The 228,509-nt window shown below is 67.3% G+C and carries 201 protein-coding genes, 3 tRNA genes, 2 pseudogenes and 3 riboswitches (1 of these 209 running past the window's edge); of the genes and pseudogenes, 91 read left to right on the top strand and 115 right to left on the bottom strand.

Annotated features, from left to right (window positions below; genetic code table 11):
• Positions 1-953, top strand: partial view of an MFS transporter gene (locus tag ACVK00_RS27745; protein WP_284899024.1) — the 3' portion only. It extends 388 nt beyond the left edge of the window; 953 of the gene's 1,341 nt are visible here — the last part of the coding sequence; its start codon lies beyond the left edge, outside the window; the stop codon is at positions 951-953.
• 67 nt (positions 954-1,020) lie between these two features.
• A complete protein-coding gene (locus ACVK00_RS27740) occupies positions 1,021-2,418 on the top strand; it encodes an enolase C-terminal domain-like protein (RefSeq protein WP_284899026.1) in 1,398 nt (465 codons plus the stop codon).
• A gap of 114 nt (positions 2,419-2,532) precedes the next feature.
• Here the strand turns inward: ACVK00_RS27740 and ACVK00_RS27735 are convergent, their stop codons facing one another.
• Entirely contained in the window at positions 2,533-2,970 is a 438-nt protein-coding gene (locus tag ACVK00_RS27735; protein ID WP_284899028.1) for a DUF4279 domain-containing protein, read from the bottom strand.
• Positions 2,960-3,406, bottom strand: a pseudogene (locus tag ACVK00_RS27730) (hypothetical protein); the annotation flags it as partial. The gene ACVK00_RS27735 and the pseudogene ACVK00_RS27730, both read right to left, overlap by 11 nt.
• Between ACVK00_RS27730 and ACVK00_RS27725 the strand changes: the two are divergent.
• Positions 3,293-3,808, top strand: coding sequence for a CGNR zinc finger domain-containing protein (locus ACVK00_RS27725; protein ID WP_284899284.1), 516 nt, complete (start codon positions 3,293-3,295; stop codon positions 3,806-3,808). The pseudogene ACVK00_RS27730 and the gene ACVK00_RS27725 sit on opposite strands and share 114 nt — an antisense overlap.
• Before the next feature lie 102 nt (positions 3,809-3,910).
• Here ACVK00_RS27725 and ACVK00_RS27720 read toward each other — a convergent pair.
• The 5 genes from ACVK00_RS27720 to ACVK00_RS27700 form a co-directional block, all read right to left on the bottom strand.
• Positions 3,911-3,986, bottom strand: a tRNA-Ala gene (locus ACVK00_RS27720).
• A gap of 66 nt (positions 3,987-4,052) precedes the next feature.
• Positions 4,053-4,412 (bottom strand): c-type cytochrome, encoded by a 360-nt coding sequence (locus ACVK00_RS27715; RefSeq protein ID WP_228906497.1) that lies wholly within the window; start codon positions 4,410-4,412, stop codon positions 4,053-4,055.
• Positions 4,409-5,206 carry a BON domain-containing protein gene (locus ACVK00_RS27710; RefSeq protein WP_166723906.1) on the bottom strand — a complete coding sequence of 266 codons (798 nt, stop codon included), beginning with the start codon at positions 5,204-5,206 and terminating at the stop codon, positions 4,409-4,411. Before ACVK00_RS27710 ends, ACVK00_RS27715 begins: the two co-directional genes overlap by 4 nt.
• 17 nt (positions 5,207-5,223) lie before the next feature.
• Positions 5,224-5,808 carry an SIS domain-containing protein gene (locus tag ACVK00_RS27705; RefSeq protein ID WP_105832030.1) on the bottom strand — a complete coding sequence of 195 codons (585 nt, stop codon included), beginning with the start codon at positions 5,806-5,808 and terminating at the stop codon, positions 5,224-5,226.
• Positions 5,809-5,934: 126 nt separating this feature from the next.
• Positions 5,935-6,363, bottom strand: a complete 429-nt coding sequence (locus ACVK00_RS27700) for a YraN family protein (protein ID WP_228907593.1) — start codon at positions 6,361-6,363, stop codon at positions 5,935-5,937.
• 46 nt (positions 6,364-6,409) lie between these two features.
• On the opposite strand from ACVK00_RS27700, the gene rsmI reads away from it, so the two are divergent.
• Positions 6,410-7,288 carry a 16S rRNA (cytidine(1402)-2'-O)-methyltransferase gene (rsmI, locus tag ACVK00_RS27695; protein WP_228906495.1) on the top strand — a complete coding sequence of 293 codons (879 nt, stop codon included), beginning with the start codon at positions 6,410-6,412 and terminating at the stop codon, positions 7,286-7,288.
• A gap of 95 nt (positions 7,289-7,383) precedes the next feature.
• On the opposite strand, the gene ACVK00_RS27690 is transcribed toward rsmI, so the two are convergent.
• Positions 7,384-7,995, bottom strand: a complete 612-nt coding sequence (locus tag ACVK00_RS27690) for a septal ring lytic transglycosylase RlpA family protein (RefSeq protein WP_229050480.1) — start codon at positions 7,993-7,995, stop codon at positions 7,384-7,386.
• A 658-nt stretch (positions 7,996-8,653) separates the two neighbouring features.
• Between ACVK00_RS27690 and ACVK00_RS27685 the strand changes: the two genes are divergently transcribed.
• The 3 genes from ACVK00_RS27685 to ACVK00_RS27675 all read left to right on the top strand — a co-directional run bounded on the left by ACVK00_RS27685 (position 8,654) and on the right by ACVK00_RS27675 (position 10,504).
• Positions 8,654-9,298, top strand: a complete 645-nt coding sequence (locus ACVK00_RS27685; RefSeq protein WP_166723902.1) for an MBL fold metallo-hydrolase — start codon at positions 8,654-8,656, stop codon at positions 9,296-9,298.
• The gene (locus ACVK00_RS27680) at positions 9,295-9,954 is read left to right on the top strand and encodes a 3'-5' exonuclease family protein (RefSeq protein ID WP_006760444.1); all 660 of its coding nucleotides are present in this window, start codon (positions 9,295-9,297) and stop codon (positions 9,952-9,954) included. Before ACVK00_RS27685 ends, ACVK00_RS27680 begins: the two co-directional genes overlap by 4 nt.
• A 79-nt stretch (positions 9,955-10,033) precedes the next feature.
• The gene (locus ACVK00_RS27675) at positions 10,034-10,504 is read left to right on the top strand and encodes an Lrp/AsnC family transcriptional regulator (RefSeq protein ID WP_006477376.1); all 471 of its coding nucleotides are present in this window, start codon (positions 10,034-10,036) and stop codon (positions 10,502-10,504) included.
• Positions 10,505-10,531: 27 nt separating this feature from the next.
• Here the strand turns inward: ACVK00_RS27675 and ACVK00_RS27670 are convergent, their stop codons facing one another.
• The 3 genes from ACVK00_RS27670 to ACVK00_RS27660 form a co-directional block, all read right to left on the bottom strand.
• The gene (locus ACVK00_RS27670) at positions 10,532-11,689 is read right to left on the bottom strand and encodes a cation diffusion facilitator family transporter (protein ID WP_284899053.1); all 1,158 of its coding nucleotides are present in this window, start codon (positions 11,687-11,689) and stop codon (positions 10,532-10,534) included.
• A 237-nt stretch (positions 11,690-11,926) separates the two neighbouring features.
• Positions 11,927-12,220 (bottom strand): H-NS histone family protein, encoded by a 294-nt coding sequence (locus tag ACVK00_RS27665; RefSeq protein ID WP_011655705.1) that lies wholly within the window; start codon positions 12,218-12,220, stop codon positions 11,927-11,929.
• A gap of 355 nt (positions 12,221-12,575) precedes the next feature.
• The gene (locus ACVK00_RS27660; protein WP_284899056.1) at positions 12,576-13,235 is read right to left on the bottom strand and encodes a HugZ family pyridoxamine 5'-phosphate oxidase; all 660 of its coding nucleotides are present in this window, start codon (positions 13,233-13,235) and stop codon (positions 12,576-12,578) included.
• Positions 13,236-13,272: 37 nt separating this feature from the next.
• On the opposite strand from ACVK00_RS27660, the gene ACVK00_RS27655 reads away from it, so the two are divergent.
• Together ACVK00_RS27655 and ACVK00_RS27650 are read left to right on the top strand one after the other, a co-directional pair.
• Positions 13,273-13,578, top strand: a complete 306-nt coding sequence (locus tag ACVK00_RS27655; RefSeq protein WP_354122894.1) for a hypothetical protein — start codon at positions 13,273-13,275, stop codon at positions 13,576-13,578.
• 70 nt (positions 13,579-13,648) lie between these two features.
• On the top strand, positions 13,649-14,863 hold the full coding sequence (locus ACVK00_RS27650; RefSeq protein WP_284899059.1) for an MFS transporter: 1,215 nt from the start codon (positions 13,649-13,651) through the stop codon (positions 14,861-14,863).
• Positions 14,864-14,962: 99 nt separating this feature from the next.
• Here ACVK00_RS27650 and ACVK00_RS27645 read toward each other — a convergent pair whose 3' ends face one another.
• Entirely contained in the window at positions 14,963-16,105 is a 1,143-nt protein-coding gene (locus ACVK00_RS27645; RefSeq protein WP_228906485.1) for a branched-chain amino acid ABC transporter substrate-binding protein, read from the bottom strand.
• 450 nt (positions 16,106-16,555) lie between these two features.
• Positions 16,556-17,635, bottom strand: coding sequence for an NAD(P)H-dependent flavin oxidoreductase (locus ACVK00_RS27640; RefSeq protein WP_284899063.1), 1,080 nt, complete (start codon positions 17,633-17,635; stop codon positions 16,556-16,558).
• Positions 17,636-17,905: 270 nt separating this feature from the next.
• Here ACVK00_RS27640 and ACVK00_RS27635 point away from each other — a divergent pair, with 270 nt between their 5' ends.
• Positions 17,906-18,598, top strand: coding sequence for a dienelactone hydrolase family protein (locus tag ACVK00_RS27635; protein WP_354122893.1), 693 nt, complete (start codon positions 17,906-17,908; stop codon positions 18,596-18,598).
• 87 nt (positions 18,599-18,685) lie between these two features.
• A complete protein-coding gene (locus tag ACVK00_RS27630; RefSeq protein ID WP_284899285.1) occupies positions 18,686-20,164 on the top strand; it encodes an amidase in 1,479 nt (492 codons plus the stop codon).
• A gap of 97 nt (positions 20,165-20,261) precedes the next feature.
• On the opposite strand, the gene metF is transcribed toward ACVK00_RS27630, so the two are convergent.
• The 3 genes from metF to ahcY form a co-directional block, all read right to left on the bottom strand.
• Positions 20,262-21,092 carry a methylenetetrahydrofolate reductase [NAD(P)H] gene (gene metF, locus ACVK00_RS27625; RefSeq protein WP_166726096.1) on the bottom strand — a complete coding sequence of 277 codons (831 nt, stop codon included), beginning with the start codon at positions 21,090-21,092 and terminating at the stop codon, positions 20,262-20,264.
• Between the two features lie 24 nt (positions 21,093-21,116).
• Positions 21,117-21,470, bottom strand: coding sequence for a phage holin family protein (locus ACVK00_RS27620; protein WP_006477367.1), 354 nt, complete (start codon positions 21,468-21,470; stop codon positions 21,117-21,119).
• A 155-nt stretch (positions 21,471-21,625) separates the two neighbouring features.
• Positions 21,626-23,044: an adenosylhomocysteinase gene (gene ahcY, locus ACVK00_RS27615; RefSeq protein WP_284899182.1), complete on the bottom strand. Its 1,419-nt coding sequence runs from the start codon at positions 23,042-23,044 to the stop codon at positions 21,626-21,628.
• A 34-nt stretch (positions 23,045-23,078) separates the two neighbouring features.
• Positions 23,079-23,194: riboswitch (S-adenosyl-L-homocysteine riboswitch) on the bottom strand.
• 227 nt (positions 23,195-23,421) lie between these two features.
• Between ahcY and ACVK00_RS27610 the strand changes: the two genes are divergently transcribed.
• Both ACVK00_RS27610 and ACVK00_RS27605 read left to right on the top strand, forming a co-directional pair.
• Complete coding sequence (locus tag ACVK00_RS27610; protein WP_228906477.1) at positions 23,422-24,432, top strand: DUF2515 family protein; 1,011 nt, start codon at positions 23,422-23,424, stop codon at positions 24,430-24,432.
• Positions 24,432-25,058, top strand: coding sequence for a flagellar biosynthesis sigma factor (locus ACVK00_RS27605; protein WP_284899184.1), 627 nt, complete (start codon positions 24,432-24,434; stop codon positions 25,056-25,058). The genes ACVK00_RS27610 and ACVK00_RS27605 overlap by 1 nt, the downstream gene beginning before the upstream one ends.
• A gap of 28 nt (positions 25,059-25,086) precedes the next feature.
• Here ACVK00_RS27605 and ACVK00_RS27600 read toward each other — a convergent pair whose 3' ends face one another.
• From ACVK00_RS27600 to flhD, 22 genes are all read right to left on the bottom strand, one after another.
• Positions 25,087-25,821, bottom strand: coding sequence for an RNA polymerase sigma factor FliA (locus tag ACVK00_RS27600; RefSeq protein ID WP_228906473.1), 735 nt, complete (start codon positions 25,819-25,821; stop codon positions 25,087-25,089).
• A gap of 14 nt (positions 25,822-25,835) precedes the next feature.
• On the bottom strand, positions 25,836-26,654 hold the full coding sequence (locus tag ACVK00_RS27595; RefSeq protein WP_228906472.1) for a MinD/ParA family ATP-binding protein: 819 nt from the start codon (positions 26,652-26,654) through the stop codon (positions 25,836-25,838).
• Positions 26,647-28,407 (bottom strand): flagellar biosynthesis protein FlhF, encoded by a 1,761-nt coding sequence (flhF, locus tag ACVK00_RS27590; RefSeq protein WP_284899187.1) that lies wholly within the window; start codon positions 28,405-28,407, stop codon positions 26,647-26,649. Before flhF ends, ACVK00_RS27595 begins: the two co-directional genes overlap by 8 nt.
• Positions 28,404-30,506 (bottom strand): flagellar biosynthesis protein FlhA, encoded by a 2,103-nt coding sequence (gene flhA, locus ACVK00_RS27585; RefSeq protein ID WP_284899189.1) that lies wholly within the window; start codon positions 30,504-30,506, stop codon positions 28,404-28,406. The genes flhF and flhA overlap by 4 nt, the downstream gene beginning before the upstream one ends.
• Positions 30,503-31,702: a flagellar biosynthesis protein FlhB gene (flhB, locus tag ACVK00_RS27580; RefSeq protein ID WP_284899191.1), complete on the bottom strand. Its 1,200-nt coding sequence runs from the start codon at positions 31,700-31,702 to the stop codon at positions 30,503-30,505. The genes flhA and flhB overlap by 4 nt, the downstream gene beginning before the upstream one ends.
• 310 nt (positions 31,703-32,012) lie before the next feature.
• Entirely contained in the window at positions 32,013-32,393 is a 381-nt protein-coding gene (locus ACVK00_RS27575; protein ID WP_228906469.1) for a DUF805 domain-containing protein, read from the bottom strand.
• A 361-nt stretch (positions 32,394-32,754) separates the two neighbouring features.
• Positions 32,755-33,252, bottom strand: coding sequence for a VOC family protein (locus ACVK00_RS27570; RefSeq protein ID WP_166726197.1), 498 nt, complete (start codon positions 33,250-33,252; stop codon positions 32,755-32,757).
• Between the two features lie 169 nt (positions 33,253-33,421).
• Positions 33,422-34,666: a DUF3443 domain-containing protein gene (locus ACVK00_RS27565; protein ID WP_228906468.1), complete on the bottom strand. Its 1,245-nt coding sequence runs from the start codon at positions 34,664-34,666 to the stop codon at positions 33,422-33,424.
• Positions 34,667-34,682: 16 nt separating this feature from the next.
• Positions 34,683-35,186: a DUF2844 domain-containing protein gene (locus ACVK00_RS27560; protein ID WP_284899194.1), complete on the bottom strand. Its 504-nt coding sequence runs from the start codon at positions 35,184-35,186 to the stop codon at positions 34,683-34,685.
• 270 nt (positions 35,187-35,456) lie between these two features.
• Positions 35,457-36,188, bottom strand: a complete 732-nt coding sequence (gene cheZ / locus ACVK00_RS27555; protein WP_284899196.1) for a protein phosphatase CheZ — start codon at positions 36,186-36,188, stop codon at positions 35,457-35,459.
• A gap of 1 nt (position 36,189) precedes the next feature.
• Complete coding sequence (cheY, locus tag ACVK00_RS27550; RefSeq protein ID WP_006754880.1) at positions 36,190-36,585, bottom strand: chemotaxis response regulator CheY; 396 nt, start codon at positions 36,583-36,585, stop codon at positions 36,190-36,192.
• 67 nt (positions 36,586-36,652) lie between these two features.
• Entirely contained in the window at positions 36,653-37,744 is a 1,092-nt protein-coding gene (locus tag ACVK00_RS27545; RefSeq protein ID WP_284899208.1) for a protein-glutamate methylesterase/protein-glutamine glutaminase, read from the bottom strand.
• Positions 37,741-38,502 (bottom strand): chemoreceptor glutamine deamidase CheD, encoded by a 762-nt coding sequence (gene cheD, locus ACVK00_RS27540; RefSeq protein WP_228906460.1) that lies wholly within the window; start codon positions 38,500-38,502, stop codon positions 37,741-37,743. Before cheD ends, ACVK00_RS27545 begins: the two co-directional genes overlap by 4 nt.
• Complete coding sequence (locus ACVK00_RS27535) at positions 38,499-39,476, bottom strand: CheR family methyltransferase (RefSeq protein WP_228906458.1); 978 nt, start codon at positions 39,474-39,476, stop codon at positions 38,499-38,501. The genes cheD and ACVK00_RS27535 overlap by 4 nt, the downstream gene beginning before the upstream one ends.
• Positions 39,477-39,479: 3 nt before the next feature.
• On the bottom strand, positions 39,480-41,417 hold the full coding sequence (locus ACVK00_RS27530; RefSeq protein ID WP_284899211.1) for a methyl-accepting chemotaxis protein: 1,938 nt from the start codon (positions 41,415-41,417) through the stop codon (positions 39,480-39,482).
• A gap of 37 nt (positions 41,418-41,454) precedes the next feature.
• On the bottom strand, positions 41,455-41,970 hold the full coding sequence (gene cheW, locus ACVK00_RS27525; RefSeq protein ID WP_105833970.1) for a chemotaxis protein CheW: 516 nt from the start codon (positions 41,968-41,970) through the stop codon (positions 41,455-41,457).
• 48 nt (positions 41,971-42,018) lie between these two features.
• Positions 42,019-44,247 (bottom strand): chemotaxis protein CheA, encoded by a 2,229-nt coding sequence (cheA, locus tag ACVK00_RS27520; RefSeq protein ID WP_284899213.1) that lies wholly within the window; start codon positions 44,245-44,247, stop codon positions 42,019-42,021.
• A gap of 33 nt (positions 44,248-44,280) precedes the next feature.
• Complete coding sequence (locus ACVK00_RS27515; protein ID WP_166726274.1) at positions 44,281-44,658, bottom strand: response regulator; 378 nt, start codon at positions 44,656-44,658, stop codon at positions 44,281-44,283.
• Between the two features lie 179 nt (positions 44,659-44,837).
• Complete coding sequence (motB, locus tag ACVK00_RS27510; RefSeq protein ID WP_166726273.1) at positions 44,838-45,857, bottom strand: flagellar motor protein MotB; 1,020 nt, start codon at positions 45,855-45,857, stop codon at positions 44,838-44,840.
• 13 nt (positions 45,858-45,870) lie between these two features.
• Positions 45,871-46,731 (bottom strand): flagellar motor stator protein MotA, encoded by an 861-nt coding sequence (gene motA / locus ACVK00_RS27505; protein ID WP_006755770.1) that lies wholly within the window; start codon positions 46,729-46,731, stop codon positions 45,871-45,873.
• Positions 46,732-46,910: 179 nt separating this feature from the next.
• Positions 46,911-47,465 carry a flagellar transcriptional regulator FlhC gene (gene flhC, locus ACVK00_RS27500; RefSeq protein ID WP_011655680.1) on the bottom strand — a complete coding sequence of 185 codons (555 nt, stop codon included), beginning with the start codon at positions 47,463-47,465 and terminating at the stop codon, positions 46,911-46,913.
• A 95-nt stretch (positions 47,466-47,560) separates the two neighbouring features.
• Entirely contained in the window at positions 47,561-47,881 is a 321-nt protein-coding gene (gene flhD, locus ACVK00_RS27495) for a flagellar transcriptional regulator FlhD (protein WP_006751074.1), read from the bottom strand.
• 665 nt (positions 47,882-48,546) lie between these two features.
• Between flhD and ACVK00_RS27490 the strand changes: the two genes are divergently transcribed.
• A complete protein-coding gene (locus ACVK00_RS27490; protein WP_228906453.1) occupies positions 48,547-49,611 on the top strand; it encodes a glycosyltransferase family 4 protein in 1,065 nt (354 codons plus the stop codon).
• A gap of 101 nt (positions 49,612-49,712) precedes the next feature.
• Here ACVK00_RS27490 and ACVK00_RS27485 read toward each other — a convergent pair whose 3' ends face one another.
• Positions 49,713-50,009, bottom strand: a complete 297-nt coding sequence (locus tag ACVK00_RS27485; RefSeq protein WP_006751072.1) for an H-NS histone family protein — start codon at positions 50,007-50,009, stop codon at positions 49,713-49,715.
• A gap of 299 nt (positions 50,010-50,308) precedes the next feature.
• On the opposite strand from ACVK00_RS27485, the gene aqpZ reads away from it, so the two are divergent.
• Entirely contained in the window at positions 50,309-51,049 is a 741-nt protein-coding gene (aqpZ, locus tag ACVK00_RS27480) for an aquaporin Z (RefSeq protein WP_228906451.1), read from the top strand.
• A 105-nt stretch (positions 51,050-51,154) separates the two neighbouring features.
• Here the strand turns inward: aqpZ and ACVK00_RS27475 are convergent, their stop codons facing one another.
• Both ACVK00_RS27475 and ACVK00_RS27470 read right to left on the bottom strand, forming a co-directional pair.
• A complete protein-coding gene (locus ACVK00_RS27475) occupies positions 51,155-51,988 on the bottom strand; it encodes a Cof-type HAD-IIB family hydrolase (RefSeq protein ID WP_228906449.1) in 834 nt (277 codons plus the stop codon).
• A gap of 136 nt (positions 51,989-52,124) precedes the next feature.
• The gene (locus tag ACVK00_RS27470) at positions 52,125-53,006 is read right to left on the bottom strand and encodes a BadF/BadG/BcrA/BcrD ATPase family protein (RefSeq protein WP_175665514.1); all 882 of its coding nucleotides are present in this window, start codon (positions 53,004-53,006) and stop codon (positions 52,125-52,127) included.
• 142 nt (positions 53,007-53,148) lie between these two features.
• Here ACVK00_RS27470 and ACVK00_RS27465 point away from each other — a divergent pair, with 142 nt between their 5' ends.
• On the top strand, positions 53,149-53,751 hold the full coding sequence (locus ACVK00_RS27465; protein ID WP_175665515.1) for a DNA-3-methyladenine glycosylase I: 603 nt from the start codon (positions 53,149-53,151) through the stop codon (positions 53,749-53,751).
• Positions 53,752-53,976: 225 nt separating this feature from the next.
• Here ACVK00_RS27465 and rpsU read toward each other — a convergent pair whose 3' ends face one another.
• Positions 53,977-54,189 (bottom strand): 30S ribosomal protein S21, encoded by a 213-nt coding sequence (gene rpsU, locus ACVK00_RS27460; protein ID WP_006401410.1) that lies wholly within the window; start codon positions 54,187-54,189, stop codon positions 53,977-53,979.
• A gap of 544 nt (positions 54,190-54,733) precedes the next feature.
• Here rpsU and ACVK00_RS27455 point away from each other — a divergent pair.
• The 3 genes from ACVK00_RS27455 (at position 54,734) to ACVK00_RS27445 (ending at position 57,492) form a co-directional block, all read left to right on the top strand.
• Positions 54,734-55,552: a flagellin domain-containing protein gene (locus ACVK00_RS27455; RefSeq protein ID WP_175665516.1), complete on the top strand. Its 819-nt coding sequence runs from the start codon at positions 54,734-54,736 to the stop codon at positions 55,550-55,552.
• A 193-nt stretch (positions 55,553-55,745) separates the two neighbouring features.
• A complete protein-coding gene (gene fliD / locus ACVK00_RS27450; RefSeq protein WP_175665517.1) occupies positions 55,746-57,164 on the top strand; it encodes a flagellar filament capping protein FliD in 1,419 nt (472 codons plus the stop codon).
• A gap of 31 nt (positions 57,165-57,195) precedes the next feature.
• The gene (locus ACVK00_RS27445) at positions 57,196-57,492 is read left to right on the top strand and encodes a flagellar protein FliT (protein ID WP_069246849.1); all 297 of its coding nucleotides are present in this window, start codon (positions 57,196-57,198) and stop codon (positions 57,490-57,492) included.
• Between the two features lie 241 nt (positions 57,493-57,733).
• Here ACVK00_RS27445 and ACVK00_RS27440 read toward each other — a convergent pair whose 3' ends face one another.
• The 3 genes from ACVK00_RS27440 to ACVK00_RS27430 form a co-directional block, all read right to left on the bottom strand.
• The gene (locus tag ACVK00_RS27440) at positions 57,734-60,220 is read right to left on the bottom strand and encodes a tetratricopeptide repeat protein (protein ID WP_284899264.1); all 2,487 of its coding nucleotides are present in this window, start codon (positions 60,218-60,220) and stop codon (positions 57,734-57,736) included.
• Positions 60,217-62,415, bottom strand: a complete 2,199-nt coding sequence (locus ACVK00_RS27435) for a tetratricopeptide repeat protein (protein WP_284899286.1) — start codon at positions 62,413-62,415, stop codon at positions 60,217-60,219. The genes ACVK00_RS27440 and ACVK00_RS27435 overlap by 4 nt, the downstream gene beginning before the upstream one ends.
• 220 nt (positions 62,416-62,635) lie before the next feature.
• The gene (locus tag ACVK00_RS27430; RefSeq protein WP_354122892.1) at positions 62,636-64,423 is read right to left on the bottom strand and encodes an O-linked N-acetylglucosamine transferase, SPINDLY family protein; all 1,788 of its coding nucleotides are present in this window, start codon (positions 64,421-64,423) and stop codon (positions 62,636-62,638) included.
• 405 nt (positions 64,424-64,828) lie between these two features.
• On the opposite strand from ACVK00_RS27430, the gene ACVK00_RS27425 reads away from it, so the two are divergent.
• From ACVK00_RS27425 to ACVK00_RS27400, 6 genes are read left to right on the top strand one after another with little or no spacing between them, the layout of a single operon-like run.
• The gene (locus ACVK00_RS27425) at positions 64,829-65,614 is read left to right on the top strand and encodes a class I SAM-dependent methyltransferase (protein WP_174947690.1); all 786 of its coding nucleotides are present in this window, start codon (positions 64,829-64,831) and stop codon (positions 65,612-65,614) included.
• Positions 65,611-66,996: an NAD(P)/FAD-dependent oxidoreductase gene (locus ACVK00_RS27420; RefSeq protein ID WP_174947688.1), complete on the top strand. Its 1,386-nt coding sequence runs from the start codon at positions 65,611-65,613 to the stop codon at positions 66,994-66,996. Before ACVK00_RS27425 ends, ACVK00_RS27420 begins: the two co-directional genes overlap by 4 nt.
• Positions 66,993-67,715, top strand: coding sequence for a WbqC family protein (locus tag ACVK00_RS27415; RefSeq protein WP_284899266.1), 723 nt, complete (start codon positions 66,993-66,995; stop codon positions 67,713-67,715). The genes ACVK00_RS27420 and ACVK00_RS27415 overlap by 4 nt, the downstream gene beginning before the upstream one ends.
• A 10-nt stretch (positions 67,716-67,725) precedes the next feature.
• Positions 67,726-68,373, top strand: coding sequence for a class I SAM-dependent methyltransferase (locus ACVK00_RS27410; protein WP_284899267.1), 648 nt, complete (start codon positions 67,726-67,728; stop codon positions 68,371-68,373).
• A 59-nt stretch (positions 68,374-68,432) separates the two neighbouring features.
• Positions 68,433-69,590 carry a dTDP-4-amino-4,6-dideoxygalactose transaminase gene (rffA, locus tag ACVK00_RS27405; protein WP_175665521.1) on the top strand — a complete coding sequence of 386 codons (1,158 nt, stop codon included), beginning with the start codon at positions 68,433-68,435 and terminating at the stop codon, positions 69,588-69,590.
• Positions 69,591-69,592: 2 nt separating this feature from the next.
• Complete coding sequence (locus tag ACVK00_RS27400) at positions 69,593-72,961, top strand: glycosyltransferase (RefSeq protein ID WP_354122891.1); 3,369 nt, start codon at positions 69,593-69,595, stop codon at positions 72,959-72,961.
• Positions 72,962-73,031: 70 nt separating this feature from the next.
• Here the strand turns inward: ACVK00_RS27400 and ACVK00_RS27395 are convergent, their stop codons facing one another.
• Both ACVK00_RS27395 and ACVK00_RS27390 read right to left on the bottom strand, forming a co-directional pair.
• The gene (locus ACVK00_RS27395; protein ID WP_284899269.1) at positions 73,032-74,579 is read right to left on the bottom strand and encodes a TIGR04222 domain-containing membrane protein; all 1,548 of its coding nucleotides are present in this window, start codon (positions 74,577-74,579) and stop codon (positions 73,032-73,034) included.
• 249 nt (positions 74,580-74,828) lie between these two features.
• Positions 74,829-74,904, bottom strand: a tRNA-Arg gene (locus ACVK00_RS27390).
• Between the two features lie 252 nt (positions 74,905-75,156).
• Between ACVK00_RS27390 and ACVK00_RS27385 the strand changes: the two genes are divergently transcribed.
• On the top strand, positions 75,157-76,056 hold the full coding sequence (locus ACVK00_RS27385; protein ID WP_354122890.1) for a c-type cytochrome: 900 nt from the start codon (positions 75,157-75,159) through the stop codon (positions 76,054-76,056).
• 88 nt (positions 76,057-76,144) lie between these two features.
• Here the strand turns inward: ACVK00_RS27385 and ACVK00_RS27380 are convergent, their stop codons facing one another.
• The gene (locus ACVK00_RS27380) at positions 76,145-78,232 is read right to left on the bottom strand and encodes a UvrD-helicase domain-containing protein (protein ID WP_175661365.1); all 2,088 of its coding nucleotides are present in this window, start codon (positions 78,230-78,232) and stop codon (positions 76,145-76,147) included.
• 279 nt (positions 78,233-78,511) lie between these two features.
• Between ACVK00_RS27380 and ACVK00_RS27375 the strand changes: the two genes are divergently transcribed.
• From ACVK00_RS27375 to ACVK00_RS27330, 10 genes are all read left to right on the top strand, one after another.
• Positions 78,512-79,234: an SGNH/GDSL hydrolase family protein gene (locus ACVK00_RS27375; protein ID WP_284899270.1), complete on the top strand. Its 723-nt coding sequence runs from the start codon at positions 78,512-78,514 to the stop codon at positions 79,232-79,234.
• Positions 79,235-79,459: 225 nt separating this feature from the next.
• Entirely contained in the window at positions 79,460-80,512 is a 1,053-nt protein-coding gene (locus tag ACVK00_RS27370; RefSeq protein ID WP_228906429.1) for an oxidoreductase, read from the top strand.
• A 224-nt stretch (positions 80,513-80,736) separates the two neighbouring features.
• Positions 80,737-81,105 carry a hypothetical protein gene (locus tag ACVK00_RS27365; protein WP_166725855.1) on the top strand — a complete coding sequence of 123 codons (369 nt, stop codon included), beginning with the start codon at positions 80,737-80,739 and terminating at the stop codon, positions 81,103-81,105.
• A gap of 102 nt (positions 81,106-81,207) precedes the next feature.
• Positions 81,208-81,311, top strand: a riboswitch (glycine riboswitch).
• Between the two features lie 32 nt (positions 81,312-81,343).
• A riboswitch (glycine riboswitch) is annotated at positions 81,344-81,477 on the top strand.
• An 84-nt stretch (positions 81,478-81,561) separates the two neighbouring features.
• Positions 81,562-82,680 carry a glycine cleavage system aminomethyltransferase GcvT gene (gcvT, locus tag ACVK00_RS27360; protein WP_175708606.1) on the top strand — a complete coding sequence of 373 codons (1,119 nt, stop codon included), beginning with the start codon at positions 81,562-81,564 and terminating at the stop codon, positions 82,678-82,680.
• Positions 82,681-82,794: 114 nt separating this feature from the next.
• Complete coding sequence (gene gcvH, locus ACVK00_RS27355) at positions 82,795-83,175, top strand: glycine cleavage system protein GcvH (RefSeq protein WP_284899271.1); 381 nt, start codon at positions 82,795-82,797, stop codon at positions 83,173-83,175.
• A gap of 61 nt (positions 83,176-83,236) precedes the next feature.
• Entirely contained in the window at positions 83,237-86,164 is a 2,928-nt protein-coding gene (gene gcvP, locus ACVK00_RS27350) for an aminomethyl-transferring glycine dehydrogenase (RefSeq protein ID WP_284899272.1), read from the top strand.
• Between the two features lie 152 nt (positions 86,165-86,316).
• The gene (locus tag ACVK00_RS27345; RefSeq protein ID WP_284899273.1) at positions 86,317-87,453 is read left to right on the top strand and encodes an alginate lyase family protein; all 1,137 of its coding nucleotides are present in this window, start codon (positions 86,317-86,319) and stop codon (positions 87,451-87,453) included.
• 30 nt (positions 87,454-87,483) lie between these two features.
• Entirely contained in the window at positions 87,484-88,872 is a 1,389-nt protein-coding gene (locus ACVK00_RS27340) for an L-serine ammonia-lyase (protein ID WP_284899274.1), read from the top strand.
• Positions 88,873-89,021: 149 nt separating this feature from the next.
• Entirely contained in the window at positions 89,022-90,725 is a 1,704-nt protein-coding gene (locus tag ACVK00_RS27335) for a thiamine pyrophosphate-binding protein (protein WP_284899275.1), read from the top strand.
• Positions 90,722-91,825 carry a glycosyltransferase family protein gene (locus ACVK00_RS27330; RefSeq protein WP_284899276.1) on the top strand — a complete coding sequence of 368 codons (1,104 nt, stop codon included), beginning with the start codon at positions 90,722-90,724 and terminating at the stop codon, positions 91,823-91,825. Before ACVK00_RS27335 ends, ACVK00_RS27330 begins: the two co-directional genes overlap by 4 nt.
• Before the next feature lie 69 nt (positions 91,826-91,894).
• Here ACVK00_RS27330 and ACVK00_RS27325 read toward each other — a convergent pair whose 3' ends face one another.
• From ACVK00_RS27325 to exaC, 3 genes are all read right to left on the bottom strand, one after another.
• Complete coding sequence (locus ACVK00_RS27325; RefSeq protein ID WP_228906416.1) at positions 91,895-92,929, bottom strand: helix-turn-helix domain-containing protein; 1,035 nt, start codon at positions 92,927-92,929, stop codon at positions 91,895-91,897.
• Positions 92,930-93,114: 185 nt separating this feature from the next.
• On the bottom strand, positions 93,115-93,657 hold the full coding sequence (locus tag ACVK00_RS27320; protein WP_284899277.1) for a hypothetical protein: 543 nt from the start codon (positions 93,655-93,657) through the stop codon (positions 93,115-93,117).
• A gap of 285 nt (positions 93,658-93,942) precedes the next feature.
• Positions 93,943-95,469, bottom strand: coding sequence for an acetaldehyde dehydrogenase ExaC (gene exaC / locus ACVK00_RS27315; protein ID WP_228906413.1), 1,527 nt, complete (start codon positions 95,467-95,469; stop codon positions 93,943-93,945).
• Positions 95,470-95,786: 317 nt separating this feature from the next.
• Here exaC and ACVK00_RS27310 point away from each other — a divergent pair, with 317 nt between their 5' ends.
• Complete coding sequence (locus ACVK00_RS27310) at positions 95,787-96,215, top strand: pyridoxamine 5'-phosphate oxidase family protein (protein ID WP_284899278.1); 429 nt, start codon at positions 95,787-95,789, stop codon at positions 96,213-96,215.
• A gap of 103 nt (positions 96,216-96,318) precedes the next feature.
• Here the strand turns inward: ACVK00_RS27310 and ACVK00_RS27305 are convergent, their stop codons facing one another.
• Positions 96,319-97,926, bottom strand: coding sequence for an MFS transporter (locus ACVK00_RS27305; protein ID WP_284899279.1), 1,608 nt, complete (start codon positions 97,924-97,926; stop codon positions 96,319-96,321).
• 154 nt (positions 97,927-98,080) lie between these two features.
• Between ACVK00_RS27305 and ACVK00_RS27300 the strand changes: the two genes are divergently transcribed.
• Complete coding sequence (locus ACVK00_RS27300) at positions 98,081-98,965, top strand: LysR family transcriptional regulator (protein WP_284899280.1); 885 nt, start codon at positions 98,081-98,083, stop codon at positions 98,963-98,965.
• A 38-nt stretch (positions 98,966-99,003) separates the two neighbouring features.
• On the opposite strand, the gene eutC is transcribed toward ACVK00_RS27300, so the two are convergent.
• From eutC to ACVK00_RS27280, 4 genes are all read right to left on the bottom strand, one after another.
• Positions 99,004-99,798 carry an ethanolamine ammonia-lyase subunit EutC gene (eutC, locus tag ACVK00_RS27295; protein WP_284899281.1) on the bottom strand — a complete coding sequence of 265 codons (795 nt, stop codon included), beginning with the start codon at positions 99,796-99,798 and terminating at the stop codon, positions 99,004-99,006.
• Positions 99,795-101,192 (bottom strand): ethanolamine ammonia-lyase subunit EutB, encoded by a 1,398-nt coding sequence (locus ACVK00_RS27290; protein WP_228906406.1) that lies wholly within the window; start codon positions 101,190-101,192, stop codon positions 99,795-99,797. Before ACVK00_RS27290 ends, eutC begins: the two co-directional genes overlap by 4 nt.
• A gap of 111 nt (positions 101,193-101,303) precedes the next feature.
• Positions 101,304-102,716, bottom strand: coding sequence for an ethanolamine permease (gene eat, locus ACVK00_RS27285; RefSeq protein WP_284899282.1), 1,413 nt, complete (start codon positions 102,714-102,716; stop codon positions 101,304-101,306).
• A 211-nt stretch (positions 102,717-102,927) separates the two neighbouring features.
• Positions 102,928-104,391 (bottom strand): mechanosensitive ion channel, encoded by a 1,464-nt coding sequence (locus ACVK00_RS27280; protein WP_228906405.1) that lies wholly within the window; start codon positions 104,389-104,391, stop codon positions 102,928-102,930.
• Between the two features lie 350 nt (positions 104,392-104,741).
• On the opposite strand from ACVK00_RS27280, the pseudogene ACVK00_RS27275 reads away from it, so the two are divergent.
• Positions 104,742-105,266, top strand: a pseudogene (locus ACVK00_RS27275) (AraC family transcriptional regulator); the annotation flags it as partial.
• 441 nt (positions 105,267-105,707) lie between these two features.
• Here the strand turns inward: ACVK00_RS27275 and ACVK00_RS27270 are convergent.
• Together ACVK00_RS27270 and ACVK00_RS27265 are read right to left on the bottom strand one after the other, a co-directional pair.
• A complete protein-coding gene (locus tag ACVK00_RS27270) occupies positions 105,708-106,088 on the bottom strand; it encodes a zinc ribbon domain-containing protein (RefSeq protein WP_284900259.1) in 381 nt (126 codons plus the stop codon).
• A 10-nt stretch (positions 106,089-106,098) separates the two neighbouring features.
• Positions 106,099-108,807: a heavy metal translocating P-type ATPase gene (locus ACVK00_RS27265; protein ID WP_435521211.1), complete on the bottom strand. Its 2,709-nt coding sequence runs from the start codon at positions 108,805-108,807 to the stop codon at positions 106,099-106,101.
• Between the two features lie 81 nt (positions 108,808-108,888).
• On the opposite strand from ACVK00_RS27265, the gene cadR reads away from it, so the two are divergent.
• Together cadR and ACVK00_RS27255 are read left to right on the top strand one after the other, a co-directional pair.
• Positions 108,889-109,320: a Cd(II)/Pb(II)-responsive transcriptional regulator gene (gene cadR, locus ACVK00_RS27260; protein WP_228906397.1), complete on the top strand. Its 432-nt coding sequence runs from the start codon at positions 108,889-108,891 to the stop codon at positions 109,318-109,320.
• A gap of 68 nt (positions 109,321-109,388) precedes the next feature.
• A complete protein-coding gene (locus ACVK00_RS27255) occupies positions 109,389-109,961 on the top strand; it encodes a PadR family transcriptional regulator (protein ID WP_166726355.1) in 573 nt (190 codons plus the stop codon).
• Positions 109,962-109,987: 26 nt separating this feature from the next.
• Here ACVK00_RS27255 and ACVK00_RS27250 read toward each other — a convergent pair whose 3' ends face one another.
• From ACVK00_RS27250 to ACVK00_RS27235, 4 genes are all read right to left on the bottom strand, one after another.
• A complete protein-coding gene (locus tag ACVK00_RS27250) occupies positions 109,988-111,418 on the bottom strand; it encodes an FAD-binding oxidoreductase (protein ID WP_284900264.1) in 1,431 nt (476 codons plus the stop codon).
• Positions 111,419-111,431: 13 nt separating this feature from the next.
• A complete protein-coding gene (locus tag ACVK00_RS27245; protein ID WP_105830738.1) occupies positions 111,432-112,220 on the bottom strand; it encodes an ABC transporter substrate-binding protein in 789 nt (262 codons plus the stop codon).
• A 115-nt stretch (positions 112,221-112,335) separates the two neighbouring features.
• Positions 112,336-113,490, bottom strand: a complete 1,155-nt coding sequence (locus ACVK00_RS27240; protein WP_006756454.1) for a pyridoxal phosphate-dependent aminotransferase — start codon at positions 113,488-113,490, stop codon at positions 112,336-112,338.
• 516 nt (positions 113,491-114,006) lie between these two features.
• A complete protein-coding gene (locus ACVK00_RS27235; protein WP_284900269.1) occupies positions 114,007-114,675 on the bottom strand; it encodes a TetR/AcrR family transcriptional regulator in 669 nt (222 codons plus the stop codon).
• A gap of 119 nt (positions 114,676-114,794) precedes the next feature.
• Between ACVK00_RS27235 and ACVK00_RS27230 the strand changes: the two genes are divergently transcribed.
• Positions 114,795-116,447, top strand: a complete 1,653-nt coding sequence (locus tag ACVK00_RS27230) for an acyl-CoA dehydrogenase family protein (protein ID WP_284900272.1) — start codon at positions 114,795-114,797, stop codon at positions 116,445-116,447.
• Between the two features lie 34 nt (positions 116,448-116,481).
• Here the strand turns inward: ACVK00_RS27230 and ACVK00_RS27225 are convergent, their stop codons facing one another.
• Positions 116,482-117,333 carry a LysR substrate-binding domain-containing protein gene (locus ACVK00_RS27225; RefSeq protein WP_175665547.1) on the bottom strand — a complete coding sequence of 284 codons (852 nt, stop codon included), beginning with the start codon at positions 117,331-117,333 and terminating at the stop codon, positions 116,482-116,484.
• 113 nt (positions 117,334-117,446) lie between these two features.
• Here ACVK00_RS27225 and ACVK00_RS27220 point away from each other — a divergent pair, with 113 nt between their 5' ends.
• A complete protein-coding gene (locus ACVK00_RS27220; RefSeq protein ID WP_284900276.1) occupies positions 117,447-118,115 on the top strand; it encodes an FMN-dependent NADH-azoreductase in 669 nt (222 codons plus the stop codon).
• Positions 118,116-118,294: 179 nt separating this feature from the next.
• On the opposite strand, the gene ACVK00_RS27215 is transcribed toward ACVK00_RS27220, so the two are convergent.
• From ACVK00_RS27215 to hemE, 4 genes are all read right to left on the bottom strand, one after another.
• Positions 118,295-119,434 (bottom strand): branched-chain amino acid ABC transporter substrate-binding protein, encoded by a 1,140-nt coding sequence (locus ACVK00_RS27215; RefSeq protein ID WP_175665549.1) that lies wholly within the window; start codon positions 119,432-119,434, stop codon positions 118,295-118,297.
• Between the two features lie 84 nt (positions 119,435-119,518).
• Positions 119,519-123,451, bottom strand: coding sequence for a trifunctional transcriptional regulator/proline dehydrogenase/L-glutamate gamma-semialdehyde dehydrogenase (putA, locus tag ACVK00_RS27210; protein WP_284900281.1), 3,933 nt, complete (start codon positions 123,449-123,451; stop codon positions 119,519-119,521).
• A gap of 374 nt (positions 123,452-123,825) precedes the next feature.
• The gene (locus ACVK00_RS27205; RefSeq protein WP_284900284.1) at positions 123,826-126,087 is read right to left on the bottom strand and encodes a primosomal protein N'; all 2,262 of its coding nucleotides are present in this window, start codon (positions 126,085-126,087) and stop codon (positions 123,826-123,828) included.
• Between the two features lie 448 nt (positions 126,088-126,535).
• Positions 126,536-127,630 (bottom strand): uroporphyrinogen decarboxylase, encoded by a 1,095-nt coding sequence (gene hemE, locus ACVK00_RS27200; protein ID WP_279607256.1) that lies wholly within the window; start codon positions 127,628-127,630, stop codon positions 126,536-126,538.
• A 149-nt stretch (positions 127,631-127,779) separates the two neighbouring features.
• On the opposite strand from hemE, the gene ACVK00_RS27195 reads away from it, so the two are divergent.
• Entirely contained in the window at positions 127,780-128,580 is an 801-nt protein-coding gene (locus tag ACVK00_RS27195; protein WP_228906384.1) for a transporter substrate-binding domain-containing protein, read from the top strand.
• Between the two features lie 716 nt (positions 128,581-129,296).
• Here ACVK00_RS27195 and ACVK00_RS27190 read toward each other — a convergent pair.
• From ACVK00_RS27190 to ACVK00_RS27070, 25 genes are all read right to left on the bottom strand, one after another.
• Entirely contained in the window at positions 129,297-131,024 is a 1,728-nt protein-coding gene (locus ACVK00_RS27190) for an AMP-binding protein (RefSeq protein ID WP_284900287.1), read from the bottom strand.
• Positions 131,025-131,281: 257 nt separating this feature from the next.
• Entirely contained in the window at positions 131,282-131,707 is a 426-nt protein-coding gene (locus ACVK00_RS27185; RefSeq protein ID WP_006477288.1) for a F0F1 ATP synthase subunit epsilon, read from the bottom strand.
• 244 nt (positions 131,708-131,951) lie between these two features.
• Positions 131,952-133,346 carry a F0F1 ATP synthase subunit beta gene (gene atpD / locus ACVK00_RS27180; protein WP_043184897.1) on the bottom strand — a complete coding sequence of 465 codons (1,395 nt, stop codon included), beginning with the start codon at positions 133,344-133,346 and terminating at the stop codon, positions 131,952-131,954.
• Positions 133,347-133,412: 66 nt separating this feature from the next.
• Positions 133,413-134,288: a F0F1 ATP synthase subunit gamma gene (gene atpG, locus ACVK00_RS27175; protein ID WP_228906380.1), complete on the bottom strand. Its 876-nt coding sequence runs from the start codon at positions 134,286-134,288 to the stop codon at positions 133,413-133,415.
• A 69-nt stretch (positions 134,289-134,357) separates the two neighbouring features.
• Positions 134,358-135,899 carry a F0F1 ATP synthase subunit alpha gene (atpA, locus tag ACVK00_RS27170; protein ID WP_011655619.1) on the bottom strand — a complete coding sequence of 514 codons (1,542 nt, stop codon included), beginning with the start codon at positions 135,897-135,899 and terminating at the stop codon, positions 134,358-134,360.
• A 44-nt stretch (positions 135,900-135,943) separates the two neighbouring features.
• Positions 135,944-136,483 carry a F0F1 ATP synthase subunit delta gene (locus tag ACVK00_RS27165; protein ID WP_006756468.1) on the bottom strand — a complete coding sequence of 180 codons (540 nt, stop codon included), beginning with the start codon at positions 136,481-136,483 and terminating at the stop codon, positions 135,944-135,946.
• Between the two features lie 2 nt (positions 136,484-136,485).
• Positions 136,486-136,956, bottom strand: coding sequence for a F0F1 ATP synthase subunit B (locus ACVK00_RS27160; RefSeq protein ID WP_006751767.1), 471 nt, complete (start codon positions 136,954-136,956; stop codon positions 136,486-136,488).
• Positions 136,957-137,084: 128 nt separating this feature from the next.
• Positions 137,085-137,354, bottom strand: coding sequence for a F0F1 ATP synthase subunit C (gene atpE / locus ACVK00_RS27155; protein ID WP_006482730.1), 270 nt, complete (start codon positions 137,352-137,354; stop codon positions 137,085-137,087).
• A 75-nt stretch (positions 137,355-137,429) separates the two neighbouring features.
• Positions 137,430-138,278, bottom strand: a complete 849-nt coding sequence (gene atpB, locus ACVK00_RS27150; protein WP_228906379.1) for a F0F1 ATP synthase subunit A — start codon at positions 138,276-138,278, stop codon at positions 137,430-137,432.
• Positions 138,279-138,388: 110 nt separating this feature from the next.
• Complete coding sequence (locus ACVK00_RS27145) at positions 138,389-138,916, bottom strand: ATP synthase subunit I (RefSeq protein ID WP_228906377.1); 528 nt, start codon at positions 138,914-138,916, stop codon at positions 138,389-138,391.
• A gap of 572 nt (positions 138,917-139,488) precedes the next feature.
• The gene (locus tag ACVK00_RS27140) at positions 139,489-140,619 is read right to left on the bottom strand and encodes an SLC13 family permease (RefSeq protein ID WP_228907590.1); all 1,131 of its coding nucleotides are present in this window, start codon (positions 140,617-140,619) and stop codon (positions 139,489-139,491) included.
• Positions 140,620-140,632: 13 nt separating this feature from the next.
• On the bottom strand, positions 140,633-141,526 hold the full coding sequence (locus tag ACVK00_RS27135; protein WP_105830793.1) for a ParB/RepB/Spo0J family partition protein: 894 nt from the start codon (positions 141,524-141,526) through the stop codon (positions 140,633-140,635).
• Positions 141,527-141,557: 31 nt separating this feature from the next.
• Entirely contained in the window at positions 141,558-142,337 is a 780-nt protein-coding gene (locus tag ACVK00_RS27130) for a ParA family protein (protein ID WP_175708633.1), read from the bottom strand.
• A gap of 51 nt (positions 142,338-142,388) precedes the next feature.
• Positions 142,389-143,075 carry a 16S rRNA (guanine(527)-N(7))-methyltransferase RsmG gene (gene rsmG / locus ACVK00_RS27125; protein WP_284900365.1) on the bottom strand — a complete coding sequence of 229 codons (687 nt, stop codon included), beginning with the start codon at positions 143,073-143,075 and terminating at the stop codon, positions 142,389-142,391.
• Complete coding sequence (gene mnmG / locus ACVK00_RS27120; RefSeq protein ID WP_228906375.1) at positions 143,072-145,042, bottom strand: tRNA uridine-5-carboxymethylaminomethyl(34) synthesis enzyme MnmG; 1,971 nt, start codon at positions 145,040-145,042, stop codon at positions 143,072-143,074. Before mnmG ends, rsmG begins: the two co-directional genes overlap by 4 nt.
• 494 nt (positions 145,043-145,536) lie before the next feature.
• Complete coding sequence (locus ACVK00_RS27115) at positions 145,537-146,295, bottom strand: ABC transporter ATP-binding protein (RefSeq protein ID WP_284900368.1); 759 nt, start codon at positions 146,293-146,295, stop codon at positions 145,537-145,539.
• On the bottom strand, positions 146,295-148,079 hold the full coding sequence (locus ACVK00_RS27110) for a branched-chain amino acid ABC transporter ATP-binding protein/permease (protein ID WP_284900371.1): 1,785 nt from the start codon (positions 148,077-148,079) through the stop codon (positions 146,295-146,297). The genes ACVK00_RS27115 and ACVK00_RS27110 overlap by 1 nt, the downstream gene beginning before the upstream one ends.
• 4 nt (positions 148,080-148,083) lie before the next feature.
• The gene (locus ACVK00_RS27105; RefSeq protein WP_105830751.1) at positions 148,084-149,139 is read right to left on the bottom strand and encodes a branched-chain amino acid ABC transporter permease; all 1,056 of its coding nucleotides are present in this window, start codon (positions 149,137-149,139) and stop codon (positions 148,084-148,086) included.
• A gap of 201 nt (positions 149,140-149,340) precedes the next feature.
• Positions 149,341-150,498 (bottom strand): ABC transporter substrate-binding protein, encoded by a 1,158-nt coding sequence (locus tag ACVK00_RS27100; protein ID WP_284900374.1) that lies wholly within the window; start codon positions 150,496-150,498, stop codon positions 149,341-149,343.
• Positions 150,499-151,581: 1,083 nt separating this feature from the next.
• Entirely contained in the window at positions 151,582-152,556 is a 975-nt protein-coding gene (locus tag ACVK00_RS27095) for a branched-chain amino acid ABC transporter permease (protein WP_284900376.1), read from the bottom strand.
• A complete protein-coding gene (locus tag ACVK00_RS27090) occupies positions 152,556-153,440 on the bottom strand; it encodes a branched-chain amino acid ABC transporter permease (RefSeq protein WP_006751329.1) in 885 nt (294 codons plus the stop codon). Before ACVK00_RS27090 ends, ACVK00_RS27095 begins: the two co-directional genes overlap by 1 nt.
• Positions 153,441-153,562: 122 nt before the next feature.
• The gene (locus ACVK00_RS27085) at positions 153,563-154,762 is read right to left on the bottom strand and encodes an ABC transporter substrate-binding protein (RefSeq protein ID WP_228906371.1); all 1,200 of its coding nucleotides are present in this window, start codon (positions 154,760-154,762) and stop codon (positions 153,563-153,565) included.
• 78 nt (positions 154,763-154,840) lie between these two features.
• Positions 154,841-155,596: an ABC transporter ATP-binding protein gene (locus ACVK00_RS27080; protein ID WP_006751331.1), complete on the bottom strand. Its 756-nt coding sequence runs from the start codon at positions 155,594-155,596 to the stop codon at positions 154,841-154,843.
• Entirely contained in the window at positions 155,593-156,372 is a 780-nt protein-coding gene (locus tag ACVK00_RS27075) for an ABC transporter ATP-binding protein (RefSeq protein WP_006751332.1), read from the bottom strand. The genes ACVK00_RS27080 and ACVK00_RS27075 overlap by 4 nt, the downstream gene beginning before the upstream one ends.
• Before the next feature lie 422 nt (positions 156,373-156,794).
• Positions 156,795-158,480 (bottom strand): GMC family oxidoreductase, encoded by a 1,686-nt coding sequence (locus tag ACVK00_RS27070; RefSeq protein ID WP_228906370.1) that lies wholly within the window; start codon positions 158,478-158,480, stop codon positions 156,795-156,797.
• A gap of 174 nt (positions 158,481-158,654) precedes the next feature.
• Between ACVK00_RS27070 and ACVK00_RS27065 the strand changes: the two genes are divergently transcribed.
• Together ACVK00_RS27065 and ACVK00_RS27060 are read left to right on the top strand one after the other, a co-directional pair.
• Positions 158,655-159,554, top strand: a complete 900-nt coding sequence (locus tag ACVK00_RS27065; protein ID WP_228906369.1) for a LysR family transcriptional regulator — start codon at positions 158,655-158,657, stop codon at positions 159,552-159,554.
• A gap of 194 nt (positions 159,555-159,748) precedes the next feature.
• Positions 159,749-160,282, top strand: a complete 534-nt coding sequence (locus tag ACVK00_RS27060) for a class IV adenylate cyclase (protein WP_006751335.1) — start codon at positions 159,749-159,751, stop codon at positions 160,280-160,282.
• A 54-nt stretch (positions 160,283-160,336) separates the two neighbouring features.
• On the opposite strand, the gene ACVK00_RS27055 is transcribed toward ACVK00_RS27060, so the two are convergent.
• Positions 160,337-160,822 carry an Lrp/AsnC family transcriptional regulator gene (locus ACVK00_RS27055; RefSeq protein WP_006408082.1) on the bottom strand — a complete coding sequence of 162 codons (486 nt, stop codon included), beginning with the start codon at positions 160,820-160,822 and terminating at the stop codon, positions 160,337-160,339.
• 106 nt (positions 160,823-160,928) lie between these two features.
• Here ACVK00_RS27055 and phhA point away from each other — a divergent pair, with 106 nt between their 5' ends.
• Positions 160,929-161,855, top strand: coding sequence for a phenylalanine 4-monooxygenase (gene phhA / locus ACVK00_RS27050; RefSeq protein ID WP_284900404.1), 927 nt, complete (start codon positions 160,929-160,931; stop codon positions 161,853-161,855).
• A 158-nt stretch (positions 161,856-162,013) separates the two neighbouring features.
• Positions 162,014-162,322, top strand: coding sequence for a 4a-hydroxytetrahydrobiopterin dehydratase (locus ACVK00_RS27045; protein ID WP_166725859.1), 309 nt, complete (start codon positions 162,014-162,016; stop codon positions 162,320-162,322).
• A gap of 90 nt (positions 162,323-162,412) precedes the next feature.
• Here ACVK00_RS27045 and ACVK00_RS27040 read toward each other — a convergent pair whose 3' ends face one another.
• A complete protein-coding gene (locus ACVK00_RS27040; RefSeq protein WP_006756491.1) occupies positions 162,413-162,643 on the bottom strand; it encodes a DUF3717 domain-containing protein in 231 nt (76 codons plus the stop codon).
• Positions 162,644-162,765: 122 nt separating this feature from the next.
• Between ACVK00_RS27040 and ACVK00_RS27035 the strand changes: the two genes are divergently transcribed.
• Entirely contained in the window at positions 162,766-163,458 is a 693-nt protein-coding gene (locus tag ACVK00_RS27035; protein WP_006401494.1) for a response regulator, read from the top strand.
• Between the two features lie 116 nt (positions 163,459-163,574).
• Positions 163,575-165,059 carry a sensor histidine kinase gene (locus ACVK00_RS27030; protein WP_228906366.1) on the top strand — a complete coding sequence of 495 codons (1,485 nt, stop codon included), beginning with the start codon at positions 163,575-163,577 and terminating at the stop codon, positions 165,057-165,059.
• A gap of 112 nt (positions 165,060-165,171) precedes the next feature.
• Here the strand turns inward: ACVK00_RS27030 and ACVK00_RS27025 are convergent, their stop codons facing one another.
• The 7 genes from ACVK00_RS27025 to mnmC form a co-directional block, all read right to left on the bottom strand.
• Positions 165,172-165,702: an SET domain-containing protein gene (locus tag ACVK00_RS27025; protein WP_284900483.1), complete on the bottom strand. Its 531-nt coding sequence runs from the start codon at positions 165,700-165,702 to the stop codon at positions 165,172-165,174.
• A gap of 180 nt (positions 165,703-165,882) precedes the next feature.
• Complete coding sequence (locus tag ACVK00_RS27020; RefSeq protein ID WP_284900485.1) at positions 165,883-166,995, bottom strand: NADH:flavin oxidoreductase/NADH oxidase; 1,113 nt, start codon at positions 166,993-166,995, stop codon at positions 165,883-165,885.
• 209 nt (positions 166,996-167,204) lie between these two features.
• The gene (locus ACVK00_RS27015; RefSeq protein ID WP_006759203.1) at positions 167,205-167,915 is read right to left on the bottom strand and encodes a glutamine amidotransferase; all 711 of its coding nucleotides are present in this window, start codon (positions 167,913-167,915) and stop codon (positions 167,205-167,207) included.
• A gap of 28 nt (positions 167,916-167,943) precedes the next feature.
• Positions 167,944-168,582, bottom strand: coding sequence for a MarR family winged helix-turn-helix transcriptional regulator (locus ACVK00_RS27010; protein ID WP_043173297.1), 639 nt, complete (start codon positions 168,580-168,582; stop codon positions 167,944-167,946).
• A gap of 505 nt (positions 168,583-169,087) precedes the next feature.
• On the bottom strand, positions 169,088-170,203 hold the full coding sequence (locus tag ACVK00_RS27005; protein ID WP_006751345.1) for a YbdK family carboxylate-amine ligase: 1,116 nt from the start codon (positions 170,201-170,203) through the stop codon (positions 169,088-169,090).
• 14 nt (positions 170,204-170,217) lie between these two features.
• Positions 170,218-171,432 carry a cation:proton antiporter gene (locus ACVK00_RS27000; protein ID WP_166725863.1) on the bottom strand — a complete coding sequence of 405 codons (1,215 nt, stop codon included), beginning with the start codon at positions 171,430-171,432 and terminating at the stop codon, positions 170,218-170,220.
• Positions 171,433-172,106: 674 nt separating this feature from the next.
• Entirely contained in the window at positions 172,107-174,065 is a 1,959-nt protein-coding gene (gene mnmC, locus ACVK00_RS26995; RefSeq protein ID WP_284900492.1) for a bifunctional tRNA (5-methylaminomethyl-2-thiouridine)(34)-methyltransferase MnmD/FAD-dependent 5-carboxymethylaminomethyl-2-thiouridine(34) oxidoreductase MnmC, read from the bottom strand.
• 390 nt (positions 174,066-174,455) lie between these two features.
• On the opposite strand from mnmC, the gene ACVK00_RS26990 reads away from it, so the two are divergent.
• Complete coding sequence (locus ACVK00_RS26990) at positions 174,456-174,734, top strand: HU family DNA-binding protein (protein WP_006401505.1); 279 nt, start codon at positions 174,456-174,458, stop codon at positions 174,732-174,734.
• Positions 174,735-174,869: 135 nt separating this feature from the next.
• Here ACVK00_RS26990 and ACVK00_RS26985 read toward each other — a convergent pair whose 3' ends face one another.
• Both ACVK00_RS26985 and ACVK00_RS26980 read right to left on the bottom strand, forming a co-directional pair.
• On the bottom strand, positions 174,870-176,180 hold the full coding sequence (locus ACVK00_RS26985) for a GTP-binding protein (protein WP_456826969.1): 1,311 nt from the start codon (positions 176,178-176,180) through the stop codon (positions 174,870-174,872).
• A 172-nt stretch (positions 176,181-176,352) separates the two neighbouring features.
• Positions 176,353-176,802 (bottom strand): lytic transglycosylase domain-containing protein, encoded by a 450-nt coding sequence (locus tag ACVK00_RS26980; protein WP_166725866.1) that lies wholly within the window; start codon positions 176,800-176,802, stop codon positions 176,353-176,355.
• Between the two features lie 367 nt (positions 176,803-177,169).
• Here ACVK00_RS26980 and gspD point away from each other — a divergent pair, with 367 nt between their 5' ends.
• From gspD to gspF, 3 genes are read left to right on the top strand one after another with little or no spacing between them, the layout of a single operon-like run.
• A complete protein-coding gene (gspD, locus tag ACVK00_RS26975; RefSeq protein ID WP_284900513.1) occupies positions 177,170-179,500 on the top strand; it encodes a type II secretion system secretin GspD in 2,331 nt (776 codons plus the stop codon).
• Positions 179,497-180,996, top strand: coding sequence for a type II secretion system ATPase GspE (gene gspE / locus ACVK00_RS26970; RefSeq protein ID WP_284900516.1), 1,500 nt, complete (start codon positions 179,497-179,499; stop codon positions 180,994-180,996). The genes gspD and gspE overlap by 4 nt, the downstream gene beginning before the upstream one ends.
• A gap of 4 nt (positions 180,997-181,000) precedes the next feature.
• Positions 181,001-182,218, top strand: coding sequence for a type II secretion system inner membrane protein GspF (gspF, locus tag ACVK00_RS26965; RefSeq protein WP_284900518.1), 1,218 nt, complete (start codon positions 181,001-181,003; stop codon positions 182,216-182,218).
• A gap of 30 nt (positions 182,219-182,248) precedes the next feature.
• On the opposite strand, the gene ACVK00_RS26960 is transcribed toward gspF, so the two are convergent.
• Positions 182,249-182,659, bottom strand: coding sequence for a general secretion pathway protein GspC (locus ACVK00_RS26960; RefSeq protein ID WP_166725869.1), 411 nt, complete (start codon positions 182,657-182,659; stop codon positions 182,249-182,251).
• A gap of 177 nt (positions 182,660-182,836) precedes the next feature.
• Here ACVK00_RS26960 and gspG point away from each other — a divergent pair, with 177 nt between their 5' ends.
• Genes gspG through ACVK00_RS26920 form a run of 8 tightly spaced genes read left to right on the top strand, consistent with a single transcriptional unit; the run spans position 182,837 to position 188,803 of the window.
• Positions 182,837-183,289 (top strand): type II secretion system major pseudopilin GspG, encoded by a 453-nt coding sequence (gene gspG / locus ACVK00_RS26955; protein ID WP_228906356.1) that lies wholly within the window; start codon positions 182,837-182,839, stop codon positions 183,287-183,289.
• A 43-nt stretch (positions 183,290-183,332) separates the two neighbouring features.
• A complete protein-coding gene (locus tag ACVK00_RS26950) occupies positions 183,333-183,881 on the top strand; it encodes a GspH/FimT family pseudopilin (RefSeq protein WP_284900521.1) in 549 nt (182 codons plus the stop codon).
• A complete protein-coding gene (gene gspI / locus ACVK00_RS26945; protein WP_228906351.1) occupies positions 183,878-184,285 on the top strand; it encodes a type II secretion system minor pseudopilin GspI in 408 nt (135 codons plus the stop codon). Before ACVK00_RS26950 ends, gspI begins: the two co-directional genes overlap by 4 nt.
• Positions 184,263-184,967: a PulJ/GspJ family protein gene (locus ACVK00_RS26940; protein WP_284900523.1), complete on the top strand. Its 705-nt coding sequence runs from the start codon at positions 184,263-184,265 to the stop codon at positions 184,965-184,967. The genes gspI and ACVK00_RS26940 overlap by 23 nt, the downstream gene beginning before the upstream one ends.
• Positions 184,968-184,969: 2 nt before the next feature.
• Positions 184,970-186,091, top strand: coding sequence for a type II secretion system minor pseudopilin GspK (gspK, locus tag ACVK00_RS26935; RefSeq protein ID WP_284900524.1), 1,122 nt, complete (start codon positions 184,970-184,972; stop codon positions 186,089-186,091).
• A gap of 24 nt (positions 186,092-186,115) precedes the next feature.
• Positions 186,116-187,480 carry a type II secretion system protein GspL gene (gene gspL, locus ACVK00_RS26930; RefSeq protein WP_284900525.1) on the top strand — a complete coding sequence of 455 codons (1,365 nt, stop codon included), beginning with the start codon at positions 186,116-186,118 and terminating at the stop codon, positions 187,478-187,480.
• Complete coding sequence (gene gspM / locus ACVK00_RS26925) at positions 187,477-187,983, top strand: type II secretion system protein GspM (RefSeq protein ID WP_228906344.1); 507 nt, start codon at positions 187,477-187,479, stop codon at positions 187,981-187,983. The genes gspL and gspM overlap by 4 nt, the downstream gene beginning before the upstream one ends.
• 31 nt (positions 187,984-188,014) lie before the next feature.
• The gene (locus tag ACVK00_RS26920; RefSeq protein WP_228907588.1) at positions 188,015-188,803 is read left to right on the top strand and encodes a type II secretion system protein N; all 789 of its coding nucleotides are present in this window, start codon (positions 188,015-188,017) and stop codon (positions 188,801-188,803) included.
• Between the two features lie 31 nt (positions 188,804-188,834).
• Here ACVK00_RS26920 and ACVK00_RS26915 read toward each other — a convergent pair whose 3' ends face one another.
• Complete coding sequence (locus ACVK00_RS26915) at positions 188,835-190,397, bottom strand: efflux transporter outer membrane subunit (RefSeq protein ID WP_284900529.1); 1,563 nt, start codon at positions 190,395-190,397, stop codon at positions 188,835-188,837.
• Positions 190,398-190,673: 276 nt separating this feature from the next.
• Entirely contained in the window at positions 190,674-190,958 is a 285-nt protein-coding gene (locus ACVK00_RS26910) for a multidrug ABC transporter ATPase (RefSeq protein WP_175715843.1), read from the bottom strand.
• A gap of 174 nt (positions 190,959-191,132) precedes the next feature.
• On the opposite strand from ACVK00_RS26910, the gene ACVK00_RS26905 reads away from it, so the two are divergent.
• Together ACVK00_RS26905 and ACVK00_RS26900 are read left to right on the top strand one after the other, a co-directional pair.
• Positions 191,133-191,621 carry a MarR family winged helix-turn-helix transcriptional regulator gene (locus ACVK00_RS26905; protein ID WP_006757446.1) on the top strand — a complete coding sequence of 163 codons (489 nt, stop codon included), beginning with the start codon at positions 191,133-191,135 and terminating at the stop codon, positions 191,619-191,621.
• A 175-nt stretch (positions 191,622-191,796) separates the two neighbouring features.
• Positions 191,797-193,359, top strand: coding sequence for a DHA2 family efflux MFS transporter permease subunit (locus ACVK00_RS26900; protein ID WP_006750436.1), 1,563 nt, complete (start codon positions 191,797-191,799; stop codon positions 193,357-193,359).
• 53 nt (positions 193,360-193,412) lie between these two features.
• Here ACVK00_RS26900 and ACVK00_RS26895 read toward each other — a convergent pair whose 3' ends face one another.
• On the bottom strand, positions 193,413-194,339 hold the full coding sequence (locus ACVK00_RS26895) for a LysR family transcriptional regulator (protein ID WP_006750435.1): 927 nt from the start codon (positions 194,337-194,339) through the stop codon (positions 193,413-193,415).
• A 140-nt stretch (positions 194,340-194,479) separates the two neighbouring features.
• Here ACVK00_RS26895 and ACVK00_RS26890 point away from each other — a divergent pair, with 140 nt between their 5' ends.
• From ACVK00_RS26890 to fliR, 9 genes are all read left to right on the top strand, one after another.
• Positions 194,480-194,956, top strand: a complete 477-nt coding sequence (locus tag ACVK00_RS26890) for a CidA/LrgA family protein (RefSeq protein ID WP_228906338.1) — start codon at positions 194,480-194,482, stop codon at positions 194,954-194,956.
• Positions 194,957-194,969: 13 nt separating this feature from the next.
• Entirely contained in the window at positions 194,970-195,692 is a 723-nt protein-coding gene (locus ACVK00_RS26885) for an LrgB family protein (RefSeq protein ID WP_228906336.1), read from the top strand.
• Positions 195,693-195,850: 158 nt separating this feature from the next.
• Positions 195,851-196,387, top strand: a complete 537-nt coding sequence (fliL, locus tag ACVK00_RS26880) for a flagellar basal body-associated protein FliL (RefSeq protein WP_228906333.1) — start codon at positions 195,851-195,853, stop codon at positions 196,385-196,387.
• 22 nt (positions 196,388-196,409) lie between these two features.
• Positions 196,410-197,408: a flagellar motor switch protein FliM gene (fliM, locus tag ACVK00_RS26875; RefSeq protein WP_012362723.1), complete on the top strand. Its 999-nt coding sequence runs from the start codon at positions 196,410-196,412 to the stop codon at positions 197,406-197,408.
• Positions 197,401-197,892: a flagellar motor switch protein FliN gene (fliN, locus tag ACVK00_RS26870; RefSeq protein ID WP_354122885.1), complete on the top strand. Its 492-nt coding sequence runs from the start codon at positions 197,401-197,403 to the stop codon at positions 197,890-197,892. The genes fliM and fliN overlap by 8 nt, the downstream gene beginning before the upstream one ends.
• Entirely contained in the window at positions 197,889-198,455 is a 567-nt protein-coding gene (gene fliO, locus ACVK00_RS26865) for a flagellar biosynthetic protein FliO (protein WP_284900538.1), read from the top strand. The genes fliN and fliO overlap by 4 nt, the downstream gene beginning before the upstream one ends.
• Positions 198,456-198,491: 36 nt before the next feature.
• Positions 198,492-199,253, top strand: coding sequence for a flagellar type III secretion system pore protein FliP (fliP, locus tag ACVK00_RS26860; protein WP_228906330.1), 762 nt, complete (start codon positions 198,492-198,494; stop codon positions 199,251-199,253).
• Positions 199,254-199,269: 16 nt separating this feature from the next.
• Entirely contained in the window at positions 199,270-199,542 is a 273-nt protein-coding gene (gene fliQ, locus ACVK00_RS26855) for a flagellar biosynthesis protein FliQ (RefSeq protein ID WP_006750427.1), read from the top strand.
• Between the two features lie 28 nt (positions 199,543-199,570).
• Complete coding sequence (gene fliR / locus ACVK00_RS26850) at positions 199,571-200,353, top strand: flagellar biosynthetic protein FliR (RefSeq protein WP_175765658.1); 783 nt, start codon at positions 199,571-199,573, stop codon at positions 200,351-200,353.
• Between the two features lie 77 nt (positions 200,354-200,430).
• On the opposite strand, the gene ACVK00_RS26845 is transcribed toward fliR, so the two are convergent.
• A complete protein-coding gene (locus ACVK00_RS26845) occupies positions 200,431-201,045 on the bottom strand; it encodes a CPBP family glutamic-type intramembrane protease (protein ID WP_284900545.1) in 615 nt (204 codons plus the stop codon).
• A 209-nt stretch (positions 201,046-201,254) separates the two neighbouring features.
• Between ACVK00_RS26845 and ACVK00_RS26840 the strand changes: the two genes are divergently transcribed.
• The 8 genes from ACVK00_RS26840 to ACVK00_RS26805 all read left to right on the top strand — a co-directional run bounded on the left by ACVK00_RS26840 (position 201,255) and on the right by ACVK00_RS26805 (position 213,023).
• Positions 201,255-202,259, top strand: a complete 1,005-nt coding sequence (locus ACVK00_RS26840) for an ABC transporter substrate-binding protein (protein WP_166723968.1) — start codon at positions 201,255-201,257, stop codon at positions 202,257-202,259.
• Between the two features lie 121 nt (positions 202,260-202,380).
• Positions 202,381-203,178 carry an ABC transporter ATP-binding protein gene (locus ACVK00_RS26835; protein WP_354122884.1) on the top strand — a complete coding sequence of 266 codons (798 nt, stop codon included), beginning with the start codon at positions 202,381-202,383 and terminating at the stop codon, positions 203,176-203,178.
• Positions 203,179-203,227: 49 nt separating this feature from the next.
• On the top strand, positions 203,228-204,076 hold the full coding sequence (locus ACVK00_RS26830; protein ID WP_175676264.1) for an ABC transporter permease: 849 nt from the start codon (positions 203,228-203,230) through the stop codon (positions 204,074-204,076).
• A gap of 73 nt (positions 204,077-204,149) precedes the next feature.
• A complete protein-coding gene (locus tag ACVK00_RS26825; protein WP_284900549.1) occupies positions 204,150-205,517 on the top strand; it encodes a sensor histidine kinase in 1,368 nt (455 codons plus the stop codon).
• Positions 205,518-205,529: 12 nt separating this feature from the next.
• Positions 205,530-206,207 carry a response regulator gene (locus ACVK00_RS26820; RefSeq protein ID WP_175755577.1) on the top strand — a complete coding sequence of 226 codons (678 nt, stop codon included), beginning with the start codon at positions 205,530-205,532 and terminating at the stop codon, positions 206,205-206,207.
• A 282-nt stretch (positions 206,208-206,489) separates the two neighbouring features.
• Positions 206,490-207,620 (top strand): porin, encoded by a 1,131-nt coding sequence (locus tag ACVK00_RS26815; protein ID WP_228906323.1) that lies wholly within the window; start codon positions 206,490-206,492, stop codon positions 207,618-207,620.
• A 349-nt stretch (positions 207,621-207,969) separates the two neighbouring features.
• Positions 207,970-209,988, top strand: coding sequence for a site-specific DNA-methyltransferase (locus ACVK00_RS26810; RefSeq protein WP_166723972.1), 2,019 nt, complete (start codon positions 207,970-207,972; stop codon positions 209,986-209,988).
• The gene (locus ACVK00_RS26805; protein WP_284900555.1) at positions 209,988-213,023 is read left to right on the top strand and encodes a type III restriction-modification system endonuclease; all 3,036 of its coding nucleotides are present in this window, start codon (positions 209,988-209,990) and stop codon (positions 213,021-213,023) included. Before ACVK00_RS26810 ends, ACVK00_RS26805 begins: the two co-directional genes overlap by 1 nt.
• Before the next feature lie 249 nt (positions 213,024-213,272).
• On the opposite strand, the gene ACVK00_RS26800 is transcribed toward ACVK00_RS26805, so the two are convergent.
• From ACVK00_RS26800 to egtB, 4 genes are all read right to left on the bottom strand, one after another.
• A complete protein-coding gene (locus tag ACVK00_RS26800) occupies positions 213,273-213,647 on the bottom strand; it encodes a hypothetical protein (protein ID WP_284900558.1) in 375 nt (124 codons plus the stop codon).
• 236 nt (positions 213,648-213,883) lie between these two features.
• Complete coding sequence (locus ACVK00_RS26795; RefSeq protein WP_284900560.1) at positions 213,884-214,186, bottom strand: hypothetical protein; 303 nt, start codon at positions 214,184-214,186, stop codon at positions 213,884-213,886.
• 284 nt (positions 214,187-214,470) lie between these two features.
• Positions 214,471-215,484, bottom strand: coding sequence for an L-histidine N(alpha)-methyltransferase (egtD, locus tag ACVK00_RS26790; RefSeq protein ID WP_012362707.1), 1,014 nt, complete (start codon positions 215,482-215,484; stop codon positions 214,471-214,473).
• Positions 215,468-216,697 carry an ergothioneine biosynthesis protein EgtB gene (gene egtB, locus ACVK00_RS26785; RefSeq protein ID WP_284900563.1) on the bottom strand — a complete coding sequence of 410 codons (1,230 nt, stop codon included), beginning with the start codon at positions 216,695-216,697 and terminating at the stop codon, positions 215,468-215,470. The genes egtD and egtB overlap by 17 nt, the downstream gene beginning before the upstream one ends.
• 574 nt (positions 216,698-217,271) lie before the next feature.
• On the opposite strand from egtB, the gene ACVK00_RS26780 reads away from it, so the two are divergent.
• Both ACVK00_RS26780 and ACVK00_RS26775 read left to right on the top strand, forming a co-directional pair.
• A complete protein-coding gene (locus ACVK00_RS26780) occupies positions 217,272-217,748 on the top strand; it encodes a carboxymuconolactone decarboxylase family protein (protein ID WP_124663878.1) in 477 nt (158 codons plus the stop codon).
• Positions 217,748-218,629 carry a sigma-70 family RNA polymerase sigma factor gene (locus ACVK00_RS26775; protein ID WP_284900568.1) on the top strand — a complete coding sequence of 294 codons (882 nt, stop codon included), beginning with the start codon at positions 217,748-217,750 and terminating at the stop codon, positions 218,627-218,629. Before ACVK00_RS26780 ends, ACVK00_RS26775 begins: the two co-directional genes overlap by 1 nt.
• 229 nt (positions 218,630-218,858) lie before the next feature.
• Here ACVK00_RS26775 and ACVK00_RS26770 read toward each other — a convergent pair.
• Positions 218,859-218,935: transfer RNA gene (locus ACVK00_RS26770), tRNA-Val, on the bottom strand.
• Between the two features lie 353 nt (positions 218,936-219,288).
• Here ACVK00_RS26770 and ACVK00_RS26765 point away from each other — a divergent pair.
• The 6 genes from ACVK00_RS26765 (at position 219,289) to ACVK00_RS26740 (ending at position 224,365) form a co-directional block, all read left to right on the top strand.
• A complete protein-coding gene (locus ACVK00_RS26765) occupies positions 219,289-220,224 on the top strand; it encodes a glycosyltransferase family 2 protein (protein ID WP_284900570.1) in 936 nt (311 codons plus the stop codon).
• 73 nt (positions 220,225-220,297) lie between these two features.
• Positions 220,298-221,869 carry a glycosyltransferase family protein gene (locus ACVK00_RS26760; protein WP_284900572.1) on the top strand — a complete coding sequence of 524 codons (1,572 nt, stop codon included), beginning with the start codon at positions 220,298-220,300 and terminating at the stop codon, positions 221,867-221,869.
• An 89-nt stretch (positions 221,870-221,958) separates the two neighbouring features.
• Positions 221,959-222,732, top strand: coding sequence for a methyltransferase domain-containing protein (locus tag ACVK00_RS26755; protein WP_284900575.1), 774 nt, complete (start codon positions 221,959-221,961; stop codon positions 222,730-222,732).
• A complete protein-coding gene (locus ACVK00_RS26750) occupies positions 222,729-223,067 on the top strand; it encodes an EamA family transporter (protein WP_006750400.1) in 339 nt (112 codons plus the stop codon). Before ACVK00_RS26755 ends, ACVK00_RS26750 begins: the two co-directional genes overlap by 4 nt.
• A 428-nt stretch (positions 223,068-223,495) precedes the next feature.
• Positions 223,496-223,945: a hypothetical protein gene (locus tag ACVK00_RS26745; RefSeq protein ID WP_284900578.1), complete on the top strand. Its 450-nt coding sequence runs from the start codon at positions 223,496-223,498 to the stop codon at positions 223,943-223,945.
• Positions 223,946-224,074: 129 nt separating this feature from the next.
• Complete coding sequence (locus ACVK00_RS26740) at positions 224,075-224,365, top strand: hypothetical protein (protein WP_284900581.1); 291 nt, start codon at positions 224,075-224,077, stop codon at positions 224,363-224,365.
• A 656-nt stretch (positions 224,366-225,021) separates the two neighbouring features.
• Here ACVK00_RS26740 and ACVK00_RS26735 read toward each other — a convergent pair.
• Together ACVK00_RS26735 and ACVK00_RS26730 are read right to left on the bottom strand one after the other, a co-directional pair.
• On the bottom strand, positions 225,022-225,783 hold the full coding sequence (locus ACVK00_RS26735; RefSeq protein WP_284900584.1) for an anti-sigma factor family protein: 762 nt from the start codon (positions 225,781-225,783) through the stop codon (positions 225,022-225,024).
• Positions 225,780-226,298, bottom strand: coding sequence for a sigma-70 family RNA polymerase sigma factor (locus ACVK00_RS26730; protein WP_284900587.1), 519 nt, complete (start codon positions 226,296-226,298; stop codon positions 225,780-225,782). The genes ACVK00_RS26735 and ACVK00_RS26730 overlap by 4 nt, the downstream gene beginning before the upstream one ends.
• 157 nt (positions 226,299-226,455) lie before the next feature.
• Between ACVK00_RS26730 and ACVK00_RS26725 the strand changes: the two genes are divergently transcribed.
• Positions 226,456-227,547: a catalase family peroxidase gene (locus ACVK00_RS26725; RefSeq protein ID WP_284900589.1), complete on the top strand. Its 1,092-nt coding sequence runs from the start codon at positions 226,456-226,458 to the stop codon at positions 227,545-227,547.
• Positions 227,547-228,077: a cytochrome b gene (locus ACVK00_RS26720; protein ID WP_011655548.1), complete on the top strand. Its 531-nt coding sequence runs from the start codon at positions 227,547-227,549 to the stop codon at positions 228,075-228,077. Before ACVK00_RS26725 ends, ACVK00_RS26720 begins: the two co-directional genes overlap by 1 nt.
• The last annotated feature ends 432 nt before the right edge of the window (positions 228,078-228,509 follow it).

The raw sequence follows: 228,509 nt of genomic DNA, 5'->3' as shown, positions 1-228,509 counted from the left end.
CCGAGGCGCCGTCGTTCCCGGCCAACAGCCGGATCGTGTCCACCTGGTTCCCGGCCGCGGAACGCGGCACCGCATCGGCGATCTTCAACGCCGCGCAGTACGCGGCGACTGTCGTGTTCGCGCCGCTGATGGGCTGGCTCGTGCATGCATTCGGCTGGCAGTCGGTGTTCGCGGTGATGGGCGTACTCGGCTTCGCGTTCGTGCTGGTGTGGAATCGCACGATGTATGACCCCAAGGCGCACCCGCGCGTCAACGATGCGGAGCTCGACTACCTCACCGAAGGCGGTGCGCTCGTCAACATCGACCAGGCGACCGGCGCGCGCGACGGCGGCCCGTCGATGCGTCACGTGAAGGCGCTGCTGAGAAACCGGATGCTCGTCGGCGTGTACGTCGCGCAGTACTGCATCAACGCGCTCACCTACTTCTTCATCACGTGGTTTCCCGTCTATCTCGTGCAGGCGCGCGGGATGTCGATCCTCAACGCGGGGCTGGTCGCGTCGATCCCGGCCGTGTGCGGGTTCCTCGGCGGGATTCTCGGCGGCATCGTGTCCGACGCACTGCTCAAGCGGGGCCGCTCGCTGTCGGTCGCGCGCAAGGTGCCGATCGTGATCGGCATGCTGCTGTCGATGTCGATGATCGTCTGCAACTACACCGACTCGCACGTGCTCGTCGTGCTGTTCATGGCGCTGTCGTTCTTCGGCAAGGGCCTCGGCGCGCTCGGCTGGGCCGTCAACGCCGACACCGCGCCGCGCCAGATCGCCGGCCTGAGCGGCGCGCTGCTCAATACCTGCGGCAATCTTTCCAGCATCACGACGCCGATCGCGATCGGCTATATCGTCGACCGCAGCGGCTCGTTCAACGGCGCGCTGGTGTATGTCGTCGCCCACGCGCTCGTCGCCGTGATCTGCTACCTGTTCGTCGTCGGCGAAATTCGCCGCGTCGAGCTGAACTGAACTGAACGGCGCGGGCCGCGCCGGCGCGTCTGGCGGCCCGTGCATCACCGGAACCAGGAGCGAACCGATGTCCGAATCCCGCCGTGCCGGCACGCCGCGCGTCACGCGCATGCAGGTGATCCCCGTCGCCGGCCGCGACAGCATGCTGCTGAACCTGTGCGGCGCGCACGCGCCGTATTTCACGCGCAACCTCGTGATCCTCGACGACAGCAGCGGCCACACGGGCGTCGGCGAAGTGCCCGGCGGCGAAGGCATCCGTCAAGCGCTCGAACGGATGACCGACCTCGTGGTCGGCCAGTCGATCGGGCGTTACCAAGCGACGCTCAATGCGGTGCGCGCGGCGCTGTCCGGCGCGGGGGCGGGCGCCGGCCGCACGATCCAGCACGAAGTGACGTCGGCCGGCGAGGCTGCCGTGCTGCGCCAGCCGCACGAAATCAACCTGCGGCTCGACAACGTGATCACCGCGATCGAGGCCGCGCTGCTGGACCTGCTCGGCCAGCATCTCGACGTGCCGGTCGCCGCGTTGCTCGGCGAAGGCCAGCAGCGCGACGCGGTGCCGATGCTCGCGTACCTGTTCTACATCGGCGAGCGGCGCCGCACCGACCTGCCGTATCGCGACGAGACGCAGGCAACCGATCCGTGGTTCCGCCTGCGCAACGAAGCCGCGCTCACGCCGGCCGCGATCGCGCAGCAGGCCGAGGCCGCGGTCGAACGCTACGGCTTCGTCGATTTCAAGTTGAAGGGCGGCGTGATGGCCGGCGCGGACGAGATGGAAGCGATCGCGGCGATCAAGGCGCGCTTTCCGGACGCCCGCGCGACGCTCGACCCGAACGGCGCGTGGTCGCTCGACGAAGCGGTCGCGCTGTGCCGCGGGCAAGGCCACCTGCTCGCGTATGCGGAGGACCCGTGCGGGCCGGAAGCCGGCTACTCGGGCCGCGAGGTGATGGCCGAGTTCCGGCGGGCGACCGGCATCCCGACCGCGACCAACATGATCGCGACCGACTGGCGGCAGATGGATCACGCGGTGCGGCTGCAGGCGGTCGACATCCCGCTCGCCGATCCGCACTTCTGGACGATGCAGGGTTCGGTGCGGCTCGCGCAGCTGTGCCGCGACTGGGGGCTCACGTGGGGTTCCCACTCGAACAACCACTTCGACGTGTCGCTCGCGATGTTCACCCATGCGGCCGCGGCGGCGCCCGGCACGATCACCGCGATCGACACGCACTGGATCTGGCAGGAAGGCGACGCGCGGCTCACGCGCGAGCCGCTCGAGATCGTCGGCGGCCAGGTGGCCGTGCCCGAGCGGCCGGGGCTCGGGATCGAGCTCGACATGGCGCAGGTCGAGGCCGCGCACGCGCTGTACCGGGAGGTGGGCGGTACGGCGCGCGATGATGCGATGGCGATGCGGTATCTGGTGCCGGGGTGGACGTACGATCCGAAGCGGCCGAGTTTCGGGCGCGGGTGATGGCGGCTGCAGCCGGCCTCATGCGCAAACCGCGCGAGCCGGTCGCCGGCTCGGCGGCACATGCGCCATGCATTGCATTGCATTGCGCTTCGCTTTGCGCCGAACTCATCCACGTTATCGGTATTCATCGATTTCGAGCACGGCCCCGATCGATCCAATGAGCGTGCGCGTGGCCTCCGACACATAAGGCACACGATTTCCCGTCTCATTGTCCCAGTAGCAGAAGAATCGCATGCGCGCGCCAGCCCGTTCGACGCGCTCACGGAGATCGTCGCGGGGCAACGAGAGGCGGTCGATCAGGTACCGAAGATGCGACTCCAATCGATCGCTATGAACAGCAGGTTTGCTTTCCAACGCCCAAAGGTTGAGCTTTCCGGGCCGGGAACCGAGGCGTCCCGACGGTAGCAGATAGGGCTTTCCTCGCGTGATCGTTCGACTCGGGAAGACGCCGAAAAAGGCGGTCCACGTGTCCGGGTGCACGTCCTCCGACGAAATAATGAACGTCGCGTATGCGAGGATGTTTTCGGAAGGCGCCGGAGAGTCAGGGTGCATAGTCGTGAATGTTGTCCAGAATTACGCCTTTGAACTCGACGTCTCCGCTGTCGTGAAAGATAAGATTGTCGGCTGGTCCCAAGCCGTTTGCCGGCTTCAGCACATGCAGCATCTGCCCGAACGTCTTGCGATCGTACCCGAGCATCTTTGCCGCAAAGTTCGCGTTGTTGGTCGAGGCGGCGGACGCGACGAGCGGCCCGAGCAACGCATCGAGCCCATCGAATTCCAGCCCCGGCGAGCCCGGCGAATCCACGGCAGGAAGTTGCGACTGATCGAGCACGTCGAGATCGACGTGCAACCACCCCCGCCGAAGCGCGCGTCTGTGCAGCCAGTCGACGAGTTCGCCAGCGACCGCGGCAGGCCCGCGCGCGAGCAACTGCTGGATCGTCGTGCGTGTGATCGCCGTGTGGACGATATCGCCGTAGGCAGCCTCGAACTCGGCGGTTTCGGCGTCGCGCTCGCCGACCTGGCATGCGTCGCGATCGTCGACGAGCGGGCCGTCCAGGTCCGGCCAGCACGTCAGCAGCGGCTGGTCGCGACGGCCGGACGAGTGGCATTCGGCTACGCGCCGGATACGCGCGCCGACGCGGACCTGCACCTGCCCGCCGATCGGATTGCGCTCGACGCCGTGAAGCTTCTCGAAGCGATACCGGACGGCCGGCTCCGGATGTGCGTGGGGCCGAATTGCGCGTGGCTGTTCATCGACGGTTCAAAGACCGGGCGTCGCAAGTGGTGCGACATGGCAACCTGCGGAAACGTCGCGAAGGCGCGACGGCACTACCACGCGACGAGGCACGGGCTGGCCGTGCCGGCGCACGATTGCGACGCAGCCGAATAGGAACGGGCCGCGTCAAAAGCGATACACGAGGCACCGGCGTTACGCGCGGCATGCCGGAAAACAAAAAGGGCTCGGTCTTGCGACCGAGCCCTTCGAAATTCTTGGTGGAGCGGAGGAGGATCGAACTCCCGACCTTCGCATTGCGAACGCGACGCTCTCCCAGCTGAGCTACCGCCCCATCAGACAACCATCATACACAGGCATTTCCGCGCTTGGCAATAGGGCTTGCCTTACCCCCGCCGGGTCACTTCGACGGCGCGCCGGCCAGCACCCAATCGACCACGGAACGCAGATCCGCGTCGCTCAGACGCGGGTGCGCCGGCATCGGAATCGCGCCCCAGACGCCGGAGCCGCCGTCCTTCACCTTCTTCGACAGCTTCGCAACAGCCTGCGGATCGGACTTGTAGCGCGCGGCGATGTCCTTGAACGACGGGCCGACGAGCTTGCGGTCCACAGCGTGGCAGCCCATGCATGCATTGCTGCGCGCGACCTTCAGGCCGTCGCCGACGTCCGCGTGCGCCGTGCCGAGCGCACCGGCCGCGAGCGCCGCGGCCGCGGCGCCCTGCACGATCCATTGCCTGATCGTCATCTGCGTCGACTTCATTGCGGCGTTGCCTTCGGGTTGCCCGGATGCACGCTCGATGAATTCGAGATCGGCGCGGGCGGTTGCAGCGGAGTGGACTGCACCGATGCATCGGGCACCGCCCCGACCGTCGCGGCATCCGCGGGCGCGGCGGCGGCCTGCGCGCCGGACGCAGTGCTCGGCGACGCCGCCTGCAGCGCCTGCGCGTCCTGCGGCTTGATGTACTGGAACACCTTCACGACCTTCTCGACGCCCGGCACCTGGCTCGCCGCATCCGCGCCGCGATTGCCTTCGTCGACCGTCACGAGACCCAGCAGGTAGATGTTGCCGCGCTCGCTGACGACCTTGTAGTAGTTCGCCGACAGCCCCTTCGTCGCGATCAGCTCGGATTTCACGCGCCCTTCGAGGTACGAGTCGTTCGCGCGCGACGACAGCGACGATGCCGGCTCGACCGACAGCTCGTTGACGATCGCGCTCACGTTGTTGATGCCGCGCACGATTTCCTCGGCGCGCTGCTTCGATGCGTCGTTCGGCACTTCGCCCGTCAGCAGCACGCGGCGGTTGAACACCGTGACGTTCACGTGCGACTGGTCCGGCAGCCCGTTGTTGATCTGCGTGAGCGACTTGACCTGGATCTCGCGATCCTCGGTCTGCGCGCCGAGCGTACGGCGATCGGTCGCGATCAGCGCGCCGCCGCCGGCCGCCGCACCCAGCACGCCGAGCACGCAGCCCTGCAGCGACATCGCGAGGCCCGCCGTCAGCGCGGCGAGCAACGTGGTTCTGACGAGCGTCTGTTTGACGCGGCTTTGATTCATCGACGGCTCTCCTTCGTTCAATCCTCACCCAGCAGCATCGCGTCGATGCCGTCGCACAGGCAGTGGATGGTCAGCAGATGGACTTCGTGGACGTGCGCCGCACGCGAGGCAGGCACGCTGATTGGAATATCGGTATCGGACAGCGCGGCCGCGACGGCGTGGCCGTCACCGCCCGTCAGCGCGACGACGGTCATCTCGCGCTCGTGCGCCTCGTCGATCGCGGCCAGCACGCGCGGCGACGCGCCGCTCGCGTCGAGCACCAGCAGGATGTCGCCGGTCTGCCCGAGCACGCGCACCTGCTGCGCGAACAGCTGATCGGCCGCGGCTGCCCCGGTGAGGCCGCCCTGCGACGCATCGGTGGCCAGCGCAATCGCGGGCAGGCCCGGACGCTCGCGCTCGAAGCCGCCGACGAGCGACACGGCGAGGTAGTGCGCGGCGGCGGCCGACAGGCCGTCACCACATGCAACGATCTTGTTGCCATTCGCCAGCGCGGCGAACATCGCGTCGACCGCGGCTGCGATCGGCAGCGACAGCGCATCGGCCGCTTCGGCGTGAAGCGCGGCACTGTCGCGAAAATGTTGCTGAATACGTTCGACTGACATCGATTCCTGGTGAACTGGGCGCGTGGCACGCAGCACGCAACGTCATGGGTGCGGCGAGTTTACCGCACTCCGGCACCATCTCCAGGGGTATGGCAAGAACTCTTTACATCTCGTCACAGCTCGCGGCTACACATCGTCGGCACGAAATGCGTCACGCAGCCACTCGAGCCGGCCGGCTTCGAACGCGACGACGTCGAAACGGCACGCGGCACCCGCGCCGTGCCGCACCCAGAAATGGAGCGCGGCCGCAACCAGACGCCGCCGCTTGCGCCAGCCGACACTCGCGGCCGCACCACCGTGCCGAGTGCTGCGCCGCGCGCGCACCTCGACGAACACGAGCGTGCCGTCGGCCGTGCGCATCACGAGATCGAGCTCGCCGCCGCGCATCGTCACGTTGGCCGCGACGAACGCGAGACCGCGGCGTTCAAGGAACTGCCGCGCGCGCTGCTCGAACGTCGCGCCGACCGATCTGGATCCCGCCGCGCCGGAAAAGTTGCCGCCGCCGGGCGGCAAACCGCGCCCGCTGCCCGGCGCGGCCGGCGCCGCGTGGCACAATGCCGTCCTTGTTCCGCTTGCGCCGCGATTGCGCGCATTGCCTGCCATGACTGCCCTCCTCGAACTCGCGCAAACACAGCACTACCCGGACGCCGCGCTCTACGTGGTCGCGACGCCGATCGGCAACACCGCCGACATCACGCTGCGCGCGCTGCACGTGCTCGGCCTCGCCGACCGCATCGCGGCCGAAGACACCCGCAACACGGGCCAGCTGCTGGCCCGCTACGGGATCTCGAAACCGCTCGTCGCCGTGCACGAGCACAACGAACGCGAAGCGGCGCTGCGCGTGATCGAGCTGCTGCGCGCCGGCGAACGCGTCGCATACGTGTCGGACGCCGGCACGCCCGGCATTTCGGACCCCGGCGCGCGGCTCGTCGACGCCGTGCGCGCGGCCGGCTTCGCGGTGATTCCGCTGCCGGGCGCGAGCGCGGCCGTGACCGCGCTGAGCGTGGCGGGCGACTGGGCCGGCGCGTTCACCTTCGCGGGCTTCCTGCCGCCGAAGGCGAAGCAGCGCGCGAACGCGCTGCAGGCGCTCGCGCGGCACCCGTACGCGCTGGTGTTCTACGAAGCGCCGCACCGGATCACCGACACCGTCGCCGCACTCGCCGACGCGTTCGGCCCCGCGCGCCGGCTGCTGATCGCGCGCGAACTCACCAAGCTACACGAGCAGCTGTTCCAGGGCACCCTGGCCGAAGGACAGAGCTGGCTCGACGGCGATGCGAACCGGCAGCGCGGCGAGTTCGTGCTGGTCGTCGAAGGCGCGCCGGCCGACGTCGGCGAAGCCGACGACACCGCGCACGACGCGCTGCTCAAACTGCTGCTGGAAGAAGTACCGGTGAAGAGCGCGGCGAAGCTCGCGGCCGCGCTGACGGGCGCGTCGCGCAACACGCTGTATGCGCGCGCACTCGTGCTGAAGGAAGGCTGACGGCGAGCGCGGGCGGCACCCGCCGCCCGGCCCGCGAAAACGCAAAAGGGCTGCCCGAAGGCAGCCCTTTTTGCATGAGCGGACGAACCGCCGCGTTACTTCGACGAGAGCGACGCGAACATTTCGTCGCGTGCCTCGCGCGCTTCCTGCGGCGACAGCCCTTCGATCTTCACGCGACCCGTGCCGGAATGCACGAGGCCGATCATCCGGGCGGCGGCATACGACAGGTCGAGCACGCGGCCACGCTTGTACGGCCCGCGATCGTTGACCTTCACGACGACCCACTTGCCGGTCGACGAGTTCGTCACCTTGATGTACGAGGACAGCGGCAGCGTGCGGTGCGCGGCGGTCAGCGCGTTCATGTTGAAGCGCTCACCGTTCGCGGTGCGGCGGCCGTGGAAATCCCGGCCATACCACGATGCCCGGCCCGTCTGGCGGAAGTCGGACACGTCCTTGCCGTCGATCGGCTCGGCGTCCGCCAGCGACGACTTCTTCGCGTCCTTGCTGTCGGCAGCCGGCATCGACGCCAGCGCGGAATCGAAACTCAGTTGCTGCTTGTCGTCGTCCGCCTTGGCGGCCGCGGCCGTCTTGCTGACCGCGTTCTTCTGGTTGGCGCTGCCGGTGGTCTGGCTGGATGGCACCGCACAGCCCGTCAGCGCAAAAAATAATGCAATGGTCCCGAATCGAGTCGGAAAACGAAAATTCATCGACGTGTCGCCTTGTGGTTCGGGCCGCACCGATACAACGCTGCTCAACAACGCGGATACACGGCCCGGACGGCAAATGCGGGCACGCCCCGCTCGGATGCGAGCAGGCGGCTAGCATGGGCGCGGCTTTCGTCTCTGCCGCAACCGTCCTGATTAGTTTTCACGTCTGGCGCAACCTGTCCCCGGCAGCCTGACCAGACCCCACATGCCGCCATCGAACATGGCTTTCACGTTCGCGCGCGTCGCGTACAGCCAACGCACAGGAACGGCGGCACAGGCCTCATCCGGCGGCGCGGCAGCAAGGCCGCAGACGGGCGCGCAGCACCCGGCCGGACAAGACGTGAGCACCGAATGCTCGGTGCTGGATACACCGCCGGACTCCCCGGCGGTCGATGCTTGACGGTGAATCCGACGCCCTCATTTAACGGGGCCGAAACACCAGCGAATTGCGTGAAATTCACGCGCAATGGGCCGCATTATACATAAATCAAAAGGTCATCTCGAAAAGGCCCCCGCCCGGACCATTGATTCTCACTATGGCGGTAACAATCGGCATGCTCGGGGATTGCCCGGACGAGCGCGTCCGACGCTGCACCGCAGGGCCGGCAGGCAGCGCGCGCGACCGGTACAATCGCTCCTTTTAGCCGCCGGTGCCTCCATGAAAGTCACGCTCATTCCGGTCACGCCGTTCCAGCAGAACTGCTCGCTCGTCGTCTGCGAAAAGACCGGCCGCGCCGCCGTCGTCGATCCGGGGGGCGATCTCGAACGGATCGAACAGGAGATCGCGCGGCAGAACGTGCAGGTCGAGAAGGTGCTGCTCACGCACGGCCACATCGATCACTGCGGGGGCGCGAAGGCGCTCGCGACGCACTACGGCGTGCCGATCGTCGGGCCGCAGGAAGACGAGCGCTTCTGGATCGAGCAACTGCCGATGCAGAGCCAGCGCTTCGGCTTCCCGGCCGCCGAAACGTTCGAGCCGGACCACTGGCTGAACGATGGCGACACCGTGCAGGTCGGCGACGAGACGCTCGAGGTCTATCACTGCCCGGGCCACACGCCCGGCCACGTCGTGTTCTTCAGCCGCGCGCATCGCGTCGCGATCGTCGGCGACGTGCTGTTCGCCGGCTCGATCGGCCGCACCGATTTCCCGCGCGGCAACCATGCGGACCTCGTGCGCTCGATCAAGGAGAAGCTGTGGCCGCTCGGCGACGACGTCACGTTCGTGCCGGGCCACGGCCCGGTGTCGACCTTCGGCGACGAGCGCCGCACGAATCCGTTCGTGTCCGACAAGGTGTTCGGATGAACCAGACCGCCATTCCCGAAATCTACGTCAGCACCGACGTCGAGGCCGACGGCCCGATTCCCGGCCCGCACTCGATGCTGAGCTTCGCGTCGGCCGCCTATACCGAGGACAAGCAGCTGATCGCGACGTTCTCCGCGAACCTCGAGACGCTGCCCGGCGCCCAGGCCCATCCGGTGCAGGAAGCGTGGTGGAAGACCGAACCGCAAGCGTGGGCCGCGTGCCGGCGCGACCTGCAGGCGCCCGAGGCCGCGCTCGTCGCGTACGTCGAGTGGGTCGAGGCGCTGCCGGGCAAGCCCGTGTTCGTCGCGATGCCGGCCGGCTTCGATTTCACGTTCATGTTCTGGTACATGATGCGCTTCACCGGACGCTGCCCGTTCTCGTGGTCGGCGCTCGACATCAAGACGCTCGCGTTCGCGATGACGGGCCTGCCGTACCGCAAGGCGATCAAGCCGCGCTTCCCGAAGCACTGGTTCGACGATCATCCGCACACGCACGTCGCGCTCGACGACGCGATCGAGCAAGGCACGCTGTTCTGCAACATGCTCGCCGACCTGCGCCGTCAGCAGGCGGCGCTGGCGGGCCTCGCGGTGGCCGATACCGACCGGTCGGAACAGGCGGGGGCGGGACAAAATCCCACGGATCCGCGCGCAAATTAGAGAATCTCGCTCAGCGGCACGCCGCCAGATTGCCTTTCCTTTCCCGGCCCTCTAACATTGAGCATGTTGTAGCTGCCGCATGGAGGCACAGGTGACGCTCGATTCCTTTTCGCAAAAAATCCTTCGCCTGTTGCAGCTCGACGCGCGCCGTTCCGTACAGGAAATCTCCGACCAGGTCGGCCTGTCGAGCACGCCGTGCTGGCGCCGCATCAAGGACATGGAACAGTCCGGCGTGATCCAGCGCTACACCGCGCTGCTCGATCGCGAGAAGCTCGGCCTGCACGTATGTGCGCTCGCGCACGTGCACCTGACCCGCCACAACGAAGGCGGCGTCGAGCAGTTCGAGCGCGAAATCGCGACCTGCCCGGAAGTCACCGAGTGCTACAGCACGACGGGCGAAGCCGATTACATCCTCAAGATCGTCGCGCCCGACATCAAGGCCTACGACGTCTTCCTGCACGAACGGATCTTCAAGATCCCGGCGGTGTCGCAGGTGCGCACGAGCGTCGTGCTGCGCGAAATCAAGTTCGACACGCAGTTGCCGCTGTAACGCGCGGCCCGCGGCCGCCTGCGCCGCTCACGGCTGCGCGGGCAGCCCGCGCGTGAAACCGATCCGGCGCGCTCCGAACTGGCGCTTGAGCCCGTCGACATCGAGCCGGCCGGCCAAGGCCGCATCGGTATCGCCTGTGCCGGCGTCCAGCGTCACGTCGATCTCGAGCCCCGTACTCAGGTAGTGCAGGTTGATCGCGGCCGGACGCAGCCCGCGCTGCGCGAGCGCGGCCTCGAGCCGCGTCGCGATCTCGGCGCGCGGCGGCAGCGCGAGCGCCGGACGGCGCGCCGCGTCGTTCTCCGGGTCGACGTGGATCAGCGCGTCGAGCACGCGCGGGTCGCGCAGTACGCGTGCCCGCGCGGTTTCCGCGATGTAGTGCCCTTCGGATACGGAGATCATCGGATCGACGAGGATGTGCGCGTCGACGAGCGCCGCATCGCCCATCTTGCGCGTGCGCAGGTCGTGCACGTCGCGCACGCCCGGCGTGGCCACGAGCAGCGCGCGGATCTCGGCCGAAGCGGAGGTGTCGAGTGCGCGATCCGACAGGTCCTGCAACGCGTCATAGCCGAACGTCCAGCCCATGCGCGCGACCATGAAGCCGACGATCGCGGCGGCGATCGGGTCGAGCAGCCGCACGCCGGCGAGGCTGCCGATGATGCCGATCGCCACGACGAGCGACGATGCGGCGTCCGAGCGCGCATGCCACGCGTTCGCGACGAGCATCGCCGACCGCACGCGCCGCGCCTCGCGCAGCATGTAGCGGAACAGCGCCTCTTTCGACACGAGCACGGTCAGCGCGACGATCAGTGCGGAGAAATGGACGGCCGGGATGTTCTCGAGGTTCACGAGACGGTTGCCGGCGCGCCAGAGCATGCCGATGCCGACCGCGATCAGGATCGCGCCGAGGAACAGCGATGCGACCGTCTCGTAGCGGCTGTGTCCGTAATTGTGATCGGCATCCGGCGATGCACCACTGTGGCGATTCGCAACCAGTACGACAAAATCCGAGATCAAATCGGAAATCGAATGCACGCCATCGGCAATCAATGCCTGCGAATGCGCAACCACACCCACGGCGATCTGAAACGTTGCAAGCACCACATTCAGCACAATACTGACGAGGGTGCTCTTGCGCGCGACCGTGTGCTTATCCGCGCTTTGCGCGTCGCCAGAAAACGTGGACATGAAATACGAGATATCGGTTGGGATACGGAATTCTATCAAACGGCGCCCGCGCGGCATTCGAGTAACACGAAATTTTCCATTTAAATCAGTCGCTTATGCGAACGGGTCGCATTTTCATTCACGCGCCGTTTCTGACATTTTCATGACAACGCGCAACCACTCCGATGCCACAATACAAAAAGCCGCGCTCCTGGACGGACACGCGGCTCTTTTTGAGGCGACGACTTAAACGGACGTTTAAATCGTGAACTGTTCGCGGTTCTTGCCGGCGATCCAGCGCGGCGGCTTGCCGCGGCCCGACCACGTCGCGCCCGTTTCCGGATCGCGGTACTTGGCTGCCACGCCTGCGCGCGGGCGACCGACCTTGCCTGCCTTCGCGCGGTTGAGGCCGAGTTCGGCGAGCGAAAAGCCGTAGTCGGCAATTTTCTGCTTCACGTCATTCAGCACTTCGGCGTATTCGCGCGACTTCGCTTCTTCGATTTGCTTCTCCAGCTTCTCCCGCTGGGCCAGCAGGTCCTTGTAAGAAGACATAGTTTCCCTTTCTATATGACTAATGGCGCCGGTCTGAGCCAGCTCACCATTCATGGAATATTTGTGCCTCGGATTTTCGAAGGCAGAGATTAGCACAAAAAAGATTTGATAGAAGCGGGATTCACGAAAATCCCGAGACCAATTGTAATTCACGCATGTCATTTTGACCGGCAACGGCCTTTTCTCAAATTTTCATGCGCTTGCATAGAGATTAGGACATTACCGATTCCGGTAATAGGCCTATCAACATACGCAATTACCCTGCATGTGGGAAAATCAAAGCTTTCATCCCGCGACAGGTTTGTGTAAATCGTATGGTGCTATTCGCCATACAGACGAAGCGGCATCCGCGGCGTCACGTCACATCCTCCGCGCATGCCATCAACCGCTCGCGCAACGCGCTGGCGTCGCCCGGCAGCGGATCGAATGGCGTGCGCACGCGGCGGCCGTCGCAGCGCCAGTCGGCGCCGTGGCGGTCGACGCCGAGCAGGTCGAGCCCGTCGCGGCGCGCGCCGCTCGAGTCGTATGCGTCCCACAATGCCCGCTCGTCGTCGAACCCGAGCGGCGGCAGCGCATCGAGGCCCGTGCCGTCCACCCAGCCCATCCGGCCGAACCCGCCGATATAGCGTAGCCGCTCGATGTCGAGCGCCCAGAACGCGAAATCGCCGAGCGCGAGGTAGCGCGCGGCGTCGGGCTCGTAGTGCGTGTAGCGCGCGGCGACATGCGGATCGTCGCCGAGCGGCACGAAGCGGCCGAGCAGCGTCGCGCGCTCGGCGTTCAGCACGTCGCCGCCCGGAGCATCGACGACGAGAAAGCCCGCGCGCGGATCGGCGGCGAGGTTGCGCGTGTGTTCGGCGAGGCCGCTCACGAGGATCACGGGCCGATGATTCGCATCGGGTGCGAACGGCACGACCGTCGGATACGGAAAACCTTGCGGGTCGCGCGCGTGGGTCGCGAGCGTGCCGAGTGCGCAGCGGTGCAGCAGGTGCAGGGCAAGGGCGGGATCGATGTTCACGGTGACTCCTGCGATCGGAAGGACTGGGCGGGCAAGGATGGCGAAGGCGCGCAGCACGGGCAGCTTCGGACACGCCGCCTGCGCATCGATGTTACCCGCGGCGGCGGCCGGCTGGACATTGGCCGGATGGCTGATGCGGCCCGCGCAGGTGGCTTGGGTGGCTTGGGTGGCTTGGGTGGCTTGGGTGGCTTGGGTGGCTTGGGTGGCTTGGGTGGCGCAGGTGGCGCAGGTGGCGCAGGTGGCGCAGGTGGCGCAGGCAGCGCAGGCAGCGCAGGCAGCGCAGGCAGCGCAGGCAGCGTGGGCGGCGATCGACCAGACAGCCAGCGCGCCGGCAAGACCGTAAGCGATTCGATAGAATCGGACAAATCCGATGGGCGCGACGCGCCCGCGCATCGTCCATTCAAGCGTGTTCCATGTCCGAATCTTCCTCCCGATCCTCGTCCGACTTCGCCGCGCCGCCCGACATGCATCGCACGCTGGCCTTGCCGGTCCGCCAGCGCGCACGCACGGCCACGATGGCGCTGTTCTTCGTCGCCGGCATGATGTACGCGTCGTGGGGCGTGCATGTGCCGACCGTACGCGACAAGTTCGCGTTGAGCCCCGGGCTGCTGTCGATCGCGCTGTTCGCGGTCGCGGGCGGCTCGATCGCCGCGATGCTGACGATCGCGCGCTGGATCGCGCGGGTCGGCTCGCGCACCGCGTGCCTCGGCGGCGGGCTCGTGATGTCCGCGTGCGCGGCGCTGATCCTCGTCGTGCCCGACTACTGGATGCTGCTCGTCGTGCTCGCGCTGTTCGGCTTCTCGATGGCGACGCTCGACGTCGCGATGAACGCCGAGGCGAGCGCGGTCGAGATCGCGCTCGGCAAGCCGATCATGTCGTCGCTGCACGGGATGTTCAGCATCGGCGGGATGTCGGGGGCGGCGGTCGGCGGCGCGCTGCTGTCGGCCGGCATGGCGCCGGCGGTGCATCTCGCGCTCGCGGCAGCCATCAACGCGGCGGTGCTGCTGGCCGCGAGCCCGGCCGTGCTCCCGCACGTCCCGCATCATGAGCACGCGCACGGCGGCGGCAACCGCTGGCGCTCGGCCGCGCTGTGGATGCTCGGCGGCATCGCCTTGGTTGCGCTGATCGCCGAAGGCGCGATGTACGACTGGGCGACGGTCTACATGCGCGACGTGGTCGCGGCGAGCCCCGCGCTCGCAAGCGCCGCGTATGCGGCGTTCTCCGGCGGAATGGCGATCGCGCGTTTCGCGGGCGACGCGGTGCGCGCCCGGTTCGGCGCGCCGCAGCTCGTGTTCGCGAGCGCGTCGCTCGCGTGCGCCGGGATGATCGGCGCGCTGCTGCTGCCGAACCCGATCGCCGTGCTGACGGGCTTCACCCTGATGGGCCTCGGCCTCGCGAACATGATGCCCGTGCTGTTCGCCGCCGCCGCGCGCGTGAAAGGCATCCACGCGGCCGAAGGTCTCGCGCACGTGGCCGGGCTCGCGTACTTCGGACTGCTGTTCGGTCCGGTCGTAATCGGCGCGGTCGCGCAAACCGCGAACCTGACGGTCGGCCTGTCGGTCGTCGCGCTGTGCGCGGCGCTCGTCGCAGTGATCGCGCCGAAGGTGCTCGCGCACCTGAAGATCTGAGCGCACGGCGGGCACGCCGCCTGCCGCGAGCCCCAAAAAGAAAGCGCGCCCGCGTTGCCGCGGGCGCGCCTTCACCCCTTCTGTCGACCGCTTGTCAGCTTACATCTTCACTTCGTCGAGCAGCGTCTTCTTGCCGCTCTTGTAGTTGTACAGCGAGATCACGCCGTGCCGCAGGTCGCCCTTCGCGTCGAAGGTCGTCGTGCCGATCACGCCCGTGTAGTTCGTCGCCGGCATCGCGGCGAGGATCTTCGCCGGGTCCGTCGAGTTCGAGCGCTTCATCGCGTCGGCGATGATGTACACGGCGTCATACGTGAACGGTGCGTAGATCTGGATCGGCTGGCCGAAACGCTTCTCGTACTTCGCCTTGAACGCGCCGCCGCCCGGCATCTTCTCGAGCGATGCACCAGCTTCCGAGCACACGACGTTGTCAGTCGCATCGCCGGCCAGGTCGGCCAGCTTCTCCGTGCACACGCCGTCGCCCGCGAAGATCTTCGCGCGCAGGCCGAGCTGCTTCGCCTGTTTCGCGAACGGGCCGCCGGTGGCGTCCATGCCGCCGTACATGATCGCGTCCGGATTCTCGCCCTTGATCTTGGTCAGAATCGCGCGGAAGTCGACCGCCTTGTCGTTGGTCGCGTCGTGCGACACCACCTTCAGGCCGAGCGCCTTCGCCTTCTTCTCGAACTCGTTCGCGAGACCCTGGCCGTATGCGGTCGAGTCATCGACCACCGCGACGCTCTTGATGCCCTTCGAGTGCGCGTAGTTCGCGAGTGCCGGACCCTGCTGCGCATCGGTCGCCACCACGCGATACGTGGTCTTGAAGCCCTGCTGCGTGTAAGCCGGGTTGGTCGCCGACGGCGAGATCTGCACGATGCCCGAATCGCTGTAGATCTTCGAGGCCGGGATCGACGTGCCCGAGTTCAGGTGGCCGACCACCGCGACGACCTTGTCGTCGACGAGCTTCTGCGCAACCTGCGTGGCCTGGCGCGGGTCGGCCGCGTCATCCTGCGCATCGAGTTGCAGCGTGATTTTCTGGCCGCCGATCGTCAGACCCTTGGCGTTGATCTCCTCGACTGCGAGACGTGCACCGTTTTCGTTGTCCTTCCCCAGGTGTGCAATGCCGCCCGTCAAGGGCGCGACGTGGCCGATCTTGACGACTTGATCGGCGGCCGCGTTGCTTGCAGCTGCAACGCACAGCATCGCCGCGGCGGTGATCGGCAGCAGCTTTTGCATCTTGATATTCATGTAAGTCTCCAGTTTCGGTCCCAATAAAACGCCATCGCCCGGTGCCCCGCTGCCATCCCTGTGTTTGCATCACTGGACGATTCGCCGGTTGCATCGTTCATGCACTTGGCCTCAAGCACGTAAAGACAACCGCTTTTAGCGGCCCCCCGTCCGTACTTGCGCGCAAGTGTAGGTGATCAAATTAATTTGTGGGACTTTTTTGGGGTAGTGGTAACACTACCGATACGGGCGCTTTGGAATGACTACTCGAATACTCCGGAAGCCCCGCCTGATAAGGGTTTCCGCTAATTACGGACGGCCGGATGGAAGGGGGATTTAAAGCATTCCCGTGTCATTTCGATTCGGTATTTTGTGCACGGGATCATTGAATGAAACGCGCGTGACAGCACGCGCGTTTTCTTCACGTGATAGAGGCGCCGACACGCACCGGTCACACGGCCGTCGACCCATTCATACGGCGATTGCACGCCATTCGGCGTCGAGTGCGTCGACGAGTTGCGACGTCGTCAGCGCGGCGTCGCGCCGCCGTGCGAGCGGCGCGCCCTGCCCGGCCCACAGCGACAGGTAGTCGCCGTCGTTCGCGCGCGCGGCGGCCTGGCGCAGCGGCTGCGTCAGCGCGTTCTGCACCGGATACGATGCGGCATCGGCCACGCGTTCGCCGAGCCGCGCCATCAGCGTGTTGCGCAATCCGCGCGCATGACGCCCGGTGATCGCGCGCGTGACCTGCGTCGACGTATCGGAGCTCGCGAGCAGCCGCGCCTTCCAGTCCGCCGCGATCGCGCTTTCCGCGCACGTCAGGAACGCGGTGCCGAGTTGCGAGGCCTGCGCGCCGAGCGCGAGCGCGGCGGCGATCCCGCGGCCGTCCATGATGCCGCCCGCGGCGAGCACGGGCAGGCCGGTCGCGTCGACGAGCTGCGGCACCAGCGCGAGCGTGCCGATCAGCGCGTCGTCGGCCGAGCCGATGAAGGTGCCGCGATGGCCGCCGGCTTCGGCGCCCTGCGCGGACAGCGCGTCAGCGCCGGCCGCCTGCCATGCGAGCCCTTCGGCGACGTGCGTCGCGGTGCCGATCACGTACGTGCCGGCCGCCTTCAGGCGCGCGACGTCGGCCGCGTCGAGCACGCCGAACGTGAAGCTCGCGACCGGCACCCGCAGCGCGACGAGCGCGTCGAGCTGCGCCCGGAAGTCGGGGGCGTAGCGCGCGGGCGCGGTGCCGGGCGGCAGGCCAAGTTCCGCGTTCAGCGGATCGATCGCGGCGAGCGCGCGGGCAACGCTCGCCGCGTCGGGCGCGGCCTCGGACAACACGAACAGGTTCACGGCGAACGGCCGCGCGGTCGCCGCGCGAATCGCGCCGACTTCGGTCGCGAGACGCTCCGGCTCGAACGCGCCGGCGCCGAGGCTGCCGAGCGCGCCGGCATTGGACGCGGCCGCGACCATCGCGGCCGTGGTGGCGCCGACCATCGGCGCCTGCACGAGCGGCAGGCGCAGGCCGAAGCGTTCGGAAAACGGGGTGGAAAATGCACGGGCGGACATGGCGAATCCTTCGATGACGACGCGCGAAAGCGCTTTGTAAAGGCTGACACATCGACTCTATCGAAGCCGCGCACCGCCGAAAAATGAATAATCGAGATCAAAACGATCGCTGCACGAGAAGCAGGTTCGGGCGCGGCTCCGACCAGCGCTAACACCCGGCAAGCAAGCGCTTGCGCGCGCTGCAGCGCCACAGGATTGGTGGCACACTAGGCCGCCCCTTTTTCCATCCGCGGCGCGCGTGTCGCGCGCCCGTTCGCCAGGAGTTCAAACGTGACTGCCCAATGGATCGACATCCCGACCGGTAACGACAGCTTCGGCGGCTATCTCGCGCTGCCCAAGCGCGGCAAGGGCCCCGCCGTCATCATCATCCAGGAGATCTTCGGCGTGAACTCGCACATCCGCGCGGTCGCCGATCAGTACGCGGCCGACGGCTTCGTCGCGCTCGCGCCGGACGTGTTCTGGCGCACGCAGCCGCGCGTCGAGCTGACCTACGAAGGCGCCGATCGCGACAAAGGCATCGACCTGATGAAGAAGACCGACGTCGGCCTCGCGGTCGCGGACATCGGCGCAGCCGCCGACGCATTGCGCGCACGCCCCGAAGTCGCCGGCAAGGTCGCCGCGATCGGCTACTGCTTCGGTGGCCAGCTCGCGTACCGCGTGGCCGCTGCCGGCAACGTCGATGCGGCGGTCGCCTATTACGGCGGCGGCATCCAGAATGCGCTCGACCTCGCCGGCAAGGTCACGCAGCCGATCCTGTTCCACTACGCGGAGAACGACCACGGGATCCCGCTCGACGCCGTCGAACAGGTGAAGGGCGCGTTCGCGGGCCGCGACAACGCCTCGTTCCATGTGTACCCGGGCGCCGAGCACGGCTTCAACTGCACGGACCGCGCGTCGTACAACCAGCGCGCGTCGGCCCTCGCGCACGGCCGCACGCTGACGTTCCTCGCCGAGCATCTGTAAAGGGCGGCCCGGCCGGTAACGGGCCCGGCACGCCGGGCCCGCGTTATCCTCCTTTCATCGCCACAGGTCACAACGGGGGTGACAGCGATGCACTCGGACTATCTCGCGCATGACGCGATCGGCCTCGCCGCGCTCGTACGCGAACGCAAGGCGAGCCCGCGCGAGCTGCTCGACGCCGCGATCGGTCAGGCCGAAGCGGTAAACGGCGCGGTCAACGCGATCGTGCTGCAGGACTACGAGGCCGCGCGCAAGCGGACGGAGTCGGCCGTCGGCGCCGGCACGGACGCGCCGTTCGCGGGCGTCCCGTATCTCGTCAAGGATCTCGGCGCGGCGGTCGCCGGGCTGCCGCTGTCGATGGGCAGCCGGCACTACCGCTACTTCGTTCCCGCCGACGATTCGCCGTTGATCGCGCGCAGCCGCGCGGCGGGGCTCAACGTGTTCGGCAAGACCAACACGTCGGAAATCGGCCAGATGCCGTACACCGAACCCGAACTGTTCGGCGCGTGCCGCAATCCGTGGAACCTCGATCACACGCCCGGCGGCTCGAGCGGCGGCGCGGCAGCCGCCGTCGCGGCCGGCATCGTGCCGCTCGCGCATGCGTCCGACGGCGGCGGCTCGATCCGGATCCCCGCGTCGTGCTGCGGGCTGTTCGGCCTGAAGCCGAGCCGCAACCCGATGCTGGTCGACCTGCCGTCGAACGGCGAGCTGGTGGTCCAGCACGCGGTGTCGCGCAGCGTGCGCGACAGCGCGCTGCTGCTCGACGTGACGACCGCCCAGACGCTGCCGCCCGGCGCGCCCGGCACCTTTCTCGGCGCGCTCGACACGCCGCCCGGCCCGCTGCGGATCGGCCTCATCGCCGACCCGATGCTCGCCCCGGCGCTCGACGACGACACGCGCGCCGCGCTCGACGACGCAGCGGCGCTCGTCGAATCGCTCGGCCATCACGTCGAACCGGCGACGCTGCACATCGACTATGCGCGCGCGGCCGAGACCTTTCTCACGCTGTGGGCGACGATCGCCGAGGAGCTGGTGCTCGGCGCGCGCACGCTGACCGGACGCACGCCGAAGCGCGCCGAATTCGAACCGGCAACGTGGGCAATGGCCGTGGTCGGGCGGCGCGTCGCTCGCGCGCGGCTGCCGGACGTGCTCGAATGGCAGCGCCAGCTCACCGTGCAGGTCGCGGGCCTCGTGTCGCGCTACGACGTGGTCCTGTGCGCGACGCTCGCGGGGCCGCCGGTCAAGATCGGCGCGTTGCAGCCGACGCCGCTCGAAGCCGCGCAGATGAAGCTGCTCGGCGCGCTGCCGGTGAAGCCGCTGCTGCGGGAAATGCTGGCGAAGTCGTCAGAGAAGGCGTTCGCGTGGGCCGGCTGCACCGAGCTGTTCAACCTGACGGGCCAGCCGGCGATGTCGGTGCCGCTCTACTGGAATGCGCGCGGGCTGCCGATCGGCGTGCAATTCGTCGCGCGCCACACCGACGATGCATTGCTGCTGAAGCTCGCACGTCAGCTCGAACAGGCGCGGCCGTGGTTCGACCGGCGCCCGCCGTTGATGCAGGCGCAGCGCTGACGCAAGCACCATTGCCACCGCGCTCGGCCGGCGGCGAAAAAAAACCCCGCCGGTGTTGGCCGACGGGGCTTTCTGGCATGCAACCGCGCGATGGCGCTTACAGGGCGAGCCGTTCGCAGATGGTCTGCGTCGCGGACGCCGCGTTCAGCGTATAGAAGTGCAGCCCCGGCACGCCCGCGTCGACCAGGCGCTGGCACAGGTTCGTGACGACGTCCGCGCCGAACGCGCGGATCGCGTCGCGATCGTCGCCGAAGCTCTCGAGCCGGCGCGCGACCCAGCGCGGCACTTCCGCGCCGCACATTTCCGAGAAGCGCATCAGTTGCGTGAAGTTCGTGATCGGCATGATGCCCGGCACGATCGGCACGTCCACACCCAGCTTGCGCGCATCGTCGACGAAGCGGAAATACGCGTCGGCGTTGAAGAAGTACTGCGTGATCGCGGAATTCGCGCCGGCCTTCACCTTGCGCGCGAAATTCTCGAGATCGGCCTTCGGCGAGCGCGCTTGCGGGTGGTACTCCGGATAGCCGGCGACTTCGATGTGGAACCAGTCGCCATGCTCGGCGCGGATGAAGCTGACGAGTTCCGACGCATAGCGGAGCTCGCCGACCGCGCCCATCCCCGACGGCAGGTCGCCGCGCAGCGCGACGATGTGGCGGATGCCGTGCGAGCGGTACTGGTCGAGGATCGCGCGCAGGTCGGCGCGCGACGAGCCGATGCACGACAGGTGCGGCGCGGCTTCGAGGCCGTCCTTCTGCATGTCGAGCACGGTGTCGAGCGTGCCCTGCTGCGTCGAGCCGCCCGCGCCGAACGTCACGGAGACGAATTTCGGCTTCAGCGGCAGCAGCTGCGCACGCGTCGCGCGCAGCTTCTCGACGCCTTCCGCCGTCTTCGGCGGGAAGAATTCAAACGAGAGTTCGATCGGTTTCATGATTCGCAAGAGTGGGCCCGGCCGTCAGCCGATGTCGCGCTGCCCGAAGATCAGCGCGGACAGCAGCCACGACACGATGCTGTACAGGATCGAACCGAAGAACGCGGACCAGAAACCCGATACCTCGAACCCCTTGAGCAGCGACGACGCGAACCAGAAGCACAACGCGTTCACGACGAGGATGAACACCCCGAGCGTGACGATCGTGACGGGCAGCGTCAGCAGGATCAGCACCGGACGGATCACCGTGTTGATCAGGCCGAGCACGACCGCGATGATCAGCGCGGTGCCGAAGCTCTTGATGTGGATCGACGGCACGAGGTACGTGATGATCAGCAGCGCGAGGGCGTTGATGACCCAGGTGAGAATGACGCTCATGGAGGGCTCCGGTTCGATTGTCGATCTGTACGGTCAGTGGCCGCCGCCGGCCGCCACGCGTGCCCGCGGGCACGGCGCGACGGCCGGCGATCCGGCACCATGCCGCGATGCCGCGCACGCCCGAAGCGGGACGCGCACGGCACGGCGGCGGCGCATCAATAGCGGTAGTGGTTCGGCTTGAACGGGCCGTCCTTCTGCACGCCGATGTACGAAGCCTGCTCGTCCGACAGCACGGACAGGTTCGCGCCGATGCGCGCGAGGTGCAGGCGCGCGACCTTTTCATCGAGATGCTTCGGCAGCACGTACACCTTGTTCTCGTACTCGGCGCCGCGCACGAACAGCTCGATCTGCGCGAGCGTCTGGTTCGCGAACGAGTTCGACATCACGAACGACGGGTGGCCGGTCGCGCAGCCGAGGTTCACGAGGCGGCCTTCGGCCAGCAGGATCACGCGCTTGCCGTCCGGGAAGATGATGTGGTCGACCTGCGGCTTGATGTTTTCCCACTGGTACTGGCGGGTCGACGCGACGTCGATTTCCGAGTCGAAGTGACCGATGTTGCAGACGATCGCGTTGTGGCGCATCGCCTTCATGTGATCGTGGTTGATCACGTGGTAGTTGCCGGTCGCCGTCACGAAGATGTCGGCCTTGTCGGCCGCGTATTCCATCGTCACGACGCGGTAGCCTTCCATCGCCGCCTGCAGCGCGCAGATCGGATCGATTTCGGTGACCCACACGGTGGCGCCCAGGCCGCGCAGCGACTGCGCGCAGCCCTTGCCCACGTCGCCGTAGCCCGCGACGACCGCGACCTTGCCCGCGATCATCACGTCGGTCGCGCGCTTGATGCCGTCGACGAGCGATTCACGGCAGCCGTACAGGTTGTCGAACTTCGACTTCGTGACCGAGTCGTTCACGTTGAACGCCGGGAACGGCAGGCGGCCGTCCTTTTCCATCTGGTACAGGCGGTGCACGCCGGTCGTGGTTTCTTCGGTCACGCCCTTGATGTGCGCGAGGCGCGTCGAGTACCAGGTCGGGTCGGCGTCGAGGTGCTTCGCGATCGACTTGTACAGCGCGACTTCTTCCTCGTTGGTCGGCTTCGCGATCACCGAACGGTCCTTCTCGGCCTTCGAACCGAGGATCAGCAGCAGCGTTGCGTCGCCGCCGTCGTCCAGGATCATGTTCGCGAATTCGCCGTTCGGCCATTCGAAGATGCGGTGCGAGAACTCCCAGTATTCGTCGAGCGACTCGCCCTTGAACGCGAACACCGGCGTGCCGGCTTCGACGATCGCGGCAGCGGCGTGGTCCTGCGTCGAGAAGATGTTGCACGACGCCCAGCGGACATCGGCGCCGAGCGCCTTCAGCGTCTCGATCAGCACGCCGGTCTGGATCGTCATGTGCAGCGAGCCCGCGATGCGCGCGCCCTTCAGCGGCTGCTGCGCCTTGTATTCGTCGCGGATCTGCACGAGGCCGGGCATTTCGGTCTCGGCGATGTTCAGTTCCTTGCGGCCCCAGGCGGCAAGCGCCATGTCGGCGACGACGTAATCCTTGGAAGCTTGCGAATCGATAATGGCGTTCATCACGCCCTCCTTTCTAAAAAAGTTCTAGAAATTGGTGACGTGAGCGCCGTTCAGGAAGCGGGGCCGGCGCGAATCTCGCCGCACGGCTGCTTGGTGAAGCTCTCCGAGCCTGGCGGACGCAGAAGGTCCGTCGCAACGCTCCTCGGAAAACGGGAGGGATTGTAGCAAATCGCGACGAAAATTTCTTGTGTCGGACCGTTGAATGCCATACGCGGCGACGCGCTGCTCGAAGCGCGCCCTTTTATTGAGACGGGCGCGGCGCGGGCTGCGCTAGATTGACGCAGCGCGCGGCTCAGGGTCGCGGCATGAGCGCGACGCCGCAACGGCTGTCCTGGCGGCGCACGAGAAACCGCTGGACACAAGAACGAGTGAGAGAAATGTCGAAGTGCGACGATCGACGTTGCCCGATTTGCTACCCGAATTGGCGAGAGGAAGAGGCTGCGGCAAACCAGCGTGCGGAGGACGACCGACAGGATTGCGTGAACGGCTGGCGCCACTTCCAGAGACAGGCTGAAGCCATTGTCTCGGATGGCGACCCGATATCGATCAATCGGCGGATCAACGCAGCCTACGCGCAGCTCTGGCTCGACGATCGCCGGTTTCAATGGGCGGGGCTCGCCGCGTTTGCGTCGAAGCAGGTCGGATGCGGTCTGCTGAACGCAGCCGACATGATCGCCAGATCGAATCGTCAGCGCGATGCGTACCAGCGTTGGGAACGGGCCAGTTCCCCGCTGGAGCGCTTGTCGCCTTACGGGTCGCCGCGAATGCCGGTGCACGATCAAGCCTACGGGGAAGGTTCACGCAAGGCGTATGAAATGCTCGCCAAGGGAAACGCGGCGCTGTTTCTTGATATCTGGCCGCTGCACATGTTCTACAAGGAGTTCGGCTTGCAGCGATTCGAGCGCTGCCTGAAAGAACGGGAGCAGCTCAGGGGAACAGTTCGCTGGCCGATTGGCGACAGTGTTCGGTTTGCGGCCGTCAAGGATGAAATTCGAAGTGGATTCCGGGCAATCGACACGGGCACCCTGAGCGAGGGTGTCAGGTGGCTGGCTCGACATGAGCAACTGAACATTCTCCAGCCCGCCATGTACGACGATCCATACTTCGCGATATTGATGCGAGCCAATCAGTTTGCCTGGGCGCTCAACATTCCGTCAGCGTCGTCTCGAGAAATCCAGTTGACCCTTGCCAATCAATGCACGGTCAGTGGCGGGAATGCACAGCAGGAAGTGTTCAGCAAGCAACCGCTGGCAAACCTCGCCAATGCGGATCAGCGGATGGCGTTTGTGATGCGCGCTGCGCGTCGCTTCGACGATCTGCTGAGCGATCCAATTCAGCGTGTGCTTGTGGAGAATTCACTGCGTCTCATCGCGCAAGGGGGCCGTTGATGAAAAGCAGGAAAATTGGCTGGCGCTGGCGGATAGCAAGCGCCACGCTTGCGCTGGCTGTCTTGTGGGGGAGCTTCGTGGCGCTTCGCCCCGGTGATCAGGTTACCCTGACGATCGGCGAGCCGTATGAGCAGGTACGTCAGCAATCCCGCTCGACCTTGCCGATTGCGACGCAGGACAATTCGATCGACCTGCATGTCAAACGGCCAGCCGCCTTTCGGTTCAGCGACAGTCAGTATGGATTCGTGACGCCGGCAGCAAAGTTTCTGAGCCTCTACGCGGACGAGCGTGGAGCAGTCCGGGCAGTCACGTTGTCTCCGCAGACAAAGACCCTGCCGCTGGACGAGACGATAGCGATCCTGCTCGATTTACAGGACCAGTTGCGGCGTGCAGGCTGGCGTCAGATTTTCGCTGCGCAGCATCCGCCGATCAGCGACACCCGCGATATGAAAGCGCTCATGCGTGCCAATCTCGCGCCGCAAACATTCTGGCTGGCTGGCGACAAGTACCAGGTATCGATCGACGTTCGCCGCTTCGTCCACGAAAACCGGCCGGACGACGAGCGTTATCTGATTACGCTGCAATTGAGCGGCCCGCCTCTGATGGAAGACCTGCCGGGCGGATGACGTGCCGCGCCGCCGTCGGCCCGCACATTCAGCTCTCCGCACCAACCCACGCCTGTTCGCGCAACCGCGCGCGCAGGCGCGCGACGGCCTGGCTGTGCAGCTGGCACACGCGCGACTCGCTGACCTCGAGCACCGCACCGATCTCGCGCAGGTTCAGCCCGCGCTCGTAGTACAGCGACATCAGCAGCTTCTCGCGCTCGGGCAGGCGGTCGATCGCTTCGACGAGCGCCTCGCGCAGGTGGTCGTCGAGCAGCGCCGACAGCGGATCGGCGTGATCGACGCGATAGCGGTCGAGGAACGGCTCGTCGTCGGCCGCGCGGTCGAAATCCTCGTAGTAGATGAGCTGGCTGCCGTGCAGGTCCTGCAGCATCCCCTGGTATTCGTCGAGCGGCATCTTCAGGTGCTGCGCGATCTCGGTCTCGCTCGCCGAGCGGCCGAGCTGCTGCTCGACCTGGTGCACCGCGTACTCGACCTCGCGCGACGTCTTGCGCAGGCTGCGCGGCAGCCAGTCGTTGCTGCGCAGCTCGTCGAGCATCGCACCGCGGATGCGCTGGGTCGCGTAGGTCTCGAACTGCGCGCCCTGATCTTCCTTGTAGCGGCCGGCCGCGTCCATCAGGCCGATCATGCCGGCCTGGATCAGGTCGTCGAGGTCGACGCTCGCCGGCATCTTCGCGACGAGCTGCAGCCCCAGGCGCCGCACGAGCGGCGCGTATTGCGCGAGCACGTCGGCCTGGGTCATCTTGCCTTGAGCGTTGTACATCATGGCTCTCTCCTTCCTCACGCGGCGTGAGCCGCACCCGCCTCGTACGACGGCTTGCCGCCCGCATGCACGGCACGCCCCGCACCCGAACTCGGGCGCATCGGCCAGTACAGCAAATCGGCGGCAATCTGCCGGTAATCGCGCGCCGCGGCCGACGACGGGAACGCGTCGACCACGGTATGCATCAGGTCGCGCGCATGCTCGGCGAGCGGATCGGCGCTCACGCAGCCGGCGTCGGCGATCGACACCGTCAGGTAGCGGCTCGCGACGCCCGCGAGGTTGTCGAATGCGGTCCTGGCGTCGGCGTGGCTGCCGACGTGATTGGTCAGCACGCGGAACTGCGCGACCGCGTGCGCGAAATGCAGCCGCTTCATGCACGCGTAGGCCTCGGTGATCGCCTGCGCGGCAACCCGCGTGACGATCAGCACGTCGTGCGCCTCGCGCGCGAGCGCGGAGAACGCGCCGTCCGCGCCGAGCTGCGCGTCGACCAGCACGATGTCGGCCTGGCCGTCGATGAAATCGCTCAGCTGCGTGTCGCTGTAGCCGTCGCGCGCGAGCCGCGCGGCCGCGCACAGGCCGAACCCGGCGGCGACGCGCGTGCGTTCGCCGTCGCGCAGCCACGCGCCCGCAAGCGTTGCCGAAGCCGAATGCACGTCGGCACGCTCGTCGACGACGAGCACGTCCTTGCCGAGCGCGGCCAACGCGGCCGCGACGTTCAAGACGGTGGTCGTGCAACCGACGCCCGCCGGCCCGCCCGTCACCGCGACGATGCGCGATGCGCGCCCGGCCAGCAGGCGCCGCAGCCCTTCTGCCTGGTCGATGATCCGTTTATCCAAATCGCACCTCGTGCAGATCGGCGGTGGAACGGGCGGTCAGTGCGGAAAGCAGCGTCGGCATGTCCTCGTCCTCGGGCACGAAGGGCGAACCGTCGCGCGGCACACAGAACGCGCTCTTCAGCAGGAATTTGGTCGACGCGACGTACAGGTTCTCCGGCACCTTCTGGCCGGTCGACACGTAGTGAATGGGCAGCTTGTAGCGGATCACGGTGTCGAGTACGCCGCCGAGGTGAGTCGCCTCGTCGAGCTTCGTCAGGATGCAGCCGGCGAGATCCGGATACTCGGCCGCGCTGCGGTAGGCCTGGACGACCTCGTTGAGCGTGTCGCCGTGGCTCGTCGCGTTGAGCAGCAGCAGGCGCTGCACCGGCGCGTTCGCGCCGTGCAGCATCGCGATCTGGTCCGACAGCGCGCGATCGCGCTGGCTCATGCCGATCGTGTCGATCAGCACGATGTGCTTGTTGCGCAGCTCGGACAGCGCAAGTTCGAGGTCGCCGGCATCCTTCACCGCGTGCACGGGCACGCCAAGGATCTTGCCGAAGATGCGCAGCTGCTCATGGCCGCCGATCCGGTAGCTGTCGGTGGTCAGCAGCGCGACCTTGCTCGCGCCGAAGCGCATCACGCAGCGCGCCGCGAGCTTCGCCGTGGTGGTCGTCTTGCCGACGCCGGTCGGCCCCATCAGCGCGAACACGCCGCCGCGCTCCATCAGCGCGTCTTCGTTCTCGAGCACCGGCAGGTTCGCCGCGAGCACCGACTGCGCCCATTCGGCGGCCTGCTCGAAGGTCTGCGCGCCGTCGCCGGACGGCAGGTTGTCGACCATCATGCGCACCAGCTGCGCGGAGAAACCGGCCGAGAACAAGTGCTTGGTCAGCGCGCCGTGCACCGGGCTGCGGCGCTGGCGGTCATGCCACATCAGGCTGTCGAACTGCTCTTCCATCATCCCGCGCATCGCGCCGAGCTCGTGCATCACCGTGTCGTTGACGATGCTCTCGATGCGCGCCTTCACCGCGTCGGCCACCGCGGCGGCCGCGTCGGCGGACAGGGGCGTGCGTTCGGCCGGCTTCGCGGCGCTCCTTTCGCTCGTTTCGCTCGCGCGGACGGCGGCGGCCGCGGACGGCATCCGGCGTTCGGCGTTGCGCACGATGTCGCGCGCCCAGCCGGCCGGCGTCGCGGACGCCGCGTCCTGCTGCATGCGGGCCGGCGCCGGTGCTTGCGGCGCGGCCGATGCCGCCTGCGCGCGGGCGATCAGCGCTTCGCGCTGCTGCGTCAGGCGCTTCGCGTGCTCGACGAGCCACGGCGCGGGTTCGGACGACGCTGCCGGTGCGCCGGCAGCGGGTGCAGGCGTAACCGATGACGGCGCCGCCGCGTCCATTGCGTGTGAGTCAGCATCGAAGGCGGCCGGTTCCGTCGCTTCGGCGCTTGCGCCGAACACCGACGAGAACACGTCCGGCAGCCCGCCGTCGCCGGCTACATACGGATTCACGGCCGGGCGCGCGAGCGCGGCGCCCGGGCGCGACACGATGCCCGGGACGGCCGCGGCCGGCACGGATTCCGGTGTGCGCGACGCAACGGTGCGCGGGCGGGCGGCGGCCGGCGGCGTGACCGCGGCGAGATCCGAGTCGGCGAGTGCGACGATTTCGACGCTGCCGTCATCGAGCGTGCGGTTCGACAGCACGACGGCGTCGGCGCCCAGGGCCTCTCGCACGAGGCGAAGCGCGTCGCGGCTGGTCGCGCCGGTGAATTTGCGAATGTTCAAGCGGAACCCCCGATGACGTTAACGACTTTGATCGTGCGTGTGTCCGGCACTTCGGCGTACGACAGCACTTTCAGTTGCGGCAGGCTGCGGCGCAGGAAACGCGCGAGCATCGCGCGCAGCGCGTGCTGCACCAGCAGCACGGGCGGCAGCCCGAGATTCTGTTGACGCAGCATCGCCTGTTGCGTGCCGGTCAGAAGGTTGTGCGCGAGGCCGGGCTCGAGGCCCGGGTTCGCACCGGTGGCGAGCGCCTGCGACAGCACGCGCTCGAGATTCGAATCGAGGCCCATCACCTGCATCTCGCCCGCGCCCGGATACCACTGCTGCGTGATCGCGCGGCCGAGCGACAGCCGCACCGCGGCGGTGATCTCGTACGCGTCGCCGCGGCCGGCATGTTCGGACACGGCCTCGAGGATCGTGCGCATGTCGCGGATCGGCACGCCTTCCTCGAGCAGGTTCTGCAGCACTTTCTGCAGGGTCGTCAGCGAGATCGTCTTCGGCACGAGGTCCTCGACGAGCGACGGCGCATCCTTGCCGGTGCGCTCGACGAGCGCCTGCACTTCCTGGCGGCCGAGCAGTTCGGCCGCGTGCTGGACGACCAGATGGTTCAGGTGCGTCGCGACGACCGTGCTCGCATCGACGACCGTATAGCCATACACCTGCGCCTGCTCGCGCATCGCGACGTCGATCCACACGGCCGGCAGCCCGAACGCCGGGTCCTGCGTCGCGGCGCCCGGCAGCGCGGCCGTCACCTGGCCCGGGTTGATCGCGAGCCACTGGCCCGGGAACACTTCGCCCGCGCCGATCTCCACCCCCTTCAGCGCGATCCGGTACGCGTTCGGCCGCAGCTCGAGGTTGTCGCGGATGTGGATCACCGGCGGCAGGAAGCCGATTTCCTGCGCGAATTTCTTGCGGATGCTCTTGATGCGCTTGAGCAGTTCGCCGTCGCTGTTCTTGTCGACGAGCGGAATCAGCCGGTAGCCGACTTCGAGGCCGAGCGGGTCGATCAGCTGCACGTCGTCCCAGGTCGCCTCGTGGCTGTCGCCCGGCAACGCGGCGGGCGGCGCGACCTCGGTCACGTCGCCGGCGGCCAGGCGGGCCGCCGCGCGGCGGCTCTGCGTGCGGGCCAGCCAGATCGCGCCGGCGCCGAGCGCGAGGAACGCGAAGTGCGGCATGCCGGGGATCAGCCCCATCAGCACGATGATCGCGCCGGTGATGTTCAGCACGCGCGGGTTCGTGAACAGCTGGCCGGTGATCTGCGTGCCGATGTCCTCGTCGGTCGCCACGCGCGATACGATCACGCCGGCCGCCGTCGAGATCACGAGCGACGGGATCTGCGCGACGAGGCCGTCGCCGATCGTCAGCAGCGTGTAGTTGGTGCCGGCCGCCGCGAAGCTCATGTCGTGCTGCACCATCCCGACGATCAGCCCGCCGATCACGTTGATCGCCATGATGATCAGGCCCGCGATCGCGTCGCCGCGCACGAACTTCGACGCGCCGTCCATCGACCCGTAGAACTCGGCTTCCTGCGACACGGCCAGGCGGCGCTTGCGGGCCTGCTCTTCGTTGATGAGGCCCGCGTTCAGGTCGGCGTCGATCGCCATCTGCTTGCCGGGCATCGCGTCGAGCGTGAAGCGCGCGGACACTTCGGCGATCCGCCCCGCGCCCTTCGTGATCACCATGAAGTTGATGATCATCAGGATCACGAACACGACGATGCCGACCGCGAAGTTGCCGCCGACGAGGAAGTGGCCGAACGCCTCGATCACCTGGCCCGCCGCGTCGGGGCCGGTGTGGCCCTCGAGCAGCACGACGCGCGTCGACGCGACGTTCAGCGACAGGCGCAACAGCGTCGAGAACAGCAGCACGCTCGGGAACGCCGCGAAGTCGAGCGGCTTCATCGTGTACATGCTGACGAGCAGCACCATCACCGACAGCGCGATGTTGAAGGTGAACAGCAGATCCAGCAGCAGCGGCGGCAGCGGCAGGATCATCATCCCCAGGATCATGCAGATGAGGATCGGGCCCGCGAGCCCGCGCAGGTTGGTGCCCGCGAACGGGTTCGCGCGTTTGGCGAACAGGCCGGTGGTCGGGGTGCTCATGCTGCGTTCCCTTGCTGGCCGAGCGTGTCCTCGGCTTCTTCACGCGCGTCGTCGGCCGATACCGACGTCCCCTTGTCGAGGTCGGCCGGCACCTCGAGATCGACCGGCGCGGCCGGGAAGGCGCCGCCTTCCGAGCGGAAGCGCCGCAGCTGGTAAACCCACGCGAGCACCTCGGCGACGGCCGAGTATAGCGAGCCGGGAATCTCGCGTTCGATTTCGACGTTGTGATACAGCGCACGCGCGAGCGGCGGCGCTTCGAGCAGCGGCACGTTGTGCTCGGCGGCGAGTTCGCGGATGCGCGCGGCGACGAGGTTCACGCCCTTCGCGACGACCTTCGGCGCGCGCATCTCGCCGTCCGTGTATTGCAGCGCGACGGCGAAGTGCGTCGGGTTCGTGACGACCACGTCGGCCTTCGGCACGGCGGCCATCATCCGGCGCCGCGCGATCGCGCGCTGCTGCTGGCGGATGCGGCCCTTCACGTGCGGATCGCCCTCGTTCTCGCGATGCTCGCGCTTCACTTCTTCCTTCGTCATGCGCAACTTCTTGTTGTACTGCCAGATTTGGTAAGGCACATCGAGCGCGGCGACCACCAGCATCCCGGCGACCGTCGCGCCGCAGCACACGGCGACCAGATGCATCGCATCGGCGAGCGCCGAGCCGAGCGGCTGGGTCGCGAGACCGAGCAGCTCGTCCTTGCTGCGCCAGATCGTGATGCCGCCGATCCCGCCGACGACCAGCGTCTTCGCGAGCGACATCAAGAGCTGGATCGGCCCCTGGATCGAGAAGATGCGGCCGAGGCCCGAGATCGGGTTCAGGCGGTCGAACTTCAGCTCGAAGGTCTTCTGTGAGATCAGCCAGCCGCCGAGCGCCATCGGCGCGAGCAGCGCGGCAAGGCCGGTGAGCGCGAGGATCGGCAGCAGCGCGGCAAGCCCTTCGATGCTCGCGCTGCCGGCCGCCGACAGCATCCGGTGCGTGTCGAACGCGGTGGCGCGATCGAACGCGAACGCGCCGCGCAGCATGGCCTGGAGATGGGCGCCCGACGGACCCGCGAGCAGCCACGCGCCGTAGAACCCGGCCGCGAGCAGCGCGAACGAAGCCAGCTCGCGCGAACGCGCGACCTGCCCCTCCTCGCGCGCCTTTTCGCGGCGTCTCGGAGTGGCGGCTTCGGTTCTGTCGAGATCGCTCTCGTCTGCCACGGGGCCTCCAGTCGGGTACGGCGAAATGCCGCTTTCCAGTGACACCGATTATTCATGCGCACGTCAAACGCCGATCGGTCGAGCAAAGCCGGGAAAGGGGGGTATTTCGGGGAATCGGGCAAGCCGGTGCGGCGCGAGGCGGCGGGTGGGTGCGGCGGGCGGAAGACGGTGGGGAAACGCGTATGCGGGCGGGTGTGGTGAGGTGGTGAGGTGGTGAGGTGGTGAGGCGGGAAAGCGGTGAATCGAGGCAGCCGCGAAGCGATCATCGGCCCGCCCCGACGCGACGGCCGCGCGTCGGGGCGGCTGGCGCTCAGATCGCCGGGATCGGATCCGTGCCGAAGCGGTTCGGGCCGTTCGTGCCGCGCGAGCACATCCACACGAGCAGCAGGATCCCGCCGATGAGCGGAATGCACGCGATCAGCAGGAACCAGCCGGAGCGGCCGGTATCGTGCAGGCGGCGGACGGTGACCGCGAGGCTCGGCAGCACCAGCGCGAGCGACACGACCAGCGCGACGATCGCCAGCAGCAGCGGAATCGCGCCGCTTTCGCGGCCGGCGGCGGCGAGCAGCTGGACGGCGATCGACACGACGCCGGTGAGCAGCGCGAAATACCAGTACTCGGCGCGACGTGCGCGGCCTTCGAATTTCGCATACTGATTGAATACGGAACGAACGGCTTCGGTGAAATTCATCTTATTGCCCTCCTGTTTTAAATCGACGACCCCGGAAACAACGCGGGCATTATAAGTTTGAATTTCCACACATCGCATCTCTTTTCGCGTGCCGCTCGCCGTCGTGGCGTCTTCGCCGCGCCAGAGCGGCCACAGCGACGGTGCGCGGTATCACCGAGTGCATGTCACGCCATTTTTATAATCGCAACGCCCCGACAAAAATATCATCCGGATAATCCATGAATTGATTACACCAGGATGAAACGAATCACGATCGATAATCGAAACAATCGGTTGGCGATCGATTTACCGGCCGGCCGGGAATAGCTTCGGGGCGTCGCATGCGCGCGTCGACAATACCGCCTCCCGGCCGACATCGGCGCTAGCCGGCCGCCGCCTGCTGCAGCGCATCGAGATCGAGCTTCTTCATCTTCATCACCTGCGCCATCACGCGTTCGGCGCGTGCCGGGTCGCCCGCCATCAGCTCGGACATCTGCACGGGCACCACCTGCCACGACACGCCGAAGCGGTCGCGCAGCCAGCCGCACTGCTGCGCGCGCTCGTCGCCGCCTTCGGAGAGGGCGGCCCAGTAGCGGTCGATCTCGCGCTGGTCGCGGCAATTGACGACGAACGACACGGCCGGCGTGAGCGGAAATGCCGGGCCGCCGTTGAGCGCGAGAAACGCCTGCCCGTCCAGTTCGAACGACACCGTCATCACCGCGCCCTCGGCCTGGCCCGACGCTTGCGCGCCGGATTTGCCGTAGCGGGCGACGTGCAGGATGCGCGCGTCGTCGAACACCGACACGTAGAAGCGGGCGGCCGCCTCGGCGTCCTGGTCGAACCACAGAAACGGCGTGATGCGTTGAATGCGCTGACTCATGGCGCTGTCTCCTCGATGTCGTGCCGGCACCGGTGCCGGTCTTATATCGTAGGCGCTGTGTCGGCGCGGCGCGGCCGCCCGGTACGTAGTCCGCCTGCAGCCCGCCGCCGGCGGGATAAAAAAAGGGGGCGATCGCTCGCCCCCTCTTGCTGCTGCCGTTCGTGCGCGCTCAGAACGCGACGTAAGGCTGCGCGCCGCCGCTCGACGTCTTGTCCATCCCGAAGTAGATCGTCTTGCCGTAGAAGTGCGGCATGCCGATATCGAGCCAGCCGGCCGCGCCGAACGGGCCGGCGATGTCGTTGAACGCGAACGTCGACGCGTTCGCGAACAGCGAATCGGCGTTCGCGACGGGCATCGACACGCCGCCCGACGTACCGTTCTTGCCGGTCAGCGTCGCCGTATAGGTGGTCGACGACGACGGGCAGTAGAACTGCGTATTGGTCGTGCAGGATTTCTGCGCCGAATCGTTGAAGAAGTACGCGTTCGAGCCCGTATCGAAGAACGCGGTCACGCTGCTGCCGAGGAACGTCGCGCTCACGTCGCCCGTCGTCGACGACGTCAACACCGTCGACGCCCCGAGCGCGTTGTTGCTCTGCGTGCCGATCCCGAACGTCAGCAGGCCCGTCGCGCTGCCCTGCCCGTTGTTCGAGATGCTCGGCATCTGCACGATCACGCCGTTGTTGTCGGTCGCGAAGCGATGGACCGGGTTGGCCACCTGCTGCGCCACCGGCACCGGCGTCACCGCGCAGCTCGCATTGCCGTTCGGGCACGCGTAGTAGTTGTTGAACGTCGCCGACGTCGACGTCGCGCAGTTGGTGCCGCAATCGACCGGCGCCGGCCCGATGCCGAGGATGCCGTTCGCGCCGAGGTCGTTCGCCGTGTTGGCCGACGCGCCGCCGTTCGTGCACGAGCTCGGTACGTTGCTCGTGCCGAGGTCGCCGATGATCTGCACCGGCAGCGAACCCGCCTGCTCGGAGCCGATCGTCAGGTCGACGGTACGCACCGTGCCCCAGGTGTAGCTCGACACGAACTTCCCGCATTCGGCGACCGGCGCGCCGCCGCTCGTCACCTGCGGCAGCTTGTTCAACACGCCCGACACGGCGCTGCCGACCAGCCGCAGCCCGTACGACGCGGTGTCGACGAGCACGTTGTTGACCACCTGGCAGTTCGACGTGCCCGGCGCGCAGATCTTCACGTTGACGGTCGGGATGTTGATCACGTGCGCGACGCCGGTGCCGACCGTGATCACGGCCGTGTTCGCGGTGTTGCCGTCCGATACGTTGCCGCCACCATTGCCGCCGCCGCTACCGCCGTTGTTGTCGTCGCCGCCGCCGCATGCGGTCACGAGCATGGCCGTGGCCGCCGCCAGGCTCAGCAGGCCGACCCAGCGCTTGAAGGTACGAGGAATTCTCAAGATCGCTCTCCCGCTGTCACTGGATATCGGTGCCGGACAGGCCGGCAGGCAGCGCCGCCGGCAGCCATGCCTGGCCCGCGAAGGCGCCCATGTGGCCGCCCGTGCGGATCACGAGCCCGGTTGTATCGACGGACACGGGCGCGCGCCAGCCGCGCGCCGCGTGCGCGGCCTGGACGCCGGCGGTGTACTGCGGGAAATAGCTGCCGAGCAGCGAAGCGAGGTCCGGCATGCTCGGCCCGCGCCAGGCAAGGCCGAACACGGTGCCCGCGGCGGTCGTGTATTCGTGGATGACGGTGCCCGATCCGAGCGTGATCTCGCGGACGGTATAGGCGGCCGTGTTCGCCTGCGCGCCGTCGGCCGAGCGCATCGCGCGCTGCATCGCGCGCACGGTGGCGGCGTGATCGTCCGCCGGCGGCGACATCGGTGCGCCGCCCAGTTCGGCGTGTGCGTGGACGCTCCACAGCACACCCATTGCAGCCGCCACATGCGTGGCGGCCCAGCCCAAGCGTTTCAGCTTCACGTTCCCCCCCAAAGGGACTGGCTTCGTTGCCGGCGGGGCCCCCATCAGGCTCGGCGCCACCGGCCAACATGTGAAAGTCCTAAGAATGACGCGTCGTTACTGCTGACGCGTAGTATGCCTGCGGAGTGTGTCGGAGTGTCAAATCGTCGCGGCACGACGTGCGCGACGGCCCGCTTCCGGCCGGTGGGGGGAAACCAGCGCAAGCCATGCGCGTCGGGCCGCTCCGCGACATGGGAGCAGCGCCGATGCGATGAGAAGCCGCGGGCAGCCTCAGAAGCCGAGGCTTGCGAGCAGGTCGTCGACCTGCGCCTGGTCCTGCACGACGTCGGACTTGCCTTCCGGCGCGATCTGCGGCCCGTTCAGCAGCGACTCGGGGCTGCCGGTCGAGCTGATCTGCTCGGCCGCGAGCGCGGCGGCGGTCGCCGCGAACTGCTCGCGCCGCTCGGGCGCGATGTTCTCGACGAGCACGGTGAGCAGTTGCTGCTCGATCAGGTAGACCATGTCCATGATCTTCTTGATCACCTGCCCGGTCAGGTCCTGGAAATCCTGCGCGAGCATGATCTCGAGCAACTGCGCGCTGGTCGCCGACGTCGCGTCGGGCAGCGCGTGCAGGAACGTGCGCGTGTCGTCCATCAGCTCGCGCACTTCCGCGTGCTCGATCGGCGCCGCGTACCACTGCGTCCAGCGCGCGTCGAGCGCCTCTGCCTCGTTCTGGATGCGCTCCTGCACCGGCTTCGCGATCTCGATCGCGTTCAGCACGCGCTCGGCCGCCTGCTCGGTCATCGTCGCGACGTAGCGCAACCGGTCGCGCGCATCGGGCACGGCTTCCGCCGCGCGCTCGACATGCTTGTCGAGCCCCAGTTCGCGCATCGAGTCGCGCAGCGCGCGCGTGACCTGGCCGATGCGCGCGAGGATCCGGTCGCTCGCGAAATCGGCGCCTTCGGCGTGGCTGTCGGCACTGAGGCCCGTGCCGGCGAGCGCCGCATGGATCGGCTCGTTCACGTCAGCTCCCGGCCTTCGCCATCTTGTCGATGATCTTGTTCAGCTTCTCGTCGAGCGTCGCGGCCGTGAACGGCTTCACGACATAGCCACTCGCGCCCGCCTGCGCCGCCGCGATGATGTTCTCCTTCTTCGACTCGGCCGTGACCATCAGCACCGGCAGGTGCGTGAGCGTCGCGTCCGCGCGGATTTCCTTCAGCATCGCGAGGCCGTCGAGGTTCGGCATGTTCCAGTCGGAGATCACGAAGTCGAAGCCGCCGCCGCGCAGCCGCGCGAGGCCGGCCGCGCCGTCCTCGGCTTCGTCGACGTTCGTATAGCCCAGTTCCTTGAGCAGGTTGCGGACGATCCGGCGCATCGTCGGGAAATCGTCCACCACCAGGATTTTCATGCTCTTGTCCATCGTCGTTCCTTTGCAGATTCGTTACCGTCGGGGCCCGCAGCATCGCACGTGCCCCGTGACATTTGATTCAGACGCGCTGCACGCGATCGCCCATCGTCGCCAGGCGCGCCATCACGCGCCGGCTCATCTCGGCAAGCGAGACGACCTCGTCCGCGCCACCGAGCGCGATCGCCTCGCGCGGCATCCCGAACACGATGCAGCTCGCCTCGTCCTGCGCGAACGTGTGGGCGCCCGCGCGCTTCATGTCCAGCAGGCCGGACGCGCCGTCGCGGCCCATCCCCGTGAGGATCACGCCGATCGCGTTCTTGCCCGCGTGCTGCGCCGCCGAGCGGAACAGCACGTCGACCGACGGCCGGTGACGGTTCACCGGCGGCTCGTCGGACAGCTGCGCGATGTAGTTCGCGCCGCTGCGCGCGAGCAGCAGGTGCGCATGGCCCGGCGCGATATACGCATGGCCCGGCAGCACGCGTTCGCCGTGCTCGGCTTCCTTCACCGCGATCCGGCACAGGCCGTTCAGCCGCTGCGCGAACGACTTGGTGAAGCCGGGCGGCATGTGCTGCGCGATCAGCACCGCCGGCGCATCCGGCGGCAGCGGCGTCAGCACCTCGCGGATCGCCTCGGTGCCGCCCGTCGACGCACCGATGATGATCAGCTTCTCGGTACTGACGAGCGGGTTGTTGATCATCGGCGCGGCCGGCTGGCCGCTCGCCGCGGGCGCGGCGGCCTGCGGCTGCGGCGTCTGCCGCACGCGGGCGCGCGACGCCGCGCGGATCTTGTCCGCGAGCTTTTCCGCGTAGTCGAGCATGCCGTCGCGAATCCCGACGCGCGGCTTCGTGACGAAATCCACCGCGCCGAGTTCGAGCGCGCGCAGCGTGATCTCGGAGCCGCGCTCGGTCAGCGACGACACCATCACGACCGGCATCGGCCGCAGGCGCATCAGCTTCTCGAGGAAGTCGAGCCCGTCCATGCGCGGCATTTCGACGTCCAGCGTCAGGACGTCCGGGTTGTGCTGCTTGATGAGATCGCGCGCGACGAGCGGATCGGGCGCGGTCGCGCACACCGTCATGTCGGGCTGGCTGTTGATGATCTCCGTCATCAGGCTGCGGATCAGCGCCGAATCGTCGACGCACAACACTTTGATCTTCTGCACTGCGGTCATGCCTCCTGCTTTCTCGAAAGGTTGGCCGCGGTCGGGCTGCCGGCGTACGTGCCGCCGGTCTTCGTGTTCGTCGTCTGCGCGCCGCCGGCGCCGCGTGCGCCGAACAGCTCGATGCGCGGTCGCGCCGGCGGCGGCGCGGCCGGCCGCTTCGCCGCGAACAGCTCGACGTGCGCGCGCTGCCGGCCGGCCCGCACGCGGTCGGCCTCGCGCGCCAGCGCGGCTTCGCGCTCGGTCACACCCGGCACCTGCAGCCGCAGCTTCTTCACCATCGCGCGCCCGGTGCGCGGCATGAACGCGACCTTGCGCGGGTGCACGCCCTGCAGATCCTCCGCGGTGATGCGGATGCGTTCGAGCGCGAGATAGCGGCGCACGAAATCCGCGTTGCGATCGCCGATGTTGATCGTCGTCATCCCGGCCAGCACGGCCGCACCGCCGAACACCTTCGCCTCGATGCGCTCGCGGCGCCCGCCAGCCTTGATCAGTTCGTTGATCAGCACTTCCATCGCGTACGCGCCGTAGCGCATCGAATCCGACGCGGCCGCGCCGGCATCGGCGCCGTCGTCGGGCAGCATGAAGTGATTCATCCCGCCGATGCCCGCGAGCGGGTCGTGCAGGCACGCGGCGACGCACGAGCCGAGCACGGTCATCAGCACCATGTCCTCGGACGTCGTGTAGAACTCGTTCGGCAGCAACTTCACGCCCGGGCGTTCGAAGTGATTGTCGAAGTAGCGATTGGTCGCGATCGGCAGGCCGCTCATCCGCGTTCTCCGTAAGCGAGTGCTGCACGTGCGGGGGTGCGCGGCGGCGCGGCGGCGGCCGGCGCCGCGCCGCGCGGGCGCGAGCCTTGCGCGGCGTCGCGCGTCAGTTCGTACACCGTCTGCCCGCGCAGCCGGAACGCCTGCGTGACGTACGTGAAATTCTCCGAATGCCCGGCGAACAGCAGCCCGCCCGGCTTCACGAGCGGATCGAAGCGCGACAGCACCTGCCCTTGCGTCGGCTTGTCGAAATAGATCATCACGTTGCGGCAGAAGATCGCGTCGAACGGCTTCGCGATCCCGTAGTCGGCATCGGTCAGGTTCAGCTGCTCGAAGCGGATCATCGCGCGCAGTTCCGGGCGCACCTTCACGCGGCCGGCCTGCGCGCCGGTGCCCTTCAGGAAGAAGCGCTTGAGCCGCTCCGGGCTCAGGTGCTTGACCTGGTCGTATGTATAGATGCCGGCCTCGGCCTTCGCTAGCACCTGCGTGTCGAGGTCGGTCGCGAGGATCGACGCGCCACGCGCGGCCGATTCGCCGAGCGCCTCGATCAGCGTGATCGCGATCGAGTAAGGTTCCTCGCCGGTCGACGCCGCCGAACACCACACCGACACGGGCGCCGCACGCCCCTTCACGAAGTCGGCCAGGATCGGGAAATGGTGCGACTCGCGGAAGAACGCGGTCAGGTTCGTCGTCAGCGCGTTGGTGAACGCCTCCCACTCGAGCGGATCGTCCTCCTGCTCGAGCAGGTCGAGGTAGTCGCGGAACGTGTCGAGGCCGCGTGCGCGCAGCCGGCGTGCCAGCCGGCTGTACGCCATGTCGCGCTTGTGCTCGGACAGCGAGATGCCTGCGCGTTGATGGATCAGCGCGCGGATGCGTGCGAAATCCGCGCCGGTAAACGCGAAGTCGCGCCCCGGCTCGCCCGCGCGGGGCGAGGTATCCGGTGCATCGGGTCGAAACGGTGCGCGCGCGGACGGCATGGCTTAGAAGGTCTCCCAGTCGTCGTCGGAGGCGCCGGCCGCGGCCAGCGCCGGCTTCTCGCCGTTCAGCGCCGGACGCACCAGCGCGGGCTTCTCGGCCGGCTTGGGCGATGCTGCGGCGCCCTTCGCGAGACGCGGGCCGTAGCCGCCCGCGGCCGGCGCTTCCTTCGATGCGCGTGCGGCGGAATCCGTCGGGCGCTTCGCTTCGTTGCGCGTCGCCGATGCCGCGGCATGCGGCGCGGGCGCCGCGCGGCGGGCCGGCTGGGCGGCGGTCTGCGGTGCATGCGCTGCCGGCGCGGCGTCGTAACGGTTCTCCGACGGCAACGCCGGGGCCTGTGCATGTGCGGCCGGGCGCGCGGCGCCGCGCACCGGCGCCATCGCGATGCCGCCCGCGACGCGCCAGTCCGACACGATCGCCTTCATCTGGCGCGTCTGCTCCTCGAGCGACGCGGCCGCCGCCGCGGCCTGCTCGACGAGCGCCGCGTTCTGCTGCGTGACCGAGTCCATCTGGCCGACCGCGCGATTGACCTGCTCGATGCCGGTCGACTGCTCGTCCGACGCGGCGCTGATCTCGCCCATGATGTCGGTCACGCGGCGCACGGCCTGCACGATCTCGTCCATCGTCGAACCGGCCCGCGCGACGAGCGCCGACCCGCTTTCGACCTTCTCGGCCGAATCGCCGATCAGCTGCTTGATTTCCTTCGCGGCGCTCGCGCTGCGCTGGGCCAGCGAGCGCACTTCGCCCGCGACCACCGCGAAGCCGCGGCCCTGCTCGCCCGCGCGCGCGGCTTCGACCGCCGCGTTCAGCGCGAGGATGTTGGTCTGGAACGCGATGCCTTCGATCGTGCCGATGATGTCGACGACCTTGCCCGAGCTTGCCGCGATGTCCTGCATCGTCGACACGACCTGGCCGACGACCTCGCCGCCGTGCGTCGCGATGTCGGACGCGTTCACCGCGAGCTGGCTCGCCTGCCGCGCGTTCTCCGCGTTCTGGCGCACGGTGCCCGTCAGCTGCTCCATGCTCGAAGCGGTTTCCTGCAGCGACGCGGCCTGCTCCTCGGTGCGCTGCGACAGGTCGGTGTTGCCGGTCGAGATCTCGCGCGCGCCGACGTCGATCGACTCGGTGCCGCGATGCACGGCCTGCACCATCGTCGTCACGGCGTCCTGCATCCGCTTGATGCCGCCGAACAGGCGGCCGATCTCATTGGTGCTGGACACGTTCACCGGCTGCGTGAGGTCGCCGCCGGCGATGCGCTCGAAGTGCGCGATCGCGTCTTCGAGCGGATTGATGATCAGCCCGCGCAGCGCGAAGCGGATCGCGATCACGACGACGAACGCGATCGCGACGCCGGCCGCGATCAGGCCGATCATCATCGAGATCTGCGACTGCGTCGCGGTCTGGCGTTCTTCCGCGCGCTTCTGCAGCGACGCGACCACGGCCGCCGCCGCCTGGTCGTACGCGACGAACATCGGGCTGATCTTGGTGTCGGCGACCGCGTGATAGGCCGCCATGTCGCCCGCGCGCGCGGCCGCGAATTCCGGCTCGACGCCTTCCTTCACGATCGTCGCGTAGCGCGCGGCGAGGTCGTCGACGAGCGCCTGCTCGATGCCGAGCTTCGGCGTCGCCTGGAACGCCTGCCAGTTCTGGTTCGACTTCGTGTACAGCTCCTGTGCGCGCTCCAGCACCTTGCTCGCGTCGGCCGTGTTACCGGCCTCGGTCAGCGAGCGGAAGCGGTCGAGCGACACGCGTGCGCGCAGCAGGTACGACGACGTGTCGTCGAGCGTATGGATCGCCGGCAGATCGACGTGCGCGATCTCGTCGAGCGAGCGGCTCGCGTGATCGAGCGCGTAAAGGCCGAGGCCGCCGACCGCGGCGGCCAGGCCCACGAGGATGAGTCCGACCGCCGTGAGCGTCGTGCGGATCGACCAGTTATGCAACATTGCAGATTCTCCCGAAATTCCTGCGTGCGCGGCGCACTTACCCGCCGAGCGTTTCGATCAACGCCATTTCCCGGCTCGACATCAGCTTCTCGATGTCCATCAGGATCAGCATGCGGCCGTCGACGGTGCCGAGGCCCGTCAGGTACTCGGTCGTCAGCGTCGCGCCGAATTCCGGCGCCGGCATGATCTGGTCCGTCTGCAGCGTCAGCACGTCCGACACGCCGTCGACCACCATCCCGACCACGCGGTTCGACACGTTCAGGATGATCACGACGGTCTGGTGGTCGTACTCGACGCGGCCGAGATGGAACTTGATCCGCATGTCGACGATCGGCACGATGATGCCGCGCAGGTTGATCACGCCCTTGATGAAGTCCGGGGCGTTCGCGATGCGCGTGACGCTGTCGTAGCCGCGGATTTCCTGCACCTTCAGGATGTCGATCCCGTATTCCTCGTCGCCGAGCGTGAAGACGAGGAACTCCTGCCCCGTCGCATCGCCATGCGCGGCGTCGCGGCCTCTGGTAGCCGCGTTCGCCGCGGCCGGATTGATCATTTGGACTTCAGCAGACACGTGTGCCCCCAATCGGTTGAATGGCGAGAGTCAGAAGATCGCGAGCTCGGCGCCGGCTCGGGCGCCGTGCATCGCACGGGTTTCGCGGTTCAGCGCCGCGACGTCGACGATCAGCGCGACACTGCCGTCGCCGAGAATGGTCGCCGCCGAGATGCCGTGCACCTTGCGGTAGTTGGTTTCGAGGTTCTTCACGACCACCTGCTGCTGGCCGACCAGCTCGTCGATCAGCATCGCGAAGCGGCGCCCCTCGGTTTCCATGATCGTGACGATCCCCTGGGTCGGATCGGTGCGCGCGTCCTCGACCGAGAACACCTCGTGCAGCGCGACGAGCGGCAGGTATTCGCCGCGCACGCGCACCACGCGCTCGCCGTTGCCGACCGTGTAGATGTCGTCGTTCGACGGCTGCAGCGACTCCATCACGAAGTTCAGCGGCAGGATGAAGATCTCGCTGCCGACCTTCACCGACATCCCGTCGAGGATCGCGAGCGTGAGCGGCAGCACGATCCGCGTGGTCGTGCCGCGGCCGGCCTGCGACGAGATCTCGACGTGGCCGCCCATCGACTGGATGTTGCGCTTCACGACGTCCATCCCGACGCCGCGGCCCGACACGTCGGTCACGGTCTCGGCGGTCGAGAAGCCCGGCGCGAAGATCAGTTGCCAGACTTCGTCGTCGCTGATGTTGTCGGACACCTGCATGCCCTGCTTCGCGGCCTTCGCGAGGATCCGCTCGCGGTTCAGGCCCCCGCCGTCGTCGCTGACCTCGATCACGATATTGCCGCCGTGATGCGCGGCCGACAGCACGAGCTGGCCGACCGCGTCCTTGCCGGCGGCGACGCGCTTGTCGACGGTCTCGATCCCGTGATCGAGGCTGTTGCGCACGAGGTGCGTGAGCGGGTCGATGATCCGCTCGATCAGGCTCTTGTCGAGCTCGGTCGCCTGGCCGAACGTGACGAGCTCGACCTGCTTGCCGAGCTTGCCGGCCAGGTCGCGCACGAGCCGCGGGAAGCGGCTGAACACGTAGTCCATCGGCATCATGCGGATCGACATCACTGCTTCCTGCAGGTCGCGCGCGTTGCGCTCGAGCTGCGCCATCCCGTTGAACAGGCGGTCGTGCAGCGCCGGATCGAACGCGCTCGCGGTTTCCGCGAGCATCGCCTGCGTGATCACGAGCTCGCCGACCAGGTTGATCAGCTGGTCGACCTTCTCGACGCCGACCCGGATCGAGCTGCCTTCGGCGCCCGATGCGGCGGCAGCCGGGCGCGGACGCTTGTCGTCGTGGTGCGCGGCGGCCGGGGCCGCGGGTTCGGCGTGCGGTTGCGGCGCCGGTTGCGCGGCGGCGCTCGGCTGGGCCTGCGGGGCGGCGGCGGCCGGTGCGGCACCGGGGGCTTGCACGAATACCTCGACCCGCGCGGCCGGCTCCGGCGCGGCTGCCGGCGTAGCTAACGATTCTGCGGCCGGCGTGGCGGCAGGCGCCGCCGGTGCGGCCGGCGCGGTGCCGCGCGCGATGCGGATCTGGCTGTCGTCGATCACGAAGCAGCACACGGCGACGATGTCGTCGGACGTCACGTCCGATTCGAGCCACAGGGTCAGGTCGGCGCCCGCTTCCTCGCGACCGACGATCCGGCCGAGATTGCCGAGTTCCTCCGTAAGCAGCGCCTGGTCCTTCGGGTCGACGCCGACGAGCGTGATCTTCAGGTGCGGGCCGTCCGCGCCGACCTCGGCCGCCGGATGCGCGGCGGCGACGGCCTGTTCGACCACGTGATCGGGCGCCCCGTTGCTGCTGGCGGCCGGTGCCGGTGCCGGCGCCGGTGCAGCCGCCACGGCAGGCGCGGCCGGCGCAACGTCGGCGGCCGCGGCCGCACCCGCGCCGCTCTCGGCCTTCAGGCGTTCGAGCTTCGCGCAGATCGTCGCGGCGGCCGCCGCGTCGGGTTCCGCGCTCGCGCGATAGTCGACGAGCTGGTCGGACAGCACGTCCTTGGTCTCGAGGAACGCGTCGACCATTTCCTTGGTCAGCGTCAGCTCATGGTTGCGTGCGCGGTCGAGCAGCGACTCGAGGATGTGGGTCGTCTCGGTCAGCGCGGAAAAGCCGAACGTCGCCGCGCCGCCCTTGATCGAGTGCGCCGCGCGAAAGATCGCGGCCAGGTCCTCGGGGTCGGGCGAGCCGACGTCGAGGTTCAGCAGCAGCTGCTCCATCTGCGCGAGCAGTTCGTCGGCTTCGTCAAAAAAGGTCTGGTAGAACTGCGTGATGTCGAGAGTCATGCCCGGTCACCGGTTGGATTCGTCGCGTTCATGTCAGGAGGCCGTCTGCTCGGACAGCGTCGCGACCAGGTCGACCAGCACGGCCGGGTCGATCGGTTTTTCGATCCAGCCGGTCGCACCCGCTTCGCGCGCGGCGTCCTTGAACGCATCGCTGCCTTCGGTCGTCAGCACGAGGATCGGCGTGTCCGCGTACGCGCTCAGCTTGCGCAGCGCGGCGATCACCTCGAGCCCGTTCCTGCGCGGCATGTTCTGGTCGGTCAGCACCAGGTCGTACGGCACGGTGGCCGCCATGTCGAAGCCGGCTTCGCCGTCCGGCGCCACCGTCACGTCGTAGCCGGCCTGCGCGAGCGTTGCCTGCAGCAGCGCACGCATGGTCGCGGAGTCGTCGATGGCGAGAATGGTCCGGATCATGTCAGCCTCCGCGGGGCCGCCCCGACGGCGCAGCAGGGAATTCGCGGAGCATCGCTTCGCGCCTGCGCGGCCGGCCGGCTTTGCAGGGCCGGCCGTGGGCCGCTGAGCGCCCCCTCGGGGGGCAGCGAACAAAGTGAGCGTTGGGGTCGTTTCATGCGTGTCTCGGAATCGGGGAAACGTCAGGGTTTCGGCGCCACGGCGACGGCGCTCGCGAGCACCGGTTGCGCGGCCGGCGTCGGGCCGCCGAGCTGCTGGGCCAGCAGCTTCGAGCCCGCCGCGTCGGCCGACAGCGTCGTGGTCGTCGCGTCGTCGCGCATCAGCGCGTCTTCGGATTTGCGATTCAGCACGATCACGCTGATCCGGCGGTTTTCCGGATCGAGCGGATCGGCCTTGTTCAGGTTCTGCGTCGACGCGAGGCCGAGCACGCGCAGCACCTTCGCCTCGTCCATGCCGCCCGTGATCAGTTCGCGGCGCGACGCGTTCGCGCGGTCGGCCGACAGCTCCCAGTTGCTGTACCCGCCTTCGCCGCCCGCGTACGGCACCGCGTCGGTGTGGCCCTGGACGATGATCCGGTTCGGCACGTCGTTCAGCGTCTTGCCGATCTCGCGCAGGATGTCGCGCATGTAGGGCTCGACGTGGTCGCTCGACATCGCGAACATCGGTCGCTTCTGCGTATCGACGATCTCGATGCGCAGCCCCATCAGGGTCGAATCGATGCGGATCTGCTGCTTGAACTGGCGCAGCGTCGGGTTCGCCTCGATCGCCGCCATCAGCTTGATCTGCAGGTCGTGCAGGCGCGCCTGTTCGAGCCGGTCCTGCGCGCCCTGCGCCTGCGCGCGCGAATGCTGGTCGCCCGCTTTCGCGACACGGTCGGCCAGCGACGTCGTGCCGTCGGTGCGGCGCAGCGTGCCGGCGTCGACGCTCGACAGGTCGCGGCCGCCGCCGTTGATGATGCTGGAGTCCTGCGAGCTGCGATCGCCACTGCCGAACAGCGCGGCCTTCAGCGGCGTGTTGAAGTACTCGGCGATCCCCTTCAGCTGCACCGGCGTGACCGAGCTCAGCAGCCACATCAGCAGGAAGAACGCCATCATCGCGGTCATGAAGTCCGCATACGCGAGTTTCCATGCGCCGCCGTGATGGCCCTTCTTCTGCGGGGCCACCCGTTTCACGACGATCGCGCGATCCTTGCCATTGCTCATTGAACGCTCCGCGTCACTTTGCCTTCACGCGGCGCACGTGCTCTTCGAGCTCCGTGAACGACGGACGCTCGGTCGAGAACAGCACCTTGCGGCCGAACTCCACCGCGATCGCCGGCGCATAGCCGTTCAGGCTCGCGAGGATCGTCACCTTGATGCACTGGAACATCTTGGTGGACTCGGCGACGCGCTGCTCCGCGAGGCTCGCGAGCGGCCCGATCAGCCCGTACGACAGCAGGATCCCGAGGAACGTGCCGACCAGCGCCTGCGCGATCATCGCGCCGAGCACCGCGGGCGGCTTGTCGGCCGACGCCATCGTGTGCACGACGCCCATCACGGCCGCGACGATCCCGAATGCCGGCATCGCGTCGCCGACGCGCATCAGCGCGTGCGCGGGGCCCTCGCCTTCCGTGTGATGCGTCTCGATCTCCTCGTCCATCAGGCTCTCGATCTCGAACGCGTTCATGTTGCCGCCCACCATCAGGCGCAGGTAGTCGGTCAGAAATTCGACGATGTGGCGATCGGCGAGGATCTTCGGGTATTGCGTGAAGATCGGGCTCTTGTCCGGATCGTCGATGTCGGCTTCCAGCGTCAGCGTGCCTTCCTTGCGCGCCTTCGCGAGCAGCACGTACAGGAGCGCCATCAGCTCCATATAGACGTCCTTGGTGTACTTCGAGCCCTTGAAGAGCGTCGGCAGCACACGCAGCGTCGCCTTGATGGTCTTCATGCCGTTGCCGAGGATGAACGCGCCGACGCCCGCGCCGGTGATCATCAGGATCTCGAGCGGCTGGACCAATGCGCCCAGATGCCCGCCTGCCAGCGCATAACCGCCGAAGACGGACAACAGCGTCACGAGTGTTCCCACGATAATCAGCACTGCCTGTCCCTCACGAAAGACCGGCGGGGAGACCGCCGTTAATCAGGTTTACGGCAGTCGGCAGGAAAACTTTCGCGGCAGCGCCGGGGCGGCGCGGCGGTGTTTACCAGCAAGCCCCCGGCCGGTTCGCGCGGCGCGCGGCAGCCGCCAGGCTCCCGCTCAGCCCCGCCCGGCGCCGTTCAGGCCGCGGCGGCAGCCAGTTCGGCGCGCGCGGCGGCGGCCTTGCGGGTCTTGCCGGCACGCGACGGCGGCTGGCACAGGCCGCACACGAAACCTTGATGCGGATCATGCGCATGCGCGACAAAGTGGCCGCCGCAGCGCGTGCACGGGGTCATCTGGAGCATCCCCGAGTCGAAGAAGCGCACGAGCGTCCACGCGCGCGTGAGACTCAGCGCGGCCTCGTCGCCGGACAGGTTCACGTGCTCCTGGTAGAGCCGGTACGCCTTCACGATCGACTGGATCGGATCGCAGCGGCCGTGGTCCTGCATGAACCGGTAGATGTTGTAGAACAGCGACGAGTGGATGTTCGGCTGCCACGTCATGAACCAGTCGGTCGAGAACGGCAGCATCCCCTTCGGCGGCGACACGCCCTTCAGCTCCTTGTACAGCTTGATCAGGCGATCGCGCGACAGGCTCGTCTCCGCCTCCAGCAGCTGCAGCCGGGCGCCCAGTTCGATCAGTTCGATAGCGAGGGTGATTTCCTTCACCTCGATCACGACGCTTTTGCTTGCCATGGTGAATAACTGTCCGCTTGACGTTGTTCGGATGAGTGGCCAATACGCCGCCCGCCGGCGCGGCGCGCCGGGACGAACGCAAGGCGAAAAAAGGATCAGCGGACGCTTTCGACCGGCTGGCCTGCCATCAGGATGGCCGAGTGCGCGTGCGTGACGACGTCGCTGCGACCCTTGTCGGCGAGCGACGACAGCAACGCGTGATCGTCGAAGCGGAAACGGCACAGGATCTGGTTCGACGCGGCGAGCTTCACGGTCTGGGCGAGCGTGAGGTTCGCGAGTACGTCGGCCAGTTCCTGGGAAACTCCCATGCGGAACATGCCCATCGCTTTGTCTTCCCGCAGCAGGCGTTGCGCGAGGAGGAGGTACGACAGATTGACCTCTTTGATCTCACTGAGCATTTCGCTGGTGGCGCTCATGATTCCCCCGTTAAGAGCTTTGCTTTGGCCTTTCATGTTATGACAACGTTTGCTCGGTCAGGCCCTATTGGCTTCCGCCGGCACATTTATCAGTCTTACAGGGCGAATTTTGGCCAAACGGCATTTATGCCGGTATCAGCGAAGTGGCGTATGCCGCGCAGGATTTGTCTGTAAACCGTGTAGGAATTTTTCCGACAAGGCGAATTGAAAGGGGACACAAGGCGGGGGAAATGGGGGCGCGAATTCGTCGGAGATGGGGTTCCGCATGGGATGAATCCGGCTGGAGGCCGTCCGGCAAGGCTGCCGGGGCGTGAATCGGTAAAAATTATAGTGGTTTTTCACGATAGCGCAACAATAGTTGCGTCTGTCTCGCATCATGTTTCCGGACCCTTTTTATCGGGGTTTTCTCGTATTTCATGGTGTAACAAGCCTTAAGTGTTTGAAAAAACACTCGAACCCCTCTAGGCGATATCGATAATGGACTCAAACGGGCGGCGGCGTGAGGCGCACCGCCCCGCCCCGCAGCTTGCCGCCCGGCGTCCGGCGCACCCCGCAACGGACCCGGCCACGTATCGCAGAAAGCGTACGTCGGCGAGTTCCGCAACCTTGTATCGGACCAGCATGCGCACTCGAGCGCCCACGCTGGTCGACATCGGAGAACGCCCATGCGTATTGCCCAGATCGCGCCGCTTTACGAAGCTGTCCCGCCGAAACTCTACGGCGGCACCGAGCGTGTCGTGTCCTACCTCACCGAGGCGCTCGTCGAGCTCGGCCACGATGTGACGCTGTTCGCCAGCGGCGACTCCGTCACGTCCGCCCATCTCGAGGCGGCATGGCCGCGCGCACTGCGGCTCGACCCGTCGATCCGCGATTCGATGGCGCCCCATATGCGCCTGATCGAGCAGGTCGCCCGTGTCGCGCACGAATTCGACGTGCTGCACTTCCACCTCGACTACCTGCCGTTCCCGCTGATGTCGCGCCTCGATACGCCTTACGTGACGACGCTGCACGGCCGCCTCGACCTGCCGGAGCTGCAGCCGGTGTTCGACGCGTTCCCGAACGCGCCGGTCGTCTCGATCTCGAATTCGCAGCGCAAGCCGCTACCGCAGGCCGCCTGGGCCGGCACCGTATATCACGGGCTGCCCGACACGCTGCTCACGCCGCAACCGGACGTGAAGCCCGAATACCTCGCGTTCCTGGGCCGGATCTGTCCCGAAAAGCGGGTCGACACCGCGATCCGGATCGCCGCGCAAAGCGGGCTGCCGCTGAAGATCGCCGCGAAGGTCGACAAGGCCGACGCCGACTACTTCAAGGAAGTGATCGAGCCGCTGCTCGGCGAAGCGCATGTCGAATTCATCGGCGAGATCAACGAGGCGCAGAAGCCGGCGTTCCTGTCCGGCGCGAAGGCGCTGCTGTTCCCGATCGACTGGCCGGAGCCGTTCGGCCTGGTGATGATCGAGGCGATGGCCTGCGGCACGCCGGTTGTCGCGTTCAACCGCGGCTCGGTGCCGGAAGTGATCGAGGACGGCGTGACCGGCTTCATCGTCGAGGACGTGCAGGGCGCGGTCGGTGCGCTGCACCGGATCGACAGCCTGTCGCGCGACGCGATCCGCGCGCGCTTCGATACGCGTTTCAGCTCGAAAGCGATGGCGCGACGTTATGTCGAAACTTACGAATCGCTTTGCACGACGGCAAAACGGCCGACCTTGCGCCGGGTCGCGGGCGCCTGACGCCGAAATTCGTCAGGAAATATTCCGTAAAATTCGCGCCGAAATCGGCGCGGAAAAACCAAAGAGCCGCATCGTCGATGCGGCTCTTTCTTTTTGCGCGGTCATTCGATCAGGAAACGATCGCGGTTTTTCCCGACGATCCAATTCGGCGGCTTGCCGCGTCCGCTCCAGGTTGCACCCGACTTCGGATCGCGGTACTTCGGCGGCAGCGGCGCCTTTTTCGGCGGGCGGCCGCGCCGCGCACGCTCCACGAAGCCCAGGTCCTGGGCCGTGAGGCCATATTCGGCAATCATTCGCTGGACTTCGGCGATCACCGTCGCCACTTCCTGGCGACGCACGTCATCCGCCTGAGCCTGCAGATCGGCGATCTGCGCCTTGAGTTTCGCGTATTGAGACATTTTTCGACTCCCTTTTTTCCATGATGCGGCTCCGGCGAGTCCGGCCGGAACACCAACACCCGTTACGTCGTCCGCACTGCCGCCCTGCTCTTCAAAATTAATGCTGCCATCTTTAACCGATTCGGCTATATCGAGAATGCGGACTTATTCTAATAAAGGCCATTCTCCAGCATTCAAATTTAACAATCGTTGACCCTCTTGAACCCGATTCATTTCCTATAATCCAGACCAATTCCGGACGGCGGAATAAATCATCCGCCCAGCCGTTTGTCTTCAACCCACTTGAACAAGGTCCCTACATGAATCTTTCTCAGCGTCTGGCTGCAGAGGCATTCGGCACGTTCTGGCTGGTGCTCGGCGGGTGCGGAAGCGCCGTGCTGGCCGCCGCCTTTCCGGGCCTCGGCATCGGCTTTGCCGGCGTCGCACTTGCATTCGGCCTGACCGTGCTGACGATGGCATTCGCGATCGGCCATATTTCGGGTTGCCATTTGAATCCGGCTGTGAGTGTCGGCCTGACGGTCGCCGGCCGCTTCCCGGCGCGCGATCTCGCGCCGTACATCGTCGCGCAGGTGGTCGGCGCGACGCTCGGTGCGTTCGTGCTGTACTTGATCGCGACCGGCAAGCCGGGCTTCGACCTCGTCGGCAGCGGCTTTGCGACGAACGGCTTCGGCGAGCGCTCGCCCGGCCACTACTCGCTCGGCGCGGCGTTCATCTGCGAAGTCGTGATGACGGGCTTCTTCCTGTTCGTGATTCTCGGCGCCACCGACAAGCGCGCGCCGGCCGGCTTCGCGCCGATCGCGATCGGCCTGTGCCTGACGTTGATTCACCTGATCTCGATCCCGGTCACCAACACGTCGGTGAACCCGGCGCGTTCGACCGGCCCCGCGCTGTTCGTGGGCGGCGAGGCGATCGGCCAGCTGTGGCTGTTCTGGATCGCGCCGATCATCGGTGCGGCCATCGCAGGGATCATTTACCCGCTGGTCGCGGGGCGCGACGACGCCGTCGGCCTGCTGCCCGCATCCGCTCGCACAAGCGAATAAAACACTACGGGGTCACGCGAGCAGAACAGCGAGCCTCACGCTGTCGAACAACATCGAGGCAGGTAATTTGAACGGGCGCCGCTGGCGCCCGTTTTTCATTTCCGCTCAGGAAGCGGCGACGCCGTCGAGGGTGTCCTCGAGCGAGAACAGCGTGCGCAGGTGGCGGGCGACGCCCGCGTCGAAGTTGTTGCCGATCCGCGGGATGTGCGGCAGGTGCGCGATCAGGTCGGGATTCGCGTTGTTCATCATGAACGCATGACCGGCCGTTTCGAGCAGGTCGATGTCGTTCATGTTGTCGCCGAATGCGATGCAGTGGCCGGTATCGACGCCGAGCCGCGCGAGCACCGCGCGCAGCGCGCGGCCCTTCGACACGTTCGCGGTCATTACTTCGAGGCAGTCGGGCAGCGAGTACGTGACGTACAGCGCATCGCCGAACTGCACGCGCATTTGCTCGGCGACCACCGCCAGATCGGCCGGCTCGCCGATGTACAGCACCTTCGCGATGTCCGCGCCGTCGTGCGCGGCCATGTCGATCACGTCGTACCGGAAACCCGAATCCTGGTGGAATTCGAGCAGGTGCGGCGCTTCGCGGTCGATCAGCCAGCCGCGGTCGGTGAACAGGTTGACGATCACGCGCCCGTGCGCGCCGGTCACGCCCGGCTGCACGAGACCGCGGACGATCGCGGGATCGATGTCCTGCGCGTGGATCGCCGTGTCGTCCGGCGCATGCACGCGCGCACCGTTCGACGTGATCAGGTACGGCCGGATGCCCAGCACGTCGCGGATGCCGGCGACGTCCGCGTAATGGCGCCCCGTCGCGATCACGAACTGCAGGCCGTCGCGGTCGAGCCGGCGGACGGTCTCGATCGTGTACGGATCGAGCTGGTGGTCGCTGTTCAGCAGGGTGCCGTCGAGATCGGTGGCGATGACTTTGTACATGGGACGGAAGAATGGCGCTCAGGGCTCTGCGGAACGGCCATTTTAACGTCGTGCCCGGTTGCCCGCCGGACGGTTCCCGGTCGATCGCCGCCAGCGGCGCGGTTGCGGTGTGCTTTCCTCCCGCCTCGACACGCCGTCAGCGCCCTTCCGCCGCCCGCAGCGCCTGCAGCGCGAGCCGCAGCGCGCCGTGCGCGGAATCGTCGAGCGGCGCGCGCAGCCGGGCGGCATGGCGCGCCGGCACGGCCGGTGCGAGGGCGTCCGCCAATCCGCCGCACAGCGCGACCGGCAGCGCCTGCTGCGGATCGAGCGCGTCGATCATCTTGCCGATCTCGTCGCCCGCCTGCGCGATCAGCGCGCCCGCGACCGGATGCGAACGATGCGCGAGCACGATCGGCGCAAGCCGCGCGTAGGTCGTCTGGTTCGCATCGCACGACCACTGGACGAGCGCGTCGCGATCCTGGGCGCCCGTTTCCGCGAGCAGCGCACTGGCGAACGCATCGCGCGGCACGCGGCCGTCGAGCGCCTGCTGTGCATACGCGAGCGCGCGCACGCCGAGCCATGCGCCGCTCGCCTCGTCGCCGGACGGGAAGCCGAAGCCGCCCGCGATCCGGCACGCGCCGGCCGCATCGAGCGCCGCCGCGATGCTGCCGGTGCCGAGCGCGACGATCAGCCCCGGCGCGCCGCCGTGCGCGCCGACGACGGTCGTATACGCGTCGCTCTCGACCGCGAGCGCGCCGAGCGGCGCCTGCGCGCGGAACGCGGCCAGCCACGCCGCATTGTTGACGCCCGCGAGCCCGCAGCCGAGCGCGCACTGCGACCAGTCGAATGCATAACCGGCCTGGGTGAACGCATCCGCGCAGGCCGCGCCGATCGACGCCCACGCGCGCTCGATGCCGAGCCCGAGCCCCGACGGGCCGCCGCGCCCCTGCGCGAGTTCGCGCCCGTGCCGGTCGGCCAGCACCGCACGCGTGCCCGTGCCGCCGCCGTCGATGCCGATCGCAAAAAGTAATGCCGCCATGCCTTCATCCCGCTGATTGGAACAGGCGCCAAGCTTAACCGGATCGGCGCCGCGCGCCCATCTGCCGTTCGGCCGGCTGTTCCGTGAAAAGGGCTTCCGCTATGCTGACGCGATCGAAACGATACGGAAAGCGAGGCAGACGATGTCGCAGCGGTGCAACTGGGTGAAGACGGAAGCGGATGCTCACTATCACGATACCGAGTGGGGCGTGCCGTCGCACGACGATCGCCACCTGTTCGAAATGCTGATCCTGGAAGGCGCGCAGGCCGGCCTGTCGTGGTCGACGATCCTGAACAAGCGCGCGGGCTATCGCGAAGCCTTTGCGGATTTCGACGTCGATGCCGTCGCGCGCTTCACGCCGAAGCGCATCGAGAAGCTGCTGGAGAATCCCGGCATCGTGCGCAACCGCGCGAAGGTCGAATCGGCGGTCAACAACGCGCGCGCCGTGCAGCGCATCCGCGAAGAGCACGGGTCGCTCGCCGCGTTCCTGTGGTCGTTCATCGGCGATGCGCCGATCCAGAACGCGTGGCAGTCGTACCGCGACGCGCCCGCGTCGACCGAACAGTCCGACGCGCTCAGCAAGGCGCTGAAGGCGTATGGCTGCAAGTTCGTCGGTTCGACGATCTGCTATGCGCTGATGCAGGCCACCGGCATGGTCAACGATCACGAGGTCGGCTGCCCGTGCCACGCGCAGTGCGCGGCGCTCGGCGGCAAGCAGCCCGCACGCCGCCGCAAGGCGGGTTGACGGTGCGGGCGTCCGCCGCCCGTCGTTTACCGCGGCCCTGCGCCGGTTACACCGTCTCGACTTCTGAACGGCGGGCCGGCGGCCGCAAACCGCCGGCCGTCAGCCATCAGCCGGAACGACCGTCCCGCCACGGCCTCGGGATTTTCCCGGACCCCAAAAGCAAAACGGCGGAGCGGCTTCTTTCGAAGCACGCTCCGCCGTTTCGCGGCGAACCGACAGACGCTCTTAGTGGAGCTTCTTCGGCAGCATCTGGCTGCGCAGGCGCTTGTGCAGGCGCTTGACGGCTGCTGCCTTCTTGCGCTTGCGGACTGCGGTCGGCTTTTCGTAGGACTGGCGTTCGCGCAGTTCAGCGATCAGGCCATTTTTTTCGATAGCACGGCGAAAGCGGCGAATCGCCACTTCGAACGGCTCGTTTTCTTTCAGAAGAATCGTCGTCATGTCGTTCCTAAATTGCTTAAACGGTCAAAAACGTAGCGGCCAAGCGCCACGCACCGGCCATCCGGGCGTCCCCACAACAGGCGAAACGAGCGGAAATACGGCCTCGGAGGCCGGAAAAGAGAGGCGGAAAGCACCGCGGGTACGCTTCACAAGCCACGTGCAGCGCCGCGTTTGACTGCCAGCAAGAATGCCGAGACGGCACAGGCTTGACAGAAAATCTCAATTCAGCCCGCCATCATAGCAGAGAATCACAGACAAAACCACCCTTTTGCATCGCCCGGTTCGTCGCTCCGCGTGGCGCGGCCGATCGCCCCGTCGAACGGGGCCGGGTGCCGCACCTGCCCGCGGGCGGGCCGGCCAAGCCGGACGGGCCTTTCGGCCGACAGCCATCCTTCCGTCCCGAATTTACCCAAACATCCCTCTAAAGTTTTCGCCGGGTGCCGCCGTCAACCAGGAAAGGCGGGGCAGCGCCAGTCGCGATAAAGCGCAACGCCGAAATCAGAACCTGTCTGTATCCCAGCCATTTTCTAAAACGAGGAAGCAAATGCTGAACATCAACACCAACATCCTTTCGCTGACGACGCAGACGAATCTGTCGGGCTCGCAAAGCGCACTGTCGCAAGCAATCAACCGCCTGTCGTCGGGCAAGCGCATCAACACCGCTGCTGACGATGCAGCAGGCCTGGCGATCTCGACGTCGCAAACGGCGGCAATCAATGCGCTGACGCAAGGTGTTGCAAACGCGAACAACGGCATCTCGATGATCCAGACCGCCAACGGCGCGCTGCAATCGACGGTCGACAACCTGCAGCGTATCCGTACGCTGGCGCAACAAGCGGGCGACGGCTCGCTGGATTCGAGCGCTCGCGCGAACCTGCAAGCTGAAGTGACGACGCGTCTCGGCGAAATCGACCGTGTCGCATCGCAAACGACGTTCAACAGCCAGACCATCCTGGGCGGCACCGGCAGCGTCACGTTCCAGATCGGCGCAGCAGCGAACCAGGTCGTTACCGTCGACTTCGGCACGGCGAACTGGAACAGCACGGGCATGAGCGTGAACACCCTGAGCGTCGCCTCCCAGTCGGGCGCGCAATCGGCGATCACGGCGATCGACGCGGCGCTGAAGCAAGTCAACACGTTCCAGGCAACGCTGGGCGCAGCACAGAACACGTTCCAGGCTGCGATCTCGACGACGCAAACCCAGGCGACCAACATGACCGCCGCTCGCTCGCAGATCACCGACGCGGACTTCGCGACGGAAACGGCGAACCTGAGCAAGGCGCAAGTGCTGCAACAAGCTGGTATCTCGGTTCTGGCGCAAGCGAACTCGCTGCCGCAGCAAGTCCTGAAGCTCCTCGGCTAATCGAGCAGCACCCGCGGCGGGCCACGCGCCCGCCCGCCTCCGGGCCCGGCGGCGTCGCCATGCGACGCATCGCGACGCCGCCGAAACCGCCCGGATCAGAATTCTCCAGGGAGGCACGCCTCCCTCTTTGCATTGAACCGCGGCGCCCCGCCGCATCGCGCACGTTGATTGCGCGGACGACCGGAGCAACGGCATGGCCACCACGACCCCCGTCAGCAGCACGGACATCAGCACCATCCTGGCGAATGCAGGTCAATCGATCATCAGCGGCGCGACCAATTCGTCGCTCGACGTCAATACGCTCGTCACGACGCTGGTGAACGCGAAGACGGCCGGGCAATTGCAGACCCTGCAGACCAGGCAGACGAACGACAATACGCAGCTGTCCGCCATCGGCCAACTGAAGGGGGCGCTGTCCGCGCTGCAGACCGCGCTCACCGGCCTCTCGGACGGCACCGCGCTCGGCAGCCTGGCCGCGACGGCGAGCGGCACGGGCATCGCGACGTCGATCAAGAGCGGCAGCGGCGCGGTGGCCGGTTCGTATTCGGTCAATGTCACGCAGCTCGCGACCGCCAACAAGCTGTCGTCGGCCGGCGTGACGTCGACGGACACGATCTCGGCCGGCTCGCTGAGCATCACCTTCGGCAGCAACGCCGCGTTCAACGTCAACGTGGCGGCCGGCGCGTCGCTGTCCGACATCGCGTCGTCGATCAACTCCGCGTCCGGCAATGCCGGCGTCACCGCGTCGGTCATCACCGGTTCGGACGGCCAGCATCTCGTGATGCAGTCGAACCTCACCGGTGCAGCCAACACGATCTCGATCACGGGCACGGGCGTCAACTCGAAACTGACGTCGGGGTACACGACGGTCACGCCGGCCGCCGACGCGAAGCTGACGATCGACGGCACGCCGGTGTCGAGCGCGTCGAACAACGTGTCGGGCGCGCTGACGGGCGTCACGCTGGCGCTGTCGCAGGCCGCTGTCGGCACGACGCAAACCATCACGCTGTCGCAGGACACGGCCGCGGCGACGACCGCGATCAACAATTTCGCGACCGCGTATACCAACTTCGTGAATACCGCGAAATCGCTGACGAGCTACGACCCGACGGCGAAGACCGCCGGCCCGCTGCTCGGCGACGCGATGATGAACACGATCAGGAACACACTCGCGACGACGCTCAGCAGCGGCGTCACGACGGGCGGCACGACCTATGCGCTCGGCAGCATCGGCATCAACGTGGACTCGACCGGCGCGATGTCGGTCGACACCGCCGCGCTGACCACCGCGCTCAAGTCGAACAGTTCCGCGGTGACGGCGATCTTCAACCAGACGAACGGCATCGCCCAGGCGCTCAATGCGAACATCAACTCGTACACGCAGACGTCCGGCCTGATCGACCAGCGCACCAACGCGATCAACGCCGATCTGAAGAGCGTGCAGGGTCAGGCGACGCAGCTGCAGACCTACTCGGACCAGCTGACCAAGCAATACAATGCGCAGTTCACCGCGCTGAACACGCTGATGGCGACGATGGCGAACAACACCCGCTACCTGACCCAGCTGTTCGGCGGCCAGAACAGCGCCGGCGCGATGGCCAACAACAAGTAAGCCTTGGCCGCCCCCCCTTCGGAGCCGAACCATGACGAACGACACCCTGTCCCGCGCCTTCGACCTGACCCGTGCCATGCAGTCGGCGGCCGACGCACGCGACTGGGTGCGCGTCGCGGCACTCGTCGACGAACGCTCGCCGCTGCTGATGAACCTGTCCGGCGAGCAGACCCCGGACGTGCTGGACCAGGTGCGGCAGATCATGGCGATCGACGCGTCGATCACGGAGCATGCGCAGACGGACCGTGACCGCCTGGCTGCGGAATTTGCGCAGTCCCAGGAGCGGATCAAGGCCGCGAGCCAGTACCAGAAGGCCGGCATGCTGTGACCGGCCGGGCGTCTCGCCCGCCGCGCATATCGAATTAAAAGACGCCGCCAGTCGAGCGGTCCGTTGTCGCCGTACCGTCGAGCCGCTTCAATGCGGCTTTTTTTTCGCCTGCAGGCGGGAGCGCGCGCCGGATCGCGCCGGCTACGCCCGCGTCGCCCGCTCGACGGCCGCGTCGATCATCTCGGGCGGCCGGCCCGACGATGCGCGAGCGCGGCTTCCAGCCGTGGCGCGATCCCGCTCGTCACGCGTCCCGGGTCGCCGTCTCGCCGGCCGCGTAGCTTGCCCACATGCCGTGCAGCGCGTCCTCGAGGTTGCGTGCGAAGCGCGACGCATCGCACAGCGGCGACGCCAGCGCGCGCTCGCGCAGGGTTGCACGCAGCGTCGCCAGCCCGTCGCGGTCGCGCGCGAACGCGACGGCCTTCGCGAGGTACGCATCCTCGTCCGTCGCGATCCAGTCGCCCATGCCCGCCGCGTGCAGCAGGCTTTCGCAAATGTGCGTGACGAACCGGCTGCCCTTCATCCCGAGCACCGGCACGCCCATCCACAGCGCTTCGGCCGTGGTCGTGCCGCCCGGGTACGGGAACGGGCTCAGCGCGACGTCGATGCGGTTGTATGCGGCGAAGTATTCCGCACGCGGCGAGCCGCCTTCGAGGATCAGCCGATCCGCACCGATGCCGTGCCGCGCGAAGCGGTCGAGCGTCGCCTGGTTCACGTCGCCGGCGCCGAGCTCATGGGCCTTCAGCAGCAGGCGCGCGTCCGGCAGCGCGTGCAGGATGCGCGACCACAGCGCGACGACCTCGTCGCTGATCTTGATCAGCTTGCCGAAGCAGCCGAACGTGACGCCGCCATGAGTCGCCATCGGCAGCGGGCCGACCGCGACATCGTACAGCGGCGGCGTGAAGCACAGGTAGCTGTCCGGCAGCCGCCACGGCCGTTCGGTGAAGTGATGCGCCTCGTCGGCCGGTAGCGTATGCGCATCGCCGATGAAATAGTCGATCGCGCGGCAACCGGTCGTCGCGAAGAACCCGAGCCAGCTCGCCTGCACCGGCGCGGGCTTGTGCCCGAAGATCGGCAGGCCGCTCCAGTTGGTATGGCCTGCCATATCGATCAGGATGTCGATGCCGTCGTCGCGGATCAGTTGCGCGGCCTCCTCGCGGCCCAGGCTGACCACCTTCTTCCAGCTCGCGAAGTTCGGCCTGAGCCGCGCGGTCACATCGTCCTCGCCGACGAAGGTCACATAGGCATGCGGCTCGATGCGCGACCGGTCGATCCGCGCGAGCACGCTTTCCAGGAAGATGCCGACCGGGTGCTGCCGCAGGTCGCCCGACACGAAGCCGACGCGCAGCGGCCGCCCCTGCGCCTGCGCGACACGCTGCGCGCGGTCGTGCTCGAACGCAAGCGCATCGCGCTCGAGATGTTCGCCGTAGCGGCGCGCTTCAGCGACCCACTCCTGCGGCTCGAACGCGGGCGAACTCGACATGTTGAACAGCATCCGCGAATACGCGCGATGCAGGTCGTGCCGGATCGCCGAGCGGAACGCATCCAGCGCGCCGGCGAGATCCCCTTTCGCCCACAGGATGTCGCCGAGCGTCATCTGGACCTTCAGCGGATCGATGCCGAGCGCCCGCGCGATCTCGGTGTGCTTCATCGCCTCGTCGAACTTCTCGAGCCGAAACAGCGCGGCGGCGAGGTTGTGATGCGCGTCGGCATCATCGGGGTTCAGGTCGATCGCGTGCCGGTGGCTCAGCTCCGCCGCAGCCAGCAGGTTGAGGTTGTGATACGCGAAGCCGAGGAAATTGTACGCATCGGCCAGTTCGGGATCGAGCTCGATCGCGTGCCGGCACGCCTGCACGGCCTGCCCGTATTCGCCCTGCTGGTTGCGCAGGTCGCCGAGCCAGGCCCACGCCCGCGCATGCGCGGGATCGATCGCGATCGCCCGCTCGAGCAGTTCGACCGCCTTGTCGAACTCGCTCATGCGCTGCAGCAGCCTGGCCAGTACGCAGTGCGCGTCCGCGTCGCCCGGATCGAGCCCCTCGCGCGCATGGTCGACCGCACCCCGCAGATCACCTGCCGCGCGCAGCGTCTCGCTCAGCCCCTGGTGCGCGACACGGAAGCCCGGTTGCAGCGCGATGGCGCGACGATAGGCATCCGCGGCATCGTCGAATTTCTCCTGCGCACGCAGCGCGTTGCCGAGATTGCAGTACGCATCCGCGTATTGCGGCTGGTGCGCGACCGCCTTGGCGTAGCTCGCCGCCGCCGCCTCGTGCTCGCCCAGGTCCTGCAGCGCGTTGCCGAGGTTGTTGTACGCCTCCGCGTAACCGGGCCGCAGCTCGATCGCGCGCGCGCAGCTCGCCATCGCGGCCGCCGGCTCGCGTGCGTCGCGCAACGCGTTGCCGAGGTTGTTGTGCGCCTCCGGATAGTCCGGCCGCAGCCCCACCGCGCGCCGGTAGTGCGTGATCGCGTCGTCGAGCCGGCCGCTTTCGCGCAGCATGTTGCCCAGGTTGTTGAAGTACGACGCGTCCGGCCGCGCGACGAGCGATTGCTCCATCAGTGCGAGCCCCGCGTCGTACTGCTTCAGCTGGCACGCCAGCAGCCCGAGGAAATGCAGCGCATCCGGCTGGCCCGGCTGCGCGGTGAGGATCGCGTCGTACAACGTCTTCGCTTCGGCGAGACGCCCCGCCTGATGGTGCGCCAGCGCGGACTGCAGCGTGTCGTGGATATCGTTCATGCTTCGTGTTCCGAGTTCGTATAGCGTTGCCACATGCCGATGAACGCCGCTTCGAGATGCGCCGCGAACCGGCGCGCGTCGCACAACGGCGACGCGAGCAGCTGCGCGCGCAGCTCGGCGCGCAGCGTCGCGAGCCGCTCGCGGTCGCGCACCGCCGCGATCGCCTTCGCGACGTAGGTGTCCTCACCGTCAGCGACCCATTCGCCCATGCCCGCCGCGTGCAGCACGCTTTCGCAGATGTGCGTGACGAACCGGCTGCCCTTCATCCCGAGCACCGGCACGCCCATCCACAGCGCTTCGGCCGTGGTCGTGCCGCCCGGGTACGGAAACGGGCTCAGCGCGACGTCGATGCGGTTATATGCGTGGAAGTATTCCGCGCGCGGCGAACCGCCCTCGAGGATCAGCCGGTCCGCGCCGATGCCATGCCGCGCGAAGCGCGCGGCGGTCGTGTCGCGCACGCCCTCGCGGCCGAGCTCGTGCGCCTTGAGCAGCAGCCGCGCGTCCGGCAGCGCGTGCAGGATGCGCGACCACGCGCGCACGACGTCGTCGCCGATCTTCACGAGCTGGCCAAAGCAACCGAACGTCGGATGGCCGCTCGCCGCCATCGGCAGCGGGCCGACCTCGACGTCGCAGGCCGGCGGCGTGAAGCACAGGAAGCTGTCCGGCAGCCGCCACGGCTTCTCGACGAAGTGATGCGCTTCGGCGTCCGGCAGCGTGTAGCGGTCGCCGATGAAGTAGTCGATCGCGTCGCAGCCGGTCGACGCGAAGAAGCCGAGCCAGCTCGCCTGCACCGGCGCGGGTTTCCAGCCGAACACGGGAAGCCCGCTCGACTGCGTATGGCCCGCGAGGTCGACGAGGACGTCGATTTCGTCGTCGTGAATCATCCGCGCGGCCGCCTCCGGATCCAGCGCGGCGATCGAACGCCAGCCGCTCGCGTGCGGCTTCAGTTTCGCGGTGATCGCGTCCTCCTCGTCCGTGGTCACGTACACGCGCAGGTCGATGCGCGTGCGCTCGAGGTGCGCAAGCACGCTTTCCAGGAAGATGCCGACCGGATGCAGGCGCAGGTCGCCGGACACGAAGCCGACGCGCAGTGGCCGCCCCTGCGCGCGCGCGGCCCGCTCGCGCGGATCGTGCGCATGGCGCGTCGAACGTGCGGCCAGGTGCCGGCCGTAGCGCCGCGCGTCGGCCAGGTAGTCGGCGGGGTTCACGCAAGCGGACGCCGCCGCGCTGAACAGCAGCCGGTTCAGCACGGTCGCCGCGACGTCGTCGGCGTCATCGCGCACCAGCGCAAGCGCATCGCGATACGCGTGGACCGCGGCATCGACGTTGCCCTGCGCGCGCAGGATGTCGCCGAGATTGACGTGCATCAACACGGCCGGCGGGCCGGCCTGCAACGCCTGCCGGCAATACACCAGCGCCTCGTCGAGCCGCTGCAGCTTCAGCAGCACGACGGCCAGGTTGTGGCACGCGCCGGCGTCCGCCGGATTCAGCGTGACGGCCGTGCGATGGCTGGCTTGCGCCGCGTCGAGCCGGTCCAGTCCGTGATACGCGTTGCCCGCGTGGTTGTGTGCTTCGGCGAGGTTCGGCGCGAGCCGGATCGCGTCCTGCGCATGCACGAGCGCTTCCGCGCAGCGCAGCTGCCGGTGACGCACCGCGCTCAAGTTCGCGTGGGCCATCGCCATCGACGGGTCCAGCTCGATCGCGCGGCCGTAGTGCGTGGCGGCGCCATCGAGGTCGTCCAGGTCTTGCAACGCGTTGCCGAGGTTGTTGTACGCCTCCGCGTAACCGGAGCGCAGCTCGATCGCGCGCGCGCAGCTCGCCATCGCGGCCGCCGGCTCGCGTGCGTCGCGCAACGCGTTGCCGAGGTTGTTGTGCGCCTCCGGATAGTCCGGCCGCAGCGCCACCGCGCGCCGATAGTGCGCGATCGCGTCGTCGAGCCGGCCGCTTTCGCGCAGCATGTTGCCCAGGTTGTTGAAGTACGACGCGTCCGGCCGCGCGACGAGCGATTGCTCCATCAGCGCAAGCCCCGCGTCGTACTGCTTCAGCTGGCACGCCAGCAGCCCGAGAAAATGCAGCGCGTCCGGCTGGCCCGGCTGCGCGGTGAGGATCGCGTCGTACAGCGTCTTCGCTTCCGCGAGACGCCCCGCCTGATGATGCGCCAGCGCCGCCTGCAATGCCTGTCCTGTTCCGTCCATCTCGTCTGCTTTGCTCATTAGGAATGCGGATCGTGTCCGAAGTCGATCCGCCTGCCGCCATGCCCGATCATCACGGCCGACGCCGCCATCCCATCGCGTGCCATCCCGACGACGGTGTCGCGCACGCGCCCCCCGTCGGAATGACGATCACGTCGGCCGGCGCGGTGTTCCGCTTGCCGCCGGCGTGGAAGTGCCCACGCACGTCACGTCGTGAGCGGCCTCACACCGATGCGGCCGGCGCGGCTTCGACGTGCTGCGCCCACATGCCGTGCAGTGCGTCCTCGAAGTGGCGCGCGAAGCGGGGCGCGTCGCACAGCGGCGACGCGAGCACCTGCGCGCGCAGCGTCGTGCGCAGCGCCGCCAGCTCGGCGGGCTGGCCGACCTGCGCGACGGCCTTCGCGACATACGCGTCGTCGTCGTGCGCGATCCACTCGGGCAGCCGCGCCGAATGCAGCAGGCTCTCGGCGATGTGCGACAGGAAGCGCTCGCCGCGGCGGCACAGCACGGGCACGCCCATCCACAGCGCTTCGGCGGTCGTCGTACCGCCCGGATACGGGAACGGGCTCAGCATCAGGTCGACGCGCCAGTACGCGGCCAGGTATTCGGCGCGCGGCGAGCGGCCTTCGAGGATCAGGCGCTGCGCGTCGATGCCGTGCGCCGCGAAGCGCGCGGCAAGCGCCTGCTGCTCGCGCGGATCGTCGAGATGCTCCGCCTTCACGAACAGCTTCGCGCCCGCGACCGATTGCAGCACGCGCGACCAGACCGCGACGACGTGATCGGTGAGCTTCGCGAGCTTGCCGAAATAGCCGAAGGTCGGATGGCCGTTCGCGAGCATCGGCAGCGCGCCGACGTCGATCGGCTCGGCCGGCGGCGTGAAGCACAGATAGCTGTCCGGCAGATGCCACGGCCGCTCGGTGAAATGCGCGGCCTCGGCGGGCGGCAGCACGTGACGGTCGCCGATCACGTAGTCGATCGCGCGCACGCCGGTGCTCGCGAAATAGCCGGGCCAGCTCGCCTGCAGCGGCGCCGGCTTCCACGCGAACAGCGGCAGGCGGTTGTAGACCGTGTGGCCCGCCGCGTCGAGCAGCACGTCGATGCGGTCCGCGCGGACACGCGCGGCCGCCGCTTCGTCGCTCAGGCCGGCAATGCAGGTCCACGTCGCGAAGGCCGGCTTGATGCGGGCGGTCACGTCGTCCTCGACGTCGCGGGTCGGGTACGCATGCATCTCGATCCGGTTCGCGTCGAGATGCTTCAGCATGCTCTCGATGAAATAGCCGACCGGATGCGCCTTCAGGTCGCCCGACACGATGCCGACCTTGAGCGGCCGCCCGGCGCGGGCGGTCAGGTCGACGAGCCAGTCCGTCCACGGCGTCGCGCACCGCGTGACGACTTCGTCGTAGCGCGCGGCCTCGGCGAGATAGGCGTCGTGGTCGAACGCTTCGCTGCAGTGGCTCGCGAACAGCAGATTGCTGCGCGGCTCCGGCAGTTCGGGGCGCAGCGCGACCGCGTGCCGGTAAGCCTCGAGCGCGGCCGGAATCTCGTTCAGGTCGAACAGCGCATTCGCAAGGTTGTTGTAGGCCTGGCCGTTGTCCGGCTTCAGCGCGATGGCCTGGCAGAACGCATCGACGGCCGCGCGGGCGTCGCCGGCGAGCCGCAGCGCGTTGCCGAGGTTGTTGTACGCATCGACGTAGTCGGGTCGCAGCTCGATTGCGAGACGGAAGCACTCGGCGGCGGCGGCGTAACGGTTGTCCGCCTGCATCACGTTGCCGAGGTTGTAGTAGTACATCGGGTCCGGCCTGGTCTCGATCGCCGCCATGATCAGGTCGGATGCCTCCTGATAGCGCCCGTACTGATAGCCGATCAGGCCGAGCAGGTGAAGCGCGTCCGCGTGCCGGGGATCGGTGTCGAGGATCTGCCGGTACAGCGTCTCGGCCTCGTCCAGCCGGTCGGCCTGATGGTGCGCCAGCGCCTGTTCGATCGTGGCGGCGGCGGGGGAGGTGGGCATCATGAGCTATGTCGTCCTGGTAGCCAATACGGGATTCGAATCGCGGCCGGCGCCGCTGCGTCGGCGCACGCCTTCGCCCGCGGACGCACGCACCGACGATCTCCGACGTGTCCGAATTCTCCTCGCGCACGCCGCGTTCCAATTTGGCGAGCAGGTGCTGGAATTGGTCGCTATTCCCGCTACTGCAAGCCGCACCCGCGGGCGCCCCGAATTCGCGCCGGAACCCGCGCATCCATCGAAATGCGGGGTGAAACCACCCGCTAATCCGACATTCGATCCTGGCTGTGCTCGCTAGACTTGATCGCAGAAAGATGTCCGACCTGCGACGCTCGGACGGTTGCGCATTTCGATGCCACCGCGCCGACACGCGCTCGTCCGGTCACACCCTTTGTGCCTGGAGCCCTGTGTATGCACGAATCAGCGATCATCACCAACGCAGATGGCGATCAGCTCGCGGCGCGCCGCGAACTGTTCGACCTGATGCAGACCTACCCCGCGACGCGCGAGGAACTGGAACGGTCGCTCGGCCTGTTCGTGCGCGGCTCGCTCCTCGCACGCATTCTCGCGACCTTTGAGATCTATCAAAAAATCGTGCCGCTGCCGGGCGCGATCCTCGATCTCGGCACGTGGCGCGGGCAGACCGCCGTGCTGTGCGAGAACTTCCGCGCGATTCTCGAGCCGCTGAACTTCCAGCGCCGCATCCATGCATTCGACACGTTCACGGGCTACACGGGCTTCGCCGAGCACGACACGCGCGACCGCAAGCTGTTCTCCGACGGCACGTACTCGCTGTCCGGCGAGTACGCCGACCTGCTGCGCAAGCTGCTGAACCTGCACGAGCGCAGCAACGCGATGGGGCACGTGCATGACAAGCACCACGTGTGGGAAGGCGACTGCCGCGACACGCTGGCGGCGTTCGACGAAGCGCATCCCGGCGAGATGGTCGCGCTCGCATGGTTCGACCTGAACGTGATCGAGCCGACCCGGCACGCGTTCGACGTGGTGATGGAGCGGCTGGTGCCCGGCGGCGTCGTCGCGTTCTGGCAGCTCACCCGCGGCGGCCAGCTGCCCGCGGAAGGCGTCCATTACCTGCGCGACCTGCTCGGCAACCGTCCGCACCGGATCCACAAGGCGGCGGCCTATCCGTCGCTGTGCTACCTGTCATTCCCCGAAGGTGGAGGCGCACGCAAATGAAAATCGCCATCCTCGGCAACGGCATTCTCGGCCTGATGACGGCCCGCGCATGGCAGCGGGCGGACCCGGGCGTCGAGCTCGTGATCGTCGGCCACGCGCATCGGCCCGGCTCGGCCACGCGCGCTGCGGCGGCGATGCTCAATTCGTTCACCGAGCTGGAAGGCGATTCGCTCGGCACGCCGATCGACCGCTTCAAGTTCGAGCTGAGCCGCGGCGCGACGGCGGCCTGGCCCGCCGTATTCGCTGAAATCTGCACGCCGGAGCGCGCGGTCGCGCACGGCTTCGGCACCTTCGTGCTGAACAACGCGGCGACCGACGCGCTCGACGACGAGAACTTCGCGGCCATGCAGCGGTTCTGCCGCGAATTCGAGGAGCCCTGCGAGGCGGTCGATCCGTCAGGCATCCCGAACTATCATCCGGACCCGCGCTATCGCGCGCTGAAGGCGGTCTTCCTGAAGCGCGAAGGCTGGGTCAATCCGAAACAGTTTCTCGACGCGCTGACCGAGTCGGTCGCGCAAGCCGGCAACGTGCGCTTCATCGACGCCGAGGTCGAGCGGCTCGACACCGCGGCCGGACGCGTCACCGGGGCGCGCCTGTCCGATGGCAGCGTGCTCGGCGCGGACCGCTTCATCCTCTGCAACGGCGCCAACGTGACGCGCGTGCTGCAGGCGAGCCTGCCCGAGCTGCCGGTGCAGCGGATGTTCTACGGCGTCGGCATGTCGATCGAACTGCAGAGCGCGGAGAACGTGCACACGCACTGCGTGCGCACGACCAACCGCGGCCTCGCGTGCGGTGTGTATTCGGCGCCGCACGGGCCTGACCGGACCCTCGTCGGCGCCAGCAACTACATCAGCCCGGTGCCGCACGAGCACGGCCACGCCGGCAGCGCGTACACGCTGCTCAAGTCCGCGATGGACCAGATCAACACCCGCTTCTCGCGCGCGAACCTGGTCAACGTCAACGTCGGCTGGCGGCCGACGACGTCCGACCTGTATCCGCTGTTCGGCGAAACCAGCGTGCGCGACCTGTGGATTCTCGGCGGCACCAAGCGCGACGGCTTCCACCTGTCGCCGGTGCTGAGCCGTGATCTCGTCGCGGCGATGCGCGGCGAGCCGATCGATCCGCGCTACGCGGAACTCGCGCCCGAACGCCCGCTGATCCGCAACATGACGCGCGAGGCCGCGATCGCGAAGACGGTACGCCATCAGATCAATGCCGCATACCAGCACGACTTCGTGCCGGCGCGCAACCGCATGGTCGAACAGCTCCAGAACGCGATGCGCGCGGACCTGGAGGCGCTGCACGACAAGCTGGGCGCAACGGACTGGGGCATTCCGCCCGAGCTCGTCGACATGTACCGGTACGGCCACATTCCGGCATGAGCGGTGCGACCATGAACCGCGACGCGAAGCGGGTGGCGATCGTCCAGTCCAACTACATTCCGTGGAAGGGCTACTTCGACCTGATCGCCGCCAGCGACGAGTTCATCCTCTACGATGACGCGCAGTACACGCGCCGCGACTGGCGCAACCGCAACCAGATCAAGACGCCGCAGGGCGTGCAATGGCTGAGCGTGCCGGTGAAGGTGAAGGGCAAGTATCACCAGTCGATCCGCGAAACCGAGATCGACGGCGCCGACTGGGCGCCGCTGCACTGGAAGGCCCTGCAGCAGAACTACGCGCGCGCCCCGCACTTCGCGCGCTATGCGGACGAGCTCGAAGCGCTCTACACCGGTCGCACCTACGGGATGCTGAGCGAGCTGAATGTCGCGATGCTGACGTGGGTCCTCCGGCAACTGGAGATCGGCACGCGCGTGTCGTCGACGTCGGACTATGCGCTGCACGGCGACCGCACCGAGAAGCTGCTGAACCTGTGCGTGCAGGCGGGCGCGGCCGAGTACCTGTCCGGCCCGGCCGCGCGCAGCTACCTCGACGAGAACCTGTTCGCCGATGCCGGCGTCGCGGTGCGCTGGTTCGACTATCCGACCTATCCCGAGTATCCGCAGCAGTGGGGCGACTTCGTCCACGGCGTGACGGTGCTCGACGTGCTGTTCAACTGCGGTCCCGAAGCGCGCCGGTACGCGCTGACCTCGAAAGACTGAGGCGATGTCCATGAGCGAATCCCGGCATGCGAGCCTGCTGGAAGAAGTGGCCGCGTACTACAGCGCGCGGCTGGCGGAGCACGGCGCGACCGCGCGCGGCGTCGACTGGAACGGCGAAACCGGCCAGTTCCTGCGCTTCGAACAACTGACGAAGATCCTGCCCGCGTCCGGCGGCCACTCGGTGAACGACATCGGCTGCGGCTACGGTGCGCTGGTCGATTTCATGAAGGCGCGCGCGCTGCCGGACGGCTTCGCGTATGCGGGCTACGACATCTCGTCCGACATGGTCGACGCCGCGCGGCAGCGCTACCGCGACGACGCGAACGTCGCGTTTCATGTCGGCGCGGTGCCGCAGGCCGCGTCGGACTACGGGATCGCATCCGGCATCTTCAACGTCAGGCGCGGTCACGACGACGACGCGTGGCTCGACTACATCCACGCGACGCTCGACACGCTGCACGCGACGAGCCGACTGGGCTTCGCGTTCAACTGCCTGACGTCGTATTCCGATTCGCCGTTCATGCGCCCGGACCTCCTGTACTACGCGGACCCGTGCGCGCTGTTCGATCGCTGCAAGCGCCGCTATTCGCGCCACGTCGCGCTGCTGCACGACTACGGCCTGTACGAATTCACGATTCTCGTCCGCAAGGACATCTGAGCGGCGCCGCGCGCGAGCCGCGCGGCCGAACGTCCCACCCCTTGACGCGGAGCCTGACCATGTTCGGCCCACCCAACCTCGACTGCATTCCGTTCGGCCGCCCGTTCGTGGTCGGCAAGGAGCTCTACTACATCGCGAAAGCGGTCGAGCAGGGCGGCCTCGCCGGCGACCAGGCGTTCACGAAGCTCTGCCACCGCTGGCTGGAAGCGCGCGTCGGCTGCCAGCGCGCGCTGCTCACGCACTCGTGCACGGCCGCGCTCGAGATGGCCGCGATCCTCGCCGACGTGCAGCCCGGCGACGAAGTGATCATGCCGTCCTACACGTTCGTGTCGACCGCCAACGCGTTCGTGCTGCGCGGCGCGACGCCGGTGTTCGTCGACATCCGCCGCGACACGCTGAACCTCGACGAGACGCAGATCGCCGCCGCGATCACCAGGCGCACGCGCGCGATCGTGCCGGTGCACTACGCGGGCGTCGCATGCGACATGGACGCGATCGGGCAGCTCGCGGCGGACCACGACCTGTGGGTGATCGAGGACGCCGCCCAGGCGCTGCAGTCGACGTGGAACGGCAAGCCGCTCGGCAGCCTCGGCCACCTCGCGTGCCTCAGCTTCCACGAGACCAAGAACGTGATCTCGGGCGAAGGCGGCGCGCTGCTGGTCAACGACCCGCGCCTCGTCGAGCGCGCGGAGATCATCCGCGAGAAGGGCACCAACCGCAGTCAGTTCTTCCGCGGGCAGGTGGACAAGTACACCTGGGTCGACGTCGGCTCGTCGTTCCTGCCGGGCGAGCTGATCGCGGCGTTCCTGTACGCGCAGTTCGAGCACGCGGACGTGATCACCGCGCAGCGGCGCGCGACCGTGCAGCGCTACCAGGACGCGCTGCAGCCGCTGCACGCGGACGGGCTGATCGAGCTGCCCGCGATTTCGCTCGCCGAGCGCGGCAACGGCCACATGTTCTATTTCCTCGCACGCGACCTCGCCGAACGCACCGAGCTGCTGCAGCAGATCCGCGCGGTGGGCGTGAATGCGGTGTTCCACTACGTGCCGCTGCACAGTTCGCCGGCCGGCCAGCGCTACGGGCGCTGCGGGTCCGGCATGGCGGTGACGGACCTCGTCGCCGACCGGCTCGTCCGGCTGCCGCTGTACCACGACATGACCGAAGCCGAACAGGATCGCATCCTCGACGTGGTCTTCGACTTCTACCGCACCCGATAACGATGACGACTCCCCAACCTGGCTTGGCGCACGGCGGTTCGCGCATCTTTACGCGACTCGACCACCCGTACTACATACACGCGCCGAATTTCCGGCAAACCTCCGGCGGGATCCGCGCGATGCACTACCTGTGCCACGTGCTGAACCTGCTCGGCCACGAAGCGTACGTCTGCACGCCGGTCGTGCATCCCGACCTGCGCACGCCGCCGCTGACCCACGACATCGTGCAGGCGCACGCCCGCGCGAATCGCAGCCCGATCGTCGTCTATCCGGACGTCGTCGCCGGCAATCCGTTCAACGCGCGCTGCGTCGCGCGCTACCTGCTGGCCGAGCCCGGCCGCATCAACGGCGAACCGATCAGCCTGCAGCCGGACGACCTCATCTTCACGTTCGGGCCGTCGCTGGTGCCCGAAGATTGGAAGGCGGACCTGCTGCGCATGCCGCTGGTCGACACGCGCATCTTCAACAGCGACGGTGTCGACGACACCCGCCGCAACGGCACGGCCGTCTTCATCAATCGCCACCTGCGGCGCGGCGGCACGCTGCATCCGGTCACCGCCGAGTCGATCGAAATCTCGACCCGCGTGCCGGAACGTTCGGCGCACGAACTCGCGGCGCTGTTCCGACAGGTCGAGTGCGTGTACATGTACGAATGGTCCACCGCCGTGTTCGAAGCGCTGATGTGCGGCTGCCCGGTCGTGTGCATCATGAATGACGCGTCGCTGTCGGAGCCGACCCGGTGGGTGATGGACGGCAAGGGCATCGCGTGGGGGCTCGACGAACACGAGATCGCCCACGCGAAGGCCACCGTTCACGAAGCGCGCAGCGTCTACCTGAAGGAAGAGGAGACGTTCTGGCAGCAGTTGCAGAACTTCGTCGAGCGGACCCAGGCCCACGCGGACAAGCTGGATGCGCAGGCCGTCGCGACGGGCGCCGCCGCCCAGGGACAGCCCGCGTCCGCGCCGCGCGCGTGCATCGCGGTCGTCACCGCCGAACCGGCCGACCACGCGCGCACCAGCCTGCGCTTCGCGCAGCCGTTCGCGCGGCTGGACCGCGAATGGGCGCTGACTTTCCCTGTCACGCAAGCCGGCATCGATCCCGACGCGCTGCAGCGCGCGGACCTGATCGTGCTGCAGGGCGACACGCCGGGCCTGCTGTCCGCCGCCACGCTGGAACACCTGTTCTCGCTCGGCAAGCCGGTCGTCCTCGAGATCGACGCGCCGCTCGACACGCTGCTCGCCGACATCCCCGGCGCGGCCGACAACGCGCGCCGCAAGGCGGGCATCCGCAGCGCCGTGCAGCGCGCGCATGCGCTCGTCGTGCCGTCGGAAGCGCTGGTGCGGCAGTACCGTCATGTCAACGCATCGGTCCACGTGCTGCCGACCGGCGTCGATCTCGAACGTCTGCACCGTGCAGCGCCCGGCGTGCGCGACCACGTGAACCTCGCGGTTTCCGGCACCGGTCTCGACGGCGTGCGTCTCGAGCAGGTCCGCCAGGCGCTGGCCGAGCTCCGCCGCCGGTTTCCGGGGAGGCTCCGGGTGTCGTTCGTCGGCGCGGCGCTGCCGGCCGGCTGGGACCGCGAACCGGACGTCACGCTGATCGCGGAGCCTGCCCCTTACGACAGCTACGCCGACGCGCTGAAGCGCGCGGACCTCGACATCGCGCTGGTCACGGCACCGGTCACGTTGCGCGACGATGCGCCGCCGCGCGCATGGCTCGAATGCTCGGCGGCCGGCGCGGCCACGGTGCTCGTCGCCACGCCGGCGGAAGGCTGCCCGGTTGTCCACGGCCGCACGGGCTGGCTCGTCGCCGACACCGCCGACGCGTGGGTCGACGCGATCGCGCACCTGATCGAGCATCCGCAAACCCGCGCGCAACTCGCCGCGGCCGCGCAGGATGCGATCCGCGCGCAGCACGACATCGGCCGCAACGCCGCGCGCCACGGTGCGCTGTACGCACGGCTGCTGGCGGAGAACCGGACGCTGGCGCCCGTCGCCGCAACTGCGGACGCCGCACCGCGCCGCAAGCGCCTGATCGTGTATTCGATCGATCCGGACGCATGCGCGTCGTCGCGAATTCGCCTCACGCTGCCGTTCGGTCTGCTGAACGACGAATGGGAACTCGTCCCGGGCTTCCGGGACGGCCAGCTCGACAGCAGCGCGCTGGCCACGGCCGACGCCATCCTGCTGCACCGGCTGACGCCCGGCATGCTGACGGGCAACGACCTGTATACGATCTTCAAGCATGAAAAGCCGGTGATCTACGAGACCGACGACCTGCTGACCGACCTGCCGGCCACGCATCCGCTCGCCGCGCAAGGCGGGATGGCCCGCGCGGGGATCGAGCTCGTGCTGCGCAACGCGGACGCCGTAATCGTATCCACGCCGTTCATCGCCAGCCGCTACCGGCTGTCGCACCCGCGCGTTCACGTGCTGCCCGACAGCGTGGACTTCGACCGGTTCTACCGCCCCGTGGCGGCGCGCGGCGACGACTGCGTGACGATCGGCATCGCCGGCGCGTCGCTGCGCGCCGACAACTTCGCGCTCGTCGACGCGGCGCTGCAGGCGATCTGCGCGCGCCATCCCGGCAAGGTCAGGGTGAGTTTCGTCGGCGCGGACGTCCCGCCGGGCTGGGCCGGCCACCCGGCCGCCGGGTGCGAGCCCGAGCTTCACGACTACGACGCGCACGCACGACGCCTGCCGGAACGGCGCTGGGACATCGCGCTGCTGCCGCTCGCCGACCACGACTACAACGCCGGCACGAGCACGATCCAGTGGCAGGAATACGCGGCGGCCGGCATCGCCTCGATCGTCAGCGACCGGCCAGCCTATCGCTTCGCGCTGCACGACGGCTGCGACGGCCTGCTGGTCCCGGATGCGCCGCAGGCCTGGGTCGACGCGCTCGACCGGCTGATCGCGAACCCGGCGCTGCGCCGCGGGCTCGCGCGCACGGCGCAGGCGAAGGTCCGCAAGCATCACGCGCTGCAGCAGGCGCTGCCGCGCTATCGCCACGTGTATCAGCAGTGCATCGACAAAGGCGCGATCGGCAACCCGCCCGGCCGGCCGGATGCGCCGATCCCCGGCGCGCTGATCCTGGACGCCGACGGCGACCTCGACAAGGTCCGGCTGAGCCTGCAGGAAATCGCACGGCGGCCGGAGCAGGATCTGCTGGCGGTCGTGGTGACTTCGTCGCAGGCGCCGCTGCCCGAATGGACCGACAAGGTGCGCTACCTGCACGCGCCCGCGCACGAGTACACGGCCACCGTCGAGCAGCTCTGCGCACTGCCGGCGTTCGACTGGACGCTGATCGTCGAGGCGGGCGACGGGCGTGCCGCGCAGGCACGCACGACCGCCGATGCCGCGATCGCGTAAGTCGGCGCGCGCCGTGCCGCCTGCCTGACGCTGGCGGCACGGCGCGCTATCCCGGCAGCGCGCCCTGTGCTCAGTTGCTCGAACAGCCGCCGCAACTGCTCGAGCTGCATGAGCTCGACGAACCGCACGAACTCGAACTGCTGCTGTCCCCGGCGTCCGAGTCGGACGAACCGCTCGACCCGCCGGTTTGCACGGCGACGGGCGGCGGCGCCATCAGCACTTTCGAATGCGTGGCCCACACGGTGCCGGCGAGCGCGCCGGCGCCGAACAGCGCGGCCGTCCACAAGAGCCCGTCCGGCGTCGCGCGGTCGCCCCGGCGTTGGTCGCGGTGCGCGTCGAGCGCCGCCTCGCCGCCGCGCGTCATGCCGCCGCGCCCGAAGCCGGGCAGGCGTCCGACCATGAAGTGGTACGCGACCATGAACGCCGCCATGACAATCATCAGCAGCAGCACGGGCCGGCCGCGGGTCAGGCCGACCGCGAGCTTCGCCGCGCCCGCGCCGAACACGAGCAGCAGGATCGCGCGCGCGGCCATCCGCGTCGCCCGCATCTCGCCCGGTGCCCAGAGCCAGCCTTTGCGCTGCAACGCTGCCGAGCAGTCAGCTTCGCGCCACGCGAGACGCTGACGAAACGCGTCGCAGCTCGTCTCGCCGCCGGGTTGCCGCCTCAGCCATTCCCAGTCGGCGCCATACGCGCCTGCGTGTCGCGGATCGTCGATCCGCACCCGCGCGCCGTGGACCTTGCTCATCCGCAGCTCAATCGCACCGGCATGCGCGAGCGACAGCATCGCGACCTGCGCCATCCGCGCACCGCCGCCCGCGAGATACGCCGCTTCCTCCGCGCTCAGGTCGGGTGACGATTCGGGGGCGCGCGTTCCCCACGCACGGTGGCGGTATTCGATCCACTGCAGGCCGGCGATCAGCAGCAGCGCGGCGACGCAGAGCGGCACGTAGAACAACCCGAGAAAGTCCGGCCCCGAGAAGTTCAGCACATTGAAATCGCTCGCGCTCGCGCAGGTCGCCGCGACGCTGATCGCCGCCGTCGGCCACGCGAACTTCGCGAAGCGCCGCCAGCGTCGCGGGCTCGCGGCGGGCTCGCTCGACGGGCCGTCGCGCAGTTCCGCGCGCTGCACCGGGGCGTCGGCGGGCACGGCCGGCTCGGCGACGGGGCGCGGCCAGATCGCTTCGGGCGGCTCGCAGCCGAACAGCCTGCGGTAGCTGTCGAGCGTCTGCCGGTAGTGCCGCGCGTACTGCGCGGCCTCGTCGGGCGCGCCCGCGCCCGGCACGTGATGCAGCGGCGCGCGCAGCACGTCAGCGCAGAACACGTCCCAGTACTCGAGCGTGTATTGCAGGTGGAAATGCCATGCGGCATCGATCGCGACCGACGGCGTGACCGGGTGTCCGGCTGCCTGCGCGAGAAACGCGAAGCGCTTGTATTCGTCGATCACGGCCAGCGCGTGCGCATGCGTCCAGCCTTCAGCCTCGGCGAGGCGGCGGCTGTATGGCAGCGCGGCGTGCGGGTCGTCAGGGGAATAGGCAAGCAGGCGCGTGAGCAGTGCCTGCTGCGCATCGGTCAGCGCGCGGGCATCGCCTGCGCTCGGGAGAGACGGGATGGCTGCCATCGGGAGAGTCGGCGCGATGCGCGGACGGCCGCCGCGATCGACGCTTGGAGTTGTCGTTGCGGGGGATTCTCGCATAACGGCGCGGCAGCGAACCGGCGCGGGAAACGGCCGGCGGATGCCGAGATGCCACGGTGCCAACGAGACGACGCGACATCGGAAGCCACAGGGATTCGGCCGATTGTGCAATTCAGCGCTTCAGCGAATTCGGGAAAACGGATCGGGAAAATCGGTGCCTGGAATCAGGCCATTTGGCGCGCCCGGCTGGGATCGAACCAGCAACCCCTGCCTTCGGAGGGCAGTACTCTATCCATTGAGCTACGGGCGCGTGTGACAGTGAAACGACCCCATAAACCGGCCGCCCACCATTGGCAAGACGGCAAGGATACCCGGTTTCCCATGACGCGTCCACCGTGCCCGCCCGAATCCCCACCCGCCCCCCTTTCGTCCGGGTAAACACGCGCCTTCGCACCGCTCGCCGTGATGTAAACGTTCCGTCTATAATCGTCCGTGCTTCATTGGACTGCCATTTTGCCGTTGCACCGCGCTCACAATTCCTATTAATGGAGACGAGGCAAGCATGAGCGAAGCACCCCACGAATCTCCCGTCAAAACTCCCGGGCAGCTGATTGCCGTTGTCATCGCATCATTCGCGATTCCGATCGCCGTGATCGTCCTGTTTGCCACCTATGCCAACCATGCGTTCCGTGCGGGCGCAGGCACGGACGCGCTCTCCGACGAACAGGTCGCCGCGCGCATCGCACCGATCGCGAAGGTCGACGTGAAGGACGCCAATGCGCCCCGTACGTACAAGACCGGCGAGGCAGTCTACAAGGCCGTGTGCGTGACCTGTCACGGCACGGGCGCCGCCGGCGCGCCGAAGTTCGGCAACAAGGACGACTGGGCGCCGCGCATCTCGCAAGGCTTCGACACGCTGCTGAAGACAGCGCTGTCGGGCAAGGGCGCGATGCCGCCGCGCGGCGGCACGAGCCCCGACGACGTCAGCGACTATGAAATCGCGCGTGCGATCGTCTACATGGCGAACAACGACGGCGCGAACTTCCCCGAGCCGGCTGCCCCGGCCGCCAATGCGGCGCCGGCAGCGAGCGGCGCGGCGGGTGCGGCAGGCGCATCGGGCGCCGACGCATCGAACGCGCAAGCCGCCGCCGCGATGGCCGCGATCGCCGCGATTCCTAAGGCCGGCGAAAAGCCCGCGGCCGCACCGACCAGCGCCGACGCCGCATCAGCCGGCAAGGCGCTGTACACGCAGGTGTGCCAGGCGTGTCACGCGGCCGGCGTGCTCGGCGCGCCGAAGTTCGCCAGCAAGGACGACTGGGCGCCGCGCCTGAAGGAGTCGATGGATACCGTCTACAACTACGCGCTGCACGGCAAGGGCGCGATGCCGCCGAAGGGCGGGTCGAGCGCGTCCGATGCCGACGTGAAGGCGGCCGTCGATTACATGGTCAACGCGGCAAAGTAACGCCTGCCGGCCAGAAAAAACCCCCGCGGCGCACGCGCATCGCGGGGGTTTTGTTTTGCCGAGGCCGAAACGAAGGCCAGCGCGCACATCACTTCTGCAACAACGCCTTCAGGCTCGCGAGCCGGTCCTTCGGCGTCATCGGCGCTTCCTCCGGCGTCGGCGGCGGCGCTTCATCGAGCCCCATCTCGGGGATGAAGCGCGACGGCTCGCACACGACCGTCTCGCGCGCCCGCTTGCGCTTCTTGCACCAGTTCAGATGCAGGCTGCGCTGCGCGCGCGTGATCGCGACGTACATCAGCCGGCGCTCCTCCTCGATCCGCTCGCTGTCGATCGGGCCGTCGTCCTCGCTGCCGCCACGGTGCGGCATGATGCCTTCCTCGACGCCGACCAGGAACACGTGCGGGTACTCGAGGCCCTTCGATGCATGGACGGTCGACAGCCGCACGGCGTCCGGATCCTCGTCCTTGCCTTCCAGCATCGACATCAGCGCGACGGTCTGGATCAGGCCGAGCAGGTTCTTGCCGGTATCGGCGAGCCCGTCCGCGTTGTGGAACCCTTCCGCCTCGCCGTCGACGGCTTCCGTCTCGGGCTTCGTGCCCTTGCGCTTCAGCCACTCGAGGAATTCGAGCACGTTCTGCCACTTCGATTGCGCCTGCCGCTCGTCAAACGCGTCGTACAGGTAGGCCTCGTAGTGGATGGCCTCCATCATGTCGTCGAGCACGACGGTCGCGGGCTCCTTGTCCGCGCGATCGGTCAGGCGCTGGATGAAGTCGCAGAACATGCGCAGCGGCTCGACCTGCCGCGCGGACAGCCGCGCCTCGATCCCGCCCATGTACACGGCCTCGAACAGCGACACCTTGGCCTGGCCCGCGAACGAGCCGAGCGCCTCGAGCGTCGTGTTGCCGATCCCGCGGCGCGGCGTCGTGACCGCGCGGATGAACGCGGGATCGTCGTCGGCGTTCGCGATCAGGCGCAGGTACGCGCACAAATCCTTGATCTCGGCCTTGTCGAAGAACGACTGGCCGCCCGACAGCACGTACGGGATCCGCTCGCGCCGCAGCACCTGCTCGAAGATCCGCGCCTGGAAGTTGCCGCGATACAGGATCGCGTAGTCGCGGAACTGCGCGCGCCGCTCGAACTTGTGCGCGGACAGCCGGAACACGACCGATTCGGCTTCGTGCTCCTCGTCGTTGCACGGCGTGACGGTGATCGAATCGCCCATCCCGTGCTCGGACCACAGCTTCTTCTCGAACAGTTTCGGATTGTTCGCGATCACGTTGTTCGCGGCGGTGAGAATGCGCACCGTCGACCGGTAGTTCTGCTCGAGCTTGACCAGGTGCAGCTTCGGGAAATCCTTGCCGAGCTGCGCGAGGTTTTCGAGCGTCGCGCCGCGCCAGCCGTAGATCGCCTGGTCGTCGTCGCCCACCGCCGTGAACGCGGCGCGCGGGCCGGCGAGCTGCTTCAGCAGCTCGTACTGGCACGCGTTGGTGTCCTGGTATTCGTCGATCAGCAGATAGCGCAGCTTGTTCTGCCAGCGGTCGCGCACCTGTTCGTTCTTCGCGAACAGCTCGGCCGGCAGGCGGATCAGGTCGTCGAAGTCGACCGCCTGGTACGCATGCAGCGTCGCGACGTAGTTGCGGTAGACCAGCGCCGCCTGGTGCTCGTCCTCGTTGGCCGCGATCGTCATCGCCTCATCGGGCATGATCAGGCCGTTCTTCCACAGCGAGATGGTGCTCTGGATCTTGCGGATCAGGCCCTTGTCGGTGGTGCCGATCTGCTCCTGGATCATCCCGAAGCAGTCGTCCGAATCCATGATCGAGAACTGCGGCTTCAGGCCGACGTGCTCGGCTTCCTGACGCAGGATCTGCACGCCGAGCGAGTGGAACGTGCACACGGTGAGCTGGTTGACGGGCACCTTGCGGCCTTCCTTGCCGGGCGTGGTGAGCGTCTTGCCCTCCAGCAGCTTCGACACGCGCTCGCGCATTTCGGCGGCTGCCTTGTTCGTGAACGTGACGGCCGCGATGTGGCGCGGCTCGAAGCCTTTCGCTTCGATCAGGTGCGCGATCTTCTGCGTGATCACGCGGGTCTTGCCGCTGCCCGCGCCGGCGAGCACGAGGCAGGGACCGTCGAGGTAGCGCACCGCTTCGTTCTGAGCGGGGTTGAGGCCTGCGGACATGATGGCGGATGATGTTGCGGTTGACGGCGGAACGCCGGGAGGATGCCGCGCGCGGCAAGCCTGGAATGCAGGCGGACACACGGGCAGGACGCGCATGTTAACACGTCGGCGGCGCACTTTTCGGGAGCCCCGCCGGACGGGGGCCGCGCAGGCAGGCTGCCGTTTCGTCCCCTGTCCGATCGGCCAATCCGGCCCCAGCCGCGGCCCGATCGGCCACAATGGACGCATGTCGGCGCGCCTGCGCGCCGGGCCCGCCAGCCTCGTCACCGGATCGACTTCATGGGATACCCGTTCGCCACCGCCGCCCTCGGCCCGCTGCTGTTCCTCCAGGGGCGCCACGTGCGCCGCGTCACGCCACGGCTGCCCGAGGCGGCCGGCCCGCGCGATGGCGTGGCCGGCGACGGCCCGCCGCTGCGCGTGCTGGTGGTCGGCGATTCGGCCGCCGCGGGCGTCGGCGTCGCATCGCAGCACGACGCGCTGTCCGGGCAGCTGGCGCGCACGCTTGCAGCCACCCACCGGGTCGGCTGGAAGCTGCTCGCGCGCACCGGCCTGACCACGCGGGAGCTCGTCGACTGGCTCGCGACCGAGCCGGCCGAGCCGTTCGACGTGGCCGTGACCTCGCTCGGCGTCAACGACGTGACGGGCGGCGTGCCGCCGGCCCGCTGGCAGGCGCAGCAGGCCGAACTCGTGCGGCTGCTCGCCGCGCGCTTCCAGGTCGGGCACGTGATCCTGTCGGCGGTGCCGCCGATGGAGCGCTTTCCGGCGCTGCCGCAGCCGCTCGCGTGGTATCTCGGGCTGCGCGCGAAGCGGCTCAATGCCGCGCTCGCCGACTGGGCCGCGACCCAGCCGAACTGCACGTTCCTGCGCGTCGCGCTGCCGCTCGAACGCCATCTGATGGCGGCCGACGGCTTTCATCCGGGCGCGGCCGCGTGCGCCACGTGGGCAGCGCAAGTGGCCGACGCCATGCCGCGGCAGCGGGCGCCGGATCACGCTGCACGCTGACGGGCTGCCGGCCGGCGCCCACATGCCGCCGACGGCACGGCCAACCGCGCGCGATACCTTCCGGAGCCGCGCCAAACGCCCGCCGTGACCGCGCATGCGCCGCCTCCCGCCGTGCGTTTTGCCGAACGCGTCGGTGCGTGCCGCCGCGCCATGCCAAAATAGTCGGTCGTCCACGCGCCGCCACGGCGCGCCATCCTTTCGTTTCGTATGCAGCCAGGGATTGCCATGTCGTCATTGCTCAGGATTGGTTTGATGGGTTTCGGTTTCGCCGGCGCGACGTTCCACGCGCCCGTGATCGCCACGAGCGGCCGCACCGAGGTCGCCGCGATCGCGACGGGGCAGCCCGATCGCGCACGCGCCGCGTATCCGGGCGCGCGCATCGTCCCCGATCTCGATACGCTGCTCGGCCTCGACGACATCGACTGCGTGGTGATCGCCACGCCGAACGACACGCACTTCACGCTCGCGCGCCAGGTACTCGAAGCCGGCCGTCACGTCGTCGTCGACAAGCCGGTCACGCTCACGGCCGACGAGGCGCTCGCGCTCGCGCGGCTCGCGAACGCGCGTAGCCGCCTGTTCGCGCCGTTCCACAACCGCCGCTGGGACGGCGACTTCCTCACCGTGCGCCGCATCGTCGAATCCGGCGAACTCGGCCGGCTGACGTATTTCGCGTCGCACTTCGATCGTTTCCGGCCGACCCCGCGCACGCGCTGGCGCGAGGAGCCCGCACGCGGCGGCGGCCTGCTGCTCGACCTCGGCCCGCATCTGATCGACCAGGCGCTCGCGCTGTTCGGACTGCCGGACACGGTCAGCGCGACGGTCAAGACGCGCCGCGACAACGGCACGGCGCCCGATTTCGTGCACCTGCTGCTCGGCTATCCGGACAAGGACGTCGCGCTGCACGCGAGCGCGCTGTCGGCGATCGAGCCCGCGCGCTTCACGCTGCACGGCACGCGCGGCAGCTACCAGAAGTTCGGGCTCGACACGCAGGAAGACCAGTTGAAGGCCGGCCTCACGCCCGATCACGTCGAGTTCGGCGGCGGCAACCCGCCCGGCGCGCTGCGCACGCTCGAAGGCGAGGTCGAGGTCGAGCGGCCGGTGCCGACGCTCGACGGCCAGTATGCGGAGTTCTATCGCGCGCTCGCCGCGTCGGTCCACGACGGCGCACCGTTCCCGGTCACGCCGCAGGACGCGGTCGACGTGATGACGATCATCGAGCTTGCCGCGCAGAGCGAGCACGAAGGCCGTCGGGTACCATTCGTGCGCCGCGCCGTCTGACGGCCGCCGGCCGGGTCAGCGCCAACCCGGCCGCAGCCGCCATTCCGCGCATCCCGCGCCATTCCGCGCCGCGCCGCACGCCGGCTGCGGCCATGCGTCAGCCCCCACGGCGCCGCTGTCCCGAACATTCCGTTACAAATGGTGCGGGAACGAAAGTCAGCGGTCGCCCGGTCTGACGCGTTTCTCAAAAAGTCGATCCGACTCCAAACCGTCAGGAGAATGTGATGCAACGGTTGATTCGCGCAGCGGCATGCTGCGTCCTGGTTTCCTCGCTCGCCGCGTGTGTCGTGCAGCCGCAGCGGCCGGTCCGGCAGGCGCCGCCGCCTGCCCCGCGACCGAATCCGCAGGTCGTCGCGAACGACCGCATGCAGGAGGTCCAGGGCCGGATCGACAACCTGCACCGCCGGATCGACACGCGCGTCAACGGCGGCTACTACCCGCCGCCGTACGGTGCGCAGCTGCACCATCGCCTCGACGTGATCCGCCAGGAAGCGAACGACATGTCGACCCAGCACAACGGCGGCCTGTCCGGCGACGAGCAGCGCGTGCTGAACCAGGAACTCGACACGGCCGCACGCGCGATCGGCGAGTGACGCCGGCGCCGGCAAAAGCGGCGGCGCCCCACGCCGCCGCTTGTCGCGAAGCGACATTCTTTTGCTCAAATTGACAATGCCCACCCGCTCGCGTACAGTCGCCCGCACGCGTCGGGAGAGCGTGTGACCGCGTAGTTTGGAACGCCGGTCGCGCCGCCGAAGGGGCACACCCGCAAACTCTCAGGCAAAAGGACCGACCGCGTCGGGGAATCCCGTCCGCGCATTGCGCGGGCCGCACTCCCCGCACTCTGGAGAGCGGCAGTAGCCCGTTGCGCCCATGCGGCGCGGGCAAGCTGCCCACCGAAGGGGCGCGCGTTCGCAGGCTCACGGCCGCAACGCAATCTCTCAGGTATCGAGGACAGAGGGGCATGTACCGGATCGCTCGCAGGCTCACGGCCGCGGCGGCCGGCACATGGCCGTTCTGACCCGCGCGCAAGCGCCTTGCCTGAGGCCTCGATGACTGCACTGAATCACACCCCGCTCAACGCCGCGCATCGCGCGCTCAATGCCCGCATGGTTGACTTCGGCGGCTGGGACATGCCCGTCAACTACGGCTCGCAGATCGAAGAACACGAAGCCGTGCGCACCGACGCCGGCATGTTCGACGTGTCGCACATGTGCGTCGTCGATTTCACCGGCAGCCGCGTGCGCGCGTTCTTCGAGCACGCGATCGCGAACAACGTCGGCAAGCTCAAGACCCCCGGCAAGGCGCTCTACTCGTGCCTGCTCAATCCGCAGGGCGGCGTCATCGACGACCTGATCGTCTATTACTTCACCGAAGACTTCTTCCGCGTCGTCGTCAACGCCGGCACGGCCGAGAAGGACATCGCGTGGTTCAACCAGCTCAACGAACAAGGCGGCTACGGTCTGACCATCGCGCCGCGCCGCGATTTCGCGATCGTCGCCGTGCAGGGCCCGAACGCCCGTGAAAAGGTCTGGACGACGGTGCCCGCCGCACGCGCCGCCACCAGCGAACTGAAGCCGTTCAACGCCGCACGGGTCGCCGGCACGCCGTTCGGCGAGCTCACCATCGCGCGCACCGGCTACACCGGCGAAGACGGCTTCGAAGTGATCGTCCCGGCCGTGCACGTCGAAGCGCTGTGGACCGCGCTGCAGCAAAACGGCGTGCGCCCGTGCGGGCTCGGCGCGCGCGACACGCTGCGCCTCGAGGCCGGCATGAACCTGTACGGCCAGGACATGGACGAGACCGTGTCCCCGCTCGACGCGGGCCTCGCTTGGACGGTCGACCTGTCGGCACCACGCGACTTCGTCGGCCGCGCCGCGCTCGAGCGCGACGGCACGCGCGCCGCGTTCGTCGGCCTGATCCTGCAAAAGGAAAACGGCAAGGCGGGCGGCGTGCTGCGCGCACACCAGAAGGTCGTCACGCCGCACGGCGAAGGCGAGATCACGAGCGGCACATTCTCGCCGTCGATGCAGGAATCGATCGCGTTCGCACGCGTGCCAGCGGCGGTCCACGTCGGCGACACCATACATGTGCAGATTCGAGACAAGCAACTTCCCGCGCGCGTGGTAAAACTGCCGTTCGTGCGCAACGGCAAGGTCCTCGCTGCGTAACGACCGGGGGCCCGCCTCCCGGCAAGCCGGGAAATGGCGCCCGGCGCAACCCCATCCGGCGCGCCCCGGCGGCGCGCCAGCATAACGAACATACCTTTTATCCAGGAGCATCCGATGAGCAACGTCCCGGCCGATCTGAAGTACACCGACGAACACGAGTGGATCCGCACCGAAGCCGACGGCACGCTGACGGTCGGCATCACCGATCACGCGCAGAGCACGCTCGGCGACATCGTCTTCCTCGAGCTGCCGGCAGTCGGCAAGTCGGTGAACGCAGGCGACGCAGTCGGCGTCGTCGAATCGGTGAAGGCGGCATCCGACATCTACTCGCCGGTGTCCGGCGAGATCATCGCCATCAACGAAGAAGCCGCCGACTCGCCGGAAGAAGTGAACAGCGACGCATACGCCGTGTGGCTCTTCAAGATCAAGCTCGCGGACGGCGCATCGACCGACAAGCTGATCGACGCCGACGCATACAGCAAGCTGATCGACTAATTTTCCTTACCCGAACCGCGTGCGGCCGGCCAGCCGGCCCGCGCGGGACCAGAGTCACGCCATGAAGCTCGAACACCCGGACCGTCTGATGAACCGCACGCCCCTCTCGCTCGCCGCGCTCGAAACGCATGACGCGTTCGCAGAACGCCACATCGGCCCCGATGCCGCCAGCCAGCAGGCCATGCTCGACACGCTCGGCTTCGCGTCGCGCGCCGCCCTGATCGACGCCGTGATCCCGGCCTCGATCCGCCGCGCTGAAACGCTGCCGCTCGGCCCGTTCGCGCAACCGAAGAGCGAGGCCGAAGCCCTCGCCGCGCTGCGTGCCCTCGCGGACAAGAACCAGGTGTTCCGCTCTTATATCGGCCAGGGCTATCACGACACGCACACGCCGGCCGTGATCCTGCGCAACGTGCTCGAAAACCCGGCGTGGTACACGGCCTACACGCCGTACCAGCCCGAAATTTCCCAGGGTCGCCTCGAGGCGCTCCTGAACTTCCAGCAGATGGTCGCCGACCTCACGGGCCTCGCGATCTCGAACGCATCGCTGCTGGATGAAGCCACCGCCGCGGCCGAAGCGATGACGCTGCTGCAGCGCACCGGCAAGCCGGCGTCGAACGTGTTCTACGTCGCCGACGACGTGCTGCCGCAGACGCTCGAAGTGATCCGCACGCGCGCGCTGCCGATCGGCATCGAAGTCAAGACGGGCCCGGCAGCCGACGCCGCGCAGGCCAACGCGTTCGGCGTGCTGCTGCAATATCCGGGCGTCAACGGCGACGTGCGCGACTACCGCGCGCTCACCGAAGCGATCCACGCGGCCGGCGGCCATGTCGTCGTCGCGGCCGACCTGCTCGCGCTGACCGTGCTGACGCCGCCCGGCGAATGGGGCGCGGACGTCGCGATCGGCAACACGCAGCGCTTCGGCGTGCCGATGGGCTTCGGCGGCCCGCACGCCGCGTATCTCGCGGTGCGTGACGAATTCAAGCGCCAGATGCCGGGCCGCCTCGTCGGCGTGACCGTCGACGCGCAGGGCAAGCCCGCGCTGCGCCTCGCGCTGCAGACGCGCGAACAGCACATCCGCCGCGAGAAGGCGACGTCGAACGTGTGTACCGCGCAAGCGCTGCTCGCGATCATGGCGAGCATGTACGCGGTCTACCACGGCCCGCACGGCCTGAAGACGATCGCGCTGCGCGTGAACCGCATCGCGGCGCTGTTCGCCGCCGGCGTGAAGCAGCTCGGCTTCGCGCCCGTCAACGACACGTTCTTCGACACGCTGACGATCGACACCGGCGCGCGCACCGCACAGGTCCACGAATTCGCGAAGGCCGCGCGCATCAACCTGCGCCGCGTGAGCGACACGCAAGTCGGCGTGTCGATCGACGAAACGACGACCCGCGACGACCTCGCCGCTCTCCTCGCCGTGTTCGCACAGGCCGCGGGCGGCACCGCGCCGTCCGTCGACGCGCTGGACGCGGGCCTCGCCGGCGTCGCCGCGCTGCCGGCCGGCCTCGAGCGCACGAGCGCGTACCTGACGCACCACGTGTTCAACCGCCACCATTCCGAAACCGAAATGCTGCGCTACCTGCGCAGCCTGTCGGACAAGGATCTCGCGCTCGACCGCTCGATGATCCCGCTCGGCTCGTGCACGATGAAGCTGAACGCGACGTCGGAAATGCTGCCGGTCACGTGGCCCGAGTTCGGCAGGATCCACCCGTTCGCGCCGGCCGAGCAGACCGTCGGCTACCGCGAGATGATCGACCAGCTCGAGCAGATGCTCGTCGCGGCCACCGGCTACGCGGCCGTGTCGCTGCAGCCGAACGCCGGCTCGCAGGGCGAGTACGCGGGCCTGCTGATCATCCACGCGTACCACGCATCGCGCGGCGAAGCGCATCGCGACGTGTGCCTGATCCCGGCCTCCGCGCACGGCACGAACCCGGCCTCCGCACACATGGCCGGCATGAAGGTCGTGGTCGTCGCATGCGACGCGCAGGGCAACGTCGACATCGCTGATCTCAAGGCGAAGGCCGAGCAGCACGCGAACGACCTCGCGGCGATCATGATCACGTATCCGTCGACGCACGGCGTGTTCGAGCAGAACGTGCGCGAGATCTGCGAGATCGTCCATGCGCACGGCGGCCAGGTGTACGTCGACGGCGCGAACATGAACGCGATGGTCGGCCTGACCGCGCCGGGCCAGTTCGGCGGCGACGTGTCGCACCTGAACCTGCACAAGACCTTCTGCATCCCGCACGGCGGTGGCGGCCCGGGCGTCGGCCCGGTCGCGGTCGGCGCGCACCTCGCGAAATTCCTGCCGAACCAGCGTTCGACCGGCTACACGCGCGAAGAAAACGGCATCGGCGCGGTGTCGGCCGCGCCGTACGGCTCGGCATCGATCCTGCCGATCTCGTGGATGTACATCGCGATGATGGGCGCGAAGAACCTGACCGCCGCCACCGAGATCGCGATCCTCAACGCGAACTACATCGCGAAGCGCCTCGCGCCGCACTACCCGGTGCTGTATTCGGGCCCGGGCGGGCTGGTCGCGCACGAGTGCATTCTCGACCTGCGCCCGATCAAGGAAACGAGCGGCATCAGCGTCGACGACGTCGCCAAGCGCCTGATGGACTACGGCTTCCACGCGCCGACGATGAGCTTCCCGGTGCCGGGCACGCTGATGGTCGAGCCGACCGAATCGGAATCGCAGGAAGAACTCGACCGCTTCATCGCCGCGATGATCGCGATTCGCGAGGAAATCCGCGCGGTCGAGGAAGGCCGCGCCGATCGCGAGGACAACCCGCTGCGTCACGCGCCGCATACGGCCGCCGTCGTCACCGCGAACGAGTGGCCGCACGCGTACTCGCGCGAGCAGGCCGCGTACCCGGTCGCATCGCTCGGCACGAACAAGTACTGGCCGCCGGTCGGCCGTGCGGACAACGCTTACGGCGACCGCAACCTGTTCTGCTCGTGCGTGCCGATGTCGGAATACGCATAACGCCTGCCGCGCGCCGGAGTCCGATCGTGACCACACCGCACGCAACCATCGGTTGCGTGCGGTTTTTGCGTTCATCGCCCGGCCAATCGATTCACGCTTGCCCGCCAATCCGGCTAACATCACACGCGATCCAGCCAATCAAGGAGTTCCGCATGGTGCGTCCGATGTTTCCGGGCCAGGGTGCAACGCAGGAGCGGCCGCGCACGCGCCGCTTCGTGCCGCTGCTCGTCGCGTCGCTGTCGTTCGTCACCGTCGGCCTCGGCACGGCCGGCAGCGCGCGCGCGGCGATGAATTTCTGCGCGGCGCCCGCCTTGCAGGCGAGCGAGACGATACAAGCCGAGCCGGGTGTGCAGGCGTTGATCCGCAGCGTCGACGCGCGCATCGGCGAGCAACCGAAGGCGATGCCGCGCGTGCACACCGAGGGCACGCTGCCGCACGAAGGCATCTACGACCAGAGCGCCGACGCGCTGAAGGACATGGAGCTGATGCGCGACGCGGCGCTCGCGTGGCGCGTGACGAATGCGCCGCGCTACCTGCAGCTCGTCGACCGCTTCCTGTCCTCGTGGGTGGCGACCTACCAGCCGAGCTTCAACCCGATCGACGAGACGCGCTTCGACAGCCTGATCGTCGCGTACGACATGACGGCGAGCGCGCTGCCGGTCAAGACGCGCAACGCAACCGCGGCGTTCATCGCGAAGCTGGGCGCCGGCTATGTCGCGCAGATCGACGCGCAGAAGCGCCCGCTCACCGGCACGTGGCGCAACAACTGGCAGAGCCACCGGATCAAGCTGATCGCGCTGTCCGCGTTCACGCTCGGCGACCGCAAGATGATGAACGCCGCGCAGCGGCTGTTCGTCGAGCATCTCGCCGACAACATCGGTCCGGACGGCAAGACCTGGGATTTCGACGAACGCGATGCGCTGCACTACGCGGTGTACGACCTGCAGCCGCTGGTGACGGCCGCGCTCGCCGCGCGCCGCTTCAACCGCAACTGGCTGCGCGAGCGCGGCGCGAACGGCGCGACGCTCGCGGCCGCGCTCGACTGGCTCGTGCCGTACGCGCTCGGCGAGAAGACCCACGAGGAATTCGTGAATTCGCCGGTGCCGTTCGACGCGAAGCGCCGCGAAGCCGGCTTGCCGGGCTACACGGGGCAGTGGGACCCGAAAAACGCCACCGAACTCTTTCATCTGGCCGCGCGGCTCGACGGGCGCTATGCCCGTGTCGCGCGGCAGTTATCCGTCATGCCGCCCGCATGGCTGGCCGCGTGCCTGCCATTGCAGGCGCGCTAGCATCATTCTCAAAGCAAGGCAGGTATCAAAATGGCAGTCAGCGTGTTTGACCTCTTCAAGATCGGCATCGGCCCGTCCAGTTCGCATACGGTCGGACCGATGCGCGCGGCGCTGATGTTCGTCCAGGGCCTCGAGCGCGACGGGCTGCTCGACGCGACGGCCACCGTGAAGGTCGAGCTGTACGGCTCGCTCGGCGCGACCGGCAAGGGCCACGGCACCGACCGCGGCGTGATGCTCGGCCTGCTCGGCGACGCGCCCGACACCGTCGATCCCGACACGATCGACGCGCGGCTCGACGACGTCCGCAAGTCGAAGCAGCTCGCGCTGCTCGGCACGCATCCGGTGCCGTTCGTGCTGAAGGAGAACATCGCGTTCTACCGGCAGGCGCTGCCCGAGCACCCGAACGGGATGAAGCTGCGCGCGTCCGACGCGAACGGCGACGTGCTGGTCGAGCGCACCTACCTGTCGGTCGGCGGCGGCTTCGTCGTGACGGCCGGCGCGCCGAACACGAAGGTGCTGAGCGCGGCCGAGCAGATGACGCACCCGTTCCGCACCGGCGCCGAGCTGCTCGCGCTGACCGAGACGACCGGCAAGTCGATCGCGCGGCTGATGTGGGAAAACGAGCGCGCGTGGCACACCGAGGAAGAGACGCGCGACGGGTTGCTGAAGATCTGGGCCGTGATGCAGTCGTGCGTGTCGCGCGGCTGCGGGATCGGCAACCCGGACGCCGACGGCAACCTGCCCGGCCCGTTCCAGGTCAAGCGCCGCGCGCCGCAGCTGTATCGCGCGCTGACCGGCAACCCCGAGCAGGCGCTGCAGGATCCGCTGTCGATGATCGACTGGATCAACCTGTATGCGATCGCCGTCAACGAGGAAAACGCGGCCGGCGGCCGCGTCGTCACCGCGCCGACCAACGGCGCGGCCGGCATCATTCCGGCCGTGCTGCACTACTACACGCGCTTCACGCCGGGCGCGAACGAACAGGGCGTGATCGACTTCCTGCTGACGGCCGCGGCGATCGGCATTCTGTACAAGCTCAACGCGTCGATTTCGGGCGCGGAAGTGGGCTGCCAGGGCGAAGTGGGCGTCGCGTGCTCGATGGCGGCCGGCGCGCTCGCGGCCGTGCTCGGCGGCACGCCGCGCCAGGTCGAGAACGCGGCCGAGATCGGGATGGAGCACAACCTCGGCCTCACCTGCGACCCGGTCGGCGGGATGGTGCAGATCCCGTGCATCGAGCGCAACGCGATGGCGTCGGTGAAGGCCGTCAACGCGGCGCGCATGGCGCTGCGCGGCGACGGCTCGCACTACGTGTCGCTCGACTCGGTGATCAAGACGATGCGCGAGACGGGCGCCGACATGAAGACGAAGTACAAGGAAACCTCGCGCGGCGGCCTGGCGGTGAATATCGTCGAATGCTGATGCGGTAAGGTCCGCGAGCGTGTGCTGCATCACGGCGGCTCACGCTCGCGCCATGCGTTTCCTGGTCGCTCCCTTCGCGTTCCGGCACTTTCACCGCCCCGCCAACGGGCGTAAGCTGTACGTCCCGCTACCCAGGGAGACGGCAGCCCATGTCGCATTCCAAGGATCTCGAGCAGAGCGCCACCACCGGCGCGCGACTGCTCGTCGATGCGTTGCTCGCCAATCACGTCGAACGCGCGTTCTGCGTGCCGGGCGAGAGCTTCCTCGCCGTACTCGATGCGCTCGCGGACCACACCGCGCGCATCCAGACGGTCGTCTGCCGCCACGAGGCGGCCGCCGCGAACATGGCGGAGGCGGTCGGCAAGCTGACCGGCCGCCCCGGCATCGCGTTCGTCACGCGCGGGCCCGGCGCGACCCATGCGTCGATCGGCGTGCACACCGCGTTCCAGGATTCGACGCCGATGATCCTGTTCGTCGGCCAGTGCGCGCGCGAGCACCTCGATCGCGAAGCCTTCCAGGAAATCGACTACCGGCGGATGTTCGGCCAGATGGCGAAATGGGTCGCGCAGATCGACGACCCGCGCCGCATTCCCGAATACCTGAGCCATGCGTTCCACGTCGCGACCGCCGGTCGCCCGGGGCCCGTCGTGCTCGCGCTGCCGGAGGACGTGCTGTCCGAAGCGTGCGCGTCGCAGCCGGTCGTGCCGGCCGCGAAACGCGTCGCGGCATCGCCGTCGGCCACGCAGCTCGACGAGCTGCGCGAACGGCTCGCGCGCGCGGAACGGCCGTTCGCGATCGTCGGCGGCAGCGGCTGGACGCCCGACGCATGCGCGAACCTGCGCACCTTCGTCGAGCGCTGGCAGCTGCCGGTCGCGTGCGCGTTCCGCTTCCAGGACACCTTCGACAACGCGCACCCGAACTACGCGGGCGACGTCGGCCTCGGGATCAATCCCGCGCTCGGCAAGCGGATTCGCGACGCCGACCTGCTGCTGGTGCTCGGCCCGCGCCTCGGCGAAGCGACGACGGGCGGCTACACGCTGCTCGACATCCCGAAGACGCGCCAGACGCTGATCCACGTGCACCAGGGCGCGGACGAGCTCGGTCGCGTATATGCGGCCGACCTGCCGATCGTGTCGGGGATGCCGGAGATCGCGGCGCCGCTCGCCGCGCTCGAACCGCCGGCGCACCCCGCGTGGGCCGGCACGGCCGCCGACGCGCACCGCGCGTACCGCGAATGGCATGCGCCGCTGCCGATGCCCGGCGACGTCCAGCTCGGCGACGTGATGGTGCAGTTGCGCGAGCGCCTGCCGCACGACGCGATCCTGACCAACGGCGCCGGCAACTACGCGATCTGGCTGCATCGCCATTTCGCGTACCGGCACTTTCGCTCGCAGCTCGCGCCGACCAGCGGCGCGATGGGTTACGGGCTGCCCGCCGCGCTCGCCGCCAAGTCGCTGTATCCGGCGCGGGCCGTCGTCGCGCTCGCCGGCGACGGCTGCTTCATGATGGCCGGCAACGAACTCGCGACCGCGATGCAGTACGGGCTGAACATCGTCGCGATCGTCGTCAACAACGGGCATTTCGGTACGATCCGCATGCATCAGGAGCGCAACTATCCGGGGCGCGTGCACGGCACGGGGCTCACGAACCCCGATTTCGCCGCGTATGCGCGCGCGTTCGGCGCGCACGGCGAGACGGTCGAGCGCACCGCCGACTTCGCGCCGGCACTGGAGCGCGCGCTGACCTGCGGGCTGCCGGCGCTGATCGAGATCCGCATTCCGCAGGACGCCAGCACGCCGGCCGCGACGCTCGAGCAGATCCGCGAGCAGGGCCGCCGGGCGCGCGGCGCATGATCATGGGAATGCACGCCGCACCGGCCAGTCTCGCGTTGTCGCACGACGACGCGCTCGTCCTCCCCGGCACGCTGCTCGCGCCCGACGGTACGCTCGTCGCACCGTACGACGTCGAGCACGGCAGCGATCGCGCGGAAGGCTGTGTGCCGGCCGCGTCGGCGCTCGGTCTGCTGCATGCCGTTCATCGGCCGTTCCGGCGCGATTACGGCCGCACATCGGACGTGCACGTGATCAACGGGATGGGTGTCGCACTCGGCGACTCGGTGATCGGGCTGACCGCGCTCGCCGCGCTGCGCACGATGCATCCGGGCGTGCGCTTCACGCTGTACCGGCCGGCCCGCGCACCGCGCTACGTCGAAGCGCTGTATGCGCTCGCGACCGACGTCATCGCACCGTCACGTGCGCTGCCGTACCCCATCGACGCGCTGCCCGCGCACGCGCCGTGCATCGATCTCGGTAATCACCTGTACTGGCCCGCGTTCGCGCGGCAGCCGATGATCGACTTCTTCCTCGATGCGCTCGGTGTGGATCCGGCCACGGTTCCGGCCGCCGCGAAGCGCAATCGCTGGCTCGCACGGCTGCCGCTGCCCGCGCTGCCGGCCGAATGGCAGCGGCCGTACGTCCTGTTTTGCCCGACGGCAAGCACCGCGGTGCGCAGCGTGCCGCCCGCGCTGCGCGCGGCATTCGTGGAGCGACTCGCGCAGCGTTACGGGCTGCCGGTGGTCGGGTTCGGCCCGGTCGCGCATCCCGCCTACGTCGACGTGAGCCGCGACGCGCCCGACACCGCGCACTTCATTGCCTGGGTCAAGGGTGCGAGCGTGCTGTTCGCGCCCGACACGGCCGCGCTGCATGTCGCCGACGGCTTCGACGTGCCGACGCTCGGGTGTTTCACGACGATCGGGCCGGCGCTGCGCGTGCGCGACTATCCGCACTGCGTGCCGGTCGAGCTCGACGTGCCGGCCGAATTGCGCGGGCTGCATCGCAGCGAGCGGCCGGAGGATCTGGCGGCGGTCGAAGCCGCTTACCGGGCGATCGACTGGGATGCGTTGCCGTGGCCGGCGCCGCGCGAAGCGGCCGCCGGGGCCGCCGCGGCCGAATAGAAAAACGGAAGTCGCCCGAACGATCGAACCTTCAGCGGCCTCCACGCGCCGCCGCCACGCTCACCCGGCTCACCCGGCCGCGACCATCACCGCACGCTCGCGCAGCGTCTCCGACGGCCGCTTGCCGAACAGCCGCCGGTAGTCGGTCGCGAACTGGCTCAGGTGCCAGAAGCCCCACGCCTCCGCGACGTCCTGCACCGAACCGGCCGCCCGACCGCACAGGTCGCGCCGCGCGCCGTTCAGCCGCAGCGTGCGCAGGTAGGTCGCGGGCGCCATGCCGAGCACGTCCTGGAAGCAGTACTGCAGCGTGCGCCGGCTCACGTGCAACTGCTCGCACAGCTCGGGCACGCCGACCGGGCGCGTGCGGTGCGCCAGCACGTACTCGCGCGCCTGCTCGACGATCCAGCGCCGGGTCGACGGCGCGCCGCCCGCGCCGTCGTCCGCCGGTTGCGCGCACGCGTCGAACAGCGCGCCCAGCACCTCGGCCTGCAGGTCGTCGCGCTGCGCGTCGGGCAGCGGACCGCCCACGGCCGCCGCGCCGTCGAGCCGGCGGCCGAGCAGCGCGCACAGGCGCGCGAGCCGCGTGTCGCCGACCTGGATCACATGCTGCGTGAACAGCCGCTCGTCGAGCGCGCGGTGCTCGACTTCCTCCGCGTAACGGCGCAACACGTCGCCGCGCACGACGACGCCGTAGATCGAGAACTGCGCGGGCGTCAGCAATTCGAATTCGACGTTGCCGGGCCGGAACGCGAGCGCGCCGGGGCCGATGCGGCATGCATCGACGCGCGCGGTGCCGTCGCTCACCAGCGGGATGCCGAACCAGTACGCATCGCCGCGCACCTCGCACGCCTGGCGCAGCAGGTGGCTGGTCGATTCGCGAAACAGCTTCATCGTGTCGAGCGGCAGCTCGGTCAGCGTGCCGACGAAGCGGCCGGCCGCGAGCTGGTCGTAGGTCTGCCGCCAGCCGATCAGGTTGCGCGCCTGCTCGTCGGCGTCGTGCGCGACGCTGACCACGGCCTGGCCGGCCAGCGCGTCGTCACCCTGCGCGCTGCACCGCGTGTCCTCGGCCGTCGGTTCGGCCATGCACTCCACTCGTTGCTCCATCGTGTTCTCCTCACCTGCCCGGGACCGCGTCCATCACGCAAGTCCCGTGCCGAACCGCGCGGCCCGGCGACCAGCCCGTCATTGCACGCTGTACGGCCGCCGCGCGCCATGCGGGCGCACCCGGAGGCGGCGTGCCGCGCACCGCACGGGTGCGGCATGCATGCCGCCGGCGGCCCGGCCCCGCACTAGGTGCGCGGCTGCAACCGCACGACCCGCGTGCCGCAGTTGCCATACGCCTGCGCGACCGCCAGCTCGACGATCGGGCTGCCGGCCGGCCAGGGCGCCGCGTCCGCTTCCGGCAGATCGGCCCGCAGCGTCGCGCGGCCGTTGATCCGGTAGCGGATGCCGCGCACGAAATCGATGAACAGCAGCCCGACGCCGCGGCCGTCGCACCCGAGCGCATCGATCCGGTCGCCGTCGCCGGGCGTCGGCAGCGCGAAACGCAGCGTCTTCGTGTCGATCACGCGCACGACCGGCCACAGATCGCCGTTCGCGTCGCGCATGCCCTGCACGATGTCGCAGGTCACGCGCGCCGGTCCGCCGCGCGTCGTGCCGACGAACATGAACGGCTGCGACTCGACGAACTGGCGCACGCCGATGCTCAGCCGCGTCGTCACGACGTCGCTCATCCGCTCGGCTTCGTCGGCGACGCCGAACCGGTGATGCGCGTCGAGCTCGCCCGCGTGGAACACCGGGTGGCGCGGATAGGATCGGGGTGGTTCTGCCATGCTGGTTTTCCGTCGGGCCCACCGGTGCGCGATGCGGCCGCCGCGACCGCGCGACTGCCGGGGTTGGCGGCGCCGCGTGTCGAATGTCTCGAGGCGAAAGCGGCGAAGTGCCGGGCGAACGGCCGTCGGTGCATCACATCGCCGCTGGCACCGCTCGACGGCCGCGGATGCGTCACCCGAGCGCCGAACCTTGCCCGGCATCGGGAATCGGACACCGGCAACCGTACCGGGCAGCGTTCCGCCGCTGCCCGGCCGGCCCCGGCACTTCGCCCCCTGCTCCGGCGCTCAGAAGAATCCGAGCGCCTCGGCCTGGTAGCTGACCAGCAGGCACTTCGTCTGCTGATAGTTCGACAGCGCCATCTTGTGCGTCTCGCGACCGATGCCCGACTGCTTGTAGCCGCCGAACGCCGCGTGCGCCGGGTACAGGTGGTAGCAGTTGGTCCACACGCGGCCGGCCTCGACCTCGCGGCCCATCCGGTACGCACGCGTGCCGTTGCGCGTCCACACGCCGGCGCCGAGCCCGTAGAACGTGTCGTTCGCGAGTTCGATCGCTTCCTGCTCGTCCTTGAACGTCATCACCGACGCGACCGGCCCGAAGATCTCTTCCTGGAACACGCGCATCTTGTTGTTGCCGAACAGCATCGTCGGCTTCACGTAGTAGCCCGTGCCGAGCTCGGCGGCCGGCGCCGTGCGCTCGCCGCCCGTCAGGCATTGCGCGCCTTCGTCGCGGCCGATGTCGATGTACGACAGGATCTTGTCGAGCTGCTGCTGCGACGCCTGCGCGCCGATCATCGTCTGCAGGTCGAGCGGGTGGCCGCCCTTGATGCGCTCGACGCGCGCGACGGCCTTCTCGATGAAGCGTTCGTAGATCGACTCCTGGATCAGGATCCGCGACGGGCACGTGCACACCTCGCCCTGGTTCAGCGCGAACATCGCGAGGCCTTCGAGCGCCTTGTCGAGAAACGCGTCGTCCTGGTCGAGCACGTCCGCGAAGAAGATGTTCGGGCTCTTGCCGCCCAGTTCCACCGTCGACGGGATCAGGCTGTCGGCCGCCGCATGCAGGATGTGCTTGCCGACCGGCGTCGAGCCGGTGAACGCGATCTTCGCGATCCGCTTGCTGGTCGCGAGCGCCTCGCCCGCTTCCTTGCCGAAGCCGCTCACGATGTTGATCGTACCGGCCGGGAACAGGTCGCCGATCAGCTCCATCAGCACCATCACCGACGCGGGCGTCTGCTCGGCCGGCTTCATCACCACGCAGCAGCCGGCCGCGAGCGCCGGCGCGAGCTTCCATGCGGCCATCAGCAGCGGGAAGTTCCACGGGATGATCTGGCCGACGACGCCGAGCGGCTCGTGGAAGTGATACGCGACGGTGTTGTCGTCGATCTCGGAAATGCCGCCTTCCTGCGCGCGGATGCAGCCCGCGAAATAGCGGAAGTGGTCGATCGCGAGCGGCAGGTCGGCCGCCATCGTCTCGCGCAGCGGCTTGCCGTTGTCGATCGTCTCGGCCACGGCGAGCAGCTTCAGGTTCTTTTCCATCCGGTCGGCGGCGGCCAGCAGCAGGTTCGCGCGCTCGGCGACCGACGTCTTGCCCCACTTGCGGCGCGCGGCGTGCGCGGCGTCGAGTGCGACCTCGATGTCGTCGGCGCTCGAGCGCGGCACGCGGCAGAACGGCTTGCCGTTGATCGGCGACACGTTCTCGAAATACTCGCCCTTCACCGGCGGAACCCACTTGCCGCCGATGTAGTTGTCGTACTGCTGACGGTACGGATATTCGACGTCGAGGCCCAGTTGCTTCAGGTCAAACGGGTTCATACATGTCTCCTGTTCATCGTGCTTGTGTGAATGCAGCGCCGGTTGGATCGCGCTGCACGGTTTACGCAACATGCGTGCCACACGGGCCGAGAACGGAACAGCAGCGGTGCGTCCGGCCGCCCGCCGGGCGCGGTGCCGGCGCACGGGAAACGAGTGTGCCGATTCTGAACACCGCGACGGCACAGCGGCGCGGCGGGTGTTCGGATTTTTCACAGCGCACCGGCGCACGCGTCGCCGCGCACCACGCGCACCGCATGGCATGTCGCTTGCGTGCGCAACGCGGATCCGCACGCCGCGGCCACGCACGGACCGACACCATGAACGAACCGGGCCCCCTCAGCGACGATGTCGTCGCGTTCATCCGCGAACAGGCGTTCCTGATCGTCGCGACCGCGAACGCGGTGGGCGACAGCGACTGCTCGTATCGCGGCCGGCAACCGCGCGCGAACGGTTCGCTCGCCCCGCTCGTCGACCTGCCCGATCGCCGTACGCTCGTGCTGCCCGACTTCGCGGGCAACAACCTGTTCAACACGATCGGCAACCTGCTCGTGAATCCGGCGATTGCGCTGCTGTTCGTCGATTTCGTCCGGCAGACGACGTGGCTCGTGCAAGGGCGCGCGACGATCGACGAAGACGCGGGAAGCCACGCGCACCTGTGGCCGGCTGCTCAGCGTTACGTGATCGTTGAAGTCGAAAGCGCGCACGCGCGCGCCGAAGCCGGGCTACCACCGCTCGTGCTGGCGTGACGGCGCCGCTCGAATAATCGTCGGCACGCGGCCACGGCGATGAAGGCACGCGCGTGCGCTGTCGCTGCCATTGCCGGAATCCGCCGCCCCGACAACACCGTGCTCAGCGCCCGTTTGCGTCCGCACACGCCGGTTCGCTCCGGCGCCGCGCCGGCGCTTGGCCACGCGGCGGCTCACCTTCATCGCGGCGCCCTTGCGCAACCGCCGGCCGCGCGCCAAGAAACGCGAACACGACGCCCGCGCACAGCACCGTGACGACCGCGAGCCCGATCAGCAGCCGGTCGAACGCGTGCGTATAGCTCGCGAGCAGCGCCGCCCGATCGACGCCCGGCAACACGGCCGCCGCGCCGGCGAGATCGCCGGTCGCGAGCCGCGCGGCGGCCCGTAGCGTCGCGCCGGACGGGCCCGCCGCCATCCGCCGCAAATCGGCGTGTGCGAGCGTCGCGAGCACCGCGCCGACGATCGCGAGCGCGATCCCCTCGCCCGCCACGCGCGTCGTGCTGAAGATCCCGGTCGCCATCCCCGCGCGCTCCTTCGGCACGACGCTGACCGACAGCCCGTCCATCAGCCCCCACGGCATGCCCGCCCCGACGCCGATCGCGAGCATCGGCGCGATCGCCGCCGGCCCCGCGCCGCCGCGCAGCGCGACGCCCAGCCACACGAGGCCCGCCGCCGCGAGCAAGAGCCCGAGCCCCGAGATCACGCCGGCCGACAGCCGGCGCGTGAGCGTCGCCGCGACGAACGGCACGACCAGCATCGGCGCGGAAATCGCGAGCATCAGCCAGCCCGTGTCGATCTCGCTGAAACCGTCGATGCCGATGAAGCGCAGCGGCAGCACGACGAGCAGCACGATGTAACAGCAGCAGGTCGACACCGGCAGCACCTGCACGCCGACGAAGCGCGGAATCCGGAACAGCGACAGGTCGAGCATCGGCCGCGCGACGCGCGTCTCGATCGCGACGAACACGCATGCGCCGAGCGCCGCGCCCGCCAGCAGCGCGACGACGAGCGGATGCGTCCAGCCGCGCGCGGGCGCCTCGATCACGCCGAACGTGAACAGCGTGAGCGCGGCGGTGAACGCGATCGTGCCGGGCCAGTCGAGCCCCGTCGCGTGCGGATCGCGCGATTCGTGCATGCGCGGCAGCCCGAACGCGAGCGACAGCGCGCCGGCCGCCGCGCCCGTGACGAAGATCGCGCGCCAGCCGTAGTGCGCGATCAGGCCGCCGGCAAGCACGGGCCCGAATGCGAGCCCGATCCCGAACGTCGTGCCGAGCAGGCTGAACGCACGCGTGCGCGCCGCGCCGTCGAACTCCTGCGCGAGCGCGGCCGTGCCGCCCGCAAGCGCCGCGGCCGCCGCGAGCCCCTGCGCGGCGCGCAGCAGGTCGAGCGCGAGCATCGACGGTGCGAACGCGAGCGCGACCGACATCAGCGTGAAGCCACCGACGCCGATCGCGAACACGCGCTTGCGGCCGAACTGGTCGGCCAGCGCACCCGCCGCCATCAGGAAACTGCCGAACGCGAGCATGAACGCGTTGGTGATCCAGTTCATCGCGACCGGCCCGCCGTGCAGGTCGCGGCCGATCGCGGGCGTCGCGACCGCGCCGCCCGAAAACGACAACGGCAGCGCGACGGCGGCCATGCAGACGGCGGCCAGCACCCATGCGCGCCGGCGCGCCGACCTGGCCGAATCGGGTGAAAACGGGTGATCCATCATCGCTCCTCGAAATGCGGGCGCGGCTGCGCCGCCAGAGCGATCAAAGATAAATCCGATTCAATCGACGAAAAACCGTGCAAGACTCCGGATATAACGGACTAATATTCCGCAATCAGCCTCTTCGCCTCTTCTTGCCGGCCCGCTTATGTCGATGGAAAACCTGAACGGCATCGCCGCCTTCGTCCGCACCGCCGAAGCGCTCAGCTTCGTCGCGGCCGGCCGCGCGCTCGGCATTTCCGCGTCCGCCGTCGGCAAGACGATCGCGCGGCTCGAGCAGTCGCTCGGCGTGCGCCTGTTCAACCGCACGACGCGGCGCGTCACGCTGACCGACGAAGGGCGCCATTTCTACGAACGCTGCCAGCGGATCCTCGCGGATTTTCGCGATGCGGAAGCGACCGTGACGGCATCCGCGCAGCGCCCGCGCGGCAAGCTGCGCGTGAGCCTGCCGGTGATCGGCTACCGGTTCCTGCTGCCGGTGCTGCCCGAATTCAGGCAGCGCTATCCGGACGTCGAGCTCGACCTGGATTTCAACGACCGGATGGTGGACGTCGTCGAAGGCGGCTTCGATGCAGTGATCCGCAGCGGTCCGCTGTCGGATTCGAGCCTGATGTCGCGGCGGCTCGGCCCGTTCGCGTTCGTGCTGTGCGCGACGCCCGCGTATCTCGCGCAGGCCGGCACGCCGCGCGCGCCGCACGATCTCGAAGCGCACGAGTGCGTGCGCTACTGCTTCCCGACCACCGGCAAGCTGCAGGACTGGGCGCTCGCCGCCCGCGACGGGACGCCGCTGAAGCTGCGCACCGCGATGACCTGCAACAACATGGAAGCGCTGCGCGGCGCGGTCATGGCGGGGCTCGGCATCGGCTACATGCCCGACTTCCTCGCGCGCGACGCGCTGGACACCTGCGCGCTCGTCACCGTGCTCGACGACTACCGGATCGCGCCGGGGCAGTTCTCGATCGTATGGCCGTCAAGCCGGCAGTTGTCGCCGAAGCTGCGCGTGTTCGTCGACTTCCTGTGCGAGCGTCTGTTCAAGTAGATAGGTAGACGGCTGGCGCGCTAGGCACCGCCGCCCCGTCATTCCGCGCCGATCCGCTCCGCGTCCGCCTGCGGCAGCAGCGCATCGCTGTCGTCCTTCAGCCCGACACCCGTGAGCCCGAGCCGGCGCGCATGCGTCATCAGGTAATGCAGCTTGTGCGCGGCGGCGGCATGCGGCAGCCCTTCGGGCCGCACGTTCGAGATGCAGTTGCGCAGCGCGTCGTGGCAGCCGACCTTCGGCGCCCACGTCAGGTACACGCCGAGACTGTCGGGCGAGCTGAGCCCCGGCCGTTCGCCGATCAGCATCGCGACGACCTTCGCGCGCAGCAGCTCGCCGATCTCGTCGCCGAGCGCGACGCGCGCCTGCGTCGCGACCACCACCGGGCCGATCCGCCAGCCGTCCGCGTCGAGCCGCGGCCGCACGGCCTGCAGCAACGGCAGCGCCTGCTTCGCGGCCGCGAACGCCGACAGCCCGTCGCCCACCACGAACACGACATCGGGCGCGTCGTCGAGCGCCGCACCGTAGCCGGCCAGCAGCCCGCGGCTGTCATCCGACAGCTTGCGGCCGAGGTCGGGCCGGCGCAGATAGTGGTCGCGGTCCGGCGCGGCGCTCTGCACGCCGAGCGTCGGCAGCAAGCCGGCCGCCTCGATCGCGCGCCGCAGCGCGTCTGCGTCGAGCGGCTGGTGCACGGCGTCGCGCGCCTGCGCGTGAGACAGGTTGAACGCGAGCAGCGGCGCGGTCGGCAGGCTGTTGCCCGCGCGGCCGAGCGCGATCCGCGCGTTCGTGAACGACCTCAGCTGCGCCCACGGATTCTTTTCGACGGCGTCGCTCATGCGGAAATCCCCATCCAGTCGTTCGCGCCCGCGAGCAGCGGCACGCGCGCGCTCGCCACGCGCAGCGCGCCGTGCGCGTCGGCGATCTCCATCGTCTCCAGCCACTCTTCGAACTCGGGCGCGCGGCGCAGGCCGAGCACCTCGCGCACGTAGAGCTGGTCGTGAAACGACGTGCTCTGGTAGTTCAGCATCACGTCGTCCGCGCCCGGAATCCCCATGATGAAGTTGATGCCGGCCGCACCCAGCAGCGTCAGCAGCGTGTCCATGTCGTCCTGGTCGGCTTCCGCGTGGTTCGTGTAGCAGATGTCGCAGCCCATCGGCACGCCGAGCAGCTTGCCGCAGAAGTGATCCTCGAGCCCCGCGCGGATGATCTGCTTGCCGTCGTACAGGTATTCGGGCCCGATGAAGCCGACCACCGTGTTCACGAGGAACGGGTCGAACTTGCGCGCGACCGCGTACGCCCGCACCTCGCAGGTCTGCTGGTCGACGCCGAAGTGCGCGTTCGCCGACAGCGCGCTGCCCTGGCCCGTCTCGAAATACATCAGGTTGTTGCCGACGGTGCCGCGCCCGAGCGACAACGCGGCCTCGCGCGCCTCGCCGAGCAGCGCGAGCGAAATCCCGAAGCTCGCGTTCGCCTTCTCGGTGCCCGCGATCGACTGGAACACCAGATCGACCGGCGCGCCCTTCTCGATCGCGGCGATCGTGTTCGTCACGTGAGTGAGCACACACGACTGCGTCGGCACGCCGTAGCGTTCGCGGAACCCGTCGATCATCGCGAGCAGCTTCACGATCGCCGCGAGGCTGTCGGTCGCCGGGTTGATGCCGATCATCGCGTCGCCGCAGCCGTACATCAGCCCGTCGAGCATCGATGCGGCGATCCCCTTCACGTCGTCGGTCGGGTGGTTCGGCTGCAGCCGAACCGACATCCGGCCGGCCAGCCCGACCGTGTTGCGAAAGCGCGTGACGACGCGGCGTTTCCTGGCAGCCGCGATCAGGTCCTGGTTGCGCATCAGCTTCGACACAGCCGCGACCATCTCCGGCGTGAGGCCCGGCGCGATCCGCTCGAGCGCGGCGCCGTCGGCCGCGGGCGACAGCAGCCAGTTGCGGAAATCGCCGACCGTCAGGTGCGAGATTTCCGCGAACGCGGCCGCGTCGTGATCGTCGAGGATCAGGCGCGTGACCTCGTCGTGTTCGTACGGAATCAACGCCTCGTTCAGGAATGCCTTCAGCGGCACGCCCGCGAGCGCGATCTTCGCGGCGACGCGCTCCTCCTCGCTCGCCGCCGCGACGCCGGCGAGCTGGTCGCCGGAGCGCAACGGGCTCGCCTTCGCGAGCAGCGTCTTCAGGTCCGCGAAGCGGTACGTGCGCGGGCCGATCGTCTCCGTGTAGGCCATCGTTCGAATCTCCTTGCCAGTCCTTGCCCATCCTTGCCAGACGCCGACGGCGCGCCCGTTCGACGGGGCGCGCCGGATGCCGTCAGGCGCGGCCGTGCGGGTTCGCCATGCTCACTCCTCGAGCGCCACGTCGCCCGGCGCGCTCGCGCGCTGCGAACGGGTCGCGAGGAAGTACGCGTAGCCGAGCGCGAGGAACGCGACGAACACCATCGCCACCAGCCCGTTGAAGACCACCATCGTCCCGAGGCAGATCAGGGCCGCCACGATCGCGAACGCCGGGAAGAACGGGTACAGCGGCGCGCGGAACGGCCGCGCCATGTCCGGCTGCGAACGGCGCAGCTTGAACAGCGCCGCCATGCTTACGATATACATCACGATCGCACCGAACACCGACATCGTCACGATATTCGCGGTGAGCGTCTGGCCGCCGAACTGGATCAGCTCGTCGCTGTAGATCGCGGCGATCCCGACCACGCCGCCCGCGAGAATCGCGCGATAAGGCGTGCGGAAGCGCGGATGCACCTTCGCGAGCCATTCGGGCAGGTAGCCCTCGCGCGCCAGCGCGAAGATCTGGCGCGAATAGCCGAGGATGATCCCGTGGAACGACGCGACCAACCCGAACAGCCCGAGCCACACCAGCATGTGCATCCAGCCGCTGTTCGCGCCGACGATGTACTTCATCGCCTGCGGCAGCGGGTCGTTGATGTTCGCGAGCTTGGTCCAGTCGCCCGCGCCGCCGGCGAACACCATCACGCCGATCGCCAGCGCGACGAGGGTCAGGATGCCGGCCACGTATGCGATCGGGATCGAGCGCTTCGGGTTCTTCGCCTCCTCGGCGGCCATCGCGACGCCTTCGATCGCGAGGAAGAACCAGATCGCGAACGGGATCGCCGCGAACATCCCGTGGAATGCGCCGACGCTGAAATGATCGGCGCCCGACCAGCCGCCCTTCGTGAAGTTGCTCCACGCGAAGCCCGGCGACACGACGCCCATGAACACCAGCAGCTCGAAGATCGCGAACAGCGTGACGACCAGCTCGAACGTCGCGGCGATCTGCACGCCGACGATATTCAGCGCCATGAATACGAGATACGCACCCATCGCCGCGTGTTTCGGTTCGAGCCCCGGAAACTGCACGTGCAGGTACGCGCCGATCGCCAGCGCGATCGCGGGCGGCGCGAACACGAACTCGACGAGCGTCGCCGCGCCGGCGAGATAGCCGCCTGCCGGGCCGAACGCGCGGCGCGCATACGCGAACGGGCCGCCCGCGTGCGGGATCGACGTCGTCAGTTCGGTGAAGCTGAAGATGAAGGTGGTGTACATCGCCGCGACGAACACCGCGGTGATCACGAAACCCAGCGTGCCGGCACTCGCCCACCCGTAGCTCCAGCCGAAGTATTCGCCGGAAATCACGAGGCCGACTGCAATGCCCCACAGTTGCCAGGTCCCGAGCGTCTGCTGCAGCGCGGGCTGGCCGGACGACTTGGCGCCGGCGGTGGGCCGGCCATTCGACTCTGCTTTCATCGGATTCTCCTGAAAGGCGCCGGCCTGCCGGCCCGCGCGACTGAGAATCGATGCTAGAGAGTCATTAAAGGACGTGTTATCGAAATTCGGCAAAGATGACGGCTGGCGTTTCGCCGGCGGCAACGCCGGCCGTGGCTAGCGCTCGTGATGCGCCCGTCACGCACGCGCCATCCGGCCGCACGAAGCGGCCGGGTGGGCGACGCGACGCCGCTTACTGGCCGCCGCCGCGCTGGTTGAACCAGCGGTCGAGCAGCTTGCCGGCCGCTTCGCGGCCGCCGAGGCCGAACGACAGCGCGACCGCCACTGCGATCGCGCCAAGCACGAGGCCGAACGCGAGCTGCACGATCTCGTTGGCGATGCCCATCGCGCGCAGCCCCATCGCGAACACGAGGCCGAGGATCGCGAATTGCGCGATCCGCGCGAACAGCACGCTGTGTTCGCGGTCGGCCTGCTCGATCACGCGGCGCGCGAGGCTCGCGAGCCACACGCCGATCACGAGGATCACGCCACCCATTAGCACGTGGCCGCCGAATTCGATGAACAGCGTGACGACGTCGCGCACCTGCGTGAAGCCGAGCCGGTTCGCGGCCTCGACCGCCGCGAACAGCATCGCGAAGAACACGATCAGCCGCGCGACCAGCACCGACGGCTGCAGAATTCCCGAGAACACGCGCTCGACGCCGAGCACGGCCGGCAGCCCGTCGGCACCGGCGGCTTCCAGCAGCTTCTGCGCGAGCGACGCGACGAAGCGCGCGAAATAGAACGTGACCAGCACGATCACGATCGCCGCGACGATATCCGGCACCGCGCCGAGAAACTGGTTCAGCATGTTGGTGGCGGGAATCGAGATTGCGTCGATCTTCAGCGCGTCGAGCGCGGAGATCAGCGTCGGCACGAACACGAACACGTAGACGATGGTGCCGATCAGGCTCGACACGCGCACCGGCGTCGGACTGTCGAGACTCGCGGTGAGGCGGTCGGCGCCGGCGGCGACCAGCAGGTTCGTCACGAGGCCGCGCAGCACGCGCGCGACGATCCAGCCGACGACGCCGATCACCGCGGCCGCGAACAGGTTCGGCACGATCGCGAGCAGCTTGTCGACCATCCCCTGCACCGGCGACAGCAGGCCGGACAGCGCGAACGACCCGAGGATCGCCGGCAGGAACATCAGGATCACGAGCCAGAACAGCACGTCGCCGAGATAGCCGCTCATCGGCTGCATGCCCGCGCTTTCGGACAGCTTGTCGTCGACCTTGCTCGCTCGCAGCGCGCGGTTCGCGAGGCTGCGCAGGAGCGATGCGATCAACCACGCGATCAGCGTCAGCGCCGCGCCGCCGATCAGGTTCGGCAGGTAGTTGACGATGTGCGTGACCAGCAGCGAGAACGGATTGGACACCGCATACAGGTTGAGCACATTGAAGATGCCCACCGCGGTGACGAGCAGCACGAGCCAGAACAGCCCGCCGGCGATGATCCGCTCGACATACGCGCCCTGCCCGGTGCTTTCGTTGATCCGCTGATCGACCTTCAGCGCGTGGAGCAGCCGGAGCGCGCCGGCCCGCACCACCACGGCGATCAGCCAGCCGATCACCAGGATGCCGATCGCACCGGCGATCTTGGGCAGGTATCCGCCTAGCGTGGTCTGCAGCGACGTGATGAAGCTGGAAGCATCCATTTCTTATTCTCCCGAAAAACGTGGCGTTGCGATTGAACATCGACGAACTACCCGCGTACTTCGACAACCGTGCATTGGCGCCCGACCAACTTACCCGAGAAAAATGACGCGTTCACCCGATTTCACCGTCTTTAACTTTAGACAAGATCGACGGGGACGAGACCCAATTTCGCCGGAATAAAAAGGGGCAGATTTGGTGGTCCTACGTATCGCCGCAGGTTTTATCGATCGGCTGCGTGCTACCGTGACGTCGATTCTTGCGGGGGACGTACGGCGAAACCCCTGCGTGGGTCCGCCATGCGACACGCGTCGCGCGCTGTACGGCGAGTCGATCGTGCTGACGGTGCGGCGGGGTCCACCGGCGGATTTATCCGTTACAGAGAGGAGAGGAAGACATGTTCAGGCATGAAGTCGAGATCCGGCGGCTGCCGGAACTGCGCGGTTATGCGGTGGCGCATACAGGCGCGTACCTGAAGATCGGCGACGCGTTCGGGCAGATCGGAGCGTGGGTCGGGCAGCACGGGCTGATCGGCCCCGGCGCGAAGATGATCGGGATCTTCTACGACGATCCCGATACCACGCCGCAAGCGCAGCTGCGCGCGAAAGCGGGCTTCGTGCCGGCCGACGGCGCGCCGGATGTCGAGCCGGCGCCGCCCGTCGAGCGCATGACGGTCGCCGGTGGCGAGTACGCGGTGCTGCTGCATACGGGACCCTACGCGGACCTGAAGACGGCATACCAGTGGTTGTACGGCGACTGGCTGCGTCAGTCGGGCCGCGAAGCCGCCGACGCGCCGCCGTTCGAGCTGTATCTGAATACGCCGATGGATGCGGCGCCGGCCGACCTGCGCACCGAGATTCATTTGCCGCTGCGTTGATCGGCGGGCCGGGGCTCGGGGCTCGGGGATTCGGGCGGTCGGGCGGTCGGGCGGTCGGGCGGTCGGACGGGCTGTCGGGCTGTCGGGCTGTCGGGCTGGCCGGCTATCGGGCTATCGGGCTATCGGGCTATCGGGCTGTCGGGCTGTCGGGCTGTCGGGCTGTCGGGCTATCGGGCTGTCGGGCTGTCGGGCTGTCGGGCTATCGGGCTATCGGGCTGTCGGGCTGTCGGGCTGTCGGGCTGGCGGGCTGGCGGGCTGGCGGGCTGTCGGGCTGGCGGGATATCGGGCTGGCCGGCTGGCCGGCTGGCGGGCTGGCGGGCTGGCGGGCTGGCGGGCTGGCGGGCGCGAGCCAGCGCCCCGTTGCCACATCATGGCCGTTGCAGGCGCCATCCCGAAGTCGAGATCGGCTGTCACGCCGGCAACAAGGCCCGCGAGCGAGCCTTACCCGGCCTGCGTCCCGCAGCCCGGACAGAAGCGCGCGTCGGCGGCCAGCGCCGCGTGGCAGCGGCTGCACGCGTTGCCGCGCTGCGATGCGCCGCACTGCGCGCAGAAACGCGCATCCGCCGCGTTGATCGCGCCGCAGCCCGCGCATGCGAGTTGGCGCAGCGGCACGTTACCGGCCGGGCCGCCCCGCGCATCGGCCGACGGTTGCCCGCCCCAGCCGTGACGGTCGCGGCCGCGCGCATCGTGGCCGCCGTGACCTTCCCGGCCCGCTCCGCCATGATGCCCGTCACCATGGCCGCCACCGTCATGGCCGTCACCACCGTGTCCGCCGCCATGACCACGCCCGTGGCCGCCCAGGATCCGTTTCAGAAAGCTCATCACCCGCGCCTCATCGCTGCGTCTGCGCGCCGTCGAACACGCCGGGTTTCGACAGCAGCCGCAACCCGTTGCCGACGACGATCAGGCTCGCGCCCGCGTCGGCGAACACGGCCATCCACATCGTGCCGAGCCCGGCGACCGTGAGGCCGAGGAACACGATCTTCACGCCGAGCGCGAAGCCGATGTTCTGCACCAGCACGCGATGCGTCGCGCGCGACAGCCGCACGAACGCGGGAATCTTGCGCAGGTCGTCGTCCATCAGCGCGACGTCGGCCGTCTCGATTGCCGTGTCGGTGCCCATCGCGCCCATCGCGAAGCCGATGTCGGCGCGCGCAAGCGCCGGTGCGTCGTTGATCCCGTCACCGACCATCCCGACCGCGCCCGTGCCGCCCGCAGACAGTTCCTCGACCGCCGCGAGCTTGTCCTCGGGCAACTGGTTACCGCGCGCATCGTCGATGCCGGCCTGCTGCGCGATCGCCTGCGCGGTGTGCGGGTTGTCGCCGGTCAGCATCGCGGTGCGGATGCCGAGCGCGTGCAGGTCGGCGATCGCCGCGCGGCTGGTGTCCTTGATCGTGTCGGCCACCGCGAAGATGCCGAGCACGCGCGTATCGTCGACCAGCATCACGACGCTCTTGCCCTGCCGCTCGAGCGCGTCGAGCTTCGCCTCCAGCGCGGGCGAGCAGCGTTCGAGCTCCTCGACGAGCCGGTGGTTGCCGAGCCAGTAACGCGTACCGTCGATGGTGCCGCGCACGCCGCGCCCGACGAGCGCTTCGAACGCCTCCACCTCGGCGAACGCCGCCGTCTGCGCGTCGCGGGCCGCCGCCGCGATCGCCTGCGACACCGGGTGATCGGAGCGCGCCGCAAGGCTCGCGCCGAGGTGACGCACGCGTGCGGCGTCGACGTCCGTTGCATGCAGGTCGAAATCGGTCTGCACCGGCTTGCCGTGCGTGATCGTGCCGGTCTTGTCGAGCGCGAGCCATGCGAGCTTGCGGCCTTCTTCCAGATACACGCCGCCCTTCACGAGTATCCCGCGCCGTGCCGCGGCCGCGAGCCCCGACACGATCGTCACCGGCGTCGAGATCACCAGCGCGCACGGGCACGCGATCACGAGCAGCACCAGCGCGCGGTAGATCCAGTCATGCCACGCGCCGCCCATGACGAGCGGCGGCGCCACCGCGACCAGCAGCGCGATCGCGAACACGATCGGCGTATAGACGCGGGCGAACTGGTCGACGAAGCGCTGCGTCGGCGCCTTCGCGCCCTGCGCTTGCTCGACCGCGTGGATGATCCGCGCGAGCGTCGAGTTGGCGGCAACCGCCGTCACGCGATAGTCGAACGAACCCGCCTCGTTGATCGTGCCCGCGTACACCGCATCGCCTGTCGTCTTGTCGACCGGCAGGCTCTCGCCGGTGATCGGCGCCTGGTTCACCGTCGAGCGGCCCGCGACGACTTCGCCGTCCAGCCCGATCCGCTCGCCCGGCTTCACGCGCACGACCGCGCCGAGCGCGACCTGCGCGGCCTCGATCGTGCGCCACGTGCCGTCGGCGCCCTGCACGGTCGCGGTGTCCGGCGCGAGCTGCATCAGGCCCTGGATCGCGTTGCGCGCACGGTCGAGCGACTTCGCCTCGATCAGCTCGGCGATCGTGAACAGCACCATCACCATCGCGGCTTCCGGCCACTGGCCGATCGCCATCGCGCCCGTCACCGCGATACTCATCAGCGCGTTGATGTTCAGGTTGCCGTTGCGGATCGCGATCCAGCCCTTCTTGTAGGTGGTCAGCCCGCACGCGAGCACCGCCGCGAGCGCCAGCACGGCCGACAGCCACACCGGCAGGCCGGCCCAGCTCACGGCCTCGGATGCGATCGCGGCGACGCCCGCCAGCGCGAGCGGCCACCACGGCTTCACGGGCGGCGGCGCGACGGGCGTCGCCGGCGCGTCGGCCGCTGCGGCCTCCGGCGTCATCCCGAGCGTGCGGATCGCGCTTTCGATCGCGGGCTGCGCGCCCGGCACGTGGTCGATGGTCAGCATCCGCTGCATCAGGTTGAATTCGAGCGCCGACACTTGCTGCATCCCGCCGAGCTTCTTGCGGATCAGCGTTTCCTCGGTCGGGCAGTCCATCTGCATGATCCGGAACGCGGAGCGCACGTGACCCGACGCGGTCGCCCGTGCGACCGGCAGCGGCGCGAGCGTCAGCGCGGCCGGCGCGCAGCAGGCGCCGGCGGCGTGGTCGTGGTCGTGGTCGTGGTCGTGGTCGTGGTCGTGGTCGTGGTCGTGGTCGTGGTCGTGACCAGCATGGTCATGCGCCGCATGATCGTGCGAGCACGCAGCGCCGTGCACATGCCCGTCGCCGTGCGCATGGTCGGCCTGATCGCCGTGGTCGTGCCCCGTGCCATGCGCGGATGCGTGATCGTGGTCATGATCGTGACCGCGTTCATGCGGCTGCGCGCCGCGCGCTGCCGCGTCGCCATGCGCGTGGTCAGCATGGTCGCCGTGGTCGTGCCCCGTGCCCTGCGCGGATGCGTGATCGTGGTCATGATCGTGACCGCGTTCATGCGGCTGCGCGCCGCGCACTGCCGCGTCGCCATGCGCGTGCTCGCCGGCCGCCGGCGCCGCATCGGCAACGGTCGCCGCCTGCGTGTCGCGCGCGTCGGCGCTGCAGGTCGCGGCGCCGCCGGCATGACGGTGTCGTGGGTCGTGGGGACGCTGCGCGTCGGTCATGACAACCTCCTCTATGGCTTGACGGTGTAGAGTTAACACCCTGAAGCCACTACAAGGTCAACCCTTGCAACGGAGAAAGCCATGAAGATCGGCGAATTGGCCAAGGCGGCCCGCTGCACGCCCGAAACGATCCGTTTCTACGAGCGCGAGGGGCTGATGCCCGATGCGGAGCGCACCGATGCGAACTACCGCAACTACACCGACGTGCACGTCGAACGGCTGCGCTTCATCCGCAACTGCCGCGCGCTCGACATGGCGCACGACGAAATCCGCACGCTGCTGCAGCTCACCGACACGCCGGCCGACCCGTGCGATTCGGTCAACACGCTGCTCGACGAGCACATCGGCCACGTCGATGCGCGCCTCGCCGAACTGACGCATCTGCGCGACCAGCTCACCGAATTGCGCCGCCAGTGCGTCGGCGAACATTCGGTGGAGGATTGCGGAATCGTGCATGGTCTCGCGACGATGGAAACCGTCGCGCCGCCTGCAAAGCGGTCGCACCTCGGCTGAAACCCTTGTGGAATATGATAGTCTAGTTAATACTAGTCATATTCTTACTAGGTATAAGATAACTATTCATGACATCGAGCCGCCCGTCTCCGCTCGCGCTCGCGGTCCTCGCGACGCTCACCGAAACGCCGATGCATCCGTACGGGATGCTGCAGCAGCTGAAGGCGCGCGGCTACGACGAAGTCGTCAACGTGCGGCAGCGCACGAGCCTCTACCAGACGATCGACCGTCTGCTGCGCGACGGGCTGATCGCCGTGCACGACACCGAGCGCGACGGCGCGTTTCCCGAGCGCACGCTGTACACGCTGACCGAGGCCGGACACACGGCCGGCCAGGCGTGGCTGCATGCGCTGCTCGCGGAGCCCGCGCGCGAGTTTCCGGCGTTCGGCGCCGGCCTTGCATTCCTGCCGCTGCTCGACGCCGACGACGCGCGCCAGCAACTCGAGCGCCGTATCGCCGCGCTCGAAGCCGAACGCGAACGTCTCGAGTCGCTGCGCAACGCCGCGCAGAACGACCAGGTGCCGCGCCTGTTCCTGCTGCAGAACGAGCATGCGCTCGTGCTGCTCAACGCGGAGCTCGACTGGGCACGCAGCGTCGTCGAACACCTGAAGATCGGCGCGCTGCGCTGGGTCGATGTCTGACGCGCGTCACCATCGGCTCGCGCCGATCAAAGCACCTTGCCGGGATTGAGTAGGCCAGCGGGATCGAGCGCGGCTTTCAGGCGCCGCATCAGGCCGATTTCGGCTTCGCCGCGCGTGTGGCCGAGATAGGCTCGCTTGAGCACGCCGATGCCGTGCTCCGCCGACACCGAGCCGCCCATCTCGCGGACGACCCCGTACACGCACCGATCGATCGCGTCGGCGTCCGCGTCGCGCATGCCGGCGAGCGATACGCCGATATGCACGTTGCCGTCACCGACGTGGCCGAAGCACAGACACACGATGTCGGGCCAAAGCGCGCGCAATGCCCCTTCGCAGCGCTCGGCGAACAGGCCGAGTTCGCCGGTCGGCAGGCTCACGTCGAAGTTCACCAGATGCGGCAGCGCATCGATTGCGAGGCCCTCGCGCAATGTCCACAGGTCACGCGCCTGCCGCTCCGAAGTCGCCAGCGCGGCATCGTCGACGAGTCCCATGTCGATCGCATCCGCGAGACCGGTTTCCAGTGCCTCGCGCGCATCGCCGCGCGGGGCGCTCGTCGCGCACTCGATCAGCACCGCGAAGCTGCCGTCGCCCGCGAACGGCGCGACGACGCCGGGCGTATGACGCGCCACGTAGTCGTAGAAAGCCGGCCACATCGCTTCGAAACTGACGATCTCCGGTAGTGCGCGCAGGCGGTTCCACAACGCGACGACGGCGTCGTAGCCATGCACCCGGCAGAGTGCGGTGGCCGGTGCGGCGAGCTTGGGATGCAGCCGCAGCACCGCGCGCGTGACGACGCCGAGCGTGCCTTCGCTGCCGATGAACAACTGCTTCAGGTCGTAGCCCGCGTTGTTCTTCAGCATCCGGTTCATCGACGACACTACGGTGCCGTCGGCCAGCACAGCCTCGAGCCCGAGCACCTGCTCGCGCATCATGCCGTAGCGGATCGCGCGCGTCCCGCCCGCGTTGGTCGCGAGCATGCCGCCGATCTGGCACGAGCCCCGCGCGCCGAGATCCACACCGAACGTGAAACCCGCCGCGTCCGCCGCTTCCTGCACCGTCTGCAGCGGCGTCCCGGCGCGCACCGTCATCGTCCCTGCCGCCGCGTCGATTGCTTCGACGCCGGCGAAACGTTCCAGCGACAGCACGACCTCGCCGCCCAGCGCGACCGCGCCGCGCGCAAGCCCCGTGAGGCCGCCCTGCGGCACGACCGGCTGCCCAAGCCGCGTGCACAGCGCAAGCGTGCGTGACACGTCGTCGACGCTGCGCGGCCGCACCAGCGCGCGCGGCCGCACGCCGGCCGGCTCGTTGTACGCGGTGAAGTAGTGCGGATCGATCTCGGCCGCCCGCGTGACGAGTGCGTCGCCCAAGCCGGCGACGAGCGCCGCCTCGAGCGCGTCGTCCGCCAGCGGTGCCGCGCCGCGACCGTTTTTCGCGGCAGTCGTATCCAGGCTCTGCATCACGCGCGCCCGCTTACTTGGTGGAAATGTCGATGTCGCCGAAGTACTTCTGGCCGAGCGACTTCACCGTGCCGTCCGCCTTCAGCTTGTCGATCGCCGCATCGAGCTTCGCCTTCAGCGCGTCGTCGCCCTTGCGCAGGCCGAACGCGATCCCGCTGCCGAGAATGCGCTCGTCGCGCACCGGCTGACCGACGAACGAGAAGCCCTTGCCGTCCGGACGCGACAGGAAGCCGCGCTGGCCGGCCGGCGCGAGCACCAGCGTCGCGTCGAGGCGGCCCGCCACGAGATCCGCATACGCCTGGTTCTGGTCCTGGTACGCGACGATCGACACGCCGGCCGGCTCCCAGTGCGCCTTCGCGTAGGTTTCCTGGATCGACGCCTGCAGCACGCCGACGCGCTTGCCCTTCAGCGATTCCGGCGTCGGCAGCAGGCCGCTGCCGGTGCGCGCGATCAGTTGCGTCGGCACGCGATAGATGATCGTCGTGAAGTCGATCGCCTGACGCCGCTGTTCGGTCGCATTCATCGCCGAGTTGATCGCGTCGAACTTGCGGCCTTTGAGCGCGGGAATCAATCCGTCGAACGACGTCTCGACCCACTTGCAAGACAGCTTCGCGCTCTGGCAGACGGCGTTGCCGACGTCGATGTCGAAGCCCTGCAGGTCGCCGTTCGGCGCCTTCGATTCAAACGGCGGGTATTGCGCCTCCAGGCCGAAACGCAGGGTCTGGCCGTCGGCGAACGCCGCACCGGCGCCGAGCGCGCATGCGAGTGCGAACGCGAGTTTCAGGGTGTGTCCGTGCTTCATCGTGATCTCCTGACTTGTCGACCGGCGCCGAGCTTCGGCATGTGTTCCGGTCCCATCCGTGGCCTTCGGTGCGACGTACATGTCGCCTGCTTGGGTGCGGGCTCGCGCCCGCGATTTACAGCGACCGCAACCGCCGCGCGCCTTCGATCAGCGTCGCGTCGTCCTTCGAGAAACTGAGGCGAATCACGCCCGCGTCGGTGCCGTCGGCATAGAACGCCGACAGCGGAATCGTTGCGACGCGCGCATCGCGGATCAGGCGCAGCACGAAGTCGCTGTCGCGCTCGTCCGAGAAGTGCCGGAACCGCGCGAGCATGAAGAACGAGCCTTCGCTCGGCAGCAGCTCGAAGCGCGAATCGGCCAGCTCGCGCGCGAGCAGGTCGCGCTTGGCCTGGTAGAACGCCGACAGGCCGAGATAGCTTTCGGGCCGCGCGAGGATCTCCGCGAACGCGACCTGCATCGGCGTATCGGCCGAGAACACCATGAACTGGTGCACCTTGCGGATCTCGCCCATCAGCTCGGCCGGCGCGAGGCAATGGCCGACCCGCCAGCCCGTCACGTGGAACGACTTGCCGAACGACGACACGATCACGCTGCGCTCGGCCAGCTCGCGATGACGCGCGACGCTCTGGTGCTGCGCGCCGTCGAACACGACGTGCTCGTAGACTTCGTCGGACAACACCACGATGTCGGTATCGCGCGTGAGCTGCGCGAGCCGTTCGAGATCGTCGGCGGAAAACACCGTCGCGGTCGGGTTGTGCGGCGTGTTGACGATGATCATCCGCGTGCGCGGCGTGATCGCCGCGGCCACTTCGTCCCAGTTCACGCGGAAATGCCCGGACGACAGCTTGATCGCGACCGGCGTCGCGCCCTGCATCCGCACGATCGGCGCATAGCTGTCGAACGACGGCTCGAAATAGATCACTTCGTCGCCAGGATGCACGAGCGCGCTGATCGCCGCGTAGAGCCCTTCGCTCGCGCTCGCGATCACGGTGATCTCGGTGCCCGGGTCGTAGCGCGTGCCGTACAGCGCCTCGGTCTTCTCCGCGAGCCGCTCGCGCAGCGACGTGAGGCCGGCCATCGGCGCGTACTGGTTGTGGCCGTCGCGCATCGCGCGCGCGACGCCCTCGACGAGCGCCGGATCGGGCGCGAAATTCGGCGCGCCCTGCGACAGGTTCAGCGCATCGTGCTGCGCGGCGAGCTGGCCGATCACCGTGAAGATCGTCGTCCCGACGTCCGGCAGTTTCGAACGGGGCGTGGTGGCGCTTCGCATGACTCCTCCTTCTGATGTCCCTTCTGGCTGGCCCGCGCAACGCGCGCGGCCCGGCTCATGCGGCATGATTTAGCCCGAGCCAATAACCGCGGACAACCGAAAGTTCGTCATGGAGGCCATGCATTTTTCTCATGGCCTTGCAGCAGAAAGGCGCGACGCTACCGTGGTGCCGCCGGCCGCGCATGCGAATCAGGCATTACCCCTAGGGCCTGTTCACGCTAATAACGGGCTTGCGCTGGCCCCCAGAAGGGCCGAGCGCAAGGAATGCGACGAAGCGAATACTCGACGTATTCGCGAGGCGCATGACGCGGCGATCGGCCCTTCTGGGGGCCAGCCCCACGAATGGTTTTTCCAAACAGGGGAACGTGCCTTTCCGCCCGCATTGCGGCGTCGTTCGTCGTTGCAATAGCTACGGCTATTGCGCCTCCTCACTCCTTGCCCTGCGGGCGGAAAGGCACGTTCGCGAGCCCGTTATTAGCGTGAACAGGCCCTAGGGCCGTGCAGCCGCAGCGTGCATCATTCGCCCACGGCTGCCAGATAGGCGCGCAGCACGGCCTGAAGCTCGGCGCGCAACGCGGCGAAATCGAGTGAGGGCCCGAGCGTGAGCAGCGCCTGCGACACGCCGCCGTAGCAGATCGTATGCGCCATCCGTGCGATCCCGTCGAGCCGCGCGACCGGCGGCGGATCGGCGGCCTGCGCGAACGCGTCGCGCCACAGCGCGACATACGCGTCGTAATGCCGGCGGTACGCGGCGAGCGGCGACACCTGCCGCTCCAGCGCGAAGAAAGCGCTCCACAGCGCGGCGTCGGCGCCGATCGCGTCGACCTGCACATTCACCAGCGCGGCCGCGAGTTCGGCGCGCGGCGCGCCGCCAAGGCCGTGCGCCGCGTCGCGCAGCCGGTCGGCCAGCGTCTGCACGCGCCGGTGGATGCACAGCGCGGCGAGGCTCTGCTTGTCGCCGAAGTATTCGTAGAAGGTGCCGATGCTCACGCCCGCGACGGCCGCGATCTCGCGGATCGTCGCCTTCGCGTAGCCGCGCTCGATCAAAAGCTGAACGAATGCCTGCTGGAGCGCGTCGGACGTGGCCTGCGCGCGCGACTGGCGCGGCCGGCGGCGCAACGTGGGCGCGGGTTGCGCCGCCGGCTGGCCGGGCGGCGCCGGAACCTGAACATGTCGCGGCGGCATATTTGCTACTCTGAAATTCAGCGGATACACGTTTGACCGGAAGCCGGCGCTGGCGCGCAATCGCCAGCGCGACGGCGCCCGAGCGGCAGACCGCGAAGCACGAGACCGGAGACAGCCCGATGACCGAATCGAACCATGCCGTCACGAACCAGTTCGACGAACTGGTCGACTATAACCCCTTCGCCACCGACATCGCGCTGCGCGACGCACTGGCCCGCGCGGGCGCCGACTGGGCCGTGCCGCGGCTCGACGCATACGGCGCGCGGCTCGGCAGCGCCGACACCGCACGCCTCGCCGACGAAGCGAACCGCTACACGCCGGAGCTGAACGCGTTCGACCGGCGCGGCCGGCGCATCGACCGCGTCGACTTCCATCCGGCCTGGCACACGCTGCTCGGCCTGTACCGCAACGAAGGCTTCGTGTCGCTCCCGTTCCGCGATACGCGCCCCGGCCACTGGGCCGCGAGCGCGGCCGGCTTCTACCTGCACGGCCAGATCGAGGCCGGCACGCTGTGCCCGGCGACGATGACGCAGGCCGCGATTCCGGTGCTGCAGAAGGAGCCCGCGCTGTGGGACCTGCTGCGCGACAAGCTGTACAGCGACGACTACGATCCGCGCGACGTGCCGGTCGCCGACAAGCGCTCGATCTGGTTCGGCATGGGGATGACCGAGAAACAGGGCGGCTCCGACGTGCGCGCGAACACGACGCTCGCGACCGCGGTCGGCGCGGGCGGGCGCGGCGGCGAATACCGGCTGCGCGGCCACAAGTGGTTCTTCTCCGCGCCGATGTGCGACGCGCACCTGGTCGTCGCGCGCACCGAGGCCGGCGGCCCGTCGTGCTTCTACGTGCCGCGCTGGCGGCCGGACGGCACGAAGAACGCGGTCGAGATCCAGCGGCTGAAGAACAAGGTCGGCAACCGCAGCAACTCGAGCACCGAGATCGAGCTGAACGACGCGTGGGGCATCATGCTCGGCGACGAAGGCCGCGGCATTCCGACCATCATCGAGATGGCCACCTACACGCGGCTGAGCTGCGTGCTCGGCAGCGCGGCGATGCTGCGCCAGGGCGTCGTGCAGGCGATCGCGTACACGCGCCGGCGCCATGCGTTCGGCCGCGCGCTCGCCGAGCAGCCGCTGATGCGCACCGTGCTCGCCGATCTCGCGCTCGAAAGCGAGGCCGCGCTCGCGCTCGCGATGCGGCTCGCCGACGCGTTCGAACGCGACGACTCGCCGCGCGAACGCGCGTGGAAACGGATCGTCACGCCCGCCGCGAAGTTCTGGGTCTGCAAGCGCGCGGTCGAGCTGACCGGCGAGGTGATGGAAGTGTTCGGCGGCAACGGCTACGTCGACGATGGCCCGATCGCGCGGCTGTTCCGCGAAGCGCCGGTCAACTCGATCTGGGAAGGCTCCGGCAACGTGATGTGCCTCGACGTGCTGCGCGCGGTGTCGCGCGAACCCGACGCGGCCGCGGCGCTGCTCGCCGAACTGGCCGACCTCGGCGCGGGCGAACCGCGCATCCGCGTGGCGCTCGATGCGCTTCGCGCGATGCTCGCGGCGCCGGCCGACACGCTCGAGGCGTCGGCCCGCCTGTTCGCGCAGCGGCTCGCGCTGGTCGCACAGGCGTGCCTGCTGCGGCGTGACGCGCCCGCGGCCGTCGCCGACGCGTTCGTCGCGACGCGGCTCGCCGCGCCCGACTGGGGCCGCATCGCGGGCGGCTTCGATCCGCATGCGCTCGACGTCGCCGCGTTGCTGCAACGGGCCTATCCGGCTTGATGGCCTCCCGCCCCTGTCGCCGCGATGATCGTCGTCATCCTTTGTGCGCGAATGCCAGCACGATCGCGTTGCCCAGTTCATCGACCACCCGGGCCGACGCGCCCGGCGCCGCGAACATCGTGAACTCGACATCGGGCAGGGCCGGCAGGCCGGCATCCGGCGGGATCGCACGCAAGCCGTGCGCAAGTTGTGTGTGCACGATCGGCGTCACCGCAAAGCCCGCGTGCGCGGCGGCGCACAGGCCGGCGCTGCTCGGGGACACGAGCACGATCCGGTAATCCACGCGCGTGCGGGCCAGTGCTGCCAGCGCGGCCTCACGATACGGGCACGGTTCCGGCAGCAGCGCAATCGGCACCGGTACGCCAGGCGTGAGCGACGCCCAATCCGCACCGGCCCACACGAGCGGCTCGCGCCAGAGCACGCGTCCGGTGGGCCCGTCGTGGCAGCGTCCACCCATCACCACATCCAGTTCACCGTGATCCAGCGCCTGGAGCAGTTCGCCCGGGATGCCGACTCTGATGCTGAATGCGATGCGCGGGTACCGCACGGCAAACGCCTGCATCACATGCATCAGCCTGACATTGGCGAGGTCTTCCGACAGACCCACGCGGATCGTGCCAGCGCTCGGTTCGCGCAGCAGTTGCGCCCGCGCGTCCTGATTGAGCGCGAGGATGGCGCGCGCGTAACCCAGCAGCAGTTCGCCGTCCACGGTGAGCGTGACCGAGCGGGTGGTGCGCACGAGCAGGTCACGGCCGATCTGTTTTTCCAGGCGCCGCAGATGCGCACTGACCGCAGACTGCGTCAGATTCAGACGGGCCGCGGCATGCGTGAACCCGCCTTCCTGAACGACGGCCACGAAAGAGCGCAGCAAAACGGTATCGAACATGAGATGCCCCGCCATATAGTGCGAATGCTACTGATTAGCGCGATGATACTTCGTTTATATTTTGAATCGAACTATGTTCTGATGAGGGCCGTCAACCTGTCAGGAGTGGTTCCATGTCGACCTTGCTGCATATCGAATCTTCCCCGCGCAAGTCGCGGTCCGCATCGCTCGACGTCGCGCACGCGTATCTCGAAGCCTGGCGCGACGCGCATCCGGAGCATCGGGTCGACGTGCTCGACCTGTGGGCGACGCACTTGCCGGAACTCGACGGCGATGCGCTCGATGCCAAATACGCGGACTTGAGCGGCACGCCGCTCAGCGAAGGCCAGCAGCAAGCGTGGGCAGGTTTTCGGCAGCTGGCGCAGCGGATGCACGACGCGGATACGCTGTTGTTCTCCGTGCCGCTGTGGAATTTTTCCATCCCCTACAGGCTCAAGCATTTCATCGATGCCGTGTCCCACCGCGGCATCCTCTTCTCATATGACGAGAGCGGGTTGGCGGGATTGCTGAACGGCAAGAAAGCAGTCGTGATCTATGCGAGAGGCCTCGACTATTCAAGGCAATCGAGCACGCCCGCCGAGTCGTTCGACTTTCAGCGGCCGTTTCTTGAAGCGTGGCTGCGCTTCATCGGTATCACGGACATCGAATCGATCGTCGTCGAGAAAACGCTGTTTGGACCTGAGGTCGATCACGCGGGCAGAGAGGCTGCGCGCGAACGGGCCGTGACGCTGGCACACGCGACTTCGTCATCGTCAGCAGCGTCAGCTTCGGTTGACGGCTGAACTGGCCAATGGCTGGAGATCGCCGCGCACCGTGCGGTCGTCGGCGATCGAAAATCATTGCAGACGTAAAAAACGCCCGCCACAAGCGCATCGCGCTTGCAGCAGGCGTTCGACGCTGGCCGCCGACACCGCAAAACTCCCGTTTCACGGCGCCGCGAACCCCCGTCATACCATCGTGCTTACTTGCCGCCGATGCTCTTCAGCGGCTTCCACTCGCCCTTCTCGACCTTGTACATCGTGATGCCGCCGTTCTTCAGGTCGCCCTTCGCGTCGTACGCGACGTGGGTCGACGTGACGCCGGCCATGTCGGTCTTCGCCAGCACCGGCAGGTACTTCGCCGGATCGGTCGAATCGGCCTTCTTCATCGCGTTCATCATCGCCATCGCGCCGTCGTAGGCGTACGGCGAGTAGGTCTGCACGTCTTCGCCGAAGCGCTTCTTGTACTTCTCGGCGTACGACTTGCCTCCCGGCATTTCGTCGAGCGGGAGGCCTGCCAGCGATGCGATCGTGCCTTCGGCCGCGTTGCCCGCGATCTTCAGGAACGTCGGCGTCTTCACCATTTCGCCGCTCATCAGCGGTGCGGTCATGCCGAGCGTCTTCATCTGCTTGACCATCGGCGCTGCCTGCGAATCCGCGCCGCCGTAGTAGACGAGGTCCGGCTTCGCCGCCTTCAGCTTGGTCAGGATCGCCTTGAAGTCGACGGCCTTGTCGTTCGTGAACTCACGGTCGACGATCGTCGCGCCGCCGGCCTTCGCGGCCTTCTCGAACTGGTCGGCGAGACCCTGGCCGTAAGCCGTGCGGTCGTCGACGATCGCGATCTTCTTCATGCCGAGATCCTTCGACGCGAACGTGCCCGCCACCGAGCCCTGCTGCGTGTCGGACGTCATCATGCGGAAGGTCGTCTTGTAACCCTGCTGCGTGTATTCCGGCGCCGTCGCCATCGCGATTTCCGGAATGCCGGCGTTCGCGTAGATGCGCGAGGCCGGGATCGTCGTGCCCGAGTTGAAGTGGCCGAGCATGCCCTTGATGCCGTCGTCGACGAGCTTCTGCGCAACCGTCGTGCCGGTGCGCGGGTCAGCCTGGTCGTCCTGCGTCTCGAGCATGAACTTCACCGGCTTGCCGCCGATCTTCGGGTTCGTCGCGTTGAAGTCTTCCAGCGCGAGCGCGATCCCGTTCTGCATATCCTTGCCGTAGTGAGCCTGGGCGCCCGTCATCGGCCCTGCGTAACCGATCTTCACGTCATCCGCATGGGCCGTCCCCGCCAGCGACATGACAGCGACGAACGTCGCGCCTGCCACCTTTTTCATCGTGTGTTGCATAGCATCTCCTTGGTACCAGGGTAAATGGAGCGGCTTCGGGATCGCCTTGCCGCTTCCTTTGTTTGATCCGAACGGCAAGGATGGTCAGCCGATCGTCATCAAATTTGCATTGCCGCCCGCCGCGGCCGTGTTCACGCTGACCGAGCGCTCGGTCAGCAGTCGCTCGAGCGCATAGTCTTCCGCATCGCCGTTCTCGAACGCGCCCGCCGACACGCCCTGCACCGACACGATCGGGCCCGGCCGCTGCGCGACGTCCTTCACGAGCGTCTGCAGTTCGTCGCTGTCGCCTTCGAACAGCACCGCGTCGAACGGCGCGTCGGGCTGCTTGCGCACGGCCGCATGCGCCTTCAGCGCAGCCGGCAGCGCCGCGACCAGCGCCTCGCCCGCCGCACCGGCGAACAACGCGCGGTTGCCCGTCGCCAGCACCGCCGCGAACTGCGCACGCGCACCGCTCGGCGTCGCCGCGACGCACAGCACCGTGCCGCGCGGGCCGAGTGTATACGTGTTTCGCTCGCCCGTCGGGCCGGTCAGCACCGCGGTCGCGCCGGCCGGCACCTGCGCCAGATAGCCGTCGCAGCGCGCGGCCAGCGCCGGTTCGCGCTGCTCGATCAGCCAGTCGCGCAGCGCGGTGAGCGCCGCCGCCGGGTTGCCGCGCTGGTCGCCTTCGACCGAGCCGTCGGCGATCAGCGTCTGCGCGAGCGAACGCGGCAGGCCCGACGGACGCGTCGCGAGCAAGCGCTGCAGGTAAAGCGCGCCGCCGGCCTTCGGGCCCGTGCCCGACAACCCTTCACCGCCGAACGGCTGCACGCCGACCACCGCGCCGATCACGTTGCGGTTCACGTAGATGTTGCCGACGTGCGCGTTCGAGATCACGTGCGCGATCGTCTCGTCGATGCGCGTGTGGATCCCGAGCGTCAGGCCGTAACCGGTCGCGCGGATCTGCTCGAGCAGCTTGTCGAGCTGATTGCGGCGATAGCGCACGACGTGCAGCACGGGGCCGAACACCTCGCGCTTGAGCTCGTCGATGCTGCCGATCTCGATCAGCGTCGGCGGCACGAACGTGCCGTGCGCGCAGGCTTCCGGCGCCGGCAGCTGCGTGACCGTGTGGCCCTTGTCCGTCATCGTCGCGACGTGCGTGTCGATCGTCTGCTTCGCTTCGGCGTCGATCACCGGGCCGACGTCGGTCGACAGACGGTCCGGGTTGCCGAGCGCCAGCTCGTGCATCGCGCCCTTGAGCATCGTCAGCGTGCGGTCCGCGACATCGTCCTGCAGACACAGAACGCGCAGCGCCGAACACCGTTGACCGGCCGAGTCGAACGACGACTGCAGCACGTCCGCGACCACCTGCTCCGCAAGCGCCGACGAGTCGACGATCATCGCGTTCTGGCCACCCGTTTCCGCGATCAGCGGAATCGGCTTGCCGTCCGGGTCGAGGCGCGCGGACAGCGTCTTGTTGATCAGGCGCGCGACTTCGGTCGAGCCGGTGAACATCACCGCGCGCGTGCGCGGATCGGCGACCAGCGCCGCGCCGACGGTCTCGCCGGTGCCCGGCAGCAACTGCACCGCGCCGGCCGGCACGCCGGCCTCGCGCAGCAGGCGCACGGCTTGTGCGGCGATCAGCGGCGTCTGTTCGGCCGGCTTCGCGAGCACCGTGTTGCCGGCTGCCAGTGCAGCGGCCACCTGGCCCATGAAGATCGCGAGCGGGAAGTTCCACGGGCTGATGCAGACCACGGGGCCGAGCGGACGGTGCGTGTCGTTCGAGAATTCGTCGCGGATCTGCGCCGCGTAGTAGCGCAGGAAGTCGACGGCTTCGCGAATTTCAGCGATCGCGTTCGGCAACGACTTGCCGGCCTCGCGCACGATCAGGCCCATCAGCGTGTGCATCTGCGCTTCGAGCAGGTCGGCCGCGCGCACCAGGCAGTCGGCGCGCGCATCGACCGGCGTCGCCTGCCAGATCGGCGCGGCAGCCACCGCATGCGCGAGCGCCGCGCTCACGTGTTCGGCCGTCGCTTCGCTGACCGTGCCGACCACGTCACGCAGGTCGGCCGGGTTGCGCACGTCGCGCGCCGGTGCGTCGGCGAGCGCGTCGTCGGCGAGCATCGGTGCCGCGCGCCACGGATGATGCGCGCTCGCGAGCAGCGCGGACGACAGCGACGCGAGACGGTGTTCGTTCGACAGGTCGAGGCCCATCGAATTGGGACGCTCGTCGCCGTACAAGTGGCGCGGCAGCGGGATCTTCGCGTGCGGCGCGCCGAGCGGCACGACCTTCGACGCCTCGTCGGCCGGATCGGCGACGAGTTCCTTCACCGACACGGACTTGTCCGCGATGCGGTTCACGAACGACGTGTTCGCACCGTTCTCCAGCAGACGGCGCACCAGGTACGCGAGCAGCGTTTCATGCGTGCCGACCGGCGCGTACACGCGGCACGGACGGTTCAGCTTGTCGCGGCCCGTGACTTCCTCGTACAGCGGCTCGCCCATCCCGTGCAGACACTGGAATTCGTACTGGCCCGGGTAGTAGTTGTGGCCGGCCAGGTGATAGATCGCGGCCAGCGTGTACGCGTTGTGCGTCGCGAACTGCGGGTAGACGGCGTCGGGCGCCGCGAGCAGCTTCTTCGCGCACGCGAGGTACGACACGTCCGTGTAGATCTTGCGCGTGTAGACCGGATAACCTTCGAGGCCGTCGACCTGCGCACGCTTGATTTCGCTGTCCCAGTACGCGCCCTTGACCAGGCGGATCATCAGGCGGTGACGGCTGCGGCGCGCGAGGTCGATCAGGTAGTCGATCACGAACGGGCAGCGCTTCTGGTAGCCCTGCACGACGAAGCCGATGCCGTTCCAGCCCGCGAGCTCCGGATCGAAGCACAGCGCCTCGAGCAGATCGAGCGACAGTTCGAGGCGGTCGGCTTCTTCCGCGTCGATGTTCAGGCCGATGTCGTAGCGGCGCGCGAGCAGCGCCAGCGCGCGCACGCGCGGCAGCAATTCGCTCATCGTGCGGTCCTGCTGCGAGCGCGAGTAGCGCGCGTGCAGCGCCGACAGCTTGATCGAGATGCCCGGGCCTTCGTAGATGCCGCGGCCGCCGGCCGCCTTGCCGATCGCGTGGATCGCCTGCTCGTACGATGCGTAGTAGCGTTGCGCGTCCTCTTCGGTCGTCGCCGCTTCGCCGAGCATGTCGTACGAGTAGCGGAAGCCGCGCGCTTCGTACTTGCGGCTGTTCGCGAGTGCCTCGGAAATCGTCTCGCCGGTGACGAACTGCTCGCCCATCAGGCGCATCGCCATGTCGACGCCCTTGCGGATCAGCGGCTCGCCGCCGCGGCCGATCAGGCGCGTGAGCGCCGACGACAGGCCCGCTTCGCTGTTGGTCGTCACGAGCTTGCCGGTGATCATCAGCCCCCAGGTCGCCGCGTTCACGAACAGCGACGGTGCGTGGCCGACGTGCGAACGCCAGTCGCCCTTGCTGATCTTGTCGCGGATCAGCGCATCGCGCGTCGCGCGGTCGGGAATGCGCAGCAGCGCTTCGGCGAGACACATCAGCGCGACGCCTTCCTGGCTCGACAGCGAGAACTCGTGGATCAGCCCTTCGACGCCACCGCCCGAGTTCTTCTCGCGCAGCGCCTCGACGAGCGTCGTCGCGAGCGCCTGCGCGTCGGCCTGCAGGTTAGCCGGCAGGCGCGCCTGCCCGAGCAGGAACGGCACGCATTCCGGCTCGGGGCGGCGATACGCGGCCGTGATCGCCGCGCGCAGCACCGATTGCGGCTGCACGTTCTGCGCGAACTCGAGGAACGGATGCGGCGAGTTGTCGTCGTCGCTGTCCGCCGCCTGACCGTCGGCGAGCTCCGTCACGCCGCTGTGGCCCGACAGCTCGGGCGGCAACTGGCCGTGCTCGATCCGCTCGAGATACGCGAAGATCGCCTGCTTGATCAGCCAGTGGGGGGTGCGCTCGAGACGCGCGGCCGCGTCTTTCAGGCGCGAGCGGAGAAGGTCGTCGACTTTGACGCCGAGAGTCGTGCTTGCCATGGTGGGTTCGTGCGCCGGTGCGAGCCCGGCAATGTGGTGTGAGAGGATGCGCGAAATCCTACGGCACGCAATAAAAAGGTGCAACCGAATTGCGAGATTGGTTGCACCTGCAAGTTAGCCAATATAATCAGCCACTTAGATCGTTGCAACCTAGGGGTTGCCCGTGGTCGGCGGATCGGTGTTTTCCCTGATCGGACTGATTTGGCGCGCGTGGGCAACCCGCGGGGTGAGGGGCGGAGAGGAAAAACGGTTGCACTGGGGCGGCCCGGCGGGTGCCGCAAGCGGGTATGGAAGGAGCCTCGACAGCTGGCCCGGGTGTCACATGGCGTCACATGGTGGCGCGCGGCACGACGGCCGCGGCCACGGCGCTCGGATCAGATATCCAGCGGATCGACCTCGAGGCTCCAACGATGGACGCCCTTCAGCGCGCGCAGCTCGGGCAGCCACGCGCGCAGCGCATGCTGCAGTGCCGCCCGCGACGCGCTCTCGAGCAGCAGCTGGGCGCGGTGGACGTTCGCGACCTTCACGATCGTCATCGGCACCGCGTCGTATACAGTCACCCGATCGGCGCCCGGCAGCCCCGGCAGCGCGGCCGCGGCCTGCAGCAGGAACGCGAGCGCCGCGTCGAGCGTGCGTCCTTCGGCGCGCAGCAGCGCCTGGTAGACGAACGGCGGCAGGTGCGCGTCGCGGCGCTCACCGAGTGTCGAATTCGCAAAGCCGACGTAATCCTGCCGGCCGAGCGCGTGATACAGCGCGTGACGCGGATAACGCGTCTGCACGAGCACCTCGCCCGGCAGCCCGGCGCGCCCCGCGCGGCCGCTCACCTGCATCAGCTGCGCGAACAGCCGCTCGCTCGCGCGAAAGTCGTGCGAGAACAGCGCGGTGTCCGCATTGAGCACGCCGACGAGCGACACGCGCTGGAAGTCGTGCCCCTTCGCGATCATCTGCGTGCCGACCAGGATGTCGACTTCACCGGCGTGCACGTCCGAGAACAACGCCTGCGCGCTGCCCTTGCGTCGTGTGCTGTCCGCGTCGATCCGCAGTATCCGCGCGCCCGCCACGGCCTCGGCGAGCGCCTCCTCGATGCGCTGCGTGCCGCGCCCGAGCGGCGCGATGTCGACGTTCCCGCACTCCGGGCACGAGTGCGGAATACGCGCTTCCCAGCCGCAGTGATGGCAGCGCAGCGCATGCTCGGGCTTGTGCAGCACGACGTATGCGCTGCAGCGCGGGCAACCGGCGACCCAGCCGCACGCGTCGCACGCGAGCTGGGGCGCGTAACCGCGCCGGTTCAGGAACACGAGGCTCTGTTCGCCGCGCTCGAGCCGCGCCTTCAGCGCCGCGACGAGCGGCCCCGACAGCCCGCCCAGCGACGCGCGCCCGCGTCGCCGCTCCTCTTCGAGATCGATCAGCCGCACGGTGGGCAGCGTCGCGTCGGCCACCGCGCGGCGCGACAGCGTGAGCCGCGTGTAGCGCCCCTGCTCGGCCTGCCACCAGCTTTCGAGCGACGGCGTCGCCGAACCGAGCACGACCGGAATGCCGAGATGCTTCGCGCGCCACACTGCGAGATCGCGCGCCGAATAGCGCAACCCTTCCTGCTGCTTGTACGCGGGCTCGTGTTCCTCGTCGACGACGATCAGCGCGAGCGTCGGCAGCGACGCGAGCACCGCGAGCCGCGTGCCGAGCACGATCCGCGCGCGACCCGTGTGCGCGGCGAGCCAGTTGCGCGCACGCTCGCCCTCGGCCAGCCCGCTGTGCAGCGTGACGATCGCGTCGTCTGCGAGCGTGCCCGCGAAGCGCGCGCGAAACGCGGCCTCGAACTGCGGCGTCAGGTTGATTTCGGGCACGAGCACGAGCGCCTGCGCGTCGGGTCGCGCCTCGAGCAGCGCGGCAAGCGCATGCAGATAGACCTCGGTCTTGCCGCTGCCCGTCACGCCATGCAGCAGGAACGGTGCGAAACCCTGCGCGGCGCGGATCGCGTCGAGCGCCTCGGCCTGCTGGTCGGTGAGCGCCGGCGGCACAGCTCGTCCACTGGTTGTCGACAGGTTATCCACAGCTTTGGGCACAGGCGCATCGGCCCAGCCGATCTCCTCGATCGCGACCCAGCCGCGCGCCGCCCAGTCGTCGAGCGTGGCGACCGCCTTCGGGTGCAACGCGCGCGCGTCGGGCAACGTCAGCGAATCGGTGTCGGCGAGCGCCTGCGCGAGCCGCCGCAGCGCGGCCCCGCGCGCGGGCAGTGCGTCGGGAAGCGCGGCGCGGCCGGCTTCGCTCAGCCGGTAGCGCACCTCCGGCGCCAGCAGCCGCCCCCAGCGCTGCGCATCGCGCAACGCCTGCGGCAACGCCGGCAGTGCGACTTCGCCGCGGCCGCGCTGGTAGTAATCGGCCGCGAACGACACGAGCGCGAGCCAGTCCGGCGCCAGCGGCGGCAGTTCGGTACAAATTGCGTCGATCGCCCGCAACCGGGACGGCGGCACGTCGGTGTGAGCCGTCACTTCGCACACGAGCCCGACGACCTGCCGCTTGCCGAACGGCACCTGGACGAGCGTGCCGGGCTCCGGCGCCGGCTGGACGTCGCAGCGGTAGTCGAACAGGGTGGCGAGCGGGTGGTCGAGCGCGACGCGCAGGTAGGTATCGCCCATCAGCGCGCTCCGGCGGCGGTTCGGGCCGTGCGAACGGCCGGCGCCCGCATTCGCGTCAAGGTGGCGAACTTAAAGTAAAACTTCAGATTCGGCGCTAAGTTTTGGATTCGCATTAGGAATCGCCGTATACCCTGAACAGCCTGTGGATAACTTTGTTGAGAACTCGCCGTTCAACCGCCGCAAAGCGCGCGGGGCCGTGCTTTCCGCCGATTTGGCCCGCCCTCAGCCGCGCCCCGCGGAGCCTTATTCCATAAGGCTGCTATTCAAATTACCAAACCATAGCGAGACAATTCGACCGATACAGGGCTCTACCGCGCTGCAACGTGGAAAATGTGCATAAGTCAAGTCTTGACAAGCCATGAATCGGCAACCGGTACGGGCTTGCGCCCTGTTTAGTGCCGACAGCGAAACGCTGTCACGCCGCAGTGCAGCATGACAGCGCTTGCGCTTAGCCCGCCGCTCCGCTAAGGATCTTGCGGCTGTGGCTGTGCACTTCGTCGACGAGTTCGGCGACGTGATCCGGCGACGTGAACTGCGAGATGCCGTGACCCAGGTTGAATACGTGGCCCGGATGATTGCCGTAGCTGTCGAGTACCGCGCGCGCCTGCTCGCGCACCGCGGCCGGCGGCGCAAACAGGATCGTCGGGTCGAGGTTGCCCTGCAGCGCGACGCGCCCCGCGACGCGCTCGCGCGCGGCGCCGAGGTTGACCGTCCAGTCGAGCCCGACCGCGTCGACGCCGGTCGCCGCGATTTCCTCGAGCCACAGCCCGCCGCCCTTCGTGAACGTGATCACCGGCACGCGCTCGCCGTCGTGCTCGCGCTTGAGCTGGCCGACCACGCGGCGGATGTAGTCGAGCGAGAAGCGCTGGTACGCGCCGTCCGCCAGCGCGCCGCCCCACGTATCGAAGATCATCACGGCCTGCGCGCCGGCTTCGATCTGCGCGTTCAGGTACGCGGCCACGGCCTGCGCGTTCACGTCGAGGATCCGGTGCATCAGGTCGGGGCGCGAATACGCCATCGACTTCACCGTGCGGAAATCGTCCGACCCGCCGCCTTCGACCATGTAGCACGCGAGCGTCCACGGGCTGCCCGAGAAGCCGATCAGCGGCACGCGCTGGCGCCCCTGGCCGTCGGTCAGCGCGCGGCGGATCTCGCGCACGGCGCCCGTCACGTAGCCGAGCGTCGCTTCGATGTCCGGCACCGCGAGCTTCGCGACGTCGGCCTCGGTGCGCACCGGATGCGCGAACTTCGGCCCTTCGCCGACCTGAAAGTCGAGGCCGAGACCCATCGCGTCGGGAATCGTCAGGATGTCCGAGAACAGGATCGCGGCGTCGAGCGGGAAGCGCTCGAGCGGCTGAAGCGTCACTTCGGTCGCGTAGTCGGGATTCTTCGCGAGGCCGAGGAAGCTGCCGGCGCGTGCGCGCGTCGCGTTGTATTCGGGCAGGTAGCGGCCCGCCTGGCGCATCAGCCAGATCGGCGTGTAGTCGGTCGGCTCGCGCAGAAGCGCACGCAGGAAGGTGTCGTTGAGCAGGTTATGGGCCACGGTAGGAGCGACGATGCGAAGGCAAAGCGGCATTTTACCGGAGCGGGGCCGTGCCGCTGCGTATGCCGATGCGATGGCGGCCATATGACGCGCGCGAGGGCTCCGTTATGATCGGACGCTGATATCAACCCGAACGAAGGAGGAGACCGATGAAGACATTCGCGCTGGCCGCGCTTGCCGCCGCCACCATGCTTTGCTGCGCCGCCGCGCACGCTCAGACCGCCGCAGCCGCGTCCCCCGCCGGCGCAGGCTCGCGGCTCGACGACGTGCTCGCCCGCGGCACGCTGCGCGTGTGCACGACGGGCGACTACAAGCCGTATTCGTACTACCGGACGGACGGCCGCTTCGAGGGCATCGACATCGACATGGCCGAATCGCTCGCGAAATCGCTCGGCGTGAAGGCCGACTTCGTGAAGACGAGCTGGTCGAACCTCACCAACGACTTTGTCGCGAAGTGCGATATCGCGGTGGGCGGCGTATCGACGACGCTCGAGCGCCAGAAGCGCGTGTTCTTCACGCAGCCGTACGTGGTCGACGGCAAGACGGCGATCGCGCGCTGCGCCGACGCCGACAAGTACCAGACCGTCGCGCAGATCGACCGGCCCGAGACCCGCGTGATCGTGAACCCGGGCGGCACCAACGAGCGCTTTGCGAAGCAGTTCTTCACGCACGCGAACCTGAGCGTCTACCCTGACAACGTGACCATCTTCAAGCAGATCCTCGCGGGCAAGGCGGACGTGATGGTGACGGATGCGTCAGAGACGCTGCTGCAGCAAAAGCTGAATCCGGGCCTCTGCTCCGTGCATCCGGACAAGCCGTTCCAGTTCGGCGAAAAGGCGTACATGGTGCCGCGCGGCGACGTCGCGTTCCAGCAGTACGTCGACCAGTGGCTGCACCTCGCGCTATCGAGCGGCGAGTACCAGACGATTTCCGACAAGTGGCTGAAATAAGCGCGATCGCGCACGGCAACGGCGGCCGATAACGGGCACCGACCCCGCGTCCCTGACGCCTAACGCGCCGCGCCGTTACACATCGGCGCGGGACGCGGCGGTCGCAAAACCGTGAAACTGGCCGAACGGCCGACTATCGCGGCCGCCGATCACGTTTCAAAATCTTTCCGACGAATGAATCGTCATACGCGGTAGCTGCCATGCGATGCACGTTCGGTCGTGTAAATCGGCAATTCATCGATGCCGATACGCATGAAAAACGCATTGCGCGCACACGATGAAAACTCTGCGGAAACGATAAGTAAATATGACCATTTTCAGGATCCCGAAAACAGCAAAAAATCCCGGAAAGCCTTATCTGGCGGGCGTTACAACCTGAAACACTTTGTTACCGCGAGGGGTCATTAATTCGCCCACAATGGGCCTCAACGGTTTCAACACGGATGCGGTCTCGTGTGCCAAGTGTGAGCGGACGCGAAGCGCTGCGAGCCAGTCGGTCACGTACCGAAGCCCTTCCGAGGGGCATCCCTGTTGGAGTCGTTTCCGGCCCCCCGCCGGACTCGGTTTCATCTTTGGTCTCCTCGCGCTAACCCCGTAGCGTGTGGTTTTTAGCGGGCTAATAAGCCCGCTTTTTTTCGTCCATTGAAAACGCAGCGGCCCGCACGCAACGGCTCAAAGGCCGCCGCGCTTTTCCCGCCTTCAGGCCGCCCGTCGTTTCAAGCGGTCTTCTGCACGTCGAGCTTCAGTTCCTCGATCATCCGTTCGCGCATCACGAACTTCTGCACCTTGCCCGTCACCGTCATCGGCAGCTCGTCGACGAAGCGGATATAGCGCGGAATCTTGTAGTGCGCAATCTGGCCATTGCAGAACGCGCGCACGTCGTCCTCCGACATCTGCTCGTCCGCACGCAGCACGATCCACGCGCACAGCTCCTCTCCGTACTTCGCATCGGGCACGCCGAACACCTGCGCGCTCTGAATCTTCGGATGCCTGAACAGGAATTCCTCGATCTCGCGCGGATACACGTTCTCGCCGCCGCGGATCACCATGTCCTTCAGACGGCCCACGATGTTGCAGTAGCCATCCGCATCGAGCGTCGCGAGGTCGCCCGTATGCATCCAGCCGTCGACCAGCACTTCGCGCGTCTTCGCGTCGTCGTCCCAGTAGCCGAGCATCACCGAATAGCCCTTCGTGCACAGCTCGCCCGTCGCGCCGACCGGCACGATGCGCCCTTCCGGATCGACGATCTTCACTTCCAGATGCGGCTGAATGCGGCCGACCGTCGTCGTGCGCTTCTCGAGCGGATCGTCGGTCGAGCTCTGGAACGACACCGGGCTCGTTTCCGTCATCCCGTACGCGATCGTGATCTCCGACAGATGCATCTGCGACACGACGCGCTTCATCGTCTCGATCGGGCACGGCGAGCCGGCCATGATCCCGGTGCGCAGCGTCGACAGGTCAAATTTCGCGAACTCGGGATGATCGAGTTCGGCGATGAACATCGTCGGTACGCCGTGCAGCGCGGTGCAGCGTTCGTCGGCGACGGCCGCGAGCGTCGCGACCGGGTCGAACGCCTCGCCGGGGAACACCATCGCCGCGCCCTTCGATACGCACGCGAGCACAGCCAGCACCATCCCGAAGCAGTGATACAGCGGCACCGGGATGCACAGCGTGTCCTGCTCGGTGAAACGCATCGCCGTCGCAATCGAGCGCCCGTTGTTGACGACGTTGCGATGCGTGAGCGTCGCGCCCTTCGGGCTGCCCGTCGTGCCGCTGGTGAACTGGATGTTGATCGGCTCGTTGGCCGCGAGCGTCGCGCCGATCGCATCGAGCAATGCGGGATCGACGGCCTGGCGGCCGCGCGCCATCAGGTCCGCGAAGCGGAACATGCCGGCGGGTGCGACGTCGCCCATCGACACGACCGTGCGCAGGCTCGGCACGCGCGCCGCATGCAGGTCGCCCGGCGTCGCGCTCGCGAGCTCCGGCGCGATGGTCTGCAGCATCTCGACGTACGCGGAGCTCTTGAAGCGCTCGGCAGCGATCACGGCCTTGCAGCCGACCTTGTTCAGCGCGTATTCGAGTTCCGCGAGCCGGTAGGCCGGATTGATGTTGACGAGCACCGCGCCGATCCGCGCGGTCGCGAACTGCGTGAGCAGCCATTCGCTGCGGTTCGGCGACCAGATGCCGACGCAATCGCCCTTCACGATCCCGAGCGCGGCCAGGCCGGCCGCGAGCACGTCGACCTCGCGCGCGAACTCGCGCCAGGTCCAGCGCACCTGCTGTTCGCGGAACACGACGGCCGGACGATCGGGAAAGCGGCCGACCGTGTCGAGCAGGAACCGGCTGATCGTCGCTTCGGATAGCGGCACGTCGGTCGCGCCGCGCACGTACGACAGTCCGTTTTCGGGCGCGATCAGCGCCCCCACGTCAAGGTCTGCTGCCATCGATGTCTCCGTCCGTTTTTGTCTGATCGGCTCGGCACGCGGCTCACGCGCGCCTGCTCCGCCGCGATCGCGGCGGACCGCCTCTGCACGAATGATGCCGCGTGCCGCTGACGACACTCTGACATTAAATCGCGGCGGACGGACGAAATAGCACGACCGGACGATACGATCCGGCCCGCAAAAAAACAGGCGAAAACGACGGACGAAAAAAAAGCAGCCCGAAGGCTGCTTCCTTTCGCGGGATACGCGCGCGCGGCTTAATGCCGGCTGCGAATCTTCGCGAGGCGCTGGATCGCCTCGAGCTGCGCCATCGCGGTCGCGAGCTCGGATTGCGCCTTTGCGAGGTCGAGGTCCGACTTCGCGTTCTGCAGCGTTTCCTCGGCACGCTTGCGCGCTTCCTCGGCTTTCGCCGCATCGAGGTCCTTGCCGCGGATCGCGGTGTCGGCGAGCACCGTCACGGCGCCCGGCTGCACTTCGAGAATGCCGCCCGCGACGAACACGAATTCGTCGTTGCCGCCCTCGACTTCGATGCGCACCGCACCCGGACGAATCCGCGTGATCAGCGGCGTGTGACCCGGCAGAATGCCCAGCTCACCCGTTTCGCCCGGCAGCGCGACGAATTTCGCCTCGCCCGAGAAGATCTGCTCTTCCGCGCTGACGACGTCTACTTTGATGGTTGCCATATCGACTCCTGCCGACGGGAGTTGGCGCTTTAGCGCTTACTCCCGTCCCATGCCGCGCTTGGAAAGAGTTGGCGCTTCAGCGCTTACTCTTTCCTCGCGGCGGTCGATCGGAGCGGACACTTGCGCGCTGACTCCGATCCCATGCACGGCGGGTTGAGCGTGTCGCGTGGGCTCCGATCCGCGAAAAGATACCATCATGGTATCCATCACGGACGCACGGCGCCCGCTGCGTTACGCCCGCCCCTTACGAGATCTTCTTGGCCTTTTCGAAGGCTTCGTCGATCGTGCCGACCATGTAGAACGCCTGCTCCGGCAGGTGGTCGCACTCGCCGTCGACGATCATCTTGAAGCCACGGATCGTTTCCTTCAGCGGCACGTACTTGCCCGGCGAACCCGTGAACACTTCAGCGACGTGGAACGGCTGCGACAGGAAACGCTGGATCTTACGCGCACGTGCGACCGACAGCTTGTCTTCCGGCGACAGTTCGTCCATGCCCAGAATCGCGATGATGTCGCGCAGTTCCTTGTAGCGCTGCAGCGTCTGCTGAACGCGACGGGTGATCGAGTAGTGCTCTTCACCGATCACGTTCGGGTCGATCTGGCGCGACGTCGAGTCGAGCGGGTCGACCGCCGGGTAGATACCCAGCGAAGCGATGTCACGCGACAGAACGACGGTTGCGTCCAGGTGGCCGAAGGTCGTGGCCGGCGACGGGTCGGTCAAGTCATCCGCAGGGACGTACACGGCCTGAACCGACGTAATCGAGCCCTTCTTGGTCGACGTGATGCGTTCCTGCAGCTTGCCCATTTCTTCAGCCAGCGTCGGCTGATAGCCCACTGCCGACGGCATACGGCCGAGCAGTGCCGACACTTCGGTACCGGCCAGCGTGAAACGGTAGATGTTGTCGACGAAGAACAGCACGTCGAGGCCTTCGTCACGGAAGTGCTCGGCCATCGTCAGGCCGGTCAGCGCGACGCGCAGACGGTTGCCCGGCGGCTCGTTCATCTGGCCGTACACCAGCGCGACCTTGTCGAGAACGTTCGAGTCCTTCATTTCGTGGTAGAAGTCGTTCCCTTCACGGGTACGCTCGCCCACGCCCGCGAACACGGAGTAACCGCCGTGTTCCTTCGCGATGTTGTTGATGAGCTCCATCATGTTGACGGTCTTGCCCACGCCAGCACCGCCGAACAGGCCAACCTTGCCGCCCTTTGCGAACGGGCAGATCAGGTCGATAACCTTGATACCCGTTTCGAGCAGTTCGGTCGACGGCGACAGTTCGTCGAACGCCGGAGCCTTCTGATGGATCGAACGCGTCACTTCGCTTTCGATCGGGCCAGCTTCGTCGATCGGACGGCCAAGCACGTCCATGATACGGCCGAGGGTCGGCTTGCCGACCGGCACCGAGATCGGTTTTGCCGTGTTCTTCACGGTCAGGCCACGGCGCAGGCCGTCGGATGCACCCAGACAAATGGTACGGACCACGCCGTCACCCAGCTGCTGCTGGACTTCGAGCGTCAGTTCCGAGCCATCGAGAATGAGCGCGTCGTAGATCTTCGGCATGCTGTCGCGCGGGAATTCCACGTCGATAACGGCGCCGATGCACTGTACGATCTTGCCTTCTACCAAAGCAGCAGTACTCATCGCTTTTCCTTTAAATACCTGATTCTTTACTCGCGCAAAGGCGCAGTTGTCGTCCCGGGCGCGCGCTTAAACAGCGGCTGCGCCGCCGACGATCTCCGACAGTTCTTTCGTAATCGCGGCCTGGCGGCTCTTGTTGTATACGAGCTGCAGTTCGCTGATCACCGTCTTCGCGTTGTCGGACGCGGCCTTCATCGCGACCATCCGCGCCGATTGCTCGGACGCCATGTTTTCCGCGACAGCCTGGTATACCAGCGCCTCGACGTAACGCACGAGCAGTTCGTCGACGACTGCCTGTGCGTCCGGCTCGTAGATGTAATCCCACGACGTGGCCGGCGTACCGTCATCGGCCTCGAAGTGTTCCGACGACAGCGGCAGCAACTGCTCGATCACGGCTTCCTGCTTCATCGTGTTGACGAAGCGCGTGTAAGCGATATAAACCGCCGACAGCTTGCCTTCCGAGTACAGATCGAGCTGCGTCTTCACGGCGCCGATCAGCTTGTCCAGGTGCGGGGTGTCGCCGAGGTGCACGACCTGCGACATCACCTTCGCGCCGAAGCGGTTCAGGAACCCGAGGCCCTTGCTACCGATCGCGGTGGCGTCGACCTTCTGGCCCTTCTCTTCCAGCTCCTTGAACTTCTGCACCGTCGCACGCAGCACGTTGGTGTTCAGACCACCGCACAGACCCTTGTCCGTCGTGACGAGGATGATGCCGGCCGTCGTCGCGCCGTCGTTCGCCACCATGAACGGGTGGCGGTACTCCGGGTTCGCACGGCTCATGTGCGCGGCGATGGCACGGACCTTGTCCGCGTACGGACGAGCGGCGCGCATGCGTTCCTGCGCGCGGCGCATCTTCGATGCGGCCACCATCTCCATCGCCTTCGTGATCTTGCGCGTGTTTTGCACGCTCTTGATCTTGCCGCGAATTTCCTTCATTCCAGCCATAGCTTGCTCCTTGACCGAAGCGGCGCGGGCGCATCAGCACCCGCGCGGCCTCAGTGTGTCACTCGCGGATCAATAGGCACCCGATTTCTTGAAGGATTCGATCGCCGCGCGCAGCGCGCCTTCGTCGTCCTTCGAGAGATCCTTGGTGTCTTCGATGCGCTTGATGAGGTCAGCGTGGCTGGTCTTCAGGTTGTCGCGCAGGCCCTTCTCGAACGGCAGCACTTGCTTCACGTCGAGATCGTCGAGGTAGCCGTTGTTCGCGGCGTACAGCGACACGGCCAGTTCCCACACCTGCAGCGGCTGGTACTGCGGCTGCTTCAGCAGTTCCGTCACGCGGCGGCCGCGCTCGAGCTGCTTGCGGGTCGCTTCGTCGAGGTCCGATGCGAACTGCGCGAATGCGGCCAGTTCACGGTACTGCGCGAGGTCGGTACGGATACCGCCCGACAGCTTCTTCACGACCTTCGTCTGAGCGGCGCCGCCGACTCGCGACACCGACACACCGGCGTTGATTGCCGGGCGGATGCCTGCGTTGAACAGGTCGGTTTCCAGGAAGATCTGGCCGTCGGTGATCGAGATCACGTTCGTCGGAACGAACGCGGTCACGTCGCCAGCCTGCGTTTCGATGACCGGCAGTGCCGTCAGCGAGCCGCTCTTGCCCTTCACTTCGCCGTTCGTGAACTTCTCGACGTACTCTTCCGACACGCGAGCAGCACGCTCGAGCAGACGCGAGTGCAGATAGAACACGTCACCCGGGTAGGCTTCACGGCCCGGCGGGCGGCGCAGCAGCAGCGAGATCTGACGGTATGCCCAAGCCTGCTTGGTCAAGTCGTCATAGATGATCAGCGCGTCTTGACCGCGGTCGCGGAAGTATTCGCCCATCGTGCAGCCGGCATACGGTGCCAGGTACTGCATCGCGGCCGAATCCGAAGCCGAAGCGGCGACGACGATCGTGTATTCCATCGCGCCCGTTTCTTCGAGCTTGCGCACCACGTTCATGATCGACGAAGCCTTCTGGCCGATCGCGACGTAGATACAGACCAGGTCCTTGCCCTTCTGGTTGATGATCGCGTCGATCGCCACCGCGGTCTTGCCGCACTGACGGTCGCCGATGATCAGCTCACGCTGGCCACGGCCGATCGGCACCATCGCGTCGATCGACTTGATGCCCGTCTGCACCGGCTGCGACACCGACTTACGCCAGATCACGCCCGGGGCGATCTTTTCGATCGCGTCGGTCAGCTTCGCGTTGACCGGGCCCTTGCCGTCGATCGGGTTGCCGAGCGCATCGACCACGCGGCCGACGAGTTCCGGACCCACCGGGACTTCCAGGATGCGGCCCGTCGTCTTGACGACGTCGCCTTCCGAGATGTGTTCGTATTCGCCGAGAATCACAGCGCCGACCGAGTCGCGCTCGAGGTTCAGCGCGAGGCCGAACGTGTTGCCCGGAAACTCGAGCATTTCGCCCTGCATCACGTCCGACAGGCCGTGGATGCGCACGATACCGTCGGTCACGGAGATCACGGTGCCCTGGTTGCGAACGTCTGCGCTCGCTTCAAGGCCCTGGATCCGGCTCTTGATCAGCTCGCTGATCTCAGAGGGATTGAGTTGCATTATTCGCTCCTGATAGTCAATTCTGTTGCGTGCCGGCGTGGCGCTCAGGCGGTCAAGGCAGCCTGCATCGATGCGAGGCGCGCGCGAACCGAGGTGTCGAGCACTTCGTCGCCGACCGTCACGCGCACGCCGCCGATCAGCGACGAATCGACTTCGACCGTCGGCTTCAGCTTGCGCTTGAACTTGCGTTCGAGGCCAGAGACGAGACTTTCGAGATCCGCGCCGTTCAGCGGGAACGCGCTCACGATCTCGGCGTCGGCTGCACCTTCACGTTCGTTCTTGAGCGCCTCGAACTGCTCGGCAATTTCCGGCAGCAGCGCGATACGATGATTGTCGACCAGCATCTGCACGAAGTTCTTCGCTTCTGCGCCGGCCGCGACCGGCGACTTCACCGCAGCAAGCAGCAGCTCGACCACTTGCGTGCGCGTCACCTTCGGGCTCGACGCGACCGACAGCACTTCCGGCAGACGCGCAACCTGGGCCAGCTCTTGCACGAGCGTGGACCAGGCGGCGATGTCACCTCCCTCGGCCACGCGGAACAGCGCTTCTGCGTAAGGGCGGGCGATGGTTGCAAGTTCGGCCATGATCAGAGCTCGGCTTTCAGTTGATTCAGCAGTTGGGCGTGGGCCGTTTGATCGACTTCGCGCTTCAGGATCTGCTCGGCGCCCTTCACGGCCAGCGAGGCGACTTCGCCACGCAGCGCTTCGCGCGCCTTCACGATTTGCTGTTCTGCTTCCGCCTTCGCCTGGGCGACGATGCGGGCGGCTTCAGCCTGGGCGTTGGCCTTGATTTCCTCGGCGACCGCCTGGGCACGCTTTTCAGCGTCGGCGATGCGCTGCTGGCCGTCGTTACGGGCCTGCGCGAGTTCCTGGTCCACGCGCTTGTGCGCTGCGTCGAGTTCCGCCTTGCCCTTCTCCGCGGCGGCGAGGCCGTCGGCGATCTTCTTCGAACGTTCGTCGAGGGCGTTGATCAACGGCGGCCACACGAACTTCATCGTGAACCACGCGAGGACCAGGAACACGACCATTTGCGCAAACAGAGTTGCGTTGAGATTCACGGTGTTTCCTTATCTGCTATCCGGAAAAATGAAACGGTAAGGCGCTCATCGAGTTGCATTCGATCAGCGCCCCAAGTCTCCGTTCCGCCCTGCGCCGGCTTGCGCCGGGCGCATATTTCCGAGGAACCTTAGCCTGCGAGCTTCGACAGGAGCGGGTTCGCGAACGCGAACAGCATTGCGACACCAACACCGATCAGGAATGCAGCGTCGATCAGGCCGGCCAGCAGGAACATCTTCGTTTGCAGCGGGTTGATGAGTTCCGGCTGACGTGCGCACGCTTCGATGTACTTGCCACCCATCAGCGCGATACCGATACAGGCGCCGATTGCACCCAGGCCGATGATGATGCCGATACCGATGGCGGTCAGACCCTGGATGTTGGCGATGTAAGCTTGCATGATCACTCCTTTGTGAAAAGACTTGGAACTGAGAATTAAAAAACTAAAACGAAGACTCTTTCTTGCACGCCGCGCTTAGTGCTTGTCGTGCGCCTGGCCGAGATACACCAGCGTCAGCATCATGAAAATGAATGCCTGCAACAGAACAATCAGGATGTGGAAGATTGCCCAGACGCTGCCCGCGATCACGTGACCAATGAAGCCGAGGAACGTTGCGTCGCCACCGAAGCTCCACATGCTGCCGAGCAGGGCGATCAACAGGAACAACAGCTCACCCGCGTACATGTTGCCGAACAGCCGCATACCGAGGGAGACGGTCTTCGCGAGATATTCGACGATGTTGAGCGCGAGGTTCGGGATCCACAGCAGCGGGTGGGCGCCAAACGGGGCCGACAGCAGCTCATGCACAAAGCCGCCCGCGCCCTTGATCTTGATGCTGTAGTAGATCATCAGGACGAACACGCCGAGCGCGATGCCGAGCGTGCCGTTCAGGTCGGCCGTCGGGACGATGCGATGGTGGGAAATCACGTCCGACAGACCGAGCAGGCCGATCACGCGGCCCGGCAGGTCGACCGGGAGGAAGTCGAGGGAGTTCATCAGCGTCACCCACACGAACACCGTGAGGGCGAGCGGAGCGATGAAGGTACGATTGCCGTGGACGATGGCCTTCGACTGGTCTTCGACCATTTCGACGAGCATCTCGATCGCGCACTGGAAACGGCCCGGCACGCCCGACGTCGCCTTGCGGGCGGCCAGACGCAGCAGGAGGATCGTCACGATGCCGCACACGATCGACCAGAACAGCGTATCGAGATTCCAGACGTGGATATCGAAAATCGACGTCTGATGCGAGGTGGAGAAATTCTGCAAGTGGTGCGCAATGTACTCGGACGGATCCGGACGCGTGCCTTCGCTAGCTGCCATATCGTTAATGCCACCCAAATTGTCGAAAATCGTTTTGCCCCGTTCCGCAATACGCTATTGCGGGAACGGGCCGGTGCGGTTCGTTGTCGAAACCGCACGCTGCTTGTTTCTTACCGCCAGGCCAGCGCGATCCAGTACGTCTTCAGCACGACGAGGTACGTGATCAGGAACGGCACCCAGTGCACGCCGGCCCAGCCGAACGCCACTGCTGCGAACATCCCGATCGTCAGACCGAGCTTCAGGGCTTCGCCCATCACCCAGCTCATGACGGTGGCCGAGCCACCTGCCTTCAGTCGTGCCACGAACAACGCGCTTGGCACCCAGCCGATCGCCCCGCCCAGAAACGCGGACTGCGCAGCGGCGCCCGGCGACTTTGAAAACAGCCACCACGCCAGCGTTGCAACCAGGGACAAGACCACCTGCGCGGCCACCACCTTGTAGGGGGTCACGCGCGACGGCTTGCTCACGTTCGGACCGAACAGCCTCTCGGCTTCCGTCCGCGTGAGCGGAACGATGTTGTTATCTTGTTGCTCGGCATCCCAGTCGTCGGCATCGGACTCGCGCCGCTCGCCGGCCGCTGAAGCGGTGCGTTGCGCTCGGTGATCATCGTGCCTGTCGTTCGGCGCCTGACCCGCCATCGCAATTTTCCGCAAAATCCTTGAACCCGGCCCCAGACTTTCCGAAAGCTTTCAGGGGTGCCTAGCTAACAAATCCGGGCGATTGTAAGCGATAGTTGCAAGTGATTCAAGGCTTTAGAAGCGACAAAAACCTGTGCAAAACGACGCCTCATCATGTGAAAAACGCGCGAATCGACGACGTACGATGACAGTTGTAAGGTCGCCTTCCTGCACCGGTATTTCTTGCCCGAAAAAGTCCGGCGACGAGGAGATGACGCGACATCGATGCCTGGCACGGGCGTCATCGACGCGACGCGATCGCAGCAGGAATGCTGCTGTGACGCGACCACGTAAAACGACCCGGCGCAACGATGCGGAACAAAGGAAATAGCGTGAGCACCGCGTTGGGCGCAACGCGCGAAATGCGCTCGGCCGCGAGCGGAACGAGGCTCGCAATCAGTTGTTGTGCCGCCACAGAATATCGACTGTGTATCGCCGCACTTATCAACAGCCCGGCTTCGCAACGAGCGGGAACGCCGCGCGCCCTCCCCGCCCGGCTTGCAGCACGCCTGCACCGCAGGCGGCCGCGCCGCTCAACCGTGAATGAGCAACCACGCCCCCAGTGCCGCGCTCGCGATCGCGAACGGAATCGACACCAGGTGAAACGGCAGCCACATGCGCGGCTCCTTCGCGAGACGCACCGCGATCAGGTTCGCGAGCGAACTGATCGCGAAACCGAAGCCGCCGACCGATACGCCGAACGCGAGCGCACGCCAGTCGTGCGTGAATTCCGACAGCAGGATGGCCGCCGGCACGTTGCTGATTCCCTGTGACAGCACCGCACCTGCCGCGAACACACGCAGCGGCGAATCGAGATGGGTCCGCGCGATCGCGTCGTGGACGACGGGCAGCGCGGCCGCGCTGCGCAGCACGACGAACATCAGCACGAAGATCAGCAGCAACAGCCAGTCGATCTTCAGGACTGCGTCACGTTTTGCCACCAGCAGCGCGATCACGACGGCGATCAGAGCCGGCACCGGATGGTGCGCATCGGCCAGCAGCACGAATGCACCGAACAGCACCGCCGCGAGCAGCGCGTGCATGCGCTGCACGGGAACGGCCTCGACGTCGCCCGACAGGTCGAGCGGTTTCGCGCGAAACGCGCACGCCGTCAGCACGAGCAGCAGCGCCATCAGCGCCAGCGCGAGCGGCCCGAGCGTGACGACGAAGCGGCCGAACGACATGCCGCTCAATTGCCACAGGAAAAGGTTCTGGGGATTGCCGAGCGGCGTCGCGACGGACCCCGCGTTGACGGCCAGCGCGACCACGATCACGAGCCGCCGGAACGGCAGCGGCGTCAGCGCGCGCAGCGACACCATCAGCGGCACGACGACGAACAGCGCAACGTCGTTGGTGAGCCACATCGCGAGTGCCGCCGCGAACACGACGAGCAGCATCGCGAGCCCGCGCTCCGAATGCACGTGATGCACGATGCGATGCGCGAGCCACATCAGGCATCCGGACAACTCGAGCGCCTTGGTCAGCATCAGCAGGCCCGCGAGCGTCGCGACGGTCTGCCAGTCGACGCGCTCGGCCAGTGCGGCGATTGGTTGCGGATGCAACCATTGCAGAATAATCAGTGCAAGCGCCAGTACCGACAGCACAGGCTCCTTCAACAGCCAGGCAAGCCACCGGCGTGGCGCCGCCGCGCCCGTGTTCTCTATCAATCGCGCCTCGTTACTCTTCGGTCGCGACGTTGCCGCGCAGGCGCACGAGAATGCCCTCGAGCGCATCGAGGTTGCCGAAATCGATCATCACCTGCCCTCGCCCGCGGCGGCCGAGCTTGATCTTCACCGTCGACGCGAGCAGGTCGGACAACTCCTCTTCGAGACGGCGCGTGTCGCGGCCGCCGTCATCCTTCGCGCGCGCCTTCACCGTCGGCGCTTCCTTCGTCGTGTGCGCGACCAGCTTCTCGGTCTCGCGCACCGACATGCGCTTGTTGACCACCTGGTGCGCGAGCGTGATCTGCGTCGCCGCGTCGACCGCGAGCAGCGCACGCGCGTGGCCCATGTCGAGATCGCCGGCCAGCAGCATCGTCTGCACCGGCGAAGCGAGGTTCAGCAGGCGCAGCAGGTTCGACACCGCGCTGCGCGAACGGCCGACCGATTCGGCCGCCTGTTCGTGCGTGAAACCGAACTCGTCGAGCAGGCGCTGGATACCGTGCGCCTCTTCCAGCGGGTTCAGGTCCTCGCGCTGGATGTTCTCGATCAGCGCCATCGCGGCAGCAGCCTGATCGGACACGTCTTTCACGAGCACCGGCACTTCATCGAGACCGGCCAGGCGTGCCGCGCGGAAACGTCGCTCGCCGGCGATGATCTCGTATTTGTCAGACGAAATGGGTCGCACCAGGATCGGCTGCATCACGCCTTGCGCGCGAATGCTGGCCGCCAGTTCCTGCAGGCTGCCTTCGTCCATCCGTGTCCGCGGCTGGTATTTGCCGGCCTGCAGCTTGCCGAGCGCGAGCGTGTTCGGCGCCCCTTCGATCTTCACCGCTTCGGTGATGTCCGCACTGCCGCCGAGCAGCGCTTCGAGGCCACGTCCCAAGCCCTTCTTCTTTGGTACCGCGTTCATGTCTTTCTTCCTCGCTTCGCTCATGTCCGGATCACGACACCTCGAACGCGCGCACGCGGTCGATCATCTCGGCACCGAATTGGATATACGCCTGCGCACCGCGCGAGTTGCGGTCGAACACGACGCCCGGCAACCCGTAACTCGGCGCTTCCGCCAGGCGCACGTTGCGCGGGATCACCGCGTCGAACACCTTGTCGCCGAAGTGCGCTTTCAGTTGATCGGAGACTTGCTGCTGCAGCGTGATGCGCGGATCGAACATCACGCGCAGCAAGCCGATGATCTTCAGGTCGCGATTCATGTTCGCGTGAACCTGCTTGATCGTGTTGACGAGATCCGACAGCCCTTCCAGCGCGAAGTACTCGCACTGCATCGGGATCACGACGCCATGTGCCGCGCACAGTCCGTTCAGCGTCAGCAGCGACAGCGTCGGCGGGCAATCGATCAGCACGAAGTCGTAGTCGTCGGCCACGTGCTCGAGCGCGGCTTTCAGCCGACGCTCGCGGTTGTCGATGCCGATCAGCTCGATCTCGGCACCGGACAGCTCGCGGTTGGCCGGCAGCACGTCGTACGTGACGCCCTCCGGACGCACGCGCGCTTCCGTCACCGATACGCCGTCGATCAGCACTTCGTACACGGTCGATTCGCAGGCGGCCTTGTCGATCCCGCTGCCCATCGTCGCGTTGCCCTGCGGGTCGAGATCGATCAGCAGGACTCGTTGCTCCTGCGCTGCAAGGCTTGCGGCGAGATTGACCGATGTCGTCGTCTTGCCGACGCCCCCCTTCTGGTTCGCAACGCAGAAGATCTTTGCCATCGTTGGTGTGTTCCCTTTACCTTCAAACAAACGGCGCGCTACCGCGCGCCTTCAATTCGCCTCGTCGACGACGACCTCAATCAGGTGCCGTTCGGCATCGAGCATCGGTACTGCAAGCCGCATCGTCTGCTTTACGCGGCTGCCTTCCGGCAGTCGTGCAATTTCGTCGTCCGGGTGAACACCCTTCATTGCCCAGATCGATCCGCCGGGCGCGACGAGATGACGAGCAAGTTTAACGAAGTCGGATAGATCCGCGAAGGCGCGGGACACGATCATGTCGAATTTTTCCGGCACGTCGACACCCGGCTGCAGCAATTCGACCCGCCCGGTGACGACCGACAGGTTCGCGAGCTTCAGCTCCGCGCGCATTTGCGTCTGGAATGCAGACTTTTTCTGCACGATATCGTTCAACGTCACCTGCCAGTCCGGCTGGACGATCGCCAGCACGATGCCGGGCAGCCCACCACCCGAACCCACGTCGAGCACGCGCGCCGATGCACGGTCGCGCAGATGCGGAACGATGGAGAGCGAATCGAGAAGGTGCTGGATCAGCATCTGCTTCGGGTCGCGGATCGCGGTCAGGTTGTAGACCGCGTTCCACTTGCCGAGCAGCGCGACATAGTCGAGCAGCTGATTGCGTTGCGCATCCGTCAATGCGATGTCGAGCGCGGCCGTGCCTTCGACGAGCATCTGTTCAAGTACGTCCCGATTAACCGCCGGCGCGCGACGCGCCGTCATTGTTGCGTCGGGACGGTGCCGTCCCCCTGCTCCGTCGCCTCTGCGGCGGTGCCGTTACGACGGCCGAGACCACGGCGCTTCAGGTGCACCATCAGCAGCGAGATCGCAGCCGGCGTGACGCCCGAGATCCGCGAGGCCTGGCCGATCGTTTCCGGCCGGAACTCGTTGAGCTTCTGGCTCACTTCGAACGACAGGCCGCGAACCTCGCGATAGTCGATACCGTCCGGCAGGCGCGTGTTCTCGTTCGCATCGTTGCGCTCGATCTCGCTCGCCTGTCGCTCGATATAGCCCTGATATTTGATGCCGATCTCGACCTGCTCCTTGATCTGCGCCAGCAGCACCGGATCGTCGGCCAGCGGTTCGGCCGGCGCGCATTCGCCACCCTTCAGGCCGCACACGCCGTCGTAGCTGATGCCCGGGCGGCGCAGCAGTTCGGCGAGGCTGTACTCGTGATCGATCGCCTTGCCGAGCAAAGCCGTCGCCTCTTCCGGCGGCAGCGTCTTCGGCGTGACCCACGTCGACTTCAGGCGTTCGGTTTCACGTGAAACAGCGTCGCGCTTCCGGCTGAATGCGTCCCAGCGCGCGTCGTCGACGAGCCCCAGTTCGCGGCCGACCTCGGTCAGACGCATGTCCGCATTGTCTTCACGCAGGCTCAAGCGGTACTCCGCACGGCTCGTGAACATCCGGTACGGCTCGGCCACGCCACGCGTGACGAGGTCGTCGACCAGCACGCCCAGGTAGGCCTGGTCGCGACGCGGGCACCATGCGTCCTTCTCCTGCACGTAGCGGCCGGCATTCAGGCCGGCCAGCAGGCCTTGCGCGGCCGCTTCTTCGTAGCCGGTCGTGCCATTGATCTGGCCCGCAAAGAACAGCCCGTTGATCGCCTTCGTCTCGAGCGACGCCTTCAGCGCGCGCGGGTCGAAGTAGTCGTACTCGATCGCGTAGCCGGGGCGTAGGATGTGCGCGTTCTCGAGGCCGCGCATCGAGTGCACGAGCTCAAGCTGCACGTCGAACGGCAGGCTCGTCGAGATCCCGTTCGGATAGAACTCGTTGGTCGTCAAACCTTCCGGCTCGAGGAAGATCTGGTGCGATTCCTTCGACGCGAACCGGTGAATCTTGTCCTCGATCGACGGGCAGTAACGCGGGCCAACGCCTTCGATCACGCCTGTATACATAGGCGAACGGTCGAGGCCGCCGCGGATAATGTCGTGCGTGCGCTCGTTCGTATGCGTGACCCAGCATGGCAGCTGCTGCGGATGCTGTTCCGCGCGGCCCAGGAACGAGAACACGGGAATCGGATCGAGATCGCCCGGCTGCTCGTCCAGCTTCGAAAAGTCGATCGAGCGGCCGTCGATACGCGGCGGCGTACCGGTCTTCAGGCGGCCCTGCGGCAGCTTCAGCTCCTTCAGGCGCGCTGACAACGACACGGCCGCCGGATCGCCCGCGCGACCGCCCGTATAGTTGTTCAGACCGACGTGGATCTTGCCGTCGAGGAACGTACCTGCCGTCAGCACCACTGCACGCGCGCGGAAGCGGATGCCGATCTGCGTGACGGCGCCGACCACGCGGTCGCCTTCGACCATCAGATCGTCCACGGCCTGCTGGAACAGCCACAGGTTCGGCTGATTCTCGAGCCGATGGCGGATCGCGGCCTTGTACAGGATACGGTCGGCCTGAGCGCGCGTCGCCCGCACGGCCGGGCCCTTCGACGAATTGAGGATCCGGAACTGAATACCGCTCTCGTCCGTCGCGGCAGCCATCGCGCCGCCGAGTGCATCGACTTCCTTGACCAGATGGCCCTTGCCAATGCCGCCGATCGACGGATTGCAGCTCATCTGCCCGAGCGTTTCGATGTTATGGGTCAGCAGCAGCGTCTTCGCGCCCATACGGGCCGATGCCAACGCGGCTTCCGTGCCGGCGTGCCCGCCACCGACAACGATGACGTCAAATTCTGTGGGAAAAAGCATGGTGGATTCCGTACACAGGACTGCGCACGAACCTATCTGAGAAATGTATGGGCCGAATTATAGCGGGTTCGCTTTTCACCCGAAGGCCATCCGAATGGTAGGGCCGGTTCATTTCGCCGTTTTTTTGGCCGATCGGCCGAGCTGTGCCGTCCATCCTGCTACGGCGATGTGCGCCGCGGCCTCGACGCACATCGCCAAGCTGTGCAAAACCGGGGTCGACATTCCTGCCGGGTCACAGTATTTCCGATCGATCGGCCGATACTTATCCCCTGTGCTGTTCGTCTCATGGCAATAGTGATCTGTCGCGCATACAACGCTCGTTCCCCTGTGCAACCCGGCACGATAGGCACCCTGCCCCCATCACAGCGCTTCGGCTGTGTGCTCCGGCACTTATCCCCAAACCCCATTCATCGACGCGTCGCCCTGCCCCCGAAAACAAAAACGGCGTGTTTCACGTGAAACACGCCGCCCGTTTCCCGCCAACCGCGCAACCATCAAGCCGTTTTCTTCGCCAGCCCGAGGTAGGTTTCGATCACGCGCGGATTTTGCGCCAGCTCGGCCGCCGGCCCTTCCAGCGCCAACTCACCCGTCTCCAGTACATAGCCGTAGTCCGAGATCTGCAGTGCCGCCCGCGCGTTCTGCTCGATGAGCAGCGTCGCGACACCTGTGCCGCGCAACGCGCTGATGATATGAAAAATCTCCTTTACGATCAGCGGCGCCAGCCCGAGGCTCGGCTCATCGAGCATCAGCAGGTCGGGTTTGCCCATCAGCGCGCGGCCCACCGCAAGCATCTGCCGCTCACCGCCCGACAGCGTACCGGCCGCCTGCTTGCGCCGCTCCTTGAGCCGCGGAAACAGCGCAAACACATGATCGAGCTGGTCAAGGAAGTTCGACTCGCCCGCGAGCTTGCGGCGATACGCGCCCAGCACGAGGTTGTCCTCGACCGTCATCGTGCTGAACAGCTCGCGCTTTTCCGGCACGAGGCACATCCCGCGCGCGACACGCCGCTCGACCGGCAGCGCGCCCACGTCGTTGCCACGGTACATGACCGCGCCCGACGCATGCCCGGTCACCGGCAACGCACCCATGATCGCGTTCAGCATCGTCGACTTGCCGGCACCGTTCGGGCCGATCACGCTGACGATCTGCCCGGCGCCCACCTTGATCGCCGCACCGTGCAGCGCCTCGACTTTCCCGTACCGGACCGCCAGTCCGCGCACCTCGAGAATCGGCATCGTCGTGTCCGCTGTCATCACTCCACCCCGCCCAGATACGCTTCGAGCACCGCCGGATCCTGCTGCACATCCTGCGGCAGCCCTTCCGCGATCCGCGTGCCGAATTCCATCACCACCAGCCGATCGGTGAGATTCATCACGAAATCCATGTCATGTTCCACGAGCAACACGCTCATCCCTTCGGCCTTCAGGCGCCGCAACAGATCAGCAAGTTGCTGCTTCTCCTGGTAGCGCAGCCCGGCGGCCGGCTCGTCGAGCAGCAGCAGCGTCGGGTCGCAGCACAGCGCGCGTGCGATTTCCAGAATCCGCTGCTGGCCGAGCGCGAGGCTGCCCGCTTCGTCGTACAGGTGCTTTTCGAGCCCGACGCGGCGGATCTGGCGTGCCGCTTCGGCCAGCAGTTGCGCCTCCTCGTGCGCGTTGAGCCGCGCGATGCTGCGCCATACGCCCGTATGGCCGCGCAGATGCGCGCCGATCGCGACATTCTCGAGCACCGTCATCGTCGGCAGCAGCTTCACGTGCTGGAACGTACGGCCGATCCCGCGCCGGACGATCTGACGCGACGTGAGCCCGTCGATCCGCTCGCCGCGGAACGTGATCGTGCCGCCGGTCGGTTGCAGCACGCCGGTCACGAGGTTGAACGTGGTCGACTTGCCGGCGCCGTTCGGGCCGATCAGGCCGATGATCTGCCCCGCCTTCACGTCGAAACTGACGTCGTTGACGGCCACCAGCCCGCCGAACTGCTTGCGCGCGTTGTCGACGACGAGCAGCGGCTCGCCGGCCACTGGTTTCGCACGCTGCGGCAGCGGATCGGCCTGGTCGGGCACATGTGCGCGCGGCCCGCGCGGAAACAGCTTCGCGACGAACGGCCACACGCCCTGGCGCGCGTACTGCAGCAGCAGCACCATCAGCACGCCGAACACGATGATCTCGAAGTTGCCTTCCGAGCCGAGCAGCTTCGGCAGCAGCGTCTGCAGGTAGTCCTGCAGCACGGTGAGGATCGCCGCACCGAGCACCGCGCCCCACACGTGCGACACGCCGCCGACCACGGCCATGAACAGGAACTCGATCCCGTGATTCAGCCCGAACGGGGTCGGGTTCACCGCGCGCTGGAGGTGCGCGTACAGGAAGCCCGATACCGCGGCGAGCACGGCCGCGTAGACGAAGATCACGACGCGCATCCATGCGGTGTTCACCCCCATCGCCTCGGCCATCACCCCGCCGCCGCGCAGCGCGCGGATCGCACGGCCGGGGCGGCTGTTGAGCAGGTTCTGCACCGACACGATCGCCACCAGCACGACGGCCCAGATCAGGAAGTACAGGCTGCGGCCGCTGCCGAGTTCGATGCCGAACAGGTTCAGCGCCGGAATCCCGTTGATCCCGTCGTACTTGCCTAGCAGCTCGAGATTACCGAACAGATAGAACAGCGCGAGGCCCCACGCGATCGTGCCGAGCGGCAGGAAGTGCCCGGACAGGCGCATCGTGACCGCGCCAAGCACGAGCGCGACGAGCGCCGTCAGCACGACGCCGACGATCAGCGCGAGCCACGGCGACACGCCGTATCGCGTCGTCAGGAACGCCGTCGCATACGCGCCGATGCCGACGAACGCGGCCTGCCCGAAACTCGTCATTCCGCCGACACCCGTCAGCAGCACGAGCCCGATCGCGACGATCGCGTAGAGGCCGATGTAGTTCAGCAGCGTGATCCAGTATTCCGGCACCTGCAGCGCGCCGGGCAGCACCGGCAGCGCGAACAGCACCACGAGAAACACCCAGAAGGTCTTGTTGCGTACCATCGTCTTCATCGCGTCACTCCTCTTCCTCTTCCGCATGCGGCGTCGCGAAACTTCGCCACAGCAGCACCGGGATGATCAGCGTGAACACGATCACTTCCTTGTACGCGCTCGCCCAGAACGACGAATACGATTCGAGTACGCCGACGAGCAGCGAACCCGCGGCCGCGAGCGGATAGCTGACCAGCCCGCCGATGATCGCGCCGACGAAGCCCTTCAGGCCGATCAGGAAGCCGGAGTCGTAATAGATGGTCGTCAGCGGGCCGACGAGGATGCCGGACAGCACGCCGAGCCCCGCTGCCAGCGTGAACGCCAGCCGCCCGGCTTCGGTCGTGCCGATGCCGACGAGCCGCGCGCCGAGCCGGTTCACCGACGTCGCGCGCAGTGCCTTGCCGGCGATCGTGCGACCGAAGTACACGTAGAGCGCACCAATCAGCACCAGCGCGGTCACGACCACGAGAATGCTCTGCACCGACACCGTCATGCTGCCGACCGACAGCGACGCATCCGCGAATCCGTTGGTACGCGAGCCTTCCGCGCCGAACATCACGAGCCCGAGGCCGACCATCGCGAAATGGACGGCGACCGACACGATCAACAGCAGCAGCGTCGTGCCCTCTGCGATCGGCTGATAGACGAGCCGGTAGACGAACGGCCCCATCGGCACGACGATCGCAAGCGTCAGTGCGATCTGCGCGAGCATCGGCAACGGCTGCGCGGCAAAGCTGCGCGTGAGCGCGAACACCGCAAGCGGCAGCAGCACGTAGCGGCTCGCCAGCGTCGCGAGCGTGCGGCCGAGCTGATGGCGGCGTTCGCGATGGCGGACCAGGCCGCCGACTTCCAGCATGAAGCACGCGATGCCCATCACGAACAACAGCCAGCAGGTAGCGGGAAATTTCTGCGCCTGCAATGCCGCAAGCGTGAGCGCGCCGTAGGCGACGAATTCGCCCTGGGGAATGAAGATCACCCGCGTGACGGAAAACACCAGCACGAGCGCCAGCGACAGCAATGCATAAATGGCGCCGGTCGTGATGCCGTCTTGCGCGAGGATCGCCGCAATCGAGAAATCCATACGTTTCGTGTATCGAGAATGCTGCGGAGAAACGGCGACGGGAGCAGCCCGCGCACGCGGACGCCAAGACCGGAAGGTCAGGCGTCGTGCGGCGGCTTCCCGGACATTCCATGCGGCGCGAGCGCGGGCCGCCCAGCCCGCCGCGCTGCCGACGGCGCGCACGGCGCCGTTCGCGCCGCGCCCACCGGTTTCACGTGATGCTTACTCGGCCTGCAGCTTCCACTTGCCGTCGACGATCTGCACCATCACGCGCGCACGCGTGTCGAAGCCGTTGTGGTCGGTCGACGTCATGTTGATCACGCCGTGCGACACGGGCAGGTCCTTCACGCTCTCGAGCGACGCGCGCAGCGCCTCGCGGAACGCCTCGGTGCCCGGCTGGCCCTTCTTCAGCGCGTCGGGAATCGCACGCTGGAGCAGCAGCCCCGCATCCCACGCATGCCCGCCGAAGGTCGCCAGCGAACCCGCGCCGTACGCCTTCTCGTACGAGGCCTTGTAGCCGAGCGCCGGCTTCTTCACCGGATTCGAGTCCGGCAGCTGGTCGGTCACGAGCACCGGACCGGCCGGCAGGATCTCGCCTTCGCAATCCTTGCCGCACACGCGCAGGAAGTCGTTGTTCGCGACACCGTGCGTCTGGTACACCTTGCCCTTGTAGCCGCGCTCCTTGAGCGTCTTGGCCGGCAGCGCGGCCGGCGTGCCGGAACCGGCGATCAACACCGCGTCGGGGTTCGAGCCCAGCAGCTTCAGCACCTGCCCCATCACCGACGCGTCGGTGCGGTTGTAGCGCTCGTTCGACACGACCTTCAGCCCGTTCTTCGCCGCGGCCGCGTTGAACGTGTTGTACCAGCTGTCGCCGTACGCGTCGGCGAAGCCGATGAAGCCGATCGTCTTCACGCCGTGCTTCGCCATGTAGCCGGCGATCGCGTCGGCCATCAGTTGGTCGTTCTGCGGCACCTTGAACATCCACGCGCGCTTGGCGTCCATCGGCGCGATGATCTGCGCGCTCGCCGCGAGCGAGATCGTCGGCGTCTTGCCCTGCGACACCGGATCGAGCATCGCGAGCGAGTTCGGCGTGACGGACGAACCGATGATCGCGTCGACGTGATCCTCGCCGATCAGCTTGCGCACGTTCTGCACCGCGCGGCTCGTGTCGGACGCATCGTCGAGCACGATGTACTGGACGCTCTTGCCCGCGATTTCCTTCGGCAGCAGCGCGATCGTGTTCTTTTCCGGAATCCCGAGCGATGCGGCCGGCCCGGTGGCCGACAGCGTCACGCCGATCTTCACCTGTGCCGACGCCGTGGCTGCCGCACACACGAGGCCTGCGGCAAGCAGAACCTCCATCCATCGATTCATCTTCATTTACGTTGTCTCCAAACGCTGCTCGAAAAATCCGCGGGTCGCTCGGGCGGCTCCCGGTCCTCAAACAAGTTAATAATTTAACTATCTCGCCGTGCCGCGCCTACGCTCGTTTTCCCGTGAAACGCGCGCACGCATGCGCCGCCGCGCATTCCGAAGCGGTCGTTCGACCGTCACGATGCGCGGCAGCAATGTCGTCAGGATGAAGCAAGCGCGGAAATGCGGCTTTGCGGGAAAGGCGATCGATGCGCAGGCAACGATCGCCGGCAGGTCCACCGGCCGGACCGGATTCGGCCACGCACGCGGGCGGCGCAAGATCGGAAGAGCGGCAGTTCATATGGATGCGAACGCAACGACCGGAGAAACAGCCGTGCCGGCCAATCGCGCCGGAGCGCGCACAGCGGCCGCAGGGCGGCCCGTGAAAGCGAGGGCATACCCATGCGCTCCCGACCCCGTACGAGCGGCGCCAGCCGCCCCTCGTGCCCCGATCCATCGTCCTGCGCTTCTCATCCAACCGCACTCCCTCTTCTGCATTTTGCTTTGTAGGAGAACTGCCGACCGATTTTCCCGACCGCGCGGTCGGCGAAAGCTGAGTGTAACGGACGCTTTTTGCGCACGCCAACCGGGTAAGCCCGGACGGCATGCACGCGGTTGCGCGCCAGCGGCGATCGACTGGCAGGCAAGACGAAAACGGGGGGACGGGGGTGAAACGCGGGCAGTGCGAAGCGGAATACGGGCGCGCGGAACGCGGCGCCACTCCCCTGCACCATCGAGGGAAATTCGCGCACACAAATGAAAAAGCGCTGTTGGATTCCGTCCAACAGCGCTTTGGGGTCCGGGCACTTTGTGCCTCGATTGTCTCCTCGTTCTCCACCTGCAAATTCGTTTCGCGGTGCATCAGAACTGAAACGAAGATTAAAGGACCTTTCATGCTGCGACAACTTAGCATTTACCCCTATGGTGCATCGCCGCACGAAAATGGGGCACCAGCCTTGCCGCGCGGCGCCGGCCGGAGGCCGCCGAAACGCCCTTTCCGGTCGTCCCGGATGGTGCTTCGCATCAACCCGCCGCACCGGCGCGATGCACTCAGGACGGCCTGAGCGTCTTGACCCGCGCGACCATCTCGCCGACGATCCCGCGCCGGAATGCCAGCACGCACGCGATGAAGATCACCCCCGTAACGATCGTCGTCGATTCGCCGAGCGAGTGGAACCAGCCGATGCCGGTGACCGACGCGAGCCATTCGCCGATGTCGCCGAGCCGGTCCTCCAGCGCGACGATCAGCGCCGCGCCGAGCAACGGCCCGAACAGCGTGCCCATCCCGCCGACGAGCGTCATCAGCACGACGAGGCCCGACATCGTCCAGTGCGCGTCGGACAGCGTCTCGAAGCCGAGCACCAGCACCTTCAGCGAACCGGCCAGCCCCGCGAGCCCGGCCGACAGGATGAACGCGAGCAGCTTGAAGCGATCGGTGTCGTAGCCGAGCGAGATCGCACGCGCCTCGTTCTCCTTGATCGCGACGAGCACCTGGCCGAACGGCGAGTGCACGATTCGCACGATGAACGCGCACGCGGCAACGATCACCGCGAGCACGACGTAGTAGAGCGCGACGTCGTTCGACAGGTCGACGAGCCCGAACAGGTGTCCGCGCGGCACGCCCTGCAGGCCGTCCTCGCCGTGCGTGAACGGCGCCTGGAGGTAGATGAAGTAGACCATCTGCGCGAACGCGAGCGTGATCATCGCGAAGTAGATGCCCTGCCGCCGGATCGCGAACAGGCCGACGATGAGCCCGAGCAGCGTCGCGGCGAACGTGCCGACGAGCACGCCGAGCTCCGGCGTGAAGCCGAGCGTCTGGATCGTATAACCGGTGCCGTAGCCGGCGGTCGCGAGGAACATCGCATGGCCGAACGACAGCAGCCCCGTATAGCCGATCAGCAGGTTGAACGCGGCCGCGAACAGCGCGAACGTAAGCACCTTCATCACGAAGACCGGATACGCGCCGATGAACGGCGCGGCGAGCAGTGCGGCGAGCAGCACGCCGTAGAGCACTTTTCTCTGCATCATTTTTCCTTGCCGAACAGGCCCGCCGGGCGGATCAGCAGCACGATCGCCATGATCACGAACACGACCGTGGCCGACGCTTCCGGATAGAACACGCGCGTGAAGCCCTCGATCACGCCGAGCAGCAGCCCCGTGATGATCGAGCCGAGAATCGAGCCCATCCCGCCGATCACGACCACCGCGAACACGGTGATGATCATCGGCTGGCCCATCAGCGGCGATACCTGGATCACCGGCGCGGCGAGCACGCCGGCAAACGCAGCGAGCGCGACGCCGAAGCCGTAGGTGAGCGTGATCATCATCGGCACGTTCACGCCGAACGCCTCGACGAGCTTCGGGTTCTCGGTACCGGCACGCAGATAGGCGCCCAGGCGCGTCTTCTCGATCACGAACCAGGTCGCGAGACACACCGCGAGCGACGCGACGACCACCCACGCGCGGTAGTTCGGCAGGAACATGAAGCCGAGATTGGTCGCGCCGGACAGCTGCGACGGCACGTCGTACGGCTGGCCGGACGAGCCGTAGATCGAGCGGAACACGCCTTCGACGACGAGCGTGAGGCCGAACGTGAGCAACAGCCCGTACAGGTGATCGAGCTTGTACAGCCAGCGCAGCATCGACCGCTCGACCAGGATCCCGAACGCGCCGACGATCAGCGGCGCGAGCGCGAGCATTGCCCAATACGGCAACCCGAGGTACGACAGCCCCATCCATGCGAGCATCGCACCCAGCATGAACAGCGCGCCATGCGCGAAGTTGATCACGTTGAGCAGCCCGAAGATCACCGCGAGCCCGAGGCTCAGGATCGCGTAGAACGAGCCGTTGACGAGCCCGAGCAGCAACTGGCTCAGCATCGCCGGCAACGGAATGCCAAAGATTTCCATCGACTTAGCCGTCAGTATGAGTTTCGTTGCGTGCGCAACCTTCAAGCCGCGGCGCACTCGAGCGGCGCAGCGATCTCATCGCCGCGGCCGCCGCAGGGCGCCGCCATGCCGCTACGTCGCGCTTACTTCCACAGCGCGCAACGCGATTCCTGCTTGGTGCCGAACGCCTGGTCGCCCGGAATCGTCGCGAGCACCTTGTAGTAGTCCCACGGCTCCTTCGACTCCGACGGCTTCTTCACTTCCATCAGGTACATGTCGTGAATCATGCTGCCGTCCTGGCGGATCGCGCCCTTCGCGTAGAAGTCGTTGATCTTCATCTTCTTCAGCTCGGCCATCACCTTGTCGGATTCGGTCGTGCCGGCGGCCTGCACGGCCTTCAGGTAGGTCGTCACCGACGAGTAGTCGGCCGCCTGCAGGCTCGACGGCATCTTCTTCATCTTGCCGAAGTAGCGCTGCGCCCACTGGCGCGATGCCGCATCGCGGTTCCAGTACCAGCTGTCGGTCAGCACGAGGCCCTGCGTCGTTTCGAGGCCGAGGCTGTGCACGTCGTTGATGAACATCAGCAGCCCGGCGAGCTTCATCGTCTTCGTGATGCCGAATTCCTTCGCGGCCTTGATCGAGTTGATCGTGTCGCCGCCCGCGTTCGCGAGGCCCAGGATCTGCGCCTTCGACGATTGCGCCTGCAGCAGGAACGACGAGAAATCCGACGCGGACAGCGGGTGGCGCACCGTGCCGAGCACCTGCCCGCCGTTCGCCTTCACGACGTCGGACGTGTTCTTCTCGAGCGCCTTGCCGAACGCGTAGTCGGCGGTCAGGAAGAACCACGTCTTGCCGCCCTGCTTCACCACCGCCGAGCCGGTGCCTTTCGCGAGCGCCATCGTGTCGTACGCATAGTGCACCGTGTACGGCGTGCACTCCTCGTTCGTCAGCGTGTCCGCGCCCGCACCGATGTTGATGTAGACCTTCTTCTTCTCCGCGGCGAGCTTGGCCATCGCCAGCGCCGTTCCCGAATTCGTGCCGCCGACGAGCAGGTCGAGCCCGCCGCGGTCGATCCATTCGCGCGCCTTCGACGCGGCAATGTCCGCCTTGTTCTGGTGATCCGCGTACACGACCTCGATCGGCTTGCCGAGCACCTTGCCGCCGAAGTCGGCGACCGCCATGCGAATCGCCTCGAGGCCGCCCTGGCCGTCGATGTCCGCATACAGCCCCGACATGTCGGTGACGAAACCGATCTTCACGGTATCCGCGGCATGCGCGGCGCCGGCGGTGAACGCGGCGGTCGCGAGCGCGAGACAGGCCTGTGCGAGGGTCTTCATTTTCATTGACGTCTCCTGTTTTTCTGATGCGTTGTGGTTGTTCGAGGGCCGCCACGGCTAGCGGCTAGGGAAACGGGGGCGGCGTCACACCCCAAGCAGGTCGTGAAGGATCGGCATCTTGCCTTCCAGTTCGGATGCACGGAAATGCTCGACGATGCGGCCATGCTCCATCACGTAGAAGCGGTCAGCGAGCGGCGCGGCAAAGCGGAAATTCTGTTCGACCATCACGACCGTGTAGCCGCGCGCCTTCAGCGCGACGATCATGCGCGCGAGCGCCTGCACGATCACCGGCGCGAGGCCTTCGGAAATTTCGTCGAGCAGCAGCAGGTTCGCGCCGGTTCGCAGGATCCGCGCCACCGCGAGCATCTGCTGCTCGCCGCCGGACAGCCGCGTGCCCTGGCTCTGCCGGCGCGACGCGAGATTCGGGAACATCGCGTAGATCTCGTCGAGCGGCATCGCATGCTCGCGCGGCCCGATCAGCGGCGGCAGCATCAGGTTCTCCTCGCACGACAGGCTCGAGAAGATTCCGCGCTCCTCCGGACAATAGCCGACGCCGAAATGCGCGATACGGTGCGTCGCGAGGCCGATCGTCTCGTTGCCCGCGACCTTGATCGAGCCGCTGCGGCGGCCGGTGAGGCCCATGATCGCGCGCAGCGTCGTGGTGCGGCCCGCGCCGTTGCGGCCGAGCAGCGTCACGACCTCGCCGCGATGAACGCTCAGGTCGACACCGTGCAATATGTGGGATTCCCCGTACCAGGCCTCGAGGCCCGTGATCTCCAGCGCGGGCGTGCCGCTCTCGACGCCGCTCAATTCGCGTTCCTCCCGTTCGCTGCGCTTCATGCGTGCGCCCCCGCGAGCGCCGCGTCGGCGCTGCCCATGTAGGCCTCGATCACGAGCGGATTCTTCGACACCTCCGCATACGAGCCTTCGGCCAGCACCTCGCCGCGCTGCAGGACGGTAATCGTGTCGGAGATGCCGGCGATCACGTTCATGTTGTGCTCGACCATCAGGATCGTGCGGCCACTCGCGACCTTCTTGATCAGCGCGGTCACGCGGTCGACGTCCTCATGGCCCATCCCTTGCGTGGGCTCGTCGAGCAGCATCAGTTCGGGTTCCATCGCGAGCGTCGTCGCGATCTCGAGCGCGCGCTTGCGGCCATATGCGAGCTCGACGGTCGGCACGTGCGCGAAATCGGTGAGGCCGACCTGCGTGAGCAGGTCCATCGCGCGATCGTCGAGCCGCTTCAGCGTGCGCTCGCTGCGCCAGAAATGGAATTCGGTGCCGAGCGAGCGCTGCAGGCCGATGCGTACGTTCTGCAGCGGGCTCAAGTGCGGGAATACCGCCGAGATCTGGAATGAACGGATGATGCCGCGGCGGGCGACCTGCGCGGGACGCTCGTCGGTGATGTCGATGCCGTTGAAGACGATCTGACCGGCCGTCGGTGTCAGGAACTTGGTCAGCAGATTGAAGCAGGTGGTCTTGCCCGCGCCGTTCGGTCCGATCAACGCATGGATCGCACCGCGGCGCACACGCAGGTTGACACCGTTCACGGCGGTGAAGCCCCTGAATTCCTTCGTCAGTCCGCGTGTTTCGAGAATCGTGTCGCCGAGAATCATGTTCCCTTCCGTACGAAGTCAGGCGAACCACCGGGAAGATTCGCGCAAGCGACCACGAACAGGTCTGCGGATGAGCGGGCTGTCCCCGGACGCCGTATGACGCATCGAGGGTGGTCTCCCGCGCCGACGCGTATGCACATTGCGCAACATTGTCGCCCCGTTGGTGCAGTGCAATCATCGGGATTTGCACTTATAGGGCTGGCCGCCATAGCCGATGCGGCGCTTCGCGAATTTTCGACGTGTTTTTTTGACACGCGCATCATCGGCAATCGCACGCGCATCGCGCGTGCCTGCGCGAACGCACGCACACTGTGCACGTTTATCTCACCAATCGAGTGCGATCCGCTCGCTTCGGCTTGCTTCGCATAGCGAATCAGCGGGCGCCTGAATGACAGCCCGCTGTCGCGGATGTCAGCGTGGTGTCACGCAGCCGTCACCGCCGCGTCCATGCGCGCCTGCGTCGCTTCGTGCGCCGCGCGTCGATCGGCGCGGATCATGTCGCTCGCGCGCTCGGCGATCATCAGCGTCGGCGAATTCGTGTTGCCCGACGTAATGAACGGCATCACCGATGCATCGACGATCCGCAGCCCCGCAATGCCGCGCACACGCAGCCGGCTATCGACGACGGCCCGTTCGTCGTCCGCGCGCCCCATCCGGCACGTGCCGACCGGATGGAAGATCGTGGTGCCGACCGCACCCGCCGCATCGATCAGTTCGGCTTCGGTCCGATATTGCGTGCCCGGCAGGATCTCCTCCGGACGATAGCGCGCGAGCGCCGGCGCGGATGCGATCCGGCGCGTGAGACGCAGCGCGTTCGCGGCGACATGACGATCGTGGTCGGTCGACAGATAGTTCGGCGCGATCGACGGCGCCACGCCCGCATCGGGGCTCGCGATGTGCACGCTGCCGCGCGAGCTCGGCCGCAGATGGCAGACGGACGCCGTAAAAGCGTTGAAACCGTGCAGCGGCTCGCCGAAGCGCTCGAGCGACAGCGGCTGCACGTGATATTCGAGATCGGGGCGCGTGAGCGCGGGATCGTCCGGATCGGACTTCGCGAACGCGCCGAGCTGCGACGGCGCCATCGACATCGGCCCACGCTGCAGCAGCGCATATTCGGCGCCGATCATCAGCTTGCCCCACCAGTGCGCGGACAGCGTGTTGAGCGTGCGCACGCCATCGACGCGAAACGCCATCCGCAACTGCAGGTGATCCTGCAGGTTCTCGCCGACGCCGGGCAGATCGTGCACGACGTCGATGCCGAGCGCCTGCAGTCGTGCACCCGCACCGATGCCCGACAGTTCGAGCAGTTGCGGCGAATTCACCGCGCCGGCGGTGAGCAGCACTTCGGCGCGCGCGTGTGCGACATAGTCGGTGCCGCCGCCGCGATACTCGACCCCGACCGCGCGCCGCCCGTCGAAGATCACGCGCTGCGCGAGCGCGCCGGTGATCACGGTCAGGTTCGGGCGCGTCATCGCGGGCCTCAGGAACGCCTTCGACGTATTCCAGCGCACGCCGCGCTTCTGGTTCACTTCGAAATAGCCGACCCCGGTGTTGTCGCCGCGGTTGAAATCGTCGGTCGCGGGGATGCCCGTTTGCTGCGCGGCCTGCGCGAACGATTCGAGGATCTCCCAGCGCAGCCGCTGCTTCTCGACGCGCCAGTAGCCGCCCGCGCCGTGCGCATCGCTCGCGCCCGCGTGGTGGTCTTCGCTGCGCTTGAAGATCGGCAGCACGCTGTCCCACGACCAGCCGGCGTCGCCGGTTTCCTGCGCCCAGCTGTCGTAATCCTCGCGCTGGCCGCGCATGTAGATCATCCCGTTGATCGACGAGCAGCCGCCCAACACGCGGCCGCGCGGATACGACAGCGCGCGGCCGTTGAGCGCCGCCTCGGGCTGCGTCTTGTACAGCCAGTCGGTGCGCGGATTGCCGATGCAGTACAGATAGCCGACCGGGATGTGGATCCAGTGATAGTCGTCCTTGCCGCCCGCCTCGAGCAGCAGCACGCGGATCTCGGGATCCTCGGTCAGGCGGTTCGCGAGCACGCAGCCCGCGGTGCCCGCGCCGACGATCACGTAATCGAATTCGCCCTCGAGCGTACGTTGAGTACTCACGACATGTCTCCTTACGTCTTCTTCCTTGTTGTACGCCGCGCGGCGCGATCCCGCGCGTCGTTTTCAGCATAGTGCGTCGCGGGCGACGCGATCGATGAAGCGTACTCCGCGGCCCGGGCGTCGATCCAATGAGTTATGCTGAACTGCGTTATAAGCTGCGCTCATATCACGACAATGGATCTCACCCTGCTCCGCGCGTTCGCGACGGTCGCCCGCGAAGGCAATCTGACGCGCGCCGCCGTGCAGCTGCACCTGACGCAGCCGGCCGTCAGCCTGCAGATCAAGCATCTGCAGGAAACGCTAGGCATCACGCTGTTTACGCGCACGTCGCGCGGGCTCGCGCTCACGCGCGACGGCCAGACGCTGCTGCCGCACGCGGAGCGCGCGCTCGCCGCGGCCGCCGACGTGCAGCGCGCCGCTGCCGCGCTGCGCCATGAAGTGCGCGGCCGGCTGCGGATCGGCACGATCCTCGATCCCGGCTTCCTGCGGCTCGGCGGCTTCCTGCGCGCGCTGGTCGAAACCCATCCGCAGATCGAGACGGCGCTGCGGCACGGGATGTCGGGCTGGGTACTCGAGCAGGTGCGTGCGCAGGCGCTCGACGTCGGCTACTACATCGGCCGGCCGGGTGAAGACGATCCGCGCGACGACACGCTGTTCCACACGGTCACGCTCACGCGTTTCCAGTATCGTGTGCTCGCGCCGGCCGGCTGGAAGGAGCGTGTGCAGCGCGCGCACGACTGGCGCGCGCTCGCCGCGCTGCCGTGGATCTGGACGCCGCCCGCATCCGCCCATCATCGGCTGCTGTCGCGGCGCTTCGCGGCGGCCGGCGCGCAGCCGGTCAAGGTTGCCGAGGTCGACCAGGAGCAGTCGATGCTCGACCTCGTCAAATCCGGGATCGGCTTGACGCTCGCACGCGACTCGACCGCGCTGGCCGAAGCGCATGCGCATGCGCTGACGATCGTCGAACGCGTGACGGTGCCGACCGAACTGACGTTCGTGACGCTCGCCGAGCGGCGCGACGAACCGGCGATCGCGGCCGCGCTGCGGCTGATCGAGGCCCAATGGGCGATATGAGGGCTGCTGATGTCGATGCGGCCGCTCGTGCATCGGGCTTCCGAGCCTGATCCGCCGCCTGATCGCCACAACACCCGAATCGCCCGCCCCGCGTCGTGTCGCCGCGCCCCGGTGGCGCGTCACGCCACCATCCCGGGCTTTTTGCTAGATTGTGCGTTCGCACACCGCGAGATCCCTGATTGGAGGAGACCCGCATGGCCCGCAACATCGAGATCAAAGCCCGCGCCCGTGAATTCGACCGGCTGCGCGAACAGGCGGCTACGCTCGCGACCGAAGCACCGCTTTTCTACCGCCAGCAGGATTTCTTCTACGACGTGCCGCGCGGCCGGCTGAAGCTGCGCCGCTTCGAGGACGGCACGCCGGCCGAACTGATCTTCTATCAGCGCGACGACCGCGACGGCCCGAAGGCGTCGTACTACACGCGCAGCCCGGTGACGAACCCGGACGCGATGCATTCGCTGCTCGCGACCGCGCTGACCACGCGCGGGATCGTGACGAAGGAACGGCACGTGTACCTCGTCGGCCGCACGCGGATCCACCTCGACCGCGTCGACGGCCTCGGCGACTTCATCGAACTGGAAGTGGTGCTCGGCCCCGACGACGACGAAGCCGGCGGCGAAGCCGAGGCGCATGACGTGTTCGCCAAGCTCGGCGTGGCGCAGGACGATCTCGTCGCGGTCGCGTACGTCGACCTGCTGAACGCCGACGCGCAATCCGAAGCCGCCTGATCGGGCCCTATCCGCGGCGGGGTCTTGCACCCCGCCGCCGGCCCGGCCGCCGCATCACGCGGCGCCGGGCGCCAGATGCGCGAGCGGCAGCGCGCCGTTGCGCTTGAACGTCGTCAGCACGATGTTCGAGCGCACGCTGTCGACGCCCGGCACACGCATCAGCTTCTTCATCACGAACTGCGACAGCGCGTTGAGATCCGGCGCGACGATCCGCAGCAGATAGTCGGCATCGCCGACCACCGCATGGCATTCGAGCACCTCGGGCAGCACGTCGATCTGCTGCTGGAACTGCTCGATGATCGAATCGCCGTGGTGCTTGAGCTTCAGGCTCGTGAACGCGGTGACGCCGAGCCCGAGCTTTTCGGGGCGCAACATCACGCGGTAGCCTTCGATCACGCCGGCCGCCTCGAGCCGCTGCAGCCGCCGGCCGATCTGTGACGGCGACAGCGGCACCTCCTCGCCGAGCTGCTGGTGCGTCGCGCGGCCGAAGCGCTGCAGCACGTCGAGAAGCGCGAGATCGAAGTGATCGAGTTCCAGCATGAGCATACTCCGCATTGATTCGTGTTTTGATGCATGATTATCGCATCAACCAGCGAATTCACGCCATCTTTGCGCCCATTCCGCACATCACCCGCTCTACACTTGCATGGTTCCCAACCACAGCGTGCAGAGCCTGATCATGTCCACCGTCGTCACCGCGAAACTGCAGGAGCAGTTCGACGCGGGCCTCGAAACCCGCGCCGATTTCACCATCGACCAGCCGCTCGAACGCTACGGCCAGGTCGACCACGCGGTGTGGCAGCAGCTCTATGCGCGCCAGTCGGCGCTGCTGCGCGGACGCGCATGCGATGCGTTCGTCGCCGGGCTCGGGAAGATCGACCTGCCGCCCGACCGCGTGCCGTCGTTCGCCGACGTGAACCGCCAGCTGAAGCGGGCAACCGGCTGGGAGATCGTCGCGGTGCCGGGCCTCGTGCCCGATCGCGTGTTCTTCGAGCACCTCGCGAACCGGCGGTTTCCGGTCACCTGGTGGATGCGCCGCCCGGACCAGCTCGACTACCTGCAGGAACCCGACTGCTTCCATGACCTGTTCGGCCACGTGCCGCTCCTGATCGAGCCGGTGTTCGCCGACTACATGCAGGCTTACGGCCGCACCGCGCTCGCGGTCGCCGACGACGAAGCGGCGCTCGCGCGGCTCGCGCGCCTCTACTGGTACACGGTGGAATTCGGGCTGATCCGCGACCCGAACGGCACGAACGGGTTGTCGATCTACGGCGCCGGGATCGTGTCGAGCAAGGGCGAGAGCCTCTACAGCCTCGAAAGCGCGGCGCCGAACCGGCTCGGCTTCGACCTGGAGCGCGTGATGCGCACGCAATACCGGATCGACACGTTCCAGACGACCTACTTCGTGATCGACGATTTCGCGCAGTTGTTCGCGCTCGCCGACGTCGACGGCCGTGCGCTGGCCGACCGGCTGGCCGCGCTGCCGGAATTCCCGGCCGGCGCGGTGCTCGAGCACGATCTCGTGCTGCATCGCGGCACGGGCGAAGGCTGGCCGGACGACGCGCGGGCGTAACGCGGCAGGCCACGCCGGGATGACTCGGGCGCCGGCGCCCGTCGCCAGATGCCCGTCCCCGGATGCCCGTCGCGCAACTATGAAACAATGACCGGTACCGGCTTTGCCGCGTGGCTTTTGCCCGCGCGCGCGCCGTTAGTTACCGAACGAGGTGCACCATGATTCACAAGCTCACATCAGAAGAACGCAAGACCCGGCTCGAAGGCCTGCCGCACTGGACAGCCGTGCCGGGCCGCGACGCGATCCAGCGCAGCCTGCGCTTCGCCGATTTCAACGAGGCCTTCGGCTTCATGACGCGTATCGCGATCAAGGCGCAGGAAATGAACCACCATCCGGAATGGTTCAACGTGTACAACCGTGTCGACATCACGCTGTCGACCCACGACGCGCACGGCCTGACCGAGCGCGACATCTCGCTCGCGCAGTTCATCGACCACGTGTGCGCGCACACCCAGCCGGCCGCCTGAGACTTCCCCGCCGCCGCGCATCCTGCGACGCGCGGCGCGTCAACTTTTCATTTCGCTGAACGTTTTCTAGGATGTACTCAGCGAAAGCCTTCAGCTTTCCAAGCCATCCTTAAGGCGCACGTAAGTCTCATACGCTTTCCGCGCCTTGGGGTCTAAACCTTCCAGTTGCAGCGCGCCTTCGCGCTGTACAATCAGCAGCGCATACGGCTTGGAGAGCGCGCTGGCCTCTTCGCAGAGTTTGAGTTCGTCGCCGCTCGACGGCGAGCGGGCGCGCCAGAAATTGATCGCGGCTTCGAGGTCGTGGATCGAGATATCGGACATGATTGGATTTAATCGTTCGCTGGCCGCCATGCTTGATGTCAGGCGATGCGGCGCCCCTGTGGAAACGGCGTCGTGCTGTCCGCGTGCCTGAACCGCCAACCCATTGTACTTGAGCGAACTTCATGCGACTCCTTCTGATCGAAGACGACCGCCCCATCGCACGCGGTATCCAGAGCAGCCTCGAGCAGGCTGGCTTCACCGTCGACATGGTGCATGACGGCATCTTTGCCGAACAGGCGCTGGCACAAAACCGCCACGAACTCGTGATCCTCGACCTCGGCCTGCCGGGCATCGACGGCATGACGCTGCTCACGCGTTTCCGCCAGACCAACCGCCACACGCCCGTCATCGTGCTGACCGCGCGTGACGAACTGAACGACCGGATCCAGGGCCTGAACTCCGGCGCCGACGATTACATGCTCAAGCCGTTCGAGCCGGCCGAGCTCGAAGCGCGCATCCGCGCGGTGATGCGTCGCAGCGGCCCGCACAGCGACATGCCGCGTCCGGAAGTGTCGCTCGGCGGCGTCCGCCTGTCGGGCGTCGATCGCCGCATCTTCAACGACGACAAGCCGCTCGAACTGTCGCCGCGCGAATTCGCGGTGCTCGAAATGCTGCTGCTGCGCCACGGCCGCGTCGTCAGCAAGGCCCAGCTGCAGGATCACCTCACGCATTTCGGCGGCGATCTCGGCGACACCGCGATCGAAGTCTACGTGCACCGCGTGCGCAAGAAACTCGAGCAGTGCCGTGTCGAGATCGTCACGGTGCGCGGCTTCGGCTACCTGCTGCAGGAAATCCGCCAGACCGCGAGCGTCTGAGCGGCGCCGCATGCCGGCCGGCCACGTGCCGCCGGCGCGCCGCCCTGCCCGCGTCGCCGTCCGGCGCACGACCGCGCCGCTCCCCGTGAGCGGCGCTTATCCATTTGCCCGTCGAAATGTCTTCTGATCCGGCTGTCACCACCAGCCTGCGCCGCTCGCTGCTCAGACGCCTCGCCGCGCCGCTGTCGATGCTCGCACTGATGAGCGGCCTGATTGCCTACTGGCTCGCGTGGCAATACACGCAACACGTGATCGACCGCTCGCTCGCCGATCTCGCCACCGCCATCTCCAAACAGATCCAGATCGCCGGCCCCGACGCGCCGTTCACGGTGCCGCCGCTCGCGCAGGCGATGTTCTCCGATCCAGCCGAGGCGCTGATCTACCGGATCAGCGACGGCGAAGAGGAACTCGCCGGCGATCCGAAGCTGCCGCTGCGCGGCATCAACGTGCGCCGCATGCATCACGCGTACGTATTCGAGGCCGAGTACGACAATCGCGCGGTGCGGGTCGCGCAGGTGCGCGTCGAGGAAGTCGACGGCGGCCGGCCGATGGTGGTCGAAGTCGCGCAGCCGGTGCGGCACCGCTACCGGATCGCCGCCGAATTCCTCGTCGCGATCATGATGCCGCTGCTGCTGTTGCTGCTGGCGGGCTGGGGCATCGTGTGGCGCGTCGTGAACCAGCAGCTCGGCCCGCTCACACATCTCGCCGATTCGCTGAACCGGCAGACCCACACATCGCTGGAGCCGGTCGACGAAACCGACGTGCCGCTCGAGATCCGGCCGCTGACGAGCGCGATGAACGCGCTGCTCGGCCGCCTGAAGACCGCGCTCGACGCGCAGCGCAAGTTCATCGCCGATGCCGCGCACCAGCTGCGCACGCCGCTCACCGCCGTGAAGCTGCATGCCGAGCAGGCCGCCGTCGCGCGCGACCCGCAGCAGACCTACACCGCGGTGCGCGAGCTGCGCGCGGCCGCCGACCGCGCGGTGCGGCTGTCGAACCAGTTGCTGTCGCTCGCGCGGGCGGAGCCGGGCGAACAGGCCGCGCGTTTCGTCGACGTCGACCTGGCCGCGATGGCATTCGAGACGGGTGCCGAGTGGGTGCCGCGCGCGCTCGCGTCGCATGTCGACCTCGGCTTCCAGCGCAGCGACGAACCCGGCGAAGACGAAACGCTGAACGTGCGCGGCAACCCCGTGCTGCTGCGCGAGGTGATCGCGAACCTGCTCGACAATGCGTTGAAATACGTGCCGCTCGCACGGCCGGACGGCGCGCGGATCACGGTGAACGTCGCGCGCGGCGCGCTCGAGGACGGCCAGCCGGCCGCCGAGATCGTCGTCGAGGACAACGGCCCGGGTGTGCCAGCCAATCAGCAGGCCGACCTGTTCAAGCGCTTTTTCCGCGGCGATGCGCAAAGCGGCAACGGCGTCGAGACGGGCGCCGGGCTCGGGCTCGCGATCGTGCACGACATCATCGCGATGCACGGCGGCACGGTGTCGTACGAGGATGCATCGGAAGGCGGTTCGCGCTTCGTGGTGCGCGTGCCGCTCGCCAAGCGTACCGAGAAGCCGGCGAGCGAAACGCCGGCCGCCGCGCCGACGCACTGAGTCGCGCGCGGTGCGCGCATCGGGAGGGCGGGAAGAACAGCCGCGCGGCACTTACTTCGGCGCGCGGCGGCCGTCCGAGGAAGCCGCCGCGCGCGATGCGCGGCCGCCCCGCTCACTTCTTCTTTTTCTTGTCCTTCGCAGCGGACTCGGATTTGCCGTCTTTCTTGTCCTTCTTCTTTCTCTTCTTGCCATCGTCGGCCGGTGTGGCGAGCAGCGTGCCGCGGCACGCGTCCGCGCCGCAATGGCACGCGTATTCGCGCTTGAGCTTCTTCGTCAGCTTCTCGTCGATCACGAGGCCATAGTCGTAGAACAGCTCTTCTTCCGGCCCGATGTCGCGCAGCGCGTGGATGAACACGCGGCCCTTCGTCTCCTCGGCCTCGCAGTTCGGCGCGCACGAATGGTTGATCCAGCGCGCGCTGTTGCCGTCGACCTTGCCGTCGATCACCCCGCCTTCTTCCAGTGCGAAGTAGAACGTATGGTTAGGCTCGCTCGGATCGTGCGGATGGCGACGCAGCGCTTCCTTCCACGAAATCCGCTCGCCCTTGTATTCCACTACGCGCTCGCCGGCCTTGATCGGCGCCACCGCGAACACGCCCTTGCCGTGTACTCCCGAGCGGCGCACCGCGATCCTGCGTGAACTCATCGAACAAATCCTTGTGAAGACGACTTGAATGGAAGACGGCCGCGCTCACGGCCCAGCGTCGCGCAAAACGAAAACGCGGCACCGGTGGGTGCCGCGTCGGGCCATGCGGCGAATCATCCGCATCCTACACGTTCAAGATTGCTTCGTTCAACATCGTGCGCAATATCGCGCGCATGACGCTCAACGCTGGCCGAAGGCGATGTCGCCGAACAACGCCTTGTGCTCGCGTGGTTGCGAACGCCAGTACTGCGGCGGCGCCGACACCTGCGCGCCGAGCTCGGCGGCCGCATGCCACGGCCAGCGCGGGTCGTACAGCATCGCACGCGCCATCGCGACGAGATCAGCGTCGCCCGCCTCGATCAGCCGGTTCGCATGCGCGGGATCGTTGATGAGGCCGACCGCGATCGTCGGCATCCCGACCGCGCGCTTCACGGCCTGCGCGAACGGCACCTGGTAACCGGGCGACAGCGGAATCTTCTGCAACGGCGACACGCCGCCGGACGACACGTCGATCCAGTCGCAGCCGCGCTGCTTCAGTTCGTGCGCGAACGCGATCGTGTCGTCGAGTTCCCAGCCGCCCTCGACCCAGTCGGTCGCCGACACGCGCACGCCGACCGGCCGGTCTTCCGGAAACGCCGCGCGCACGATCTCGAAGATCTCGAGCGGAAAGCGCATCCGGTTCTCGCGCGAGCCGCCGTATTCGTCGGTGCGCTGGTTCGAGATCGGCGACAGGAACTGGTGCAGCAGATAGCCGTGCGCCGCATGCACTTCGATCGCGTCGATGCCGAGGCGCGCGGCACGCTTCGCGGTGGCGGCGAACGCATCGCGGATCCGGTTCAGGCCGGCCGTGTCGAGTGCGAGCGGCGGCGTCTCGCCGTCCTTGTGCGGCAACGCCGACGGCGCGTGCGGCAACCAGCCGCCATCGGCGACGGGCACGAGCTGGCCGCCCTTCCACGGCACCTCGCTCGACGCCTTGCGCCCTGCATGCGACAGCTGCATCGCGATGCGGACCGGCGAATGCTTGCGGATCGACGCCAGCACGGGCTTGAGCGCCGCTTCGGTCACGTCGTCCCACAGGCCGAGGTCGCCGGCCGTGATGCGCCCGTCAGGTTCGACGGCGGTCGCTTCGATGCAGAGCAGGCCCGCGCCGGACAGCGCGAGATGGCCGAGATGAATCATGTGCCAGTCGGTCGCCTCGCCGCGCTCGGCCGAGTACTGGCACATCGGGGAGATCACGATCCGGTTCGGAAGGGTCACGCCGCGCAGCGTGAACGGAGAAAACAGCGCAGTCATGGGTGCCGCTCGCCAGGAAAGGGAAAGAGCTGAGGAGCGTAGCATGCAGGCTCGAAGCCAGCTGGCGGCCGGTTCGGCAGTAAGCCGATGGTCAGGGACAGCCGGCGTGAAGCCGGCGGCGATGGCGATGCAATGCGCACGCGCGATGCCGCGGTGCGCCGGCCGGTTTTGCCGGCGGGCCGCTCACGCGCGGTGCCGCACGCTCGGCATCAAAGCCCGACGCTGTCGAGCCACTCCGCGAACATGCGTCGCGCGGCCGTCTCCAGCGCGGGACCGTGCTGCACGGTGTCGGCGCGCAGCTGGCACGCGTCGATGCCGGGCGTCGACGCGATTTCGCCGGCGTTACCGATCAGCCAAGGTTCGAAGCGGTCGGCGCGGATTTCAGGATGGCATTGCAGCGCCAGCACGTGCTGCCCCCACGCGAATGCCTGGTGGCGGCATGCCGGTGTCGACGCGAGATGGATGGCGCCGCCGGGCAGGTCGAACGTATCGCCGTGCCAGTGCAGCATCGAAGTCGCCGCGCCGTCGAGATGGCGCATCGGCGACGCACGGCCCGCGTCGGTGAGCGTCAGCGGCGCCCAGCCGAGTTCCTTCTGCGCAGCCGGATAGACGCGCGCACCGAGCGCACGGGCGATGAACTGCGCACCCAGGCAGATGCCGAGGATCGGCAGTCCCGCGTCGATGCGCTGGCGCACGAGCGCCGCGAGCGGCGCGATCGACGGATACTGCGCATCGTCGTACACGCTGAGCGGGCCGCCGAGCATCACGAGCAGCGACGGCTGGAGCGCGTCGAGCACCTCGACGCGCGACGATCCGACGTCGACATAGCGCACTCGCCGCCCGCGCTCCCCGAGCACCTGCTCGAAGCTGCCGAGGTCCTCGAAATGCACGTGGCGAATCGCCACCACTTCAGCGTTCATCATCGGCCTCCCGGTCGATCGACGGACGTCAGCCGGCGAACACCTTCCAGGTCTTCTTTTGCGTCGCCGCGTCGCCTTCTTCGTGCACCGAACAGTCGAGACGCAGATCGCTGTCGGCCATCGACAGGTCGAGCGCCGCGCAGTAATGCACGGTCTTCTTCGACTGCTTGCCCGGCTGGAAATGCGCGCACGTCAGGCACATGCGCTGCGGCGGTGTCGCACCGGCCACCTGCAGTTCGCGCAGCGTCTTCAGCAGCGCGCGGTACAGCGCGCCCTGCTCGTCCGCGCCGAGCTTGCCGACTGCTTTCGTCAGGAATTCCGGCCATTGCAGCGCCTTCTTCGCCGCGGTACGGCCGCGAGCCGACAGGCGCACGGCGAGCGCGCGGCCGTCGTCCAGTGCGCGACGCTTCTCGACGAGCCCCTTCGTTTCGAGCGTGCTGACCGCATCGCTGGTAGTCGCCGCGGTGAGCTGCGTCTCGCGCGCGATCTCGCCGAGCCGCATCGGGCCCTTGCGTTGCAGCAGCAGCACGAGGATCTCGCCCTGCGTCGGCGTGAGACCCGCGCCTTCCGCCCAATCCCATGCCTGGCTTCGCATGGCCGTACTCAATCGCAGCAAGCTGTGGGTCACACGTCCCGAAGCCTGATTCCCGTAAACGCCTTCGCTCATAGTCTTTTCGCTTTGCCGCCGCCCGGATTGCCGAGCAGCCGTAGTGTGGAGATCGAATGTCTATCTCAAAACAGACGCTCGGTGAGGAGCGTCGACACGGCCGTCGCGAGGCACACGCGGCGGTCGCGTTCGCGGCGACCGGTGAGACACACGTCGTTCCGGTGTCCGCAAAGCCGACATTCTAAGCGAGAGCGGAAAATCGCACAGCTAAGTTATCCCCTTCATTCTGTGGAAAATCACTGGATAACCGGACTTTTTCGTTGTGCCGGCAATCTCTGCCGGCTCCGCGGCGCCACGCGCAAACATTTTCCTGTTCGGATCGGCCATCATGCCGACGGCACTGGTCCACCGGGTTATCCATCCCGCAGAGCGTTGACTTTGAAGCAGAATATTGAGTTATCCACAGATTTTCAGGACGACTGGCGACGCGCCGCGCGCGAATCGGCACTGAACGACGTTCAGTGAATCGCCGCGCGGTCGAGCCCGTAATCTGCAAAACATTTTTTCATTCACGCCAGCGCAGGCACTGCTGGCGAACCGTCTCGTTCAGCGATTTTTCCTGTTTGAAAACGGTTCTCAACCAGGATGCGTCATTTACGCGCGCCTTCGCGAGCGCGCCGATCTCGTCGAGCGCCGCGCGCGAGCCGAGCGCGGCCGCATGCGGCGCGATCCGGTCGAGCGTGTCGAGGATGTCTTCCGCGATCGTGCGGCGCTCACCCGTCTGAGGATTGACGCAGGTGCCCTCGAGCCCGAAGCGGCATGCTTCGAAACGGTTGAACGTGTAGACGAGATAGTCGTCCTCCGACAGCTTCAGCGGCCGGTCGGTCAGCAGGTAGCGCGCCAGCGTCTGGATGTAGCACGCGATCGCGGCCGCGCGATCGACCGACAGCGGCGTGTCCATCACGCGCACCTCGATCGTCCCGTAGCCGGGCTTCGGCCGGATGTCCCAGTAGAAGTCCTTCATCGAGTTGACGACACCCGTGTTGACCATCTTCGTGAAGTACTCCTCGAAGCTATCCCAGGTCAGCACGAACGGTGCGCGGCCCGACAGCGGGAACGCGAACACCGAATTCAGGCGCGCCGAATGGAAGCCGGTGTCGACGTTCTGCACGAACGGCGACGACGCGGACAGCGCGATGAAGTGCGGAATGAAGCGCGACATCGAGTGCAGCAGGAACAGCGCGCTGTCCGGATCGGGACAGCCGATGTGCACGTGCTGGCCGAACACGGTGAACTGCTTCGCGAGATAGCCGTACAACTCGGAGATGTACTGGAAACGCGGCGCGTCGTAGATCTGCCGGTCGCTCCACTGCTGGAACGCGTGCGTGCCGCCGCCGCACAGCCCGACGTTGAGCTGGTCGGCCGCCTTCACGAGCACGTCGCGGATTGCATGCAGCTCGGAGACTGCCTGCTCGTGCGAGTGGCAGATGCCGGTCGACAGCTCGATCATGCTCTCGGTGATTTCCGGCGTGATGTTGCCGGGGAAGGTCTCGCCCTGGATCAGGCGCATCAGGTCGGATGCAGCCTTGGTCAGGTCGTAGTTATGCGTGTTGACGACCTGGATCTCCAGTTCGACGCCGAACGTGAACGGCTCGGAATTGACGAAGGTTTCGAGTGCCATGGCAGGTTCCGGAATCAGTTTCTGTCGCTGCGTTCGCTGACCGCCGACAGGCAGCGGTAGACGACGAACGGGCTGACGAGCTGCAGGATCACGATCGTGCACATCACGATCGCGCGCAGATGCGGGTCGAAATTCGGATAGAGCTGATAGGTGTCGTCGACGAGCAGGTACGACAGCGCGGACATCGGTGTCAGCGCGATGCCAAGCGCGACGCCCTGCTTCATGCCGAGCCCGCTCGGCTTCGCGAACACGACGACGCCGGCCAGCTTGGCGACGAGTCGCGTGACGATCAGCACGATCGCGAGCAGGCCGCCGAGCGCGATGTCGCCCCACGTGAACGACGTGAGCGTCAGCACGAACAGGATCACCGTCAGCAGCCAGCCGGCCGTGCCGAAATGCTCGGGCCACAGCTGCGGACGCGCTTCGAGGTTCTTCACGATGATGCCGGCGAGCAGCAGCGTGAGCAGCGTCGACAGTTTCAACGCCTGCGCGACCGCGATCGCGAGCATCACGAGGCCGAACAGTGCGACGAACGAATGTTCGTCGCGCATCGTCGAGGTCATGTGGCGAAACAGGTAATTGCATGCGCGCGCGACCAGATACGCGACGATGAACGAACCGGCGATCAGGTAGACCGGTTGCAGGATCGTCGCGAAAACGTTCCCGTACGCTTCCTGGTGCAGCCAGCTCGTCACGAGCTTGGTCAGCACGATCGCGTAGACGCTATTCAGCGCGGTCAGCGTGATGAGGCGCTGCGACACCTGCCCTTCCGCGCGCAGTTCGGTCTTCAGCTGGATCACCATCGACGGCGACGTCGCGATCGCGATCGCCGACAGCACGAGCGCGACCATGCCCGACACGCCGAGCGCGAGCATCACGAACAGCACGAGCACGAACGTCAGCGTCGCCTCCGCGAGGCTCGATGCGATGAGCCACGGATTGCGGCGGATCCATTTCAGGTCGAGACGGCTGCCGAGCTCGAACAGCAACAGGCCGAGCGCGACGTTGATCAGCAGCCGCGAGGTTTCGTCGGTGCTCGCGTCGATCACGCCGAATCCGAACGACCCGGCAACGAGACCGATCACCGCATAACCGGTGATGCGCGGCAGCCGCCATGCGCGATAGCACAGCTCGCCGCACAGGCCGGCTGCAAACAACGCAAGCCCGGCCCAGAACACGGCATCCGGCGCGAGCGGCCAGTTGGGCAGGAATGAGAACGCCGACTTCATCGTGGTGACTTCTCCTTTGGAAGCAACCGCCAGCGACGCGGGGTCAAGCGTCGGAAATGAAATGCGCGCCGGCTGGGTGTCGCCCCGAATGTGATTGTTGTGGTCGACGACGGCAGGACATGGGATCCGCCTCTTCCGCCATCAGGCGGAACTGTCGTTCAGGCTGCCGATCTGGATTGTCGGCCTGGTGTGTGAACGGACTGCGCGGTCTCGAAGACTCAGATTCGAAATCGTGCCGACCGTTCCATTGAAGCATGTCCGGCGCCAGGGCCGAACGAACGCGAAGGAAACCGATTGTGCCACAGCTTTTTCGCTCCGGAACCGATCGAATCCACTCGCGGCGCTGTGAGGCACCGCAGGTCTTTGGTTTCAAAGGTTTACTTGTATATATACATAGTAGAAGTTAACAAGGCGCCCACTGTTCTGTGGATAACTTCAGTTTACGCAACAAGATCAAGAGGTTGGCGCTGCCACAACCCGTTGCACAGGTTGTTTGCTCACAGAGGTTTGAGTTGAGTAACTTTCGGCCGTTTCACAGCTGTGCCGAGTTGCCCAGTTTACGTCCACTGTGATTACACACGAAGTGCGCGCGGATTCCTCGCAGTTATCCACAGCATCGCGTGGATAACTTTGCACGGAAAAATCGAAGCACTGTGAGGATCCGGCTGACGAGATCAGCCGATCTGGCGGCCGCGCAGCGCGCGGATCAGGAACCGGGCCGGGTCGACGGCGTCGACGAGTTCGCGCTCGAGCGGCAGCGGCTCGCCTTCGAGTTGCGACGCGATCAGCTCGGCGCCGAGCGCCGCCCATACGAGGCCGCGGGAGCCGTAGCCGAATGCGCCGTAGAGGCCCGCGGCGCGCGGCAGGTCGCGCGCCTTCGCGCCGCTCAGCGCGCGGGCGTTCGCGACGGCCTGGGCTTCGTCGGCGAGCGGGCCGATCACGGGCACGCGGTCGGCGACGACCCAGCGAAACGCGACGCGCCCGCGCAGCGTATCGACGTCCGGCAACTCGCCGATCAGGCCGGGCAGCAGATGCCGGACGCGCTCGAGGTTTTCGATATGTCCGGCGCTGCGCATCGTCCGGTCGACGTCGTCGGGTTCGAACGTCGCGCCGATCAGCAGCGTGCCGTCGTCGAGCGGCACCGCGTAGCCGTCGCCGATCGTGGGGCACGGCAGCGGCGCCGTGCTGCCGGGCGGCAGCAGCGTGAGCTGGCCGCGCACCGGTTGCAGCGCGACGTGCCGCAGGCCCGCGAGACGCACCGCGTCGCCCGCGTTCGCGAGCACGACGACCGGCGCTTCGGCGAGCGTCGCGCCTGCCGCATCGACGGCGCGCCACCTGTCGCGATCACGCTCGAGTCGGGCGACGTCGGTGCCGGCCAGCAGTTTTACGCGTTCGCCGGCCGCCGCGAATTGTGCCGCGCACACCCCGGCCGGCCAGACGGCGCCGCCGTGCGGAAACAGCAGGCCGCCGTGTGCGACCGGCAGGTTCAGATGCGCGCGGGCGGCGTCCGTATCGAGCAGCGACACATAGTCGGACGGTGCGCCGAGTGCGTCGAACGCATCGCGCATCCGCGCGAAATCGTCGGCCGATTCCGCGAGATGGATCATCCCGCGCGTGCTGCGCGCGAACGCATGGCCCGCATCCTCGAGCGCGCGCCAGCGTGCGAGCGCATGCAGGAACCCGCTGCGCGTGAGGCGGCTCGCGACGTTGTCGTCGCGCGTCATCAGTGGATGGAATACACCGGCCGGATTGCCCGATGCCTCGCTCGCGATCCGCTCGTGCCGCTCGATCAGCGTGATGTTCCAGCCGCGCGCGGCGAGCCGTTCGACGACCGCGCAGCCTGCCAGGCCCGCACCGATCACGATCGCTTCGCGCGCGGCAACCGGCAATGCACGCGGTGGTTCGTGCCGGCGCATCCGCCAGCGCGGCGCGTATTCGCCGACGCGCAATGCGGGTTCGCCTGCGCAATCCTCGACGTCGCGACTCGTGAAACCCGTTTGCTCGAGCGCATGTTTCACGGTGTCGTCGTGCGAATGCGTCGCATAGGTCGCACCCTCGGCAGCGATGCGTGCGAGTGCGCGGATCACGTCGGCCGACAGCACATCGCCGTGTGCGGCCGACGCGACATTGCCGAGATAGAACGCGTCGGCGCGCGCGACGAGCCGTTGCAGCATGTCATGTGCATCGCCGAAGGCGAGCGTGAGCACTACGCGCCCCGCGTCGAATTCGAGCCGATGCAGGCCGGGCACATGCATCGGCCACGCGTCGAGCAGTGCATCGGCATTTTTCGAAATGGTTGTGTCCGCAACCAGATGGGAAGCGGCACGGCGCAGGTCCTCGTACGCGAACGGATGCGGTTCGATCGCGACGAAATGCAGCCGCTCGCAGCGTGCGGGGTCGTCGCGCCATGCGGCCCACGTCGCGAGAAAACGGCTGCCCGTGCCGAATCCCGTCTCGACGATCGTGAACGTGCGGCGGCCCTGCCAGCGGGCCGGCAGGCCGGTGCCGGCGAGCATCCGGTTCGCGTGCGCGCGAGCGCGCGACGCGTCGCGAGGGAGCTCGCCGTACTCGGGCGAGACGAGAATGCCGTCGTCGCGGCGGGCGAGCGTGGCGGGAACGAGTCGGTCGGGCATGCGAAACAAAAAACGTGGCAGCCAAGCCTGGCAAGGGTTTGCGCGGAGGCGTCCGGCGGGCCGTTGGCAAAATCCAACGGCGTTGCGCGCGGGTGGACGCGGCTGCGTATCCTGTCCGGTTGGCGCAGGTCAAAAAACGGGCAATCGACGATTCATTCGGCGAAATACCGATGAAAATCTTTGAAACCCTTGTCGTTATTGGGTTTGCGCTGCGCTATCATAGCAACGCCGTACCGCGGGGTGGCCGCCGGCCAAGCCGGACGGCACGTCGCGCGGGCCAGGATTCGGCGCTGTGTCGTCGGAGTCTGACTCTCGACGGCACGGTTCGCGCACGTATAATCGGCGCGTTCGCGCTGTTCGTGTCAAACCTAACCTGAAAAAGGAACCTTAATGAACAAACAGGAACTGATCGACGCCGTCGCCGCCCAAACGGGCGCCAGCAAGGCTCAAACCGGCGAAACGCTGGACACGCTGCTCGAAGTCATCAAGAAGGCCGTGTCGAAGGGTGATGCGGTTCAGCTGATCGGCTTCGGCAGCTTCGGTTCGGGCAAGCGCGCAGCACGTACGGGCCGCAACCCGAAGACCGGCGAAACCATCAAGATCCCGGCAGCCAAGACGGTCAAGTTCACGGCTGGCAAGGCGTTCAAGGACGCCGTCAACAAGCGTTGATTCAGCGCCTGTGCCAGGAAAAAAACCCGCCTTTTGGCGGGTTTTTTGTTGGGCGCGCGCGGCATTTTCGCCACAGTCCGCGCCCCTCTTGCAAGATTTAACGGTTACTTTTCGCGAGCCGTTTTTTACCGCGTGTTACGCGTGCACGATCTGCGCGTCGGGATCCTCGTCGTCGTGCGCGTCGACATCCCATGCCGGGAACGGATCGTCGAACGCGGTCCATTGCGCCGCACCGAGCGCGAATTCCGCATCGGTGAGCAGGCATGCGTCGAGCTTCGCGCGCCATGCGTCGGCATCGAGCCCGATGCCGATCAGCACGAGTTCCTGACGGCGATCGCCAACCGAGCGATCGTCGAGGTCCCCCTGCCACTCCGTGCGAATTTCCGCGAGCAGTTCGTCGTCATCCGGCCATTCCGCGCGATCCTGCGCGGCCCACCAGAGGCCTGCCGGGCCATGCCGGCACACGCCGCCCGCCTGCGACAGCGAACCCGCGATGTCGTTGCGCGTCGCGAGCCAGAAGAAGCCCTTGCTGCGCAGCACGCCCGGCCACTCCTGATGCAGCAGCGCCCAGAGTCGCGCCGGATGAAACGGCCGGCGCGCGCGGTAAACAAAATTGCCGATGCCGAATTCGTCGGCTTCGCCGTGCACGTGCGCATGATGCGGATCATGGCACTCGGGATCGTCGCACTGCGTGTGATCGTCATCCAGCGACGCGAGCCAGCCCGGCGCATTCGCGGCTTCGTCGAAATCGAAGCGGCCGGTGTTCAGCACTTCGTCGAGCGGCACGTTGCCGAACGTCGACACGACCTGGTGCGCGCGCGGGTTGAGCCGCGCAAGGATGTGTCGCAGGCGCGCGAGTTCGTCAGCGCCGACGAGGTCGGCCTTGTTGATCACCAGCACGTCGCAGAATTCGATCTGCTCGATCAGCAACTCGACGAGCGTGCGATCGTCTTTGTCCGATGCGGCGATGCCGCGCGTCGCGAGCGCGTCGTCGGAACCGTAGTCGCGCAGGAAATTGTAGGCGTCGACCACGGTGACGAGCGTGTCGAGCCGCGCGACGCTCGACAGCGACGCGCCGTCGTCGTCGACGAACGTGAAGGTTTCGGCGATCGGCATCGGCTCCGCGATGCCGGTCGATTCGATCACGATCGCGTCGAAGCGGCCGTCGGCCGCGAGATTGCGAATCTCGACGAGCAGGTCGTCGCGCAGCGTGCAGCAGATGCAGCCGTTCGACATCTCGACGAGGCGTTCCTCGACGTGCGACAGCGCCTGCGCATCGCGCACGAGCGACGCGTCGATGTTGACCGCCGCGAGATCGTTGACGATCACGGCGACTTTCAGGCCCGCGCGGTTCGCGAGAATGTGATTGAGCAGCGTGGTCTTGCCGGCGCCGAGGAAACCGGACAGCACGGTGACGGGCAACGGCTGGTTCATTGCCGGATTCATAACGATTTGCACCAACGGAAAAAATGAAAAAGCGGCCGTGGCGCCCTGGCGGGGCGCGATCGGCCCGGAGCCGGTCGCCCGATGCCAGTCGAAACCGCGGCGTGAGCCCGCATTGTGCATCAAACGCGCGCGGGCCGAGCGGCACGGCGTCAGCGCGCGCCGCGGCGCGGCGTCACTGCTCGGGCGGCAGCAGCTTCCACTGCGTCAGGATTGCGGCGATCTGCCGCGCGTACTTGTCGCGCAGCGACGGCGTTTCGGAATGATAGGCGCCGACGGCCTGCCATGTGTTGCCGTAGCGATTCATCTTCTGGCGCAGGTGCCACGCGGCGATATAGACGTTCTTGCACGGCTCCATCAGCGTGTCGCGGCCGATACCGTAGCGCGACAGCGTGGGCAGATGAATCGAATTGATCTGCATCAGGCCGTAGTCGACCGAGCCGTTCGTGTTCTTGTTCAGCGCGGCGGGCCGGTTGCGCGACTCCTGCCACGCGATCGCGCGCAGGATCAGCGGATTGACCTTCTGGTACCGGGCGGCCTCGTCGAAACAATCCGCGCGAGCGTTTCCGCAGGCGAACCACACGCCGGCGGCGATCAACGCGATCGAAGCGAACCGTCTGTTCATGGTGCGGAAACGAAAAGGGAATGACGCAAAGGTCGGGAAAACCCGTGCCTGTTATTCGTACGGCTGGAAACGCGCCGCCCGTATCATACCGACAGTCCGTCACGTGGTGACATGCGGAAGACGGCAGCCCGTTTATACCGCATTTCGGTGTCAATTCATCGCAAAACCGCGGCGATGGCCGGAATGCCTAGGCGGCGCCGAAATCTTACATATCGCATACGGCATGCCGGATACATGTCGTATGTGAGACAGTCCTCAGATCAATGTGATATTTCGGACATGAAAAACTGCTAATGTCGCCTCTTTAGGACCTGGATCCCAGCACTACCGCCGGAAGTGGCCTGAGCCGGCATCGACCCATTCATCCATGACAAGAAATCGCTTCGTTATGCGGCGCGTCGCCACGACCCTGATCGTCGCCGGCATCGTCGTCTCGCAGGCCGCCTACGCTCAGGTCACGCTCAATTTCGTGAATGCGGATATCGACCAGGTCGCCAAGGCGATCGGCGCCGCAACCGGCAAGACCATCATCGTCGACCCCCGCGTGAAGGGGCAGCTCAACCTCGTGGCCGAACGTTCCGTGCCGGAAGACCAGGCGCTGAAGACGCTGCAGTCGGCGCTGCGCATGCAGGGCTTCGCGCTCGTGCAGGATCACGGGGTGCTGAAGGTCGTGCCCGAGGCCGACGCGAAGCTGCAGGGCGTGCCGACCTATGTCGGCAATACGCCGCGCGCGCGCGGCGACCAGGTCATCACGCAGGTGTTCGAGCTGCACAACGAATCGGCGAACAACCTGCTGCCGGTGCTGCGGCCGCTGATCTCGCCGAACAACACGGTCACCGCCTACCCGGCGAACAACACGATCGTTGTCACCGATTACGCGGACAACGTGCGCCGCATCGCGCAGATCATCGCAGGCGTCGACAGCGCCGCGGGGGCGCAGGTGCAGGTCATCCCGCTGCGTAACGCAAACGCGATCGACCTCGCCGCGCAACTGCAGAAGATGCTCGACCCCGGCTCGATCGGCAACAGCGACGCGACGCTGAAGGTGTCGGTCACGGCCGATCCGCGCACCAACTCGCTGATGCTGCGCGCATCGAGCGCGTCGCGCCTCGCGGCGGCGAAGCGCATCGTGCAGCAGCTCGACGCGCCGAGCGGGGTGCCCGGCAACATGCACGTCGTGCCGTTGCGCAACGCCGATGCGGTCAAGCTCGCGAAGACGCTGCGCGGGATGCTCGGCAAGGGCGGCAACGACAGCGGCTCGTCGGCGTCGTCCAACGATGCGAACAGCTTCAACCAGAGCGGCGGCTCGTCGGCGAGCGGCAACTTCTCGACCGGCACGTCCGGCACCCCGCCGCTGCCGTCCGGCGGCCTCGGCGGCTCGTCCTCGTCGTCGGCCTACGGCACCGGTGCGTCGGGCAGCGGTGGCGTCGGCAGCGGCGGCCTGCTCGGCGGCGACAAGGACAAGAGCGACGACAACCAGCCGGGCGGGATGATCCAGGCCGATGCGGCCACCAATTCGCTGATCATCACCGCGTCCGATCCGGTCTACCGGAACCTGCGCTCGGTGATCGACCAGCTCGACGCGCGGCGTGCGCAGGTCTATATCGAGGCGCTGATCGTCGAACTGAATTCGACGACGCAAGGCAACCTCGGGATCCAGTGGCAGGTGGCGAGCGGCCAGTTCCTCGGCGGCACGAACCTGGCACCCACGGCCGGAACTGGTCTGGGCAACAGCATCATCAACCTGACGAGCGGCGGCACGGCCGCCACCACCGGGCTGGCCGCCAATCTCGCGGGCCTGAGTCAGGGCCTCAACATCGGCTGGCTGCACAACATGTTCGGCGTGCAGGGCCTCGGCGCGCTGCTGCAGTATTTCGCGGGCGTGAGCGACGCGAACGTGCTGTCGACGCCGAACCTGATCACGCTCGACAACGAGGAAGCGAAGATCGTCGTCGGCCAGAACGTGCCGATCGCGACCGGTTCGTACTCGAACCTGACGAGCGGCACGACGAGCAACGCGTTCAATACCTACGACCGTCGCGACGTCGGCCTGACGCTGCACGTGAAGCCGCAGATCACCGACGGCGGGATCCTGAAGCTGCAGCTCTACACGGAGGATTCCGCGGTCGTCAGCGGCACCACCAACGCGCAGACCGGCCCGACCTTCACGAAGCGCTCGATCCAGTCGACGATCCTCGCGGACAACGGCGAGATCATCGTGCTCGGCGGCTTGATGCAGGACAACTACCAGGTGTCGAACAGCAAGGTGCCGCTGCTCGGCGACATCCCGTGGATCGGCCAGCTGTTCCGTTCGGAATCGAAGCAGCGCCAGAAGACCAACCTGATGGTGTTCCTGCGCCCAGTGATCATCTCCGATCGCAGCACCGCGCAGGAAGTCACGGCCAACCGCTATGACTACATCCAGGGCGTGACCGGCGCGTACAAGTCGGACAACAACGTGATCCGCGACAAGGACGATCCGGTCGTCCCGCCGATGCCGCTCGGCCCGAGCCAGGGCGGCACGCCGGCCGGCAACCTGTTCGATCTCGACAAGATGCGTCGCCAGCAGTTGCAGCGCCAGGTCGCGCCGGTGCCGGCCCAGCCGCTGCCCGAGGCGACGCCCGCGCAGCCGCAAGGCGTGCCGCAGCAGTCGGTGCCGCAACAGCCGCTGACCGCCACGCCGGGAGCCTCGCAGTGAGCAACACGCTCGCGTCCTCGGCCCAAGACGGCGCGCCGGGCGACCGGCAGCCGCCGTCGCCGCTCGCCGCGCGCCTGTTGCCGTACGGCTTCGCGAAGAGCGGCCAGGTGCTGATCGCGCACCAGCTCGACGACACGCTCGAGGTGTGGATCAGCGAGCGCACGAACGATGCGGCGCTCGCCGAAATCGCGCGCAACTTCGGCTCGATTTCCGTGCATCGCGTGCCGGCCGACGAGCTCGCGCAGGCGATCAACCAGGCATACGCGCGCCAGGACGGCAGCGCCGCGCAGGTCGTCGGCGAGGTCGAAGGCGAAGTCGACCTGTCGCGACTGATGCAGGACATCCCCGAAGTCGAGGATCTGCTCGAATCGGAAGACGACGCGCCGATCATCCGGATGATCAACGCGCTGCTCACGCAAGCGGCGCGCGAACAGGCATCGGACATTCACATCGAGCCGTTCGAGAATGCGTCGGTCGTGCGGTTTCGCGTCGACGGCACGCTGCGCGACGTCGTGCGGCCGAAGAAGGCGCTGCACGGCGCGCTGATCTCGCGGATCAAGATCATGGCGCAGCTCGACATCGCCGAGAAACGCCTGCCGCAGGACGGCCGCATCACGCTGCGCGTCGGCGGCCGGCCGGTCGACGTGCGCGTGTCGACGCTGCCGACCGGGCACGGCGAGCGCGCGGTGCTCCGTCTGCTGGAAAAGGATGCGCAGCGCCTGAACCTCGAAGCGCTCGGGATGGGCCGCGACACGCTCGTCCAGTTCGACAAGCTGATCGGCCGCCCGCACGGGATCGTGCTGGTGACGGGCCCGACCGGCTCGGGCAAGACGACCACGCTGTATGCGTCGATGTCGCGGCTCGAAACGGCGACGACCAACATCATGACCGTCGAGGATCCGATCGAATACGACCTGTCCGGAATCGGCCAGACGCAGGTGAACGAGCGGATCGGGATGACCTTTGCCCGTGCGCTGCGTTCGATCCTGCGTCAGGATCCGGATGTGATCATGATCGGCGAAATCCGTGACCTCGAAACCGCGCAGATCGCGGTGCAGGCCTCGCTCACGGGCCACCTCGTGCTCGCGACGCTGCACACCAACGACGCGGCATCGGCCGTCACGCGTCTGACCGACATGGGCGTCGAGCCGTACCTGCTCGCGTCGTCGCTGCTCGGCGTGCTCGCGCAGCGTCTGGTGCGCCAGCTCTGTTCCGTCTGCAAGGAAGAGCGGCACGAGGACGGCCGCACCGTGTGGCATCCGGTCGGCTGCGACCGGTGCGGGCATTCGGGCTATGCGGGCCGGCGCGGGGTATACGAACTGCTGGTGATCGACGATTCGATCCGCGCGCTGATCCACCGCAACGCGGCCGATGCGGAGATTCTCGCCACGGGCCGCGCACAAGGGATGCGCACGCTGCGCGACGATGCCGAGCGCTGGCTTGCGGCCGGCGCGACGTCGCTCGAGGAAGTGCTGCGCGTGACGGGAGGCGCATAGCGCGATGCCGGCATTCCGTTTCGAAGCCATCGATTCGGCGGGGCGACCGCAGAAAGGCGTGATCGATGCCGACAGTGCGCGTGGCGCACGCGGCCAGCTGCGCACGCAGGGGCTCACGCCGCTCGTCGTCGAGCCGGCCGCCAGTGCGACCCGCGGCGCGCGTTCGCAGCGCCTCGCGTTCGGCCGCAAGCTGTCGCAGCGCGAACAGGCGATCCTCACGCGCCAGCTCGCGAGCCTGCTGATCGCGGGGCTGCCGCTCGACGAGGCGCTCGGCGTACTCACCGAGCAGGCCGAACGCGACTACATCCGCGAATTGATGGCCGCGATCCGTGCCGAGGTGCTCGGCGGCCATTCGCTCGCGAATGCGCTGGGCCAGCATCCGCGCGACTTCCCGGAAATCTACCGTGCGCTCGTCGCGGCGGGCGAGCACACCGGCAAGCTCGGCATCGTGCTGTCGCGCCTCGCCGATTACATCGAACAGAGCAACGCGCTGAAGCAGAAGATCCTGCTGGCGTTCACGTATCCGGGGATCGTCACGCTGATCGCGTTCGGCATCGTCACGTTCCTGCTGAGCTATGTCGTGCCGCAGGTCGTCAACGTGTTCGCGAGCACGAAGCAGCAACTGCCCGTTCTCACGATCGTGATGATGGCGCTGTCGGAGTTCGTGCGGCACTGGTGGTGGGCGATCCTGATCACGGTCGCGCTCGTCGTGTGGTTCGTGAAGGCGACGCTGTCGCGCGACGGGCCGCGGCTCGCGTTCGACCGCTGGGTGCTGACCGCGCCGCTCGCGGGCAAGCTCGTGCGCGGCTACAACACGGTGCGCTTCGCGAGCACGCTCGGGATCCTGACCGCGGCCGGCGTGCCGATCCTGCGCGCGCTGCAGGCGGCCGGCGAGACGCTGTCGAACCGCGCGATGCGCGCGAACATCGACGATGCGATCGTGCGCGTGCGCGAAGGCTCCGCGCTGTCGCGCGCGCTGAACAACGTGAAGACGTTTCCGCCGGTGCTCGTGCACCTGATCCGTTCCGGCGAAGCGACGGGCGACGTGACGACGATGCTCGACCGCGCGGCGGAAGGCGAGGCGCGCGAGCTCGAACGGCGCACGATGTTCCTGACGAGCCTGCTCGAGCCGCTGCTGATCCTCGCAATGGGCGGCATCGTGCTCGTGATCGTGCTGGCCGTGATGCTGCCGATCATCGAGCTGAACAACATGGTGCAGTGACGGCCTGACCGCCAGTCAGGCCGCTACCGTTCAACGCATGTAGATCGCGGGGGACGGCGTGTTCGCGGGGAGCTGGACTTCGGCGCGGGCGCCGTTGCGGTCGATGATGATCGAGCGGCTGCGGACTTCGGCGAGCTTCGCGCCGGACGTGAGCTCCGCGCCGAGCGACACGGCACGCGGCGGCTCGCCACCGATACCGACGATCGCGGCGGCGCCATGACCGATCGAGAGAATGCCGAACAGGTGGATGTCCTGGACGGGATTCTTGTCGAGCTGTCCGCCGAAGAGCGCGGCGGCGTCCTCGGTGCGGATCGGCAACCGCGCGGCGGCGGCGGGCAGCGGCGCTTCGCGGGCCGACAGCGTGACGACCCAGTAGGTGGCCGTCGCGCACAAACCCGCGAAGAGGGCGAGGGAGAGGATCCGGATCGAGAGCGCGTTCATGCGCGCTATTGTACGGATGTATATGAAATTTGCGTTGGGTGAAAGCCCTCGGCAATGCGCGCCTTACAATGCGTGCTCCGCGCCCGGTGAACCGGAAGCTTGCCGTCAGGCAAACGTCCGCGATGCGCCGGGTGCGTCACTCAATCGACGATATTTTTTGGAAAGAGGTAGTCAGTCATGCAAACGTGGATCACTCGCCGTAATGCGGCCGTGCGCCGTCAGCGCGGTTTCACGCTGATCGAGATCATGGTGGTGGTCGCGATCCTCGGGATCCTGGCGGCACTGATCGTGCCGAAGATCATGAGCCGTCCCGACGAGGCGCGCCGTATCGCCGCGAAGCAGGACATCGGCACCGTCATGCAGGCGCTCAAGCTGTACCGCCTCGACAACGGCCGCTATCCGACCCAGGAGCAGGGCCTGAACGCGCTGATCCAGAAGCCGTCCACTGATCCGATCCCGAACAACTGGAAGGACGGCGGCTATCTCGAGCGCCTGCCGAACGATCCGTGGGGCAACGGGTACAAGTACCTCAACCCGGGCGTGCACGGCGAGATCGACGTGTTCAGCTACGGCGCCGACGGCAAGGAAGGCGGCGAAAACAACGATTCCGACATCGGTTCGTGGCAGTAAGCCTGCGTCGACCGATCCGACGATCGTCCCCGTTCTTCATTTCATGCCCGCCCTTCGCACGCCCTTGCGCTCCGCTCGCGCTCGCCGCGATGCCCGCGACCGCCGCGTGCGTCGCGGCGCGGCCGTGACCGCGGCACGCACGCGTGCACGCGGCTTCACGCTGCTCGAGATGCTGGTCGTGCTCGTGATCGCGGGCCTGCTGGTGTCGCTCGCGTCGCTGTCGCTGACGCGCAATCCGCGCACCGACCTGCGCGAGGAAGCGCAGCGCATCGCGCTGCTGTTCGAGACGGCCGGCGACGAAGCGCAGGTGCGCGCGCGCCCGATCGCGTGGCAGCCGACCGCGCACGGCTTTCGTTTCGACGTGAGTTCGCCCGACGGCTGGCGCACGCTGCGTGACGACCTGCTGCGCCCGCGCGACTGGGACGGTGGCGTCACGGGCGCCGATATCGACTATCCGGGGTCGGACACGCACGCGAGCACGGTCGTGTTCGGCACCGAAAGCGTCGACACGCCGGTGCGTGTGACGCTGCATTCGGCGGTCGGCAGCGCGACGATCGTCGGCACCGGCAACGGCCGCTACGAGGTGCAATGACGATGCGTCGTCGCCTGCCCTTCCCGGCTTCCGGTTCCCGAGGCTTCACGATGATCGAGGTGCTGGTCGCGCTCGCGATCATCGCGGTCGCGCTCGCCGCGTCGATCCGCGCGGTCGGCACGATGGCGAACAATGCATCCGATCTCCACCACCGGCTGCTGGCCGGCTGGAGCGCCGACAACGCGCTCGCGCAGCTGCGGCTCACGCATGCGTGGCCGGAGGTCGGTGAGCAGAATTTCGATTGTTCGCAAGGCAACGTGCAGATGGTCTGCACGCAGCGCGTGAGCACGACGCCGAACCCGGTGTTCCGGCGCGTGCAGATTTCGGTGAGCATGCCGGGGCACCCCGGCGTGCTCGCGCAAATGGTGACGGTGGTCGCGAATGAAACCAGCCGTCCGCTCTGACGCGCCGATGTGGCGCCGGCCCGTGCGTTTCGTCGGCTCGCGCCGCGTGCGCGGCTTCACGCTGATCGAATTGATGATCGCGATCGCGATCCTCGCGGTGGTCGCGATCCTCGCGTGGCGCGGGCTCGACCAGATCATGCGCGGCCGCGACAAGGTCGCGTCCGCGATGGAAGACGAGCGCGTGTTCGCGCAGATGTTCGACCAGATGCGCATCGACGCGCGGCTCGCCGCGACCGACGACGAAGCCGGCCAGCCGGCGATCGGCGTCGCCGGCAATACGCTGCAGATCGTCCGCGAACTCGACCTGCCGGGCGCCGCGCCGCGGCTGCAGGTGGTCCGCTACCGGATCGCCGGCGGGCGCGTCGTGCGCTATGCATCGCTGCCGCTGGCCGATGCGAACCGCTTGCGCGACGTGCTGAAGGACAGCAGCGTCGACGGCTGGACCTGGGTCGCGCTGATGGGCGGCGTCGGTGCGATCGACGCGAAGCTGTACGTGCCGCGCGTCGGCTGGACCACCAACCTGCAGACGGCCAACGACGCGCTGTCGCAGAACAACGATGCGCTGAAGGTGCCGCAGATCGGCAACGCGCCGCCGACCCGCGCGGTGACGGGGCTGCAGGTCAGCATCGGCGCGACGTCGCTGCGCGTGCCCGTCACGCGCATCTTCCTCGTCGGGGAATGACGATGCGCGCGCGCCCTCACCGTTCCCGCTTCGCCGGCCGCCCGCCCGCGAGCACACATGCCCGCCGCGAGCGCGGCGCGGCGATCATCACCGCGCTGCTCGTCGTCGCACTGTCGGCGATCCTCGTGTCGGGGATGCTGTGGCGCCAGCAGGTGCAGATTCGCCGGATCGAGAACCAGCGCGTGATCGCGCAGGCGCAGTGGGTCGCGCGCGGCGCGCTCGACTGGACGCGCATGATTCTGCGCTCCGAGGGCGACACGGCGCCCGGCATCACCTATCTCGGCGGAATCTGGGCCGTGCCGATCGCGAAGACCAAGCTGTCGGACTTCCTCGGCCGGATCGGCGCGCCGAACGACAACGGCGGCGAAGACACCTACCTCTCCGGATCGATCGAGGACGCGCAGGCGAAGTACAACCTGCGCAATCTCGTGTCGTCGCCGGCACCCGGCGTGCTGCAGCTCAACGTGATGCAGCTGCAGGCGTTCCAGCGACTGCTGACGACGCTCGGCTACGACGGCGCATTCGCGAAGCGGATCGCACTGCAGATGCGCGCGGGCCTGATGCATTCGGCGACGCGCTTCCAGACGCCGACGCTGCCCGGCGCCGGTACGGCCGCGACCGCACCGGTGACCGGCGGCGACATGCAGGCCGGCAACTTCACCGACGAGCCAGGGATGTCCGACGGCGAGCGCGGGCCCGCGCCGCTCGTGATGACGGGCGTCGACAACCTGCTCGACGTCGACGGCGTGACGCCCGAGATGGTCGCGCGGCTGCGCCCGTTCGTCACCGTGCTGCCGACCACGACGCCGGTGAACATGAACACCGCGCCGGCCGAGGTGATCGCGGCGCTGGTGCCGGGGATGAGCGTGTCGTCCGCGCAGGCGCTCGTATCGCGCCGCGAGACCGTGTTTTTCCGCAACGTCGGTGACGTGCAGCTCGCGCTGCGCGGTGCCGGTGCGCCGAACGTGACGATCGACTCGAGCCTCGTCGACGTCAATTCCAGCTATTTCATCGTGCATGGCCGGATCCAGCACGATCGCGCGGAGGTGGATCGCACCTCGCTCGTGTATCGTGATCCGACCACGCACTCGACGCGGGTCGTGCGCATCCGCGACCAGCTATAACGACGCCATTCGGGAGAGGAGCTCTTGAGCACGCTGATTGTTTCTTTGCCGCCGCGCGAGCCGGCCGTGCCGTTGCAGGAATGGCAGTGGCCCGAGCTGCCGTTCACGCTCGTGGACAAGGCCGGCCAGGTGCAGCGCGCGGGCCACGCCGCGCTCGCGCTGCTGCCGCGCGCGAACGAGACGCTGCTGATCGTCGCCGCGCGCGACGTGCTGCTGCTGGCCGCGACCGTGCCGCCGCTCAAGGGGCCGAAGCTGCGCCAGGCGCTGCCCAACATCGTCGAGGATCAGCTGATCCAGGATCCGCTCGGCTGCCATGTCGCGCTCGATCCGGTCGCGCTGCCCGATGGCCGTCGCGTGCTGGCCGTCGTCGACCGCGCGTGGTTCCGTACGATCTGCGACGCGTTCGCCGCGGCCGGCCACCGGCGCCTGAGCGCGGTACCCGCGACGCGCTGCCTGCCGGCGCCGCGCGAGCCGGCGCCAGCGCCGCTCGATACTCCTGCCGACGGTGAGGCCGTCACGGCCAGCGCGATCACGAACGCGCCGGCTGCCCGCCCGACGGCCGTGGCCGCGGTGCTCGGGCTGGCGAGCGCGGTCGAACCGGCGCTCGTCGAAGCCGGCGCGCTGCCGGTCGCGGCCGGTGCGCCGCGTCTCGAACTCGCGATCGCGCGCGGCGCGCTCGGCGAGGGTTTCGCGGCGCCCGCGTCGCGTGCCGCCGGCACGCTGGCCGCGCTCGCGGGCGGCGGCGACGTCGAACTGTACGAACTCGGCGAGCCGGGCGCGGAGCCACGGCTCGCGTCGGTCGGCCGCGCCGACGGCCCGCTGCTGCCGGGTGCGCAGCCGCTGTCGTTCGACACGTTCGCGCGGCGTGCGCTCGCCGAGCGCTTCGATCTGTGCCAGTTCGAATTCGAGTCGCAGCCGTGGCGCTTCGACCGCGCGACGATGAAGCGCCTGCGCGTGCCGATCGCCCTCGTCGCGGCAACGCTCGCCGTCGCGGTGATCGGGATGAACCTGCACTGGTGGAAGCTGTCGCGCGAGCGCGATGCGCTGTCCGCGCAGATCACCGAGACGCTCCTGTCCGCCTTCCCGAAGACCACGACGGTGCTCGATCCGCCCGCGCAGATGCAGCGCCAGCTCGACCAGCTGCGCCTCGCGGCGGGCGAGCTGTCGCCGAACGACTTCCTCGCGCTGTCGAGCGGGCTGTCGCGTTCGATGGGCGCGCTGCCGCTGAACGGAATCGCGTCGCTCGATTATCACGACCGGCGGCTCGACGTCGGCTTCAAGCCGGAGGTCAAGGTCGACCCCGATTTCCCGCAGCGTCTCGCGCGCAACGGGCTCGCTGGCGAAGTCGACAGCAGCACCGGCAAATGGACCATCCGGAGCCGCCCATGAAGACCGAACAACTGACCCAGACGCTGGCCCAGTTCTGGGGCGAGCGCTCGCAGCGCGAGCGCACGCTGCTCGGCTGGGGCGGCGCCGTGCTGGCCGTCGCGATCGCGTATTCGGTGCTGTGGTCGCCCGCGCAGGAAGGCCGCGCGCGCATCCGGCACGAGCTGCCGACGATGCGCAGCGAGCTCGCGCAGATGACCGCGCAGGCCAACGAGGCGAAGTCGCTGACGGCCGCCGCGCAAGGCGTCGCGCCGACCGGCCTCGCGCTGAAGGACGCGCTCACCGCGTCGCTGTCCGATCACGGGCTGCAGGGCGCGCAGGTGCAGGTCGTCGGCAATGGCGTGCAGATCCAGATGAAGAACGTGCCGTTCCCGGTGTGGACGCAGTGGCTCGACGACGCGCGCCGGCAGTTCAAGGTGCAGGTCGGCGAAGCCCACGTGACCGGCCTGAAGGAAGACGGCCAGGTCGACCTGACGGCTGTGATGCAACCCTCGACGCAGAAGTGACGCGGTGGATGAAACCAGCGACGGTCGGCCGATGAGGCCAGGGATCAGGCGGCTTGCCGCCGCAGTGCCGTGGGTGGTGGCAGGCGGGCTCGCGACGGCGCTGACGCTCGTCGCGCTCGCGCCGGCCGCGTGGATCGCGCCGCAAGTCGCGCGCGCGACCGGCGCTCACGTGAACCTCGTCGATCCGGACGGCTCGCTGTGGCACGGTTCGGGCACGCTGATGCTCGCGCCGGGCGCGGACCAGAGCGCGGCGACGCTGCTGCCGGGGCGGGTCCAGTGGACCACGCGCTTCTGGCCGCTGCTGACCGGGCGCGTGCAGATGCATATGCGGCAGACCGAGGCGATGCCCGACGCCGTCACGCTCGACGCGACGTGGCGCGGCGCGGTGCTGTCGGCGGGCTCGATGGCCGTGCCCGCGTCGCTGCTCGCGGGGCTCGGCACGCCGTTCAACACGCTCGACCTGCAGGGCGACGTGCGGCTCGGCTGGACCGACTGGCGGATGATCGGCAACAACGCGTTCGGCCAGCTGACGGTGACGATCGATTCGATGAGTTCGCGCGTGTCTCGCGTGAAACCGCTCGGGTCGTACCGCGCGGTGCTGCAGGCGAAGGGGGCGGACGCCGATCTCGACCTGTCGACCACGCAGGGCCCGCTGTTCCTCGACGGGCATGGCAGTTTCGGCCCCGGCCGCGGATCGTTTCGCGGCACCGCGCATGCGGCGCCCGAGCAGCAGGCGAACCTCGCGGGGCTGCTGAACCTGCTCGGCCGTCCGATCGGAAACAACCAGGTGTCGCTGATCTTCGGCGACGCGACGCGCTGAACGCGCGCGGCGCCCTCTCCCCTTTCCCCGATTACTTCTGCGCGAGCGGCGCGGCAGCCGACGGTGCGGTCGCGGCCGGCGCCGCCGCACCGGACGCCGGCACCGGTGCGGGCGCCGCCATCTCGCCCGTTTCGCGCGCCATGTCCGACGCATCCCAGCCGCCGCCGAGCGCCTTCACGAGCCCGACCGACGACACCATCCGCTGGCCGGAGATCGTCGCGAGCTTCTGCTGCGCGGTAAACGCGGTGGTCTGCGCGCTCAGCACGTTCAGATAGGCGACCGTGCCGGCCTTGTACTGGTTCGTGACGATCGCGAGCGCTTGCTCGGCGCTGTCGACGGCCTGCCGCTGCACGTCGACTTCTTGCGCGAGGATGCGCTGCGACGCGAGGTTGTCCTCGACGTCCTGGAACGCGGTGAGTACCGCGAGGCGATACGCGGCGACGTCCTGGTCGTAGGTCGCGCGGGCGGCATCGGTCTGCGCGGCGCGCAAGCCGGCGTCGAACAGCGTCGCCGCGAGCTGCGGGCCGACCGTCCAGAACCGCGCGGGCAGCGTGAACAGTTGCGACCACACCGAGCTCTGGAAGCCGCCGGTGGCCGACAGCGTGAGCGTCGGGAAGAACGCGGCGATCGCCACGCCGATCTGCTCGTTCGCGGAAGCCGCGCGGCGCTCGGCCGCCGCGATGTCGGGCCGGCGCTCGAGCAACGCGGACGGCACGTCGACCGGCGTGATCGGCGGTTGCGCGGTGAGCGGGTTCGGCGGCAGCGAGAACGTCGATGCCGGTTCGCCGATCAGCGTCGCGATCGCATGCTCGTACTGCGCGCGCGCGACGCCGTTGTCGATCGATGCGGCCTGCGCGCTTTGCAGCTGCGTTTGTGCCTGGATCACGTCCGCGCGCGCGGCGACGCCCTGCGCGTACTGGTTCTGCGTGAGCTTCAGCGATTCGCCGTACGACTTCACGGTGTCGTCGAGCAGCTTCTGCAGCGCATCGGACGTGCGCAGCTGGAAGTAGGTCTGCGCGAGCAGCGCCTGCTGCGACAGCCGCGCATTCGCGAGATCGGCCGCGGCGGCCGCTTCGCCGGCGCGCTGCGCGCTGACGCTGCGGCTCACCTTGCCCCACAGGTCGGGCTCCCAGCTCGCATCGAGGCCGACGCTGTAGCTGTTGCTGATCGACGAACTGCTGCCGAAGCTCGACGAGCCCGACGACGTGGACGTGCGTCCCGAGCGTGCGCGCGAGCCCGACGCGGTCAGGCCGACGGTCGGGAAATACGCTGCGCGCGCTTCGGTGACGAGCGCGCGGGCTTGCCGGTACGCGGCGGCCGATTGCGCGATGGTCTGGTTCGATGCGTTGAGCTTGCCGATCAGCGCGTCGAGCTGCGGATCGTTGTAGACGGTCCACCACGGGCCGCGGTCGGCCCGGTCGGCCGGCTGCGCGACCTTCCAGCCGGCCGGCGCTTCCTTGAAGGCGGCGGGGATCGACGTGTCGGGCCGGTGATAGTCGGGCCCGACGGCGCAGCCGGCGAGCAGCACGGCAGTCGCAACGGCGACGGCGGCGCTCAGCGGGCGAAAGGCGCGCGGGAGGGGGGCGTACGGCATCGTGGTTTTCCTGTCTGGGCGCGACGGCCGGCGAGCGGCGCCGCGCGATGCGGTCGTCGTGCCGCTGGCGGACAAATGGTAACTGACGGCGGGAAAGCCGCGCAGCCCTAAGGGTACGGCGCGCGGCGGCACGCATGTGTTACCGGCGCGGCCGGCCGGGTTACCGGCCATTACGGACCGCTTGCGGACGAGACAGGCAGGAAATGCGGCGCGGACCCCACCGGGCCGCGAGGGGCGCGGCCGGCGTTCAGTCGGGATGGCGAAAGCGGCGTGGCTTCAGTGGCAGCGCACGGGCACCGGAACGGGATCGGCGGCGGACCGCCATGTCGACGGCTCCGTTGCCGCCGGCTGGCTCGTGCGGCGGGCGGCGTCCTTCGCGTTGCGCTGCCGGCGATGATCGAACCATGCGAACCCGAGCGCCGCGAGCGATCCGCCCGGTACCACCAGCATCGTCACGTACAGCGCGATCTTCCAGCCGCGGTGCGGCCCGGAGAACACATGATGAGCGGTATCGGTCAGGTTGCGGCGCAGCGCGCCGGCGGCATTTTTCAGGAACAGCATCGCGAACATCCTCGGGGGCCCGGCAGCGCGGGCAAAGCGGTCAGAACATAGTCTCCGGCAGTGCAACATGCACGTCGTAACTGGTTGACTGAAATAATATTGACTAAGCAATCATTTTTCAAGATACTGGGCGCGTTTTGACCTGAAACGCACTATTGCTGTGTGCGCAATCGCATGAACGGCGGCCTCTACGATCCCGACACCATCGCCCTGGAAACGAGCCTCGGTTATTACCTGACCAAGGCCCGGCAGGCGCTCGTCGAGCGGATGGACCGCGCACTCGAGCCGCACGACCTCACCGCGCAGCAGATCGGCGTGATCCTGCTGCTGTCGCGCGGCTATGCGCGCACGCCGTTCGAGCTGTCGCGCAAGATGTCGTATGACAGCGGCTCGATGACGCGGATGCTCGACCGTCTCGAGCGCAAGGGCCTGGTCGCGCGCTCGCGCAGCGAGCAGGACCGCCGGATGATCGAGCTGACGCTGACCGAGCGCGGCGCCGAGGCGGCCCGCGCGTTGCCGTCGCTGATCGCGACCGCGCTGAACGCGCAGCTCGCCGGCTTCTCGGCCGACGAACTCGCGACGCTCACCGGCCTGCTGCAGCGGTTCATCGCCAACGGGCCCGGCGACGCCGGCTGCCCGAAACCCGACGAACCGGACCGCTGAGCGCGGGAGGCCCGATGTCTAGGTTAAGCATTCGCTTATTTGTCTGTCTGGGCAGAAGATGACAAGACACATGCTCCGTCTCTCCCCTTACCCGTTCCACCCGGCCGGGCCGCGCGGTATCGCGCGCCCGTGCGTTGTGCCGGCGCGTCGCGCGCGCCGCGTCTAGGAGATTCCGATGTCCGCCACCACGGCATCCGCCACGCCGCCTGCCGCCCAACCCGCGCCGCTCACCGGCGGCGCGCTCGCGCTCCTTACCGTCGGGCTCGCGCTCGGCACCTTCATGGAAGTGCTCGACACGTCGATCGCGAACGTCGCGGTGCCGACCATCTCGGGCAGCCTCGGCGTCGCGACGAGCGAAGGCACGTGGGTGATCTCGTCGTATTCGGTCGCGTCCGCGATCGCGGTGCCGCTGACCGGCTGGCTCGCGCGGCGGGTCGGCGAGGTGCGCCTGTTTACGCTGTCGGTGCTCGCGTTCACGATCGCGTCGGCGCTGTGCGGCCTCGCGTCGAACTTCGAGACGCTGATCGCGTTCCGGCTGCTGCAGGGCCTCGTGTCGGGCCCGATGGTGCCGCTGTCGCAGACGATCCTGATGCGCAGCTACCCGCCGGCGAAGCGCGGGCTCGCGCTCGGGCTATGGGCGATGACGGTGATCGTCGCGCCGATCTTCGGCCCGTTGCTGGGCGGCTGGATCAGCGATAACTACACGTGGCCGTGGATCTTCTACATCAACCTGCCGATCGGCATCTTCTCGGCGGCCTGCGCGTACTTCCTGCTGCGCGGCCGCGAGACGAAGACGAGCCGGCAGCGGATCGACGCGGTCGGCCTTGCGCTGCTCGTGATCGGCGTGTCGTGCCTGCAGATGATGCTCGACCTCGGCAAGGACCGCGACTGGTTCAACTCGACCTTCATCGTCGCGCTCGCGCTGATCGCGGTCGTGTCGCTCGCGTTCATGCTCGTGTGGGAGGCGACCGAGAAGGAACCGGTGGTCGACCTGTCGCTGTTCAAGGACCGCAACTTCGCGCTCGGCGCGCTGATCATCTCGTTCGGCTTCATGGCGTTCTTCGGCTCGGTCGTGATCTTCCCGCTGTGGCTGCAGACGGTGATGGGCTACACGGCCGGCAAGGCCGGCCTCGCGACCGCGCCGGTCGGGCTGCTCGCGCTCGTGCTGTCGCCGCTGATCGGGCGCAACATGCACCGGCTCGATCTGCGGATGGTCGCGAGTTTCGCGTTCATCGTGTTCGCGGGCGTGTCGGTCTGGAATTCGACGTTTACGCTCGACGTGCCGTTCAATCACGTGATCCTGCCGCGGCTCGTGCAGGGGATCGGCGTCGCGTGCTTCTTCGTGCCGATGACGACGATCACGCTGTCGAGCATTTCCGACGAGCGGCTCGCGAGCGCGTCGGGGCTGTCGAACTTCCTGCGCACGCTGTCCGGCGCGATCGGCACCGCGGCCAGCTCGACGTTCTGGGAAAACGATGCGATCTACCACCACGCGCGGCTGTCGGAATCGGTGAGCGTCTACGCGCAGAACACGACCGACTACCAGGGCGCGCTCGCGCAGCTCGGGATCGTCGGGCAGACGGCCAATGCGCAGCTCAACCAGCTCGTCACGCAGCAGGGCTTCATGATGGCGACCAACGACTTCTTCCACCTGTCGGCCGGCGTGTTCATCGCGCTCGCGGCGCTGGTGTGGATCACGAAGCCGAGGAAGGGAGCGGGGCCGGCGATGGGGCATTGAGTGGCCGCCCGCCCGATTCAGCACGTCTGATTCCACCGGCCATCGATCCGGCTTCACTCCCGTGCCCGCAATCCCCCGAAGGCCAGGTCGTCGCCCGACGCGATCGGCAGCGTCGCCCGCGCGACGTCGAGCCAGGCCCGCGCCGCGTGCGACAGGTAGCCCTTCTTCAGCCAGCCGAGCGCGATCGCCCATGTGATCTCCGGCTCGACGATCGGCCGGCACGTGAACTGCCGCGCATCGAGCCGCCGGCAGTACGGCTCCGGCAACAGCGCGATGCCGACGCCCGCGTGCACCAGCGCGGCCATGAAGTCCCAATGACCGCTGCGGCTCACGATCGACGGCGTGAAGCCGACCTGCCGGCACGCGTCGAGCACCGCATCGTGCAGCGCGAGGCTTTCCGCATAGAACACGAACGACTCGCGCGCGAGATCGGCGAGCGGCACGGCCGCGTCATCCTCCCAGCGCGATTCGCGCGGCGCGACGAGCCACAGCGGCGCGCGCACCATCGGCAGCCGCTCGAATGTGCCGGGATCGACCGGCTCCAGCAGCCCGCCGAGTTCCAGTTCGCCCGACATCAGCGCGGCCTCGATCATCCGCGCGCCCTGCTCGAACAGCTTCAGCTCGATGTTCGGATAGCGCTGCTTGTACGCGGCGATGATCGGCGTGAACAGCGACCCGCCGAGCGGCGGAATGCCGATCGTCAGCTCGCCGCGCCCGAGCGTGCCGAGATCGTTCAGCTCCGACTGCAGCTGCGCCTGCGCGGCGAGCACGTCCTGGCCGCGCTGGAACACGATCCGCCCCGCGTCGGTCAGCACCATCTGCCGGCCGTCGCGCAGCAGCAGCGGCGAGCCGATCTCGTCCTCGAGCGCCTTCACCATCTTGCTGATGGTCGGCTGCGTGACGAACAGCCGGTCGGCGGCCGCGGTGAAGCTCTGCTGACGGACCACCTCGACGAAGTACCGCAGTGCGCGCAATTCCATCGATTACTCCCCAGTTTGGTGCGGCGAACCCAAAGCGAATTCCGAATTGGAATGACAAGGATAGAGACAAGTCATTTTATTTATGGTTAGGGGAAACCCTATACTCACACCATCAACGGAACATCTGTATGGAGCCTGCCATGACCCACCCGACCACCACTGCCGCCGCCCGCCCCGCCGCTGCGGGCAACGTTGCGCGCACGGGCCGGATCGTGCTGCAGGCCGCCGCGCTCGGCGTACTGTGGATGGCGGTCGACTGGGTCGTGCGCGCGGTCGGTCTGCCGGTGCCGTCCGGCGTAATCGGCCTCGCGGTGCTGCTGGTGCTGCTGTTCTCGGGCCGTGTCGCGCCCGCCTGGGTCAAGGACGGCGCGAACTGGCTGCTGTCCGACATGCTGCTGTTCTTCGTGCCGGCCGCCGTCGCGGCGGTCCAGTACGGCGGGCTGTTCCGCGAGGACGGCTGGCGCATCGCGCTGGTCATGCTCGCCGGCACCGCGTTCGTGATGGTCGCGGTGGCCGTCGCGGTCGACCTCGCCGCGAAGCTCGAACGCCGGCTGGCCGCGCAGCGCGTGTTCGCCGAACGCCGCCGCGCGCGCCTCGCCACCGTGTCGGCTCACTGAGCCGGGGCCCGCGATGCCTGCGCTGTTGTCCGGCCTGTCCGTCGACCAGGTAAATACGGCGATCTCCGTCGGCTGCTTCGTGCTGACGGTCGTCCTGTATTTCGCGTCGAAGCGGCTCTACGCGTACAAGAAGACGCCGCTGTTCTCGCCGCTCGTGTTCGTGCCGGGCGTGCTGGTGCTGCTCGTGTTGCTGACCGGCATCCCGTATTCGGTCTACTTCCGCGACACGCGCTGGCTGATGTGGCTGCTCGGCCCGGCGACGATCGCGTTCGCGGTGCCGATCTACGAATATCGCGAGCTGATCCGCCGCCACTGGCTGTCGCTGTCGGTCGGCGTCGCGGTCGGGATCGGCGCGGGCGTGTGCGGGTCGCTGCTGCTCGCGAAGCTGCTGCACCTGTCGCCCGAACTGCAGCGCTCGCTGATGACGCGCTCGGTGTCGACTCCGTTCGCGCTCGCCGTGTCCGACAAGATCCATGCGCCGAAGGACCTCACCGCCCTCTTCGTGATCGCGACCGGCATCTGCGGGATGCTGCTCGGCGAGATCGTGCTCGCGCTGGTGCCGATGCGCACGCGGCTCGCGCGCGGCGCGCTGTTCGGCGCGGCCGCCCACGGCGTGGGCACCGCGAAGGCGCGCGAGATCGGCAGCGAGGAAGGCGTCGTGTCGAGCCTCACGATGATGATCGCGGGCGTCGCGATGGTGCTGATCGCGCCGCTGCTGTCGCTGCTGCCGATCTGACGCCGCAGCCCGCCCTCCCACCGCACCGCAGCCGCGCGGGCCAGTCGTTGTCCCGCCGTTCCAGCCCTGCCTCGAGCCGGCACCCGCCGACAATCGGCTGAGATAGCCGCAATTCCCCCCTCTTTTCCGCCCATCGGGCTCGGCCCGGATGCCGAACAATGCATGCTACGAGACATCACGCACGCATTCACATGGCCTCCACGACCGCAAACCCGACTGCCGACAAGCCGGCTTCATCCGGCAAGTTCAAGCGCCTCGCGCTCATCGCCGTCATCGCGCTGGGCGCGGCCGCCGCCGCTGCGGGCGGCATGTACGTGTTCCTGAGCAAGGCGGGCGTCGGCCACGCGAGCGCGCCCGCCGAACCGGCGCCGCTCGCCGCGCCGGTGTTCTTCCCGCTCGACCCGCTGACCGTGAACCTGCAGTCGGACGACGGCGTGCAGCATTACCTGCGGGTCGGCCTGTCGCTGAAGCTCACCGACCCGAAAGCGCAGGAGCAGCTGACCGCGCGCATGCCGGAGATCCGCAGCCGGATCCTGCTCGCGCTGTCGAACAAGCATCCCGAGGATCTCGCGACACCGGAGGGCAAGCGTTCGCTCGCGAAGGAACTGCGGGACCTGATCGAGCAGCCGACGCAGCCGGGCAACCAGCGCGCGAAGGTCGACGACGTGCTGTTCACCGAATTCGTCGTCCAGTAACGCGGCCGCAAAAGGAGCGCGCATGGGCCACCAGGAGTTCATGTCCCAGGAGGAGGTCGATGCCCTCCTCAAGGGCGTCACGGGCGAAACCGACACGGTCGACGAGCAGCGCGACCTGTCGGGCGTCCGCCCCTACAACATCGCGACGCAGGAGCGGATCGTCCGCGGCCGGATGCCCGGCCTCGAGATCATCAACGACCGCTTCGCGCGCTTGCTGCGGATCGGCATCTTCAACTTCATGCGGCGCACGGCGGAAATCTCCGTGAGCCAGGTGAAGGTGCAGAAGTACAGCGAGTTCACCCGCAACCTGCCGATCCCGACGAACCTGAACCTGGTGCACGTGAAGCCGCTGCGCGGCACGTCGCTGTTCGTGTTCGACCCGAACCTCGTGTTCTTCGTCGTCGACAACCTGTTCGGCGGCGACGGGCGCTTTCACACGCGCGTCGAGGGCCGCGACTTCACGGCCACCGAGCAGCGGATCATCGGCAAGCTGCTGAACCTCGTGTTCGAGCACTACGCGACTGCCTGGAAGAGCGTGCGGCCGCTGCAGTTCGAATTCGTGCGCTCGGAGATGCACACGCAGTTTGCGAACGTCGCGACGCCGAACGAGATCGTGATCGTCACGCAGTTCTCGATCGAGTTCGGGCCGACGGGCGGCACGCTGCACATCTGCATGCCGTACTCGATGATCGAGCCGATCCGCGACGTGCTGAGCTCGCCGATCCAGGGCGAGGCGCTCGAGGTCGACCGCCGCTGGGTGCGCGTGCTGTCGCAGCAGGTGCAGTCGGCCGAGGTCGAGCTGAGCGCGAATCTCGCGGAGATTCCGTCGACCTTCGAGAAGATCCTGAACCTGCGTGCGGGCGACGTGCTGCCGCTGGAGATCGAGGACACGATCACCGCGAAGGTCGACGGCGTGCCGGTGATGGAGTGCGGCTACGGCATTTTCAATGGTCAATATGCGTTGCGCGTGCAGAAGATGATCAGCGCGAGCGACACGATGAAGGAAGGTGGATATGAGTGAGCTGAACCAGACGCCCGAACTCGACGCGCAGGCCCTCGCCGACGCGGCACTCGCGGAATCGGCCGCGGCCGCGCAGGCGGCACCTGCGGCGGCGCAGGAAGATCAGGGCCTGGACGACTGGGCCGCCGCGCTTGCCGAGCAGAACCTGCAGCCGGTGCAGGCGGGCGCGACCGGTTCCGGCGTGTTCCAGCCGCTGTCGAAGGCCGCGGCCAGCTCGACGCACAACGACATCGAGATGATTCTCGACATCCCGGTCAAGATGACCGTGGAGCTCGGCCGCACCAAGATCGCGATCCGCAACCTGCTGCAGCTCGCGCAGGGGTCGGTCGTCGAGCTGGACGGCATGGCTGGCGAGCCGATGGACGTGCTCGTGAACGGCTGCCTGATCGCGCAGGGCGAGGTCGTGGTCGTCAACGACAAGTTCGGCATCCGGCTGACCGACATCATCACGCCGGCCGAACGCATCCGGAAGCTGAATCGGTGAACGTCGTCACGCCCGGCCGCCGCGTGCGCGTCGCGACCTCGGTGGCGGCTGCCGTCGCCATTGCGGCGTCGCTCGCGTGCGCGCCGGCCGGCGCCGCCGACATGAACGCGGTGAACAACGCCGGCTCCATCGCGTCGAGCGTGATGGTCGGCTCGGCCGCGCCGTCGCTCGGCGTCGGCGCGGTGCTGCAGACGCTCGTCGGGCTCGCGGTCGTGATCGGCCTCGTGTTCGGCTGCGCGTGGCTCGCGCGCCGCTTCGGGTTCCAGCCCGCGCGGCGCGGCGGACCGCTGAAGGTCGTGTCGAGCGTCGGGCTCGGCGCGAAGGAAAGCGCGACGATCGTCGAGATCGGCGATACCTGGCTCGTGCTCGGCGTCGCGCCGGGCAACGTGCGGTTGCTGCATACGCTGCCGGCTCGCTCGGCGGTGGCGCCGGCGTCGGCCGACCTTCCCACCGGTACGCCTTCCGCCGAACGCGGCCAGGCTGGCACGTTCGGCGCGCGGTTTCGCGACGCGCTCGCGGGCGAAGCCGCGAAGCGCTTCGGACGCGGCAAGGACAACCGCTGACATGGCGTCGCGCCCTCTTTCCGTATCTGCATTCCGATGAAACACGAATTCCTGCGTCGCGCGGCGCGCTTCGCGCCCGCGCTGATCCTCGGCCTCGCCCCCGCGCTCGCCTGCGCGCAGGCGGCCGGCCTGCCCGCGTTCAACACGAGCCCGGGCCCGAACGGCGGCACCACCTATTCGCTGAGCGTGCAGACGATGCTGCTGCTCACGATGCTGTCGTTCCTGCCGGCGATGCTGCTGATGATGACGAGCTTCACGCGCATCATCATCGTGCTGTCGCTGCTGCGCCAGGCGCTCGGTACCGCGACGACGCCGCCGAACCAGGTGCTGGTCGGCCTCGCGATGTTCCTCACCTTCTTCGTGATGTCGCCGGTGCTCGACCGCGCCTACGCCGACGGCTACAAGCCGTTCTCCGACGGCTCGATGCCGATGGAGCAGGCCGTGCGGCGCGGCATCGCGCCGTTCAAGACCTTCATGCTGAAGCAGACCCGCGAGACCGATCTCGCGCTGTTCGCGAAGATCTCGAAGGCCGCGCCGATGCAGGGCCCGGAAGACGTGCCGCTGTCGCTGCTGGTGCCCGCGTTCGTCACGAGCGAGCTGAAGACCGGCTTCCAGATCGGCTTCACGATCTTCATCCCGTTCCTGATCATCGACATGGTCGTCGCGAGCGTGCTGATGTCGATGGGGATGATGATGGTGTCGCCGTCCACCGTGTCGCTGCCGTTCAAGCTGATGCTGTTCGTGCTGGTCGACGGCTGGCAGCTCCTGATCGGCTCGCTCGCGCAGAGCTTCACGTAAGCGGAGGAAACGCGCGATGACGCCCGAACAGGTGATGACGCTGGCGCACCAGGCGATGATGGTCGGCCTGCTGCTCGCCGCCCCGCTGCTGCTGGTCGCGCTCGCGGTCGGCCTCGTCGTGAGCCTGTTCCAGGCCGCGACGCAGATCAACGAATCGACGCTGTCGTTCATCCCGAAGCTGCTCGCGGTGGCCGCGACGCTCGTGATCGCCGGCCCGTGGATGCTGACGACGATGCTCGACTACCTGCGGCAGACGCTGCTGCACGTCGCGACGCTCGGCGCCGGCTGACCGGCGCGCCCGGTTCCGTTCCGTCGCGATGTTCTCGGTTACCTACGCGCAGCTCAACGGCTGGCTGACCGCCTTCCTGTGGCCGTTCGTGCGGATGCTCGCGCTCGTCGCGACGGCGCCCGTGGTCGGCCATGCCGCAGTGCCGGTGCGCGTGAAGATCGGCATCGCCGCGTTCATGGCGCTGGTCGTCGCGCCCACGCTCGGCGCGATGCCGGACGTCACCGTGTTCTCCGCGCAGGGCATCTGGATCGTCGTCACGCAGTTCCTGATCGGCGTCGCGCTGGGCTTCACGATGCAGCTCGTGTTCGCGGCCGTCGAGGCGGCCGGCGACTTCATCGGGCTGTCGATGGGGCTCGGCTTCGCGACCTTCTTCGACCCGCATTCGAACGGCGCGACGCCGGTGATGGGCCGCTTCCTGAACGCGATCGCGATGCTCGCGTTCCTCGCGGTGGACGGCCACCTGCAGGTATTCGCGGCGCTGGCCGCGTCGTTCCAGACGCTGCCGGTGTCGGGCGACCTGCTGCACGCGCCCGGCTGGCGCACGCTCGCCGCGTTCGGCGCGACCGTGTTCGAGATGGGGCTGCTGCTCGCGCTGCCGGTGGTCGCGGCGCTGCTGATCGCGAACCTCGCGCTCGGGATCCTGAACCGCGCGGCGCCGCAGATCGGCATCTTCCAGATCGGCTTTCCGGTCACGATGCTGGTCGGGCTGTTGCTCGTGCAACTGATGATCCCGAACCTCGTGCCGTTCGTGTCGCATCTGTTCGACATGGGGCTCGATGCGATGGGGCGGGTGTTGCTCGGGTGGCGCTGAGGCGCCCGATCGTCATTGCTGCCAGGGCGCCATCTCGGCGAAATTCGACTGGCCGGAATTCGGGTTCTTTATCGGATTCAGATAAGGATGCTGGCTAGGGTGTTACGGGCGGCATGCGCACCGGCAACGATCAAAAAGGGGTGGCCGCCAGAGTGATCACGCAGCACAAACACCGTTGCGAAAATAAATCCACCCCATAACGCGATTGCCACATATAGGACGCTGTAGCCATGCGTGGCGCCGAACATAAGAGTTGACACACAGACGGCTAGCGAAGCGCTTGTTTTAAATACGCGGCAAATCAAGCGAATGGGTAACCACTGGAAGACAAATGTTTCCACCAGCGGCGCGACCACGGAACCGACAAACAGGCGAGTTGCTAGATCGCGTTTCATAAGGTCAGGTGATGATCCGACGAGGGTATCCGAAGAAAGATCGAATAAAAATAGAATGGCCCAGATAATGATGCCAACAAGATATGTAAGTGCCCAAGTCAGGAGCACTGAACCGATAGCCGGGCCACGTGCGAGAAATTGGGTTATTTTGGCAGCCGTTATGATTCGGCGATCGACCAAGGAGCCCTCCTGCAAAATGATTCGAATCGAGTAGTTCTCGACAATCGTCTCAGCACCAAACATTTCAATCGGATCGAAAGTCAGTATGTCCGATACGCGGCAACAGCGAACTGCCATACTGACATTTATATTTCTGCCGAACTGGCTCCGAGTCGGTTCCAGTAAGCGGATTGCCCGACTGTGCTCGGTTTCGCCCCCGCTTGCTGGAAAACCCCTAACGGAATCGCCCGCCCGCGAAAGGTTGCAGAAGGTTTCGCCTCCCTATACTCGTTAAGACGATGCAGCAAGCATCGCGCCATACGAATACAACGAAGGAGACGACCCCGATGCGACCCATCCTGCGCACCCTCGCCGTTGCGGCCAGCCTGAGCTGCGCGCTCGCCGCTCACCCCGCGCTCGCCGAAGACGGCGGCAAGATCACGATCATGGTCGGCGGGATCGCGAAGCTGATCTACCTGCCCGCGCGGCTCACGCAGGAGCTCGGCAACTTCAAGGCCGAAGGGCTCGACGTCGAACTGCTGTCGCAGCCGGCCGGCGTCGACGCCGAGAACGAGCTGCTGGCGGGCGCCGTGCAAGGCGTCGTCGGCTTCTACGACCATACGGTCGACCTGCAGAGCAAGGGCAAGGACGTGAAGGCGATCGCCGTGCTCTGCCAGGTGCCGGGCGAGGTCGAGATGGTGTCGACCAAAGCGGCGCCGACCTTCAAGTCGATGGCCGACGCGAAGGGCAAGACGCTTGGCGTGACGGGCCTCGGCTCGTCGACCAGCTTCCTCACGCAATATCTGGCGCTGCAGCACGGCGTGCCGTCGACGCAGTACACGATGCTGCCGGTCGGCGCCGACGCGAGCTTCATCGCCGCGATCAAGCAGGGCCGGATCGACGCAGGGATGACGACCGAGCCGACCGTGTCCGCGCTCGAGAAGATGGGCGATGCGAAGGTGCTGGTCGACATGCGCACCCTCGAGGGCACGCGCGCCGCGCTCGGCGGCACCTACCCGGCCGCGAGCCTGTACGTGCAGTCGGCCTGGGCCGATTCGCACAAGGCGGAAGCCACCAAGCTCGCGCACGCGTTCGCGAAGACGATGCAGTTCATCCACACGCACAGCGCCGAGGAAATCGCCGCGAAGATGCCGGCCGACTACCAGAAGGACAAGGGCCTGTACGTGTCCGCGCTGAAGGCGTCGCTGCCGATGTACACCGCCGACGCGAAGATGCCGGCCGACGGCCCGACGACCGTGCTGAAGGTGCTGTCGGCGTTCAACCCGTCGGTGAAGGGCAAGCACATCGACCTGGCGCGCACCTACACCAACGATTTCGTCAACGCGAAGTAATCGATCCCGGTACCGGCGCCCGCGGCGGCGATCCCGCTGTCGTGCGTTCCCCGTTCCGGCCCGGCTGACCGGCCCGGCGCCGCCACGATGCGGCGCCCTCTTCACCCGCAGGACGAATGCGATGAACCAGGCAGTTTCCCCGAGCACACCGGCGATCGAGTTTCGCAATGTGTCGTGCCGCTACATTTCGCCGGAAGGCAAGGCCACCGTCGCGCTGCGCGACTTCAGCATGAGCGTCGCGCGCGGCGAGTTCATCGCGATCGTCGGGCCGACCGGCTGCGGCAAGTCGACCACGCTGAACCTGATCACCGGGCTGCTCAAGCCGGTGTCGGGCGAGGTGCGCGTGATGGGCCGCCCGGTCGACGGGATCGACCCGCGCATCGGCTTCGTGTTCCAGGCCGACGCCGTGTTCCCGTGGCGCAACGTGATCGACAACGTCGCGGCCGGCCCCTTGTTTCGCGGCCGCTCGAAGGACGTCGCGTACACGCAGGCCGAGGAATGGATCCGCAAGGTCGGCCTCGACAAGTTCACGAAGCACTACCCGCACCAGCTCTCCGGCGGGATGCGCAAGCGCGTCGCGCTCGCGCAGACCTTCATCAACCAGCCGGAAATCCTGCTGATGGACGAGCCGTTCTCCGCGCTCGACATGCAGACGCGCACGCTGATGCAGGACGAACTGCTGCAGCTGTGGTCCGCGAACAAGGGCTCGGTCGTGTTCGTCACGCACGATCTCGAGGAGGCGATCGCACTCGCCGACCGCGTGTTCGTGCTGACCGCGCGCCCCGCGACGCTCAAGCGCGTGTACGAGATCGACCTGCCGCGCCCGCGCGTCATGTCGGAAGTGCGCTACGACGCGCGCTTCGTCGAAATTTCCAAGGACATCTGGCACGACCTGCGCGAAGAAGTGCAGATCGGCTGACCGCACGGCAGCCATGGCAACACACAGCAAGGACAGGAGCATGACCGACATGACGCTTCCCACTACCGCCCTTACGGCGACGACGCTCGAGGACGACGAGCGCGCCGCGCAACGCCGGCTGCGCCGCCGGCGCAACCTGATCGTCACGTTGCGGATCGCCGTGCTCGTCGTCGTGCTCGGCGGCTGGGAACTCGCCGCACGGCTGAAGTGGATCGACCCGTTCTTCTTCTCGATGCCGTCGCTGATCTTCGAGCAGATCCAGGACTGGTTCGTGAACGGCACGTCGCAAGGCCCGCTGCTCACGCAGGTATGGGTCACGCTCGAGGAAACCGGGATCGGCTTCCTGATCGGCTCGGTCGCCGGCGTGATCTGCGGGATCGTGCTCGGCCGCAACAAGCTGATGGCCGACGTGTTCGGCCTGTACATCCAGATCGCCAACTCGATTCCGCGCGTCGTGCTCGGTTCGATCTTCGTGATCGCACTCGGCCTCGGAATGGCGTCGAAGATCGCGCTGGCCGTCGTGATGGTGTTCTTCGTCGTGTTCGGCAACGCGTTCCAGGGCGTGCGCGAAGCCGACCGCTACCTGATCGCGAACGCGCAGATCCTCGGCGCGTCGCGGCGGCAGATCACCACGGCGGTCGTGATTCCGTCCGCGCTGAGCTGGATTCTGGCGAGCCTGCACGTGAGCTTCGGCTTCGCGCTGGTCGGTGCGGTCGTCGGCGAATTCCTGGGTTCCAAGCAGGGCATCGGCCTGCTAATCTCCACCGCCCAGGGCGCATTCAACGCCAGCGGCGTGTTCGCGGCGATGATCGTGCTGGCCGTGGTCGCACTGGCCGCCGACTACCTGCTGACCTGGATCGAGAAGCGGCTGCTGAAGTGGCGTCCCGCTGCGTTCTGAGCCGCGCACGCATCGGATGACACACCCGAACCGCGCCGGTTGCCCCGGCGCGGTTCGGCATTGAGGAGAAGGAATGGCGCACAGCCTGCGCGGGCGGCTCCTGTGGTGGCTGCTGCTGCCGCTGGCGGCTTTCGTGCTGATCGCGGGCGCGATGTCGTACGACACCGCGCGGCGCACGGCCGCGCTCGTGCAGGACAGCGCGCTCGTCGCGTCGGCGCGCACGATCGGCGAGGACGTGGAATGGCGCAACGGGCTGCCGGTCGCCGACGTGCCGCCGGCCGCACTGGAGATCTTCGAATCGCCGTCGCGCGACTCGGTGTTCTACAAGGTGATCGACAGCCACGGCCGGCTGCTCGCGGGCAACCCGGCGCTCGAGGTCCCTGCCCGGCACGGCGTCGACCCGACGCTGTACGCCACGACGCTCGACGACCTGCCGCTGCGCGCGGCCGCCTACGATCGGCAGCTCTACGACGAGGGGCAGGTCGAGACGATCACGGTGGTCGTCGCGAAGACGACGCGCTCGTACGACGCGATGGTCGCGACGATCTGGCGGCCGCAGCTCATGCGCCTGTCGCTGATGCTGGTGCTCGCGATCGTGCTCGTCTATCTCGGCCTCACGCTCGAGCTGCGCCCGCTGATGAAGCTGAAGGACGACGTCGCGGACCGCGGGCCGATGGAGCTGGAGCCGATTCGCCCGGAGCGGCTGCAGCATGAGCTGCGACCGATCGTCGACGCGATCAACCAGTGCATCGCGCGGCTCAACACGCACACGGCCACGCAGCGCCGCTTCATCGCCGACGCCGCGCATCAGCTGCGCACGCCGATCGCGGTGCTCGACACGCAGATCCAGTACGCGCAGCAGCGCGGCAACGGCGATCCGGACCTCGCGTCGGTGCTCGACAGCATGCAGCGCAGCAGCCGCAAGATGGCCGACGTGACCGACAAGCTGCTGCTCCTCGCGCATGCGGAAGCGACCCCGCCGACGCTGCTCACGCATCGCGTCGACCTCGCCGCGGTGGTGTCGAGCGTGCTGGAGGAAACGATCGTGCTCGCGCAGCGGCGCGCCATCGACCTCGGCGCCGATCTCGGCGAACGGCTCGACGTCGCGGGCAGCGACAGCCTGCTGACCGCGCTGGTGATGAACCTCGTCGACAATGCGGTGCGCTATACGCAGCCGGGCGGCTGCGTGACGGTCGTCGCGCGGCGCGACGGCGATGCGGTCGTGCTCGACGTGGTCGACAACGGCCCCGGCATTCCGGCCGAAGCGCGGCCGCACGTGTTCAAGCGGTTCTACCGCGTGGCGGCGGACACCGAAGGCTCGGGCCTGGGGCTCGCGATCGTCCGCGAGATCGCGCAGGCGCACGGCGGCAGCGTGATGCTCGCGCCGGGGCCCGGCAATCGCGGTATCGTCGTGACTGTGCGGCTGCCCGCCTTTGATTGAAGAGATGCCGTCATGAAACTCCTGCTGGTCGAAGACAACGCCGAACTCGCGCACTGGATCGTGAACCTGCTGCGCGGCGAGGATTTCGCGGTCGACTGCGTCGGCGACGGCGAACGCGCGGACACGGTGCTGAAGACCGAGCGCTACGACGCGGTGCTGCTCGACATGCGGCTGCCCGGCATCAGCGGCAAGGAAGTGCTCGCGCGGCTGCGGCGCCGCAACGACAACGTGCCGGTGCTGATGCTGACCGCGCACGGTTCGGTCGACGACAAGGTCGACTGCTTCGGCGCGGGCGCCGACGATTACGTGGTGAAGCCGTTCGAATCGCGCGAACTGGTTGCACGGATCCGCGCGCTGATCCGCCGGCAGGCGGGCGTCGCCACGACGCAGCTCGTGTGCGGCGATCTCGTCTATGCGTTCGGCACGCGCGAATTCCGCTGCGGCGACGCGGTGCTCGCGCTGCGCCGCCGCGAGCACGCGATTCTTGAAACGCTGATGCTGCAGCAGAACAAGACGGTGTCGAAGGCGCGGCTGATGGACAGCGTGTTCGCGCTCGACGACGAGCCGAGCGCCGATGCGATCGACATCTACATCCACCGGCTGCGCAAGCATCTCGCGCTCAGCACGGCCGAAATCATCACGCTGCGCGGGCTCGGCTATATCCTGCGCGCGAAGAGCGCGCAGGACTGACGGGGGCTACCGCCCTGCCGCTGAAAACCGATTCGTAGCACGAAACGCGTCGCAGGCCCGCCGGCTGTCCGTCGGGCTCGCGCTCGCCCGCCTGCCCGATCCGCGATTATTGCGCGTTCGGTGTTTTCACCGATCCAATTCTTTCCTCCGGGAAAGCGGCGTGAAGGATTGCACCCTCTACGATGCTATGCGTCGGCCCTCTCGCTGTGGTCGGCAACATCCGGCATACATTACGTACTGCCAACGAACAGATTTCAATTCGGCAGCTCGGAGGAGACGATCTTGAAACGAAAAACCCTTGCCCTTTCCATCGCCGCGGCTGGCCTGTGCGCCGGCACCCAGGCGCATGCGCAATCGAGCGTGCAGCTCTACGGCCTGATGGACCTGAGCTTTCCGACCTACCGGACCCACGCCGACGCGAACGGCAAACACGTGATCGGGATGGGCAACGAAGGCGAGCCGTGGTTCAGCGGCAGCCGTTGGGGCCTGAAAGGCGCTGAAGACATCGGCGGCGGCACGAAGATCATCTTCCGCCTCGAAAGCGAATTCGTGGTCGCGAACGGCCAGATGGAAGACGAAGGCCAGATCTTCGACCGCGACGCCTGGGTCGGCGTCGAGGACGAACGTTTCGGCAAGCTGACGGCCGGCTTCCAGAACACGATCGCGCGCGACGCGGCGACGATCTACGGCGACGCATACGGCTCCGCGAAGCTGACCACCGAGGAAGGCGGCTGGACCAACTCGAACAACTTCAAGCAGATGATCTTCTACGCGGCCGGCCCGACCGGCACGCGCTACAACAACGGCCTCGCGTGGAAGAAGCTGTTCAGCAACGGCATCTTCGCGAGCGCCGGCTACCAGTTCAGCAACTCGACCGCGTTCGCGACCGGCTCCGCGTACCAGGCCGCGCTCGGTTACAACGGCGGCCCGTTCAACGTGTCGGGCTTCTACAACCACGTGAACCACAACGGCTTCAGGAACCAGACGTTCTCGGTCGGCGGCAACTACACGTTCAGCATCGTGCGCCTGAACGCCGGCTACTTCCGCTACAACGGCGACCAGGGCTCGCTCGGCCAGCGTCACGACGATTCGTGGACCGTGTCGGTGAAAGTCGCGCCGAAGGGCGCGCTCGACTACGAGCTCGGCTACCAGCAGATGCGCATCAAGAACGCCGCGAACAACGCCGACGGCTTCACGCCGAACGCGAACCTCGGCGCGTTCAGCCTGACCAACGGTGTCGCCAACGGCTTCAAGGAGACGATCTACGGGTCGGTGTTCTACCACCTGAGCAAGCGCACCGAAGTGTACCTGGCCGGCGACTACATGCGCCTGCACGGCGGCTACACGGTGGCGTCGACGTTCGGCGCGAAAAACCAGCTCGAACTCACGTCGGGCATCCGCACGCGCTTCTGACCTCGGGGACGGCCATCCGGGCGGGGCCTTCGGGCCCCGCCTTACCCTCCATCCGGGATTCTCCATGCGGGCACGCCGGCGCACTGCGCCGACCGTGCCCTTTTTTTCGTCGTTTTCGGTCCTCTTTTTCAGCCCGCGCGGCAGGCCCCGCCGGACGCCCGCCGGCAACCGCTCCGAAGCCGCTTGCGGCCCGTGGGGCGGGCGATCGCGGCCGATGCACGCACGATCGCATCACATCGGTGCTTGACCTGCGCCGACCGACTCGCTAGCGTTTCGGGTTTGCCCGGGCGGCCATTGCCGCCGGTGCCGTGAGTGCGCCCGACGTCCTGGCGCACGCGGCCGGGCTCCGATGGAAAAAACGATGCAGAAACTCGATGCGGCGAGCCCGCAGGCGATGTCGACGGATTTCACCGCCGACAACGTCGCGCGCCTGAAGGCGCTGTTCCCCGAACTCGTGACCGAAGGCCCGGACGGCGCGTCGGTCGACGTCGACGTGCTGAAGGCGCTGGTCGGCGAGCGCACCGTCGGCGCCGCCGACGAGCGCTACGGCTTCCACTGGCACGGCAAGCGCAGCGCGCGCCAGGCCGCGCTCACGCCGTCGACGGGCACGTTGCGCCCCTGCCCCGACGACAGCGTCGCGTGGGACGACACGCGCCATCTCGTGATCGAGGGCGACAATCTCGACGTGATGAAGCTGCTGCACAAGAGCTACGCGGGCAAGGTGAAGCTCGTCTACATCGACCCGCCGTACAACACCGGCAGCGATTTCGTCTATCCGGACGACTTCAGCGACAGCATCCGCCACTACCTGGCGATGACGGGCCAGACCGACGGCGGCGTGAAGCGCAGCACCAATACCGAGGCGAACGGCCGGTTCCACACCGACTGGCTGAACATGATGTATCCGCGCCTGAAGCTCGCGCACGCGCTGCTGTCCGACGAAGGGCTGATCGCCGTGCACATCGACGAGCACGAGGTGCATGCGCTCGTGCTGATGCTGCGCGAGATCTTCGGCGAGGAGAACGAGCTCGGCGTGGCCGTGTGGGACAAGCGCAATCCGAAGGGCGACGCGCGCGGCGTCGCGTACCAGCACGAATCGCTGGTGCTGTTCGCGCGCAACGCCGAGACGCTGCTCGAACAGGCGCCGCTGAAGCGCCCGAAGCGCAACGCGCAGCGCATGCTCGACGCCGCGCACGACGCGGTGTACCGCAGCGGCAACGCGAAGGACGCGCAGAAGGCGTACCGCGCGTGGATGAAGGCGCAGACCAACCTGTCCGGCGGCGAGGTGATGTACGACCGGCTGTCGGCCGACGGGCGCGTGTACCGCCTCGTGTCGATGGCGTGGCCGAACAAGAAGAAGGCGCCGGAAGAGTATTTCACGCCGCTGATCCACCCGGTCACCGGCAAGCCGTGCGCGATGCCGGCCCGCGGCTGGCGCAATCCGCCCGCGACGATGCAGGCGCTGATCGAGCGCGGCCAGATCGAATTCGGCCCGGATGAAACCACGCAGCCGCAGCGGATCTACTACCTCGACGAGAACATGTACGAGAACGTGCCGTCGGTGCTGCCGTTCGCCGGCTCCGACGACGCGCTGCTGAAGACGCTCGGCATCCCGTTCGACCAGCCGAAGCCGGTCGATTTCGCGGCGGCCGTGATCGGCTGGTGCACGCGCGGCGACGACATCGTGCTCGACTGCTTCGCGGGCTCCGGCTCGACCGGCCACGCGGTGATGCAGGTGAACGCGACCGACGGCGGCGCGCGCCGCTACATCCTCGTGCAGCTGCCCGAGACGCTCGACCGGCGCGACAAGACGCAGCTCGCGGCCGCCGATTTCTGCGCGAAGCTGAAGAAGCCGACGACGCTCGCCGAAATCACGAAGGAACGCCTGCGCCGCGCCGCGCAGCAGGTCGCGCGCGATTATCCGGAAAGCTATGGCGACCTCGGTTTTCGCGTGTACCGGCTCGACACGACCAACGTGATCGAGTGGGATCCGCGCCGCGACGACTTCGACCACGCGCTGTTCGCGTCCGTCGAGCACGTGAAGACCGGCCGCAGCGAGGACGACCTGCTCGCCGAGCTGACGCTGAAGCTCGGCCTCGATCTGTGCACGCCGGTCGAGCATCACCAGGTCGCCGGCAAGACCGTGCATCTGATCGGCCGCTCGATCGTCGCGTGCTTCGATGCGCGCATTTCGCGCGACGACGCGGGCCCGCTCTCCGACGGCATCGTCGAGCTGCTCGATGCGACCGGTGCGACACGCGACGTCACGTGCCTGTTCCGCGACAGCGGCTTCGTCGACGACGTCGCGAAGCTCAATCTCGCCGCGCTGCTCGAGCAGCACGGCGTGAAGCGCGTGCGGAGCCTGTGATGCGGCTGCATTTCGAAGCGGATCTCGACTACCAGCGCGAGGCGATCGACGCCGTCTGCGACCTGTTTCGCGGCCAGGAATCGTATCGCGGCGACTTCAGCGTGCTCGCGAACGCCGCGCCCGGCACGACGGCCGCCGCGCAAGGCTCGCTCGGCTTCGCGGTGTCGGAGCAAGGCGTCGGCAACCGGCTGTCGCTGACCGACGACGCGCTCGCGCGCAATCTCGCCGACGTGCAGTTGCGCGGCGGGCTGCCGCCGTCCGGCCTGCCCGGCTCGCGCGACTTCACCGTCGAGATGGAGACCGGCACCGGCAAGACCTACGTGTACCTGCGCACGATCTTCGAGCTGAACCGCCGCTACGGCTTCACGAAGTTCGTGATCGTCGTGCCGTCGATCGCGATCAAGGAAGGCGTGCACAAGACGCTGTCGATCACCGAGGACCATTTCCGCGCGCTGTATGCGGGCGTGCCGTACGACTACTTCCTGTACGACTCCGCGAAGCTCGGCCAGGTGCGCCACTTCGCGGCGAGCGCGGCGATCCAGATCATGGTGATGACGGTTGCCGCGATCAACAAGAAGGAGATCAACAACCTCTACAAGGACAGCGAGAAGACCGGCGGCGAAAAGCCGATCGACCTGATCCGCGCGACGCGGCCGATCGTGATCGTCGACGAGCCGCAGAGCGTCGACGGCGGGCTCGAGGGGCGCGGGCGCGAAGCGCTCGCCGCGATGGCGCCGCTCTGCACGCTGCGCTATTCGGCGACGCACGTCGACCGTCATCACATGGTGTACCGGCTCGACGCGGTCGATGCGTACGAGCGCAAGCTCGTCAAGCAGATCGAGATCGCGTCGGCGATCGTCGAGGATGCGCACAACAAGCCGTACGTGCGGCTCGTCGGCGTGTCGAACCGGCGCGGCGCGATCAGCGCGCGCATCGAGCTGGACGTCGCGACCGCGGCCGGCGTAAAGCGCCAGATCGTGTCGGCGACCGACGGCGACGATCTCGAACGCCTGACGAAGCGCGCACTGTATGCGGGGCTGCGGGTCGGCGAAGTCCATGCGGTGAAGGGCGCCGAGTACGTCGAGCTGCGCCATCCGGAAGGCGAGGCGTTCCTGTCGCTCGGCGAGGCATTCGGCGACATCGACACGCTCGCCGTGCAGCGCGAGATGATCCGCCGCACGATCCGCGAGCATCTCGACAAGGAATTGCGCCTGGCCGAGCGCGGCGTGAAGGTGCTGTCGCTGTTCTTCGTCGATTCGGTCGAACGCTATCGCCGCTACGACGAGAACGGGATGCCCGTGAAGGGCGACTACGCGCTGATCTTCGAAGAGGAATATGCGCGCGCGGCCCGCGTGCCGGCTTACCGTGCGCTGTTCGACGGCGTCGACGTCGCGCTCGAGGTCGAGCGCGCGCACAACGGCTACTTCTCGATCGACCGCAAGGGCGGCTGGACCGACACGAGCGAGAGCAGCGCCGCCGCACGCGAGAACGCGGAGCGCGCGTACGGCCTCATCATGCGCGAGAAGGAAGCGCTGCTGTCGTTCGACACGCCGCTGAAGTTCATCTTCTCGCACTCGGCGCTGAAGGAAGGCTGGGACAACCCGAACGTGTTCCAGATCTGCACGTTGCGCGACATCCAGACCGAACGCGAGCGTCGCCAGACGCTCGGCCGCGGGCTGCGCCTCGCCGTCGACCAGGACGGCGAGCGCGTGCGCGACCCGGGCGTAAACACGCTGACCGTGATCGCGACCGAGCGCTACGAGTCGTTTGCCGAGAACCTGCAGAAGGAAATCGAGGCCGATACCGGCATCCGCTTCGGGATCGTCGAGGAACACCAGTTCGCGGCGCTGCCGGTGCAGGAAGGCGACGGGCCCGCGCATGCGCTCGGCATCGAGCTGTCACGCGTGCTGTGGGCGCATCTGCACGAGCAGGGCTACGTCGACGCGCAGGGCAAGGTGCTCGACCGGCTGAAGGATGCGCTGCGCCAGAGCGCGCTCGTGCTGCCCGAAGCGTTCGAGACGCTGCGCGCGCCGATCGTCGCGACGCTGCGCAAGCTGTCGGGCCGCTTCGCCGTGCGCAATGCGGACGAGCGGCGCGCGATCGCGTTGCGCCGCGACGCGTCGGGCAAGGCCGTCGTGTTCGGCGACGACTTCCGCGCACTGTGGGACCGTATCCGCCACCGCACCGTGTACAGCGTCGCGTTCGACAACGCGAAGCTCGTGCGCGACTGCACGGCCGCGCTGCGCGACGCGCCGGACATCGCGCGCGCCCGGCTGCAGTGGCGCAAGGCCGAGATCGACATCGGCAAGGCCGGCATCGAGGCGGTCGAGGTGGCCGGCGCGGGCACGGTGCTGATCGACGAGGGCGAGCTGCCGCTGCCCGACCTGCTCACCGAGCTGCAGGACCGCACGCAGCTCACGCGCCGCTCGCTCGCGACGATCCTGGCCGACAGCGGCCGGCTCGACGATTTCCGCGTGAATCCGCAGCAGTTCATCACGCTGGCCGCCGATGCGATCAACCGCTGCAAGCGGCTCGCGCTGGTCGCGGGCATCGCGTACCGCAGGCTCGGCGAACGCAACGTGCATGCGCTCGAATCGTTCGAGAGCGAGGCGCTGACCGGTTATCTGCGCAACCTGCGTCCCGATGCGCGCAAGTCGATCCACGAGGCCGTCGTGTGCGAGACCGACGCGGAGCGTGCATTCGCCGATGCGCTGGAAGCGCACGACGGCGTGAAGCTGTACGCGAAGCTGCCCGCGTGGTTCCGCGTGCCGACGCCGCTCGGCAGCTATCACCCGGACTGGGCGGTGCTCGCGGAGCAGGATGGCGGCGAGCGGCTGTATTTCGTCGTCGATACGCCGAATGCCGATGGCGACGTGACGAGCGAGCACGAGCGCGCGAAGCTCGCGTGCGGTGAAGCGCATTTCCGTGCGCTGGTGGACGGGGAAGATGCCGCGCGATTCGTGCGCGTCAGGCAGGCGGATGCGTTGTTCGAGCCTGCTGCAGCCGTCGCGCCGCTGGCGGGCGCGGGACGCTGAAACGAAGGGCGGCGACGAGCCGCCCTTTTTTCATGGAGCGGGCCGCGACGCCGCTGCGGTGGCCGTCTCTTGCGGGGCTAATCCGCCTGTCGTTCGCATGAAAGCGATCTGTATCCTCGCGCGTTCGTGCGCGTGGTTACGGCTGGTTGCAAATCGGGGTCGATGCGGTGCTGGCGCGCGACAGTCTCTAGCGCAGCCGGCATGAAAAAAGGGCGCCGAAGCGCCCTTCCGTCTCATGTAGCGCTGCGCTTACAGCGTGTGGCCGAAGGCCTTGCGATGCGCGTGATGCGTGGACGTCGATGCATGCGCGGCATGCCCATGCGTTTGGCCATGAGCGTGGCCCGGCTGCGCACCCGCACGATCGGCGATCGTGTCGGAGCGATCGGCGGCTCGCGCGAGGCCCTTGTCGCGGTCGCCCGCGCGGAAGCCGTTCGAGTTGCTGAGCGCTTGGCCGCTCATGTGGCCGCCGGACATGCCGCCCGCGTTGCCGCCGGAGCCGCCTGCGCCATGACCACCGCCGTTGCCGCCACCACCACCATTGCCGCCGGCCGCCGCATTCGCGGAGACGGCACCGAGTGCGAGCAGCGCGGCTGCCAGCACGGACAGATATCGTTGGGTTTTCATTATTGGCTCCCTGGAGCGCGTTCGAGTGATTGCATTCTACGAACGCGCGGTTTCCGTGCTGCTCGACGTTGTAAATGATCGTAACGGTGGGTGTGCGCAGCGCACATTCGTCAGATCAATTGGCCGGCGGGCGGCCGCATGGGCGAACTACGCGGCCGGCCGTCAGGAAATAGGCGTCATGCGATCACACTCCGCGTGTCGTCGTGATCGGGGTTCTCGTGAACCGGTCGCCGGGTTCAGTTCCAGCCGCCGCGCCAGCCGTCGCGGTCATGCCAGCGGCGCTCGCGCCACTCGTGCTCGCGCCATTCACGGCGGCGCCACTCGTGTTCGCGCCATTCGCGCGCACGCCAGTCGTCGTCACGGTAACCCACCGGCGCGTACATGACGGGCGGAGGCGGCGCCACATAGACCGGCTCCGGCGCCGCGTAGACGCCCGGCACGCCAATGCCGACCGACAGGTCGACGTGGGCCGATGCGGCGCCCGAAGCTGCCAGCGCCGCTACACCGAGAACTGCACCGAGAATAAGTTTCTTGCTCATCTCGCGACTCCCTGCACGTGTCGTGCTTCATGTGAATACGGTTCGGAGTCTAGGCATCCAGCGCCGACACAGGTGAAACCGGTCTGCGAGAGCGGTAACGGACGTTTACGGGTGACCGCAGAGCCTTACGGGACAAGGATGACGAGTGATTCGACACGCCGTTGCAACGGCGCGTCGAATTGATAAAGGCGGGAATTTTTGCCGGTTCGCGTGCCGGCGACGCGGGCAGCACGCGAACCGCACGCCGTGCGAGCGGTCCGCAACGACCCGACAACCCAACAACGTTATGCGCGGATATCGTCGACGCTGCGCAGCCAGTGCACGCTGAACAGGTTGTCCGCGTCGGTCCACACTGTGTCGGGCTCGAAGCCCGCACGCCGTGCGATCGCGTGGAAGCCGTCGATCGTGAACTTGTGCGAGTTCTCCGTGTGGATGCGCTCGCCGGCGTCGAAGCGGAACGCATGGCCGCGCACATGCACCGTCTGCGCGATATCGCTGACGAGATGCATCTCGATGCGCTGCCGCTCGCGATCGTAGAACGCGCAGTGCGAGAACGCGTCGAGATCGAAGTCCGCGCCGAGTTCCGCATTCGCACGGGCGAGCAGATTCAGGTTGAACTGCGCGGTCACGCCCTGCGCGTCGTTGTACGCGTCGTGCAGCGTGCGCTCGTCCTTCACGAGATCCGCGCCGACCAGCAGGCCGCCGCCGCGCAACAGCCGCGCGGCGTCGCGCAGGAACGCGTCGGCTTCCTCCGGCGAGAAGTTGCCGATCGTCGAGCCGGGGAAGAAGCCGATTCGACGGCGCGGCGTTTCGGTCAGCTCGGCCAGTTGTTCGGCCTTCGTGTAGTCGGCCGCGATCGGCGCGACGTCGAGCCACGGATAAGCGGCACGCAGCCGCGCCGCGGCGCCGTGCAGGTAGTCGGCCGAGATGTCGATCGGCACGTAGCGCGCCGGCGCGTTCGCGTAGTTGTCCGCGCATGCATCGAGCAGCACGCGGATCTTCTCGAGCGAACCCGCGCCGAATTCGACGATGTCCGCATGCGGGCCGACGCGACGCACGATTTCCGCCGCGCGATCGCGCAGGATGCCGAGCTCGGTACGCGTCGGGTAGTACTCGGGCAGTTCGCAGATGCGGTCGAACAGCGCGGAGCCGGCCGCATCGTAGAAGTATTTCGGCGAAATGCTGCGCGGCGTGCGCGACAGTCCGTCGATCAGGTCGCGCTCGAACGCGCTCGGCCGCGAATCGCGGGCGGGTTGCAGGCCACCGCTCGTGGCCGTCAGATCAGACGTCTCGCGCAAGTCGCACTCCCGTGAATTGCCAGCGCGCGGCCGGCGGAAAGAAATTGCGGTACGTCGGCCGTTCATGTCCCGGCGGCGTCGCGATGCTGCTACCACGCAGAACCTGCTGGCCGACCATGAACTTGCCGTTGTATTCGGCAGCTACCCCGGCGAGCGGCCGAAAGCCCGGGTACGGCTCGTAGGACGAACGCGTCCACTGCCACACGTGCCCGAGCATCTGCTGCATGCCGTCCGTGCCGAACGCGGCTTCCCATTCGAACTCCGTCGGCAGGCGTGCGCCGGCCCATTCCGCGTAGGCGGCCGCTTCGTAAAAGCTCACATGACACACGGGCGCATCGGGCGCGAGCGGCTCCACGCCATGCAGGCCGAACGCGCGCCATGCCTGTACGGTTGTTGCATCGCCGTCGTCGTCGGGAATCCAGTACGGGGGCGCCGACCACCCTTCCCGCTGCACCGTTGCCCAGCCGTCGGACAGCCAGTATTCGGGGCGTTCGTAGCCGCCATCAGCGATGAAGGCCGCGAATTCCGCATTCGTCACGAGACGGTTCGCGAGCTCGCACGGTCGCACGAGCGCCGTATGGCGCGGCCGTTCGTTGTCGAACGAGAACGCGTCGCCGTCGTGGCCGATCTCGACGAGTCCGCCCGGCTGATGCAGCCAGCGCAACGGGCCGGCGTCGCCCGCGGCCAATGCGGCGTGCGTGTCGGCACCGTTGCGCGGCCGGAATGCAGGCTTGAGCGGGTTGCACGAGAACGCATGCAGCATGTCCGTGACGATCAGCTCCTGATGCTGCTGCTCGTGATGCAGGCCCAGCTCGATCTCGGGTGCGATCGCGGCGAGCAACGCCGGATCGGCATCATCGAGCGCGCGCAGCATCGCTTCGTCGACGTACTGCCGGTACGCATGCACGTCATCGAGCGACGGACGCGTGAGCAGCCCGCGCTGCGGCCGCGGATGACGCGGGCCGAGCGCTTCGTAATAGGAATTGAAGAGGAACTGGAAGGCTGCGTCGAACGGCGCGTAGCCGGGCACGCGGCGCATCAGCACGACGGTTTCGAAGAACCAGGTCGTATGCGCGAGATGCCATTTCACCGGACTCGCGTCGGGCATCGACTGCACGGCCTGGTCTTCGGCGGATAGCGTCGCGGTCAGCGCGAGGCTATGGGCGCGCACGTCCTGGTAACGGCGCTGAAGCTGGGATGCAAGGAGGCTCATCGGTTTACCGTTCACGTCGCGATTCGCTGCGTTGCGTTGCCGGAAAAAGGAAAGCCTTGCGCTCGAATGCGCGCGGCTGACGTGCGACCTTCGTTGCTGCGTCGTCGGGCAGCCGGCGCGCGCGCCGGGCCGCTGATGCGGCATCACTTCTTCTGCCCGTGCAGAACAGTATGGGCCAGAAATGTGAACGTCGCGAATCGGATTTCGGGCGAAACAAAGGCGAAAGAAAAATGAAAGAATTTACCCCGTCTGGCTCGGCGGCATGACGAACCGTCGACGCCCGTCATGGCGGGGCTCGGCCACTCTAACGCAATGTGCATGCCTGCGCGTGCGCGCTACCGACGCCTCATGACAGCCATGCGGCGCAGATGAAAGGTCGATGGCGCGGCTTCGCCGGAGCAACGGCGTCATGCGCGCGATGTCGGATCCCGATCCGCACGCGGGTGTCGCGGGCATTGGCACCACGTTCGACCCCGCATGCTTCCCCGCCTTTGAAAATTTTTTGCGTCGATGTCACACGCGCGGGGTGCTCGCTCGTCATATCACCGGAACCCACACGATAGGAGAAGGAACCATGACTGCGAAACTCAATCCGTTTGCCGCCGCCCCCGCGCTGATGAAGAGCTGGATGACCGTGTCCGTTGCTGCTGCCGGGAGCCTCGAGCCGACGCTGATCGAGCTGGTCAAGATCCGCGCATCGCAGATCAACGCGTGTGCGAACTGCCTTAACATGCACACCGTCGAGGCGCGCGAGCAAGGCGAGACCGAGCAGCGCATCAACCTGCTGGCCGCCTGGCGCGAAGCGCCCTGCTACACCGACCGCGAACGCGCGGCGCTCGGCTGGACCGACGCGCTCACGCGGCTGTCGGAGGGCCACGGCGCGCATGAGGCCGCGTATGCGGCGCTGAACGACCACTTCAGCCAGGAGGAACAGGTGAAACTCACGCTGATGATCAACGTGATCAACGGCTGGAACCGGCTTGCCGTCGGCTTCGGGCTGTGGGTCGATCCGGCCGAAGCGAAGGCCGCGGCCGCGAAGATGGTGGCCTGATGACGAGCGTCGATCCGGCCACGGGCAGTGCCGAAGACCGGGCCGATGCAGCGGCGAGCTTCGACCCGCTGCGTCGCACGCTGATTCGCGTCGCGTACCGGATGCTCGGCTCCGTCGCGGACGCCGAGGACATGGTGCAGGAAGCGTTCATCCGCTGGATGGATGTCGATCGCACCGAGGTGCGCGTGCCCGAGGCGTTCCTGCGCCGCATGGTGATGCGCATGTGCCTCGATCAGCTGAAGTCCGCGCGGCACCAGCGCGAGACCTATATCGGCCCGTGGCTGCCCGAGCCGCTCGTCGAGGAAGATGAACAGGAGGACGTCACGCTGCCGCTGATGCTCGCGCTCGAACGGCTGTCGCCGCTGGAGCGCGCGGCGTTCCTGCTGCATGACGTGTTCGGCCTCGAGTTCGACGAGATCGCGACCACGATCCAGCGCGACCCGGCCGCATGCCGGCAGCTTGCCGCGCGCGCACGCACGCATGTGCGCGAAGCTCGGCCGCGGTTCCATGTCGAGAGGCAGCGCGGGATCGAGCTGGCCGAGGCATTCTTCACGGCGTCCCGCAGCGGCGACATGCGCGCGCTCGGCGCGATGCTCGCCGAGGACGTGAGCCTGCATTCGGACGGCGGCGGCAAGCGCACGGCCGCGGGCAAGCCGGTGTTCGGCTTCGAACGCGTGATGAAGGTGCACGAATACCTGGCCGAGCTGTTCACCACGCATGCGTCGAAACTCGTGCGTGCCGGGTTCATCAACGGGCTGCCGGGGTTCGTCACGCTGGAGGCCGACGGTGAGCTGCAGACGACCGCGCTCGACATCGACGACGGGAAGATCGTCGCGATCTATGTCGTGCGGAATCCTGATAAATTGAAGCATCTGCATTGAGGGTGGCCGGTGGGCGCGTTGCGCCCGCTATCCCTGCTCTGTGCCCTGCTTTGTCGATTGCCTGCTGCTTGCAGCGCGTGGATCCGCACGACGCATCGTGCACATGCATGCGCAGTTTCGGCCGCAAAAAGAAAAACGCCACGCGAGGTTGCCGCGTGGCGTTTGTATGTTTGGCGAGCCGGATTGCCTGTAGGCAATTCGCGCTGCCGGACCCCTTCATTTTGTTCGTTGGTAGGCTCGATTGGATTCGAACCAACGACCCCCACCATGTCAAGGTGGTGCTCTAACCAACTGAGCTACGAGCCTAAGAAGCCGCGAATTATAGAGAGGGTTTTGGAGGAGCACAAGCCCCTTCGTGAAAATTTTTTGAATCGGCGATGCCGCTTTGGGGGATTGTCCGGCGCTCGAGGCAAACCGCAATCGCATCCGGGTTCATCCTCACTGCGACGCCTCACCGAGTCGGAGCACGTTCCGTCATAATGGATTCGTCGCGAATCCTGGGCCGGGGTTGCGAACGACAATCAAAAGCAGGAACCGGCCCGTTCCGGTCACGGGGAACAGGCGCGCGTGATGCACGAACCGCTCGCCACAATGCACGGATCAGTAGCGCCTCGTGACGACGTAGACCGCAACGTACGCGTAACGATATCGGGGTGGGTATGGTCGCGCTCAATCTCGTGATTCCCTGCTTCAACGAAGAAGCCGTGTTGCCGGAGACCGTACGCCGGCTCACGATCCTGCTTGACCGGCTTAGCCGCGACGGCATCATCGACGAAGCAAGCGGTGTGACGTTCGTCGACGACGGTTCGCACGACCGGACCTGGTCGCTCATCGAAGGCTTCCATGCCGCCGATTCGCGTATCCATGGCCTCAAGCTGTCGCGCAACCACGGGCACCAGAATGCGTTGCTGGCCGGTCTCATGAAAGTGAACGGCGACGTGCTGATCAGTCTCGACGCCGATCTCCAGGACGACCTCGACGCAATCCCGCGCATGCTGGGCGAATACCACTCGGGCGCCGAGATCGTATTCGGCGTGCGACAGCGGCGCGACAGCGATGGCTTCTTCAAGCGCGTCAGCGCGCGCGGCTACTACCGGCTGCTGCGCCGCTTCGGCGTCGACATCTTGCCGGATCACGCGGACTTCCGCCTGATGAGCCGCCGGGCGATCGAAGAGTTGCGCGGCTTCCGCGAGGTCAATCTGTTCCTGCGCGGCATCGTGCCGTTGCTGGGCTTCCGTACCGCGATCGTCCACTACGACCGACAACCGCGCTTCGCCGGCGAGAGCAAGTATCCGTTGGCGAGGATGATCTTGCTCGCGTCGGACGGCGTCGCGTCGTTTTCGACGAAGCCGCTGCAATGGAGCGCGTACGTTGGCGCCCTGCTCGCGCTGGCCTCGACCCTGTGCGGCGTCTGGGCGCTGTCGATCCGGCTGTTTACCGACCGCTCGGTGCCCGGCTGGGCGTCCACCGTGATCCCGATGTACTTTCTCGGCGGCCTGCAGTTGCTGTTCCTCGGCGTGATCGGCGGCTATGTCGCGAAGATCTATTCGGAGACGAAGCAACGCCCGCGCTTCATCGTCGAGAAGACGCTATGACGGGCAATCGGTCCTGTAGCGCAACGATCCGGCACGCGGCCGGCGGCGGCGGTCTCACGCGGGGGCTCGTGCAATGGATGACAGCACGGTAAGCGGCCGCCTGCCGCGCGCGTGGCCGTATCGCGGAGCCGATCGCGCGTTGCGCGCATTGTTCGTTGCGACGGTCGCGGCGGCCGGTCTGCTGTTCTGGCTCGCGCCGCACCCGCCGATGGTCGATCTTCCGCAGCATGCGGCGCAGGTCGCCACGCTGCACGACATGCTGCGCGGCCAGTCGCCGTGGGCGCCATTGCTGCGGATCAATCTGTTTACGCCCTACCTGCTCGGCTATGGCGCGGCGGCCGCACTGTCGTTCGTGATGCCTGTCACTGCCGCATTCAAGGTCATGCTGACGCTGTCGTTCTACGGTTTCGTCGCCGCGTACGTCGCGCTGCGCCGGCGTCTCGGTACGGACCCGCGCCTCGACTGGCTGTGCGTGCCCGGGTTCTTCGGCTTCGCGTATGAATTCGGCCTCTATTCGTACCTGGTCGCCACGCCGGTCGCGATGGTCTTCCTCGCGCTCGCGCTCGACTATGCCGAGCAGCCGACCTTTCGCCGCGGCGCCGTGCTGGCGCTCGTGAATCTTGCGCTGTTTTTCTCGCACGGGCTGATCTTCGTGTTCGCGAACGCGATCGGCGGATTGTTCCTGCTCGTGCGCCGGCCCCGCACGTTTTCGCGCGCACTGCTCGCCGCGTGGCCGTATGCGGTGCTCGCGCTTGTCACGGTGCTGTACACGCTGTTGCATCGTGACGTCGATCTGGCGCCGATGTATCCGTTCACCGTGATCTGGACCATCAATCCACTGGCCCGAATACTTGCCGCCGTGTTCTATCCGTGGGGTATTACCCCCGACAACGGTTTACTGCTGGCCTTTCTGCTGATCGTCGCCGCACCGTTCCTGATGGCGTCGAAGGCAAACCGACACGTCACCGCCTATGTACCGGCGCTCGTCGTGACCATCGTCTGGTTCGGTGTGCCGCTGTTCGCGATCAACACGTTCTTCCTGTTTCCGCGCTTCGCGCTGTTCCTGTTGCCGTTCTATGCATTGATGTTTCGGGCACCCGTGCAGGCCGAATCGGGGCGAGCGGGTACGCCGTGGCTCGTGCTGATGACGCAGCTGATTCTTGCCGCGATCTGCGCCGGCTTCGTCGCGCAGCAAGGCGTGCGTGTGGTGCGCTTCGCCGAGGAGAGCGCTGATTTCGACGTGGTCGCCAACGCGATCGAACCGGCGCAGCGCGGCCTCGGGATCATCGTCGACCGGGCGAGCGTGGCCGCGGACAACCCGTTTGTCTACGAGAACTTTGCGGTCTGGTATCAGGCCGAGCATCGCGGATTCGTCGATTTCAATGCCGCGCGGTTCCCGCCGCAGATCGTCCGTTTTCGGCTCGACCAGTTGCCCGGCGTCGGGCCGTCCGACGTCTCGCCGTTGCCGCTATACCGGCACTTCAACTGGCAGCGGCACCAGGGGCGCTTGTACCGGTATTTTTTCGTCCGCGCCGAGACACCGCTGCCGGACGCGTTTTTCGCCAATCCGGACTGTCGCGTCGTGCGCGTGAAGACAGCGGGCGAATGGTCGGTGTATGAGAAGCAGGCTTGTCGGAGCGATTGATTGCACTGCCGTCACATGAGGTGCGTTGCGTCGCGCCACGCGACATGCACCGATCGCGCCATCGGGAGATTGCGATGCCACCTGGATTCATGGCGGACGACGCGCCGCGGCCGTATGACGAGACGTTCTACCGGTATCAGCGCGAAGGATCGGTACGATCCGCGCGCGGCGTACTGCCAGGCGTCAATGCAGTGCTGAGGCCTGCGAGCATCCTCGACGTCGGTTGCGGCGCCGGAGCATGGCTCAGTGTGCATCGCGAGTTCGGCGTGCAGGACTTCACCGGCATCGACGGCGACTATGTGGATCGTTCGGTGCTGATGTTCGACCCCGCCCGCTTCGTGCCGGCCGATATTTCGAAGCGCTTCGATCTCGGACGAGCGTTCGATCTCGTCCAGTGCCTTGAAGTCGGCGAGCACGTACCGAAGGCATCCAGCGAGGTACTCGTCGACAATCTCGTCCGGCATGGCAAACACGTGCTGTTTTCTGCCGCCGTGCCCGGCCAGGGCGGCGAAAACCACGTCAACGAGCAGCGCTACGAATTCTGGCGCGACCTGTTCGCGCGCCACGGCTACCAGCTGTTCGATTTCGTACGGCCGCTGATTGCGGCGGATACGCGCATCGAGCCGTGGTACCGCTACAACCTGCTCTTTTTCGTTGCCGCCGACGAAGTGGAACGGCTGCCGGACGCCATCAAACAACACCGCATTGACCGCCGTTCGAGCGTACCGGACGTATCGCCGCCCGGCTACAAGGCACGCAAGTTCATGCTGCGCTGGCTGCCGGTGCGCGCGAAGACCGGGATCGCCATTCTGAAGAGCCGCAAGGTCGCAAACCGATTGAAGCGCAACGAGGGAGACAGGTGAAACTCTCCGTCTACGTTCTCATTCTGGCTGGCGTATTCCTCGCGGCAACCGGTCAGATCGCGTTCAAGCTCGGCGCCGACGGACGCCACGCATTAGCTGAATTCATCAATGCGTGGGTCGCGCTCGGGTTGCTCTGCTACGGCGCGGGCACGGTGCTCTGGATCTTCGCGTTGAGCAAGGCCGGACTCACGGTCGTCTATCCGTTTACCGCACTCACGTTCGTGCTCGTCTTTCTGGCCGGAATCGTGTTCTTCAGCGAGCGCGTGTCGTATGCGCAATGGGGCGGCGTCGCGATGATCCTCGGCGGCCTGTACCTGATCGCCGTGGTTCGATAGAGGGCGGAATTGCGGCGCAACTTATCCACAGATCTCTCTGGATAACCATCTGGCAAGCCTCTGGATTCACAGTGGAACGATTGAGGATATGTCGGCGCGGCTGTGAATCGGCGAAAAGTTGTTCTGTGCTGCACAGAGCTTTGAGTGTGCATTGCCTGTGGTTATGCATTCCGCTTTGCGCTGGAAATTCAGGACGTTACGGTGGTTATCCACTGTGAGGCGGGGGGCTTGTTAACTATCACTACGTATGTATACGAACTCTGTTAACACCATTGGATAAGCACAGTCCGGCGACTGTGATCCGGGCAGGCCATGCACTGCGTGCAGCTAGCAGACAACCAAATCGACGGCCTGTGAGGCCTGCGGTCAACGTGCGAACGATCAGGTCTGTAGAATCGCCGGCATTCACGAGGCGACGAGTTGTCGACATGACATTGGCGATCCGGGTTGACTGGCAAAGCGGCGTGGTTCACGCCGACCGCGTGCGTATCGAGGTCGGCGGCGACGGGCGATTGAGTGAGGACGTTCGGCGCTTGTGTTCGCCGGTGCAGGCGTTGGAGAACGGTGCGGTGCGTTATCGCATATCGCAGAAGATCACCTTCGGTGGACACACGGGCGAATGCTTGATCGACATGGTCGAAGCGCGTCTGACGAGCGTGACGATCCTGTTCGATACGATTCGCTTCCTCGACGCGAGCATCACAGAGTCGAAGATCGTTCGGTCGATCGCGAAGGCGTCGGGACTGGCTGTGGTGAGCGCGCATCCCACAGAGGCGCGACTCGAGCCGTGTTCATGGGGCGTGGCGGAGTTTCGCTACGATCCCAGGCAAGGAGACTTGAGTTTGGAGATGAGATTTGGCCAAGTGCACCTTCAATGAACACGCCTGCTAATCAGCGCTCGTCGAGTTACCGCGAGATCGGTAATACCTAGGGGCAATATTGTTCGATTGCGTGGCACGGTACCAGTCAGTACGTGATCGAACGGATGTAAGCAGAGTGAATCGATCATGACATTCATGCAGTCGGCACTGTTGTGCGAAGACCTCGATGCGATCGTTCGTGACGAGTTGCGGCTTGGCAATGTTTTGCCGGAGTCTCCCGTACGTTCCGACTGGCCGACGAAGGGCGGCGTGTTCGCGGCATTGCGCGACGGTCTCCATCTGCACGCACTCACGTTGCCGCCGCATGTGCGGCACTCGATCTGCACCGATCCGCATTACGGATGGCACGACGAGTGTTTCTGCGAGCGGCACGGACAGTTGTTGGTGGCGGGGCGGACGAAGCCACCGAACTGCTGACGTATATACAGGGCCGTCAGATCGTGTGAGCCAGGCAATGGATGGGGACAAACGCCGCAAACCAGATCGAAAACGCTGTGGCACACTCGCGGCCGGTGTGCGTGGCGCGCTTCACGCTACGCGCAGACTCGACGTGTTCACTTGTTCGAGCCGCGGCTCATGTTGAAAAGATTGTTGATAATCCCGCACCGGAACCAATCAAAATGCTGTGCGACGAAAGGGTGAGCGCTCCGTATACGGAGAATTTCATCGCGCCATGAGGCCCTTGTGACATGGCTTCGAGCGTTTCGACGCATTGACTCGATCAAGAGGCGGACAATCGATCGCAGTAACGGTCCGGGTGTGGATATCCCGACGGCAAATTTACTCGAAACGCAGTGCGCCGCAGCGGTGAGCACAATTGACCGCGGCGGCTCAGGATGTGGATATCCAATCCGGAAGCCACTCGAAATCCTGTGAAGGAGGAAGGTGAGGGCGGCGACGTTCGATCAAGACATCAATCCGTCCGCCCGATGTGGATAACCGACGCCGAGTTGACTCCAAACGCTGTGCGCTTGAATGGGGAGTAGGCGTACCGATGATTGGCCGCCCGCATAATCAGGTACTCAGACGGCGCATCAGCGATGCCGGGCCTGCTAGGCCGCGCATCGTACCAGTCAAGTCTGCTGATCCAGCGCCTGTACGACCGCTTTCTCCCCGAGGCTCCCCGCCGGCCCCACCACCGCGAAGTTAATCCCGTTCACCGACCCATACCGCGCCAGCAACGACCCATCCACGCGTTGCCCGGCCGGCAGCAGCCGATGTTTCGATTCCGCTGGCCGGAGATAGAAGCTGAGCGTCCGTCCGGCGTTGTCCTCATAGAGCACCATCGCGGCCGCGGCCCCGCTGTCCGTCGTAAACAACCGCCCGCCAACCGGCCTGAACCCCGCCGCACTCAAATCCGGCAGCTTCGCCGACGCGCCCACGCGTCTGGTGAGCCACCCCTGCAAATCGCCCGCACTCGTCGGCCGGAAATCCACCTTCGCGACCTGATCGACCACCATCATCCGGTAAGCCTCGAGCGCATCGCTCATCGGCGCGATCGGCGGCGCCGCGTTCCACCCGCGCGCCTGCCACCCGCCGAACGTCCCGAGCCCGATACAGAACACGAACGAAGCCGCCATCGCGAACCGCATCCGCGAGCGCTCCGCACGCCGCGCACGAATCGCCGCCGGATCGAGTTCAGGATTCTCAGCCGGCATCCGCACACTCTCGAGCGCGGCCCGCAACCGCTGCGCATCCTGCTGCCAGCGCTTCACCTGTTCCGCACTCTTCGGATGCAGCGCGAGATATCGCTCGACCGCGGCACGCGCATCGTCGTCGAGCTGGCCGTCGACATAGGCCTGGAGATCGTGTTCGTCGGGACGGAGGTTGTTCATTTCATCAACCGGAGAGAAGGAGCGGGAAGCTCGCCGTCGCTGAGCTGGCGCAGCGCCTGACGCGCGCGGGAGAGTCGCGACATCACGGTGCCGATCGGCACGTCGAGCAGGTTGGCGACTTCCTGATACGTGAAGCCCTCGACCGCGACGAGCAGTAGCAGGCTGCGCTGCTCGTCGGACAGGCGGCCGAACGCTTCGAGCGTCGCACGCGCGGCCACCTCGCGTTCGGCCGACGGCCAGTGCAGCTCGTCGTCGTTACTAATGCGGCCGAGCAGCCACGCGTAACGCTTCGCGCTGCGTTTGCCGTCGAGAAACTGCCGGTAAAGGATCGTGAAGAGCCAGCTGCGCAGCGACGCGTCGTCGCGGCGGCTCGTCCAGCGCGACAGCGCGCGCTCGAGCGTCGACTGGACGAGATCGTCTGCCGCATGAACGTCGCGCGCCAGCCAGAGCGCGAAACGTCGCAGCCTGGGGATGAGTTCGCGCAACGCGTCGTCGTCGGGGGCGTTTTGGGGCATGGCCGGGGCGCTAGCCGATAAGCGTGGAGATTCCGCGTAGGACGCCGGTCGGCGCCGCTTATTCCGTCAGCATACGAAAAATTTCTTCATGGAATAAAGCGGCGCGTGCGGCGTCCTATGCCTGTTCGACAATGATCTGACGATCGGGAGTGCATCCATGAAGCAATCTTCCTCTTCTTCGCCGCCGCGCGAACCCGGGCGCGGGTGGTGGCGCTGGGCTGTGATTGGCGGCGCGGTGGCCGGCGTGACCGTGGCGTTCGGGTATGTCGGCGGTTGGCTCGCGCCGACGCGGCTGACCCCGCACCGAATCGTCGACGCGCTGCAGACGGCCGGCGGCGGCGCGCATCCGGGTTTCCGGCGCAATCACGCGAAGGGCGTGTGCGTGACCGGTTACTTCGAAAGCAACGGCGCCGCGAGCGCGTACTCGGTCGCGCCGTTCTTCAAGGCGGTGCGCACGCCCGTGGTCGGGCGGTTCGCGCTGCCGGGCGGGAACCCGTATGCGCCCGACAGCAGCGTGCCGATCCGCAGCCTTGCGCTGAAACTCACCGCACCGGACGGCCAGCAATGGCGGACCGGGATGAACGCGATGCCCGTGTTTCCGGTGGCGACGCCGAAGGCGTTCTACGCGCAGTTGCTCGCGACCCGGCCGGATCCGGCCACGGGCAAACCCGATCCGGCGAAGGTGAAGGCGTTTTTCGGCGCGCATCCGGAGACGGCTGCATTCCGCGCATGGGTGAAGGGTGCGAAGCCGAGCGCGAGCTACGTCACCGAAAGTTATTACGGGCTGAACGCGTTCTACTTCGTCGACGCAGCGGGCAAGCGCCAGGCGGTGCGGTGGCGCGTCGTGCCGGAGCAGACGGCCGGCGCCGGCGACGTCGCGACGGCCGCGGATCCGAACGTGTTGCAGCAGGACCTGACGCGTCGCATCGCGGACGGTGCGCAGAAGTGGAAGCTGCTGGTCACGCTGGCGGAGCCCGGCGATCCGGTGGACGACGCGACGAAGGTCTGGCCCGCGCAGCGCACGACGATCGACGCGGGCACGCTCGTGCTCGATCGCGTGGAGCCGCAGGACGGCGGGCCGTGCCGCGATGTGAATTACGACCCGACGGTACTGCCGCAGGGGATTCAGGTATCGGGGGATCCGTTGCTGGCGGCGCGATCGGCGGCGTATGCGGATTCGTATCTGCGCAGGACGAGTGAAGAGGCCGGCGTGGCCGGTGCGGCGCGGTTGAGTGCGGAGGGACGGTGATGAAGGCGACTACGACGTTTAGCTTGCCGGCGAGGGTGCTGCATTGGGTGATGGCCGCGATGATTCTCACGATGCTGTTTATCGGGGTGGGGATGGTGGCGTCCGTTTCCGAGCGGCATGATTTCCTGGTGGCCTTGCATAAGCCGCTGGGGGTTGCGGTGCTGGTACTGGTTTGTGTGCGGATCGTGGTGCGCTTCGTGTCGAAGCCGCCGGCGTTGCCCGCGGATCTGCCCGTCTGGCAGAAGGTGGCCGCGCATGGGTCGCATCTCGTGCTGTATGCGCTCATGGTTGCGATGCCGCTGATCGGCTGGGCGATGCTGTCGGCTGGCGGGTATCCGGTGACGCTGGGCGGCGGTGTGCAGTTGCCGGCACTGGTTTCGGCTGATCCGGTGGCGTTTGCCTGGCTCCGGGTCGCGCACCGGCTGCTGGCTTACCTGTTCTTCGCTACGTTCGTCGCGCACTTTGCGGCCGCGCTGTATCACGGCTTGATCCGGAGGGATGGAGTGGTGAGGGCGATGGTGGGGCGGTGAGCGACGGGAGGGTTGCGTTCGATGCGGCAGGGCTGTTCACGGGCTACCGAGGCAGCTTCTGCCGAGTCGCTTCTATAAGTATCGGGGGCGGCTCAACGGGCCTGCGGCACTGCTTGTAAAAAAATTTTCACAAAAGGGTTGCAGAGACGAGGGCGGGTGCATAGAATCACGCCTCTTTCGCGCTAACGGAAACGTAGCGCGGGGAGAAAGAAGGGAAGCGGTGCTATTAAGATTGGTTTTAGCGATCTCGGCGCACATTGAGTTGAATCCCAACCGTCGCAACGAATTAGTTAAATAAGTTGTTGACGAGTTGAAAAAAACACCTCATAATCTCGCTTCTCTGCTGCTGAAAACGCAGCGCTGCTGAGAAACAGAAGGTTTCTCGCAGAAATGCTCTTTAAAAATTAACAGCCGATAAGTGTGGGCGCTTGA

The sequence above is a fragment of the Burkholderia sp. PvR073 genome, from assembly GCF_054055695.1.
Note: the sequence above shows the minus strand (reverse complement) of the source record. Positions and strands in the feature narration are given on the sequence as shown.

What these genes read in the sequence shown, in the direction of transcription:
- ACVK00_RS27245 (WP_105830738.1), bottom strand. Translation starts at nt 112,220, where the DNA reads ATGAAGCACGGACACACCCTGAAACTCGCGTTCGCACTCGCATGCGCG.
- ACVK00_RS27740 (WP_284899026.1), top strand. Translation starts at nt 1,021, where the DNA reads ATGTCCGAATCCCGCCGTGCCGGCACGCCGCGCGTCACGCGCATGCAG.
- ACVK00_RS27710 (WP_166723906.1), bottom strand. Translation starts at nt 5,206, where the DNA reads ATGAATCAAAGCCGCGTCAAACAGACGCTCGTCAGAACCACGTTGCTC.
- ACVK00_RS27465 (WP_175665515.1), top strand. Translation starts at nt 53,149, where the DNA reads ATGTCGCAGCGGTGCAACTGGGTGAAGACGGAAGCGGATGCTCACTAT.
- metF (WP_166726096.1), bottom strand. Translation starts at nt 21,092, where the DNA reads ATGAAACCGATCGAACTCTCGTTTGAATTCTTCCCGCCGAAGACGGCG.
- ACVK00_RS27105 (WP_105830751.1), bottom strand. Translation starts at nt 149,139, where the DNA reads ATGGATTTCTCGATTGCGGCGATCCTCGCGCAAGACGGCATCACGACC.
- ACVK00_RS27205 (WP_284900284.1), bottom strand. Translation starts at nt 126,087, where the DNA reads ATGGGCGATACCTACCTGCGCGTCGCGCTCGACCACCCGCTCGCCACC.
- ACVK00_RS27035 (WP_006401494.1), top strand. Translation starts at nt 162,766, where the DNA reads ATGCGACTCCTTCTGATCGAAGACGACCGCCCCATCGCACGCGGTATC.
- egtB (WP_284900563.1), bottom strand. Translation starts at nt 216,697, where the DNA reads ATGAGCCTCCTTGCATCCCAGCTTCAGCGCCGTTACCAGGACGTGCGC.
- ACVK00_RS27230 (WP_284900272.1), top strand. Translation starts at nt 114,795, where the DNA reads ATGACCGAATCGAACCATGCCGTCACGAACCAGTTCGACGAACTGGTC.
- ACVK00_RS26735 (WP_284900584.1), bottom strand. Translation starts at nt 225,783, where the DNA reads ATGAACAACCTCCGTCCCGACGAACACGATCTCCAGGCCTATGTCGAC.
- ACVK00_RS27010 (WP_043173297.1), bottom strand. Translation starts at nt 168,582, where the DNA reads ATGAGCGAAGGCGTTTACGGGAATCAGGCTTCGGGACGTGTGACCCAC.
- ACVK00_RS26775 (WP_284900568.1), top strand. Translation starts at nt 217,748, where the DNA reads ATGACGAGCGTCGATCCGGCCACGGGCAGTGCCGAAGACCGGGCCGAT.
- ACVK00_RS27240 (WP_006756454.1), bottom strand. Translation starts at nt 113,490, where the DNA reads ATGCGAAGCGCCACCACGCCCCGTTCGAAACTGCCGGACGTCGGGACG.
- ACVK00_RS26885 (WP_228906336.1), top strand. Translation starts at nt 194,970, where the DNA reads ATGCCTGCGCTGTTGTCCGGCCTGTCCGTCGACCAGGTAAATACGGCG.
- ACVK00_RS27025 (WP_284900483.1), bottom strand. Translation starts at nt 165,702, where the DNA reads ATGAGTTCACGCAGGATCGCGGTGCGCCGCTCGGGAGTACACGGCAAG.
- fliN (WP_354122885.1), top strand. Translation starts at nt 197,401, where the DNA reads ATGAGTGAGCTGAACCAGACGCCCGAACTCGACGCGCAGGCCCTCGCC.
- ACVK00_RS27705 (WP_105832030.1), bottom strand. Translation starts at nt 5,808, where the DNA reads ATGTCAGTCGAACGTATTCAGCAACATTTTCGCGACAGTGCCGCGCTT.
- ACVK00_RS27015 (WP_006759203.1), bottom strand. Translation starts at nt 167,915, where the DNA reads ATGAACGCTGAAGTGGTGGCGATTCGCCACGTGCATTTCGAGGACCTC.
- ACVK00_RS27515 (WP_166726274.1), bottom strand. Translation starts at nt 44,658, where the DNA reads ATGATCCGGACCATTCTCGCCATCGACGACTCCGCGACCATGCGTGCG.
- ACVK00_RS27475 (WP_228906449.1), bottom strand. Translation starts at nt 51,988, where the DNA reads ATGTACAAAGTCATCGCCACCGATCTCGACGGCACCCTGCTGAACAGC.
- fliD (WP_175665517.1), top strand. Translation starts at nt 55,746, where the DNA reads ATGGCCACCACGACCCCCGTCAGCAGCACGGACATCAGCACCATCCTG.
- ACVK00_RS27415 (WP_284899266.1), top strand. Translation starts at nt 66,993, where the DNA reads ATGAGCGGTGCGACCATGAACCGCGACGCGAAGCGGGTGGCGATCGTC.
- ACVK00_RS26980 (WP_166725866.1), bottom strand. Translation starts at nt 176,802, where the DNA reads ATGAACAGACGGTTCGCTTCGATCGCGTTGATCGCCGCCGGCGTGTGG.
- ACVK00_RS27080 (WP_006751331.1), bottom strand. Translation starts at nt 155,596, where the DNA reads ATGAAGCGCAGCGAACGGGAGGAACGCGAATTGAGCGGCGTCGAGAGC.
- ACVK00_RS27330 (WP_284899276.1), top strand. Translation starts at nt 90,722, where the DNA reads ATGATCATGGGAATGCACGCCGCACCGGCCAGTCTCGCGTTGTCGCAC.
- ACVK00_RS27600 (WP_228906473.1), bottom strand. Translation starts at nt 25,821, where the DNA reads ATGATGTACAACGCTCAAGGCAAGATGACCCAGGCCGACGTGCTCGCG.
- ACVK00_RS27455 (WP_175665516.1), top strand. Translation starts at nt 54,734, where the DNA reads ATGCTGAACATCAACACCAACATCCTTTCGCTGACGACGCAGACGAAT.
- cheY (WP_006754880.1), bottom strand. Translation starts at nt 36,585, where the DNA reads ATGGACAAGAGCATGAAAATCCTGGTGGTGGACGATTTCCCGACGATG.
- ACVK00_RS27270 (WP_284900259.1), bottom strand. Translation starts at nt 106,088, where the DNA reads ATGAGCTTTCTGAAACGGATCCTGGGCGGCCACGGGCGTGGTCATGGC.
- ACVK00_RS27490 (WP_228906453.1), top strand. Translation starts at nt 48,547, where the DNA reads ATGCGTATTGCCCAGATCGCGCCGCTTTACGAAGCTGTCCCGCCGAAA.
- ACVK00_RS27225 (WP_175665547.1), bottom strand. Translation starts at nt 117,333, where the DNA reads ATGTTCGATACCGTTTTGCTGCGCTCTTTCGTGGCCGTCGTTCAGGAA.
- ACVK00_RS27130 (WP_175708633.1), bottom strand. Translation starts at nt 142,337, where the DNA reads ATGGCAAAGATCTTCTGCGTTGCGAACCAGAAGGGGGGCGTCGGCAAG.
- ACVK00_RS27265 (WP_435521211.1), bottom strand. Translation starts at nt 108,807, where the DNA reads ATGACCGACGCGCAGCGTCCCCACGACCCACGACACCGTCATGCCGGC.
- atpD (WP_043184897.1), bottom strand. Translation starts at nt 133,346, where the DNA reads ATGAGTACTGCTGCTTTGGTAGAAGGCAAGATCGTACAGTGCATCGGC.
- ACVK00_RS26940 (WP_284900523.1), top strand. Translation starts at nt 184,263, where the DNA reads ATGAAACCAGCCGTCCGCTCTGACGCGCCGATGTGGCGCCGGCCCGTG.
- ACVK00_RS26810 (WP_166723972.1), top strand. Translation starts at nt 207,970, where the DNA reads ATGGAAAAAACGATGCAGAAACTCGATGCGGCGAGCCCGCAGGCGATG.
- ACVK00_RS27690 (WP_229050480.1), bottom strand. Translation starts at nt 7,995, where the DNA reads ATGAATTTTCGTTTTCCGACTCGATTCGGGACCATTGCATTATTTTTT.
- ACVK00_RS27185 (WP_006477288.1), bottom strand. Translation starts at nt 131,707, where the DNA reads ATGGCAACCATCAAAGTAGACGTCGTCAGCGCGGAAGAGCAGATCTTC.
- ACVK00_RS26985 (WP_456826969.1), bottom strand. Translation starts at nt 176,180, where the DNA reads ATGAATCCGGCAATGAACCAGCCGTTGCCCGTCACCGTGCTGTCCGGT.
- ACVK00_RS27470 (WP_175665514.1), bottom strand. Translation starts at nt 53,006, where the DNA reads ATGGCGGCATTACTTTTTGCGATCGGCATCGACGGCGGCGGCACGGGC.
- flhD (WP_006751074.1), bottom strand. Translation starts at nt 47,881, where the DNA reads ATGAGCGCCACCAGCGAAATGCTCAGTGAGATCAAAGAGGTCAATCTG.
- ACVK00_RS27290 (WP_228906406.1), bottom strand. Translation starts at nt 101,192, where the DNA reads ATGGCCTACACGGAGACGATCGGCCCGCGCACGTACCGCTTCGCGGAC.
- ACVK00_RS27535 (WP_228906458.1), bottom strand. Translation starts at nt 39,476, where the DNA reads ATGCCGTCCGCGCGCGCACCGTTTCGACCCGATGCACCGGATACCTCG.
- ACVK00_RS27065 (WP_228906369.1), top strand. Translation starts at nt 158,655, where the DNA reads ATGGATCTCACCCTGCTCCGCGCGTTCGCGACGGTCGCCCGCGAAGGC.
- ACVK00_RS26740 (WP_284900581.1), top strand. Translation starts at nt 224,075, where the DNA reads ATGACATTCATGCAGTCGGCACTGTTGTGCGAAGACCTCGATGCGATC.
- ACVK00_RS27110 (WP_284900371.1), bottom strand. Translation starts at nt 148,079, where the DNA reads ATGAAGACGATGGTACGCAACAAGACCTTCTGGGTGTTTCTCGTGGTG.
- ACVK00_RS27370 (WP_228906429.1), top strand. Translation starts at nt 79,460, where the DNA reads ATGTCGTCATTGCTCAGGATTGGTTTGATGGGTTTCGGTTTCGCCGGC.
- eat (WP_284899282.1), bottom strand. Translation starts at nt 102,716, where the DNA reads ATGAAAGCAGAGTCGAATGGCCGGCCCACCGCCGGCGCCAAGTCGTCC.
- rsmI (WP_228906495.1), top strand. Translation starts at nt 6,410, where the DNA reads ATGACTGCCCTCCTCGAACTCGCGCAAACACAGCACTACCCGGACGCC.
- ACVK00_RS27340 (WP_284899274.1), top strand. Translation starts at nt 87,484, where the DNA reads ATGGCAGTCAGCGTGTTTGACCTCTTCAAGATCGGCATCGGCCCGTCC.
- ACVK00_RS27380 (WP_175661365.1), bottom strand. Translation starts at nt 78,232, where the DNA reads ATGTCCGCAGGCCTCAACCCCGCTCAGAACGAAGCGGTGCGCTACCTC.
- ACVK00_RS26920 (WP_228907588.1), top strand. Translation starts at nt 188,015, where the DNA reads ATGAGGCCAGGGATCAGGCGGCTTGCCGCCGCAGTGCCGTGGGTGGTG.
- ACVK00_RS27650 (WP_284899059.1), top strand. Translation starts at nt 13,649, where the DNA reads ATGTCCGAATCTTCCTCCCGATCCTCGTCCGACTTCGCCGCGCCGCCC.
- ACVK00_RS27255 (WP_166726355.1), top strand. Translation starts at nt 109,389, where the DNA reads ATGACATCGAGCCGCCCGTCTCCGCTCGCGCTCGCGGTCCTCGCGACG.
- ACVK00_RS26820 (WP_175755577.1), top strand. Translation starts at nt 205,530, where the DNA reads ATGAAACTCCTGCTGGTCGAAGACAACGCCGAACTCGCGCACTGGATC.
- ACVK00_RS26950 (WP_284900521.1), top strand. Translation starts at nt 183,333, where the DNA reads ATGCCCGCCCTTCGCACGCCCTTGCGCTCCGCTCGCGCTCGCCGCGAT.
- ACVK00_RS26990 (WP_006401505.1), top strand. Translation starts at nt 174,456, where the DNA reads ATGAACAAACAGGAACTGATCGACGCCGTCGCCGCCCAAACGGGCGCC.
- rpsU (WP_006401410.1), bottom strand. Translation starts at nt 54,189, where the DNA reads ATGACGACGATTCTTCTGAAAGAAAACGAGCCGTTCGAAGTGGCGATT.
- aqpZ (WP_228906451.1), top strand. Translation starts at nt 50,309, where the DNA reads ATGAATCTTTCTCAGCGTCTGGCTGCAGAGGCATTCGGCACGTTCTGG.
- ACVK00_RS26830 (WP_175676264.1), top strand. Translation starts at nt 203,228, where the DNA reads ATGACGCTTCCCACTACCGCCCTTACGGCGACGACGCTCGAGGACGAC.
- fliL (WP_228906333.1), top strand. Translation starts at nt 195,851, where the DNA reads ATGCATGCTACGAGACATCACGCACGCATTCACATGGCCTCCACGACC.
- ACVK00_RS27395 (WP_284899269.1), bottom strand. Translation starts at nt 74,579, where the DNA reads ATGGCAGCCATCCCGTCTCTCCCGAGCGCAGGCGATGCCCGCGCGCTG.
- ACVK00_RS26730 (WP_284900587.1), bottom strand. Translation starts at nt 226,298, where the DNA reads ATGCCCCAAAACGCCCCCGACGACGACGCGTTGCGCGAACTCATCCCC.
- phhA (WP_284900404.1), top strand. Translation starts at nt 160,929, where the DNA reads ATGGTTCCCAACCACAGCGTGCAGAGCCTGATCATGTCCACCGTCGTC.
- ACVK00_RS27435 (WP_284899286.1), bottom strand. Translation starts at nt 62,415, where the DNA reads ATGGACGGAACAGGACAGGCATTGCAGGCGGCGCTGGCGCATCATCAG.
- ACVK00_RS27220 (WP_284900276.1), top strand. Translation starts at nt 117,447, where the DNA reads ATGTCGACCTTGCTGCATATCGAATCTTCCCCGCGCAAGTCGCGGTCC.
- ACVK00_RS27385 (WP_354122890.1), top strand. Translation starts at nt 75,157, where the DNA reads ATGAGCGAAGCACCCCACGAATCTCCCGTCAAAACTCCCGGGCAGCTG.
- ACVK00_RS27045 (WP_166725859.1), top strand. Translation starts at nt 162,014, where the DNA reads ATGATTCACAAGCTCACATCAGAAGAACGCAAGACCCGGCTCGAAGGC.
- fliM (WP_012362723.1), top strand. Translation starts at nt 196,410, where the DNA reads ATGGGCCACCAGGAGTTCATGTCCCAGGAGGAGGTCGATGCCCTCCTC.
- ACVK00_RS27655 (WP_354122894.1), top strand. Translation starts at nt 13,273, where the DNA reads ATGGCGAAGGCGCGCAGCACGGGCAGCTTCGGACACGCCGCCTGCGCA.
- mnmG (WP_228906375.1), bottom strand. Translation starts at nt 145,042, where the DNA reads ATGCTTTTTCCCACAGAATTTGACGTCATCGTTGTCGGTGGCGGGCAC.
- ACVK00_RS27715 (WP_228906497.1), bottom strand. Translation starts at nt 4,412, where the DNA reads ATGAAGTCGACGCAGATGACGATCAGGCAATGGATCGTGCAGGGCGCC.
- ACVK00_RS26845 (WP_284900545.1), bottom strand. Translation starts at nt 201,045, where the DNA reads ATGGCAGTTCGCTGTTGCCGCGTATCGGACATACTGACTTTCGATCCG.
- ACVK00_RS27090 (WP_006751329.1), bottom strand. Translation starts at nt 153,440, where the DNA reads ATGGAAATCTTTGGCATTCCGTTGCCGGCGATGCTGAGCCAGTTGCTG.
- ACVK00_RS27325 (WP_228906416.1), bottom strand. Translation starts at nt 92,929, where the DNA reads ATGGAGCAACGAGTGGAGTGCATGGCCGAACCGACGGCCGAGGACACG.
- mnmC (WP_284900492.1), bottom strand. Translation starts at nt 174,065, where the DNA reads ATGCCCGACCGACTCGTTCCCGCCACGCTCGCCCGCCGCGACGACGGC.
- rffA (WP_175665521.1), top strand. Translation starts at nt 68,433, where the DNA reads ATGTTCGGCCCACCCAACCTCGACTGCATTCCGTTCGGCCGCCCGTTC.
- ACVK00_RS27115 (WP_284900368.1), bottom strand. Translation starts at nt 146,295, where the DNA reads ATGACAGCGGACACGACGATGCCGATTCTCGAGGTGCGCGGACTGGCG.
- ACVK00_RS27165 (WP_006756468.1), bottom strand. Translation starts at nt 136,483, where the DNA reads ATGGCCGAACTTGCAACCATCGCCCGCCCTTACGCAGAAGCGCTGTTC.
- gspF (WP_284900518.1), top strand. Translation starts at nt 181,001, where the DNA reads ATGCCGGCATTCCGTTTCGAAGCCATCGATTCGGCGGGGCGACCGCAG.
- ACVK00_RS27645 (WP_228906485.1), bottom strand. Translation starts at nt 16,105, where the DNA reads ATGAATATCAAGATGCAAAAGCTGCTGCCGATCACCGCCGCGGCGATG.
- ACVK00_RS27665 (WP_011655705.1), bottom strand. Translation starts at nt 12,220, where the DNA reads ATGTCTTCTTACAAGGACCTGCTGGCCCAGCGGGAGAAGCTGGAGAAG.
- ACVK00_RS27100 (WP_284900374.1), bottom strand. Translation starts at nt 150,498, where the DNA reads ATGAAGATGAATCGATGGATGGAGGTTCTGCTTGCCGCAGGCCTCGTG.
- ACVK00_RS27410 (WP_284899267.1), top strand. Translation starts at nt 67,726, where the DNA reads ATGAGCGAATCCCGGCATGCGAGCCTGCTGGAAGAAGTGGCCGCGTAC.
- ACVK00_RS26725 (WP_284900589.1), top strand. Translation starts at nt 226,456, where the DNA reads ATGAAGCAATCTTCCTCTTCTTCGCCGCCGCGCGAACCCGGGCGCGGG.
- cheW (WP_105833970.1), bottom strand. Translation starts at nt 41,970, where the DNA reads ATGATCAATCCGGCCGCGGCGAACGCGGCTACCAGAGGCCGCGACGCC.
- fliR (WP_175765658.1), top strand. Translation starts at nt 199,571, where the DNA reads ATGTTCTCGGTTACCTACGCGCAGCTCAACGGCTGGCTGACCGCCTTC.
- fliQ (WP_006750427.1), top strand. Translation starts at nt 199,270, where the DNA reads ATGACGCCCGAACAGGTGATGACGCTGGCGCACCAGGCGATGATGGTC.
- ACVK00_RS27375 (WP_284899270.1), top strand. Translation starts at nt 78,512, where the DNA reads ATGGGATACCCGTTCGCCACCGCCGCCCTCGGCCCGCTGCTGTTCCTC.
- gspI (WP_228906351.1), top strand. Translation starts at nt 183,878, where the DNA reads ATGACGATGCGTCGTCGCCTGCCCTTCCCGGCTTCCGGTTCCCGAGGC.
- rsmG (WP_284900365.1), bottom strand. Translation starts at nt 143,075, where the DNA reads ATGACGGCGCGTCGCGCGCCGGCGGTTAATCGGGACGTACTTGAACAG.
- ACVK00_RS26745 (WP_284900578.1), top strand. Translation starts at nt 223,496, where the DNA reads ATGACATTGGCGATCCGGGTTGACTGGCAAAGCGGCGTGGTTCACGCC.
- ACVK00_RS27630 (WP_284899285.1), top strand. Translation starts at nt 18,686, where the DNA reads ATGCACTCGGACTATCTCGCGCATGACGCGATCGGCCTCGCCGCGCTC.
- ACVK00_RS27040 (WP_006756491.1), bottom strand. Translation starts at nt 162,643, where the DNA reads ATGTCCGATATCTCGATCCACGACCTCGAAGCCGCGATCAATTTCTGG.
- ACVK00_RS27605 (WP_284899184.1), top strand. Translation starts at nt 24,432, where the DNA reads ATGAAAAGCAGGAAAATTGGCTGGCGCTGGCGGATAGCAAGCGCCACG.
- ACVK00_RS26760 (WP_284900572.1), top strand. Translation starts at nt 220,298, where the DNA reads ATGGATGACAGCACGGTAAGCGGCCGCCTGCCGCGCGCGTGGCCGTAT.
- ACVK00_RS27235 (WP_284900269.1), bottom strand. Translation starts at nt 114,675, where the DNA reads ATGCCGCCGCGACATGTTCAGGTTCCGGCGCCGCCCGGCCAGCCGGCG.
- ACVK00_RS27445 (WP_069246849.1), top strand. Translation starts at nt 57,196, where the DNA reads ATGACGAACGACACCCTGTCCCGCGCCTTCGACCTGACCCGTGCCATG.
- exaC (WP_228906413.1), bottom strand. Translation starts at nt 95,469, where the DNA reads ATGAACCCGTTTGACCTGAAGCAACTGGGCCTCGACGTCGAATATCCG.
- ACVK00_RS26890 (WP_228906338.1), top strand. Translation starts at nt 194,480, where the DNA reads ATGACCCACCCGACCACCACTGCCGCCGCCCGCCCCGCCGCTGCGGGC.
- ACVK00_RS27280 (WP_228906405.1), bottom strand. Translation starts at nt 104,391, where the DNA reads ATGGATGCTTCCAGCTTCATCACGTCGCTGCAGACCACGCTAGGCGGA.
- gspK (WP_284900524.1), top strand. Translation starts at nt 184,970, where the DNA reads ATGCGCGCGCGCCCTCACCGTTCCCGCTTCGCCGGCCGCCCGCCCGCG.
- ACVK00_RS27075 (WP_006751332.1), bottom strand. Translation starts at nt 156,372, where the DNA reads ATGATTCTCGGCGACACGATTCTCGAAACACGCGGACTGACGAAGGAA.
- ACVK00_RS27190 (WP_284900287.1), bottom strand. Translation starts at nt 131,024, where the DNA reads ATGGCAGCAGACCTTGACGTGGGGGCGCTGATCGCGCCCGAAAACGGA.
- ACVK00_RS27305 (WP_284899279.1), bottom strand. Translation starts at nt 97,926, where the DNA reads ATGGATCACCCGTTTTCACCCGATTCGGCCAGGTCGGCGCGCCGGCGC.
- fliP (WP_228906330.1), top strand. Translation starts at nt 198,492, where the DNA reads ATGAAACACGAATTCCTGCGTCGCGCGGCGCGCTTCGCGCCCGCGCTG.
- ACVK00_RS26895 (WP_006750435.1), bottom strand. Translation starts at nt 194,339, where the DNA reads ATGGAATTGCGCGCACTGCGGTACTTCGTCGAGGTGGTCCGTCAGCAG.
- ACVK00_RS27485 (WP_006751072.1), bottom strand. Translation starts at nt 50,009, where the DNA reads ATGTCTCAATACGCGAAACTCAAGGCGCAGATCGCCGATCTGCAGGCT.
- atpA (WP_011655619.1), bottom strand. Translation starts at nt 135,899, where the DNA reads ATGCAACTCAATCCCTCTGAGATCAGCGAGCTGATCAAGAGCCGGATC.
- ACVK00_RS27005 (WP_006751345.1), bottom strand. Translation starts at nt 170,203, where the DNA reads ATGGCACTCGAAACCTTCGTCAATTCCGAGCCGTTCACGTTCGGCGTC.
- ACVK00_RS27215 (WP_175665549.1), bottom strand. Translation starts at nt 119,434, where the DNA reads ATGCAACACACGATGAAAAAGGTGGCAGGCGCGACGTTCGTCGCTGTC.
- ACVK00_RS27310 (WP_284899278.1), top strand. Translation starts at nt 95,787, where the DNA reads ATGAACGAACCGGGCCCCCTCAGCGACGATGTCGTCGCGTTCATCCGC.
- ACVK00_RS27135 (WP_105830793.1), bottom strand. Translation starts at nt 141,526, where the DNA reads ATGAACGCGGTACCAAAGAAGAAGGGCTTGGGACGTGGCCTCGAAGCG.
- flhC (WP_011655680.1), bottom strand. Translation starts at nt 47,465, where the DNA reads ATGGCAAGCAAAAGCGTCGTGATCGAGGTGAAGGAAATCACCCTCGCT.
- ACVK00_RS27060 (WP_006751335.1), top strand. Translation starts at nt 159,749, where the DNA reads ATGGCCCGCAACATCGAGATCAAAGCCCGCGCCCGTGAATTCGACCGG.
- cheD (WP_228906460.1), bottom strand. Translation starts at nt 38,502, where the DNA reads ATGAGCGGCCTGCCGATCGCGACCAATCGCTACTTCGACAATCACTTC.
- ACVK00_RS27145 (WP_228906377.1), bottom strand. Translation starts at nt 138,916, where the DNA reads ATGGCGGGTCAGGCGCCGAACGACAGGCACGATGATCACCGAGCGCAA.
- ACVK00_RS27055 (WP_006408082.1), bottom strand. Translation starts at nt 160,822, where the DNA reads ATGCTGGAACTCGATCACTTCGATCTCGCGCTTCTCGACGTGCTGCAG.
- ACVK00_RS27335 (WP_284899275.1), top strand. Translation starts at nt 89,022, where the DNA reads ATGTCGCATTCCAAGGATCTCGAGCAGAGCGCCACCACCGGCGCGCGA.
- ACVK00_RS27640 (WP_284899063.1), bottom strand. Translation starts at nt 17,635, where the DNA reads ATGTCCGCCCGTGCATTTTCCACCCCGTTTTCCGAACGCTTCGGCCTG.
- ACVK00_RS27430 (WP_354122892.1), bottom strand. Translation starts at nt 64,423, where the DNA reads ATGATGCCCACCTCCCCCGCCGCCGCCACGATCGAACAGGCGCTGGCG.
- gcvH (WP_284899271.1), top strand. Translation starts at nt 82,795, where the DNA reads ATGAGCAACGTCCCGGCCGATCTGAAGTACACCGACGAACACGAGTGG.
- ACVK00_RS27570 (WP_166726197.1), bottom strand. Translation starts at nt 33,252, where the DNA reads ATGAGTCAGCGCATTCAACGCATCACGCCGTTTCTGTGGTTCGACCAG.
- gspM (WP_228906344.1), top strand. Translation starts at nt 187,477, where the DNA reads ATGAAGACCGAACAACTGACCCAGACGCTGGCCCAGTTCTGGGGCGAG.
- ACVK00_RS26755 (WP_284900575.1), top strand. Translation starts at nt 221,959, where the DNA reads ATGGCGGACGACGCGCCGCGGCCGTATGACGAGACGTTCTACCGGTAT.
- ACVK00_RS27250 (WP_284900264.1), bottom strand. Translation starts at nt 111,418, where the DNA reads ATGCAGAGCCTGGATACGACTGCCGCGAAAAACGGTCGCGGCGCGGCA.
- ACVK00_RS27020 (WP_284900485.1), bottom strand. Translation starts at nt 166,995, where the DNA reads ATGACTGCGCTGTTTTCTCCGTTCACGCTGCGCGGCGTGACCCTTCCG.
- ACVK00_RS26910 (WP_175715843.1), bottom strand. Translation starts at nt 190,958, where the DNA reads ATGCTGTTCCTGAAAAATGCCGCCGGCGCGCTGCGCCGCAACCTGACC.
- ACVK00_RS27095 (WP_284900376.1), bottom strand. Translation starts at nt 152,556, where the DNA reads ATGCAGAGAAAAGTGCTCTACGGCGTGCTGCTCGCCGCACTGCTCGCC.
- ACVK00_RS27735 (WP_284899028.1), bottom strand. Translation starts at nt 2,970, where the DNA reads ATGCACCCTGACTCTCCGGCGCCTTCCGAAAACATCCTCGCATACGCG.
- ACVK00_RS27675 (WP_006477376.1), top strand. Translation starts at nt 10,034, where the DNA reads ATGGAGGCACAGGTGACGCTCGATTCCTTTTCGCAAAAAATCCTTCGC.
- ACVK00_RS26805 (WP_284900555.1), top strand. Translation starts at nt 209,988, where the DNA reads ATGCGGCTGCATTTCGAAGCGGATCTCGACTACCAGCGCGAGGCGATC.
- gspD (WP_284900513.1), top strand. Translation starts at nt 177,170, where the DNA reads ATGACAAGAAATCGCTTCGTTATGCGGCGCGTCGCCACGACCCTGATC.
- ACVK00_RS26835 (WP_354122884.1), top strand. Translation starts at nt 202,381, where the DNA reads ATGAACCAGGCAGTTTCCCCGAGCACACCGGCGATCGAGTTTCGCAAT.
- gspG (WP_228906356.1), top strand. Translation starts at nt 182,837, where the DNA reads ATGCAAACGTGGATCACTCGCCGTAATGCGGCCGTGCGCCGTCAGCGC.
- cheA (WP_284899213.1), bottom strand. Translation starts at nt 44,247, where the DNA reads ATGACTCTCGACATCACGCAGTTCTACCAGACCTTTTTTGACGAAGCC.
- ACVK00_RS26780 (WP_124663878.1), top strand. Translation starts at nt 217,272, where the DNA reads ATGACTGCGAAACTCAATCCGTTTGCCGCCGCCCCCGCGCTGATGAAG.
- ACVK00_RS27530 (WP_284899211.1), bottom strand. Translation starts at nt 41,417, where the DNA reads ATGTTGCATAACTGGTCGATCCGCACGACGCTCACGGCGGTCGGACTC.
- ACVK00_RS27545 (WP_284899208.1), bottom strand. Translation starts at nt 37,744, where the DNA reads ATGACCGCAGTGCAGAAGATCAAAGTGTTGTGCGTCGACGATTCGGCG.
- atpG (WP_228906380.1), bottom strand. Translation starts at nt 134,288, where the DNA reads ATGGCTGGAATGAAGGAAATTCGCGGCAAGATCAAGAGCGTGCAAAAC.
- ACVK00_RS27085 (WP_228906371.1), bottom strand. Translation starts at nt 154,762, where the DNA reads ATGAAAATGAAGACCCTCGCACAGGCCTGTCTCGCGCTCGCGACCGCC.
- ACVK00_RS26960 (WP_166725869.1), bottom strand. Translation starts at nt 182,659, where the DNA reads ATGAACGCGCTCTCGATCCGGATCCTCTCCCTCGCCCTCTTCGCGGGT.
- atpE (WP_006482730.1), bottom strand. Translation starts at nt 137,354, where the DNA reads ATGCAAGCTTACATCGCCAACATCCAGGGTCTGACCGCCATCGGTATC.
- ACVK00_RS27670 (WP_284899053.1), bottom strand. Translation starts at nt 11,689, where the DNA reads ATGTCCACGTTTTCTGGCGACGCGCAAAGCGCGGATAAGCACACGGTC.
- putA (WP_284900281.1), bottom strand. Translation starts at nt 123,451, where the DNA reads ATGGCAAGCACGACTCTCGGCGTCAAAGTCGACGACCTTCTCCGCTCG.
- ACVK00_RS26825 (WP_284900549.1), top strand. Translation starts at nt 204,150, where the DNA reads ATGGCGCACAGCCTGCGCGGGCGGCTCCTGTGGTGGCTGCTGCTGCCG.
- ACVK00_RS27400 (WP_354122891.1), top strand. Translation starts at nt 69,593, where the DNA reads ATGACGACTCCCCAACCTGGCTTGGCGCACGGCGGTTCGCGCATCTTT.
- ACVK00_RS27320 (WP_284899277.1), bottom strand. Translation starts at nt 93,657, where the DNA reads ATGGCAGAACCACCCCGATCCTATCCGCGCCACCCGGTGTTCCACGCG.
- ACVK00_RS27345 (WP_284899273.1), top strand. Translation starts at nt 86,317, where the DNA reads ATGGTGCGTCCGATGTTTCCGGGCCAGGGTGCAACGCAGGAGCGGCCG.
- ACVK00_RS27195 (WP_228906384.1), top strand. Translation starts at nt 127,780, where the DNA reads ATGAAGACATTCGCGCTGGCCGCGCTTGCCGCCGCCACCATGCTTTGC.
- ACVK00_RS27685 (WP_166723902.1), top strand. Translation starts at nt 8,654, where the DNA reads ATGAAAGTCACGCTCATTCCGGTCACGCCGTTCCAGCAGAACTGCTCG.
- ACVK00_RS26905 (WP_006757446.1), top strand. Translation starts at nt 191,133, where the DNA reads ATGAACGGCGGCCTCTACGATCCCGACACCATCGCCCTGGAAACGAGC.
- ACVK00_RS26900 (WP_006750436.1), top strand. Translation starts at nt 191,797, where the DNA reads ATGTCCGCCACCACGGCATCCGCCACGCCGCCTGCCGCCCAACCCGCG.
- ACVK00_RS27575 (WP_228906469.1), bottom strand. Translation starts at nt 32,393, where the DNA reads ATGAATTTCACCGAAGCCGTTCGTTCCGTATTCAATCAGTATGCGAAA.
- ACVK00_RS26800 (WP_284900558.1), bottom strand. Translation starts at nt 213,647, where the DNA reads ATGAAAACCCAACGATATCTGTCCGTGCTGGCAGCCGCGCTGCTCGCA.
- gcvT (WP_175708606.1), top strand. Translation starts at nt 81,562, where the DNA reads ATGACTGCACTGAATCACACCCCGCTCAACGCCGCGCATCGCGCGCTC.
- atpB (WP_228906379.1), bottom strand. Translation starts at nt 138,278, where the DNA reads ATGGCAGCTAGCGAAGGCACGCGTCCGGATCCGTCCGAGTACATTGCG.
- ACVK00_RS27610 (WP_228906477.1), top strand. Translation starts at nt 23,422, where the DNA reads ATGTCGAAGTGCGACGATCGACGTTGCCCGATTTGCTACCCGAATTGG.
- ACVK00_RS26915 (WP_284900529.1), bottom strand. Translation starts at nt 190,397, where the DNA reads ATGCCGTACGCCCCCCTCCCGCGCGCCTTTCGCCCGCTGAGCGCCGCC.
- motB (WP_166726273.1), bottom strand. Translation starts at nt 45,857, where the DNA reads ATGAGCAATGGCAAGGATCGCGCGATCGTCGTGAAACGGGTGGCCCCG.
- ACVK00_RS26720 (WP_011655548.1), top strand. Translation starts at nt 227,547, where the DNA reads ATGAAGGCGACTACGACGTTTAGCTTGCCGGCGAGGGTGCTGCATTGG.
- ACVK00_RS27440 (WP_284899264.1), bottom strand. Translation starts at nt 60,220, where the DNA reads ATGAACGATATCCACGACACGCTGCAGTCCGCGCTGGCGCACCATCAG.
- cadR (WP_228906397.1), top strand. Translation starts at nt 108,889, where the DNA reads ATGAAGATCGGCGAATTGGCCAAGGCGGCCCGCTGCACGCCCGAAACG.
- ACVK00_RS27425 (WP_174947690.1), top strand. Translation starts at nt 64,829, where the DNA reads ATGCACGAATCAGCGATCATCACCAACGCAGATGGCGATCAGCTCGCG.
- eutC (WP_284899281.1), bottom strand. Translation starts at nt 99,798, where the DNA reads ATGAGCGACGCCGTCGAAAAGAATCCGTGGGCGCAGCTGAGGTCGTTC.
- ACVK00_RS27620 (WP_006477367.1), bottom strand. Translation starts at nt 21,470, where the DNA reads ATGAGCGTCATTCTCACCTGGGTCATCAACGCCCTCGCGCTGCTGATC.
- ACVK00_RS26840 (WP_166723968.1), top strand. Translation starts at nt 201,255, where the DNA reads ATGCGACCCATCCTGCGCACCCTCGCCGTTGCGGCCAGCCTGAGCTGC.
- ACVK00_RS26765 (WP_284900570.1), top strand. Translation starts at nt 219,289, where the DNA reads ATGGTCGCGCTCAATCTCGTGATTCCCTGCTTCAACGAAGAAGCCGTG.
- ACVK00_RS27000 (WP_166725863.1), bottom strand. Translation starts at nt 171,432, where the DNA reads ATGAAGTCGGCGTTCTCATTCCTGCCCAACTGGCCGCTCGCGCCGGAT.
- ACVK00_RS27030 (WP_228906366.1), top strand. Translation starts at nt 163,575, where the DNA reads ATGTCTTCTGATCCGGCTGTCACCACCAGCCTGCGCCGCTCGCTGCTC.
- ahcY (WP_284899182.1), bottom strand. Translation starts at nt 23,044, where the DNA reads ATGAACGCCATTATCGATTCGCAAGCTTCCAAGGATTACGTCGTCGCC.
- ACVK00_RS27365 (WP_166725855.1), top strand. Translation starts at nt 80,737, where the DNA reads ATGCAACGGTTGATTCGCGCAGCGGCATGCTGCGTCCTGGTTTCCTCG.
- ACVK00_RS26795 (WP_284900560.1), bottom strand. Translation starts at nt 214,186, where the DNA reads ATGAGCAAGAAACTTATTCTCGGTGCAGTTCTCGGTGTAGCGGCGCTG.
- gcvP (WP_284899272.1), top strand. Translation starts at nt 83,237, where the DNA reads ATGAAGCTCGAACACCCGGACCGTCTGATGAACCGCACGCCCCTCTCG.
- ACVK00_RS27420 (WP_174947688.1), top strand. Translation starts at nt 65,611, where the DNA reads ATGAAAATCGCCATCCTCGGCAACGGCATTCTCGGCCTGATGACGGCC.
- ACVK00_RS27680 (WP_006760444.1), top strand. Translation starts at nt 9,295, where the DNA reads ATGAACCAGACCGCCATTCCCGAAATCTACGTCAGCACCGACGTCGAG.
- ACVK00_RS27300 (WP_284899280.1), top strand. Translation starts at nt 98,081, where the DNA reads ATGGAAAACCTGAACGGCATCGCCGCCTTCGTCCGCACCGCCGAAGCG.
- flhA (WP_284899189.1), bottom strand. Translation starts at nt 30,506, where the DNA reads ATGAGCACCCCGACCACCGGCCTGTTCGCCAAACGCGCGAACCCGTTC.